The following is a 225,824-nucleotide window of genomic DNA, read 5'->3' on the forward strand; positions in this document are numbered from 1 at the left end:
CCCCGGCCCGCGGGGGGGGCGGGCCGCGCGCGGGGGGCGGCGGGGGGGCCGGGGGCGCCCGCCCCCCCCCGGGCCCGGGGGGGGGGGGGGCCCCCCCCCCCCCGGGGCCCGGGGCCCCCGGCTCCCTGGCGCGGACTATCCGGCGAGCTTCTCCAGATCGGCGACGGCGTTCTCGACCTCCGGCAGCGTCAGCATCGCCAGACGCGCCTGGCGTGCCTTCGCACCGATGGCGGAGTCGGCCAGCACCTCACGGCAGACCGCGGTGATGCCGTCCGGCGTACCGTCGGTGATCTCCCGGCCGATCCCGAGTTCCTGGACGCGCCGCGCGTTCTCGTGCTGATCACCGAACTGGGGCAGCACCGCCAACGGCGTGGCCGTGCGCAGTGATTCCCGGATGCTGTTGAAACCGCCGTGAGTGATGAACAGGTCGACGGATTCCAGCAGCAGCGGCTGCGGCAGCCGCTCGGTGATGTGGACGTGCGGCGGCAGGCCGTCGGTGTCCACCGGGAGACCGGCGGTCGCCACGATGACGGTGCATTCGTCCAGCTGCGACGCCGCCTTGAGGATCGTCCGCAGGGTGTCGACCGCGTCCGGCATCCGGAAGGGCATGTCCGGAACCTCCTCGTCGCCCTTCCTCTCGTGCATCATGGGGAGCGCGGTACCGAGGGCGGCGAACACCAGGGGGCGGTCGGTGGGCAGTTCGGCGACCCACTGGGGCAGGACGGAATGGCGGTCCACGGTCACCGTCTGCCGGTACGCCCACGACGTCGGCAGGTGCCTGGCGAAGGAGAAGGCCGGCGGCACGTAGTCGACGCGCCCCTGCGGGACGACGGACAGCGGGTCCTCGTGGGTGGGCAGGCCGAGTTCCTCCCGCAGGGCGTTGAGGCCCGGCAGCAGCTCGGCCGGGTCGAAGGTGTTGCTGGCCCCGGACGGGGTGGGCAGCTGCGGGATGCCGAGCAGTTCGCCGATCAGGACGCTGCTCATGTCCATGCCGTCACGGAGGATGACATCGGGACGGAAGTCCCGCGCCAGGGGGAGCGTAACGTCCAGGATCTCCTTCGCCACCGGACCGGACAGGGCCTTGGTCATGACGCGCATCATCAGCTCGCTCTGCTGCCTGCCGTCGAGATCCGGCTGGTCGCCGGCCAGTTCCTTCATGGCGAGCAGCGCTTCGGAACCCGGTTCGAAGTCCTTGATGGTGCTCACCACCCGGACGTCGTCGTGTTCGAAGACCGATGCGGTGGACGGGGTGGTGGCCGCCAGTACCTCGTGGCCGGCCGCGGCGAGCGCCCGGGCGAGGGGCAGTTGGGCGCGCCCGTGTGAGGGGCTGCCGAGGGTGGTGAACAGTATGCGCACGAAGGGGCCTTTCTGGTGGGGTTCTTGTCGCGAGGGGGAGGGCCGGTCCGCGGTCAGCCCGCCATCGCGTACGAGCGGCCGATGCCTTCCCAGGACAGTGCGGCCCGGCGGAGCCGGGCCGGGTCGAGGAGGTTGCGGAAGTCGTACACGACCGGGGTATCCAGGAGTCCGGCGACAGCTTCCCAGTCGAGATCGCGGAATTGCGGCCACTCGGTGAGGATGACGCAGGCGCGGGCGTGCTCGACCGCTTTCTCCGGGGTGTCGACGATCGTGAGCAGATCGCTGAGGTCGGGGCGGGTCTCGCTGAAGGCGGGGTCGTACGCGTAGAGCTCGGCGCCACGCTCCTTGAGCAGGCGGGCGATGGCCAGGGCGGGCGAGTCGCGCAGGTCGGAGGTGCCGGCCTTGAAGGACAGGCCGAGCAGTGCCAGCCGTACGCCGTGCAGCGAGCCGTCACCCGGCGAGCATCCGGCCACCACGCGTTCGACGAGCCGGCGCTGGTGCTCCACGTTGGTCTCGATGGTGGCCCGCAACAGCGGGAACTCCACGCCGGACTCCTCGCAGACGGTCAGCAGCGCGTGGGTGTCCTTCGGCAGGCAGGAGCCGCCCCAGCCGGGTCCCGGATTGAGGAACGCGCTGCCTATGCGCGGGTCGTGGCCTATACCGGTGATGACGTCGTTGACGTCCGCGTCGAAGTGTTCGCACAGCGTGGCCAGGTTGTTCGCGAAAGACAGCTTCATGGCCAGGAAGAAGTTCGCCGCGTACTTGGCGAGTTCCGCGCTGGCCGCGTCGGTGAGCACCAGCGGGGCGTCGAGTTCGGCGTACAGATCCGCGACGCGCTGCGCGGCGGCGCGGTCGGCGGCGCCGACCACGATGCGGTCGGGGTTGAGGAAGTCCCGTACCGCGTGGCCCTCGCGGAGGAACTCCGGGTTGCTCACCACCGTCACGTCAGGACGCCCGAGCAGCGCCGCGACGCGCTCGGTGGTGCCGACCGGCACCGTGGACTTGTTGACGACGACGGCTTCGTGCGGCAGGACCGTACGGATCTCGTCCGCGACGGCCTCGACCGCGGCCAGGTCGGCGGCGCCGCCGACTCCCATCGGGGTCGGCAGGCAGAGGAACACCACGTCGGCGTCGCCGACGGCGCCCGGGGTGTCCTGGACGAACTCCAGGCGGCCGGAGTCCAGTCCCTCCCGGACGAGTTCCGGCAGGCCGGGTTCCAGGATGTCGACCTCCGCCCGCCGGAGCCGTTCGACCTTGTAGGGGTCGGCGTCCGCGCAGACCACCTGGTGGCCGAGGGAGGCCAGACAGGCGCCGGTGGTCAGTCCGACGTATCCGGTTCCAATGACGGCGACGTGTCGATCACGCACAGTTGATCACCACTTCTGCTGAGTTCGGGGGCGGGCGCGTGGCACGTGAACCGATGCATCGGCCCTTCCGGCGTGCGTCGGACACCGTCGTCCGGCCGAGGGAGTGGGAAGGGAACGCCCAAGGTCACCGCCCGTTGATCAAAAAATATGGTTGCTTCAGGCACGAGTCAACGTTTGGTGACAACGTTCGATGACTTTTGGACATGAGAGAAGCTGGGTCGACAGCACGTGCGACATGATCAAGGCGGAGGTATGACAGGTGAACAGTCCGGAGAAATCGGAACAGAGCGGAACCTGCGCTCGGCAAGCCCGTAAACACGACGCGGCGGGTACGCGCGCGGCTCTGGTGGGCGCCGCCGCCCGGCGTTTCGGGAGGTATGGCTACAACGGCACGAGCGTTCGGGATATCGCCAAGGAAGCAGGAGTGGACGCCGCCCTCGTCTACCGCTACTTCGGCTCAAAAGAAGCACTCTTCGAAGCGGTGACGACGCGTACCGCCATGTTCGAGCCGCTGCGGCACCTGCCGCTCGAAGACGTGGCGGTCTGGATCCGTGACTTCATCTCCAACTCGCCCAGTGAGGACGAGTTCCCGCATCCGGTGCTGTCGGTGCTCCGCTCCTCCAGCCGGGAGGAGGCCGTCGGGCAGCTCCGCGACGAGATCACCGAAGTCTTCTCGGAGAGCTTCGCCAAGCGTCTCGACGGCCCCGACGCCGAACTGCGGGCCGAGTTGCTCTCGGCCTGGCTGCTCGGCACGACCCTGATGCGTATCGCCATCCGTACCCCGGCGCTGGTCGCCGCGTCGGACAGCACGCTGCTCACCTACCTCCGGGCGGGAATCGACCCTCTGCTGAGCCCGCCCTGCGCTTGTTCCGAGCACCCGGCCGAGGGGCAGTGAGACCCGCGACCGGGTCAGGACGTCGGTGCGGCCGGGGCGCTCGCACCTGAGTCGGGGCGCTAGTGTTTTCGGTGAGTTCGCGTATTCGGGGCGCTCGCACCCGAGTTGGCGAGCGCGCGTCCGAAAGGACCGTTCCGGCGCGGCAATCGCGCGGCCCGCGCGTCGCCCACGACGCCCCGGACCTGTTTGCGGCCGGCGACCTGCGCGTTGTCCGGCCGGTCAGGACCCGGTGGCGGCGGCCGCCGCACGTCCCGCCTGACGGCCGGAGAACAGACAGCCGCCCAGGAAGGTGCCCTCCAGGGACCGGTAGCCGTGCACCCCTCCTCCGCCGAACCCCGAGACCTCGCCGGCCGCGTAGAGACCGGGGACCGGGGCGCCGGCACTGTCCAGCACACGACCGGAGAGGTCGGTCTGGAGCCCGCCGAGGGTCTTGCGGGTGAGGATGTTGAGGCGTACGGCGATCAGCGGTCCGGCACTGGAATCCATGATCTTGTGCGCCGTGGCGGTGCGGCTGAGCAGATCCCCGCTGTATCTGAGCGCGTTGTGGATCCCCATGACCTGGACGTCCTTGGTGTACGGATTGTCGATCTCCCGGTCCCGGGCATCGATCTGCCGTTTGAGGTCGGCCAGATCGATCAGGCTCGTACCGGTCAGCCTGTTCATGCCGGCGACCAGTTCGGGCAGGGTCGACGAGACGACGAAGTCGACACCGTTCTTCTTGAACTTCTCGATCGGTTCAGGGGTCTGCCAGACGCGCGAGAGGGTCAGCAGGATGTCCTTGTTGGTGAGGTCCGGGTTCTGCTCGGATCCGGACAGGGCGAACTCCTTCGCCATGATCTTCTGGGTCGTGACGAACCAGGAGTAGTCGTACCCGGAGTCGGTGATCGCCTTCAGCGTGCTGAGGGTGTCGTATCCGGGGAGGTTGGGGGCGGCGAAGCGTTTGCCCGTGGCATCCAGCCACAGGGACGACGGGCCGGGCAGAATACGGATGCCGTGCTTGGCCCAGATCGGATCGTAGTTCCGCAGCCCCTCGGTGTAATGCCACATCCGGTCGGGGTTGACGATCCGTCCGCCCGCCGCTTCCGTGATCGCGAGCATCCGGCCGTCCACGTACGCGGGCACCCCGGAGATCATGCTCTTGGGCGGGGAGCCCAGGCGGGCCGGCCAGTTCTGCCGGATCAGGTCGTGGTTGGCGCCGATGCCACCGGAGGTGACGATCACGACCGGGGCGCGGAGCTCGAAGTCGCCGACCACCGTACGGGAACTGGCCGTGCCACGCGGGGCATTGCTCGGCTCCAGGACCGCTCCCCGTACGCCGCTGATGGCGCCGCCGGTCCGCACCAGCTCATCGACGCGGTGCCGGAACTTGAAGGTCACCCTGCCCCTGGCCGCCGCGGCCCGTACCCGCTTCTCGAACGGCTCCATCACCGCCGGGCCGGTACCCCAGGTGACATGGAAACGGGGCACCGAGTTGCCGTGCCCGTCCGCCAGTCCGCCGCCGCGCTCGGCCCAGCCGACGATCGGGAACCAGCGCACCCCCTGCTGGTAGAGCCAGGACCGCTTCTCGCCGGAGGCGAAGTCCACATAGGACTCCGCCCACTTGTAGGCCCAGTAGTCCTGCCCGCCGGGATCGGTGGTGCCGCGGTCGAACCCCGCCGCGCCCTGCCAGTCCTGCCACGCCAGTTCGTGAGAGTCCTTGATGCCCATCAGCCGCTGCTCGGCGGAGTCGACCAGGAACAGCCCGCCGAACGACCAGAACGCCTGCCCGCCCAGGTTGGTCTCCGGTTCCTGGTCCAGCAGAAGCACCTTGCGCCCGGCGTCCGCCAGTTCGGCCGTCGCGACGAGGCCCGCCAGCCCGCCGCCGATGACGATCACATCCGCGTCCGACGACTGGGCGGCGAAGGCCGGCATCGCCTGTGAGAAGGCGGCCGCGCCGGCGATCACACCTCCCGCCACCGACAGCGCGCGACGGCGGCTGAACATGGCCGGATCTGCTGCTTTCTCCATGGGGGTTGCCTTCCGAAGGGGGAGCCGCGGAATTCGCCCCGACAAGGGGCCGGACCGGAGTGCGGGGGGAGGCGCCCGACGATCGCGCGCCCACGGGCGCGCGGAGGGTGTTGTCCCGATGGGGCATGCTGTTACTGTGCGGTAGCTCACAGCTAATCAGGTCGCCACAGAAGTGCGGTAGTGGCCGGGCGCCAACGCATCCGCTCCGCCGTTGTAGCTCGGCAACAGCGCTCGGACGGAGAAGGGCGAGCCTCATGACCGTCACCCATCAACGCGAGCCGGTCACCGAGATCCTGTGTGCCATGGCCATCGACGCGGATGTGTGCGGCGAACTCGTCCACGCGGCGAGGACCCACTCACCCGAGGTGGCCCGGCTCACCGAGGCGGCGAGCCACCGGCATGTCGCGGCCATGATCACGGCGGCCGGTGAGTGGTTCGGCACCTTCGGCCGCGTCGAGGAGCAGGACTTCGCCGCGGCCCTGCTGCTGGGCGCCGACCGGGCGGGGCAGGGCGTCCCGATGACCGCTGTGCTGCGTGGTGTGCAGGCCGCCCTCACCCGCGCGGTGGAGATCACCGTCGACCGCTGCCGGTCCGCCGGGGTGCCCGACGCCGTACTGCTCACCGTGGTCCTGCGGTTGAAGGAGTACGGCGACGCCGTCGAACGCCATGTGGTCCATGGATACCGCAGCGCGGAGCGGGGGATTCCGTACGCGGCGGGCGAGTTGCGGACGAGACTGCTGCGGCAGTTACTGGTGGGCGGGGTGACTCCCGCCCCCGAGGACCTGGCAAGGGCCGGGATACGACCGGACGATGTGCGCCACTGCCTGGTCTCGGATGTCCGTGACCCCGCGCGTACGCGCCTTCTCGCACCGCGGCTCTCACCGCTGAGGGGGGTCTTCGGGCTGGTCGAAGGGCATCTGGTGGGCGTGTGTGCCCGGCCGCCGAGGAACGAGGAGATCGGGGCGAGCGCACCGGACCCCGCCGGCCCGGTCTTTGCCGGGCCCGGGGCGAGACCTGCTGGAGCGGATCTCGTCGTGGTCTCTCCGGCCGTTCCCCTGGACGAACTTCGCCCGGTGTACCGGCTCTGCGTCCGCGCCCTGGACATCGCCGGACAGCGGGGGCGGCACGGACTGTACGATCTCACCGACCTCGCCGGTGAGATCGCCCTGGCCGACCAGCCGCTCCTGGGCTCGTACCTGAGCGGCAGACTCCTCGGCTCCCTCGACCGGTCGGACGCCTTCCACCAGCAACTCGCGCTCACCGCACTGACGTTCCTGGACCACGGCCGACGCCTGGACCAGACGGCGGCGACCCTGTTCACCCACCCCAACACCGTCCGCTATCGGCTCGGCCGGCTCCAGCAGATCACGGGGGAATCGCTGACCGACCCCCTGCCCGAGGGCCGGTCCGGGCCGCTGGGCACCCTGCACTGGTGGTGGGCGCTGACCACCTGGCTGCGGGCGGCCGGGCTCTGCCCGGATCAGGACGCGTACGGTACGGCCGAGCCACACGGCGCCTCGCCGGCCTCCTAGAGCCTGTCCGGCGGGATTGAGGGCGGGGAGCGGTCAGGACTCTGGCACGGGCTCGCGAAGGTCGAGAACCATCACGTCGTACAACGGGGAGTCCGGGAACGGAAGCTTCTCGCCGGCGTGCTTGTATCCCCAGCTCTCGTAATGCGCACGGATACGGGGACGCTCGCGGCGCACCAGGAGCTGCGAGCGCTCCTCGTGCCGCTGGCTCATCAGCTCGGAGTGCATCACCTCTGCGATGCCACGGCCGCGCCATTCCTGCCGCAGCATGATCTCGCAGAGCCCGAATGTGGTGGTGTCCCGATCGGGACGTCCGTACGTGAATCCGGCCACGACATCGCCCACCTCCGCTACGACGCAGCCCCAACCGGGCGTCGATGAATGCCAGTTGAGGCGCTCTTCGAACCGCTCCAGGCTGAAGAACGGGTCCGTGATGATCTCATCGGCGTACACGTCTGCGTACACGTCAAGGAGGCTGCGGCGGACCGCCGGCAGCAGTTCGTCGTAGTGGCTGGTGGTCAGTAGGTCTACGGACATGTCACTACCGCCTCGTATCGCTCAGAAAAGTCTGCCGCCCCGGCTGGGCGGCGGACGAGCAGATCATCGCGGAAACTCGTGAGACCCGCCATGATGCGCGGGCTGCGCACTTGGGGTAACAGGGAGAGCGCGCTTTCCCCGGCTGCCATCGCCGCGTCCAACTCGCCGGCCGCTCCGAGGCACCGTGCGAGGCGTACGTGGCCCGCCAGCTGGTTGCGGTAGAAGGGCGTGGACTGGACTGCGGCGAGTGCGGCGCTGGCGCCCTGCACCGCCTGGTCGTAGAGACCGAGATCAAGGTGGCACAGCGCGGTGGTGCTGAAGAGTTCCCCGGCCGAATAGAAGCTGAGCCAGCGCATGGGTTCGGCGGGCTCTTGGTCGTACGCCTGCTCCGCTCGGTGCAGCGACTTGCCGCACCATCCTTTCTCTCCCTGGACTGAGTACCCCCTGGCGACTCGGGTGTGCAGGATTGAGGAGAGCATGCCGTCCCGTACGTTGCGGGTGCCCTCCAGAGCCGCCCGCGCGATCGCTACCGCCTCGGCTCCATGTCCCAGCGCGGATGCCTGGTGCGACATGGACGACCAGATACGCGCTTGGAGTAGCCGGTCTCTGCCGAGCAGGGCGTAGCGGAGTCCGGTATCCCACCAGCGGCGTGCCGCCTCTTGTTGACCGGCGTCGAAGTAGAACCAGGCAGCGCTGGCGCACAATTCCCCGAGCGTGCGGTGAAGACGAGTCTGCACGGCGCCGCCGTACGTGCAGTGGCGCGCCGCGTGCTCCACATACTCGATGTAGCGCGCTGCGATCTCGGCGACCTGCTCGCCTCCGTGCGCGTTGTCGAGTTGGTGGAGCTGGGCGGACGTGGCCTGGATGCGGTCGATGTCGCTCATGCCGAGGCGGCCGGCGCCGGGGAGAGGGGGGAGTGCGAGTGCGGCCCCGGTCAGACCGAGGACGAACTGACGCCGAAGCATGGGCGGTTCCTGCTGATCCGGTTGTATTCTCTTCGCCCGGACCCTACTCCGGTAGCTGGCTGACGGCACGAACCCCATGTCCTCGGCGGATACCCCAAAGATCCGTTCCAGTGCCGCACGGTATGCCTCTCCGGGCCAGGCGATCTCACCGGACAGCAGCCGACGAATCTGTCGGCCTGTGCAGGACACAGGCTTCGCAGTGATCCACTGCGAGGTGGTGCAGATCGCGTCAGCCAGCCCGTTGTGACTGAAACCGTGCTGCGCCATGAGGGCGCGCAGTGTCTCGTTGGGTCCGGTCCCCGGCATGGAAAACCCCCACCGCTCATTTCTCACCGTAACGGCTGTCCAGCCGCCTGTCCTGAGAAACCTGTCCTCACCCCGTGCGGTAACGGGTGCTCAACTGTCCTATGCCTGCGCAATGGTGAAAAGGAGTCTGGATACATCCCCATTCCCCTACGTCGGGATGTTCCCCCATGACAGCTCTCCTTTCAGGAAGAAGATTCGTCGGGCCGGCGGAGCGCTGGCTGCTTTCCACCGTTCGCGACGCGCAACTCGCACAGGACGACTGGGACAGCTGCCGCCCCGCCTTGCTTCGTCTCGGCAAGAAGTTCGATGTCGTGAAGATGCCGGCCCGCTTCGTACACGCCGCCGTGGCCAGCGCCACCCCGGTTGACGTCTGCGCCGCTCTCTCCCGCACCCTGTGCGGGCCGGTGATCTGCGACCCGCGCATCTGGTACTACGCCCTGGTGCCGCTCGGTACAGCCGTCACGTGGACCTGTCGGCACGGCGCGGCGCGCGGCGCGGGCACATGGTGCGCCGTACCCCGCACCGACTACACCGCCCCCAAAGGCCGGCGGCCGTACTGGGCCGTGCCCGCCGACACCCCCTTTCGGCTGTGTGATCCCGAGGCAGTGGCCGTGCTCCTCCAGACCGGGCACGAGCGCCTGGAGGCGACGGAGCAGAAGAAGTTGGCGCACCGGGCCTTGCTCGATCACCTGGAGACATGCTCCGCCTGCACGGTGGAGACGAGCCTCCGGGCCATCGCTGACGACTGCGAAACGGCGCTCGCCTCGCATCAGTCCGCCGCGTCCCAAGCGGCTCTCACCGACAGGGCCGACCTGCTGCGACGCCACCTGACGCTGCTGGTGTCGGCGGTCAAGGAAGCCGGGGCCGGGGAGTGCGCGGATGGCGCGCGTGTGGCCGGAGCAGTGCGGGATGCCGCGCAACTGCTCGCCGCCGCGCCGCAGGAGGATCGCATCGGGGCCTGGGTCCAGTTGCGTGCCCTCGCCCGGGTGACCCGCATCCTGGTCGACGCTCGTCACTCGCGCCGTAACCAGCCGACTCCTCAGTCCTGCGAGACCGGCACCGCCCTTCGGTACGCCGTACGGCGGGCGCGATGACCCACTGTCCCACTGGCGACGACGATCACGCCTATCCCCTCGACGGAGACGTGGGCGTCCGGTGCGAGGACCACAGGGTGACCGTCCTGTTCCGCGGCGCCCCGATCACACCCGCCGACCTGCCTGCGGGCCCCGCTGCGCCCAGCCCTTGCGCGGCATGCATGGCTGCGGAGATGTTCGAGCTGGTCTCGTCGCACAGATGCGACGGTAGGACGACCATCACCAGCGTGGGCGCGGTTCTCCTGCCCGGCGACCCACAGCCCTGCCCGTGCTCGTGTCGTCGGGCGATCGCTCGCGCACAGGCGATCGGAAGATCCCTCGGCCGGGCGGAGAAGCTGGGTCAAGAACGAGTCCGTCCCGAGGCGTTGAGACACGTGACCGAGGAACTGCGGGCACACGTAGGGGCAATACTGCCGGGTGCTGAAGCGGCGACATACCTTCTGCCCGACCAGGACCAGCGGGTTCGCCGGTCACGTCTGGCGTCCATCCGCAGGCACGTCGACGCGGAGATGGGTGAAAGCACGTTGGCAGCCCATGTCTACGTGAGCACCCTGCGCACCGAATGCGCCTACCTACTGGCGGAGTACGGAGTGCTGGAGCACAGCCCCGGTGGGAAATGACGTGGACGAAGCGGAGCAGACCGGATGCCTCGTCACCCTGGCTCAGCCCTCATGTTTCGGATTTCTGGCGTTCATCGGACTGATGCTGCTCCTGTGCGGCATCGCCGATTCGACGCTCTGATCCCCACGCACCGCTGACCGCTCGCGGTGCGCGGGCTGCAACGCCCCGGCCGGCTTCTGGGCCCCCGCCGTCGCCGGTCGGGGCTTCGGCTCGGGCGAAGGCGGCCGGAGCATCAACGACATCGGAGAACGAGAGGCGCCGCGTGAATCGACGATTGATCGACGGCGAATGCTGGCTCTGCGACGGCGAGCAGTTGCCGGTGATGTGGCTCGGGCCGGTTCAGACCGATCGGGGGTCGGCGCCCCTCCATGCCTGTGAATCGTGCGTCCGTCGATTGGAGAGCCGGGTCCGTGCGTACCAGGCCCGGGAGGACGCGGCGCCCGCGCGGTAGGGACGGCTCACCGGTCACCCCGCGCTCACCGTGCCTCGACCGCACTGACCGAAAGCGGCCAACGCTCGTCTTGAACGCCTATGTGCTGCTCAACGCTGGCGGACGGTCGCCATGTTCTTCCCGGGGTTCTAGGAGGCGGCTCGACATGATATCGTCACCGTGTGTAGTCATCTAGCAACTTTCCGTTTCTTCATTGCCCTATTTCCAAGGGGGATGCGCATGAATTCTCTTGCGTCGCGCGAAGTTGGTGCCAAGGTCGCCAAGGGTGTTGTCGTTGGCGCCCTGGTGGCTGCGGCCATCGGTCTGGCGGCTCAGGTGTCGAGCGCTTCCAGCGAGGCGTCCTGGAACGAGGGGTGCCGTGGGTACTGGTACACCACGGCTGGTCACGGCTACTGCTCCAGCGCGACGAACTACCCGTCTTATGACTACTGGACGAGCTATGACTGCAATGTCGAGCTCGATGTGCAGAACCACGACAAGCTGTACCGGGGCTTCGTGGGCAAGTTCGACGACCATGATTGCACATTCAAGATCAATAAAACCCATGTGGGCACGTGACCGGCCAGCTCCGGGGTGGGCCCGCCGGCATGGCGGGCCCACCCTGTATTTCGGGGAATTCTGCCAATGACGACATATCCCGTCGCCCGATTGACAGCCCTCACGCAGGGTTACGGCGGACGACGCATCATCGAGAATCTCGACCTGTCCATCCAGCCAGGCGTCACGGGCCTGTTGGGCCCCAACGGCGCGGGCAAGACCACGCTCTTCCGTACCCTCGCCACCATCGCGCCGCCGCAGAGCGGGCAGTTGGAGCTGTTCGACAGGCCCGTCACCAACGAACGACAAGCGCGGCGAGTCCGCCGTCGCATCGGCTACCTCCCACAGGACTTCGGCTACTACCCGGCCTTCTCCATAACGGACTTCGTCCGCTACTGCGCCTGGCTGCGTGAGGTCCCCTCCGGGAACGTCGACTCCGCGACCAGAGAGGCACTGGCCGCCGTGGGCCTGGCCGACCGGGCCCGAGACCGCATGAAGTCGCTGTCCGGCGGCATGCTGCGCAGGGCCGGGATCGCCGCAGCCATCGTCGGCTCCCCCTCCCTGCTCCTGCTTGATGAGCCGACCGTCGGTCTCGACCCCGCGCAGCGCCTCGATTTCCGCGAGCTCATCCGTTCCCTCGCCCGCGCGGGAACGGCCGTCCTCCTCAGCACCCACCTGGTCGAGGACGTTGGCGCCGCCTGTGACACCGTCCTCGTGCTGAGCGACGGCCGGGTGCGTCACAGCGGCACACCTCAGCAATTGGCAGAGTTGGCCACGCCCACAGCGCCGGGCGACAGCCCTCTGGAACGCGGCTACATGACGGTACTCGGCAACGGCCGACCCAGCGAGGGAGCCGCATGCTGAATGCCTACCGCATCGAACTGCGCCGCTCGCCTCTTCTGGCAGCGTTCCCCGTGATGATCGCCGTGGACCTGCTGGTGCTGTTCGGCCGGTCCCGGTACTGGATTGGCGTGTGGCCCGAAGCGAGCGTGGCGGCCCAGGTCGTCACGCTCTTCCTGGGGCCCGTGCTCGCCGGCGTCTCAGCGTGGCAGGCCGGACGCTCCTCCCGCGCGGGAATGCCCGAGACCGTGCTCGCTGCCGCCCGACCGATCTGGCGGATCGAGGCCGCACGGCTGGCCGCGACCCTCACGCTCGGATTCCTCGCGTACGCGATCGGGTGCCTGGCCGCTGCGGTCATCTCATTCGACGAGGCGGGCCCCGGCTTCCTGTGGCCTTCCTACCTCCTGCTCGGCGCCTCCACCCTGATCATCTTCGCGTCCGTCGGCCATCTGGCCGGCCGCTGGTGGCCCTCCGCCGCATTCACCCCCGTCGTCTGCGCGTTGGGCTGCTTCATCAGCATGCTGGCACTCCCCTTCAAGTTCAACGTCCTCGCGGGGTCGCCGGATCAGCACCTGCGTCCCCTTCCAGTCGCCGTGCGGCTGCTGTTCGCACTCGCCCTCGCTTCGCTGGCGGTGACGGCACCACCGCTACGCAGAAGCGCCGAACGCCAGATGCCGCGTCAGGGAACGCCCCTGCACATCCGTGGTGTCGCCATGGGGTCGGCAGCAGCCTCCCTCATCGCGCTGGTAGCGATGCCGGTCTCCGGTCAACTGCGCGTCGAGCGTCCGGCATCGGCGACGGCGCCATTGTGCGAGCGCGCCGAGAAGGACGCGCCACAGGTGTGCGTGTGGCCCGAGCACCACAAGTACGTGCCCGAACTGACAGACATGGCCCAGCGCTTGGCCCGGCCTGTCCAGCCCTGGTTGAAGTCACCTGACACGTTCCACGAGTTCGGGCTGCGGCGGAACAAGTGGGGTGACCGCGGATTCGACATCGCCGAAGGTCACGCCCGTACCGCGGCGATCGCCATGGCCGACCAGGTGTTCATCGAGTCGCTGGGTCTCTGCGTACCGCCCCGCCAGGAGAGCCGGGCCTGGAGGGCCATGAACAACATCCGCCTCTGGCTCGAGTACCGCTCCACGGGCCAGGACCCGGCTGTCGCCGACAAAGGACTCCACATGGAAGGTGTTTCCGCCGCCCAGCGCGAGGCGACCAAGGTCGTACGGATGCCTGCGGCCGAGCAGCGGAAATGGCTCGCTCAGGAACGCAGTCATATCATTCGAGACCCTTTCTGGTGCAAGCCTGATGACCGGTTCTGACCTGCTCCGCTATGCAAGAGTCCACCGGGGTGTAACCGTCCTGGCGGCAACGGCCGCGATCGCGCTCCTCTCGGCCTTCTTCGGCGGTACTCATATCGCGCTGCCGTCCATCGGCAGCGGAGGAGTCACCACGGGCGTGCCCTTCCGTCACGAACTCCCGCTTCTCTCGGCCGTGTTCCTCACTGCGTCTCTCGACGGTGACATGTCGGCACATGACGAGATGGGCGCATCCGCGATGCACCGATTCCGCCTCACGTACTGCACTGGCCAGACACTGACAGCTTGCGCCTTCTCCTTCAGTACTGAGGCGCTCGCCGTCGGCCCGGAAGCCGGGATCGTCTTCGTGCGATCCCTCCTGATCTGGCTCGGTCTCGCCCTGCTGTCGGTGAGGCTGCTCGGCCACCAACTCGGCTGGATCATCCCGCTGGCTTCGGCTTTCTTTCTGATCTGGTACCCGCAAAACCGGTGGGACTGGACGTCCAACTCGGCCACCGACCTTGTCAGCTGGGCTGTAGCCGCGATCGCTCTGTCCGTCGGCGTGGCCGCGACCGCGGCCACGCCGTGGCGAAGGAAGGTCTTCCTTCGAAGGTAAACCCGTCAGGCAGAGTAGAACTGCAGGATGCGCGGGGCGTACTTCGTATGCCGGGGGGTGTTGTCTGTTCCTCGGGCGTCGATGGAACATGCTTGAGCTGCCTACTTGTCCTGAGCATGAGGAGATTCCATGTCGTTCCGAATCCGCCGGCTTCGGCCCGGATCGCTCACCGCCGTGTCACTGATCGCGGGCCTGCTCTTCGCGAACGTCCCGGGAGCGTCGGCCAACGAGCCTCTTCCCGAAGGTCCCTCGACCCTTCAGGACTTCGTCACCGCGTCCGTACTGCAGTGGAACTTCGCCCGCGCCAACAGCAACGATCCGTGCTGGCCCGAACCGGCCTTCGACGGCAACGGCAATCCGGCCGACGGCGGTGGCGTCCAGAACTGGCCCAACAGCGACGGGGGTTGTGCCCCGCACGGCGCGCCCTTCCCCACGTACTACACCGTTCAGAAGTGCGACCCCGAGGAGATCCGGGTGGCCTTCACCATCTACCAGGCCACCAGCGGCTTCAACCCCTCGGGGCACCGGCACGATTTCGAGCATGTGGAAGTGGTCTGGCGGAAGAGCGGCAACGACTGGACCCGCGACCGGCTGCTGCTGAGCGCCCACGGTGGTCACCGGGTCGTGGCCTGGGGCGATGCGGAGAGCTGGAACTCCGACCGGGGACACGCGGCGCGGGGGCTGGAGCACCCGCGGATCTTCGTCGGGTTCGGGAGTCACTTGATGTACAACAACCAGGGCGGCAAGAAGGACGTCATCTCGGCTTACACGGACGAGTACCGTCACGCCGACTATCCGGCCTGGGCCGACCAGGGCGGTGGCCTGGTCGAGGTCGCCAAGGACGGGGCTCTGCACCAGAAGTTCGAGGCGAACGCGGCTGCTTGGGGCAGCGCCGACAGCAACCCCGGCAAGGTCGCGCGGGATTCCTGCGCGCACTGACGCTGGATGACGCGTCGTCAGGTGTCGTGTGGGGTCGGAGCTGTCCTGCCGAGGCCTCGACCGCCGCGGGTGCGACGGTTAGCGAACGCCCGGCGTGTGTGCGACCGGAGCCGGTCGGCGGCCTTCAGACCCGTACGGTCTTGGCGTCGGTAGGGTCGGCGACCGGTACGTCGAGCGGCCGGGCCAGTCCCGCCACTCCTTCGTCGAGGCGTTGCAGATGGCGCAGTACGCGGGAGGTCACCGTGCCGGAGGGCAATGTGCGGGACCCGTCGGCCTGGAGCATCGAGGCGATGCTGGCGCCGGACGTGACCGTGCGCCCGGCTCCCTCGTCCTGGACGTACGCGGCGATCACCTCGATGTTGCGGGCGATACGCCGGCCGGCCCGGCCCAGGCGCGGGTCGGCCGCGACGGTCTTGCTGTGCGGCACGAGTTCGGCGGTCGCCGCCAGCGAACGCGCGTGGTAGGCGCAGGTCTCCAGCAGCGCCACCAGATAGCGGACGGTCCGACGGCGCCCGCGCAGCGGGGAGATCGGATGCGTCAGCGGCTGGGTGGAGGCGCGCAGATCGTCCAGTGCCGTGTCCAGGTCCCGCGCCTTGGTCAGCAGGTCGGACGCGGGCCCGCCACTGAGCTGCTCCACCGCCGCCGACACGACGTCGCCCAGCTTGTCGAGGACAGTGCCCAGCAGCTCGTCGGTACGGCGGTCGGTGTGCACCGGCAGTACCAGCACGGCCGCGATGATGCCGCAGGCGGCGCCGAGTGCCGTCTCCTCGATGCGCAGCACCAGCAGGGCGGAGCTGTACGTGTTCAGCAGCGTGTACAGCAGTCCCAGCATCGCCGTGACGAAGAAGGACATGAACGCGTACGACAGCGGAGCCGTGAAGAACATGGCGAAGATGAAGAGCAGGACGAGGGCGAAGGCGATCCAGGTGTGGTTGCCGACCAGTCCTGCCAGCAGGACACCGGCGACCACCCCGAGGACCGTGCCGATGAGCCGTCGGTAGCCCTTGACGAGGATCTCGCCCGTGGACGAGGTGTTGAGGAAGACCACCCAGCAGGTCAGCACCGCCCAGTACCAGCGCTGGGTGGAGAGGAACTCACCGCCGATGATGGCCAGGACCGAGCCCACCGTGACCTGGAAAGCGGCCCTGGTGGTCGGACGCCGCAGCCCGGTGCGGGTCTCCTCCTCGGGTTCCTCGGCGCCGGCGAGCGAGACGTCCTCGGCGTCGAACTCCTCGCGCGAGCGGGTCGTCGCCGGTGTGTCGTCGGATTCGTCTTGGGGCCCGTCCAGCGCGAGCCGCAGGCCCAGGACGGAACGGGCGGCCTCACCGATGCCGCGGAAGACGTCCTGGACGGCGGTCGAGGCCTGCGGCACTCCGTCCTCGTCGCGGTAGCCGAGCAGCCTGTTGCGTACGTGGGCCATCGCCGTACCGCGGTCGTCGGAGGCCGTCCGGGTCACCAGCAGGTGCAGCGCGTTGAGGTCCCGGCGCAGCGTGCCGGTCGTGCCGGCCTCGGCCGGCATCAGCTTTCGGCTGGCGGGCACGGGCGCGTTCGGCAGATGAAGGGTGAGGGTGTCGGCGCGTTCGGCACTGCGGGCGTTGAGCAGCAGCATGCCCAGCCGCTCGGTGGCGATCTCGGCGTCCGCGACCCGGCGTTGCAGCAGCGCCGCCGTGGCCGCGTCGGGTGTGCCTTCCTCCAGCCGGTCCTGGATCATCAGGGCCGCCTCGTGCAGCCGGGCGGTGCGCCGCCGCAGCTCGTCGAGGACCTTGTCCAGCTGCTCGGGGCCGGCGTCGAGCAGCTCGATCTGACTGGCCACGAGCTGGGCGAGCCGGGCCCGGAAAGCCTTGCGCAGCCGCGTCAGTACGTGTGCGGGGGCCTCCGGTACGAGAGCGAACCGTACGACCGCACTGCACGCGAAGGCGATGGTCAGGGTCAGACACAGCACGGGCAGGGTCGAGACGTCGGCGCCCACGAACAGGGAGACGAAGTAGATCTGGAAGCCGATCAGGCCCAGAGCGGTACCGCGGTCGTCGAACCGGCGGCTGTAGACGGCGCCGAAGATCAGGGCGACGAAGACCGCGTCCCCCACGATGACCTGGGCGTGCAGCAGCGCGCCCAGGGCCATCGCGGCGAGCGCGACCGGCAGGCCCAGCGCGAGCGTGATCGCCTGGTCGCGCACCTGCTTCTCCTTGACGGCGAAGGTGGAGACCATCGCCGTCATGGCGCCCGCGACCATGTACGTGACGTCGGTGCCGAGCAGGGCGAGGGCGACGAGGGTGAGCGCGATCGCCGCGACCGTGCGCAGCCCCGCCATCAGTCGCAGGAGCCCGGGGTCGGACGCCGCGAAGCGATCCCATGTGCCGGTCCCGACCCGCCGTATCGCTGCCCTCACGTCGCCGAACTCCCCTGATCCCCGCCATGACCTCGGACGCCTCAGCATCGCACGAGCGCTGAATACGGGGCGGAGGCGATCGGATCGCGGGACGGGGTCGGCCGGAGTTCGGCTGCCACCGGTCGGGCCGGCGGTCGGGCAAGTGGTGGGGTCGGCGATCGGTCCGGCGGTGGTCGGCGATAGGTCCGGTGGTCGGTCCGGCGGTGGTCGGCGATAGGTCCGGTGGTCGGTCCAGCGGTGGTCGCGATCGGCCCCGGGCCAGATGGAGCAGGCGCAAATCGATTCTGCGGGTGTATGTCCGCGGCATGTGCCGCCCGTTCGCGGCCGCGGGGTACGACGAGGCTAGACATCGGGCATGGACGATCCCTTTGCTTTCGGTCCCCTGGGGGTGCTCGGCGAATTCCGCCTGAGAGCACCGGAGTTGGGGTGTACCACCAAGAATCCGCGAGGCCCGGCCGGTTCAGGCGGGTTGGTGGTGTGGTGTGAATGTTCGTGCGCGCCGGAGGACGGCGGCGGCATGCGGTTGGCGGCGGAAGCCGCGCAGCGACGTGCGCAGGTGTCTGAGGGCTTGGTCGGCGGGGGCCGAGCGCAGGCTCGGGTAGTGGTCGAGAAAGACGTGCCAGTGGAGGCAGGACTCTTCGAGGCGGCCGAGGGAAAGTAACGTCTCGGCGAGGCGGGCATGGGTGAGGGCCCTGGACCGGTGCCGGTCGTCGGCGCGGGCCTCGGCCGCGACCGTAAGGGCCTGTGCCGCCTGGGACGAGTCTCCCAGGGCGAGGAGGGACCGGCCGCGCTGGTAGTCGAGTCCGGGCCGGGGATAGCTGGTGAAGGGCCCGGGTGGGCTGGTCGCGCGGTCGTGCTGTGCCTCGGCCGCCGTGAGATCGCTGACGGCTTCGCGACGGTGGCGTGCGTGGGCGTGGGTGAGGGCGCGCTGGCTCAGGAGGAAGGCCTGGGTGGACGGGTCGGTCCGCGGACCGGCGGTGTTCACGGCGGCGTCGGCGAGATGCCCCGCGTGCGCGCGGAATCCGAGGAACACGGCCTGGAGGCTCATGGCGCGCAGGGTGATCGAATAGAGACGGCGGTCGTCGCCTTCGCGGGCGAGACCGAGAGCGGTGGTGAAGTAGCGCTGGGCCAGGCTGTGATAGCCGGCGTCCATGCTCATACGGGCGATGAGATGGGTGAGTTGACCCGCACCGGTGAACAGTTCCCGGCGCAGGGCCGGCGGGGCGGGGGCGGCCAGCAGGCTGCTGGTGTCCTCGGCGAGGTAGGCGGTCAGGGCGGACCGTGCGTGGGCACCGCCATGGCGCTCCAGGAGGTCCGCGAAGACGAGGGTCATCCAGTGCAGCCGATGGACGTCCGCGATCGTGGCCCGGGAGCCCGCCGCGCGTAATCGTACGGCGGCCGGGCGTCCGGGATCCCAGGCGGGCGCGGCCGGGGTGGCCAGGCTGTACGCGGAGTCGGCGAGCACCGCCCGGCGCGCGGGGTCGGCGTCGGCACGGCAGAGGGCGGCCAGCTGGTCCATGACATCGCCCGTCTCGGGCTGTTGCCGCAGGAGCGGGGCGTCGGCTGTCCGCCGGGGCCGGGCGAGGCCGGTCTCCTCCGTGGTGACGAGACGGCCGCTGCGGCGACTGAACGCCAGGGCGACCAGGTCGGGGACGGGCGGTCGGGGGCGGGAGCCGGTCAGCCAGTGGGCGACCGAGGTGCGGTCGTAGCGCAGTCGCAGGCCCTGCGCCGTGCCCAGGTCGTTGACGGCCCGCGCCAGGTCCGCCTTGTTCCAGTCGGCTTCGTTGAGCAGGGCGGCGAGGCGGTGGTTGGGCTGTTGGCGTGCCAAGGCTCCTTTTCTCCTCGGGTGAGCCTTGTTCGCGCCCGGCGGGTTGGCGACGGCGCACGCGTTTCACGCGTGCGGGCATCGGTCACGGCGGACCACGTTCAGGGGCGGGCCTATGGGTCCTCGGAGGAACACTCTCGATCCTGCGGCCAATCATCCCGCTGTCGGCGCCGCTGCGGCAGTCGGCGGTCAGACATCTCTTCGAACTCTTTACCGAGGGCGTCTCGATGACCGGTTCACGAGCCGGTTCACGAGCCGGTTCACGAGATGAACCGGTGCACAAACGCACAAGCGTTCAACGCGTGCACGCATCCCCGACCCGGCGGCGACATCCTTCCGAACCCGTCGGGAAAACGCCCTCAGACAACAACCACCCCCCGGTCTTAACCCCGACAAGAGGGCTTTCGATGACCCAATTCGATGAACTCGCCGAAATGTACGAGGAGTTCTCCCGGCTGCCTTTTCGCCAAGAACTCGAATTCCCCAGTGTGCTGGAGGCTCTGGGCCATCTCTCCCGGCTCCGGGTCCTGGATCTGGGCTGCGGAAGCGGTGTCTACAGCCGGACTCTGGCGCGAGGAGGCGCGGAACGGGTCGTCGGGCTCGACGAGTCCGCCGGAATGATCGACCACGCCCGTGCGTACGAGGCCGGACAGTATCCGGAGATCAGCTACGTCGACGGCTCCCTGCCGGCCGAACTGGAGGGTGGCTTCGACCTGGTCCTCGGTGTGTACGTACTGCCGTACGCCACCACGTACAAGGAACTCGTCGGCCTCTGCCGCACCGCGGCGGACGCGCTGCGGCCGGGCGGGAGGTTCGTCACCCTGCCCATCCACCCCGAGGCCCATCGCGACCCCGGCCACTACGAGCGCTACGGCTTCCGACTGAACATCGACCGGCCCTTCGAGGACGGTTCTCCGATCGATCTCCAACTGTGCTTCGACGCGTACGACGTTCACATCGCCGCCCATTACTGGAGCGCCGCGACACTGGAACAGGCGTTACGCGAGGCGGGGTTCGGTCCCGTACGCCGGCTGCCGCACCGCCTGTCGGCCAAGGCCGCCGCCGGGCCGTCCGAATTCTGGGAGCCCTATCTGTCCGCGCCGCACGCGGCGATCCTGGACACCCGCAAGGAGAGTGAACCGTCATGACCCCCCTGGCCGAACTCACCGAGCGCAGCGATTTCCTCATCGAGAACGCACGTTTCATGACCCTGGCCACCCACGGCCCCGACGGGGTGTGGGCCTCCACGGTCAACTACGTACCGCTGCGGAATCCGCTGGGACTCCTCTGGTACTCGCTGCGCCGGGCCAGGCACTCACGCAACATCGAGGCCGATCCGCGGATCTCCGGCTCGATCTACCTGACCGGGCTGCCGGGATTCGGCCTGGACGGTGCGCAGTTCACCGCCGTCGCGAAGCCGGTGGGGCCGGACGAACTCGACACACTCAGTGCCTGGTACTACGAGCGGAACTTCCCGGACGAGGAGGTCCGCAGCGAATGGCGGCTGCCGCTGGACGAGTTCCGCGGGGACGGCCCGCGTCGCTTCTACCGCCTCGAAGTCCGCGAGTGGTGGCTGCTGGACATCGATCAGTGGCTCGTGGACAAGAACGACCAGCGCATCGCCGTTCCGTTGGAGGCGATCACCGATGGACCGACGGTCGACGGAGGCGGGGACGGCAACGGTGTCGGCGACCAGGACGAAGACGAAGACAAAGACGTCGACAACGACAACCACAACGACGACAGCAACAGCGAAAACGACAACAACCACGACCACGACGACGACCACGACCACGGTAGTGACGGTTCGGGAGGTGCCCGGTGAAGGCGCTCATCAAGTCAGGGCCCGGCGAGGGTCTGGACTACGTCGATGTACCCACCCCCGCGCCGGGGCGCCATGATGTCCTCATCCGGGTGCTGCGCACCGGCATCTGCGGCACGGACCTGCACATCCTCGACGGGAACCCGTGGGCGGCGCGGACCGTGACGACGCCGCGCGTCATCGGCCATGAGTTCGTCGGTGAGGTCGTGGCGACCGGGGCCGGCGTCGGAGGCATCCTGCCCGGCCAACTGGTCGGTGCGGAGGGCCACGAGACGTGCAACACCTGCGTCAACTGCCGGGCGGACAAGAAACACCTGTGCCATGCGGCACGGGGCCTCGGAGTGCAGCGCGACGGGGCGTTCGCCGAGTACGTGGTGCTGCCCGCGGAGAGCGTCTGGGTGCATCGCCCCGGCGTCTCGCTGGATGTCGCCGCCGTGTTCGACGCCTTCGGCAACGCCGTCCATGTCGCCGACGCCTTCCCCCTCCGTGACCGGACGGTCCTGATCACCGGCGCCGGCCCGATCGGTGCCATGGCCGCCGCCGTCGCCCGGCACCGGGGCGCACGCCTGGTCGCGGTCAGCGACGTCAGCTCCTTCCGGCTCGACCTCGCTCGCCGGGCCGGTGCCCATCTCGTCATCGACGCCGGGGCCGGCCCCATCGACGCCGCCGCACTCGGCCTGGAGCACGGCTTCGACATCGGCTTCGAGATGTCCGGCAACCCGTCCGCCCTGCGCGAACTGATCGGCGCCATGGCCCACGGCGGCCGGATCGCCGCCCTCGGACTGCCCGACGAGGACGTGCTCACCGACTGGACGAACATCTCCCTGCGCATGCTGACCATCCAGGGAATCAGCGGACGCAAGGTGTTCGACACCTGGCACACCATGGCCGACCTGCTCGACGAGGGCCTCGACCCGTCGTTCATCATCACGGACCACTTCGCCGCCGAGGACTACGAGAAGGCCTTCGCCGCCGCGTCCCAGGGGGACGCGGGCAAGGTGATCCTCGACTGGGCGCCGAGGGACTGAGGGGAGTCGTCATGGAATACACCGTGCGCGTCCACACCACGATCGACGACGTCGACGAGAGGTGGGACGACCTGATGACGGTCGCCCAAGCCCCTGTCTTCTACCGTCGGCCCTTCCTGCGCGCCTTCGAGAAGCACCCGCTGCACCCCGTCCTGCGCACCGCGTACCTCGTGGTCGAGGACGCGTCGGGGCGGGCCCACGCGGCCCTGCCCGCCTATCTGCAACGCGACGTCGACCCGATGCGGGTCCTCGCCGATCACCATCCTCACGCGGTCGGCCGGACCGTACTGCTCAGCCATGCCTGGCACTGCTACGACACCGTGCTGCCGGTACGGCCCGGCCCCGACAGCGGATCGGCCGCCCTGCATGCCGTCACGGCGCTGCGGGATCTCGCGTCCCAGTGGGACGCCCGGCTGTGCGGCGTCGTCAACGCGGACGCCGACGGCCCGCTGGACCCGCTGCTGACCGATGCCGGATTCTCCGGTGTCGACATCGACGTGGGATGGGGAATGACGCTGGACCATTTCGAGGGGTTCGAGGACTACCTCGCCAACGGCCTGAAGAGGAAATCGCGGTACAACCTCACACACGACCTGCGCCTGGCCGACGAAGCCGGAGTCAGCGTTCACAGGACCGACGCGGAGAATGCGGACCTGGACGGCTTCGTGGAGCTTGCCCGTGCCACGGCCGCCAAGTTCGACAACTCCGACTACTACCAGCGCGGTCTCTTCCAGGACTTCGTCCTGGCGCTCGGTGACTGTGTCCAGGTCGCGGAATACTACGTCGGAGACCGGATGATCGCTTCCGCGCTCACCCTCACCGACGACACCCGGCTCCACTACTGGGCGGTCGGATACGCCCAGGAGGACACCCCGGGCTACAGCCCGTTCTACGTGGCCTTCGCCCAGGTGATGCGGGAGGCCTGGGCCTCGGGTCTGGACTGGGTCGAGCTGGGCCGGCGCAACCCGACGTTCAAGCGGCGGTACGGTCTCCAACCCCGCTCGCTGCGTGCCTACTTCGCGGACGTGGTGCCGGAGTTGGAGTGATTCCGGACGCGGGGTGCCGAGCCCGGGGTGATTCCGAACCCCGGCAACCTTTCGGGTGTGCGTGACCACAGACTTCCGGTAGGTCGTGTTCCGGTCGGGGTCCGTTGATCCGTCCCCTCTCCGGACAAGCCGCGGAAGAGGAGATCGTATGCGCGTCTCAGGCATGCTCGCTGTGATGGTCGGAGCCGTACTGACGGCAGGAACGGGGATCGGGACGGCGGCGGGGACCGCTGCGATGGGTGCCGTCGGTGCGCCCGCCGCGCCGGCCCCGCCCGCCGCGGTCGCCGACCCCACCATCGTGGTGGCGTCGAACGGCGACGACGCCGGGCCCGGCACGCTCCAGCAGCCCCTGCGCACCGTGCAGCGGGGCGTCGACCGGGCCCGGCCCGGTGATGTCATCGCCGTCCGGGCGGGTACGTATGTCCTGGACGGCGACAACATCACCATCACCACGTCCGGAGAGCCCGGCCGGCCGATCACCCTGGGCGCGTACCGGGACGAGCGGGTCGTCATCGACGGCGAGCGGCTGCCGGCCGGCCACACTCCGGTCGGCGGCAGCATCCCGCGTGCCGAACGCGGTGCCATCCACCAAGAGGCGTCGTACTGGCGGGTGTCGGGCCTGGAGATCGTCAACGGCCCCTACGGCTACTACTGCGACGGCTGCAACCACAACGTCTTCTCCGGGCTCGTCACCCACGACAACTACGAGAGCGGCTTCCAGCTCCAGGGCGGTTCCGGCGACAACCTCATCCTCAATCTCGACTCCTACGCCAACCGCGACCCGCGCAAGAACGGTGAGAGCGCCGACGGCCTCGCCATCAAGGAAGGCAGCGGCACCGGCAACACCGTCCGGGGCGCCCGGTTGTGGAACAACGTGGACGACGGCTTCGACGCCTGGAAGTTCACCTCGCCCCTCGTCATCGAGGACACCGTCGCGTACGGCAACGGCTACGACCGCTGGAACTTCCCCGACTTCGCGGGCGACGGCAACGGCTTCAAGCTCGGCGGCGGCACCCCGGCCCCGGCGGCGGCCCACACCGTGCGCAACAGCGTCGCGTACGGCAACGCGGCGCACGGCATCACCGACAACGGCAATCCGGGCGCGCTCGTCATCTCCCGCAACACCACCTTCCGTAACGAAGGCACCGGCTTCGACGCCGACACGTCCGGCTCGGCCGCCGTGTTCACGGGCAATCTGTCCGTCCTGGACCGGAAGGCCGTCAGCCTCGGCGGAGGGGCCGCCGCCACCGGCAACTCCTGGAATCTGGGCGGCACGTGGAACGGGGCGTCCGTCCTGAGCACCGACCCGGCTTCCCTCACCGGCCCCCGCGCCGCCGACGGCGCCCTCCCGTCGTCCCGTTCCTTCCTCGTACCGCGAGACGGGACGGCGGTGGGGGCGCGGCTCTGACCGGGCGGTTCGCGAGGCTTCGACGGCCGTTGTGGCGGTGCGGCCGCGGGCGCCTCAGCCCTTGCCGAGGAATTGCGTGGGGAAGGCGCCCGCGGCCCTCGCGGTCCGGGTGAAGGCGTCGGCCAACTCGGTGAGGCGCGCGGTGGCGGCCGGGCCGAGGTGGTCGTACGGGGCGGCGTCGAGGCGGTCGGTCAGCGCCTCGGCCTCACCGCGCAGGGCCGCCCCCGCCTCGGTGAGGTCCCCCGCCCCGTCCACCAGGCCGCGTTCGCGCAGCCGGTCCCGGGCGGCGGCCCACTGCTCCGCGGACCACCCGCGGGTCCGCATGAACGTCGCCGACGTCGCCGCTTTGCCAGTGGCGTTGTGCAGGACCAGCGCCTCGATCCCGGACAGGCCGGCGACCGTCAGGGCGGCGAGGTGACCGTCGCCCCGGTGCTCGCGCAGCAGTGTCGCGGCGTGCCACAGGGCCAGGTGCGGCTCCTCGGGCACCGGGAGGCCGGCGTTCGCGGCGTACAGAGGTCGCGCCTCGCGGCGGCACGCCTCGGTGGCGCGCAGCGCCAGTTGGGCCGTCTCGGCCATCTCCTTCGACGCGAGGGTCTCCTGCCCGAGCAGCCGCCGCAGTGTCCCGTCCGCACCGCGCAGCCGCGCGGCGAGCACCGCCTCCGGCGTCGTGACCGTCCACGCGGCGGGTATGTGCCGGGCCACATGCTCGTGGTTGAAGTTGTAGAACGTCGCTGTGACCGTGCCCGCGCCGACCGTCCCGAGCGGGGCCGCGCGGCCCGCGAAGTAGCTCATGGCCCCTCGCTCCAGCCCGAGTGCCGCGAATTCGTCCGCAGGCTCCGGTGCGAAGTACGTGGCTCCGTGCAGGGGGCTGACGGCGTTGTGACAGCGGCGGCCGGCGGTCATATCCATGCTTGTCTCCTGAATTCGTCCGGGCTACTACAGGCGTTCGGTCTTCGCGTGCGGTCACGTTCTCGGCGGTGTGGCGGATGTGCCGGGCGAGCAGGTGGGCAGCGCGGTCGGTGTCCCGGCTCAGGCCAGCCTCCTCCAGAGAGGCGTGCTCGTCCACACCGTCCTGGTCCGGGGCGATGGCACCGGACCAACGCCGGGCCGGCTCGCTCGCCGTCCGGAATTTTTTTCCATCCGCACCAATCCGCCCGCGCCCCGGCTCCGAATGGCTCGCGAACAGACAGACGCCGCAAGGCACTTCGCCGAACCTGTGGCCATCACGATCGAACAAGACAGGTCCGGCGCCCGTAATGCAGGTACAGCAGCCCGAACAGGCGCGATGACGGATGAAGGACGGACGCGATGACAGCAATCACCAGAAGCGGGCGGACATGGCGGGGGCGCGGGAGCGTTGCTCTGCTCGCGTGTGGTGCGCTGGCCGCCGGAGGGCTCACGGCCGCCGGTGTGGCTGTGCTGGAGCCGGGAACGGCGAGCGCTTCCAGCCACCGGGAGGCTCCGCTGATCTCGGGGCAGCCGCAGTTCGACAACACGGATCTGTACGCGTTCGTCAGCCCCGACCACCCCGACACAACGACACTGGTGGCGAATTGGCTGCCGTTCCAGGAGCCGGCGGGCGGGCCGAACTTCTACACGTTCGCCAACGACGCGCGCTACGACATACACATCGACAGTGACGGCGACGCCCAGGACGACCTGCTCTACCGGTTCACATTCAAGGACCACCGCAAGAACGAGGACACCTTCCTCTACAACACGGGCGCGGTGGAGAGCCTGGACGACCCTGACCTCAACTTCACCCAGACCTACGACATCGACCTGCTGCGGCTGGAGCACGGGAAGACCGTCTCGGAACACAAAGTCGCGAAGAACCTGCCGGTCGCCCCGTCGAACGTCGGCAAGGCGTCGATGCCCGACTACCAGAAGCTGCGTGACCAGGCGGTGAAGAAGGTCCCCGGCGGTATCAAGGCCTTCGCCGGTCAGGCCGACGACCCGTTCTTCCTCGATCTGCGGGTCTTCGACCTGCTGTACGGCGGCGATCTGTCGGAGGTCGGGAACGACACACTCAAGGGCTACAACGTCAACACCATCGCCCTGCAGGTGCCGACCTCGTACATCCAGGAGTCGAAGGAGCAGCCGATCGTCGGCATCTACTCGACGACGGAGCGCAAGAACGCCTACGGCGACTGGACACGGGTGTCGCGGCTCGGCATGCCCCTGGTCAACGAGGTCGTCAACCCGGTGAAGGACAAGGACAAGTTCAACGCTTCCTCGCCCGAGAACGACGGGGACTTCCTCAAGAACGTCACCGAACCGGAGCTGCCGAAGCTCATCGAGGCGATCTACGACATCAAGGCTCCGGCCGAACCGCGCGAAGACCTCGTCTCGGTCTTCCTGACCGGTGTCGAGGACCTCAACCAGCCGCCCAATGTGACCGCGTCGGAGATGCTGCGTCTCAACACCTCCATCAAGCCGGTGGCGGAGCCGAAGCGGCTGGGTGTGCTGGACGGAGACACCGCGGGCTTCCCGAACGGGCGGCGGCTGACGGACGACGTACTGGACATCGCCCTGCAGGTCGTGGAAGGCGAACTCGTCGATTCGAAGAACGACTTGGGTGACGCGGTCGACGCCAACGAGAAGGAGTTCGGCAAGAGCTTCCCGTACGTCGCCCTGCCCACCGCCGGGTCCGACGTGAAGTCGGGCGAGGCGGCAACCAAGAGCAACGCCACGGGGCTGACGGGCGGGATGTCCTCGTTCACCGGGTCGTGGGACAACAACACGGTGATGCTGGCATCGGCGGCGTCCGGGGCCGGGGTCGTGCTGCTGCTCGGGCTCGGCATGATGTGGCTGCGTTCCCGTCGCCGCCCCGAACGCCGGTCCTGGATCGCCTGATCCGCACTCGGCCCGGCCGCGTCGTCGTACGTCCACACGCGGCGCGGCCGGGCCCGCTCCTTCACACCCACCTCAGCGAGAAAACACACCCACCTCAGCGAGAACACACACCCATTTCAGCTGGAACACACACCCACCTCAGCGAGAAACCGAGGAAGGCGAGACTGATGTCCGTAGGGAAGCCGCGGTTCGCGCGATGGCGTGAACGAGGACAGATGCCGCGACCGCGGTGGCGGATCGCGGCGGTCGTCGCGCTCGCCGTGGGCATCACCGGCACCTCGGTGGCCGTCGGGGCCGGTGGTGACTCGGACCGGTCCGGGCAGGCCGCGCCCGGGGTCGTGGCGGATGTGCCCGTCGAGCGGCTGGCGGCGGGAGACCTCGCGCAGGGCATCGAGGCCCTGCAGAAGCACCTCAAGGCGCAGCCCAAGGACGCCACCGGGTGGGCGACGCTGGGTGCGGCGTATGTCGAACAGGCGCGGACCAGCGGGGATCCGACCCGGTACACGCAGGCGGACCAGGCGTTCGGGCGTTCGCTGAAGCAGCGGCCCGCCGACCGGAACGACACGGCGCTCGCCGGACGAGCGGCGCTGGCCGCCGCACGCCACGACTTCACAACGGCACTGAGCCAGGCGGACCGGGCGCTGCGGGTCAATCCGTACAGCGAACGGGCGCTGTCCAGCCGGGTCGACGCGCTGATCGAACTCGGCCGGTACGACGACGCGCGGCGGGCGGTCGAGCTCGCCGACCAACGGCGCCCCGGTATACCGGTCTTCACACGGTACGCGTACGTGCTGGAGCTGCGCGGCGACGTGAAGGGCGCGCGCCGGGTGCTGCTGCGCGCGCTGGACTCCGCGTCCGGTACGGCAGATTCGGCGTACGTCGCCACCGCGCTCGGCCAACTGGCCTGGAGCCAGGGGGAGTACGACCGGGCCCTCGGGCACTACGCGACCGCGCTGCGCGCCGACCCGGAGTATGTGCCGGCGTTGGAGGGGCGAGGGCGTACGTATGCCGCGCGGGGCGATACGAAGCGCGCGCTGACCGACCTCGAAGAGGTCGTACGGCGCTACCCGCTGCCGGGCCAACTGGCCGCACTCGGCGAACTGCGTGAGGCGGGCGGGCAGCGCGAGCGGGCCGAGGAGAGTTACGAACTCGTCGGTGTGTGGACCCGGTTGGCCCGCGCCAACGGCGTCGCCACCGATCTGGAGTCCGCCCTGATCGAGGCCGATCACGGTGACGCGGCCGAGGCGTTGACGTCGGCGCGCGCCGAATGGTCCCGCCGGGAGAGCGTTCACACGGCGGACGCGCTCGCCTGGGCGCTCCACGCGAACGGCAAGGACCGGGAGGCCCTGACGTACGCGAAGAAGGCGACGGCCGAGTCGCCCGGCTATCGCAACGCGTCGTTCCTCTTCCACCGGGGCATGATCGAGCGCGCCCTCGGTGACGACAAGGCCGCGCGCCGCGATCTGCGCGCCGCGCTCGACCTGAACCCTGCTTTCTCGCCCACGGGCGCGCGGGAGGCGACGTCCGCGCTCTCCGACCTGTCCGGGCGGCCCGCGGCCTCCCGGGCATCCGGAGCTCCGTCCCGGGGGGACTCATGAACCGCCGTACCGCCGCTTGCACCCTCGCCACGCTGGTGGCGGGAGCGGCCCTGGCCATGCTCCCCGCCCAGGCGGCGCAAGCCCATCCGCTGGGGAACTTCACCGTCAATCAGTACGACGGACTGGTCGTCGCTCCGGGGAAGCTGCGCGTCGACCATGTGGAGGATCTGGCGGAGATCCCGGCCGCGCAGGAACGGAACCGTATCGACACGGACGGGGACGACCGGCTGGCGTCGGCCGAACTGTCGGCGTGGGCGCGGACGCGGTGCGACACGGCGGCTGACGGCGCCAGGCTCGTGGTCGGCGACGCGAGGCCGGCGTCCGTCACGGCGGGGAGCGCGAAGGCGCTGGTACGGCCGGGACAGGCCGGATTGCAGACGCTGCGCGTGACCTGCGAGTTGACGGCTCGGCTACCGCGGGATGACGGGACGCGGTTCTCGTACCACCCGGCGGATGTCGCGACCGGGGCGGGCTGGCGGGAGATCACCGCGCGGGGCGACCGGATGACGCTCGCGGGGTCGGACGTGCCACGGGCTTCCCTCTCCCGGCGGCTGACCGCGTACCCCGGCGATCTGCTCTCCTCACCGCCCGACCGCCGGTCGGCCGCCTTCGACCTCCGACCCGGCGGCCCGGCGCTCTCCGAAAGCGAGAGCGCGAGTGGGGGAGCGGAGAGCGGTTCCCCGGCAGCGGGCGTACTGCCGCGCGGGGCGGACCGCTGGGCGCAGGCACTGACCGGACTGGTCGCCCGGCACGAACTGACCGTCGGCTTCGCGGCACTCGCTCTCGGCGCGTCCCTGCTGCTGGGAGCCATGCACGCGCTGGCCCCGGGGCACGGCAAGACCATGATGGCGGCAGCCGCCACGGCGGGCGGGCGCAGTTCGCTGCGCGATGTGCTGGCCCTCGGGGCCTCGGTGACGCTGACCCACACCCTGGGCGTCTTCGCGCTGGGTGCCCTGATCGCCGCGGGCTCGGCAGCGGCGCCCACCGTCGTGTCGTGGCTGGGCATCGCGAGCGGCAGCCTGGTCGCGATCGCGGGCGCGCTGCTGCTGCGCAGGGCGTGGCGACAGCGTCGGCACCCGCACGGGCACAGCCATGGTCACGGGCACACCCATGGTCACGGTCACAGCCATGGCCATACGCACGGGCACACCCACGGGGACGCCCATGAACACACCCATGGACACCGTGAGGACGCCGAACTCCCGCGTGACGAGGGCCGGGTGCTCGTGCTCGCGTCCGGTGGCGTCGCACGCGAGCATGAACAGGCGGCGGGCGCGGTCCAGAGCCATGGCGGTGCGCACGACGGCCAGCCCGCCCAGGACCACGGTCACAAACATGACAACGACCATGGCCACGGGCACGACCATGACCACGACCACGGTCACACTCACGGTCACGGCCACACTCACACCCACCTCCCCCCGGCGCCGGGCCTGCGCGGCATCATCCTCCTCGGTTTCGCCGGCGGCCTGGTCCCGAGCCCGTCCGCGGTCGTCGTACTCGTCGGCGCGGCCGCCCTAGGTCAGGCCTGGTTCGGCTTCCTGCTGGTCCTGGCGTACGGAGCCGGGCTGGCGCTCACACTCACGGGTGCGGGCTTCGCGGTCGTGCGGCTACGGGAGACCACGACCCGCCGACTGGCGTTGCGGCCGCGCGGCCGGGTCCTCGCATGGGCCCACCGGATGGCCCCGCTCGGCACGGCGGCCGTCGTCTTCCTGCTGGGATGCGGGCTGCTGCTCAGAGGAACCCTGACCGCTGTGGGCTGACCCTCCGCATCAGCATCAGCATCAGGATCAGCATCAGGACCACAAGAGCCGTGCCGGGACATCCTGCTGACGTCGAGTCAGACCATCGTCACCGGGACACCGGCGTCGGCGATACGTTCCAGTTGGTCACCCGTCGCCGCGCTGTCCGTGACCAGGTGGTGGATGTCGGGCAGCGGGCAGATCTTCGCGAACGTGACCTTTCCGATCTTCGTGTGGTCCGCCACGACAACGGTCCTGCCGCTGCTGCCGAGGAAGGCCCGGTCCGTCGCCGCTTCGAGCTGGTCATGGGTCGTGCAGCCATGGGCCGCGCTGATCCCGTCCACCCCCATGAAGACCATGTCGGTGTGGTGATCGGCCAGTGTCTTCTCCGCGATGGGGCCCACGAGTTCGTAGCTCGCGTTGCGGGCGTTGCCGCCGATGACGACGAGTGTGACCTCCTTGTGCAGAATCAGTTCGGCGGCGATGTTGACGGCGTTGGTGACGATGGTGAGGGGACCCCGCTCGGCGAGCAGCCGCGCGACCTCGGTCACGGTGGTTCCGCCCGTCAGCCCGACGACCGCGCCCTCCGGGACCAGCGCGGCCGCCGCTCTGGCTATGGCCTGCTTCTCGGTCCGGCAGTGCTCCGTACGGTGCTGGACCGGCACCTCCGGACCGATGCCGCCGATCACCGCGCCGCCGTGCGTACGGCGCAGCAGATTCAGCCGGCTCAGGTGCTGGAGGTCGCGCCGGACGGTGGCTCCCGACACGTTCAACAGCCGTGACAGTTCATTGACGTCGAGGCCCCCCTTGGCGGAGACATGCTCAAGTATCCGCTCATGGCGCTCAGTTCTCAGCATGAAGTGAGCGTAACCCTGCGCACAAGAGGGCGTCTTGCTGTGTTTATGCCCGATTCCGTTGACTGGCTGGGCTGCTGATACGCGCAGTCCGCGCACGTTCGATCTGTTGACATGACGAGTTCCGCTCGCTTTACTCCATGCAACGCCAGGGTTGAGCATCCGGCGCCAGAGGTACGCCCAGCCGGTAAGCGGCCCATGTGCCGCAAGTCCGGACAAAGTCGCCAGGGCCGCTCCAGGGCCCGAGGCGGGGACGTACCCCCCATTCTTCTGGAGCTCTCAGATGCGTCCCGATCGTGTCCGTTTCCGTCGAACTCCCGCCATGACCACCGATGTTGCGACGGCCGCGGTCACTCCTCCGGCCGTTTCCCCCACTGCGGGATCACCTGCGCTCGTCGATCCAGACCACTGATCCAGACCACTGATCCGGTCTGCTGATCTGGTCTGCTGATCCGGCCCCTGAGCGGCCCGACGCCGCCTGAGCGGCCCGAGCGATCATGACCGACCCGGCGTACCACCCCCGGCTCTTCCTGGGTACGCCGGGTCTTCTCTCACCCGTACGAGTCTCACCCGTACAAGACCTGGCCGCACCCCGTTGACAGTTGCAGATCCCGCGCGCTGAACCACCCTTCCCATGGAGGCCCACATGCCCGCAGGCCACCGCATGCCCGCCGCGCTCTCGCGCCGCAAGGTCCTGCGGCGCGGCACCGGCTTGGCGCTCGGCGCCGCGGCCACGGCCGCACTGCCCGGATGCGGTACGACCACGGACGACGGAATCGGCGCCGACGGCCGTGTCACGGTCGAACTCTGGCACGGACAGACGGACTCCGCCCGCGGGGTCATGGAAAAACTGGTCGCGGAGTTCAACCGTACGCATCCCGGTATCCGCGTCGATCCCGGCGGCGGTGTGCTGGCCGACGCGATGCTCCAGAAGATCACGGCGGCGCTGGCGGCCGGCTCGTTTCCCGATGTGGCCTATGTCTTCGGCTCGGACCTGGCCAGTGTCGCGCGCAGTCCGTCGGTGGTGGATCTGACCGACACCGTCCGCTCCGCGCCTCTTCCCTGGACCGACTACTGGGCCCCCGTGCGCCAGGCCGTCACACTCAACGGGCAGGTACGGGCGGCTCCCGCGGTGGTCGACTCGCTCGCCGTGGTCTGCAACAAGAAGCTCTTCCGCGCCGCGGGCCTGCCGCTTCCCGAACCGGGCTGGACGTGGGACGAGTTCGTGGACACGGCCGAGAAGCTCACCGGCTCGGTGCGTGGCGCCTTCGGCACCGGCTGGCCCGGGGTGGGCGACGAGGACACGGTGTGGCGGCTGTGGCCGATGATCTGGGACCTGGGTGGCGACGTCATCGAAAAGGACGGCCGCGGCATCGGGTTCGCGGACGCCGGTGTCCAGGCTCTGGAGACCGTGCGGTCCCTCGCGCGTGACAAGAGCGTCTACATCGATCCCAAGCCCGGCAGCGAACAGATGTACAAGGTCTTCGCGTCCGGCCGGATGGGGATGGTCGTCACGGGACCGTGGCAGTTGCCCGACATCCGCCAGGCGAAGATCGACTACCACGTGGTGCCACTGCCCAGCTACAGCGGCGAACCGATGACCATCTCGGGGCCCGACACCTGGACCGTGTTCGACAACGGTCCGGCACGGGTACGGGCCGCGCGCACCTTCGTGACCTGGCTGACGCAACCGGCCCAGGACGTGATCTGGGCCGTCGAGGCCGGCAGCCTGCCGCTCAGCAGGAGCACCCAGGCCCTGCCCGGGTGGCAGTCGCAGACCACCAGAATCGACGGGCTGTCGGTGTTCTCCAAGGCGCTGGACACCGCGCGCGTACGTCTCGTACACCCCGCCTATCCGCAGGTCTCCCAGGCCCTCGGACAGGCCGTCGTCGCCGTGCTGCTCGGCAGGAGCACACCGGTCAAGGCCATGCGCGAGTGCGCCGACGAGGCCAACGCCGCGCTGCTCATTCCGCGTTGAGAGGAGAGAACGATGCCACGTCTGCCCACTCCGCTCACGCTTCCCGATGACGGCCACGAGCGTGACGACCAAGCACACGACGACCAGGCACACGGCGACCGGCACCCGCATGGTGGCGGCCCATCTCGCGAGCGGTGGGGGCGCGGCTCTCGGAAGCGGCGAACGGGCCCCCGGGGGCGCGGACTTCGCGGTGAGCCGGCGACGGCATGGATGTTCGTCGCGCCGTCGGTGCTGATCATCATCGGCCTGAGTGTCGTCCCGGTCCTCTGGTCGCTGCTGCTGTCCTTCCAGGCCGACGACCTGGTCACGCCCAGCCGGTGGGTCGGTCTGGACAACTACCGCGCCCTGTCGCAGGATCCGCACTTCGGCCAGGCCGTACGCAACACACTGCTCTACACGGCGCTCTACGTGCCACTGAGCATGGGCCTGGGGCTGCTGCTCGGCCTGGTCCTGAACCGGCGCATCCGGGGAGTTGGGCTGTACCGCACACTGATCTTCGTGCCGTTCGTCATCTCGGCCACGGCCCAGGGTGTGCTGTTCTCCTTCATCCTCGACCCGGAGTTCGGGGCCGCCAACTCCCTGCTGCACCAGCTCGGTATCTCCTCCCAGGGTTTTCTCACCGATCCCGGGCAGGCATTGTTCCTGCTGGTGGCGATCTCGCTGTGGAGCGGTACGGGCTTCTGCGTGGTGGTCTATCTCGCGGCTCTCCAGGACGTACCGCGGTCCCTCCTCGAAGCGGCGCGGCTGGATGGCGCCGGACGGTGGCACCTGCTGCGTCATGTCACCCTCCCCACCCTCACACCGGTCACCGTCTTCCTGCTGCTGTGGCAGACCATCAACTCCCTCCAGGTGTTCGACCTCGTGTACGTGACGACCAAGGGCGGGCCGCTCGGCTCGACCACGGTGATCGTCTACTTCATCTGGGAACAGGCCTTCAAGAACTTCACCGCCGGGTACGGCGCGGCGGCGGCGTACGCGCTGGCCCTGGCCCTGCTCGTGCTCGGCGCGGTCCCGCGGGTGATCCGGGGACGCGAGAAGAACCGCCTCGAAGGAGCCGCACGATGACGGGGACATCCGCGACGGGGACATCCGCCTCCGCCCCGACCGGGACCGCTGGGACCGCCGGGATGGACGGGACTGCCAGGACTGCCAGGACGGACGGGACCGCCAGGGATTCCGGGAAGACCGGGGACGTACCCACCACCGGCCCGCGCCGTGCCCGGCCGCTGCCCTTCAGCCCCTGGCACCTGCTGCTCGCCCCGCTCGCGCTGGTCTTCGCGACACCGCTGGTCTGGCTGCTGCTCAGCTCCGTGATGAGCGACGCGGAGATCAACCGGTTCCCACCGTCGCTGTGGCCGTCGAGGATCGACCTGGGCGGCTACCGCTACGTGCTCGGCAACGCCCTGTTCCCCCGCTGGTTCGCCAATTCGCTGATCGTCTCGGTGGTCGCCGTCACGTCCAACCTGCTGCTCGGCGCGCTCGGCGGTTACGCGTTCGCCCGGATGCGGTTCGCCGGCTCACGCGTGCTGCTGGTGCTGATGCTGGCCACGATGGCGATCCCGTTCCAGCTGACGATGATCCCGACCTTCCTGGTCATGAGGCACCTCGGACTCATCGACACGCTGGGCGCGCTGATCGTCCCCTCGCTGGTCACACCGTTCGCGGTGTTCCTGCTGCGGCAGTTCTTCCTGTCGCTGCCGAGGGAGTTGGAGGAGGCCGCCTGGATCGACGGCTGCTCGCGACTGCGGGTGCTGTTCCTCATCGTGCTGCCCCTGTCGAGACCGGCGCTCAGCACCGTCGCGGTACTCACGTTCCTGACCACCTGGAACGACCTGAGCTGGCCGCTGATCGCCATCAACCATGACACCCAATACACCCTCCAGCTCGGACTGACGACCTTCCAGGGGCTGCACCACACCCGGTGGTCCGCGGTCATGGCGGGCAACGTGATCACTGTCCTGCCGGTTCTGCTGGCCTTCCTCTTCGCGCAGAAGTCGTTCATCCAGTCCATCACCTCCAGCGGCCTCAAGGGCTGAGACCGCACACCGGAGCGAAGACCGCGACCGAAGGCCGGGACCACGACCCGCCCCGACCCGAGCCCGCACCTCTCCACAACCACGGGAAGCCGGATGCAGCACACCTTCGACCTGCTCGTCATCGGGGACGTCAACCCCGACATCGTCATAGGACCGCTCGACGCCCCGCTCGCCTTCGGGCAGCGCGAACAACTCGTCGGCACCGGCCTGCTCACCCTCGGCGGTTCCGCCGCGATCATGGCGTGCGGAGCCGCCCGGCTCGGGCTGAAGGTCGCCTTCGCCGGGCGCGTCGGCGACGACGAGGCCGGGCGGTTCGTCGCCGCGGCCCTGCGGGACCGGGGCGTCGACACGGACGCGCTGCGCCTCGACCCCGCTCTGCCCACCCCGCTCACGGTGGTCGTGACCCGCGGGGACGGCGACCGTACGATCCTCACCGCGCCCGGCACGCTGACCGCCACCGGACCCGACGACGTACCGGAGGAACTCCTCTCCCGCGGCAGACACGTTCACGCCGCCTCCTACTTCCTGCTGCCGGGGCTGGCCGGCGGGCTGCCCGGTCTGCTGCGTACGGCACGCGCCCACGGCGCCACCACCTCGCTGGACACCAACGACGATCCGTCCGGGACATGGGCGCCGGCCGGCTTCGACGAGGTGCTCGCCGCTACCGACTTCCTGCTGCCGAACGCTCGGGAGGCCCGCGCGCTGGCCCCCGGCGCCACCTCCCTGGACTCGGCCGCGGCCGAACTCGCCTCCCGCGGGCCGCTGGTGGTGGTGAAGAACGGGGCCGACGGGGCCCTCGCCCACGACGGCCACACCGTGCTGCGTACCAGGGGCATCCCCGCCCGGCCGCTGGACACGGTCGGCGCCGGCGACAGCTTCGACGCCGGTTTCGTCGCCGCGACCCTCGGCGGACTGTCCACCGCCGACGCCCTTGAACTCGCCGCCGCCTGCGGCGCACTGTCCACCCGGGCCCACGGCGGTACCGCCGCCCAGCCCACCTGGGACGAAGCCCTCGCTGTCGTCCGTAACGGAGAGAACCACTGATGACCACCACGAAGATCGCGTTCATCGGCGCCGGAAGCGTCGTATTCACCCAGGGTCTGCTGGCGGATCTCTTCGCTTTCCCGGACCTTCAGGACGTCCATATCGCCCTGCACGACATCGACGCCGAACGGCTCGCCACGGCCCACGGCGCCGCCCGCCACATCGCGGACCGGCAGCCCGTACGGGGCGGCGCCGCACCGCACATCACGGCCCACGCCGAACGGCGCGAGGCCCTCGAAGGCGCCGACTTCGTCATCAACATCGTCCAGGTCGGGATGCGCGAGTCGACGCGTACCGACTTCGACGTACCCGCCGGCTACGGTCTGCGCCAGACCATCGGCGACACACTCGGCATCGGCGGCATCTTCCGCGCGCTGCGCACCTTCCCGCTGCTCAAGTCCCTCGGCGAGGACATCGCCGAGGTCTGCCCCGACGCCTGGCTGCTCAACTACACCAACCCCATGGCGATGAACATCCAGTACCTCACCCGGGCCACCGGACTGACCCGTGTCGTCGGCCTGTGCCACTCGGTGTACTGGACCATGCGCGACCTCTCGGCCCTGCTGAACGTCCCGTACGAGGAAGTCACCTATCTGGCCGCCGGAGTCAACCACCAGGCGTGGATGCTGCGTCTGGAACACAACGGGACCGACCTGTACCCGCGGCTGGACGCCCTCATCGCGGACGATCCGCAGCTGCGGCGCCGGGTCCGCGTCGACATGTACCGCCGGCTCGGCCACTATCCGACCGAGACCAGCGAGCACTCCTCCGAATACGTCCCCTGGTATCTCGGTCACGACAGCGAGATCGAGCGGCTGCGACTGCCCGTCGGCGCCTACCTCGGCATCGTGGACGAGAACGTCGCCGAGTACGAGAAGACCCGCGACGCGCTCGCCTCCGGAGCGCCTCTGTCCGTCGAGGCCACCGCGGAGTACGCCCCCCAGATCATCCACAGCATCACCACCGGCACCCCCCGCACCGTCTACGGCAACGTCCCCAACCACGGGCTGATCGACAACCTGCCCGCGAGCGGTACCGTCGAAGTTCCCTGCCTGGTCGACGCGTTGGGCGTGCAACCCACCCGCATCGGCTCGCTGCCCGCCCAGTGCGCCGCGCTCAACCGGGGCTATCTCAGCATGAACGAACTGGTCGTCCGGGCCGCTCTGGAGGACGACCCCCGGTCCGTCCGGCAGGCGGCCATGATGGACCCGGCCACAGCCGCCGCCCTGCCCGTCGAACGCATCTGGGACCTGTGCGACGACATGGTGCGTGCCCACGCCGATCTGCTCCAGCCCTCTCTGCGCGCCACTCTCGGCCACTGACCCCGGCGGCCGGCCGTGTCCCCGTACCGGTGCTCCCGTACAGCCGATAGGTCAGCTACACCGGATACGTCAGCTACACCGGATACGTCAGACACGACAGATGTCAGACACGACAGACACGACAGACACGACAGATACGTCAGGCACGTCAGCTGCACCGGATACATCGGAGAACCATGTCGCACACCAGTCACGAGATCGCTTCCCAGCCGGCCTGCTGGGAGCGCGTCATCAATGAACTCCCCACCCACGCCCCGGCCTTGCCCGCGCCGGGGGAGCGGGTCGCGGTCATCGGCTGCGGAACCTCGCTGTTCATGGCCCAGGCCTACGCGCACCTCCGCGAGGCGGCGGGGCTCGGGCCCACCGACGCGTACCCCGCCTCCGAGGCGAAGTTGCACCGGGCGTACGACCGGGTGCTCGCCCTGACCCGTTCCGGTACCACCACCGAGGTCCTCGCGGCCCTCGACCGGGCCCCGGCCGGCACCCGTATCACCACCGTCACGGCCGTCGCCGACTCACCGGCGGCCGTCGCCGCCCACGAGGTGATCTGCCTCGACTACGCGGACGAGCAGTCCGTCGTCCAGACCCGCTTCCCCACCACCCAACTCCTGCTCCTGCGCGCCCACTCGGGACTCGACACGGCCCCCGCGCTCGCCGACGTCGCCACGGCCCTCACCACCGAGCTCGACCCCGAGCTGCTCCGGGCCCAGCAGATCACCTTCCTCGGCGAGGGGTGGAGCACCGGTGTCGCCGCGGAGGCCGCGCTCAAGGTGCGGGAGGCGGCGGCCTGGTGGACCGAGTCGTACTCCGTCATGGAGTACCGGCACGGCCCCATCGCCGTGGCGGCCCCGGGGCGCGCGGTCTGGAGTCTTTCGCCGCTGCCCCAGGCCCTCGCCGACGGCATCCTCGCCACGGGCGCGCATCTGCGCGAGCCCCGGCTCGACCCGCTGGCCGAACTCGTCGTCGTACAGCGCCTCGCGGTCGAACTGGCCACCGCCGCAGGTCGCGACCCCGACCGGCCGGCCCACCTGACACGCTCCGTCATCCTCGACCAGGAGGGCTGACCCCCCGGTGCGGCGCGGGTCCGGTGCTGCCCGCGCCGCACCGGACCCGCCGTTCCGCGCATCCTCTGCGCAACACCGCGCGTCCTCATACGTGTTGGGCCACGTGTCCCACTACGTGGCCTTCCGCGCGTCCCTCCGTCCGTCCCCGCGTCCAACGCTCCGTCCACCACCGGGAATCAGACCATGCCACTCGCCTCCACCGGCGACATCGTCAGCAGCGCGGCGCACGGCGTCGGCGCGTTCAACGCCGTTCTCCTCGAACAGCTCGAGGCCGTCCTCGCGGGCGCCGAACAGGCAAACAGCCCCGTCATCGTCCAGATCAGCGAGAACGCCGTCGCCTACCGGGGCGCCCTCGGGCCACTCGCCGCCGCCGCCCGCGAGGCCATCGCCGAGGCCGCCGTACCCGCCGCCCTGCACCTGGACCACGCCACCCGGACCGACCTCATCGAGGAAGCGGTCCGGTGCGGCTTCACCTCCGTGATGTACGACGGCTCCCACCTGCCCTGGGAGGAGAACGTCGCCCGCACCCGCGAAACCGCCCGCTGGTGTCACGACCACGGCGTGTGGGTCGAGGCGGAACTCGGAGCGATCGGCGGCAAGGACGGCGCCCACGCTCCGGGTGTACGCACAGACCCCGCGGAGGCGGCCCGGTTCGTCGCCGACACCGGTGTCGACGCCCTCGCGGTCGCGGTGGGGTCGTCCCATCAGATGACCCGGCGCACGGCGGAACTCGATCTGTGTCTCATCCGCGACCTGCACGCGGCGGTTCCCGTCCCGCTGGTTCTGCACGGTTCGTCCGGGGTGGACGACACCACCCTCACCAACGCGGTGCACGCCGGGATGCGCAAGATCAATATGTCCACGCACCTCAACACCGTCTTCACCGCGGCGGCCCGCGCCCGGATCACCTCGCACCCCACGGCCGTCGATCCGCGCGGCTATCTGCGTCCCGCCCGGGACGCGATGAAGCATGAAGTCGCCCGTCTGCTGCAGCTGTTGGGGGAGGGGCCGGTGTGACGCGACCGTCACACCAGTGACGTCACCTCCGCCGCCGTCGGGAACGACGCCTGGGCGCCCTCCTTGGTGACGGCCGCGGCGCCCACCCGAGTCGCGTAGGCGGCGGCCGACGCCAGGTCCTCACCGGCGCCGAGCCGCCAGGCCAGCGCAGCCGTGAACGCGTCGCCGGCTCCCGTGGTGTCCACGGCGCGCACCTTCACGGAGGGCACCAGCGTCGCCGTACGGCCGTCCGCCACCAGGGCGCCCTGAGCGCCGAGCGTGATGACCACGGAGCGCGGGCCGAGCGCGAGGAGCGCTCTCGCCCAGTCCCGTGGCCCCGCGTCCGGTGAGTCGGCGTCCGGCGAGTCGTCGCCGGCCGGGGCGCCGAGTACCACCCGTGCTTCGTGCTCGTTGACGATCAGCGGGTCGCAGGCCGCGAGGATCTCGGCGGACAGGGGCATCGGGGGAGAGGGGTTGAGTACGAAACGGGTACCCGGGGACAGGCTCCGTACCACCTCGGTGACCGTCTCCAGCGGGATCTCCAGTTGCGTCGACACCACCCGCGACGACTTGAGCATGCCTGCCGCGTCCCGGATGTCCTGCGGGGACAGCCGGGCGTTGGCACCCGGGGACACCACGATGCTGTTGTCGCCGGACGGGTCGACGGTGATCAGCGCGACCCCCGTGGGCGCGCCGCCGGACAGCACCCCGTCCGTGTCGACGCCCGCCGAGCGCTGCGAGTCGAGCAGCAACCGCCCGTGCGCGTCGTCGCCGACGCGGGCCAGCAGAGCCGTACGGGCCCCGAGACGGGCGGCGGCCGCCGCCTGGTTCGCGCCTTTGCCGCCTGGGTGGATGGACAGGTCCGAGCCGAGCACGGTCTCCCCGGGGGCGGGGCGGCGCTCGACACCGATCACCAGGTCGGCGTTTGCCGACCCTACGACCAGCAGGTCGTAGTCGTACATTGCTGTCTCTTTCCGTAGGGGGACGACCAGAATCGCGCGGCCCGGGGAGCGGCCGGATCCGGAGCCGGAGCCGTCAGGAGAAGTCGCCGACGTTCTTCGCCGTGACCACCTTGACCGGCACCTTCACCGCCGCTGTGAGCTCCTTGCCCCGCGCGGCCTCGATGGCGTTGCGCACGGCGAGCCGGCCCAGTTCCCCGGGCTGTTGTGCCACCGAGGCGTACATCGTGCCCGCCTTGACCGCCTTCAGACCGTCGGGCGTACCGTCGAAACCGACCACCGGGACCGACGTACTCGCCTTGGCGCCCAGCGCCTTGACCGCGCCGAGCGCCATCTCGTCGTTCTCGGCGAACACCCCGTTCACACCGCTGTGCGCCTGGAGCAGGTTGGTCATCACATCGAGGCCCTTGGCACGGTCGAAGTCCGCGGGCTGTCGCGCCACGACCTTGATGCCCGGGTACGCCTTGATGCCCTCGGCGAAGCCCGCGCCGCGCTCACGGCTCGCGGAGGTGCCGGCCGTGCCCTGGAGGACCACGATCCGGCCCTTGCCACCGAGCTTGTCCGCCAGGGTCTTCGCCGCCTGCCTGCCGCCCGCGACATTGTCGGAGGCGACGAGCGTCGCGACATCGGCCTTGTTGACACCCCGGTCGGCGGCGATCACCGGGATGTCCGCCTTGTTGGCGGAGCGTACGGAGGGGCCCGCCGCGTCCGAGTCCACCGGGTTGACGATCACCGACGACATGCCTTCGCTGGTGAAGTTCTGGATCTGGTTGGCCTGTTGCGAGGCGTCGTTCTGCGCGTCGGTGACCGTGAGATCGACACCCTTCGCCTTCGCCTCGGCCTGGGCGCCCGCCTTCAGCTGTACGAAGAAGGGGTTGTTGAGGGTGGAGACGGACATGCCCAGCTTGGTCCCGCCACCGGAGGAACCGTTGTTCCAGAAGGAGATGCCGCCGATGACAGCGGCCACCAGCACCGCGACGACCGTGTACTTCACCGCTTGCGCGCCCCTGCGGCCGGAGCCGCCCGTACCGGACGCTCCGGCGGCCACGGGGGTCGCACCGGCGCGGCGGCGCACCGTGTCGAGCAGGACCGCCAGCGCGATGACGACCCCGATGACGACCTGCTGCCAGAACGCCGACACCGACAACAGGTTGAGGCCGTTGCGCAGTACCGCGAGGATCAGCGCGCCGATGAGCGTGCCGGACGCCTTGCCGACGCCGCCCGACAGGCTGGCGCCGCCGATCACGACCGCGGCGATGGCGTCGAGTTCGTAGCCCTGCGCGGCCTGCGGCTGCGCCGAGGAGAGCCGGGAGGCGAGGACGATGCCGGCGACGGCGGCGAACAGACCCGACAGCGCGTACACGGCGACCTTCTGCCGCTTGACGCGCAGCCCGGACAGCCGCGCCGCCTCCTCGTTGCCGCCGATCGCGTACATCGAGCGGCCGATGTACGTACGGCCCAGGATCACGGCGGTGACCAGCCCCATCACCACCATCACGATGACCGGCACCGGCAGCCATCCGCCGAGCGTGTCACCGATCCGCGAAACGGAGCCGGGGAAGGCGATCGGGCTGCCCTGCGAGATCACCAGGGACAGGCCGCGGCCCACCGAGAGCATCGCCAGCGTGGCGATGAACGGAGGGAGTTTGCCGTACGAGACGAGCGCGCCGTTGACGAGTCCGCAGGCCACGCCCGTGACGACGGCGAGTACGACGGCCAGCCATACCGGTACGCCCTCGGACGTCGCCGACCAGGCCAGCACCGTCGCCGAGAGCGCCGCCACCGAACCGACCGACAGGTCGATGCCCGCGGAGACGATGACGAAGGTGACACCGAACGCGAGGATCGCGGTCACGGCGGCCTGCACACCGACGTTGAGCAGGTTCTGCGTGGTCAGGAAGTCGCCCGAGAGCAGTGACAGCGCCACCACCAGGACGACCAGCGCGCTCAGCGCTCCGTTGTCGAGCAGGAGGCGACGGACCGCCGGGACGCCACCGCCACCTGTCTCGTTCTTGAGCGTGTCAGTGGCCACGAGAGCCCTCACCTTCTTCTTCGATGTCGTTGTCGACCGTTGTCGGGGCGGTGGCGGTGGCGGTGGTGACGGCGAGCGCCATCACCGCGTCCTGCGTCGCTTCGTCCGCCGAGAGTTCACCGGCGATCCGGCCCTGGGCCATCACCAGCACCCGGTCGCTCATTCCGAGCACCTCGGGCAGATCGCTGGAGATCATCAGCACGGCGTGACCGGCGGCGGTCAGTTCATTGATGAGCTGGTAGATCTCGACCTTCGCGCCGACATCGATACCGCGCGTCGGTTCGTCGAGGATCAGCACCCTGACATCGGCCAGCAGCCACTTGCCGATGACGACCTTCTGCTGATTGCCGCCGGAGAGAGTGCCCACCCGCTGCTCCAGTCCCGCCATCCGCACGCCGAGCTGTCCGGCGACACGGGCGGCGGCGGTGCGCTGCGCCGCGCGGTCCACCAGCCCGGCGCGGGTCGCCGAACGCAGTGTGACCAGGCCGAGGTTCTCCTCCACGGAGGCGTCCAGCAGCAGCCCCTGGCCCTTGCGGTCCTCCGGTACGAGCCCGATCCCGGCGGCCATCGCCGCGCTCACGTCATGGCGAGGCACCTCGGTGCCCGCCACCCGCACGGTGCCCGTGTCGTAGCGGTCCGCGCCGAACACGGCCCGGACGACCTCTGTACGGCCCGCGCCCACCAGACCGGCGATACCGACGACTTCACCGGCGCGCACCTCGAAGTCCACGTCGTGGAAGGCGCCTTGACGGGTCAGCCCGCTGACGGTCAGCAGGGCCGTCCCGGCCTCTCCGGCCCCTCCGGTCCCTTTGGTTTCTGTGGTCCGGCGCGGATACTGCTGCTCGATGCCGCGTCCGACCATGAGGCGTACGAGTTCGTCCTCGGGCGTCGACGCGGGCACCCGGCCGACGCTCCGGCCGTCGCGCAGCACGGTGACGCGGTCACCGAGGGCCGCGATCTCCTTCAGGTGATGGGTGATGAAGACGATGCCGACACCGTCCTCGCGCAGCGTGCGCACGATCCGGAAGAGGTTGTCGACCTCGTCGGAGGTCAGCACGGCGGTCGGTTCGTCCATGATCAGCACACGGGCGTCCAGGCTGAGGGCCTTGGCGATCTCGACCATCTGGAGCTGGGCGATGCCCAGTTCACGTACGAGGGCGTGCGGCCGGGTGCGGACGCCGACGCGCTCCAGCAGTCCGGCGGCCTCGGACTCCATCCTCTTCCGGTCGATCATGCCGAAGCGGCGCGGCTGGCGGCCCAGGAAGATGTTCTCGGCCACCGTCAGGTCGGGGACCAGGTTGAACTCCTGGTAGATCGTCGCGATACCCAGGCGTTCCGCGTCCTGGGCGCCGTGGATACGGACCTCCTGCCCGCCGACGAACACCCGCCCGGCGTCGGGCCGGTAGGCACCGGAGAGCATTTTGATCAGCGTGCTCTTGCCGGCGCCGTTCTCGCCGAGCAGGACATGCACCTCGCCGCGGCGCAGATCGAGGTCGACGCTGTCGAGCGCGACCACGCCGGGAAAGGTCTTGCGTATCCCTTCGACACGCAGCAACTCGTCCGGACGACTCACGGGTGGCTCCTTCGCGTTCGGAGTATGGGGGCGACTGCTGCTGAGTCCTGGGATGTTGTGTCCGGGGCTGCTGGGTCCAGGGCCGGTGGGTGTGGCGCCGGTGGATCCGGTGCCGACGAGGCCGGAGCCGCCGGGCCGGGCTGTCGACGGCCCGTGGGGAAGCCGGCGCCGCAGGACCGCCGTACGACCAGCCGGGCGGGAAGCGTCACGGACGGCGGGACGCGGCCCGCGATCCGCTCGGCCAGTGCCCGTACGGCCGCCCGGCCCAGCTCCTGTGTCGGCTGTGCGACGGCCGTGATCGGCGGATCCGTGTGCACGAACCACGGGATGTCGTCGAAGGCGGCGAGCGCGATGTCCTCGGGGACGCTCAGCCCCCGGCCGCGGATCGCGTCGAGCGCGCCGAGCGCCATCAGGTTGTCCGCGGCGAACACGGCGTCCGGCGGCTCGGGCAGATCGAGAAAGCGCTCCGCGACCCGGCGCCCGCTCTCGGCCTGGAAATCGCCCAGCCCGATGTACGCGGCGGGCAGTGCGACGCCCTGCTCGCTCAGCGCCTCACGGAAGGCGTCGACCCGCTCGCTGCCGGTCGTCGTGGCGGCGGGACCCGCGATGATCGCCGGCCGGCGATGGCCGAGCCGCAGCAGATGGGCCACCAGGTCCCGGACGGCGGCGCGCCCGTCCGCCCGTACGACGGGCACCTCCACGCCCGGGATCCACCGGTCCACGAAGACGATCGGGGTCGCGGCGCGCACCGCGTCGAGTATCAGCGGCGAACCCCGGTCGACGGGCGACACCAGCAGCCCGTCGATCCGGCGGTCGAGCAGCGTACGGACGTGATGGTCCTGCAACTCGGGCCGCTCGTCGGCGTTCCCGATGATCACGCTGTACCCGAGGGTCCGTGCCTCCTCCTCGACGGCACGGGCCAGGGCGGTGAAGTACGGATTGAGCACATCGCTGATGACCAGGCCGAGGGTGCGGGTCCGGTCGGTGCGCAGGGACCGGGCGACTGCGTTGGGCCGGTAGCTCAGCGTCTCGACGGCGCTGAGCACCCGGGTCCGGGCGTCCGGGCTGACCGACGGATGGTCGTTGAGCACGCGCGACACCGTGGCGACGGACACCCCCGCCTCGGCCGCGACATCCTTGATGCCCGCCATCGTCGGTCCACCTCCTCGTGGAATCGATTACACGGAGGATGGAATCGATTCCACGAGCGGAAGGCAAGGGTGCGCGGACACTCCGGGACCGGATCGTGACGTAGCTCATGGTGTATGTCGTGCCGAAGCCCGGACGACGTGGCGGGTTTCCGCCACAGATGGAGGCGGGCGGGGCCCTGTCGAACAGGGGGGCGTCAGGAGATATCTTGATGTCGAGCAATGTTGCAGACGTGGAGCGGAGCACCCGGTGACTGACTCGACCATCATCTATACGCACACCGACGAGGCCCCGGCCCTGGCGACGTATTCGTTCTTGCCTGTGATCGAAGCGTATGCCTCGACGGCCGGGGTCACCGTGGAGCGCCGGGACATCTCCCTGGCGGGGCGGATCATCGCCGGCTTCCCCGAGCGGCTCCAGGAGAGCCAGCGGGTCGACGACGCGCTCGCCGAGCTCGGTGAGCTGGCGAAGACGCCCGGGGCGAACATCATCAAGCTGCCGAACATCTCGGCTTCGATCCCGCAGCTCAAGGCGGCGATCGCCGAGCTTCAGCAGCAGGGCTACGCGCTGCCGGACTACCCGGACGACCCGAAGACCGACGAGGACCGGGACGTCCGCGCGCGGTACGACAAGGTCAAGGGCAGCGCCGTGAACCCGGTGCTGCGCGAGGGCAACTCCGACCGCCGCGCGCCCGCCTCGGTCAAGAACTACGCCAAGGCGCACCCGCACCGGATGGGCGCCTGGGTGGCCGACTCGAAGACGAACGTCGCGCACATGGACGGCGACGACTTCCGCTCCACCGAGAAGTCCGCGGTCATCGCCGAGGCCGGCTCGCTGCGGATCGAGCTGGCGGGCGACGACGGCAGCACCACCGTCCTGCGCGAGTCGGTGCCCGTGCTGGCGGGCGAGGTCGTGGACGCCTCGGTGATGCGGGTGGCCGCGCTGCGCGAGTTCTTCACGGCGCAGGTCGCCCGCGCCAAGGCGGAGGGCGTGCTGTTCTCGGTGCACCTGAAGGCCACGATGATGAAGGTCTCCGACCCGATCATCTTCGGCCACGTGGTCCGCGCCTTCTTCCCGAAGACGTTCGCCGAGCACGGACAGACGCTCGCCGCGGCCGGCCTGAGCCCGAACGACGGACTCGGCGGCATCCTCAAGGGCTTGGAGGCGCTGCCCGAGGGCGCGAAGATCAAGGAATCCTTCGAGGCCGAGCTCGCCGACGGTCCCGAGCTGGCGATGGTCGACTCCGACAAGGGCATCACCAACCTGCACGTACCGAGCGATGTCATCGTCGACGCCTCCATGCCGGCCATGATCCGTACCTCCGGTCACATGTGGGGCCCGGACGGCGGGGAGGCCGACACCCTCGCGGTCCTTCCCGACAGCAGCTACGCCGGTATCTACCAGGTCGTGATCGACGACTGCCGCGCCAACGGCGCCTACGACCCGTCCACGATGGGCTCGGTACCGAACGTCGGTCTGATGGCGCAGAAGGCCGAGGAGTACGGCAGCCACGACAAGACCTTCGAGATCCCCGCCACGGGCACCGTGCGGGTTGTCGACGCGGACGGCAACGCCGTGCTCGAGCAGGCGGTCGGCGCCGGTGACATCTTCCGTATGTGCCAGACCAAGGACCTGCCGATCCAGGACTGGGTCAAGCTCGCCGTCACCCGCGCCCGCGCGACCGGTGACCCGGCCATTTTCTGGCTCGACGAGGGCCGTGCGCACGACGCCAACCTCATCGCGAAGGTCAAGACCTACCTGGCCGAGCACGACACCGACGGGCTGCGGATCGAGATCATGTCGCCGGTCGACGCGACGGCGTTCTCCCTGGAGCGCATCCGCCGCGGCGAGGACACGATCTCGGTCACCGGCAACGTACTGCGTGACTACCTGACCGACCTGTTCCCGATCCTGGAGCTGGGCACGAGCGCCAAGATGCTCTCCGTCGTCCCGCTCATGAACGGCGGCGGACTGTTCGAGACCGGTGCCGGCGGCTCCGCGCCCAAGCACGTCCAGCAGCTCGTCAACGAGAACTACCTGCGGTGGGACAGCCTGGGCGAGTTCCTCGCCCTCGCGGTCAGCTTCGAGCACCTCGCGCAGACGACGGGCAACGCGCGCGCCCAGGTGCTCGCCGACACGCTCGACCGCGCGACCGGCACCTTCCTCAACGAGAACAAGTCGCCCAGCCGTCGCGTCGGTGGCATCGACAACCGCGGCAGCCACTTCTACCTGGCGCGTTACTGGGCGCAGGAGCTGGCGGGGCAGACCGACGACGCGCAGCTCGCGGAGGCGTTCGCGGCCCTGGCCAAGACGCTGACCGAGCAGGAGCAGACGATCATCGACGAGCTGCTCGCGGTGCAGGGTTCGCCGGCCGATATCGGCGGCTACTACCAGCCCGACCCGTCGAAGGCCTCGGCGGTCATGCGTCCGTCGGCCACGCTCAACCAGGCGCTGGCGACGCTCGGCTGACGCGACAGCGACAACAGGTACATCCGCTGCGGCGGGAGGCGGGCGCTCAGGGACACTCCGGGCGCCCGCCCTCCGTTCGTACGCGTTCCGCCCCCGGCAGGCATTCGTCCGGCCGGGGGCGGTTCTGTCTCCGGAGCCTCCAGAGCTCAGGCCTGCGGCCGTTGGCCGTCGATCGCGACCTGCCGGCCGTGGCGCGCGTGAGGGTGGTAGTCCCATGCCTCGTGGTGCTGTACGCAGCGGTTGTCCCAGAAGACCAGTGTGTTGGGCTCCCACCGCACCCGGCAGTTCAGGATGGGTGTGCGGGCGATATGGGCGAACAGCATGTCGAGTACCGCCCTGCTCTCGCCACGTGAAAGCTGCACGATGTGCGAGGTGTGGGCGCCGTTGACGAAGAGCAGTTTGCGACCGGTGTCAGGATGCCGGACCACCACCGGGTGCTCGTTCTTGGGCACGACGTATTCGGCCGGTGGGGTCTGACCGTCCCAGGGAAGCAGGCCGTCGTGGACGGCGGTCAGATCGTCGAGGAAGGCCTTCATGGCCGGTGACAGCATCTCGTAGGCCAGGTGCATATTGGCGAACAGAGTGTCACCGCCGCTGCCGATCTCCGGGGTGCGGGTGATGTACAGCATCGAGCCGAGCGGGGGCTCCTCGTCGGCCGTGCCGTCGGCGTGCCACCCGGCGCCGGCCAGGGCGCGCGATTCCCTGGTGGCGCTGATTTCGAGGATGTACGGATCGGAGCTCTCGGGAGCCGGCGCCACGGGGTGCAGTCGGCCGAAGCGCCCGGCGAAACGCTTGTGGTCCTCGGCCGACAGTGTCTGATCGCGGAACACCAGGACGTGGTGTGTGAGGAAAGCCCGCTTCACCTCGGTGAATTGATGACGCGTCAGTTCATTGGACAGATCGAGCCCGGATATCTCCGCCCCGAGCAACGGCGTCAGGGGATCGGCCACGAGGGTCTCGTAGTTCTCCTGCGGCCGGGTGGTGATGTGCTCGATCGCGTCCAGTGCGAACTGCTCCATTGCGTCCTCCTGCGGTGGGTGACAGCGGCATCAGTGCTTCTCGGGGACCGGCGGTGACGCCACGTAGATGTCCTCGGCCACCGCCCGTACCTGTGAGGGCCGGACGGTGTGTCCGGTGTGCCCGGAGTCTGCATCCCGTCACCGGCCTTGTGGAGAGCCAGAGTTGACTGAGCGTCATGGGCAGTCGTGGCAGTCCGTACCGCGGGGCCGACAGGCGCATCACCACTCCTGAACTCAGGTGCTGTGCCGACTACTTGACCCAAAAAAGATGATCGAACAAGCGATCGGAGTGTGTCAATGGCTCATTGTTCTAGCTCTGGCCAAAACTCTGGACTTGAGTGCCCTGATGTGGGAGGCGACGGGAAAGTGAGCGGGACGGCGACGAGATCCGTATGAAGAGGAGCCGTGCCGTCCGATGCCCTCTCCGGGCGCCGGACAACGGCGAGGCGCGGGGAACGACGTGCGGGAAAAGGCTGCGGGATCAGGCTCCGAGAACAACGTGCGGGAACGACATAAGGAGGCAGGGCGGTGAGAGACACCCGACGGTACGTGTGGCATGGCGCACGGTTCGCGGCCATCGCGGGAGTGGTCAGTGGCACGTTGATGGTCGGTCAGGGCGTGACGAGCGGTTCGTCCGCCCTCGAACCGGACGGAAGCCACATCACCCGGGCCCTGGACACGCGAGACGCCCCGGACGCCAGGCACTCCCCGGACGCCAAGAGTTCCCCCGACGCCACGGTGGATCCGGGCGCCGAGGTCGGTCCCGACGACATGGACGACGCCGAGGCGCCACGGGACGCCGGCCTGGCCGCGAACCTGTTGTCCGAGCTGGGCATGTCCCGTACGGCGGGCAGTTGGACCGCGGCCGACGGACACGCGGTGGTCGCGGTGACCGACGAGGACGCGGCGGCCGAGGTCAGCCGGGCGGGTGCGCGGCCCAAGCTGGTACGTCACAGCATGCGCCAACTGCATTCCGCGGCCGAGACGTTGAGGGCGGCACCCCGGGTGACCGGAACCGCGTGGGCGGTGGACGCGGCGTCCAACAAGGTGGTGGTGCTCGCCGACAGCACCGTCTCCGCCGACGACTGGTCGCGCCTGAAGGGCGTCGCCGGACGGGTGGGCGACGAAGTAGGCATGCGGCGGACGGCGGGCTCGTTCACCACCAGGACCAGCGGCGCCGACCCGATCTTCACCCCTGGCGGCCGGTGTTCGGCCGGCTTCAATGTCACCAACGGCCAGACCAGCTTCATCCTGACGGCGGGGCACTGCGGTCCGACCGGCACCAGTTGGTCCGAGGACACCCAGGGAGCCACGAACATCGGCACGACGGTCGCGAGCAGTTTCCCGGACAACGACTACTCCCTCGTGCGGTACCAGAACAGGACGCTCGACCGGAGCAGCGTGGTGAACCTCGGCGCGGGCCGGGGCGTACGGATCACCGCCTCCGCGGACCCGGCGGTCGGCCAGCAGGTCTTCCGTAACGGCAGCACCACCGGGCTCCGCACCGGCGAGGTGACCGCGCTGAACGCGACGGTGAACTACCCCGAGGGCACCGTCACCGGACTGATCCAGACCTCCGTCTGCGCCGAACCCGGAGACAGCGGAGGGCCGCTCTTCGCCCAAGGACTGGCGCTCGGACTGACGTCCGGCGGCAGCGGCGACTGCGCCGCGGGAGGTGTGACGTTCTTCCAGCCGGTGACCGAGGCGTTGCGGGCCCTCGGGGTGAACATCCCGGGCGCCCCGGCGGTCCCCGCCGCCGCGCCCGTTCCTCCCTCCGGCAACTCCCTCATCCCGAGTACGGAGGACGTCGCGGCGGCGGTCGACGAAATCGTCGGCTACCTCCCGCGTATCGGTCCGGGACTGCTGATCACCTTCGGAGGAATACTCGGGCTCCTCGCCACCCGGCGGTTGCGCCCCGGAGCGACGCGGCGGCAGTATCCCGGCTACTCCACCACATGGAGCTGACGCGTGGAGCGGCCGGTCCCTCCGCGTCTCCCCGGTGGTCGGCCCGGTCGGTCAGATCTCCCCGGTGGTCGACCCGGCCGAAGCCGTACACGCTCGGATCAGACTGTCCGATGTCGTACAGGTGGAGGAGCGAGCATGGTGAAGCGTGGATCCGACGAGAGCACCGCTGATCCCTTCGACACAACGGTCTGGCGCGCGGTCGGCGATCCGCTGGTGGGCGCCCGCGCGCGAGGGCCGCTGGACGGGACCGGCGTCGCTGTGAAGGATCTGTTCGCGGTCGCGGGGCAGCCCATCGGCGCCGGTGTGCCGGCCTGGCTGGCCGAGCAGCGGCCGCACACCCGGTCGGCGCCCGCCGTCGCGGCGCTGCTCGACGAGGGCGCGCACATCGTGGGCATCGCGCGTACCGACGAGTTCGCGTACAGCCTGGCCGGCACCAACGCGCACTACGGGACCCCGCCGAACCCCGCCGCCCCCCGCCGGGTGAGTGGCGGGTCGACCAACGGACCGGCGAGCGCGGTGGCCCTCGGCCAGGCGACGGCCGGGCTCGGCACCGACACCGGCGGTTCCATCCGGGTCCCAGCGTCCTACCAGGGCCTCGTCGGGCTGCGCACCACGCACGGCGCGATCGCCACCGACGGCGTCCTCCCTCTGGCGCCGTCCTTCGACACCGTCGGCTGGCTGACCCGGGACGTCCGTACGTCCGCCGCGATCGCGCGGGTGCTGATCGCCGACGACGAGGCCGAACCCCCGCACCGCACCGTGCGGCTGCCGGCGGTCGAGTCACTGGCGTCGGCGGATGTACAGGACGCCTTCACCAGCACCGTCGAAAAACTGACAGCGGCCGGGAAGCTGCCCCCGGCCGAGCCGCTGGAGCTGCCGCTCGACCTGCTCGAACGCTGGGTTGCGGCGTTCCGTACCGTCCAGGCGTGGGAGGCCTGGCAGGTCCACGGCCCCTGGATCGCCGCCCATCCCGGCGCGCTCGGCGCCGATGTGGCCGCGCGCTTCACCCAGGCATCCGAGGTCGGCGAGGAACAGGCGGCGGCAGCGCGCGAAGCGGCGGCCGAGGCGCGGGAGCGGATCAGGGGCTGGCTCCTGGGCAGCGTCCTCGTCATCCCCTCGGCATCCGGCCCGGCACCGGCCCGTGACGCGTCGGAGGAACGGATGGGGGCCGCGCGCGACACGACGCTCAAGATGACCTGCCTCGCGGGACTCGCCGGAGCCCCGGCACTGTCACTGCCCCTGCTGCGGTCCGCCGACGGCGCTCCTGTGGGCCTCTGCCTGCTCGGCGCGCCCGGGACGGATCACGGCCTGCTCACCCTCGCCGCCGGGATGGAGTTCTAGGGCCTCTCGTTTGGATCGGGCCGCCGCCTCCACCCTGGCGTCAGGGCGTCCGCCGTCCATCCTCGTTCTCTGCCGTCTCTGCCGTCTCTGCCGTCTCTGCCGTGAAGCGCGGAAGCAGCGCGGCGACGGTGGAGGTGCCTGTTCCATGTTCGTCGTCGAGCCTGCGTGGGGCATTAAGCCTGTGCGGTTCATGAAGCCTGTTCGGGTCATGTCGGGATCGCTGTCCGGGTGTGAGATGCGTGCGCGGTTCCGTCGCGGAGTCCGGTGAGCGGGGTGCTGCCGCGCCGGCGGGCGAGGTGGAGGCGGGAGGGCTTCGGTGGTGGGTGTTGCCGAGAGCTGTCGCCGGTTGGTGGCAGCCGCACAACGCGACGCCGTTCGGGTGTGAACGACGGAGAAGACGACCCGTTCGCGCAGTCGGTTCCCGCTTCTGACGATGTGTTCGCCGTGGATGGACGATCCGGGGAACTTCGGCCCGGAGGGACGCCTGCCCGGTGCCCGAGGGCAAGTTGGGGGCCGGAGTCGGGACCGCGTGGGTGAGGCCGCCCGTCCGGTTGTGGGTGTCTGAAAGGGCATCAGCAGTGGCCCGTTCGGGGCGCGTCCGGGCAAATGTCAACCCGCAAGATGTCGGCTTGACGTCGCACACTCAATCCTGCAAAGCTCCCCATGTCACTGACTCGGCGTCGGTGAGAAACCCGGGTATGTGGCTAGGGTGTCCAAGGCACACCGGCCCTCCCGGGGTCGACGCCGAGAGCGTTCGGGCCCGGAGCTGAGGGCCCGGACGGCTGGGACTATGAACGGCAAAGCACGGGGGAGATGCAACACATGGCCGCAGTCGCCATTCATTTTGTCTGCAGAGTGAACTGTCGCAGTCGCAGAGTCTGTTCGGCCTGACGGCCTGATCCGGCGTTGCCGCGACATTCCGTACGCTGCTGAGGCGTTCGGCGCTCCACCATGACGGCACACAGTCGTGCCCGTCGCTTCACCACATCCTGCGTGCCGTTTTCAGGTGCGCGCGGCCCCATCCGGCCCGCCCTGCCCGGCGGTCCGGCCGCGCTGCCTGATGCGTCATGTGCGGCAGTCCCGATCAACTGGCCATCGCGTCGGCTGTTCGGTGTACCCGGCGCGCGGATGAGCACACCACCGATTTTCATCACCCGTACCAAATGCGCCCGTGGCAGGGCGCGTTGTACGGAACCCATTTATTCCATCGCTACACAGAGGGGCTTTCGTCATGCCTGTTTTCGAAACCAGCGAAAAAGCCGAGCACGTCTTCAGCGGCCTGTTCAGCATTCTGCTCCAGGACGACACCTTCACCCAGCGGATGCGTGACTCCGGAATTTCGCTCCACCTGATACAGGTGAAGCCGGATGTGGAACTCTTCGTCACTCCCGACGGTGTGACCGCCGGTCCGCCGGCGCAGCCCGCCGCCATCCGGATCAAGATGAGCTGCGACACGGCACACGATCTCTGGCTGGGCAAGCTGCTGATGCCGGTGGCGCTGGCCACCGGAAAGGTCCGCATCAAGGGCAACGTGGCCAAGGTCCTCGAATTCGTTCCGCTGCTGCGTCCGGCCTTCGACCGCTACCCGGAAATCGCCAAGGCCGAGGGACTGCCGGTCTGACACCGGCCCGGCGCTCCGCCGGCACGTCCGCACTCACGCATACACGTACTTCACGAAAAGATTTGGACGCAATATGAGCACCTCCACCGACAGTCTCCTCCCGGTCGACTTCCTCACCGAGCCGCTCTCGATCCAGGAACTGCGGCAGCAGGTAAGGGAATTCGTCGACAAGGATGTACGTCCCCGTGTCGCCGAGAACGACCGTGCCGCATTCGATGATTTCGACTGGGAGCTGGTGCGCAAGGGGCACGAGGCCGGTCTGCTGCGCCTCGTCATTCCCAAGGAGTACGGCGGTCTGGGCCTCGGCGTGCTCGGCGTCGCGGTGGCGCTGGAGGAGATAGCCGCGGCCTGCGCGGGCACGGCGTTGATCTTCGGTGCCACACTGCTGGGCCAGGCGCCGGTCCTGCTCTCCAGCGAACCGCAGCTCCAGTCGCGTTTCCTGCCGCAGTTCTCCGGTGACGACCCGGTCCTGGCCTGCAACGCGATCACCGAGGACCAGGCGGGCTGCGACCTTCTCATCCCCGAGTACGCCGAGCACGCCACCGATGTCGTGCAGGCCCGCCGGGACGGCGACAGCTATCTCCTCACCGGGCGGAAGCGCTTCATCACCAACGCCAAGGTCGCGCAGTTCGGCTCCGTCTACGCCAACCTGGAGGGCCACCCCGGCGCCACGGGGCTCACCGCGTTCATCGTGCCGTTGGACTCGCCCGGCGTCACCCGCGGGCCCGTCGCGGACAAGATGGGTTACCGCGCCTGCCTGGGCAGCGAGTTGGTGTTCGAGAACGTCCGGGTGCCGGTCGAGAACGTCGTCGGCGGCGAGGGCAACGGCATGCTCATCAACATCCAGCAGATGAACATGGCCCGTGCCACGGTGGCCGCCATCTCCACCGGAATCGCGCGGGGCGCCTTCGACATAGCCAAGGAGTGGTGTGCCGACCGCGTCCAGGGCGGAGTGCCGCTCCACAAGCACCAGTTCACAGCTCGCAAGCTCGCCGAGATGACCTCCAAGATCGAGGCGTCCCGGCTGATGTACCTGAAGGCGGCCCAGACCGCGGACTCCGAGATCCCGGCCCCGGTGTACGAGCCGGCGACCGCCAAGCTCTTCGCCGACCGGGTCGCCATCGAGGTGGCCCAGGAGGCCATGTCGCTGATGGGCGCGCGCGGCTACCTGCGGGAGTACGGCATGGAGAAGTTCGTACGGGAGTCCTTCGGCGCCCGCATCTACGAGGGCACCCCGGAGGTGCTGGCCCTGGCGATCACCGAATCGCTGTACGCGGAAGACGACTTCTAAAAAGCCGGTTCCGTCGCAAGGATGGAGAATCCTATGGAAACGAATATCGGGTACGAGGATCGCCCCGTACCCCGCCCTTGGAGTATTCCACTGGGCCTGCCCGAAACTCTCTCCACCGTACCGAGTTCCGCTGGTCCGGCCCCGGCTGTCCTCGATTCCGCTGTTCCGGCTCCGGCCGTGCCCGATTACGTTCCGCCGGTTTCCTCCTTGCCGTCGATCACGGCGGACGTGCCCGCCCCCGCGCCGTCGTCCTCGATCCAGCAGCGCTACATCAAGGACATCCTTCAGCTGCAGCGTCGGCTGAGTTTTTCCCGGCTGGACGCGGAACTGCGGAAGAACGGCGGCTGCATCTACCGTGCCGATCACGGGCACGGTGTGGTCACCCTGGTGGCGAACTCCCGCTCCGTACCCGACCGGTACCTGCGGGGGATCGCCGGATTCAGACTCTCGGAATACCTTCAGGCCGGTTTCGCGAGCGAGGAAATAGTCTTCAACCGCTCCCTGTTCTGCGAGCCGGTCCGGGAGTTCCACGACGACGATCTGCATGTCATCACCACGGACTCGAACAGCGGTCGCATCCTGGGATATGTGACGTTGTCGCACAGCCAGGACCCCGTGACCCGGCCGATCGCGGCCGAGGGCCGTCGCCTCTTCCCCTGCGAACAGGCGCACGACTTACGGCTCCAGTCGGTGCTGCCCGACACTCGGGGTCTGATGACGCACCAGGTCAGGGAGGTGAAGCGGTTCGTCCACGCCCGCGATGTCACCGACCGCTCGCTGCGCCTGCGGATCACTCTGGAACTGCTGGCCGGCATCATGCAGGCGGCCCGGCTGGGTGGCTGCCCGACCCAGCTGCTGATCGGCGATGTCGAGGAACATGTGGCCCTGCGCCACCTCGTACTCCTCGGTCTGGCCGTTCATCTCCTCAAGGGCACCACTCCGAAGCTGAGCCCGCAGAACGTCATGCACCCCATGTACACGAAGCGGGAGCGGGTGCTTCCCTTCTACGCCTGGGCGCCGCCCGAGGAAGAAATCGAGATGCGCGCCAACCTGCTTGAGCAGGCTGCCGCCTCGGATTCGCCGTTCCGCGCACTGCGCGGGCTGATAGCCGGTCTGCCCGGGACCGTGGAACACATAGAGGTGGCCGCCTGATGCCCGATACTGTCGTCCGCCAGGATTTCTACACGGAATTCACCGAACGCAATCGCGGATTCATCTCCGAGGCGGCTCAGCACGAGTTGTCCCGGGCGAAGATCCTGATCGCCGGATGCGGTTCGACCGGCGGCGCCGCGGTGGAACCCCTCGCCCGTATCGGCGTCCAGGATTTCGTCCTGGTCGACGTCGGGGAGTTCGAACTCAACAATCTCAACCGGCAGCACGCCGCGTACGAGGACATCGGGCGGCACAAGGCGGAAGTCGCCGCCGGACGCGTCACCGCGATCAATCCGCACGCCGTTGTGGACGTGGTGGCCGAGGGCGTCACGCGGGAGAACGCCAGGAAGCTGGTCGAGGACTGCGCGGTGGTCATCGACGGGGTGGACGTCACCGAGAGGTCGGGCTGGCGGGCCAAGTACCTGCTGCACGAGGCCGCGGCCGAGGCGCGCCGTCCGGTGCTGACCGGATACGACATGGCCGGCACCCAGTACATCCGGTTCTACGACTACCGTCGCGGCGGGTCCCGCCCGTTCGACGGCCGGATCAGCGCCGAGGACATCGAGCGGGCGGGGATCTGGTCGCTGCTCTACCGGGCCATCCCCACCCGCTACATTCCGCTGGAGATGATCCGCAACGCCCGCGAGCACCTGGGTGAGGAGGGGTACAGCGTGCCCCAACTCGTCTACGCCTCGCTGTTGTTCGGGGCGCTCAGCACCCGGATGACGGCGCAGATCCTGGCCGGCGAGCCGGTGCGCCGGGACGTCGCGGTCAACGTCCACGGCGTCACACGGACCCGCCCTGCGAACTGGCGGATCGGGTTGCAGTGGCCCGTCGAGCTGGTCGGGGGCCTGCGCAAGCTGGCGGCGTCGCGGAAGTAAGTCCTCCTCCGGCGGGTCTCCGGGGCCCGCCCGCGGCGTCCGTTCCCGCCGCGGCTTGTCCGGGGTGTTGCGGGTGGACAGAACACCGTCCCGCAACACCCCGACCCGCGCTACGAAGCCTCCTTGACGAGGCCGGCCAGCATGTAGCCGGCGACCTGCGTGGCATCCCGCCCGGCCGTTTCGTGGTCCTCGGCGAAGGCCAGTGAGGTCGCCGCCTCGCACAGCGTTCCGAAGATCATCTTGGCGGCCATGTCGCGTGATACCGGCTGCAGTTCGTCGCGCTCCGCCAGCTGGTCGAGCAGTCCCAGCACCAGCGGCAGGGCGAGTTCGTCATCGATCTCCCGGCAGCGGCGCACGCCGAGAACGCCGGCCGACTGCCGCAGCAGCGACCGCTTGCGGGCATCGGCGACATAGCTGTTCAGGAAGCTCTGGACGGCCGTCGCGGCGATCTGCCACGGCGACGGGTCCGTGTCGTCGGACGCGGCAAGAGCTTTGTCGACCCGCTCCAGCACTTCCTGTTGGCTGGTCCGGAAGACCTGGTCGAAAATGGCGCGTTTGTCCTGGAAGTGGTGGTAGACGGCGCCCTTGCTCACGCGGGCCGCGCCCGCGATGTCATCGACGGACGTGACGTCGAAGCCCTTCTCGGTGAACAGCTCCGCGGCCGACTCGATCAACGCGGCACGGGTGAGGGCCGCGTACTCCTCACGCCTTGACTTGACTGTCATATTGCCTCCAAGGATACTGACCGACCGTCAGTCATTTTCATACTCTGAGTCGGTGAACGTCTCCGAGTCGGTTTATGACTCTGAGTTCCGTCATTATCCAGTCTGCCGCCGCACATCTCCACCGCTAGGAGCCGCGACATGTCCGCGCCCCCCACCGCCTCGCCACCGGCCTCCGATCTCGCCTCGCGTGCCTCCCGATGGATGCGGAAGGCCCGATGGCCGCTGCTCGCGGTATGGCTCGTCGCCCTCGCGGTGAGCGGGATCGGCGCCTCCTCCATCGCCAACACCCTGAGCGGAGGCGGCTGGTTCGCACCGGGAGCCGACTCGACGACGGCGGCGCACCAACTGGAGCAGGGCTTCAAAGGACGTGGTCAGACCACCGTCACCCTCGTCGTCCACGACCAGCGGTACACCTCGGGCGACGCGCGGTTCGAACGACGGGTCAAGGACGTGGCCCGCCAAGTCACCGAGGACCGCACGCTGAAGGTCAGCGACAGCTACGGCTGGGTCACCCTGGGCGAGAAGAACAGGGCCTCCTTCCTCGGCGACGACCGGCGTACGGCGACCACCCAGCTGGCGCTCGACCTGGACGACGGGTCCGCGCGCCGCGAACTCCCCGTCGTACAGCAGGATCTGACGGACCGGTTTTCGGACCAAGGCCTGGAAGTCTCCCTGGTGAGCCCTTCCTCCTTCTGGGGCGAGATCAACAACCTCAGCCAGAAGGGCCTGGCCAAGGCCGAGTTGATCACGATGCCGCTGATCATCCTGATTCTGCTGCTGCTCTTCCGCAGTGTCACCGCCGCCCTCGTCTCCCTCGCGGTCGGCGTCTCCGCCATCGTCTTCACGCTGGGAGTGCTCGCCCCGGTGTCCCAGCAGTACGAGCTGTCGGTCTTCGTGGAGAACGCCGCCACCATGCTGGGACTGGGCGTCGGAGTGGACTACTCACTCTTCATGGTCACACGGTTCAAGGAGCAACTGGCCAAGGGGGAGAGCGTCGACGATGCCGTCGCCGCGACCCTGCGGACCTCCGGGCACACCGTCATCGCCTCCGGCGCGACCATCGTGCTGGCCATGTGCACGCTGTTCCTGATCGACCTCAATGTGATCTTCTCGCTCGCGCTCGGCGCCGTCGTGGTCGTCGCCTTCTCCGTCCTCGCGGCCGTGCTCTTCCTCCCCGTACTCCTGCACTTCCTGGGGCACCGGATCAACGCGGGCCGCATCCGGCTGCCCCGGAGCCTGCGCGAGCGGCTGAGCCCGGAGGAGCGGGACCGGTCCGAGGAGTCGCGCCCCTGGTACCGCGTGGCGCTCAAGGTCATGGCACGCCCGGTGACGTTCCTCGCGATCGGCAGCGTGATCCTGCTCGCGCTGGCGGCGCCAGCGGCGGGGCTGCGCACCTTCTCCCCGGACGCCCGCATCCTGCCGGATTCCTCGCCCGTCCGGGTCGGTTACGACCACGTACAGGGCGCCTTCGGTGTCGGCACCACCTCGCCCATGCAGGTCGTCGTCACCACGTCGAAGCCGCTGGACACCCTGGAGTCGTCGGACGAGCTGACGCGTCTCAACGACCGGCTCGCGAAACTCCCGGACGTCGAGCGGGTCGACTCCGCCCTGCCGGTGCTGAAGTCCGCCTCGCCGCAGGACCCGTTCGCCGCGTTGTCCAGCGCCGCCATGAAGGGACTGCCCGGCGACGCCCAGGACACGGTCCGCCACTTCGTGGCCGACGACAACCGCACCGTCATCTTCGAGGTCATCCCCGACAGCCGGGCCTCCAGCGACTCCGCGCGCGAACTGCTGGACCGCGTGCAGAAGGAGGCGGACGGGCTTCCGGGCTCGATGAGCCCCGTGATCGGTGGCGAGACGGCCGAGGGCATCGACGCGAACGGCGTCATCCAGGACGGACTGCCGTACGTCATCCTGATCATGCTCATCGCGGTCTATGTGGTGCTGCTCGTGACCTTCAGGTCGCTGCTGCTGCCGTTGAAGGCGATCGCCATGAACCTGCTGTCGATCGGCGCGACCTACGGCGTACTGGTCCTGGTGTTCCAGAACGGCCTGGGCACCGACCTGTTGAACTTCGAGCGGACCAACTACCTGCAGAACTTCGTACCGGTGCTGCTGCTCGCGCTGCTGTTCAGCCTCAGTACGGACTACGAGGTCTTCCTCCTCGACCGGGTGCGCGAGGAGTACGTGGCGACCGGCGACAACACCATCTCCGTGGCACGCGGTCTCGCGCGCACCGCGCCGATGATCTCGGGGGCGGCCCTGCTGATGGTCGCGGTCTTCGGAGCCTTCGGCTTCTCCGGCATCGTGCCCATTCAGCAACTGGGCTTCGGCATGGCCATCGCCATCCTGCTGGACGCCACCCTCGTACGGCTCCTGCTCGTACCCGCGGCCATGCGGCTCATGGGCAGCTGGAACTGGTGGATGCCCGGTCGGTCGGCCCGGCCGTCCAGCCCCGAAGAGCCGGCGGCGGAGAAGGCGGAGGAAGCGGAGCAGGAGGCGAGCGCCATGGCTCAGCGCTCGTGACCGGTGCCTTGTGACGGGTGGCCTGTGAGCGGTGGCTCGTGAGCGGTGGCCTGTGAGCGGTGCGCCGAAGAGGAACAGCGCGTACGGGAACGACCAGGACGGAGAGGTCAGAGATGGTTCTACTTGTCGTCGTGTTCCTGCTGATGGGGGTCCTGGTGGGTGCGGTCGCCCATCTGCCGGTCCCTGTCAGCCTGTTCGCCGGCACCGTCATCGGTGGTTGGCTGACCGCTTTCCTTGTGCGGGAGCGCCGCGCCAAGCGCCGGGAGGAGGGGCCGCATGCGGCCGACCATCTCCGTCACGGCTGAGCGGACCACAGCCGTCAAAGACGCCGACGGCATGGCGGTGGCCTCGTTCATGCTCGGGCTGACCGGCCTGCTGGTGGCGAACCTCTTGCTCGGGCCGACCGCTGTCGTGCTGGCCTCCCTGTCCCTGTGGCGCGGGACCGCCCGCCCGGGCCGCGCCTGGGCAGGCCTCGGGCTCGGTGTCGCCGACCTCGTCGTCCTCGGCGTCCTGGTCAGCCTCGACGGCACCCCGTCCTGGAGCATGTAGGAGAACACCGACCACGACTGACCACGACCGACACGACTGACCACGACTGACCACGACCGACACGACTGACCACGACTGACCACGACCGACACGACTGACCACGACCGACACGACTGACCACGACTGATACGACTGAACGCGACGGCCCCCGGAGTCTCCGGCGGGCCGTCGCGTTCAGTCGTGGCCGCGCACGGACGGAAGGGGTACGGACCCAGTCGTCACACTCGCCGATTTGACGAATGCCCTTGCCGGGGCAGCAAATGGAGAGATGGCAGACGATGACGATTTCGCGAAAGTGCTGACGTCCGTGGGTCCGCGCCTGCGGGCACTGCGGCAGGCCAAAGGCACCACGCTGTCCCAGCTGAGTGAAACGACGGGTATTTCCCTCAGCACGCTCTCACGCCTGGAGTCGGGGCAGCGCAAACCGACCCTGGAACTCCTCCTGCCCCTGGCGAAGGCGCACGGCGTACAACTGGACGAGTTGGTGGACGCCCCGACGACCGGCGACCCGCGCGTCCACCCGCGCCCCTTCACCCGGTTCGGCCAGGTCTTCGTCCCGCTGACCCGCCACCTCGGCGGACTGCACGCCTACAAGCAGATCCTGCCCGCCGGGCATGGCGACGGCGAGCGGCCCACGCAACAGACGCACGAAGGGTACGAGTGGCTGTACGTCCTGTCCGGCCGCCTGAGACTGGTCCTGGGGGAGCACGACCTTGTCCTTACCGCCGGGGAGGTGGCCGAGTTCGACACCCGTACACCCCACGCGTTCACCAACCCCGGACCGCACCCCGTCGAATTCCTCAGCCTGTTCGGAGCCCAGGGGGAGCGGATGCACGTGCGCGCCAAGCCGACCGCCACCGGTACGTGACACCCACGTGCCCTGCACCGTCCGCCGTAGCCGTAGCCGTAGCCGTGCTGTGACAGCCGGCCTCAGCGCTCCCCGGCTTCGGAAAGCCACGCGTACGCGGCCCGCGCCGTGAACTCGCGCTGGCCGCCCGCGAAGAGCAGCCCCGCCGTGCCGAACGCCGGGTCGGAAGCCGTATCCGGGACATAGGGAATCGCGATGCAGCGCATCCCGGCGGCGTGCGCCGCCACCGCCCCGGGCACGGCGTCCTCCAGCACGACACAGCCGGCGGGCTCCGCACCGAGCCGATGTGCCGCCTCCAGGAAGACATCCGGCTCCGGCTTGCCGCGGTCGACCTCCTCCGCCGAGACGACGACGGGGAAATACGCGTCCAGGCCGGTGACCCCCAGCGCCACGTCGATGGCCTCGCGGGACGAACCTGATGCCACGGCCATCCGGGCGCCCTCGCCGTGCAACCTCTCCACGAACACCCGCATCTGCGGGAACACCTCCGTCGAGGCGCGCACCCGCTCCAGATAGAGCCGGTTCTTCTCGGCCAGCAGCGTGCCGACCGAAGCCTCGATTCCGTACTCCTCGCGCAGCGTCTCCAGCGTCTCCCTGGTGCCGATCCCGATGAAACGGCTGTGCTGCTCCCAGCTGAAGTCGTGCACCCCGTACTGGGAGAGGAGCCGGCGCCCGGCCTCGTAATAGTTCGGTTCACTGTCGACGAGTGTTCCGTCGAGGTCGAAGATGACCGCGGGGACGGCCGGGACCGGCGGGACGGCTGGGATGTGCGAAGCGCTCATGTCTCCCAGCATGCCGAGTCAGCGCGTCACGTCGGCTGGTCGAGCCGGTTCGGCCGACCGGCCCACCGACTCGACCAGCGGCAGCAGCCGGTGCGGCACCCGCTCGCGCAGCGCCATCTCCGTACGGGTACGGACCACGCCCGGCATACGGATCAGCCGCTGGACCACATCCTCCAGATGACCGTTGTCGCGCGCCACGACCCGGGTGAGCAGGTCTCCGCTGCCCGTGATCGAGAACGCCTCGATGATCTCGGGGACGGCCGCGAGGGCGTCACCGACCTCGTCCAGATGCCCCTGCGTGACCTCGATGTGGACGAAGGCGAGTACGGGGTGACCGAGGGCGGCGGGGGAGAGGTACGGCCCGGTGCCGGTGATCACCCCGTCGCGCTCCAGCCGGTCGAGACGGGCCTGGAGGGTGCCCCGGGCGACACCGAGGATCCGGGCGTACTCCCGCACGCTCGTGCGCGGCTGTTCGATGAGGAGCCGCAGGATGCGGGTGTCGAGCGTGTCCACGGTCATGGTCCGTTGGCCTCCTGATGTCGGTACGCCACCGGCAAGGACTGTACCAATGGCACTGTGGCGACGGCTCCGCTTGAACCACTGTCCCGCGCCTACGTGGGGGCGCGGCGCCGCCCCGCCCCTGCGCGCGGCCTCTTACCCTGCAATGACGTGCGTCCTCTGAAGTGACGTGCGTGACGTGCCACCAGGACCACTGTCGTCAAGGGAGATGCACATGCTCAGCAAGCGGGAAGCCGCCGAAGCCGTACGTCAGGCCAAGGTGAAGACCGGCGTCACCTGGGCCCAACTGGCCGACGCGGTCGGCAAGCCACTGGCCTGGACCACCGCGGCGCTGCTCGGCCAGCACCCGATGGGCAAGGAAGAGGCGGCCACCGCGGCGGCGCTGCTCGAACTCGGCGACGACGCCGCCGTTGCTTTCCAACTCCAGCCGACCCGCGGAGCTCTGGACGCCGCCGTCCCCGTGGATCCCACGATCTACCGGCTCTACGAGGTCGTCCAGGTCTACGGGCCGACCATCAAGGAGCTGATCCACGAACAGTGCGGCGACGGCATCATGAGTGCGATCAACTTCCGCCTCGACGTCCGGCGCGTTCCCGACCCCGCGGGCGACCGGGTCGTCATCACCCTCGACGGGAAGTACCTGCCGTACCAGTGGTAGTACGCGCCTCTCCGGGTCGCCCCCGAGCCGCCCCCTCCGGCAGCGGAATCTCGGAGTGGACGTCACACCGGCGATGATCGACGACGGACGCCGCCGTGTGGCGATCGAAGACGGAGACCGGTGCGGGGTCGTACGCGGCTCGGGCACCGCCAGGGCGTAGCCGTTGGCCTACCAGTGGCCAAGTTTGGGGCTGCGTGAATGTGCCAATGGCGCAGTTGGTGGTGAGGCTGTTGAGCCAATGGGGCCAACGATGGTTCTCTTTGCGGTATCCAGGTACTCAGGGCGCCGCGCAGCGCCGGTCGGCGACGAAGCCGGATCCGGTCCGCGGTGCCTTCGTCGTCCTGCCGCCGCCCCTCCCGGACGGTCGCGGGTGCGGCGCGCACCACTGCGAGGGGGGCGGCAAACCGCCGTGAAGAGAATGTTCGTGGCCCCGGACCCGGGGCGTCTGAGGCTGAGGAACTCGGCCCGCGCCGTCATGGGCATCGCCCTCGCTGTCGCCGCCGCCGAGCTGTGCGGGTTCTCGCTCGTCGCGTCGATCACCGGTGGCCTCGCGGCGCTGGTCGCCCTCTTCACCGTCACCGACGCGACCGTCCGCGCCCAGCGGATCACCACCGCTCTGTTTCCCGTCGTGGGATTCCCCGTGCTGGCGCTCGCCACCACCCTGCACGGCGTGACCATGGCCCGCGACGCCGCGTTCCTGACGGTCGTCTTCTGCGGGGTCTACGCACGCCGTTGGGGGGTACGCGGCAACGCCCTCGGGATCTTCGCGTTCATGAGCTTCTTCATGACGCAGTTCCTGCACGCCGTCCCCGCCCAACTGCCCGAGCTGTCCGCCTCTGTGAGCCTCGCCCTCCTCGCGGCCGGTGCTGTGCGGTTCTTGATCTGGCCCATCGAGCGGCGTACCCCTCCCGTCGCGGCTCCGCCGGCCCTGCCCGGCAGCGGCCTGGCCCGGCCGACGACCCGGCAGGCCTTTCAGGCCACCGCTGCCTGCCTTGCCGCGCTGTCGATCGGACAGGTGCTCTCCGAAGACCGCTGGTACTGGGCCGTCGGCACCGTCTGGTGGATTTTCGTCAACACGACTTCCCGAGGCGAGACGCTGATCCGCGGATTCCGCCGCGTCCTCGGCACCGTGACCGGAATCGCCGTCGGTCTGCTGGTCGCCATCCCACTGCACGGCGCCCCCGTGCCGACGGCGGCCCTGGTCGCCGTGTGCGTCTTCGGGATCTTCTACACGGCCGCGGTCTCGTACTCCTGGATGGTGCTGGCGGTGACGGTCATGGCCGGCCTGCTCTACGGTCTGCTGGGAGTGCTGGACCCCGGCCTGCTCGTGCTCCGCGTCGCGGAGACGGGCGCGGGCACGGTGTGTGCCGCACTGGCCGTACTTCTCGTGCTGCCCGTCACCACGCATGCCACGACGGACGCGTGGATCCAGCGTGCGCTGCGCTGTGTGCACGTCTGCACCGCCGAAGCCGCAGCGCGGCTCGACGGCTCCCCGGACGCGGACCCCGCCCGCCACATCGCGGAGTTGGAACTGCTGCTCGGCCGGGTCCGGCTCTCGCTCGCGCCGCTGGTGCACCCGCTCAGCCCGCTGAGGGCCCGGAAGGCGCGGGCCCTCCAGGTGCTCGCGCTGCTCGACGACTGCGCCCGCGAGGTCCGCGGTCTCGCGGCTCTCGCCGCCATCCCCGATGGCACGTACGACGCACGACTGGCCGTCGTCTGCCGACGGGTCGAGACTGCCGTGGAAGCGCTCACGACGCCGGACGGCGGGCCTGAGACGCGGGTACCCGACGCCGTGCCGCGCCCTGCCGGCGCCGAGCCCGCACTGGCTCATCTCCACGGCTTGGAGCGGGCACTCGCGGACCTCGCCGCCCCCTTGCGCAGCTCTCCACGCTCCGCACTCACCGGAGCCTGACCGGCACAGCCGTCAGACGGCGGACCAGCCGTTGTCGACGGGCAGGATGGCCCCGTTGATGTTCGACGCGGCGTCCGAGGCCAGGAAGAGGATGGCGGCGGCCTGCTCCTCGGCGGTGGCCACGTTGCCGGCAAGCCCGAGGTAGGGACGGAGGGCGCCAGGACCGTGCGCCTCCGCCCGGGCGTCGACCTGGATGGCGGTCGCGGTGGCGCCGGGGGCTATGGCATTGGTGCGGATTCCCTCGTTCCGGTACATCACGGCGAGGGATTTCGTGAGGCCGGCGACGCCGTGCTTGGCGGCGGTGTACGCGGCACCGGCCGCGCTGCCGCGAAGGCTCGACTCGGACGCGGTGAAGACGATCGCACCGCGGCCGGCGGCCAGCATGTGCGGGAGGGCGGCCCGGGTCAACAGGAAGGGTGCCGTCAGGTTGACTTGAATGACGCGGTGCCACTCGGCGTCGTCGGTGTCCGCGAGGGCCGACATGCGGTCCATGATGCCGGCGTTGTTCACCAGTACATCCAGGCCGCCGAAGGCATCCACGGCCGTGGCGACGACCTGGTCGACCACCTGCTGGTCGCTCAGATCGCCGACGACCGCACGGGCGATGCCTCCCGCGGTCTCGATGGCCGTGACGACCTGTTCGGTGTTCTCCTTGTTCAGATCCGCGACCAGTACCTTCGCGCCTTCCTGCGCGAATCGCAGGGCCGTGGCTCTGCCGATTCCCGATCCCGCTCCGGTGACGACGACGCTGCGTCCCTGAAGACCGGTGCTGCTCATGGGGGCACTCCCTTTTCTCGGCGGGGCGGCATCGGCTCAGGACTGTCCCGGTCCGCGCGCCCGCGGGTGTCGTTGAGGTGTCGGCCTCGGTGACCGACCGACCGTCCGGCCTCGGCCGCGGAGGGCAGCGGACAGCGGACTGCTTGAGTCAGGCAAGCATGATTGCATTGCTTGAGTCAAGCAAGTTGCTGATAGGGTGGCTGGTATGTCTACACCGCAGTCAGCAGCCGACTCTGTCTCGACGGACGTGGCCGAGATCGAGCGTGCCCTCAGCCGTGTCGCCTATCTGACCGGCCGGGTCCGGCAGCACGATCGCCTCATGGCCCTGGCCGGAGTGCCGCTGGACCGTGCCGCTGTGGCGCTCCTGCGGCAGATCGCCGATTCCCGCTCTCTCCGTCTCGGCGAGCTGGCGGCGCAGTTGGCCGTGGAGGCGTCGCACGTCACCCGGCAGGTGCAGCAGTTGCAGAAGGCCGGTTACGTGACCCGGGTCCCGGATCCGGATGACCGCCGTGCGCAGCGTATCGAGCTCACACCGTTCGGCCGGGACGCGGTCGACCGCATCCGCGAGGCGAGCTGCCGGGGGATGGAGATGGCCCTGGCGGAGTGGTCACCGCAGGAGTTGGAGCGACTGGCCACGCTGTTCCATCGGATGGTCGATGACTTCCTCGCCTACGCCGACGAGAGCCCCGAACAAGGCGATGCCGGCGCATCGCGCCCTGCCTGAGCGTAAAGCGGTGTTGCGTGACGGGAGTTGCCTTCGGCGGGCAGACCGCGTGGGTCCGCCCGCCACCGCCCGGAGCGCTCGCCGTATTGATCGGATGATCTGGGACGGTCGGCCGAGGGTGCATGATCTTCCGTGTTGACAGGTGACGTTCGGGTGCATGTAATGGATCCGGTGTCGCGTGACGCTGGCCAAAGAGCAGTGGGCCGGCCGGCGGTCGGGCGAACACCCTTCAGGCAAAGGGTCCGTCATGAGTTCATACTCCGCGCCCTGTACATGACGTAGCGCAGCCGCACGTCGTCTCTCGCTCCGCGCATTTCCTGGCACCGTCACGTGTGCCGAGCCCGACGGTTTCCCTACGGCGACACGTTCAACGGCGCCCTGGCACCCGTCCACGATCCGCGTCCGGCGAGAGGCTGTGCGGTCGCTCCGACCTGTGCACGTCATCACCGGCCATGACCGCAGTCACTGCGGATTCACTCGCATTCTCCGGAGACACAGAACCGTATGCCCACATCATTCAATGAATCGGTCATCGAGGAGTTCCGCACCCACGAGGGGAAGGTAGGCGGCCCCTTCGAAGGCGGGAATCTGCTCCTGCTCACGACCACCGGCGCGAAGTCGGGGACCGAGCGGACCGTTCCTCTCGGTTATGTCCGCCACGGCGATTCACTCCTGCTCGTCGGGTCCAACCTCGGTGCCCCGCACCACCCTCACTGGTACCACAACGTGCTCGCCCATCCCGTGGTGCGAGTGGAGATCGGCACCCGCACCTTTCAAGCACTCGCGGTCCCTGCCGAGGGAGAGCGGCGTGAGGAACTGTTCGAGCATGTCATGCGGATGGCGCCCGGATACGGCGACCACCAGGCCGGGACCACCCGGACTCTGCCGGTCGTGGTGCTGGAGCGCGCCGAGCCCGATGGCTGGGAGAGCCCCCGGGAGGTCAGTACCCTCGCCGACAAACTCATCGAGGTCCATACGTGGCTGCGCGGGCAGTTGCGTCAGGTGAAGGCGGAGACCGACGCCCACTTCGCCGAACGCGCCGCCCACCAGGGCCCCGGTGAGCCACCTGCCCCGAGCCTCGGGCTGCAGATCCGGCAGCGCTGCCTGGCGTTCTGTCAGGCCCTGGAGTTCCACCACACCAGCGAGGACGCGCACGTGTTCCCCGGAATCGCCCGCCATCACCCGCACCTGGCCGGCACCTTCGACCGGCTCCGTGACGAACACCGCACGGTCGCGCGCATCCAGAGCGAGCTGGTGGCCCTGCTGGCCGGCATCGGTATCGCCGACCCTCGGCGCTTCCGCGCCGAGCTGGAAGAGATGTCGACCGAGCTGAACGCGCATCTGGACTACGAGGAGGAGGCGATTCTTCCCCTCCTGGCCGAGGTGCCATGGCCGCCGGCTCCCCCGCGAACACGCCTGAAGACAGCGAACACGCCTGAAGACAGCGAACACGCCTGAAGACAGCGAAGGCGACAAGGCCTGACAGAGGCCCACATGGACGGTGACGGTCCGGATCCCCGGGCCGTCACGGCCTTGCGGCCCGTCCGTTGCCCTGCGGCCTGCCATTCTGCCTGCGGTGCGGCGGGTCCCTGGAACGGCACCCGCCGCACCGCCCGGCCGACGGGCGAGCAAGAATCCGGTCGGGTCCCGCCCGGAGCCCCATCACTGGAAGGTTGTCCCATGCGAGTGCGCGTCAAGGCTTTCGACCACCTGGTACTCAACGTGCGCGATGTCGAGCGCGCCCTGGAGTTCTACTGCGGACCACTCGGCCTGGAGCCGGTCCGCGTGGACGAGTGGCGGGCCGGTGCGGTGCCGTTCCCGTCGGTGCGGGTCAGCCCGACCACGATCATCGACTTGCTCAGCCGCCCGCGCGGCGAGTCGAACGTGGACCATATCTGCCTGGTGGTCGAGCCGCTTGACTGGCAGCAGATCATCGCCTCGGGCACCTTCACCGTGCTGGAAGGCCCGGTCGGACGGTTCGGTGCCCGAGGCGAGGCGCAGTCGATCTACGTACGGGATCCGGACGGCAACACCGTCGAGCTGCGTTGGTATCCGCAGGACGCGGCGGAGTGAACTCCGTGTGGTGGGATCACCAGCTCACGGGCAGCTCACGCAGGCCGCTGAAGAACTCCTTCGACCGCCAGCGCAGTTCCTCCACGGGAACCGCGAGGCGCAGTTCCGGCATGCGGGTCATCACCTGCTCCAGAGCCACTTGGAGTTCCAGCCGGGCGAGGTGTGCGCCGAGGCAGTAGTGGATTCCGTGTCCGAAGCTGACGTGTTGCGCCGTCACGGGGCGGTCGAGGACGAGCCGGTCCGGGTCGGGGAACACGTCGGGGTCGCGGTTGGCGGCCGCCTGGGAGATGACGACGGGTTCGCCCGCGCGGACGAGCACCCCGCCGAGTTCGACGTCCTCCGTGGCGTACCGGGGCAGGGTCAGCCCGTTGAGCAGCGGTACGTACCGCAGGAGTTCTTCCACGGCCTTGGGGACCAGGCCGGGCTCGGCGCGCAGCCGGGCCAGCAGGTCTTCGTCGCCCTCGGCCGGAAGAAGCAGCAGGGAGAAGAAGTTGGCGATCTGGTTGGTGGTGGTCACGAACCCGCCGACGAGGAGCTCGTTGAGGACACCCGTCAGCTCTTCCTCGGTGATGCTCTCGTCCCGGTCGCAGGCCTGGACGAGGATGGTGAGCAGATCGTCGGCCGGCTCCCTGCGCCGGGCCTCCACCCAGCCGCCCATCAGGGCGAAGAACTCGGCGGCCTGCCGCTGGATCGCCTGGGGCGGCGCACTGCCCGAACAGACCGTGTCCGCCCAGTCCCGCACATGGCGGTGATCGGCATAGGGCACACCGACCAGTTCGCAGATGAGTGTCATGGGCAGCGGAAAGGCGAAGTCCTCGACCAGGTCGGAGGGCGGCCCGGTCTCCTCCATCCGGTCGAGCAACTCGTCGGCGATCGCGCGGATACGGTCGCGCAGGAGCTCGATACGGCGAGCGGTGAACTCCTTGCTCAACAGGGAGCGCATCCGGGTGTGGTCGGGGGCGTCGATGGAGATGAGGCCCCCGCCTCCGGTACGCGGCATCGGACTGATCCGGGGCTGGTCGCGGCGGACGGCCTCGGCGAGGCTGAAGCGGGCGTCGGAGAGGACGCTTCGGACGTCCTCATGACGTACGGCGAGCCAGGCGTCCTCGCCGTAGGGGAGACGCACCCGGGCGAGGGGCTGGTCCCGCAACGGGCGGTAGTCGGAGTGGAGTCCGAGGCCCTCGGTGGTCCAGAAGGGGTACGCGAGGGGCTCTGGGTGCTGCGCGGAGTCGTGTTCCTGCTGGAGAGACACAGAGTTTCCGCCTTTCCTGGTTCGGGCCTTCGTAAGGGGCAGCGCTGGTCAGCAGTGGTCGGTTGTGGCCGACTCCGGTCAGCAGCCAGCGGCAGTCGGCGATCGTCGGCAGTGGTCAGCGGAGGAGGCGCGCGTGCTCCGGGACGTACAGCTCCTCCCGGCCGCGCGGGACGGACTGCGGGCCCACGGGCACGAGGACATGGGTCGGCGGGGGCGCCGTGTCGTCGACCGAGGCGGTGAAATCGCGGCCGTCGTCCCGGCAGATGAACTGCATCACCTGCCGTCCGGCGCCCGCCGCCCTGATGAGGCCGCCGGTGGTGGCCCACACACCGGAGAGGTAGAAGTTCGACAGACCGGGCAGAACCGGGCCGTTCTTCTTGACGAGCTCCTCCATCGTCTCGCCGCTCTCGACGAAGGGCTGCCAGCCGAGGAAGGTGCCCTCGTAGTTTCCGGTGTAGCGGATCTGCGTGAGGGGCGTGCAGGTGTCCCGTACGGCGATGGAGTCCTTCAGACCCGGGTAGCGCTCGTCCAGGAAGGCGACGATCGTGTCCCGCACCCGGCGCTTGGCCACGGAGTAGGCGCGACCGCGCCGTACGGGAAGCGTGTGCAGCTCCTCGCCCCGGCGGAAACGGCTGAACTGCTCGGGGCCCTCGCTCAGTTCGCGCCACGGCTCCGTGTCGGAGAAATAGGTGGCATAGATGACCGTCGTGTCGTCCGGTGACAGCTCGGGGTAATACCGGCTGCGGAACTGGACGTTGAGACTCGGATGGCGCATGCCGGTCAGCCGGGAGGCCGTGGCCTCGTCCAGAAGGTGCGTGGTGGTCGGCTCGCCCTCGGGGAACGGCCGCCGCAGGCCGAGGAACAGGCTGACATAGCCGGGGAACACCATTCCCGGCTCCTTGATGGTCTCCTCGAAGAGCTGCCGCCAGTCGTCGTCCATATAGCGGCCGTCGAGGAACTTCATCAGGGTGGTGGGGCCGTCGCAGGCCGAGACGACGATGTCGGCGTGGTATTCACGCCCGTCCGAGAGCCGCACGCCCACCGCGCGGTCGTTCTCGACCAGGATCTTCTCGACCTTGGCGTTGTACGTGATCTCGCCGCCGAGCCGTTCGTACCGGTCCGCGATGGAGCGGGCGAGGCCGAGCGACCCGCCTTCCGGCACCCCGGCCGAGAGGTTGGCCTGCGCCGCCATCTGGAAGTAGAACGGCAGGACGGGGAACGCGGGATGCTTCTCGTACAGGATGTAGTTGAACGCCTCGACCAGCAGCGGATCCTTGAAACGCGCCGAGTACTCCGTCATCAGTGTCGACATCGACGTACGGAAGAGATTGAAGTACGGGACGAAGCCGGCCAGCATGCGCCAGCGCTCCCGGCGGCTCATCAGCGGAACGGGTTTGAGGAAGGGATACGCCGGGAGGCAGGCGCGGAACTTGCGCAGGCCGGAACAGAAGGCGCGGATAGGGCGGGCGTCGGCCGGTGAGAGGGACAGCAGATGGGCTTCGAGCCGGTCCGGGTCGCAGTAGAAATAGACGGTCCGGCCGTCCTGTCCGCGCACGATGTTGAAGACATCGAAATGGCGCATCTCCTTGCCCTGGAGCGCGCCCAGTTCGAGCCAGATCTGGTGCATCTCGTTGCCGGGGCCGTTGCCGAGCAGCCAGCTGATGCAGCAGTCGAAGGTGAAATCGCCCCGGCCCCAGCCGGTGCAGCAGCCGCCGGGGATGTCGTGCATCTCGAAGACCTGGCTGCGGTAGCCGTTCATCTGCGCGTAGCTGCCGGTGGACAGGCCGCCCAGGCCCCCACCGATGATGATCATGGATTCTCTGCGGGGCTTGGCAGCCGGCATGGTGTGATCTCCTCGGGCCTTCATGATGTGGTCACCGGACCCTGCGCTGTTCGAGCTGCGGCAGCCGGCCCAGTTTTCCGGGATGCCAGGGTTCGGTTCCGCCGCTCTCCCACGCGCGGAATTCGAGGCCCAGTTCCTGGCAGATGTACTGCGTGACGAACCGCCCGCTCGCGGCGGTGCGGATCAGGCTGCCGCCGCCGAACCACTGTCCGGCCATGGAGAAGCCGTCCAGACCCGGGAGCCGCATCCGGTCCTTGTTGATCAGTCCGGTGATCACGTCGTCGGCGTCGGTGAACGACTTCCAGCCGAGGATGCTGCCGCCCTGGACACCGGTGTACCGCTCGGTGGTCGCGGGCGAGGCCACGTCGATGACCTCGATGGCCTCGCCGATACCGGGGTAACGGCGCTCCAGGAAGGTGCGGACGAAATCGGCGACGTCCTGCTTGCGTGCCCAGTACGCCTTGCGGTCGGTACGCCGCAACTCCTTCCAGTAGGCGTAGTCGCTGAAGTACGTGCAGTGGATGACCGACTTGCCGGCCGGGGCGAAGCCGTCCGAGTAGCGGGAACGCAACTGCACGACGAGGCTCTTCTGGAGCACATGCGGCAGCGCGGCGTTGTCCTCCTCGGACAGCAGATAGGTGGTGCTGTGCCGCTCCCCGGGGTCCAACTCGCCTTTCATACCGACGAAGGCCGAGACGACCCCGGGATAGAGAAGCTCCGGACGGTTCACCATCTCCTTGAAGAGTGTGTCGATCTTGGGGCTGGTGTACCGGCCGTCGAGCAGACCGTTGATCGTGGTCGGGCCGTCGCAGGCGGAGACGATGTGGTCGGCGAAGTGCCGTTCCCCTCCGCGCAGTTCCACACCGACCGCGCGGTCGTTCTCGACCAGGACGCGCTCCACCCGCGCGCGGTAGTCGACCTGCCCGCCCAGCGAGGTGTAGCGGTCCTCGACCGACCGGGCCAGCCCCAGTGAACCGCCCTGGGGGAAACCGGCGTTGAGGTGGTGGGCGCTGGCCATGTTGAACAGGTAGGGCAGCAGCGGGAAGACCTCGTGGTCCTGGAAGAAGATGAACGGGAACGCCCGGCGCAGCAGCGGGTCCTGGAACCGCCCGCAGAAACGCTCCATGCGGGTCGCCGCCGTACGCCAGAAGAGCACGAAGTCCGGCAGAATCGCGCGCAGCATCGCCAGTTTCTCCCGCGGCGTCTGCAGGGGCGGCGGCGTGAGGAACGGATAGAGGTTGGTGTCGATGAACCGCCTCAGGTCGCGGCAGAAGGCACGGATCGGCCGCGCGTCGGCGGGCGAGATCTCCAGCAGGTGCCGCTCCAGCCGGTCGGGATCGTTGTAGAAGGTGACCGAGCGGCCGTTCTCGTCGGTGACGGTGTTGAACATCTCGAAGTTCGCGATGGTCTTGCCGTCGAGCGCGCCCAGTTCCCGCCATACTCGGCTGGCGTCATTGCCCCGGCCGGTGCCGGTGAGCCACTCGATGCAGTAGTCGAAGACATAGTCCTGGCGGGACCATGCCGTACAGCACCCTCCGGGCAGGACATGCCGTTCGAAGATACGGGTCTCGGCGCCGCTCATCTGGGCGTAGCAGCCGGTGGACAGACCGCCGATGCCGGCGCCGATGACGATGACACGGGGCTTGTCGCCCGGGGCCCGGTCGCGGGCGTGCCATACGGTCCGGGTGTTACGCGACATGTGTCTCGCCTCCGGGAAGGCCGGTGAGGCCGGTGATGCCGTCGATCTCGGTGAGGCCTTCGAGGGCCGCGAGGGCGAGCTTGGCGTTCTGTGCGAGGTACTTGTCGTCCAGCATCTCGGCGTGGGTGCCGAAACCACGGAGCAGTTCGGTACGGCCGGTCGAGCTGCCGTGCCAGGTGCCCCGCTGTCCCGCCGCGTAGAAGGCCGCCTTCCGCTCGTCGGAGATCACGCTGACGGTGCCGGCCACCGTGCCCACGTTGGGGGTGCGGCCGCAGTAGTCCAGGTACTCCCTGGCCTGTGCGAGGGTCTCGGAGGCGACGCTCTCGGAGCCGGTGTGGCGGCGCAGATGGCCGCGCAGTTCGTGCTCGAACGCCTCGATGTGCTCGTCGGCGAGGGTATGGGCCTCCAGGATGCGGTACGAGTCCATGATCACCACATGGGGGACCTCGCGGCCGCGTGCTTCGAGCTCCTTGGCGACCTCGAAGGCGAGGTTGCCGCCGAGGGAGTAGCCGAGAAGAAGGCAGGGACCGTCGGGCCGGAGCGTCTCGACGAGGTCGGCGTAGCGGATCACTTTGTCGCCGTCGAGGTGGTTGAAGGCGACCAGTTCGTAACTCGGCAGGTGGGCGGCGAACCGGCGGTAGACCAGCCCGTGCCCGCCGGCCGGCGGGAAGCAGAACAAGGTGGGCCCCTGCTCGCCGTTGAACGTCAGGTAGGGCCGACTGCCGGAGATCTTGCCGCTGATGATGTCCTCGACCGTGCCGGCCATGCCGTGCAGCGTGGTGACCTTGAAGAGCAGGCCGACCGGGATGTCGACACTGAACTCGGCCTGGAGGCGGTGGATCAGCTCGATCAGTTTGATGGAGCTGCCGCCGGACTCGAAGAAGTCACCGCGCAGGCCCACGCGTTCCAGGCCGAGCAGCGCCTGCCAGTGGGCGGCCATGCGCTGTTCGTAGAGCGTGACCGGTGGTTCATGGACCTCCTCGGTCGACTGGGCCCGGGGCTCCGGCAGCGCGGCGACGTCGACCTTTCCGTTCGAGGTCACCGGCAGGGCGTCGAGCGCGGTGAAATGCGTCGGGATGAGGTACGTGGGGAGCTGGGCCGCGAGATGGCGGTGCAACGCGCGCGGGTCAAGCGTTGTCCCGGCGGCCGGGACGCAGTAGGCGCACAGCACGGCGTCGCCCCGGGCATCGGTACGGACCGTGACGAAGGCCTGGGTGAGGCCGGGCCGCGACATCAGCAGGGATTCGATCTCGCCGGGTTCGATGCGATGGCCGCGCACCTTGATCTGGGCATCGGCACGGCCGAGGAGATGCAGCCTGCCCCGCGAGTCCCGGCGGGCCAGATCGCCGGTGCGGTACAGCCGCTCGGGCGCGGCGCCCGGACCCCGGCCCAGAGTCAGGGACATGAAGCGGCGGGCGGTCTGCTCGGGGTCGCCCGCGTAGCCGAGCGCGACGCCCGCGCCGCCGGCCCAGAGCTCGCCGACGACGCCGGGCGGTACGAGTTCGCCGTGGGCGTCGAGGATATGCAGCGAGCAGTTCGGGAGGGGGAAGCCGATCGGGACCGTCTGATGGGGATCGAGATCGTCGGCGGGACCCTCGAAGCAGGCGCTGTCGACGGCCGCCTCGGTCAGGCCGTACGAATTGATGACACGGGTGTCCGGGCCGCACAGATGGCGCAGCCGCTCGTACTCCGCGACCTTCCAGGTGTCGGAGCCGACGATCAGCAGCCGCATGAAGTCCAGCCGGTGACCGCCCAGTTCGCAGTGGGACATCAGGGCGCGGGCGACGGCGGGCACGAATTCGGCGCAGTCGACGCCCTCGGCCGTCATCGTGCTGTGGAGCCGTGCCGTGTTGAGCAGCAGATCGCGGCCGATCAAGACCAGTCGGCCGCCCGAGCACAGGGCGCGGACGAGGTCGCCGGTGAACACGTCGAACGAGACGCCGGCCATCTGAAGGTGGACACCCGGCTCCGTGTCGAGACCGTACTCCGCGCGCCAGGCGCCGTATACGGCGGCGAGAGCGCGGTGGCTGACCCGCACGGCTTTGGGACGGCCCGTCGATCCGGAGGTGTGGATGACATAGGCGGGCGCGTCCATGTCGAAGGCGGCGTCACTGTCGTCGCCGCTGCCGTCGGTCTCCGGCGCCATGGGGTCGTCCGCGGTGAGGACACCGTCCAGGACATCGGTCAGGATGTTGGTGTTCAGGGCCGTCAGCCGCTCCCTCCCCGACGCGTCGGCGATGGTCAGGGCCGCTCCCGCGTTGTGCGTCATGAACGCGAGCCGGTCGACGGGATGGCCGGGGTCGAGCGGCAGATAGGCGGCTCCGGTCTTGAGGACCGCGAGGAGCGCGACGATCAGTTCGGGCGACTTGGTGAGGCAGACGGCGACGACGTCCCCGCCCCCCACACCCCGCTCGCGCAGCCTGCCCGCCAGAAGCCGGGCACGGTGTTCCAGATCGCCGTACGTCATCCGGCGCACCCCGCCCACCTCGGACGGGACAGAAAGCGCGATGGTGTCCGGACTGCGGCCGGCGGCCTCGGAGATCAGCCGGTGCACCGGCACATCGTGCGGGACGGGCCGGCCCACGGCGGCCGGGTCGCGCAGGATGAGGTCGCGCTCCTCGGCACCGAGCATGTCCAGCCGGGGCACCGGCAGGTCGGCGGGGGCGTGGGTCAGCGACTCCAGGACGTTGACGTAGTGCGAGACCATCCGGCGCACGGTCCCGGACACGAAGAGGTCGGTGTTGTACTTCAGGACGCAGTGGAAGCGCCGCTCCGCCTCGTCCTCGTACGCCGACAGGGTGAGGTCGAACTGCCCTTCCTCCTCGGGGAGTTCGATGTAGTCCAGGTGGTATCCGTACTGCTGCGTGGCCACCTTGTGGGCCAGCAGGATGAACATCGCCTGGAAGACCGCCGACCGGCTCGGGTCGTGCTGGAGACCCAGCTTCTCCACGAGCAGGACGAACGGGTACTCCTGGTTGTCGAGCCCGCCGAGGACGGTCTGCCGGACCTGGGCCAGCAGCGCGGCGACGGACGGGGCGCCGGACAGATCGGCGTGCAGCGGCAGGGGGTTGACGAAGTAGCCGTAGACGGAGGCGAATTCCTCGTCGGTACGGCCGGTCACCGGGCTGCCGACGATGATGTCGTCCTGGCCCGAGTAGCGGTGCAGCAGGATGTAGTAGGCGCTGAGCAGCACCATGTACACCGTCACGTCGTGCTCGCGGGCCAGGGCGTGGACGCGGGCGCTGAGTTCGGCGTCGAGGACGAAGAACTCCGACGCGCCGTTGTGGGTCTGCACCGCGGGCCGCGGCTTGTCGGTGGGCAGGTCCAGGGCCGGGACCTCGGCGGGCAGGCTGCCGCGCCAGTAGTCCAGCATGCGCCGGGCGTCGGGCGAGGCCAGGAACCGGTTCTGCCGGTTGAGGAAGTCGAGGTACCGGGCCGGTACGGGCGGTAGCTGGACGGTCCGGCCCGCGCGCATGCCCTCGTAGAGGGCGAGGAGCTCCTCGATGAAGGTGAACGTGGAGATCGCGTCGGAGATGATGTGGTGGACGGCCTTCATGATGACCCAGCGGTCCGGTCCGCGCCTGAAGAGCCGGAACCGGATCAGCGGGTCGTGTTCGAGGTCGTACGGCCTGCGGTACTCACGGACGATCATCTCGTGGATGTCGTCCCAGTCGCGGCCCTCGACGTCGAACAGGGCCACGTCCGGCTCGCCGCTGTCCGAGACCCGCTGCACCGGCTGCCCGTCCTCCAGCGTGAAGTTGGCCCGCAGCACGGGATGCCGGGCGACGAGTGTGCGGACGGCGGAGAACATCAGCTCCGGTTCGAGCGCGACCCTCACCTCGACAGCGCCGCCGATGTTGTAGGCGAAGCCGTCGGGGTTGAGCTGCTTGAGGAACCAGAGGGCTTTCTGGTTCTGGGTGAGGGGATGCCGGGACGCGTCCTCGTGAATCTCGACCGCCGTGGCGTCGTGGGCCCCGTCCGCCGTCTCCGCGGCCAGCGCGGCCGTGGCGCCGTGGAGCTGGGTGATGAGCTCATGAGTGGGAGCGCCGCTGAGCAGCGCCACGACGGGCAGGGCGACACCGGTCTCGGCGTGGATACGAGCGCGCAGCTCCATGGCGAGGAGAGAGTCGAGGCCGAGCGAGCCGAGGCTGCTCGCCGGTTCGATCTGCTCGGTGCGCACCCGCAGTACGGTCGACGCCAGCTCCGTGAAGCGCTCGGCGACGAGCTCGGTGCGCCGCTCCTCGTCCGCCGTGCGGAACACATCGAGGAAATCGCTGTGTTCGTCGGCCGACGCGCCACCGGCGGCGGCCGCCTCGGCGGCGAGGTGTGTGACGAGCGGGGGCGGGGACGCGTACCAGGCGAGGAAGACCTTCCAGTCGACGATCGTCGCGATCAGCAGTTGCGGGCGGTCCTGGCCGATGACGCGTTCCAGGACGGCCATGCCGGCGCTGGGCGCGAGGGAACTCATGCCCCGGCTGACGCGGTAGTGCTCGACCAGATTGAGGTCCTCGATCATGCCGGTCGCCCACGGTCCCCAGTCGAGGCTGAGCGCGGGCAGCCCACGGGCGCGGCGGTGGTGCGCCAGCGCGTCGAGGAAGGCGTTCCCCGCCGCGTAGTTGGTCTGGCCCGTCGTGGTGAGCAGCGAGGCGACCGAGGCGAAGAGGACGAAGTGGTCGAGCGGCGCGTCACGCAGCAGTCGGTGGAGCAGCCAGGCGCCGGCCGCCTTGGGAGCGAGGACGGAGTCGAAGACGGTCCGGTCCATGTCCCGGACGAGTGTGTCCTGGACATGCCCGGCGAGGTGGAACACGCCCCGTACGGGCGGCGCGTCCTGGTCCCGGTACGCGTCGAGCCAGGCGGCCAGGGCCTGTTCGTCGGTGATGTCCACGGCGGCGTGGACCGGGTGGGCGCCGAGGGCTTCCAGCTCCTTGACGAAGCGCGCGTTGCCGCCGGCCCGGGAGTCGGGATCGAGGTCGCGCCAGGTGGCGCGCTCCGGCAGGGGAGTGCGGCCGACGAGGATGAGATGGCGGGCACCGCGCTGGACGAGGAAGCGGCACAGGAGCCGGCCCAGGGAGCCGAAGGCGCCGGTGACGAGGTAGGCGCCGTCCGGGCGCAGCCGTGTCGGGAGGGGGCGGGTGAGCCCCTCGGGCCGGGTGAGACGGCTGATGAGACGACGGCCGTCGCGCAGCGCGATCTCGTCCTCGGGCAGCCCCGTTTCCGTGGCGGTGGAGAGGATCTCGTGCAGCAGGGCCTCCGCCTCGGCTCGGCGGGCCGAGGCGGAGGCCTGCGCGCCGGCCGGAGCGAGGTCGATCAGTTTGCCGCCGTGGCCGGTCAGTTCCTGATGGCGCAGGACGCGGCCGATACCCCACGCGGGGGCGCCCAGCGGCTCGACCTGGTCACCCGGATCCACCGCCTGCGCACCGCGGGTGACGATGTGCAGGGCCGCCGGCGCGACGGTCTGGCGAGGGTCGTCCTGGAGAGCCTGGGCCAGGGCGACGAGGGAGTACGCACCGGTGGTGCTGTGCTCGTCGAGGCACTGGCGCGTGGTGTCGTCCAGCGCCGGCAGGTCGAGGTTCCACAGGTGGACGACGGTGCCGACGCACGCGCCTTCCCCGCCCCCGGTGAACCCGCCGCCCCCGGTGCCTTCGGCCAGTTCGGCCAGAAGCCCGCGCAGGTCGTCGGCGTGGCCGGGCACGACGGTCGAGGAGTTGGTGTCGTGGCGGAACGCGTAGCGATCGCCGGGGCGTACGAGATGGCAGCGCCCTCCGCGCGCCGTCACGAGCTCCGCCAGCGTGTCCGCGACCCCGCCGGGCGCGTCGGCGAACAACAGCCAGGTGCCGGGCGCGGTCGCGGGAGCAGCGGTCGCGGCCGGCACCGCCGTTGCCTGCTCGGAGTTGGCCTGCCCGGCTTCGGGCGGCGCCCCTTCGAGGGGCGCCTCGGTCCAGGTCAGCTCGGTGAGCCAGTTGTCGATCGTGCCGAGTCCCACGGTGGCCGACGCCTTCTCGACGTCGGCGGCCCGGAACCCGCCGACACGGCCGAGCGGTTGGCCGTCGTCCGCGTAGAGGGTGATGTCGCCGACGAGTTCGTCGTCCCGCTGCCGGGTGACCGTGGCGTGGACCCACAGCGGCTGGTCGCCGATCGAGGTGGTGTGTACGTCGGCGATGGACAGCGGCAGCAGAATGCCGGTGCCCGGCGCTCCCGCCTTCTCGCTCGCGGCCGTTGAGCCCGGGCCGGCCGGGTCGGTCCCGCCGGTGAGGATTCCGGCGGTGAGCAGGGCCTGGAAGCAGGAGTCGAGCAGGACGGGGTGGACGTGGTGACGTGCCGCGTCGTCACCGACGCACTCGGGCGGCCGGATCCGGGCCAGCGCCTCGCCCTGTCCGGTCCACACTCCCTCGATGCCCTGGAAGGCCGGACCGTAGTGGTAGCCGTGGGCGCTCAACGCCGTGTAACAGGCGGTGGCGTCGAGGTGCCGGTCACTGCGGGCCCTGACCGACTGGACGTCCAGCGGGGTGGTGCGCGCGGAACGGTGGTGGGCGGTGCGGACGACACCGCACGCGTGGACGGACGTCTCGTCGGTGTCCCCGGCGCCCGTCGCGATCGTGAAGGCGGCGTTCTGCGAGGAGAACGACAACTGTACGGCGCGGGGCGCGTTATTCGGAAGGAACAAGGCCTTGCGGAGCTCGATGTCGCCGAGCGCGATCTCGGTGCCGCCGGTCATGGCCCGTACCGCCTGGGCGGCCATCTCGACGTACCCCGCGGCCGGGAACAGCGTCCGGCCCTGGATCCGGTGGTCGGCGAGGTAGGGAGCCCTCTCGACGTCGAGTTCCGCTTCCCAGGCGGGCTCCGCGGTGGCCAGACGGCGGCCGAGGAGCGGATGGTCGAGCAGGCCGAGCCTGACCTGTGCCACCGGGTGGGGTTCGGCCCAGTACCGGTCGCGCTTCCACGGATAGCGCGGCAGCGGTACGGTCCGGCCCTCCGGCTGCAGTACGTCCCAGTCGACGGCGAAGCCGAGGTTGTGGAGCGAGGCCAGCGAGGTGGTGAACCGGGCCGCCTCGTCCTCCTCCCGGCGGATCGAGGGCAGCGTGAGCACGTCCTCGGCCCGGTCGGCAGGTCCGCCGGCCAGGCACTCCTTGATCGAGTGGGCCAGCACCGGATGCGGGCCGATCTCCAGGAAGACCCGGTGGCCGTCGTCGGCCATACGCTCGACAGCCGCGCGGAACCGGACGCTGTCCCGGATGTTGTTCCACCAGTAGTCCGCGTCGAGTTCGGAGCCGTCGGCCAGTCCCTCCCGCGCGGTCAGGTACAGCGGCACCTGGGCAGGACGGGGCTCGATGTCGGCGAGACTGACGAGCAGTTCGTCCTTGATCAGATCCATGCGGGCGCTGTGGTACGGCACGCGGACGGTGAGGAACTTGGCGAAGATCTGCTCGGCGCGCAGGCTTTCGGCACACGCGGCCAGGGCGTCCTCGTCGCCGGCGAGGGTGAGCGCGGTCGGACTGTTCACGGCCGCGATGGACACCAGGTCGCCGTACGGCCGGATGCGCTGCGCAGCCTCGTCCTCGGGCAGGCCCACGGCGAGCATCGTGCCTGTGCCCACCAGCCGTTGCTGGAGGCGGCTGCGGTGCACGACGATCCGAACCGCGTCGCGCAGGCTGTAGACACCCGCTTCGTGGAACGCGGCGATCTCTCCCGTGCTGTGACCGACGATGGCGGCGGGGTGCACGCCATGAGCGCGCCACAGGGCGGCGAGGCCGGTCTGCACAGCGAAGTTGGCGGGCTGGGCCAGCCAGGTCTCGGCCATCCGCGAGTCGGCCGCGTCGGCGTCCATCTCCTCGACGAGGGACCAGCCGGTGAGGGCGGCGATCTCGCGGTCGCAGCGCTCGACCGCCTCTCGGTAGACGGGCTGCGTGGCGAACAGCTCACGGCCCATGCCCCACCACTGGGGGCCCATTCCGGTGAACACCCAGGCCGGATGGCGCTGTTGGTCCTCGCGACGACGGTCGAGGAGCACCCGGGGATGGGTCTCACCCCGGACGTACGCGGCGAGTGCCTCGTCCAGGTCGTCACGGGAGCTGTAGACCACGGACAGCCGGGCGTCGTGGTGCTGACGGCGGTGCGCGAGGGTGTGGCCGAGGTCGTCGGCAGACGGAGCCCGCTGCCCGGTGAACGGGTCGGCCGGCTGGGCCAGTTCCCGGCGGATCCCCTCGGCCAGCTCGGGCAGGCCGGACGCGTCGCGCGCGCTCAGCGGAAGGACGCGGTAGCGAGCGCGGGGCACTGACTCCGGGGCCGCCGCGGCCTGTTCGTCCGTCGGCGACGGGAGCGGCGCCTCCAGCAGAACATGCGCGTTGGTGCCCCCGAAGCCGAACGAGTTGACCCCCGCGCGCGCGGGTCCTTCGTGCGCGGGCCACGGGGTGACCCGGGTCGGAATGTCGAACGGCGAGGAGGCGAGGTCGATCCCGGGGTTGATCCGCTCCAGGTTGATGTGCGGGGGGATCAGGCCGTGCTTGATGCTGAGGGCGGTCTTGATGAGTCCGGCGATTCCGGCGGCCGACTCGGTGTGCCCGATATTGGTCTTGACCGAGCCGACATAGCAGGCGGCGCCCGGTTCGCGGCCTACGGCGAGGGCCCGGCCGAGGGCGTTGGCCTCGATGGGGTCGCCGACCGGGGTGGAGGTGCCGTGTGCCTCGACGTACTGGAGGCTGCCCGGTGTGATGCCGGCCTCGGCGCACACCCGCTCGATCAGGGTGACCTGGGCGTCGGCGCTGGGCACGGTGATGCCGTTGGTGCGGCCGTCCTGGTTGACGCCGCTCGCGGTGATCACCGCATGGATCGGATCTCCGTCCCGGACGGCGTCCGCGAGGCGTTTCAGGGTGACGACCCCGACGCCTTCGGCGCGGACATAGCCGTCCGCGTCGGCGTCGAACGTACGGGACCGGCCCTCGGGGGACAGGAAGCCGCCCTTGGTCTCGGCGATCGTGTACTGCGGGGTGAGATGCAGCAGGGTGCCGCCCGCGAGGGCGAGGGAGCTCTCGCGCCGGCGCAGGCTCTCGCAGGCGAGGTGCACGGCGACCAGGGACGAACTGCACGCGGTGTCGAGGGAGACACTCGGCCCGCGGAAGTCGAAGCAGTGCGAGATGCGGTTCGACACCATCGTCATCATCGTGCCGGTCGCCGTGTGCGCGCCCAGAGTGTCGAACCGCAGGTCGGCGAACTGGAGGATCTTGTAGTCCAGGGTGAACGCGCCGATGTACACACCGACATCGCTGCCCGCCAGCTCGGCCGGCTTCTGGCCGCCGTCCTCCAGTGCCTCCCACGCCACCTCCAGCAGCTTCCGCTGCTGGGGGTCCATATGGCTGGCCTCACGGGGACTGATGCCGAAGAAGGCGGGGTCGAACTCGTCGAAGCCGTCGATGTAGCCGCCCCGGCCGCCCACCAGGCGGCCGGGCTTGGCTCTGTCCCGGCTGCCCAGCGTGGACACGTCGTATCGGTCGGCCGGTGTCGGAGTGATGCAGTCCTTGCCGTCGAGCAGGTTCTGCCAGAAGGTCCGGTGGTCGCTCGCGCCTCCGGGGAAACGGCAGCCTATGCCGATGATCGCGATCTTCTCGGGAGGCGTGGTCCGGATCGAGTCAGCCATGGTCGGTTCCTTGAGTCGCGTCATCGGCAAGAAAGGCACATAAGAAGGCATAAGAAGGACAAGCGTGAGCGCCCCGGGCCCCAGCCCGACGGCCGTGCGGGGGCCGAGGTGCGCGTAAAACGTGAGGTGGAGCGTGGTCGTCGGGTCAGCCGGCGGTTTCGCCGGCCTTCACGGACCGGCGCAAGGGGTGCACCAGGGTGGCGATGATGGCGCCGGTGCCGGGAAACGAATCCGGGTTCACCAGGCCGACCGCGGCCGGTTCGCGTCCGGGCCGCCAGGTGAAGCTGCCGAACGCCCTGTCCCAGACGGACAGATCGGAGCTGTAGTGCCCGGCCTCCGCCAAGTCCGTGCTGTGATGCAGCCGGTGCTGCTCCGGGCTCGCGAAGACATGGTTCAGCGGACCGAGCCGTACGGTGATGTTGGCGTGGACGAAGTAGCCCTGGGCGACGACGAACAGCCCTACTCCGAAGACGGCGGATTCCGAGAAACCGACGATCGCCAGCGCCAGTTGGACACAGCCCTGGGAGAGAAGGACGTCGAGGACGTGATTGACACCGTTGTTGGCGACGTTGACCTTCTCGGGCACATGGTGCACGCCGTGCAGCCGCCACAGCCACCGATTGGTGTGCCCGAGCCGGTGCACCACGTAGCTGGCGAGTGACCCCAGCAGCAGGGCGACGGGTATCTCGGCCCAGAGCGGAAGCACGGAGTGGGGCCGGGCCACGGCGCCCACGGCGACCAGTACCAGAGACTGGCCCAGGGCCCCGGCCACCGCTGTGAGGAGGTAGTACACGCCGTACCAGCCCCACTCGCGTCGGTCGGGCCGCCAGGCGCGCTCGTACGGGATCAGGCACTCCAGCGCCACGAGGTAGCAGAGAACCGAGAGCTGGAAGACGAACGTGACCCGGTCGGGCTCCCAGCCGTTCCGCAAGGACGCGGCGAAGACGGTGACGACGGAGAGCAGCAGGACGGGGTGGGCGATCCGGGCCAGCACCGCCCGCGCCGTGCGCCGTGCGCCGCGCCCTGATGGGGAGCGGTCGCCGTCGGCTGTCGACGAAGTGAACATAGGGGCCTTCCACCGACGAGTCGTCTGGGAGCGCTCTCTGGGCGTGCCACGCACCATGCACCCACGTGGCACGCACCCAAGAGCTTGGTTAACAGCATGCTGTGGATCACTCACTCAGAGCAATTCGATCCGACCGGCGCACGGAGGCGCAACGGCTCGTGTGAAGTTTCGCGCGCCCCCCCCCGGCGCAACCCCGCCCATGTCAGCGCCCCCGCATACTTCGCCAAAGGCGGCTCAGGGGGGCGGGGTTCAAGGGCTGGTTCGGAATCGGTGCGGGTCCCGGCGCGGCCCGCCTCCTGCTGAGGTACGCGGCCTCGTGCGGCGGGGCGACGGCCCGACACGGAAGGGCCCGCCCCGGTGAGATCCGGTGCGGGCCCTTTCCAGGTGCGCGGGCGTGCTGTCGTCCCGTGCACAGTGGTGTTGTCCGTGCGTTGATCTGTCCCTTGACCCGCATGCCGTACGCGCGGTGGTCCACGCTCCGCCAGCGGATCGCCGGAGTGTCGTCAGTGTGTCGGCGTCCCCTGCGGCTGCGGGGTGATGCCCAGCGCGGTCGTGTACTTCGACAGCACCAGTTTGCCGATCGCCGGGTACGCGCCGAGCGGCTCGGCGGCCGCGCAGTCAGCCTCCTTGAGGGCCGACTCCAGCAGGCCCTCGGGCAGTTCGGGCCCGACCAGATACGGCGCGAGCGCGAGCTGCGTCGAACCGGATCCGCGCAGTTGCTCGGCGATGGCGGCGACCGAGCCCTGCTGGTCGAGCGCGGCGGCCATCACCGGTACGGCGAGGCGCGCGGCCAGCAGCATTCCGGTGATCCCGGCTGTCTGGACCGCTTCCTCGCCACCCACCGTGGCCAGGATGATCCCGTCGGCGGCCGTGGCGACCGTGAACAGCCTGGCGCGGTCGGCGCGGGCCAGACCGGCCTCCGACAGGCGCACATGCAGCCCCTCCGCGAGCAGGGGGTGCGGGCCGAGGACATCGGTCAGCTCCGCGTCGGCGCCGCTCTCCGCGACGGCCTCGCCTATCCGCGTGATCAGGTCACTGTCGGGGCCGGCGAGCAGCGGTACGACGACGGCGGCGGGCCCCTCGGGCTCGCTGACCTCACGGCCCGCGGCCTTCGCCAGCTCGTAGCGCTCGGTACGCAGCGCCACGACCCCGGCCAGCAGGCTCTGGAGCGTGGGGTACTCGTCGTCGTCCCCGTCGAGGAAGCCGATGCCGGCGTTGAGGCCGGGCAGCTCGGAGCGGGCGATGCTGACGGTCTCCTCGACCAGCCGACGGACGGCGGCCGAGGGGGTGCCGGGAACGGCGAGAACAAGCGCGGGCGCACCTTCGGGAGCCGCAACCGGTTCGGGGCGGCGGTGGCGTCCCGACTGGCGGGGTCGCGGCATTCGTACAGGCAGGCCGGATGCGGGCCCAGTGGGGGTGCTCATGGCGTCGAATGCTACTGGTTTTATGGGTGTGGCTGTTCGGTGAGGGTGCAGTCGGGAGCCGTCTGTCCTTATTTATCCTTTAGCTATTTTTCTACTCATCTGTCCTGTTGTGCCGGGATGTGCAACAGGAGCGGATCGTGCGGTAGCCGCAGCGAATCCGTGGCGAGCGCCCCCGCGATGATCAGCGCCCCGGTCACCGGATCGGCCGCCGCCGAGACTGTCGTCGCATGCGGCAGCTGACCTGCCAATTCGGCCCGCAGCGGGGTGAGCAACGGGGCGCCGAGCCTGAACAGGCCCCCGGTGAGGGCCACTTCACACGGACCGGACGGTGGGCAGACCGCGGCCGCCGACTCCGCGACATGCCGGGCCGCCGCCGAGAGGATCTCCGCCGCGACCGGATCGACGGCCGCGCAACGGGCCACTTCCGGTGCGAACGAGGCGAGTACGGCTGGCCGGTCGGTGCGTGGATAGACCAGCCCCGGCAGCTCGGGGGCGGGCCCGAATCTCTCTCTCATCCTGGACAGCAGTGCGGGTGAACCCCCGCGCCGCCCGTCGTGTGCGCGCAGGGCGGCCTCCAGGCCGGCGCGGCCGATCCAGGCACCGCCACCGCAGTCTCCGAGCAGGTGGCCCCAGCCGTCGGCGCGACGCCAGCTGGTCAGATCGGTGCCGAGCGCGATCATGCCCGTACCGGCCGCGACGACCGCACCGGGACGCTGTCCGAGCGCCCCCGCGTACGCGGTGACCGCGTCGGCGGCGAGGGCCGAGCGCCGTACGCCGAGGGAACGCTCCAGCGCGCCGGGCAGCTCGGCGCGGAGCCCGTCGCCGAGCGTCGCCATCCCGGCCGCGCCGACCGCGACCGCAGATACGGTGTCCGCTCCGGCCTGTGCCAGCAGGGTGTCCACGGCGGGGAGCAACTGGGCGAGGAGGTGCCCGGGGTCGATGCCCGACGGGCCGGTGCGTACGGGCTCGGCCGATGCGGCGGTGGCCACGACCGTGACCCCTCCCGGACCGCCCACGCCGCCCGGTCCGTCCGTCTCGCGGGGAGTCGTCGAGCCGAGCGCGAACCGCAGACCCGAACCACCCGAGTCCACGCCGAGTACCCATTTCATCGCGGCACCCGGTCGTTCTCGCGCGAGACGGCCGACCTGTGCCGATGAAGGAAGCCGAAAGGCCTGATCACTGGAGGCAACGAGCACCGCCGCCTTCCGGCGAGTGTCTGCGTGACCTCATGGACCGTCCCCAGGATGAAGGAGGAATGACGTTCGGCAGCGTATCCCGGCCCGTACGTGTGGGGGGTGCCTGTGTGCGGGGCGAGAGACCGGCCGCCATACACCATGCCGCCATGCGGGGTTCCGGATTGGGGAGCGCTCTTCGTGCGCCGGTAGGGTGATGAGCTGTGGCAGCACTACCGTTGAACGAACTTGTCGAGCCCGGGTGGGCGGACGCGCTGGGGCCCGTGGCGGGGCGTATCGCCGCGATGGGCGACTTCCTGCGTGCGGAGATCGCGGCCGGCCGGACCTATCTGCCGGCCGGGGCGCATGTCCTGCGTGCTTTCCAACAGCCCTTTGACGAGGTGCGGGTCCTGATCGTGGGTCAGGATCCCTACCCGACTCCAGGAATGGCCATCGGGCACAGTTTCGCGGTCGCGCCCGACGTGCGTTCCTTGCCGGGCAGCCTGGAGAACATCTTCCGGGAGCTGAACGCGGATCTCGGTCTGCCCCGGCCCTCCAACGGTGATCTGACGCCTTGGACGCGCCAGGGCGTGCTGTTGCTGAACAGGGCGTTGACCACGGCTCCCCGCAAACCCGCGGCTCATCGCGGCAAGGGCTGGGAGGAGGTGACCGAGCAGGCCATCCGTGCTCTGGCGGCGCGGGGCAAGCCGTTGGTGTCCGTGCTGTGGGGGCGTGACGCCCGTAACCTGCGCCCATTCCTCGGTGACTTCCCGGCGGTCGAGTCGGCTCATCCCTCTCCCATGTCGGCCGACCGCGGTTTCTTCGGCTCGCGTCCGTTCAGCCGTGTCAATGACCTTCTGGTCCGCCAGGGAGCCCAGCCGGTGGACTGGCGACTGCCGTAAAGGTGCAACTCCACGGGGGCGCGCGGTAGTTGTCCGCGCACCCCCGTCGTCATGCCTGTCAACCCGCCCACGCCGTACGGCGTTTGTCCGCCGAGGGTGCGTGGGGCCATGGGCGTCCGGACTCAGACGGCCCGGTGGTACTGCTGCGGAGTGTGCACCGTACCGCCGAGCTCGCCGGCCGCGCGGCGGGCCCAGGACGGGTCACGCAGCAGTTCCCTGCCGAGCAGTACGGCGTCCGCGTCACCGTTGGCGAGGATCTTCTCGGCCTGCTCGGGCTCGGTGATCAGACCGACGGCCGCCACGGGCAGCCGCGTCTCCGCCTTGACCCGGGCAGCGAAGGGCACCTGGTAGCCGGGGCCGACCGGGATCCGTGCGTCGGCGGCGTTGCCGCCACTGGAGACGTCGAGCAGGTCCACGCCGTGGGCCAGCAGTTCGTCCGCGAGGCGGACGGTGTCGTCGGCGTTCCAGCCGTCCTCGTCCAGCCAGTCGGTGGCGGAGATCCGGAAGAAGACCGGCAGCTCGTCGGGCCACTGCGCGCGTACGGCGTCCACGACCTCGAGGGCGAACCTCGCGCGGTTCTCGAAGGAGCCGCCGTAGGAGTCCGTACGCCGGTTGCTGTGCGGGGAGAGGAACTCGCCGATCAGATAGCCGTGCGCGCCGTGCACCTCGACGACCTCGAAGCCCGCCTCACGCGCGCGCTTCGCCGCCGCCGCGAACTGTCCGACGATCTCCTTGATCTGCTCCACGGTGAGCTCGGCGGGCACCAGGTGACCGTCCGCGAACGGCACCGGGCTGGGCGCCAGCGGCTCCCATCCGTCGGCCTCGGGGCCGACCGGGCCGCCACCCTTCCAGGGGCGGTCGGTACTGGCCTTGCGGCCCGCGTGACCCAACTGGACCCCTGATGTGGTGCCCTGTGAGGCGAGGAAGCGTGTGATCCGGCGGAAGGCCTCGACCTGGGTGTCGTTCCAGATGCCGAGGTCGGCGGGGCTGATCCGGCCCTCGGGGCTGACGGCCGTGGCCTCGACGAGGATCAGTCCGGTGCCGCCGGTCGCGCGAGCCGCGAGATGGGCGAAGTGCCAGTCGTTCGGCGCGCCGACGTCAGGTCCGGTGTCGGCCGCGGAGTACTGGCACATGGGCGCCATCCAGACCCGGTTGGGGATGGTCAGCGACCGAAGGGTGTACGGCTCGAACAGCGCGCTCACGGCGGACTCCATTCAGAACGTGGCGGACGGGCCGGCGCATCGGAGGGTGAGGCCGGCCAACGGGTCGTACGATACCCATCGTAGTAAGGTGAATGTCAAACTACGGGAATCCTCGTACAATGAGGTTCCCTCGATGAAGTGGAGCCGTAGTGACCACCGCGACCAGTACGCGCGAACTCGCCCACCCCGAGCGGGCGGAGATCCGTCTGGAGAGCGTGCTCCACGCCCTCTCCGAGCCGCTGCGCCTGCGTGTCGTCCGCGAGCTGGCCGCCGCGGACGGCGAACTCTCCTGTTCGTGTTTCGATCTGCCCGTCACCAAATCCACCACCACCCACCACTTCAGGGTGCTGCGCGAGAGCGGTGTGATCCGGCAGGTCTACCGTGGGACGGCCAAGATGAACGGGCTGCGCGGGGAGGACCTGGACGCTCTCTTTCCCGGTCTGCTCGACAGCGTCCTGGGTGCCGCCACGGCCCAGGCGGAGCGGCTCGGCGGCGCCTGATCCGGTCGGGCGGGCCAGGCGGGTGCGAGGCCGGATTCCGGTGCGATGCGCCGACAGGGTGCCGTCCGGGGCCGACGTGTGCGTGCCCTGACAATAAGGGCGGATTGCCTGATTAAGTTGCGAATGTGTCGGAACATGAATCGATTTCCGCCCAGGAGCCTCATGAGCGCGATGCGCGCGACGCGTGCGAGTGGCCCGTGTGGGAGGTCCAGGGGCACGGCACCGTCACCGGTGCCGGCGATCCCCGCGACGGTGCCGCGCGGCACGAGATTCTGCCGCCCTGGGTCGACATCCGGCTGACGTTCGCGGACGGCGCCCGGGTCGACGTACTCGCTGTGGTACGGGACGGCCGGATCGCCATCGAGGACGCGCAGGCCGACCCGCCACTGGCCCTGGACGGTTTCGCCGCCCTCGCCGAGGCGATCGAAGCGCCGCTCCAGAGCGCCTGCCAGGTGATCGTGGGGCCGCACCGGCCGCCCGCGCCGCAGCCGGCGGTTGGCGAGTCCGCCCGCGGTGAGGCCGCCCAGAGCGAATCGGCCCAGAGCGAATCGGGGGCCCAGGACGGACGGACCGAGCGGAGCGAACCCGGCCGGAGCGCAGCTGTGTGGGGTGAGCCGGCTGGTTCGGAGCTGATGGGCCCGGAGCTGATGGGCCCGGAGGTGACGGGCCCGGAGGTGACGGGGTCGGAGTCCTTTGGCGTCTCTGAGCCCGTCGTGGGCGGGCTCGACGCCGTCGCGGACTCCGCGCCGTACTGCGAACGAGAGCTGGGGTCGCGGCTGGAAACCGGCTTGGAATCGGGGTCGGAGCCGGTACTGGAGTCGGGGGCGGATCAAGATCCGGAGCCCGTGTCTGAGTGGGTGGAGCCGATGGAGCGGGCGGAAGGGGCGGCGCGGGAGCAGCGGGAACAGAACTCCTCCGGCCGGCATCGCGCCCGCCCGAATCTGCCGCGGGGGAGCGCTGCCCGGCGTACCGTCGCCGAGATCTACCGTGCGGCCCAGCGTGCGGGCACGGACCCGGTGCTCGCGGTCATGTCCGCCACCGGGTTCAGCCGCCGCAAGTCGCTCAGGCTCATCGCGGGGGCGCGCGACGAGGGGCATCTGACACCACGCCACCACCGGCGCTGACCAGCCGGATCGCAACACGCCCCCGGCCCGCGTCGGGACCCGTTCCGGGTCTCGTCGCGGGCTTCACATCGAACGCATACGGTTCATCTCCGAGGTCTGCTGCGAGATGACGTCGTTCGCCATCTCCTCGACCTGGACGTTGTTGCCTTCCGAGAGCGCCTCGGTGGCCATGGTGATCGCGCCTTGGTGGTGAGTGATCATCAGCGTGAGGAACAGCTGGTCGAAGGCCTTGCCCTTCGCCGCCCCCAGCTGGGTCAGTTGGGCCTCCGTGGCCATGCCGGGCATCGTGCCGTGGTCATGGCCCCGCTGTTTCTTCGCGCCGCCGTTGTTCTTCAGCCAGGCCTCCATCGCCCCGATCTCGGGCTTCTGGGCGGCGGCGATCCGTGCGGCGAGCCGCTTCACCTGATCCGATCCGGCCCTTTTCTCCACAAGTCCGGTCATGTCCAGTGCCTGGCCATGGTGCACGATCATCATCTGTGCGTAGCTGAAATCGGCGGAATTAGGGGTGTTGTCCGGTGCGGCCTTCACCGCCTCTTCGGGCGAGAGGGTCCTCGCCGCCTCACCCGGCTTGCCGGGCGCCACCACACCGGGCCCCTGATCCGCCTTGCTCTCTGTCCCGGCCGCGGTGTCGTCGTCGCCCGATTCGCAGGCCCCCAGGGCGAGTACGGCGACAGCGGCCATCGCCGCGACCGCCGATTGGCGGACTCGCGGACTTCTGCGACGGATCAACACGGCGACCTCCTGCGGCAGATGGTGTGGTGAAGACCGTCCTAGCATGCTTCCGCACACGAGTGATCAAAAACTTTCATTACGTCTGTGTTGCCATCTGTTGAGATGGACATGCGAAGGACGATACTGCCGAGGTCCATGACCCCGTTCAACTCCGAACGGATACAAGGGAGAACCGCAGTGACCTCGTTGCACACCACTCGCGTGCGGCGCAGACGTCTGGGCGTGGCAGCAGCCGCGGCCGGGCTCTTCGCCACTCTGCTGACCGCGGGACCCGCGGTCGCCACACCGGACCCCGGCGACAGCCCGGTCAAGGGGAAGATCTCCTCCAGCCAGGCCGCCGAGGCCAGAGAGGCCGTCCAGAACGGGGAGATACCCGGAGTGGACGAAGTCGTCCACAGCAAGAACATCGAGCACCTCACCAACGTCCCCAAGGACCTCATCGCGGGGACCAACTCGGACCTGGCCTTCCAGGGCAAGTACGCCTTCGCCGGCAACTACGACGGCTTCCGGATCTTCGACGTCAGCAACCCGAAGTCCCCGAAGACCGTCGCGCAGGTGCTCTGTCCCGGATCGCAGAACGACATCTCGGTCTCCGGTGACCTGCTCTTCCTCTCCACCGACTCCTCGCGCAGCGACAACTCCTGCAACAGCGCGGCGCAGCCCGCCACGGAGAAGTCCTCGTGGGAGGGCATGAAGATCTTCGACATCAGCGACAAGCGCAACCCCAAGTACGTCGCCGCTGTCGAGACCGCTTGCGGCTCGCACACCCACACGCTCGTGCCGGAGCGCAAGAACGTCTACGTCTACGTCTCCTCGTACTCGCCCAGCGCGTCCTTCCCGGACTGCCAGCCGCCGCACGACGGCATCTCCATCATCAAGGTGCCGCGCAAGGCCCCGCAGAAGGCCGCGCTCGTCAAGTTCGATGTGCTCTTCCCGGAGGGCGGCAACCCGGGAGCGCCCACCAATCCGGGTGTCTCCGCGACCACCGGCTGCCACGACCTGACCGTGCTGCCCTCGAAGGACCTGGCCGCCGGAGCCTGCATGGGTGACGGCATCATCTTCGACATCAAGAACCCGGAGCGCCCCAGGGTGATCGACCGGGTCCAGGACAATGTCAACTTCGCCTTCTGGCACTCGGCCACGTTCAACCAGACGGCGAACAAGGTCGTCTTCACCGACGAGCTGGGTGGCGGTGGCGCCGCCACCTGCAACGCCGAGATCGGCCCGAACCGGGGCGCCGACGGTATCTACGACATCGTCGGCAAGGGCGATCAGCGCAAGCTGGTCTTCCGCGGCTACTACAAGATCCCCCGCCATCAGGCGGACACCGAGAACTGCGTCGCCCACAACGGCTCGCTGATCCCGGTCAAGGGCCGCGACATCATGGTCCAGGCCTGGTACCAGGGCGGCGTCTCCGTATGGGACTTCACCAACTCCTCGAAGCCGAAGGAGATCGCCTACTTCGAGCGCGGTCCGATCTCGACCGAGACGATGGTCAGCGGAGGCTCCTGGTCGGCGTACTACTACAACGGCCACATCTTCTCGAACGACATCGCCAAGGGCTTCGACGTGCTGAAGCTCGACGACCGGACGACCGATCCCGCGAAGCGGGTGCGGATGGACGAGCTGAACGTGCAGACGCAGCCCGACTACTTCAAGGACTTCGGCCACTGAAGGACGATGTCCTGACTCGTTCCGCCGGGCGGCTCCCCGCCCGGCGGAACGCCGGACTCCCAGGCGAGCTCGTAGCGTTTGAACAGCTCGGCGCGCAGTCGCGGCATCGGCATCGGGGCCCCCGGCATGAGGACCGCGAAGACCGCGCCCATCAGCAGGGCGCGCAGCATCGGATAGTCGCTCTCCGCGTCCCGTGATCCGTACCGCGCCACCGTCTCGCGCAACAGCCCTGCCAGCCGCTGCTGTTCGGGGCACTGTACGAAGCCCTCGGCCTGCAGGATGCCTGCCATGTGCGTCCGCATCACCACGGGGCTGTCGGCCGCGAGGCCGAGGATGGCGTCGATCGCCCGCGCCATCAGCTCCCTCCCGTCGTCTGTGCACGGCTCGCGCATCAGCGCTGCCTCCAGGGTGCGGTGCATCAACCGGTGCACGGCGGACTGGAGAAGCTGCCGTTTCCCCGGGAAGTAGTACGAGATGAGACCGCGCGCGGAACCGGCCCGGTCGGCTATGTCGGCGAGCGTCGTGGCCTCGTACCCACGCTCGGCGACCAGTTCCACCGCCGCTTGCAGCAGCCGTTCCCGGGAACGCCGACGGCGCTCTTCATTGACCGATGCGCTCCGCGGGGACATGCTTGACTCCTGCGTTGACTGGCTCTCAGCCAATATACTCAGTGCGTCCCGTCGCGGGCCCCTTCCGGGTCTGTGCGTACGGGGCAGCCGCCGGTCTTGGGCGACGCGGGGGATCGCCCAAGACCGGCGGAGCGTAGATGGTGTGCAGGTTTGGCCGTATCTGGTCATCTCTGACCGTACTCTTGCTGACTTCCTGACGCTCCATCAGCTAAAGAAATGCTGTCGGGACCGTGCCAGGTGGTGCCGACCACGCTCGCGCGGCACCCACCGCTTCCCTCCCTCGGGGGCACGGTGACCGTTCCCCGAGCGGAAACTGCTGGGGCTGGCGGGCTCGGCGCAGGTGCAGGCCGAACGCGCGGGTCGGCAGACGACTTGCCCCCGCCCGGCCTCACGCCGTACGGGGTGAGGCCGGGCGGGTCGACCGGGCGCCGTTTGGACGGCAGACTCTGAGCAGACGTGGACGGTCTTGGTCTGCCCGTGCTCAGTGGACCGAGCAGATGGCCGAGGTGATGACGGCGGTCACCTCTTTCGGGTGCGAGATGAGTGTCAGGTGCGACCCGCCCTGGAACGTGGTGATCTTGGACTTGGCCCGGCGGGCCATACTCAGCTCGGACTGTGGCGTGATGATCTGATCGCCCGTGCTGATGAAATACCAGGACGGGATCTTCTTCCATGCCGCGTACTTGGACGGCGTGCCGAACGCCACGGTCGAAGCCGCCCGCTGCGACGCCCAGAGGTCAGTCGCCTGATCCCTGGGCAGGTCGTTGGCGAAGTTCTTGAGGAAGATGTTCTTCTTCAAGTACAGGTCCTTCGCACCTGCCGGGGCGCCCGGGTAGGCCACGTTGTCGAACAGCGTGTTGGGCGGCGCGTTGAGGGCGGATGTCTTGCCGCTGAGCGATCCGTTGGTCTCGCCCACCGCGGGCGCTGCCGCGTCGACGTAGACCAGGGCCTTCACGTTGTCCACCTGAGCCGCCGCGTTGGTGATGACCGAGCCGCCGTACGAGTGGCCGACCAGTACCACCGGACCGTGGAGAGTCCGCAGGAAATCGGCGACGGTCTCGGAGTCGGTGGTGAGGTTCCGCAGCGGGTTGGCGATGGCGCGGACGGGATACCCGGCTTCCCTCAGCAGCTTCAGTTCGCCGTTCCAGCTCGAGGCGTCGGCCCATGCTCCGTGGACGAGAACAACGGTGGGCTTCACCCCGCTCGCGCTGGTACAACTCGCCGACGGCTTTGCCTGCGGATTCGACGGGCCGCCGGTCCTCAGGGTCGCCGACGCGTTCGGGATGGTCAGCACACCGGCCGTGGCGACGGCGCAGAGCGCCGTCGCGAGTGATATGCCCCGCAGAGAGGCGCGGGAGGTCGCAAGCGTCATCTCTGTCCTCGATGCTCGGGACTACGCCTCCGAAGGGCGTAATCGATAACCTGATAGTCCATGCGATTCCATATCATTTCCACCTCAGATGGGCAGACCATCCAGGGTTTCCGGCGGAACTGAGGCGGCCCAGCCAGAGTTGGCCGATTCGGCCAGGCAAGTGAAACCAACTGACGCCGGCAGTTGCTGCTCGGTCAGCCGCCGTCTTCGGCTGGGGGCAGCACGATCTCGGAGGCGGCGTTCGCGGCCCTGGGCGCGGTCCATGGGACCAGGGCCGCTGGTCGGCCGGAGGTCATCCACGGCGCGGCAATGACCGTCGTCCCCGACTCGGTGACCGACCCCGTCGGCTACTAGCGACAACGTCACCAGCAGCCTCGACTTCGTCACGCACCTGCTCGCAACAACTGCCGCCGCATGATCTTCAGCTCCTCGCGTCGATTTACCGGACCGGCCAGGACTTCACCGTCGACGAAAATTCCCGCCACGCCCCGCAAAGCCCCTACGCCCGGACCAAAACCGTGTGCGAAGGCATGTTCGCCGACATCGCCGCCACCCAGCCGATCCGGATCCTGTCCCTGCGCTACTTCAATCCCATCGGCGCCGACCCCCAGCTACGGACCGGCCTCCAGCTGCGCCGGCCCAGCCACGCCCTGGGCAAACTGATCTCCGCCCACGAGGCGGGCGTGCCCTTCGACATCACCGGAACGCACTGGCCGTCCCGCGGAGGATCCTTGCCCCGGCACCGTCAGCTCCCCTGCCGTTCCGACGCACGCAGGCGCACCAGCCCACGCCATGCCCTCGCCACCCGGACAGCCAGCGGCGCCCCGTCCCCGGAATCCCGGATACGTGGCCGCGCTCGCCGCCCACCAGGCCAGCAAGAAGAGCAAGACCAAGTCCGCGGATCCAGGCAGCCTCCGAGCGTCAGATCCGCGACCAGGCCCGCGAGCCCGAAGAACGGTTTTGAGACCGGGCCGCCCTGGAAGAGCTCCGCAAACGAGCCGCTCACCGGGAAACGATCTCCTCGCCGTTCAGCGAGGAATCGCCCAGCCCGGTGTCCAGGTCCCGGCGATGTCGTGGCCGGCGGTCGTGGCGGCGAGGTGGGTGCGGAGGGTGGCCAGCGCTGGGTGGGGGTTGTCGCGGTGCCAGAGGAGCGAGTGCGGGTAGACGGGCGTCGGGTCGGTCACCGGGATGCGGCGCAGGCCATGGTCGGCGGGCCAGATGAGGCGGGTGTGCTCGCCCATGAAGGTGGCCAGCGCCGGGGTGTCGGAGATGGTGTCGAGGAGCGCGTCGGAGCCGAAGTTGGGGCCGGTCACCTCGATGGTGAGGCCGAACTCGGCGACGAGGTCGTCGTAGTAGGCGCCCCACTCTGTACCGGGGGCGATGCCGGGCATCCAGATCCGGTGCCCGGTGAGCTGGGCGACGGTCACCGAACGGGCGCTCGCCAGCGCGTGGGCGGGGCCGGTGAGGAGCTGGAGCGGCTCGTCGAGCACCCGGACGGAGGCGATGTCCTCGGGCAGGGATCGACCGGGCGCGGCGACGGCGCGGAAAGACGCGTCGATCGCACCGGAGCGGATGGCGGTGACGGCCGTCTCGATGTCGAACAGCATCATCACGTCGAGGTCGATCCCGGGGTGTGCGCGGTGGAAGCCGCGCATCAGGCCCGACTGCGCGCTGCGCGAGGCGATCACGTCGACGCGCAGCGGACGGCGGCCGGGACGCACGGACGCGCCCGCACGCTCGGCGACGCGCAGCAGCTCGCGTGCGTGGGGCAGGAACGCCTGACCATCGATGGTGAGTTCGGCGCCGCGTGGGGCACGGGTGAACAACCGCACGCCGAGGTTGCTCTCCAACGCGGCGATGCGTTTGGAGACAGCCTGTTGGGTGATCGACAGGTCGGTGGCGGCTTTCTGGAACTGGCCCGCTTCCGCGACGGCGACAAAGGTACGTACAGCTTCGAGGTCCACGCCGATCCACCTTAGTGAACAACTGATGGTTGTGGATCACTGACAGGTCAGTTGTTTGACCTGCTGTTGTCCTGCCCGCTTACCTCTCATTGGTCAACGTCAGTTTGTTCGGGTGGGACCTCAAGGGGAGTGCGCTGAGCATGGTGGGCAGGAGACGGTTGGGCCGGCAGTTCGGCTGGCTGTGGGCGTCATATGCGGTGAGCGCCTACGGGGCCGGGCTGGGATTCGGGGCGTTGCCGCTGATCGCCGTGGTGGTGTTGCATGCCGGACCCGCTGAGGTGTCCGCGCTGTCCGCGGTGGGGCCTGCGGTGGGTGCGCTGATCGCCGTGCCGCTTGCGCCGTGGGTGGAGTTTCGGCGCAAGCGCCCGGTCATGATCATGATGGACCTGGCCCGGTTTGCGGCTATGGCCACGATCCCGGTCGCCTACGCCTTCGGATGGCTCAGTTTCGTCCAGCTGCTCGTGGTCTCGGCCGTGGTCGCCGCAGCCAAGATTGTCTTCAACGCGGCCAGCGGCGCCTTCCTCAAGGCCCTCGTGCGGCCGGACGACCTGCTCGTGGCCAGCGCGCGGTTCGAGTCCACGAACTGGAGCTCCATCGCGGTGGGGCCACCGCTGGGCGGGGCGGCGATCGGCCTGTTCGGGCCGGTCACCACCGTGGTGGCCGACGCGCTCAGCTACCTCCTCTCCGCGCTGGGCATCACCGCGATCCGCGGCCGGGAAGAAGCGCCGCGAACGACCGACCAGAGCCCGCTCCGGGCGGGCGCACTGCTCGACGGCTGGCGACACATCATGGGCCACCCCGGTCTGCGGCCGCTCTACCTCAACCAAATGCTCGTCGCCGGTCTGATCATGGCTACCGAGCCGCTGCTGGCCGTGCTCCTGCTTCGCCAGCTCGGGTTCCCACCCTGGCAGTACGCCCTGGCCTTCGCCGCCCCCTGCCTCGGTGGACTCATCGGCTCCCGGCTGGCCCGCCGTGTCGTGGCCCGCTTCGGCCGGCACCGGGTCTTCCGGACCGTCGGCACCCTGCGTGCCATCTGGCTGATCGGCCTGGCCTTTGTCCGTCCTGGCGTCATCGGTCTCGTCACCGTGATCGCCGTCGAACTGGCGATCATCATCAACATGAGCCTGTACAGCCCGGTACTCGCCACCTACCGGCTCGAACACACTCCCAAGCATCTCGTCGCCCGCACCCTGTCGGCCTGGTCGATCGGTCAGCAGGCCTCCATCGCCGTCCTCACCGCGCTCGCCGGGCTGCTCGCCGACGTCACCAGCCCACGCACCGCTCTCACGGTCGCGGGACTGCTCATCCTGACCACCCCGCTCCTGCTTCCCCGACAGGACCAGACGTCGCAGCACGAGCCGGAACTGTCCCGCAGCCACTCATGAGGCACCACAACTTGCCACCCGCAGGCCGCAGCGATCCGCCGGTGCGCGTCCGCGTCGACCTGGCACACCACCGGTTAAGGAGAACACTCGCGTGAGCACTGCCCCCGCGCTTGACCCCACCCACACCGCGCTTCTCGTCATGGACTACCAGCCCGCGATCGTGGCCTTTGTGCCCGAAGGCGAGGACCGAAACGCCCTGCTCGGTCGTGTGGGAGGGGCCATCGCCGACGTTCGCGCACATGGCGGCACCATCGCCTACGTACGCGTCGGCTTCACCGATGCCGACTGGGACGCGATCCCGGCCTCCAGCAAGTCCTTCGCCCCGCTGGCTCAACACCGCGTCATGCACCACGAGGACCCCGCCGCTGCCATCCCCGAGCGCCTGGCTCCCCAGGACGGCGACATCATCGTGCGCAAGATCCGCCACGGCGGTATGTCCACCACCGGCCTCGACCAGCAGCTACGCGAGCGCGGTATCACCACTCTGGTCGTCTCCGGCACCAGCACCAGCGGCGCCGTCCTGTCCACCGTCATCGACGCGGCCGACCGCGACTACCAGCTCTACGTCCTGTCCGACGGCGTCGCCGACCCGGACACCGAAGTCCACAACGTCCTGCTCCACCATGTCTTCCCCTCACGGGCCCACATCATCGACACCACCGAGCTGCGCACCCTGCTCCGGGCTGACTGACTCGGACCAGGAGCCGATCCCACCCACGGCCGACGCACCCACCCGGTGTGGCGGCCGCCCGCACCTCGGTGCCGACCCAGCGGCAGCCCGTCTGGTCCTGCTGTTCGCCCAGCCCGTCAGCCGCCTGGAGCCGTAACTCCTCGCGGAACTAATGCCGTTCGGCGGTCAGGCCGCCCCTTGTGGATACCGCATACCCCGGTGACACCGCAGCGGATGACCACCCGTCAGCCCCTACGACTCCACGATTTCAACCTCAGTAACTGACAATCATTCGATGGCGTGGGGTCGGACACCGCGTCCGCGGTGCGGGTGCTGAATCTTCGGCAGTCGTGTTGACGGACTGTGTGGAGGAGATCGACCGTCATCCGGCGAACGTCGCCGCCGGACGGATCGACCTGGCCACCGCCCCGATGATCTCCGCCTGGGGACGCCGCCCGTATTCGGGGACGCCGCCCGTAGTCCTCCCCGACTGGTCATCAGGCGGCTCCGGTACGTGGTGTTGTTCTCCGCGAAGTCGCCGAAGGCTCCGGCCGTACCGGGGTCCGGCGCAGGGCATCGAGTGCTCGGTGTGCCGTCGGCCTGGGGCTGTCGATCCGTCGTACGGCTGAGTACGCTTCCTGACGTTCCGAACTCTAGATCGCTACCAATTACTGGGAGGCGTTCCATGGTGAGGCTCCGCAGCGCACAGTGGTACGCGGGTCAGGACCGCAATGCCTATATCCACCGGGCGTGGATGCGACGAGGCGTGCCCGGCGAGGCCTTCACCGGTCGGCCGCAGATCGCCATCGCCAACACCGCATCGGACCTGACTCCCTGCAACGCGCATCTGAACGAGGTCGCGGCCTCGGTCCGTAACGGTGTGTACGAGGCGGGCGGGATCCCGCTGGACCTGCCCGTGGTGTCGCTGGGCGAGACGCAGGTGCGGCCCACTGCCATGCTCTGGCGCAACATGGCCGCGATGGCCACGGAGGAGATGCTGCGGGCCAACCCCATCGACGGCGTCGTCCTGCTGGGCGGCTGCGACAAGACCATCCCGTCGCTGCTCATGGCCGCCGCCTCGGTGGACCTGCCCGCCGTCGTCGTGCCCGGCGGCCCGATGCTCACCGGGACTTTCCGCGGCACGCCGCTGGGCTGCGGTACCGACGTGTGGCGGCTGTCGGAGGAGGTCCGGGCCGGCACGCTCTCCTCGGAGCAGTTCACCCGATCCGAGTCGGCGATGATCCGCAGCCGCGGACACTGCAACACCATGGGCACCGCCTCGACGATGGCCTTCGTCGCCGAGGCGTTGGGCATGGTCCTTCCCGGTACGGCCGGAATCCCCGCCCCCGACAGCCGTTTGCTGGAGGCCGCGCACCACACCGGCCGACTGGCCGTGGACATGGTCGCCGCCGACCGGCGGCCGGGTTCCTTCCTGACCGAGGCGTCCTTCCACAACGCGATTGTGGCGCTGGCCGCCGTCGGCGGTTCGACCAACGCGGTTGTTCATCTTCTCGCGATCGCGGGCCGCCTGGGGGTCGATCTGTCGCTCGACGACATCGACCGCATCGGCTCCCGCGTTCCCGTCCTGGTGGACCTCCAGCCGGCCGGCCGCTTCCTCATGGAGGACTTGCACCGAGCCGGGGGACTGCTCGCCGTCCTGCGCGAGGTGCGCGACCTGCTCGATCCCGACGCGCTGACCGTCACCGGCAGACCACTCGCCGAGTTCGTCGAGGACGCTTCGATCTGGGACGGCGATGTCATCCGCACGCGCGCCGAGCCGATGGTCGCCGAGGGCGGCATCGCCGTACTGCGCGGCAACCTCGCTCCGGACGGCGCGCTCATCAAACCGGCTGCCGCCTCCCCGCGATTGCTCAGGCATCGCGGCCGGGCCGTCGTCTTCGACTCCATCGAGGACTTCCACACCCGCATCGACGACCCGGAACTCGATGTCGACGCCGATTCGGTTCTTGTTCTGCGCGGCTGCGGCCCCAAGGGCTACCCGGGCATGCCCGAGGTCTCGAACATGCCGCTGCCGAAGAAGCTGCTCGAACAGGGCGTCCGCGACATGGTCCGTATCTGCGACGGCCGCATGAGTGGCACCGCCTACGGCACCGTCGTCCTGCACGTGGCGCCGGAGGCCGCGGCCGGAGGGCCCCTCGCGCTGGTGCGAACCGGGGACCTCGTCACCCTCGACGTCGAGGCCCGCCGCATCGATGTCGACGTACCCGCCGACGAACTCGCCCGAAGGATCCCCAACGAGGCCACCGTCACCGGCTTCGCCAAGCCCCGACGTGGCTGGGAGCGGCTCTACGTCGACCACGTCCTCCAGGCCGACACCGGCGCCGACCTCGACTTCCTCGTCGGCTCCAGCGGTTCTGAAGTGAGCCGTGAGTCGCACTGATCGCGACGTCGGGCTCCTCTCTCGACCCCTGGGCATCGGACGGTCAGGAGGGGCGTAAGGATCCACCTTCCACACACTGCGCGGAGTCTTTCGAATCGTCGGCAGTGAGGCGCTGGGCACGTAGCCCCCTCTACCATGGGCTCCGTTTTGATCTCGGGGTGGAAGGCGAACGACCATGGCAGACAAGCGAGTTATCGTCGTGACCGGTGGAGGAACGGGCATTGGCGCAGCCACTGCCCGGCTGTTGCGCGAGGGTGGCCACCATGTGGTGGTCTCCGGGCGGCGAGCCGAACCGTTACGGCAACTCGAACGGGAGATCGAGGTACTGGCGTATCCGTCCGATGTGAGTGATCCCGATGCGGCAGACGGTCTCGTCCGCGCGGCCCTCGCTGCCCACGGGCGGCTCGATGGTCTTGTGCTCAACGCGGGTATCGGGCGTGGTGGAGCTGTTGGCGACTTGTCGTTGGAGGACTGGGACGACGTGATGCGTACCAACGTCACTGGTCCACTGCTGCTCCTGCGTGCGGCGATCCCACACCTGTTGCAGGCGCGGGGATCGGTAGTCGCCGTGGCGTCGGTCTCCGCACTGCGCAACGGCGCGAGCAACGTTCCGTACGCCACGTCCAAGGCCGCCCTGCTGCAGCTGTGCCGTTCCGTCGCCATCGATTACGGGACTCGGGGAGTGCGCGCCAACATCGTGTGCCCCAGCTGGGTGAAGAGCGAGATGGCCGACCGGCGCATGGCGCGATTCGCTCAGGAAGCGGACTTGGCGGACGGCAGCGTGGAGTCCGCGTACCAGGAGGCGACTCGGTTCCTGCCCATGGGGCGGCCGGGCGAGCCACGTGAAGTCGCCGAGGCGATTGGCTGGTTGCTCTCTCCAGCGGCGTCCTACGTCAATGGCGCAGTGCTCACCGTTGATGGTGGGGCGACAGCCCTGGATCCCGGGACCGTGGGGTTCGACTTCCACGTGACACCACGCGGCGGTGTGCGGAACTCGTGATGCTAGATCTGGTCCACGGGCGTCTCGGAGTGAGCGACCCAGCCCGGCCGAACCGAGCAAAACGCTGAGGTCAGGGCACTTGCGCCCCAGAAACCTCACATCGAGCGCCACCAAAACACTTCTTCCGGGAACACAATGAAGTGTGTGGGTATCGCTGCGGCGAGCTGCTGGAGAGCACGGCTGTCGGAGGCGGCGCGGTGGTGTTGTGCCCATTGTTTCCGCTCCGGGGCCGGGGGCAGGCGGATGAGTGAGTGCCTACGAAAGGACCGACATGAGTGCCGGAGAGAAGGCCAAGGCCAAGACCGAGCAGGTTGTCGGGAAGGCCGTGAGGAAGGTGGCCCACGCGATGGGCAACGAGACCACCGCAGCCAAGGGAGCCGCACTGGAAGCCCGGGGCAAGGCCCGGGGCACCAAGGAGAGGTCGAAGGACAGCTTCAAGCGCTGACCAGGCCACGCCACGTTGTGGGCGGAGGCCGGTGCGAGGCTTGAGCAGGTTGGTGTGTCCGGCGGTGCGCAGCCGGGCTTGGCGCTGCAACGGGCTTGCCCCCAGCGCACATCGCGTCGCACCGGCCCCGCTCCGGCGTGCGCGCGTGCGGCGGCGGCCTCTGCCGCTCGTGCCCTTGCGCTGATCTTCGGGCGCGGCTGTGGAGCGTGTCCAGCTGATCATCTACGTGGCCGGACGGGCTGGCCACCGTGTTCGCGGTGTCGATGGCGGCGTATCGGCGCTGCTCGGAGCGGGTGTCCTGGCTGGAGCGGGGATGCCGAGTACCCCATCAGTGGTCGAGGTCGACTATCTCCCCGGCTGGCTCACGGAAATCTATGTCGGCTGGAGTAGACATTGGGTGGTGGTGTGGTTATGGTTTCTCTCGTAGCCGAGATCGAGCGAGGCCCGGCAGAGATGAACTGCCGGGCAGTGGTAGACGCAGTTCGCAGGACGGTGCGGTAGTGGAGTTCCGGAGCCATTGTTTTCGCAAGACGGTGACGGGACTGACGACCGGACCGGGTGGCCCGTAGTGATCAGGGGCCGCCATGAGCAGTGGCGCACTTCGCGCAACAGCAGTTCCGTAGGTGTAGTTCGCATCACCAGCAGTACGCAGTTCCGCTTGGTAAGTGATTGATTCGAGGGAAGAACGGAGGAGTTGACGCCATCAGGATCGCCCGGGAGGAGTCTTCGCCCCGGGTACCGCAGGACATCGATAGTGAGGTGGTCTCCGGTCGAGCAACCGCGATCCCCGCGCCCCCGACAGCGTTCAGGTCGGGTCTGCGGAAACAGAGGGCCGGCGCAGTATCAGGGTCGGCAGATGGTGTAGCAGTTCCTTCGGGGCCCTGGTGCCGGTACGGCGCCAGGGCCCCTCAACGCGTTTCACAGAGAGGTGCAATGACAGCAAACGACTCGTTCGGCCGTCTCGATGACGACGACTACCCCGCCTACACCATGGGCCGGGCTGCCGAAATGATCGGCACCACCCAGGGCTTCCTCCGCGCCATCGGAGAAGCCCGCCTGATCACCCCGCTCCGCTCTGCGGGCGGCCACCGCCGCTACTCCCGTTACCAACTGCGCATCGCGGCCCGCGCCAGGGAACTCGTCGACCAAGGCACCCCCATCGAGGCCGCCTGCCGCATCGTCATCCTCGAAGATCAGCTCGAAGAAGCCCAGCGCATCAACGCCGAACACCGCCGGACCGCCGGACCCTCCGGTCCGCCCGTGTCCTGAGACGGTCCGCCCGGGTCCTCCGGTGTGCGCGTTTCGCTGTGCCGTGCGGCAGGAGAACAGAGCGTCGGCTTCATCGAGCAGGACGGCGGCGTGCTGACGTGTTGGTGAACAGCGACCGCTCTTCCCGAAACGTTGTGCTCCGGTTGGATTAATAGCTACGACCGCGAGGTGAGGGTTTGATGCGCCGCGCCGGGAGTGTTTTTATCGCAACGAGCGGAATTGAATTATGTAACGTACGCCGGTTATCAGGGCATGCTACTGTCGCTCTCAGTTGCAGTCTTGGTTCCCAAATTCAAGCGCCTCCAGCGGTACTTTCAGTCGTTGGAAGCGTTTTTGTGTTTCCGGTCATTCCGGAGGGGTGTCATCGCGGCGACCCGGTATCCGTACATTGCGGGTACCGGCGTACTGCCCCAAAGGAGATATGGCATGGCATCTGGCACCGTGAAGTGGTTCAACGCGGCAAAGGGTTTCGGCTTCATCGAGCAGGATGGTGGCGGTGCCGACGTGTTCGCCCACTTCTCGAACATCGCGGCCCAGGGGTTCCGTGAATTGCTCGAAGGTCAGAAGGTCACCTTCGACATCGCGCAGGGCCAGAAGGGCCCGACGGCCGAGAACATCGTTCCCGCCTGACCCTGACGTGCACTCTGCGGCGGGGGCCCGCATCCCTCAAGATGCAGGGCCTCCGCCGCCGGAATTTCGCATGGTGGAATCACGTGGAACTACCATCGCCGCAGGCATTATCCAGCGATGCGGGCCTCCCTCGAAGCTGCACTTGTCTGAAGTCCGGTATTTCACGTACGCGTGACGCCACCCTTTTCGTCGCCTGCATCCACATACCGGATTCACTGCAGGCCGGATTTTCCTTCGCATTTCATTCGGCTCATTCTTGTGATCCCCGTGCTGCTCTTGCTCGGTGGGAATTTCTTGATACGTGCCGTACCAAGGAAGGTTCTGAATGAACCCCGTACCTACGGACGACCATTCCTCCCACAATCGGACCAGCGGCACTGCTTTTGGCTCCGGTTCGGGCCGGGTCAGCCGCTTCGGCTCGTTCGCCCCGAGTGATGGGAAATGGGTGGGCATGGATATCCGTCGCAGGAACAACATCATCGTCACCGGCCGAGTGGACGGGCCGGTGCTCCTGCTGGCCCACGGGTTCGGTTGTGACCAGAACATGTGGCGCCTGGTGGTCCCCATGCTGGCCGAGGACTTCCGGCTGGTGCTTTTCGACTACGTGGGCTCCGGCCGCTCGGACCCTTCGGCCTGGAGTGAGCAGCGCTACAACTCGTTGGAGGGCTACGCCTCGGATGTGCTGGATGTCTGCGAGGAGCTGGACCTGCGCAATGTGATCTTCGTGGGGCACTCGGTCAGTGCCATGGTCGGCGTTCTCGCAGCGGCCAAGGCACCTCAGCGGTTCTCCCGCCTGGTGATGGTGGCTCCGTCGCCCCGCTACATCGACGAGGACGGGTACCGGGGCGGATTCAGCGCGGACGATATCGGTGAGCTGTTGGAGTCGCTGGAGTCGAACTATCTGGGCTGGTCGGCGGCGATGGCCCCGGTGATCATGGGTAACGCGGACCGGCCAGAACTCGGCCAGGAGCTGACTACCTCGTTCTGCGCGACCGACCCGGAGATGGCTCGGGTCTTCGCCCGCACGACGTTCCTGTCGGACAGCCGCGAAGACCTCAAGAAGGTCGCGGTGCCGACGCTGGTGCTGGAATGCACGCAGGACGTGATCGCCCCCCGCGAGGTCGGCGCCTACGTCAACGACGCGATCCCGGGCAGCCGCCTGGTCACGCTGGAGGCGACGGGGCACTGCCCACAGCTGAGCGCACCGCAGGCCACCGCGGTGGCGATCACCGACTTCATAAAATCGGCCCGCTGATGTGCCTCACCGATCAGAATCCGGACGGGGAGCAAGACATGGAAGTCACCGACGTGGCCTTCACCGCCCTGCTGGAGGACAGCGCGGAGGAGCTCTACGAGCAGGCGCCCTGTGGCTACTTGTCAACGCTGATGGACGGCACCATCGCGAAGATCAACACCACCCTTCTGGAGTGGCTGGGTCTTTCACGGCGGCAGGTGGTGGGCCGGATGCGGTTCACCGATCTGCTCACCGTGGGCGGCAAGCTTTACCACGAGACGCACTTCGCCCCGCTGTTGCAAATGAACGGCGAGGTCAGCGGCATCGCCCTGGACATCAAAGCCACTGACGGGCAGCGGGTGCCGGTGCTCGTCACCTCGAAGGTGAAGACCAGCGACGACGGCGAACCGATGCTCGTCCGCACCACAGTCTTCGATGCCCGCGATCGGCGCGCCTACGAGACCGAGCTGCTGCGTGGACGCCAGGCGGCTGAAGAAGCACGCCGACAGGCCGAGGCCGACCGCGAGCAACTCCAGGAAGCCCTCGCCGTCCTACAGCAGAGCCTGTTGCCCGCCGAGCTGCCAACGGTCCCGGGCCTGGAAGCCGAATCCTATTACCACACGGCCTCTCCGGATCTTCTCGGCGGAGACTTCTACGACCTGTTCCCGCTCGGCGCGGACCAGTGGGCGTTCTTCCTGGGCGACGTGTGCGGCAAAGGCCCCCAGGCCGCCGCGGTCACCTCACTGACCCGCTACACACTGCGGGCGGCCGCCCTGTACGACCCCGACCCCGTCACCGTGCTGACCACCCTGAACACCGTGCTGCACGAGCGCTACACCAATGGCGACACTCGGTACTGCACCGCCATATTCGGTGTCCTGCGCCCGGACAGCGACCATGTCAGCGTGCACTTGGCCTCCGGTGGTCACCCCTCCGCACTGATCCAACGCGCTGATGGCACCGCGCAGTACCTGCCCACCCCTGGCGGCATGCTCATCGGCCCACTGCCCCACGCAAAGTTCACGGCCGCCCGCACCCAACTGTTCCCCGGCGACACCCTGCTGCTCTACACCGACGGCCTGACCGAAGCCCGCACCGGCCCCAAGCTTGAGCTCTACGGTGATGATGCCCTGCGCGCCTTCACCGCAGAACAGCCCGCCGCGGGACCCCGGGCCCTTGTCACCGCTCTGACCGGGCTCCTCGCCGGCTTCGGTGACGGACTCGACGACGACACAGCGCTTCTCGCCCTCGGCGTGCCCGCCCCGGTTCCCACCCTGGACCGGGTCTTCACCCTCCACCCCGGCACATCAAAAGCCACCAACAGGTTTGCCCACGAGTCGTGAAGGCGGTTGTTCACGAGTCGGGGGAGGTACTCGAACCACCAGTGCCCCACGGCGCAAACAGAAGGTGAGCCAGAATCCGAGTTTTGACGCACTGGGGCTTGCCAGGGGGCCGTGGTCTGCCACGAGGCCAGGGCTCCCGTGGGCGGTCAGCGTTGCCGGCTGTCAGCTGACGGAGTCCATGAAGCTCAGCATCCGGCGGCTGACCTCCTCCGCGTGATCGATCTGCGGTCCGTGGCCGGTGTCGGAGACGATTTCGGCGCGGGCTCCGGGTATCAGGCGTGGAATCCGCTCCACTTGCCGCTCTGGGTGCACGAGGAGGCTTCGCTTGCCAAGCACCAGATGGAGCGGGGTACGAATGGCGGACAGTTCGTCCTCGGACAGAGGGAGTGGAGCCGGGCGGCGTATGCGGTAGGCGCGGACACCCGATCTGATCATCGTGCGCAGCTCCGGCACGATGAGGACGGGCTGCTCCAGCCAGGCTGCCAACCGTGGGCGAAGCGCCTTGGGGGCGAAGGTCGCCAAGAGACTGGCGAAGATCCAGACGAAGAAACGCAGCCCTACCCTTTCCAGACCTCCGGGGTCGAGCAGCGTGACCGAGGCGAGGCGGCCGGGCCTGCGGTGCGCTTGGTTGAGGGTGAGCCATCCGCCGTAGGAGGCGCCGACAAGGTGCACGCGCTCAAGCCCGAGCCCGGTAAGTGTCTCGTCCAGCCACTGTGCGGCTCGGTCGGGTTGATGGATGGGTTCGCGCTGCACGCTGCGTCCTGGATCGCCTGGGGTGTCGATCGCGTAGACGGGGCGGTCGGCGCTGAGGGCGGGGGTGTTCGGATACCACATGGCAGAGCAGGAGCCCGCTCCGTGGACCAGGACGACGGGAGTGCGGGACTGGGCCGCTGGGTTCATGGGGCCGTACCGGTAGACGTGCGTGGTGCCGAAGGACGTCTCCACGTCCATTTCCGCGAGCGTGGGCGCCCCCAGCGCATAAACGGCGTCGCAGGCCGCGAAGTAGCGGTCACGCAAGCGATCGCTCACATAGCGGCCGACATCGGCCTGGGTGTGAGTCGTGGTCTCGGACACGGCCACCTCCGGGATTTCGATTTTTGGTGATACGAACGTACCACGTTGTTGGTACGGCTGTATCATCATGTCCAGGAAGGCCCCGGACAGGGCAATCGACGAGCGGAGGGGCGGCCGATGCCCAAGCGCGTGGACCACGCGGAACGGCGTAGCGAGATCGCCGACGCACTCGTTCGGGTCGCCGGACGACGCGGCCTGCACGCCGTAGGGATGCGTGACGTGGCAGCGGAGGCAGGGGTGTCACTGCGACTGGTGCAGTACTACTTCGAGACCAAGGAAAAGCTGCTGCTGTACGGGCTGCAGCAGCTGGCGGAGAAATTCGGGGAACGAGTCGCAGCCAGATCCCGGGCCGTCGGCGACGGCCAGGGACCGCGCGCAATGATCGAGGCGCTTCTGATGGAGTCGTTGCCGACCGACGAGGAGAGCCGCGCCTTCCACCTCGTGTACACGTCGTACGCCGTTCTGGCCGTGACCGATCAGGCGCTCGCCGCCCAGCCGTTCATCCGGAACCCTGATGCCGCCGAGGAGGCCCTGGCCGAACTTCTCCGGCAGGCACAGGAGGCGGATCTCGTTCAGCCCGGTGCGGACGTCCAGTTGGAGGCGGTCAGCCTGCTCGCCATGTCTGCGGGACTCGGCATCAGCGTCCTTGTCGGCCAGCGTGGCCCGGACTCCGCCGCCGCGGTGCTGAACCACCACCTGGACCGGCTTTTCCAAGCGGGTGGGCTCGGTTCCCTGACGCGGCGGGCGCACGAATGACGTCGTTTCTCGTGAACCTCTGTGAGTCCGATGTCCTGTCGTTTCCCGCCGGGTGGTGCGACGGCGGGAAACGCGATCTGGGTGCGGCAACAAAATTCGTTGCCGCACCCAGTGACAGCGCTACGTAATAACTCGCGCGGTGCTGCTTGTCGCCCGGCTACCAGCGATACCACCGGCCTCGCTTTCCGCCGGAACCGACGGACCTCATCACGAAGCCCAGCAGCCAGACGGCGATGATGATCACCGCGACGATCCACAAGGCTTTGAGTGCGAACCCGGCACCGAAGAGAATCAGGGCGAGAAGCAGAACGAGAAGTAGGGGAACCATAGTTATCAACCTCCGGACGGTCGTGTGCCCCGCCGTACTCCGCTCAATCAGGAAACCCGTCATTTTTCTTCGAAACGTCATGGACCGAGTTTCCATGTCACTTGATTTCACTTACGGTCAGACGGCGTACCCGGTTTGATTTTCGTGCGGGATCCCTGATAAGTGATGCCATGAGTTTCATTTTGTTTCCGGCTGTTTTGCCGGGGCAGGGGAGGTGGACGGCCGCACAGCGGCACCTCGCCCGGCAGGGCCGGGCACATTTACTGGAGGATCGCATGCTCAAGGCCATCGCAGATGTATTCCGCGCCATCGGCGGAGCTGTCGCCACCGTCGTCACTCTTCCGTTCCGGGCCATTGCCCGGCTCTTCGGTGGAGCCTCCGACAGCGCACACGGCCGCCACTGAGCAGGCAGGCAAGCAGAGGGCCCGCTCGTGCGGGCTCCGGTTTTGCCTGCATTTTACTGCGACGTGAACAGACCGGTGGAGGGCGGCCCTTAAAGGGCCGCCCTCCACCTTGATCGTGGATTTTCCGGCTGCCCGGGTTGCGGCGGCCGGAAAATCTGTAATTTCCGTATGACGTGGCCGTCCGGAGTGGATCCCTTGTTTCACCCTCCGGTCGGGCACCGGTACAGTTCACCCTTCGGCAGACACCTCCCGCAATTTCGCGGCTCTGCCACTTCACTTCGGACGGTGGCGGATGACCAGCACACGAGACCAGCAGCAGGATCCCGAGCCGGCGGAGCCGGCCATGCCGGACACCGCGGAACGCGCGAAACGGATACGGCGCCGACTGGAGCGACTGATCGGCATCGCGGCCACCGAAGGTAATTCGCTCCTTCCACTCCGTAACGGGGATGAGATCTTCGCGGCGATGCTGACGGGAATCAGTGCCGCGGAGCACACCGTGGACATGATGACCTTCGTGTACTGGCGAGGTGACATAGCCCACCGGTTCGCCGAGGCTCTGTCCGAGCGGGCCCGCGCCGGATTGCGGGTGCGGCTGCTGCTGGACGGCTTCGGCAGCAGGCTGATCGAGAAGGATCAGCTGGAAGCCATGGAACGGGCGGGCGTGCAGGTTGCCTGGTTCCGTAAGCCTCTTCACCTCTCGCCCTTCAAGCAAAATCACCGCTGCCACCGAAAGGTCCTCGTCGTGGACGAGGAAACAGCGTTCACCGGTGGCGTGGGTATCGCCGAGGAATGGTGTGGCAACGCACGAGACGAGAGTGAATGGCGGGACACGCACGTCCAGGTGCGTGGCCCGGCCGTGGACGGCATCGCCGCGGCGTTCGCCCAGAACTGGGCGGAGTGTCATGACGAACTGTTCGATGAGCGGGACCGCTTCATCGAGCACTCCCGGCCTGGCGATGCGGTCGTGCAGGTGGTGCGGGGGTCGGCGAGCTTCGGCTGGCAGGACATGCAGACCCTGATCCGGGTCATGCTGGAGTCCGCCCAGGAACGCGTGCGACTGACCACGGCGTATTTCTCGCCGGATCCGTACTTCGTCGCGATGCTGTGTGCGACCGCCCGTCGTGGGGTGGAAGTGGAGATCCTGCTGCCGGGCCCGCACACCGACAAACGCGTTTCCCAGCTCGCCGGCCAGCAGCACTACGAGGAACTGACAGCCTGCGGCGTCAAGATCCACCAGTACCAGCCGACCATGATGCATGCCAAGATCATTACGGTTGACCGGGTCGCCTCCCTGATCGGGTCGACGAACTTCAACCGCCGCTCGCTCGACCATGATGAAGAGGTCATGCTCGCCGTCCTGGACGAGCGGTTCACCGCGACGCTGGACCGGCACTTCGAGGAAGACCTGGCGGTGAGTGAACCGATCGACGGGCGCCGCTGGAAGGGCCGTTCGGCGATACAACGGACGAAGGAAGCGGCTGTCCGGCCCATCCGCCGGTTCCTGTAGGGCGCGCTACCTCCAGGTGAGGCGCCACCGACGAGGTGGACGACTTCCCCCGAAGGGGAGGGGAGGCAAGTGCCGGCCTCCTCGACTCGGCCGGCCCTTGGCGCCGACGATCCTGGCCCCATGCCGGACCGCCGTCCCACTCGCGGCACCGAGGCCCATCGGCGTGCATGATCCACCCTGTGTGAGCGCACTGCCGTCACAGATGATGGAACAAAGATGTATCCAATGACGTGATAATGATGGTTTCTGCCCCTTCAGTAATGCCTGGCGTCCCACCTACCGTTGCGGCCATGTGAACGGCCTGGCTGTCGGCTGATCAGCACTTCTTCGACCTTGTGAGAAGTCTTTCGGGAGCTCCTCGGGGAGCTGCTGATCAGCCTGACGGGTTTCTGGAGGGAGAGGGCAATGGCGCCTGCGGAACTACTCATCGGAAGCCGATGGCAAGCGTCGGCAGGGTCGGGACGGACCCGGGATGTGACGTCGCCCTTCGACGGCTCGACCGTCGGTACCGTCGGGGAGGCCGGCCCCGAGGACGTCGAGGTGGCCCTGGCGGCGGCGGAGCGGGGCGCCGCGGTTTGGCGGCGTACCTCAGCTCATGAGCGGATGACGATCCTGCTGCGCGCGGCGGAACTCGCCGACCAGCGAGCCGCCAAGATCGCGCAGACCATCAGCTCGGAGTCGGGCAAGACCATCACGGAGGCCACCGGCGAGGCGGCGCGATCCGGGGATCTGATCCGTCTCGCGGCCTTCGAAGGCACTCAACTCTACGGCGAAACACTGCCGTTGGACGCCAATCGTGGCACCGGGCAGGACAAGGTGGGCTTCACGCTGCGCCAGCCGTGCGGTGTCGTGGTGGCCATCACACCGTTCAACTACCCGGCCCTGCTCGTGCTGCACAAACTGGCGCCCGCGCTCGCGGCGGGGAACGCGGTGGTCCTCAAGCCGGCCACCTCGACACCGCTGACCGCGCTGGAACTCGCCGAGTGCTTCGTGGACGCCGGGCTTCCCGAGGGCGTGCTCTCGGTGCTCGTCGGCTCCGGCGGGGTGCTGGGGGACGCCCTCGTGACCGACCCGCGCGTACGGAAGATCTCCTTCACCGGCTCCACGGCGACCGGCGAGCACATCGCGCGGGCCGCGGGAGTGAAGAAGCTCTCCCTCGAACTGGGCGCCTCCTGCCCGGTCGTCGTACTGCCCGACGCCGATCTCGAACTGGCCGCGAGCGCTGTCGCGTTGGGCGGATACGTCAATGCCGGGCAGGTGTGCATCTCCGTCCAGCGAGTGATCACACACCCCGAGGTCACCGCCGACTTCCTCGACGCCCTCGTCCCCAAGGTCCGGGCCATCAGGACCGGGGACCCGTCGTCCCCCGACACGACCATGGGCTCCCTGATCACGACCACCGAGGCGGAACGGGTGGAGCGGGCCATCGCGCGGGCCGGGGCGGACGGCGCACGCGTCCTGACCGGCGGCGAGCGCGACGGGACCGTGGTGAGCCCGGCCGTCGTGGCCGATGTCGATCCCGACTCCTCGTTCAGCCAGCAGGAGTTGTTCGGTCCGGCGGTCGCCGTCAGTTCGGCCGCCGACTGGGAGTCCGCCATCGCCCAGGCCAACGGCACCGCCTACGGCCTCGGTGCGGGGATCTTCACCTCCGACGTGGCCGGCGCGGTCCGTGCCATCCGGGAGATCGACGCCGGTTCCGTCCACATCAACTGGACGCCTCTATGGCGTGCCGACCTCATGCCGTACGGGGGTCTGAAGGGCAGCGGTTACGGCAAGGAAGGCCCCCGCGCCGCGGTGAGCGAGATGACCGAGGTCAAGACCGTCGTCCTGCACGGCCGCCCCTGGTGACGCGGCCGCGTCCCCGTACACATCCCCGAGCAGGAGCCGACTCATGACCGACCGGACGCAACAGGGCACGGTACGCCTCACCGTCGCCCAGGCCGTCGTCACCTACCTCTCCCGGCAGTACTCCGTGGCCGACGGCCGCCGCCGCCGACTCATACCGGCCGCGCTGGGCATCTTCGGCCACGGCAACGTGGCCGGCCTCGGCCAGGCCCTCGACCAGCTCAGCGACCAACTCCCCTTCGTCCAGGGCCGCAACGAGCAGGCGCTCGTCCACATCGCGACCGCCTACGCCAAGGCGACCAAGCGGCACGCGACCCTCGCCGTGACCGCCTCCATCGGTCCGGGCGCTCTCAACATGGTGACCGGGGCGGGCCTCGCCACCGTCAACCGGCTGCCTGTCCTGTTGCTGCCGGGCGACACGTACGCGACCCGTCACCAGGGCCCCGTACTGCAGCAGTTGCAGCACCCCGTGGAGGCCGATGCCTCGGTGAACGACGCCTTCCGTCCCGTCTCCCGCTTCTTCGACCGCATCACACGGCCCGAGCAGCTGCTCACCGCGCTGCCCGCGGCGATGCGGGCCCTCACCGGCGTCGACACCGGCGCGGTCGTCGTCTCCCTCCCGCAGGACATCCAGTCCCACGCCTACGACTACCCGGCGGAGTTCTTCACCGAGCGCGACTGGCCGATCCGCCGTCCGGCGCCGGACGGCGACGAGGTCGCGGTGGTCGCGCGGATGCTCGCCGAGGCGGAGAAGCCGCTGATCATCGCCGGTGGCGGGGTCGTGTACTCCGGTGCCACCGACGAGTTGGAGGCTCTCGCCGACGGTGCGGGCATCCCCGTCGCGGAGACATTCGCGGGCAAGGGAGCTGTCCAGCGCCGCGCCTGGTGGCAGCTCGGCGGCATCGGCCTGGAAGGCACTCCGGCAGTCAACGTCCTTGCCGGGGAAGCCGACTTCGTGCTCACCGTGGGCTCGCGTCTGACGGACTTCGCCACCGCCTCGCACTCCGTCTTCCAGAACCCGGACGTATGCTTCGCGAGCATCAACGTCAGCGCGCACGACGCGGGCCGCCTGGGCGCGACCGGCATTGTGGCAGACGCCAAGCGAGCCCTGGCCGCGCTGACGGACGCCGTACGGGCGAACGGCACCACCACCCCGGCCGACTGGCAGGAGAGGGTGCGCGCCCTGGACCAGCAGTGGCGGGAGCAACGTGCCGCCGCGCTCGACCCCGGCACCTCCTTCGACTTCGCGTCACTGCCCGACGACTCCGATGTCGTACGGGGGACCGACGCGGCCCTCACTCAGGGCCAGTTGATAGGCCTGCTCCAGGAGCACGCGCGGTCCGGTGACACGATCATCGCCGCCGCCGGCGGTCCGCCCGGCGACCTGCTGAAGGTGTGGGACGCCACCGAAGGCCGTTTCGCCCACCTGGAGTTCGGCTTCTCCTGCATGGGCTACGAGCTGCCCGCCGCGATCGGCGTCCGCCTCGCCGAGCCGGACCCGTCGAGGCGGGTACTGTCCCTGCTGGGCGACGGCACCTTCCTCATGGCGCCGACCGAGCTGGTCACGGCCGCCCAGGAAAGGCTCCCGGTCACGATCGTGATCCCGGAGAACCACGGCTACCAGGTCATCCACCGGCTCCAGATGGTCCGCAGCGGACGGGAGTTCGGCAACGAGTTCCGCTACCGCGACGGCGGCCTGAAGATCGGCTCCGGCAAGCCCGCCCGCCTGGAGGGCGACTATCTCCGGGTCGACCTCGTCCAGACCGCGGCGGGCCTCGGGGCCCGCGCGATCCGCGCCACCACCGCCGACGAGGTACGTACCGCGCTGGCCGAGACCCGCGGCCACGAAGGCCCGGTCGTCCTGGTCGTCCCCGTGATCCCGCACGCCGACCTTCCCGGCGCCGGTGTGTGGTGGGACGTGGCCCCGGCCGAGGTCTCCGAGCAGGAAACGGTCGCGCGGCTGCGCGGCGAGTACGAAGATGGTCTGGCGTCCCAGAGGTGGTACGGATGAACAGCTCTCCGCTGGATCACGGCCGCCTGCGTGCCCGACTCGCGTCCGGTGAGGTCACCCTGGGCACCTTCGTGGGCACCGCTTCGGCGGTCACGGCCGAGGTGTGCGCCGCCGCCGGGGCAGACTGGCTGCTGCTCGACCTCGAACACGGTGCGGGGGGAGAGGAACAGGCCCGTACGACTGTCCCGATTGCGGCGGCCTACGGTGTTCCGACCGTCGTACGCGTCGAGTCCGCGGCCCGTATCCGCATCGGCCGCGTGCTCGACCTGGGCGCCGCCGGGATCATGCTGCCGCGACTCGACACGGCGGCCGAAGTACGGGACGCACTCAGGCACTTGAGCTATCCGCCCACCGGGGACCGGGGCGTGGCCACCTACAACCGGGCGTGCCGCTTCGGGCTCGACTCCGCAGCCCTGGACCGGGAGGGCGAGATCCTCGGCGTGGTCCAGATCGAGTCGGCGAGCGCGCTGGGGGAGGCCGAGGAGATCGCGGCGCTGGACGGCGTCGACGTCCTGTTCGTCGGCCCCCGCGACCTCAGTCACGACCTCGGCGTACCGGGCGAGTTCACCGCCCCGGTCTACCGGGAAGCCCTGGAGCGCGTCCGCAAGGCCGCCACCGCACACGGCAAGGCCTGTGGCCTGCTCGTCCCCGACGGCACGGCGGCAGCCGCCAAACGAGCGGAGGGCTGGGCTTTCATCGCCATCGGCTCCGACTCGACCCTGCTGGCCGCCGCCCTGTCCGCCGCGCTCGCCGAGGCCGGGCCCCGGCCACAGGACCACAAGGAGACGCACCCATGACCACCATCCCGGGCGCCGCGCGCGAGATCGGCGTCGGACTGATCAGCGTCGGCTGGATGGGCAAGCTGCACAGCCGCGCCTACCAGGCACTGCCCTCCGTCTACCCCGAACTGGGACTCAGGCCCCGCCTCGTCCATGCCGCCGACACGGCCGAGGATCGCGCGGCCTACGCCCGTGACATCCTCGGCTACGCGAAGGCCGGAACCAACTACCGTGCCGTCCTCGACGACCCGGACGTCGAGGTCGTCTCGATCTGCGCGCCCAACCTCCTCCACCACGAGATCGGCATCGCCGCCGCCAAGGCGGGCAAGCCGTTCTGGATCGAGAAGCCCGTCGGGCGCGCCGCCGAGGAGACCGCCGAGGTCGCCGCCGCGGCCCGCGCGGCCGGGGTCGTCACCTCCATCGGCTACAACTACCGCCATGCCCCCGCCGTGGAGCGGGCACGCGAGCTGATCGCCGAGGGGCGACTCGGCCGCATCACCAACGTGCGCGCCACGTTCTTCTCCGGCTACGCCGCCGAGCCCAAGGGCGCCCTGTCCTGGCGTTTCAAGCGGGACCTGGCCGGGCACGGCGCGCTCGGCGACCTGATGAGCCACGTCGTGGACCTGGTCAGCTACGTCGTGGCTCCGATCGGCGCGGTCTGCGCCCTCACCAGTACCGTCTACACCGAGCGTCCGATCCTGCCCATGGGCTCGGGCACGCACTTCGCGGTGATCGAGGACGGTGAGATGGCCACTGTGGAGAACGACGACTACAGCGCCGCCTTGGTGCGCTTCAGCGGGGGAGCCGTCGGCACCCTGGAGGCGTCCCGGGTCATCGTCGGCCCGCAGTGCGGCATCGGCTTCGAGATCTACGGCACCGACGGCTCGGTCGCCTGGAACTTCGAGCGCATGAACGAGCTGCGTGTCGCACTCGACCGCGGCAGGCCCCACCAGGGCTACACCACCGTGCTCGGCAACGGACACATGGGCGACTACGCCAACTTCCAGCCAGGACCCGGCAACAGCATGGGCTACGACGACCTGAAGGTGATCGAGGCCAAGAAGTTCCTGGCCGCCGTGGCCGGTATCGAGCACCGCAATTCGACGATCGAGGACGCGCACGCCGTCGCCGAGGTCATCGCGGCCGCGGCGGCCTCCGCGGAGAGCGGCTCCTGGCAGCCGGTGGCCGAGGTACCGGCGGCGAACTTCGGTCATCCGGTACGGAGTTGATCGCATGTCCGAGCACGTCGTAGTGGCACTCGGCCCCGTCGACGCCGACACGGTGGGTCCCGTCCTCGGCGAGCGGGTCACCTTCGTGACCGACCCCACACCCGACGAACTCGCGATCGCCGAGGGCGCCATCGTCCGTGCCGACCGACAGGTCGACGGGGACTTCCTCCAGCGGGCGCCACGGCTGCGGGTCATCGCCCGCACCGGCGTCGGCGTCGACCTGGTCGATGTGGCGGCGGCCTCCGCCCGCGGCATCCCCGTGGTCATCACCCCCAACAGCGGCAGCCGGGCCGTGGCCGAAGGCGTATTCGCCATGGCCCTGCACCTGACCAAGCGGCTGAGACCGCTGACCGACCTGGTGCGGAACGGCCGCTGGGCCGAGCGGAACGCCGTACCGGCCGGTGACCTGGACGGCGCCACCCTGGGGATCGTCGGCTACGGCCGCATCGGCCGCCGGGTGGGCGAACTCGCCGCCGCCTTCGGGATGCGGACGCTCGCGTACGACCCGTTCAGCCCGCCGCCGCCCGAGTTCGCCTGCGCCGACCTCAGCGAACTCGTCGGGGCGAGCGACGTACTCACCCTGCACACCCCGCTCACCGAGGACACCCGGCACCTCGTGGACGAGCGGCTGCTGGCCCACGTCAAACCGGGATCGGTCCTCATCAACTGCGGCCGGGGCGGCCTGCTCGACCCGGCCGCCACTCTGGCCGCCCTGGAGTCGGGCCGGCTGTCGGGCGTCGGGCTGGACGTGTTCGACCCCGAGCCGGTCCGTCACCATCCGCTGTTCGACCACCCCGACGTCGTCCTCACCCCGCACGTGATGGGAATGACGCGCCGGGCGATGACCCTGACCTTCGTCGACGCCGCCCGCGGTGTCGCGGACATCCTCGCGGGCCGCTCGCCGGCCGCGGTGGCCAACCCCGACTGGAATCAACGAAAGGCCTCGGCATGACCACGTCACCCTTGAACAGGATCGCCGGCGCGCCCATCTCCTGGGGTGTGTGCGAAGTCCCCGGCTGGGGCTACCAGTTGACGCCCGAACGGGTACTGAACGAGATGCGCGAGGTCGGCCTGGCCGCCACCGAGATCGGCCCCGAAGGTTTCCTTCCCGGCGAGCCGGAGGCCATGGCCCGGGTTCTCGCCCACCATGACCTCCACGCGGTCGGCGGCTTCACCCCGCTGCTGCTGCACGTGCCCGGACACGACCCGCTGCCCGGGGTCGAAGAGCTCCTGGAGAGCTACGCAGCCTCGAACGCGGAAGTCCTCGTCCTGTCGGCCGTCACCGGCCAGGACGGCTACGACTCCCGCCCTGAACTCGACGCGGACGGCTGGAAGCTGCTGCTGTCCAACCTCGACCGGCTGGCCTCGCTGGCCGCTCAACGCGGCGTACGTGCCGTCCTGCACCCGCATGTCGGCACGATGATCGAGAACGGCGACGAGGTCCGACGCGTCCTGGAGCACTCGGCGATCTCGCTCTGCCTCGACACCGGGCACCTGCTCATCGGCGGCACCGACCCGGCCGAGCTCACCCGCCAGGCGCCCGAACGTATCGCCCACACTCACATGAAGGATGTGGACGCCTCCCTCGCCGCCAAGGTCCAGTCCGGACGACTCGGTTATACGGAGGCCGTGCGCAAGGGCATGTACCGCCCGCTGGGAGCGGGAGACGTGGACGTCCAGGCCATCGTCACGCATCTCGGCGCACGCGGCTACGACGGCTGGTACGTCCTGGAACAGGACACGATCCTGACCGAGGAGCCCACAGGAAAGGGACCGGTCGATGATGTGTGGGCCAGCGCCGAGCATCTGCGCGCGGTGCTGGGCGATGTCGCGTAGCCGTATACAGGACTGATGCGTAGTTGATGTCCGCTGAGGGGTTGACCGGCACGTGCGGGGCATCCAAGAATGCCGGGGCGACCTGTTGCCTGGTCCTGCCAGTTCTTGGAATTGCTATTCGTTGTGTGCCGGCGCTTTTCCGAACATGAGGAATCCGGGAAACAGAAATGACCACTGACGAATTTCTGGCCACGTGTTGGACCACCGCGGGCGACGCCGCTCCCGATCAGAATGACCAACGCAGTCCGCTGAGTCTGCGGGAACGGGCGGAAGCGGCGGGCGCCGCCGGCTTCAAGGGTTTCGGGCTGCTGTACGCGGACCTGGTGGAGGCTGAGCGCGAATACGGGCTCGCCGGGGTCCGCTCCCTCTTCGCGGACAACGGAATCAGTCACATCGAGTTGGAACTCCTGACCGACTGGTGGACCGAAGGACCCCGGCGGGCCGCGTCGGACGCTGTCCGCGGCGGACTCCTGAGGGCCATCGAGGCACTCGGCGCACGCACGCTCAAGATCGGGCCCGATGTGGCGGACGAGCCCTGGGACCTGGACGTCTGGGCCAAGGAGTTCGCCACGCTGGCGGCGCAGGCCGACGGTGTGGGTGCCCGGCTCGGGATCGAGTTCCTGCCCTGGTCGAACCTCAAGACCGTGCACGACGGACTCCGGCTCGTCGAGGCCGCCGGCCACCCGGCGGGTGGCCTCATCATCGACGTCTGGCACACCGAGCGTGCCCACACCCCACCCGCCGACCTGGCGGACGTACCAGGGTCGCGGATCGTGGGTGTGGAGCTCAACGACGCCGACAGCCAGGTCGTCGGCACTCTCTTCGAGGACACCGTCCACCGCCGTCGCCTGTGCGGAGAGGGTTCTTTCGACCTCCCGGGAATCGTCACCGCGCTCCGTACGGCCGGCTGGCACGGCCCCTGGGGTGTGGAGATCCTCTCCGACACGCACCGTGTGCTGCCGGTGCGGGAGGCCGCCGCGGCCGCCTACCGGACTGCGGCGACGCTGCTGAAGTAAGAGCCGCAGGGGTGGCGGGGGCGAAACCACGGTCGTCCCCGCCACCCCTGTTTCCATCTGCCGGTGCGGACCGGCTCATCATCGTGGTGGAACCGCCCGAGAGGGGCTGTGGCGACCGCGAGAATTGTTGGCGGAGCCGCCCGGGAAGGCGCCGAAGCTCTCGACCCCTGGAAGCGTTCATTTTCGCGTGCAGAGGGCACACACAACCGGCGTCAAGAAATTCTTCGGACATCTTGCCTTGATGGATAAATGATGTCATCAATGTCATTACAAACGTTGACCTCAGGATGACGTGACGGTTCTATCTCGTCATAGGAAACAGCCGTGTTAACAGCATGTGATCCGCAGTGTTCGCTCGGCCAGTTGCTTCTCCCGTTCCCCGCAGCACAGTGAGGTGCCGCAAAGATGGACCGTTCGTCACACACCCGCTCCCGCAGAATCGTTCCCGTCGTCGCAGCGGCGGCAGCCGCCGTACTGCTTGTGGCCGGATGCTCCAGCAGCGCCGGCGGCAAGAGGGCAGACGAGAGCGGGAACGGTGTCTCGGCCGGCAAGGCCGACACCCCCCGTATGACGGTCGCGATGATCACGCACGCGGCCCCTGGTGACACCTTCTGGGACACGATCCGCAAGGGCGCACAGGCCGCCGCCGCCAAGGACAACGTCAAGCTGGTCTACTCCAGCGACCCCAGCGGCCCCAACCAGTCCAACCTGGTACAGAACGCGATCGACCAGAAGGTCGACGGCATCGCTGTCACTCTTGCCAAGCCGGACGCCATGAAGACCGTGGTCGCCCGGGCCGAGAAGGCCGGCATCCCCGTCGTCGGCTTCAACACCGGTGTGCAGGACTGGAAGAAGCAGGGCCTGCTCCAGTACTTCGGCCAGGACGAGGGCATCGCCGGCGAGGCGTTCGGCCGCAGGCTCAACCAGGCCGGCGCCAAGCACACCGTCTGCGTGGTCATGGAACAGGGGCAGGTGGCTCTGGAGGCCCGCTGCGCGGGCGTGAAGAAGACCTTCAGCGGCAAGACCGACATCCTCTACGTCAACGGCACCGACATGCCGTCGGTGAAGTCGACGATCAGCGCCAAGCTCAAGACGGACTCCTCCATCGACTACGTCACCACGCTCGGCGCCCCGTTCGCGATGACCGCCATCCAGTCCATCGCCGAGTCCGGCAGCAAGGCCAAGCTCGCCACGTTCGACCTCAACAAGGACGCGGTCGGCGCCATCAAGGCCGGCAAGATCCAGTGGGCCATTGACCAGCAGCCCTACCTCCAGGGGTATCTGTCGGTCGACTCCCTGTGGCTCTACAGGACGAACGGCAACTACAGCGGCGGTGGCGAGGCGCCCGTGCTGACCGGGCCGGCCTTCGTCGACAAGTCCAACGTCGACAAGATCGCCCAGTTCGCCGCGAAGGGAACCCGGTGATCAACCTGCCCCGGGTCACGGCTGGGGCGACGGATTCCCCGTCGCCGGCCACGTCGGCCCGGAGCAGGACCCCCATCCCCTGCCGCACAGTGAGGTGTCGTAAAGATGGACCGCTTGTCCCACCCGCGTTCCCGCAGAATCACCCCCGTCGTCGCAGCGGCGGCGGCCGCCGCACTGCTTGTCGCCGGATGTTCCAGCAGCTCCGGCGGCAAGAAGGCCGACGAGGCCGACAACAACATCTCGGCCGGCAAGGCCTCCACTCCTCGTATGACGGTCGCGATGATCACGCATGCCGCCCCCGGTGACACCTTCTGGGACACCGTCCGTAAGGGCGCCCAGGCCGCCGCCGCCAAGGACAACATCAAGCTCGTCTACTCCTCCGACCCGAACGCCGGCAACCAGGCCAACCTGATGCAGAACGCGATCGACCAGAAGGTCGACGGGATCGCCGTCACCCTCGCCAAGCCCGATGCGCTCAAGAACGTCGTCGCCGGGGCCGGGCAGGCCGGCATCCCCGTCGTCGGCTTCAACTCCGGTGTGAGCGACTGGAAGAAGCTGGGCCTGCTGGAGTTCTTCGGGCAGGACGAGACGGTGGCCGGTGAGGCGTTCGGCAAGAAGCTCAATGAGGCCGGCGCCAAGCACACGGTCTGTGTCGTCCAGGAGCAGGGCAACATCGGTCTCACCCAGCGGTGTGACGGACTGAAGAAGACCTTCTCCGGCAAGACGGAGATCCTCTATGCCAACGGCACCGACATGCCGTCCGTGAAGTCGACGATCACCGCCAAGCTCAAGACGGACAGCTCCATCGACTTCGTGGCGACCCTCGCCGCCCCGATCGCACTCACCGCTTCACAGTCGTTGTCCGAGTCGGGCAGCAAGGCCAAGCTCGCCACCTTCGACCTCAACAAGGACATGGTGAAGGCCGTCCAGGACGGCAAGATCCAGTGGGCCGTCGACCAGCAGCCATACCTGCAGGGCTACCTGTCGGTCGACTCCCTGTGGCTCTACAAGAACAACGGCAACTACAGCGGCGGCGGTGCGGCGGCCGTGCTGACCGGCCCGGCCATCGTCGACAAGTCCAACATCGACAAGGTCGCCGCATTCGCCGCGAAGGGCACCCGGTGATGACTATGACCCAGACCACGGCTCCGGCGACGGGCTCCCCGGCGCCCGCCCCACCGGCTCGTACAGAGCACGGCCGCACATCTGAACGGCCGCTGGCCCTCCGGTTGTTGGCGCGGCCGGAGGTGGGTGTCTTTCTCGGTGCCGCCGCGGTGTACGTGTTCTTCCTGATCGCCGCTCCGCCGGTGCGCGACGGCAGTTCGATGGCGACGGTCCTGTACCAGTCGTCGACGATCGGCATCATGGCGCTGCCGGTGGCGCTGCTGATGATCGGCGGCGAGTTCGACCTGTCGTCCGGTGTCGCCGTGATCACCTCGGCCCTCACCGCGAGCATGCTCGCCTATCAGCTGAGCATGAACGTCTGGGTGGGAGTGCTCGTGGCACTCCTCGTGTCACTGGCCGTCGGCTTCTTCAACGGCTGGATGGTGGTCAAGACCGGCCTGCCCAGCTTCCTCATCACCCTGGGCACCTTCCTGATCCTCCAGGGCGTCAACCTGGCGGTGACCAAGCTGGTCACGAGCAACGTGGCGACCGACGACATCAGCGACATGGACGGCTTCGGCCAGGCGCAGAAGATCTTCGCCTACTCGTTCGGTATCGGTGGCGTCCAGGTGAAGATCACCGTGTTCTACTGGCTGGCCTTCGCCGCTTTGGCCACCTGGGTCCTGCTGCGCACCAAGTACGGCAACTGGATCTTCGCGGTCGGCGGCAACAAGGAGAGCGCACGGGCGGTCGGTGTGCCCGTGACCTTCACCAAGATCTCCCTGTTCATGCTGGTCGGCGTAGGCGCGTGGTTCGTCGGGATGCACCAGCTGTTCACCTTCAACACGGTGCAGTCGGGCGAGGGCGTGGGACAGGAGCTGATCTACATCGCCGCAGCGGTGATCGGCGGCTGTCTGCTGACCGGCGGCGCCGGTTCGGCGATCGGCCCGGTCTTCGGCGCGTTCATGTTCGGCATGGTCAACCAGGGCATCGTGTTCGCCGGTTGGAACCCGGACTGGTTCAAGGCCTTCCTCGGCGTCATGCTGCTCGGCGCCGTCCTGATCAATCTGTGGGTTCGCCAGTCGGCGACCAGGAGGTGACTCGACCCATGACATCGAACAACGGATCCGGCACGCACGGCGCAATCCTCGCGGACAGTGCCACGGACAAGGACAGTGCCACCGTCGAACTCCGCGACGCGGGCAAGTCGTACGGCAACATCCGCGCCCTGCACGATGTGAGCCTCGCCGTCCACCCCGGCCAGGTCACCTGCGTGCTCGGTGACAACGGCGCCGGCAAGTCCACCCTCATCAAAATCATTTCAGGCCTGCACCAGCACACCGAGGGCGACTTCCTGGTCGACGGCGAACCGGTGCGCTTCTCCACCCCGCGTCAGGCCCTCGACAGGGGCATCGCCACTGTCTACCAGGACCTGGCCACCGTGCCCCTGATGCCGGTGTGGCGGAACTTCTTCCTCGGCTCCGAGATGACCAAGGGCCCCTGGCCGATCCGCCGCCTCGACATCGAGAAGATGAAGCAGACCGCGGACGAGGAACTGCGCAACATGGGCATCGTCCTGGACAACCTGGAGCAGCCCATCGGCACGCTCTCGGGCGGCCAGCGCCAGTGTGTCGCCATCGCCCGCGCGGTCTACTTCGGCGCCCGTGTCCTGATCCTGGACGAGCCGACCGCGGCCCTCGGTGTCAAGCAGTCCGGTGTGGTGCTGAAGTACGTCGCAGCCGCTCGCGACCGCGGTCTCGGCGTCATTTTCATCACCCACAACCCGCACCACGCCTACATGGTCGGCGACCACTTCAGCGTCCTGCGTCTGGGCACCCTCGATCTGTCCGCCGAGCGCAACGAGATCACCCTCGAAGAGCTGACCAACCACATGGCCGGCGGCACCGAACTCGCGGCCCTCAAGCACGAGTTGGCCAAGGTGCGTGGCGTCGACGTCGAGCGGCTTCCCGGCGAGGGCCAACTTCACGTCCGCGAGCCCCAGGTCGGCTGAACCCTACGAACACCGGAGACATCTGAACATGCCATCTCAGCGAGCGCTGGGTATCGCAGTGGTCGGCACCGGCAAGATGGGCGCGGATCATGTGCGCAGACTCCATGACGTCGTCAGCGGGGCACGCGTGACAGCTGTCGTCGACATCGACGAGAACCGTGCCAAGACCCTGGCCGACGCGGTGGAGGGATGTACGGCGTACACCGAAGCCGCCGCCGCCATGGCGGCGCAGGACGTGGACGCGGTCCTCATCGCCTCACCGGGGCCCGCCCATGAGGCGGCCCTGCTCGACGCCCTCGGCCGTGACCTGCCGGTGCTGTGCGAGAAACCGCTCACCCCCGACGCGGCTTCCGCTCTTCGTGTCCTGGAAGCGGAACAGAGGCTCGGGCACCGGCGTATCCAGGTGGGCTTCATGCGGCGTTACGACACCGAATACATCAAGCTGAAGCGGCTCCTCGACGGAGGGGAGCTGGGCAGAGCACTGATGCTGCACCACCGGCACCGGAACCTGTCCATGCCGCCCTGGTTCACCAACGAGATGCTCATCAACGACTCGGTGGTCCACGAGATGGACGTGACACGCTGGCTCCTCGACCAGGAGATCACCGCGGTGACCGTGCACAAGCCGGCCCCCACGTCGCATGCTCCGGCCGGTATGGACGACCCTCAATTCGTCTTGTTCGAAACCGAGTTCGGCGCCCTTGCCGACGTCGAGATCTTCGGTCATTGCGGGTACGGCTACCAAGTGCATGCCGAGGCGGTCTGTGAACGCGGCACCGTACGTATCGGTGACGAGCCGGGACCGCGGCTGAGCGCCGATGGCCGCTGGGGCGGACGTATCACGCCGGACTACATCGAGCGCTTCGACGACGCCTACGACCGCGAGGTCCAGGCCTGGATTGATGCCACCCGGCGCGGGGAGGTCACCGGCCCCAGTGTCTGGGACGGTTACGCGGCCGCGGCCGTGTGCGAGGCGGGCGTGCTGTCCCAGCGGGAGGGGCGGCGCGTCCAGGTCGAACTGACCGAGCGGCCGACCTTCTACCCGTAGGCCGTACGCACAACGAGCGAGGGCGGTACCGGACCGGTACCGCCCTCGCTCGTTGTGCTGTGTCCTATGCCGTGTCCTATGGCGCGGCCGGAAGAACCGTACGTGGCCGGACCGGGAACCCGGCCGCCCGGTAGGTGTCGTCGATGAGCCGCATGGTGGTCAGCGCGTCGTCGGCGTCGAGCACCAGCGGTGTGCCGTGCCGCAGGTGGGAGGCGAAGGCATCGAGTTGGTAGGTGTACGAGGACCGGCGGCCGAGTTCCTCGGTGCGCTCACCGCCGGAGGTACGTACGACGACCCGGTCGTCCAGGTGGGGCTGTACGAAGTTCACCGCCGTGGCTTCGCCGCGCGAGCCCACGACGCGGCAGCTCATCTCGAACGTGTGGTGGGCCATGTGGCAGCGGGCGGTACCCGTGGCGCCCCCCGGGAACTCCAGATCGGCGTCCAGCCACTCGTCGATCCCCGCGGCCTGCGCCCTCTCACCGCCGCGCGCGGCGATCAGCCGGGGCGCCCCACCTGCCCAGGGCGCGAGTACGCGCTGGGCGTGCAGGCTGTAGCACCCGAGGTCCATCAGCGCGCCGCCCGCCAGCGGGAGCGACCACCGTACGTCGCTGTCCGGTGGCGCCGGCATGGCGACCATGGTGTCCACATGCCGGAGGTCGCCCAACTCCCCACTGCTCAGCAGCTCGTGCAGGCGCAGGGTGACCGGGTGGAACAGGTAGTGGAAGCCCTCCATGAACGCGGTGCCCGCCTTGGCGGCGGCCTCGTGGACCTCGGCCGCCTCCATCGCGTTGCTCGCGGACGGCTTCTCGGTGAGGACGTGCTTGCCGGCCTGGAGGGCGGCAAGGTTCCACGGCCCGTGCAGGCTGTTGGCCAGCGGGTTGTAGACGACCTCGATCTCAGGGTCGGCGACGAGCTCGGCGTAGGAGTCCGCCACACGCTCCACGCCGTGCGCAGCGGCGAAGGCCCCGGCCCGCTCCCGGTCACGGGCGGCCACCGCGACGAGGCGGTGGCCGCCCGCATGGGCCGGGCCGACGATCGACAGCTCGGCGATCCGGGCCGCGCCCAGGACGCCGATCCGCAGAGGCTCGTCCGTCATCACTTGCGTACCTCGTCGATCCGTACGGGCCGGTGCTCACGGAGCGACAGGGTGCACGCCTCGGCGATCCAGCTCGCCTCAAGGGCGTCCGCGACGGTGCAGGGGGAGCTGCGGGTACCGGCGACGACCTCGGTGAACGCGGTGAGCTCGGCGCGGTAGGCCGCGGCGAAACGGTCCATGAAGAAGGTGTGCGGCGTCCCGGCCGGGAAGGTGACGCCCGGTTCGACGGAGCGCAGCGGCAGCTTGTCCTCCAGACCGACCGCGATGCTGTCCTTCATGCCGTGCAGTTCCAGGCGCACATCGTAACCACGGGCGTTGTGACGGGAGTTGGAGATGACGCCGATGGTGCCGTCGTCGAAGGTGAGCAGGGCGGACGCCGTGTCGACATCGCCCGCCTCCCGGATGTACTCGACGCCCCGGTTGCCGCCGGTCGCGAACACCTCGACCACCTCGTGGCCGGTCACCCAGCGCACGATGTCGAAATCATGCACGCTGCAGTCGCGGAAGATGCCGCCGGACACGGCCACATAGGCGGGTGGCGGCGGGGCGGGGTCGAGGGTGGTGGACCGTACGGTGTGCAGGTCGCCGAGCTCACCGCTCAGCACGGCCCGGCGCGCGGCCACGCAGCCCGCGTCGAAGCGCCGGTTGTAGCCGATGTGCACCTCGACGCCGCTGCCCTCCACCGCGCGCAGCACCTCCACGCTCTCCTCGACGTCGCGCGCCACGGGCTTCTCGCAGAAGACAGGGATGCCCGCCTTCACGGCGGCGAGGATGAGCCCGGGGTGCGCGTCGGTCGCGGCGGCGATGACGACACCGTCGACGCCGGCGGCGAGCACCGCTTCGGGGGAGTCCACCGCGGTGGCCCCGAACCGTTCGACGGCCGATGCGGTGGCCGCGGTCACCGGGTCGGTGACCACCAGCGAGTCCACCGCGTCCAGCCCGGACAGGGTCTGTGTGTGGAAGCTGCCGATCCGGCCCAGTCCCATGATGCCAATACGCATGAGAATCTTGCTCCTTCAGCCCGAGGGCGGCTCAGTCCTGCCCGCCGAAGACGATCTGGTCCCAGTCGATGACCGAGCCGGTCACCACGCCGCTGCGGTCGGAGAGCAGGAAGACGACGAAGTCGGCGATCTCGTCGACCTGCCCGAGCTTGCCCATGGGCAGTGCCTCGGCGGCCTTCTCCCGCCAGTCGTCCCCCGCGTTGTGGAAGGCGCGCTGTGTGGCGTCCTCGCCCTCGGTGTCCGTCCAGCCGATGTTGAGGCCGTTGATCCGGATGCGGTCCCAGCGGTGGGCGTGCGCGGCGTTGCGCGTCAGACCGGCGAGTCCGGCCTTGGCCGCGGAGTACGGCGCGAGATGGGGCGCGCCGCCGTGGGCGCAGTTGCTGATGATGTTGACGATCGTGCCCGGAGCTTTGCGGGCCGTCATGTCGGCCACCGCCGACTGCATCGCGAAGAACGGCGCGCGCAGATTGATCGCGATGTGCTGGTCGAAGAGCTCCGGCGAGGTGTCCAGCAGCGAGCCGCGTGAGGTCAGCCCGGCCGCGTTGACCAGGCAGTCGACGCGCCCGTGGGCTTTCACGGCCTGTACGGCGCTGTCGCGTGCCTGCGCCGGATCGGAGAGGTCCGCCCGTACGAAGCGCGCGCCCGTGTCCGCGGCGAGCTTTTCGCCCAGGTCGGTCCGGCGGCCGGTGAAGACGACGGTCGCGCCTTCCCGGACGGCTGCCCGCACGATGCCCGCGCCGACGCCCTGGCTGCCGCCGTTGACGAGGACGACTTTGTCCTCAAGGAGTCCCATGGGTGCTGTGTCCTTTCAGCTCTGCCGACGCTTGGCGGCGGCCCGCAGTTCCTCGCGCAGCCGCTCGGGTGCCCAGCCCTCGGCGACGGCCTGCCACACGGTGTCCGCCTGGGAGCGCGGGGCGAGACCTTCGACCGGCGGGTCGAGGTCGAGGTTGGTGGGGAAGGGGTAGCCCTCGGCGCCGGACGCGATCACGCGGCGCAGCCAACTCTCCGAGGCGCCCTCGGCTTTGCGGCGCAGCAGCACCGGGAACAGTGCGTTCGCCATCGCCTCGCGGTCCACCGTCTCCATCGCGCGGCCGAAGGCGGAGGAGATCTGCAACAGATTGGCCATGCGCCTGATGCCGGCCGAACGGTTGTGTCCGGCGGCGTGGAAGAGCGCCGGGTTGAAGAACACCGCGTCGCCCTTCTCCAGGGGGAGTTGGACATGGTGGGTGTCGAAGTACTCGACGAATTGCGGCAGTCGCCACGCCAGATACCCGGGCTCGTACTTCTGCGAGTGCGGCAGGTACAGGGTCGGGCCGGACTCGACGGGCATGTCGCAGTGGGCCACCGCGCCCTGCAGGGTGAGCACCGGCGAGAGGCGGTGGACGTGCGCCGGGTAGGCGGCGGCACGCTCCTGGGAGAGGAAGCCGAGGTGGTAGTCGCGGTGGACGTTCTGCGCCGCGCCGCCCGGGTTGACCACGTTGACCTGGGAGGTCACCTGGTAGGCGGGGCCGAGCCAGGCCTCGGCGACCAGTTCCAGGATGTCGTTGGCGTAGTAGTCGGCGAACACCTCCGGCGCCCGTACGGCGACCTTGTCCAGGGCGTTCCAGACGCGGTCGTTCGCACCGGGCTTGGCGAAGTGGTCGCCGCGGGCCGTGCCGGTGGCGCGCTCCTCCTCGATCAGCGCGCGGAAGGCCTCGGACGCCTTGTCCACGACGGCCGCGTCGGTGAAGGCGCGCTTGAGGACCACGATGCCGGGCCCGTCCAGCAGAGCCCGGACCAACTCGTCCTGCACGCTCCGACGGCCCTCCGGGGTGGCCGCCAGGGAGCGGAGCCGTTCGCTGTCGTAGAGCGGGACGTTCTGTTCGACCCGCTCGGCCGAGGGATGGTCGGCGGGGTCGGTGCGCTGCTCCACGAGTGAGCGGAACGCCTTGAGGTCGCAGTCCGCCTCGGTCAGCCAAGTCCGCGATCCCGCGGCTGTGGGAGACATCCGGGTCCTTTCGCAGTCCGTGTATTTCTGCCAGTCTTGAGAACCCGAACCCATCATTCAATGCTTATCAACGCATCAAAAATCCATCATCGGCTCTTGGGATCAGTCATGCGACACCGCTACCCGATCAGGGAAATCGCCCGGCAGGCCGGACTGAGCACGGCCACGGTCGACCGCGTCCTCAACCAGCGGGGCAACGTGACGGAGAGCACCATCAGCGAGGTGCACGAAGCCATCAAGGACCTGGACCGCCAGCAGAGCCAGGTCCGGCTCGGCGGCCGTACCTTCATGATCGACATCGTGATGCAGACCCCGGAGCGGTTCTCCACCGCGATTCGGGACGCACTCGAAGCCGAACTGCCCTCCCTGCATCCCGCTCATGTGCGCTCCCGTTTCCACTTCCGGGAGGTCTGTCCTCCCGAGGAGCTGACCGGAGCCCTGGACAAGATCGCGAAGCGTGGTACGCAGGGCGTGATCCTCAAGGCCCCCGACGAGCCGGAGGTCGCGGCCGCGGTCGGCCGGCTGGTCGCGGCCGGCATCCCCGTCGTCACCCTGGTGTCCGACCTGCCCCACAGCGCTCGCCTGGCGTACGTCGGCATCGACAACCGCGCGGCCGGCGCCACTGCCGCCTACCTCCTCGATCAGTGGCTCGGCAAGCGGCCCGGCAACGTGCTCACCACCATCAGCCGGGGCTCTTTCCGGGGCGAGGAGGAACGCGAGATGGGCTTCCGCAGCACGATGCGCCTCGCCGATCCCGGACGAACCCTGGTGGAGGTCACCGACAGCGACGGCCTGGACGCCACTCAGCACGATCTCGTTCTGGAGGCCCTCAAGCGGGACAAGGACATCATCGCCGTCTACTCCGCGGGCGGAGGCAATCTCGCCACCCTCGGCGCCTTCGACGCGCTCGGGCAGGAGTGCGCGGTGTTCATCGCGCACGACCTCGACCACGACAACACCCGGCTACTGCGGGAGCGCCGCCTTTCCGCGGTCCTCCACCACGACCTGCGCCAGGACATGCGTCGCGCCTGCCAGATCATCATGCGCGCCCACAAGGCGCTCCCCGACGACGGCCCCTCGCTGCCCTCGGCGATCCAGGTGGTCACGCCGTTCAACATGCCACCGGGTGTTCCGGCCGTGCCGGCCGTCGACTGAAACCCGCCGCGTGCCTTCGCTCGGGTGTGTGTGCCGCAGCGGTCCACACTCCCGGAGAAGTGCGGTGGCCCGACGCACTGATCACCGACGTGTCCGGTCCGCGCGGCGCTGCTCAGCCGGTGTTGGCGAGGTTCTTCTCGAACGCGGCCAGGTAGTTCGGCAGATGGTGATCCTTGACGGCGTCGGTCTCGGGAGCGAACAGGTCGGCGCGCAGTCCCTTGGCCCGGTCCAGCAGACCGGCCAACAGCGGCATGGTCTCGTGGAGCTTGCCGTCGGCGTCGAAGTAGCGGAGCGCGTCCACGTGCGTGAAGACAGGCTCGGGCGGGAGATGCGGGACGATGTCGTTGTTGTTGACGAAGCGGTAGCAGCGTTTCCTGAAAGCCTTGTTGTGCACGCCGGCGAGCAGCCGTTCGCAGGTGCGGGGCTGGCCGAAGGTGTAGACGCCGTCGGGCAGCAGTCGCGGTTCTTCCAGGTACAGGCGGGTGCCGGCCAGCATCGCGAGGGCTCCGCCGAGGCTGTGGCCGGTGAACCAGATGCTCTGTCCGTCGGTGCGCAGTTCCTGGATGGTGTCGCGGATCTGGGGATAGACGGACTGCAGCGCCTGGTGGAAGCCGTAGTGGACGAAACCCTTGTTCGCGGGTCCGGGAACGGGCGGGGTGTTGACGTCGGTGAGCCAGTCGTAGATCTTCAGGACCTCGGTGCCCCGGAAACCGGCGACGATCATACGGTCGCCGGCCATGACGTAGGCCTGGGTGTCCTCGATCGGGAACGGCATGCGGTGCGTCGACTCGAAGTGCCGCACCTCGTCGAATCCCCATGCGGAGGCCTGGGCCTCGATGCCGCCTCGGTCCAGCGAGGCCAGTCCGGCCGCCTGTGCCATCCAGTAGGCGTGCGGGAGAGAGTAGTGGGTCGTCGAGTGGTCCAGGGCGGGAATCGGCATCGGTGTCCTCCGGGAGATCCGCAGCGGGTCGTCCAGCAACGTAGCCCGCGCACGAACGAGGAGGGGCCGACCGCGCCCACGACCACCCGTACGGGGTCGGTCATCGGCGACCGGGAGTCCGCAGGCCCACTGGCATGGGCACGTCTGGTGAAACGTGCCCATGCCACGCGCGCGGGCCTCTTGCCGGTCATGGGGCGACCAGTGGCTCTCAAGGACAGAGCGACACTCTGGTCACCGGTGAAGCGGTTGTCCCGGTCAGTGCTCCTCGGGCGCCGGCTCCAGGACGAAGACCGGGATCTCACGATCCGTCTTCCGCTGATAATCGGCATAGTCGGGGAACGCCTCGACCGCTCTGGCCCACCACACGGCCTTCTCGTTCCCCGTCACCTCACGAGCCAGCATGTCCTGGCGCACCGGGCCGTCCTGAAGCTCCACCCGGGGGTCGGCCACCACGTTGTAGTACCAGACCGGGTGCTTCGGGGCCCCTCCCAGAGAGGCGACCACGGCGTAGAGGCCGTCGTGCTCCACCCGCATGAGCGGGGACTTGCGGATCTTGCCGCTCTTCGCGCCGAGGGTGGTCAGGACGACGACAGGCATGTCCCGCCGCTTCGCGTCGTCCGGACCGACCATGCTGCGCAGCGTCGTTCCTTCCGTACCACCGGAGCTCTCGTACAGCTCCACCTGGTCACGTACCATCTGCGTCGCGCTCGGCTCGTACTCGCCTTTGAGTGGCATGTCGTTCTCTCCGTGATGTCGAAGAATCGTTGTGCCATGGAACGCACGAGGCGGGAGCGAAACTTCCCCGACGCGCCGGGTCGGCCCAGCGGGTTCTCGAGCTCCGCAGAGGCGCGTCACGCTCGACGCGCCTCCATACGAAACGTCATAAGCCCTGAGCTGCTGACTTCTACCCGCGCGCCGCAGGCGCGTCCGCGTCCCGGCGATTCACCGTGTCACGCGCCGTCGGCGGCCTTCGGTGAGGCCTGCTGGACCACCTCGAAGGACCACAGGCTGGAGCCGGAAGCGGCCGGCTTCTGCTGGGCGCCGTCTCCGCCGCGCTGGTGGGCGGCCTTCATCGGACCCTCCATCCACGCCTGGAAGTCGGCCTCGCTGCGCCAGCGGGTGTAGACGAGATACTGGTCGGTGCCCTCGACCGGGCGCAGCAGTTCGAACCATTCGAAGCCGTCGGAATTCTCCACCGACCCCGCGCGCGACGCGAAGCGCTTCTCGAGCACCTCGCGCTGTTCCGCCGGGACCTGCAACACATTGATCTTGACGATGCTCATGCCCCTATCTTGCCTCAGCGCGCCGAGCCGTCCGAGCCGGGCGTGGAATGATCGCGACGGTGGACAGGAGACGGTGGGCAGGACACGTCCGCGTCGGAAAGAGGCGGATCCGGAAAGAGGCGGATCCGGAAAGAGACGGGATGTCGGCATGGTCAAGGGCTGGGAGTGGGACGACACGTTGTTCCTTGGATCGGCCTCCTATTACCAGCGGGGGAGGCTCCCGTACGCACCCGGGCTCCCGGACGTACTGGCCGAGAACCTCATGCTCGACGGCCGGGGGCGCCTCATCGACGTGGGGTGCGGTCCGGGCACTCTGGCCCTGAGCCTGTCGCACTTGTTCGGTGACGTCGTCGGCGTGGACCCGGACAGCGGGATGATCGCCGAAGCGCGGCGACGGGCCGACGAGGCGGGCGCGCTCGGCAGGACCCGGTGGATTCGGGCCCGTGCCGAGGAACTCCCCGCCGGCCTCGGGACTTTCACCGTCGCGACCTTCGGGCAGTCCTTCCACTGGATGGACCGCGACGCGGTGGCGTCAACCGTCAAGGGCATGCTCCGGACCGGTGGGGCTTTCGTGCACATCGCCGACGTGAAGACGGAGACCCCGTCCGTCGACGGCCTCCCGCACCCCGTGGTCCCGTATTCCGCTGTCACGAGCCTCACCAGGCAGTACCTCGGGCCGGTCCGACGAGCCGGTCGCGGACTACTCCTGCACGGAACACCCGGTGACGAGGCCGCCGTGCTCACTCGCGCGGGATTCACCGGTCCGCAGCGGCATGTCGTGCCCGGCGGGCAGGTCTGGGAACGTACCCGCGAGGATGTCGCCGCATGGGTGTTCTCACTCTCGTCCTCGGCGCCGCACTTGTTCGGCGGGCGTCGCGACGCCTTTGAGGCAGACCTCGATCGGCTGCTTCGGGATGCCTCCCCCTCCGGCCGGTTTTCCGAACGCCTGCCGAGCACCGAGGTCTTCGTCTGGCGAAAGCCGCGGTAAGTACCGCAGCCCCAAGTACCGCAGCCCCAAGTACCGCAGCCCCAAGTACCGCAGCCCCAAGTACCGCTGCCATCGCCGAGTTCGCCAGTACCTCGTCGGGGTGATCCCCAACAAGGCGCCTTGGCGTATGCGCGGGACCGCCCCGTCGTGGGATGTCGCTCATCCGGGTGGTCCCCGGGGGATTCCCGGTTCAGGATCCCCCGGGGAGTGCGGACTCCGGGCGTGGTGAAGAAGATCAGTGAGCCCGTCGCCGCTCAACATGCCCTATGGCAGCGGCCCCTGGCCCGCCAGGGAGATCACCGGCCGCAGGCCCGCCGGGCGTTCCTCCACCGGCAGATGGTCCACGAAATGAACCGAGCAGCCCAGATCCGCCGCTCCGCCGTCCGCCCCGCGGTCGTCCCCGACCATCAGCACGTCGTACGGATCCTGACCCAGCTCCTCGCAGGCCACCCGGAAGAGCCGCGTGTCCGGTTTCTGGATGCCGTGCTCGTACGACAGCACATACGCGTCCACGAAGGCGTCCAGGCCATGGGCGCGGAAGACGGGCCGCAGGTCCCAGCCGATATTGCTGACCACGGCGATACCGACACCGCCGCGCCGCAACGTGCCGAGCACCTCGGCGGCGTCGCCGTAGGGCCGCCAGGCGTCCGGGGTCATATGACGGTCGTAGAGCGCGTCGTACAGGTCGGGAGAGGGCAGGGGCACCTGCCGGGCGAGCCCGGTGTACGCGGCGCGGTGCCGCTCGGCGCTCTCGTCGCGGGTGGCCCACACGTCGGCCAGGTCCGGTGGCACCTGCTGCGGGGACGGCCCGCCGGGCAGAGCGCCCGCCACGGCCAGCCGCAGCGCGTCCCGCCGTACCTCGTCGGGCGCCATGGTGACACCCGACTCGTTGAGCACGGCTCGCAGCCAGGATCCCGCGGATTCGATACGGAAGAGGGTTCCGGAGAAGTCGAAGAGCACACCCTTGTAGGTCATGCGTCCGATCCTTGCGGGGTCACCGCTCCCTGGACAAGGTCACGCGTCCGTACGTGGCGATCGAAAACGCGACCAGGCATCCGCCGAGCAGCCAGCCGGCCAGCACGTCCGAACTCCAGTGCACCCCCAGCCACAACCGGGTGAAGCCCACCCCGACCACCGAGACAGCCGCGACGGTCAGCGCCGTACGCCACACCCAACGGGCCACATCCTGGCGCCGTACCAGCCACAGCAGCAGCCCGCAGGTCACCGTGGCCGTCATGGCGTGTCCGGACGGGAACGCCGCGAAATGCGCCGAGTCGACCGGGTCGGGCCAGTGCGGGCGCTCCCGCCCCACTGTGGCCTTCATCACCTGTGAGATCCCGGCGCCGACCGCGCTCGTCGCCGCGACCCAGACGGCGAGCAGCCGTTCGCCCCGCAGCCACACCGTGACCACGGCGACCGCCGTGAGGATACGCATCGTCCAGGGGTCCCAGACCCAGTCGCTGAACACCCGGTTGGTCCGGGTGAGCGCCGGATCGGCCACCGCCCAGCGGTGCAGTGTGTCCGCGACCAGCCGGTCGAAGGAGAACAGCGGGCCCCAGCGTGCGACGACAAGAGCGACGAGCACGGCCGAGAAGACGGCCAGCAGGGCGGCCGTACGGGCGGGAGTGACGAGCGGTGGCCGGGCCGGGGGAGCGGGGGCGGGTGAGGGAAGCGACGGCGAGTGCATGGGGTGATCCTCGCCGACGACGCGCGGGCCGCGCCAACCCGGCCCCGCGGCTGCGTCAACCCAGCGCGCGGAGTGCCGGTACGAAGGCGACCAGCAGCGGAATCACCGGCACCGCCGCGGCCGCTGCGGTCAGCCGCAGCCGACGGCCCGCGGTGAGCCGGGGCACGGGGGACAGCAGCCGGTTCACCCGCTGCGGCAACAGCCCGTTCGGAGTGGTGGTGGGCCCGAACACGCCACGTTCCTCGTTCAGTTCGAACAGGGCGAGCGCGATCGTCAGCCGGCCGAAGCGCCGGGACGCGACATCGTCCGCCGCCAACTCGACCAGCCGGTGCATCTCGTCGCGGAACGCCGCGAACACCGGCACCTGCGGGAAACCGTTCGCGAGCGCTCCGGAGCAGTGCAGCAACCAGTCGTGCCGGGCGCGCGCGTGGCCCTCCTCATGGGCGAGTACGGCATCGAGTTGACGGCCCTTCAGGCGACGCAACGCGGCCGTGGTGATGACCAGTTGGGGCGCGGCGCCGGGCAGCCACCAGGCGTCGGGGCGCTCACCCTCCAGGACCACGAGCGGCTCGCCGCCCGGCTCCTCGCCGGGCAGGACGGGGGAGCGTACGAGCAGCTCGGCGCGGCGCTGCCGGCGCCTGCGGCGCGACCGGTGGATCTCCCGGGTGAGCATCGCCACCGTCCACAGGCCGCCGCCCGCCAGGAGCACGGCGAGCATGGCCGGCCAGGGCTGGTGCGAGCCGAAGGCGTAGGCCTCCACGACGCCGCGCGGCGCGGGCGCGAAGATGTGGCCCCGTACGGCCTGCCAGGCGGTGGCCGCGCTGAGGACCATGGAGAGTGCGAAGCTCAGCAGAACGGCAGCCACGACGCACTGCCACACCCACAACGCCACCACGGGCTCTCGCTCCGGCCACTCGGCGCGTGAAAGGAGCCGCGGGGCGACGACGGCGGCCAGTGCGCCGAGCAGTAGCAGCGCCAGGGAGACCATCATGAACGACAGACTATGAGGGCCTTGCTACTGAGGGGTATGGCCTTTCCTGGCATGTGACCCATGACACGTTTCGGAATGTGCGAGACGATGTCGGTACGGGGTCGGTGGACGCGGAGCGGACGACACAGGGCAGACCGGATTCGAGCCGATTCGGGCGGGATTCGAGCCGATTCGGGCTGATTCCAGTCGGACTTGCGCCGGGCTCAGAGCGTGAGCAGCATCGCCAGCGTGGCGAGCCCCATGGACAGTCGGCACGCCAGCCCCAGTTCGGGCCGGTCGCCCCAGGCAAGGGCGGCCCCGCCACCGCCCGTTGAACCGGCGGTGGCCGGTCCCGGCAGCAGCCGGGCACCGGTCCCCAGCACATAACCGGCGTAATAGATCAGCAGCGCTCCGGTGAGCAGCGGTATACCTCCCGCCACGGACATGCCGGCCATCGTGCCGGTCATCCCGCTGTGCGCCCCGGTCGCCCCGGGTGCCCCTGCCGTCCCGGCCGTCTCTCCGGACGCGGCGGCCATGGCCACGGCCATGTAGACCATGACCAGCGTTCCCAGCAGATGATGCAGGTGGTGGCGCAGGCGGTGCGGACGGTGCGAATTTCCGCGGGCCGAGACGAGCGTGTGCAGCGCCGCGCCGCTGAACACCACCGCGTACGCCAGCCACATCCACGAGGGCGGCGCCAGTACGGCCGCGGGCACGGCCATGGCCGCCATCCCGAAGCCCATCAGCGCCTCGCCACCCGCCGAACTGCGCTGTTCGTCCACGCTGCTGCGCATCCGGAGCAGACAGTAGCCCCCGGCCGCCGCGCAGAGCGCGACAAGCAACCAGCCGGCCGTCACCGGTCCGTGCATCGCGCACCCCGTCCCCGCCCGCCCAAAAGGTGTCGGGAGGTGTGATGCCCCCCGCGCCCGAAGCGCATACGGGCGTATACGGGCGCAGGGGGACACGGGGGGAGCGCACCGGGGGGACACGGACAGGTTTCCCCAGGCCCTCGGCTCGCGGGCGCTTGCGGGCGTTCGCAGGCGGCCGACTCCCGGGCAGGGGATCCCGTGGGCAGCCCCTGGCTTCCGCCTCCGGCTACCTGTCCCGGACCCCGGTCCCGAGGTCCTCACGGGGCACCAACTCCGGTCTGCCGCAGCTGCTTTCCACAGTGAGGCCCACGCCTTCCCGCGCCGAGTCGAGCAGCGTCAGCATGATGTCGAGGACATGGCGCGCCAGTTCGGCGGAGGCCCGGTGCGGGCGGCCCGTGGCGAGCGCCTCGGCCAGGTCGGCGAGGCCCGTACCCCGACCCGCTCCCGCGTATCCCGCCGAGACGGTGAGAGGCTCCCATTCCCCGCCGGCCCGGTGCAGTTCCACCGGCCCGTCGAAGCCGTTGGGGTCAGGCACCGAGAGCGATCCCGCGGTGCCGTGCACCTCGATGCGTGGCAGCCGCGCCGCGTGGATGTCGAAGCTCATCACCAGCGTGGTGAGCGCCCCGCCCGCGTGCCGCAGGACTCCGGTGACATGCGTGTCCACCTCGACGGCGAACCGCTCGCCCGCCCGTGGCCCGCTGCCGATCTCGCGTATGCCCCGGGGCCGGGAGGCCGCGCCGGTGACCTGCACGACCGGACCCAGCAGATGGACGAGCGCGGAGAGGTAGTACGGCCCCATGTCGAGCAGCGGCCCGCCGCCCGGCCGGTAGTAGAACTCCGGGCCGGGGTGCCAGCGTTCGTGTCCCGGGGTGGTCATGAAGGCCGTCGCGGCGATCGGCACGCCGATCAGCCCGTCGTCCACCGCCTTGCGTGCCGTCTGGAGGCCGGTGCCGAGGACCGTGTCGGGCGCGCAGCCGATCCGTAACCCGGCGGCCGCGTCCAGCAGCCCGTTCGCCTCCTGACGGGTGGTGGCGAGCGGTTTCTCCCCGTAGACGTGCTTGCCCCCGGCGAGCGCGGTCCGGGCCACTTCCGCGTGGACCGCCGGGATCGTCAGATTGAGTACGGCGTCGACATCGGGGCGGTCCACCAGCGCGGCCACCGAGCCGGCGACCGCCACTCCCGGGACCCGGGCCGCCACCGCCTCGGCGCGGCCCGTATCGAGATCGGTGACGGCCGTGAGCGTCACGTTCTCCAGCCGCTCCAGCGTGTCCAGATAGGCGCCGCTGATCGCGCCCGCGCCCACCATGCCGACCCTCAGCGGTTCGCCTCTCACACCGGTCCTCAGCGGCTCGCCCACAGCAGGCCCCTCTCGGTGAGCGCCCGTACCTCGGGCACGTCGAAGTCGTCCGGCTTGTGGCCGATCGCGGAGACGAAGACCCGCCCCGCTCCCCAGGTCCTGGTCCAGACGGCGGGCATGGTGACCGGCCGCGACCGTTCCTCGTCCGCCGCGAACTCGGTGGTCGCCAGGACGTCGATCAGCGGGTCCGTGGCCACCCAGTACTTCTCCGTATGGACGCGGAAGTCGGTGAGTCCGGCGATGACCGGGTGGTCGGCGCGCTCCTTGACCAGCGCGACCTCGTGGTCCAGGAAGCCGGACGGATGCATCAGGAACTGGCCGCCGGTGAGCAGTTGGTAGCCGACGTCGCCGCGGAAGGAGTCCACGATCCCGCCGTGCCAGCCCGCCAGCCCGGTGCCGGCGCGAACGGCCGCTGCGAGTCCGGTGCTCTGTTCCTGGGTGATCTCGCCCATCGTCCAGCACTGCACCACCAGGTCGGTGGCGGCGAGCAGTTCGGCATCGGTGTAGACGTCCAGGGTCTCGGAGACCCGGACGTCGTAGCCGTGGTCGCGGAGGAAGGGCAGGAAGAGTTCCGTGATCGTCACGGGCTGGTGTCCCTCCCAGCCGCCACGGACGACAAGAGCCCTTCGGGCGTCGGATATCACGGTCGTCGCACACTCCCATCGGTCATCGCGGCACACGTGGACCGCGGCTCATGTGGGTACTCGCGGTCGTCGAGTCGCGCGGCACGCGCCGACGGCCGTCCGTCCTGCCCTCGTACGTCGATGACCATGCCCGTCGTGGTCCGTCCCTACGCGCGGTGAGGGCGCCCACACGGCGAGAGGGGCCCGCGTGCCCGCGTTAGGCTGCGGACGTCACGTTCCCGCCTCGGACCGGACGTTCCCGCCGCAGACCGGATTTGGAGACCGCCTCCCATGGACACCGCCCCGCGCCCCGTCGGCGAACTCACCTACCGGGATGCCGTGGCAGCCGATACGGAGGCGGTCGTCGCCCTTGTGGAGTCGGCCTACCGGGGGGACAGCAGCCGCACCGGATGGACCACGGAGGCGGACATCCTGGAAGGGCAGCGGACCGACCCGCAGGGGGTGCTCGACGTGATCGAGGCGCCCGGCAGCCGACTGCTGATGGTCGAGCGGGACGGCGAGCTGGTCGCCTGCTGTCAGCTCGAACACCGGGGAGAGGCCGCCTACTTCGGCATGTTCGCCGTACGGCCCGGAGCGCAGGGCGGTGGTCTCGGGCGGCGGATACTCGCCGAGGCGGAGCGTACGGCCCGGGCGGCCTGGGGCGTCCGTGAGATGCAGATGACCGTGATCTCTGTGCGCGAGGACCTGATCGCCTGGTACGAGCGGCGCGGTTACCGCCGTACGGGAAAGCTGTCCCCCTTCCCGTACGGCGACGAGCGCTTCGGCATCCCACAACGGGACGATCTGGCGTTCGAGCTGCTGGTCAAGTCCCTCGCCTGAGGCTTCAGGGCCCTGCCCGGCCGACCGGTGATCAGCCGGTGAACAGGCCCGGTGATCAGGCGCTGAACAGGTCAGGCGGTCGGGCGGTGAACAGGTCAGGCGGTGAACCGCCCCGTACGCCGGATCTCCGGGAAGTCCGTGGTCACCGCGTCCAGCTCGAAGGCCCGCGCCAGCCGCAGCTGCTCCTGGGTGTTCACCACCCAGCCGATGATCCCCAGCCCTTCCCCGTGCGCCCGCTCGACGACCTCCAGGGTCAGCCTGCGGATATTGAGCGCCAGCCGGTCGGCGCCCACCGCCTTGGCCCGGTCCACCACGTCCGTGCCCCAGCGGCTCGCGATCAGTACCGTACGCACGCCGGGCACCAGCGAGATGATCTCGGCGACCGCCTCGTCGTGGAACGACGACACCTCGACCCGGTCCACGAGCCCCCGCCGGTGCATGACCTCCGCCAGCGCGCGGGCCGCGGCCGCGTCCTTGATCTCGGCCTGGACCGGTGACCGTACGGCGTCCAGGACCTCCTCGAAGAGCGGGACGCGCTCGCCCAGGCCCGCGTCCAGCTCCCGCAGCTCGGCGAGGGTGTGGTCGGCGATCGCGCCCGTGCCGTCGGTCGTACGGTCCACTGCCGTGTCGTGCATGACGACGAGGGCGCCGTCCTTGCTCAGATGCAGGTCCAGCTCGATGGCGTCCATGCCCGCGCGCTCGGCGTGCGCGAAGGAGCGCATGGTGTTCTCCGGTTCGACACCCATCACTCCACGATGACCGATGGTGTGGAAACTCAAGACTGACTCGCTTCCGTCGACGGCGACTCCCGCGCGGAAGCCTAATGGTCCGCTTCCCGCACGGATACCGCCGCACACAGCCGCCGGCAGAGGGTGCGGCGAGGTGATGGATACACGTGTCTTCCCCTTGTGTCACAGGAAAAATGGCGGTGAGCATGGGGGCTCAACAGGATAATTTCTCTCATCTGAGGTTGTATAGAAGAACGAGGGGCCTATACGGTGCCTTGAGGTCAAGATCTCCTGTGGAGGAAGTGACATGACGGAAATCCTTGTGCAGGGCGGCGCTGGACCAGGCATATCCGATGCCACCCGGGTGGTTGAACACCCGGCCTGGCCGGAGCTCAGGGATGCCGTCGAGGAGATCCGCCCCTGGCAGTCGAAGGATGGATCGATCGACTTCGACGCGGAGGGCGCGCCCACGCGCGCCGTCGCCGGGGCGACGCTCGACCGGGTCGTCGCGGCGGTCGGCCGGCTCTCCCCGCTCCTCCCGCACGACGCCGCTTACCACGCGGCCCTCGCCGCGGATCTCCGCACCTGGGCGGACGGCGGATTCGGAGTGCCCGACTTCCTGGACTCGCTGCTCGCCTTCCAGCCCGCGGCGGACCGGAGGGATGGCCTCCAGCATCTCGCCGTCTTCCCCATGTACACGCAGAACGGCAATCCGGACCGCAATCTCGAAGCGGTCGTGCTGCGCATGGTCTGGCCCGACTGGCTGGCCGAGCTGGAGCGCACCCGCTACGACAATCCCCTTTTCTGTGGCATCACTTTCGAGGATTTCACCGCCGGCTACGACACCAACTCCGCGGTGTTCTTCCCGGAGACCATCGCCGTGCGCGAGGCCCCCGAGCGGTTCAGCTGGGGCGGGATCTTCTGCGACCGCGAGGCCGCCCGATTCCGCCGGGTCACCGAGGCGGCCGTGCGCACGCTCGGGCTCGAACTCCCCGACGACATCCGCGAGATGGTCGCCGACCAGGACCGCTGCCAGCAGGCCTTCGTGCTCTGGGACATGATCCACGACCGCACGCACAGCCATGGCGACCTGCCCTTCGACCCGTTCATGATCAAGCAGCGCCAGCCGTTCTGGATGTACGGCCTGGAGGAACTGCGCTGCGATCTCACCGCGTTCCGCGAGGCCGTACGGCTGGAGGCCGACGGCGTACCGCAGGGCCGCGATGTCCAGTACGCCGTGCTCTTCGACCGGATGTTCCGCTTCCCGGTCACCGGCGCGCGGGTGCGGAACTACGACGGTCTCGGCGGCCAGCTGCTCTTCGCCTACCTCCACAAGCACGAGGTGGTGCGCTGGACCGACAACACGCTGCACATCGACTGGGAGCGGGCCCCGCAGGTCACACAGCAGCTCTGCGAGGAGATCGAGGACCTCTACCGGGCCGGGATAGACCGCCCGAAACTGGTCCACTGGTTCGCCGCGTACGACCTGGTCTCGACCTATCTCGCACCGCACCCCGGCTCCCGCTGGGCCAAGGGCCCCGACGCCCTCGACGTCTCGCAGCCGCCCCGTAAACTCGTCGACGACGTGCTGCCGGACGAGTTTCCGCTCAGCATGTTCTACGAGGCACTCTCCAAGAAGCTGAAGGACGTGATCGCCTCCACCAAGGGGATTCGTGGGTCCGCTTCAGGTTTCGAGTTCGAGATCGCCAAGGGTCAGAAGCCTTGATCGGGCGCGCACGAAGGTTCCGAAGGGGTGGGGCCCGAAGGTCCACCAGAGATTGATGATCCACAAGGACGTGCGCCAGCGTCTCGTTGCCTGCGAAGATAACTTCGCTGATCGGTTCTGACCTGTAGGGAAGGCCCTCACCTCGCCGGTGGGGGCCTTCCCGCGTTTCGGGGCGGCTTCGCAGCTACGGCAGTCGAGGTCGAGGCGGAACACGGCTGTTGCGCCGGGAGTGGGAGCCTGCCCAGAGCCCGAGGACGCCCGTTCCGGCCCCTGGGAGGGCCCTGGAAGCACAGGCCCGTCATCGAGTGGAGCGGCGGGCCGCCAGCGGCGAACTGTGGGGCTTAGGGCGTTGTGACTCGACGCAATGCTTTCCCCGCGCCGTGGCGCCACCAGAAGGGGCGGGTGGCGCCACGAACAAGCTCTTCGGCTTTCGCCATGGCGATGCTAGGTGCGCTCGTGCTTGCCTGTGGCGAAGGTGAGCACGGTGGCGTTACCGTCAAAGCGTTCGGAGCGCTCCTACCTCGTTCGCGGGCTCATCGAGCCAGAGCGTGTGCGCCCCGTCCTTGTCGACCGTCAGGCCGTAGCGGTCAACGCTGGGGTGGCCGGCACTCACCCAGTGAGTGAGAAGCGGTTCGCGTTCGGCCCAGAGGTCCCGCGGGCCTCCGTGTTCAAGCTGTGCTGTTCGGACGTCGAGCAGGGTGATGCGGGCCCATGACGACGTACTCGGCTCCCAGAGACAGCTCATCTCCTGGCCACTGTCGTTCTTCAGAATGATTGTCTTGACGGTGGGGTGCGCGAGGGACGGCAGGAACTGAGCCATCTCGCCCGCGAGACCTGTGGGCAGACAGATTTCCCGCATACTGCCGGTCGACGTGATCAGCATCCTGGTGAGTTGCTGAGCCGTGGCACTGGTGCTGTCCGTGTCCGGCCGGGCCCCCATGAAGGCCGCCAACTCGGGGAGGAACTGGCCCTCCGCGCGGTGGTCGCGGTCAACGGTCAGGCGTGCGATGCCGTAGCCCACGTTCGCGACGATGACCCCGCCTGGACGAACCTGCTCTCGCCACGCGTCGGGGATGCGGTCGACGCCGCAGGTGGCCAACAGCCTGTCGTACGGGGCGTGCTCGGCGCAGCCGGCCATGCCGTCCCCGGCGATCAGCCGGGGGATGTAGCCAGCTTTTCCGAGCCGGTTCTGTGCCGCGCTCACGAGGTCGGGGTCGACATCCACCGATACGACTCGATCGCTGCCGAGGCGGTGCGCCAGGAGGGCGGCGTTGTATCCGGTGCCGACACCGATCTCCAAGACGCGGTTGTTGTCCGCCACATTCAGGGCTTCGAGCATGGTGGCCATGAGGGAGGGGCGAGTTGAGGAGCTTGTGGCGGTGCCGGAGGCGTCGAACTGGGTCAGCAGTGATGTGTCCCGGTAGGCCGCGGTGAGCCACATCGGGTCAGTCTGGTCATACCCGTGCAGTGTTCCCTGAGCTCGTACGGTGAACTTGGGTACGAACACGTGCCGGGGCACGTTGGAGAAGGCGTCAATCCAGGGCTCGGAACGCAGAGCTCCTGCGGCCGTGAGCTGGTCGGTCATCATGCGACGCAGTTCGTCAGCGGACGGTGCGGTGATGGTCATGGGTGCCTTCCAGTAGATCAGCCAGTGCGTGGGTGATGGGGGTGCGCAGCTCCGGGATGAACGCCCACTGTCCGTTCGGGATTCACGTCGATCAGGTGCCACTCCCCGCTCCTGTCAACGAGGAAGTCCAGGGCGGCGTAATGGAGGCCGAAGATGTCCAGCAGCTTGCGAACGCCTGCGGCGACCGAGTGCGGTACGTCGCAGGGCTCGTAGGTGTGGCTGTCGTAGTCGGTACGGATGTCGATGCGTGCGGCCTCCGACGAGCTGTGGATCTTGGTCGCGAAGATCTGGTCGGCGACGACCGTCAGGCGGATGTCGTACGCCTTCGGGATCCACTCCTGGAACTGGTGGGCGGTGAGGCTGACGCCGTCCGTGATCTCGGAGGCACGGACCTGGGTGGTCCACAGTGCGTACGGTTCGCCGTCGATGTCGCTGGGGGCTTCAGTGCCGAGGGCTTTGTACGCCGCAACGTGGCCGGGCAGGTTCTCGATGAAGGCGCGGGCCTCGCCGGGGTTGTTGGTGATCAGTGTTTCGGGGATACTCAGTCCACACCGGGCTGCTGTCGCGAGGGCGACGGGTTTGACTCCTGCGGTGGCGTTCATCCGAGGATGGTTGAGCCAGGTGCATTCCAGTGCTGCGAGCAGGCCGCCGAGGCCGGCACGGGCCTCGGCGGCTGCCCACTGCGCATCCTGACCCGACACGTCGGAGTGGACGCGCACTTCCGACGGGCGTCGGTAGTAGACGGAGCGGACTTGACCGAGGTCCAAGTACCGGTGCTCACCGCGTAAACCGCCACCCCAGACGCTTTTCTGGGGGCCGATGCGCGCCGCCATGACCAGGTTGTCGGGGAACTCTCCGGGGTCGAGGCGGTGCACCGGGATGCCTCGATCGTTGAGTTCGGCGATCACCAGGTCAGCGGTCGAATCGCGCGGACGAGTCAGTACCAGGACAGTCATCGGTCAAATCCTTCGCTCAGTCGGCCGCCGGTCAGTCGGTGTCCTTCTCCGTTTCCTCATCGAGCTGGCTGTCCTCCCTGGTCTGGGCCGTCGTCGTGAGCTTCGAGGCCATCGAGGGGGCGTGGATGAACGGCTGTCCGTCGTCCACGGTCACGCTGATCTGCCGTTCCGGGCAGAGGTTCAGGGCCGGGTAGGCGTCCACGTCGGGACGTACGGGGACGGCCTTGGTCAGCCCGAACGGGCGGTCCGTGACGTGACTGGCAGTCATTGAGTACTCCTTTGTCTCGTGGGAACTGCTGGGGTGCCCGGCGGCCGGACCGAAGGTTGCGCCGCTGTCCTTGGGTACTTCGGGGTGGACGACCGGGGCCTTGCTCAACCGCTCCCGAAGCCCACCGTCAGGCTTCGGGCCGGGAGTCTTTGTTCTTCACCGCGTGTTGGTGAAGGGTGGTGTGGCCTGGTGGGCTGCCTACGTCTGCTTCGTTGGCGGCCCCGGCTTCCGGCAGATGGGAAAGCTCCACGAATACGTCCCGTCCGGAGACTTCGCCTGCGGACCCGAGCCGAAGCAGTGGGCGGAACACCGTCATCGCACCGGACATAAGCCATGGTGCATGGCTCTCGAAGATCAGAATTTTATTGCCGGTGAGTCCCGTTGCTCTCATGTCGGCAATCTCGTGGTACCTGTCGCCATCGAGTTGGACGTAGTCGCCTACCTCGACATCCCGAGGCCCATCGTCCTTGCGAAGGTCCCTGGCGGATTCGTGGGGGCGTTGGCTCGGGCCGTCGGCCTGTAGTCGTACATCAGCCCCTCCAGATGCTGTAAATCAGTACGGCAGCCATGCTGCACACGGCCATGAGGTAGGAGATCTGCTCGTTCCTGGGGGTCACGGCTGCCTCGCTAGCTGCGCCCTCATACGTTCGTGGAGAAGGGGGCTGCCGAGTTCATCCAGTGGGAGCCAACTCACCTGCCTGGTTTCCACCATGGAGGGCAAGACGGCGCCCGAGTGGGTGTGGAAGAGGTATCGGAAACCGAATCGCAGACGTGTTCTGTTCTCGGTCTCCGATACTTCGATCAGGACAGGACCGTCGGCGCCGGGAGGTGTCCATGTGTCGTAGACCCCGTAGTTCTCCTTCAGCACCCGGATCGCGGTCTGAATGAGGCTGATGTCAGCGCCGTTCGGGATGTCCTCGGTGAACCCCCACCGCTTTCCGTGCCAGAGGGCGAGGGCTCGTTCCCGTTCATCGACGAGCACGGCGCCCACTCGGAGCAGGGGGCACCGCCCCTCATGGAGGCAATGACGGTGGCGCGAGTGATCGAGTAAAGCGTCGAACAAGGGTGTCATCGCTGTTCCATCGGTGGGATGGCGGTGGAGGTACCCGGTCATCTCCCTGAAGATGGCGCTCGTATCCACGCTCATGGCCGCGCCTCACCGTTGCCGCGCTCCTCGCGGTACACAGCGGCGAGCCGTTTCGTGTGGCGGGCCAACTCACGCATGTACTCGTTCGCGCCGAACTGGGTGGATTCGCGGGTAGGACGGCGCTTGAGATCCAGCAGCGCATACGCGGCCCGGTACATCTCGCGGACATCGGGGTCCTCATCGAAGCCGAGATCCAGGGTCAGCAGGTCTTCAAGGTGACGGACCAGCGAGCGGGTGGTGGCGTCGATCTGCTCTCGCTCCGGCATCATCAGCCGGATGGCGAGCGCTGAGTCCACTGTGTCCTCGACGGCTTCCATGTCGACGAGAGAGTCGGCTTCGTGCAAGCCGTTCACGCTCACGGAAAAGAACGTCGGCCCAGTCATCGCTGCGCCTCGTCTGTAGCCGGCAGTACGTACGTGTCGGAGTGCTGCCTGAGGCGGACGAGAGGAGCTGTCCACCCATCGCCGCCACCCTCCGGTCGCAGGTGGAAGATGGTGGTGTCTGTGTCTTCAGGCAGTGCGACAACAACTCCGACACAGCCCCGCGTTGTGTCGTATGCGAGGTCGCCGCGATCCGGGACCCAACCAGTCGCCGCGTCTGCCGCGCCTTGGCGCTGAGTTCTCTGTGGGGTGCATCGTCCTTCCGCCATGCGACAGACGGTAAGGACGCGGCTACCTCTGATTATGAATCAGAGGAATAGCTCCTGGTCATCCAGGTGAAATCGGTTCGACATCCCGCGCAACTGCTCGCGCGTCGCGGTCCGTTCAGAGTAGATAATCTTACGAAGGGTAGCTCTCGCGATGGGGTGGTTTCGGATCAACTGAGGGGCGATCTTCTCGGCTTCTCGTAGCTCTTCGAGGGCCTTTGCTCGGTTCCCGTCCCAGAGCCAGGCGCGAGCGAGATCCATACGGTGGTGCCCCTTGCGGGAGTTGGGAAGCGCCGCAAGCTCCTCGGACTTGGCCTCCCTGTTCCGGCGCAGAGCCTCGGTCTGATCACTCATCTCCACTGCCACACTGATCCCGTGGATAACAACATTCCCCGCAGAGAACGTAAGGGAGTGCCGATCGTCGAGGGGTGGCCCGCTCCTGCCCTCCCCTCGCTTGCTCGCCTGCTTCGCCAGGTTGATTCGGTGATACGCCTCGGCGCGATTGTTCGCCCGCGCTGCTGAGACAGCCGCACGCAGTTGAAGGCTGCCCCATGCGCGCACCGCGAGTGGCTCACCTTGTTCGTAGTGGGACTCGATGCCGCGCAGAGCCTTGTCAGCCAAGGCAGTGGAGTCAGCCCAGTCGGCGGTGGCCCACATGTCCCAGACGCGCATCCAGTCTGCGATGGCGGGCATGATCGGATCGCCGGACAGGCGGGCAGCCCAGGAGGCGCGTTCGCATGAAGTGGCGATCAGCTCGGGGTGCCCAAGCGCGTGGGCAGCAGTGTGCACGAACTTGCAGCACACTGCGTAGACGCCGAAAGCCTCTTCCTTTTCGTGGCCCGATGAGACCTCGGCGAGAGCGTGAGCCTCACGCAGCAGATCAGGAAGACTCCGCAAGATCGCACTATTCGCTGCGGCATCGCGAAGCCGGTGCAGGCGCTTCATGTCCTGCCACAGCACAGCGGCCGGTCGGGGGGGTCCGTTGAAGACAGGCGTCAGATCGTAGCGGCGAAGCTCGCGAAGGATGGATGCGGCGGCGGCCTGCCACTGGTCGTCGGGTGCGGTCCCCACGTACGGACGGTCGATGAGGTCGTTCGGATGGCAGTGCAACGCAGCTGCGATGCTGTTGATCAGCGAGGCACGGTCCAGTTCGATCCGGCCCTTCTCCACCCGCGAGACCCAGCCTTGGGACTTGTCCACAGCTGCCCCCAGATCAGCTTGCGGCATCCCGAGGTCGAGCCTGCGGCGCTTGATTCGCAGGCCGATGGCTTCTTGCTCTTCCAACTCGTGCGGCACGATGGGCTCCTGGTTCCATTCAAGCTCGACAATAGAACGGTACCCATGTCGCTCGCGGCGGGGAGCGACAACGAGCTGGTACCCGGTCGTATGGGGCTTGTGCAGAAGCAGGTCCTGCCGCCTCAACTGTGACGGTGGTCCGAGCAAGGCGACGTGGTCTCCCTCTGCTCGAATTCGACCATGATCAAGCAGGGGCACGCCTGCCGCAGCATTCCCGGCGAGCCCGAGACGATCAAGACGCTCGTAGACGAATGGCTGGGTGGCATCCCCGACCGCGCCGAGTCCGCCTGCAGCTGAACCCCTGCGGAACGTGATCCCCATTCCGACCGGGGTCTCCAGCGAGCAGTGGGCGCGGGTCGAAGGCATCCTGGCAGGAGGGCGCAAGCCCGAGCCGGACGACCGAGGGTGCTTCGACATGCTGTTGGAGAAGCTGCGCGACGACGGGGGGCATGACTACGACCGCGACGAGCGCATCGACGGCAAGGGCTGGGCGGTCTTCTGTCGCGTCGCGCGCCACTGGTTCACCTCCGGCCTGTATGCGAGGGCCCTGGAGGCGTACGGTCCGTACGAGGGGGTGCATGCGCCCGATGGCTACACTCTGCCTCCCATGAAGATTTACGGTGTGATCGACGATTCGGTGGAGGATCAAGTGAAAACTGACGCGGGCGGGCGAATTACTTCCACCAAGGGGATCACCGCGACGAGCACCGAGCGAGCGGCCGCATGAGCCCTCGCGGGCAGGAGACGACGGGTATGACGACGGCCACGAGCGGGAACGGCGGAGCGGGTGGCGCGGGCGGTGCGCTCGATGGTGCCGTGATCGCGGTGGCCGGAGCGGCGGGGCCGGCCGGCCGGGCCGCTCTGCTGCGGCTGGCCCAGGGCGGTGCGACCGTCGTCGCCTCGGACGCGGACCCCGAGCGGCTGGCCGAGGCGGTTGACGCGGCCCGGTTCGCGCACGGCGGGGCCACGGTCACCGGCGACACCGTGGATCTGCTCGATCCCGCGGCCACGCGCGCGTGGGCCGACAGGACCGAGAAGGAATTCGGCCGGATCGACGGACTGGTCCACCTCGTCGGCGGCTGGCGCGGCAGCGCCTCGTTCGCCGAGACCGACCTCGCCGACTGGGAGCTGCTGGAGAAGCTGCTGATCCGTACGGTCCAGCACACCTCCCTGGCCTTCCACGACGGGCTGCTGCGCAGCGGCCGCGGTCGCTTTCTGCTGGTCAGCGCGGCTGGCGCGGCGAAGCCCACCGCGGGTAACGCCGCCTACGCCGCCGCCAAGGCCGCCGCCGAGGCCTGGACACTGGCGCTCGGTGACGCCTTCCGCAAGGCGGGGGGCGACGAGGGCCCCCGGGCCGCGGCTGCCATTCTGGTGATCAAGGCACTGGTGCACGACGCGATGCGCGCCGAGCGCCCGAACGCGAAGTTCGCGGGCTTCACGGACGTCACCGACCTGGCCGAGGCCATCGCCGGAGTCTGGGACCTGCCCGCCCGGGAAGTGAATGGAAACCGTCTGTGGCTGACCCCCGAGCCGTGAGCGCCCGTACGACCGACGCCCGCCGCCATCACGACCCCGAGGTGCGCGGCTTCGCCAGCGACAACTACGCGGGCGCCCACCCCGAGGTCCTCGCGGCGCTCGCCCTCGCCAACGGCGGCCACCAGGTCTCCTACGGCGAGGACGACTACACCGGTCACCTCCAGCGGATCATGCACAGCCACTTCGGACAGACGGCGGAGGCCTTCCCGGTCTTCAACGGCACCGGCGCCAATGTGGTGGCGCTCCAGGCGCTCACCGACCGCTGGGGAGCGGTCATCTGCGCCGAGTCCGCGCACATCAACGTGGACGAGGGCGGCGCCCCCGAGCGGGTCGCCGGGCTCAAGCTGCTGACCGTACCGACCCCCGACGGCAAGCTCACGCCCGAACTGATCGACCGGGAGGCGTATGGCTGGGACGACGAGCACCGGGCCATGCCGCAGGCTGTGTCGATCGCCCAGAACACCGAACTGGGCACCGTCTACACGCCCGACGAGATCCGTGCCATCTGCGCGCACGCCCACGAGCGGGGTATGAAGGTCCATCTCGACGGCGCCCGGATAGCCAACGCCGCCGCGTCCCTGGACGTCCCGATGCGGAGTTTCACCAACGCGGTCGGTGTGGACATCCTGTCCTACGGAGGCACGAAGAACGGCATGCTCTTCGGTGAGGCCGTCGTGGTCCTCGACCCGGACGCCGTGCGGGCCATGAAGCATCTGCGCAAGCTGTCCATGCAACTCGCCTCCAAGATGCGGTTCGTGTCCGTACAGCTGGAGGCGCTGCTGGCGAAGGACCTGTGGCTGCGCAACGCCCGGCACAGCAACGCGATGGCCCAGCGGCTCGCGGCCGGCGTACGGGCGGTGGACGGGGTGGAGATCCTCCACCCCGTCCAGGCCAACGCCGTCTTCGCGCGGCTGCCGCACGAGGTGACCGTGCGCCTTCAACAGCGCTTCCGGTTCTACTTCTGGGACGAAAAGGCCGGGGACGTCCGCTGGATGTGCTCCTTCGACACGACCGAGGACGACGTCGACGCTTTCGTACAGGCGCTCAAGGAGGAGATGGCCACATAGCCGGAACCGTGCCCGTCCGTGCGGCCGCCTTTCCCGCGGCCGTAGTTTTCAGGTTTTCGCCGCTGATTTTTTCGAAGTCACCCCTCTGAGCTGGGTATTGGGCTGGAGCCGTGGCTGCCCATTGTGCTCGGCGCGGCACGGCAGCAGATCTCTCAGCGCGGGGGAGGGCTCCAGGCCCAGTTCCTCCCGCAGGACATAGCGGCACTGTTCGTATTGGCGCATTGCCGCGCCCCTGTTGCCGGCGGCCAAATGCGCCTTCAGCAGGACGCGATGGGCGCTTTCCCGCAAGGGCTCCGCGCGTACGGCGGCGAGTCCGGCGGCGACGGCTTCACCGTGGCGCCGCGCCGCCGTGAGTCGCTCGGTCATCGCTTCCAGGGCGTAGAGCCGGAGTTGGTGGTACTGCTCCTGCTCGATCAGCATCCAGTCATTCTCCGGCCACTCCGGCAGCAGATCTGCCGACAAGTCCGCCAGTGTCCGCATGTTGAGGATGTCGTCGCACGGGCGTGAGTTGTCGAGCAGTCGGTGCGCGTGTCTCACCGCCTCGTGCAGGTCCACGGAGATGTCCTTGGAGATCGCCATTTCCTGCGGAGACGCCTCGATGATGGAATGGCCGGTTCGCGTCGCTCTCCAAAGGGAAGATCGTAAGTTCGCGTTGGCGCGTGCCGTAGTGACGTCCGGCCAGAGAATTCCGGCCACATAGGCGCGGGATCGTGGGATGTCCTGCAGAGCCAGGAATGCGAGGAGTCGTTGCGTGCTGGTGCAGACCGGCACGCGTGTATGGCTGATCGTCAGTGCGAAACCCTTGAGCAGCCTCAAGGTAATAAAATGTGATTGTCCATTCATCTGCGCCCCCGGACGATGTCGGCTCCGGCGATCTTCGGTGGTCTCCCAAGACTCACGAAGCCGTGTTGCGAGTAAATCGTGATCGCACGGTCGACTCTTAGCGTGCGGGGTGTCAAAAAGGAATCACTGGAACGTCACGGCATCGTCACCCGGGCCGTTCCAGTAGGTCATCAAGCCACCTCCGGACCGCAATGAGGACATCGACGGTTTCACTCGCCGCGGAGGGGGTCAACGGCTCGCCGTCGACCGTCCGGATGATGCGTGCACGGAAGCCGTCTGCCCCGTTGCCTTCCACCCACACCCGGAGTATCAGGACACCGGACCGCGCTGAGGGGGTCTCCATGAACGACCAAGTGTTCCTCATCGATGTCACCCGGGCGTTGTCGCTCCGTGTGCGCTGACGTCATCGCACGGCCCCAGGACGCGCTCGTGACGCCGGTGTGACGGGTGAGTCGCGGCCCGATCACAGGGGAGCCCGCATGCTCTCGGTGTGCGTCATCCGTGCGTGCCGAGGCGGGGGGAGGCTTCCAATGGGTGACTTCGGTGTCATCGCCGATGTCTCGACGGTCATCGTGGGCGCCCTGACGCGGGCCCTGCGCCCGCTCAATCCGGCGGATCCCCCGATCGCGGAACTCAACGACCTCGCCGAGACGGTGCAGACACCGACGCCCAAACTCACCGTATTCCTCTACGAGATCGCCGAGGACCCCACGTCGCGCAACCGGCCGCCGGTGCGCTCGCTGCCGCCAGGACCGCTGACGACCCGTAAGCCGCCGATGGCCCTGATGCTGCGGTACCTGGTCACCCCCTGGGGTGGCGACCCGATCACCCAGCACCGGATGCTGGGCCGCGCCCTGCAGACCTTCTACGACGACGCGATCCTGGACGGTGTCCAGCTGACCGGCAGCCTGGCGGCGAGCACCGACTCGCTCCATCTCACCCTGACGCCCCTGACCCTCGATCAGAAGTCCTGGATCTGGTACGCGATTCAGAAGCCGTACCGGCTCTCGCTGAACTACGAGGTCCGCGTCGTCAGCCTGGACTCGGCCGTCGAGACGGCGGTACAGCCGGTGCAGGGCCGGGTCATCGACGGGACGGCGACACCATGAGCGCTTTCCTTCCACTGGCCCGCTCGACCACCTACAGTCCGGCCTGGTTCGTGCCGTTCGACGACTTCACCGGGCGGGTGCGCACCGTCGGTGTGGAGATCCAGCTGGACCGGTTCCAGGACGGCGGCTGGCTGCCGCTGGACGACAGGGCCGTACGCACGCCCAGCGGGGCCCTGGCCTTTCCCGGTCTGGGCAGACGCGGCGAACCGTGGACGGCCGGGCCCGAGCGCCACCGGGCCCGCTTCTCGGCCGCCGGATACCGGCCGTTGTACCCGGCCGACGGTGAGCCGTTCTCGGCCGGTCTCGTCGGCGTCGAGTTCCTGGTGCACCCGTACGACGACACCCACCCGCCGGCCGGGCCGACCGCCCCGAGGCTGGTCCGGTTCCTGCCGAGCGTCTCCTTCCCCTATCCGCCGGGCCTGCGCACGGTCCACGGGGTCGTGGTCGACGCGGCCACGCGGGCACCCGTCGCGAACGCGCTCGTCGAGGCCCGGGGACGGACGAGTCACGACCTGACGCCCTGGCGCGAGCGCACCCTGTCCGACGCCACGGGTGCCTTCCGGCTCGCCCTGCGGTGGGAGGGCGAGAAGGCCACCTCGGAAGCCGTCGAGGAGACGTTCCGCCTGCGAGCGGTCGAACAGCCGGGCCGGAGCGGGGAGCTTGTCGTACGGCTGCCCCAGGACAGCGCGCGTCGGCACGTCATCGAGATCCGTGAGCAGCAGTGAGGAGCCGTCCATGGCTGAGTATCTGAGCCCCGGGGTCTACATCGAGGAGATCGATGCGGGACCGCGGCCGATCGCGGGGGTGAGTACGAGCACGGCCGGCATGGTCGGCGTCACCGCCCGCGGCCCGTACACGGGCAAGCCCAAACTGGTGACGAACTTCCTGGAGTTCCAGAACACCTTCGGCGGGTTCCTGCCCGAGCCGGACCCGGCCGTACGCGACACCTGGGCCAACGACCCTGCCGAAGGCGGACGTTGGTGGCTGTTCCCGCTGGCCGTCAAGGGCTTCTTCGACAACGGCGGCCAGCGGCTGTACATCAAGCGGGTCGCCGCGGGACAGGCAAAGCCGGCGTCGGGCGCGCTGGGCGGCGGGCTGGTGAGCCCTGTCACCGGCGACGCCGCGCGGGGCGCGACGAGCGTCCAACTCGGCCATCTGATCGGCTTCACCGGGGTGGGCCAGCAGATCAAGGTCTTCCGGGGTGACGACCAGCAGGAGATCCACACCGCCGCGGTCACCCGCTACGACATGACCGCTCGCCGGATCACATTGGACCCGGCCCTGCCCGCCGAAGTCAGAACGGCCCGCGGCGACTACGTACAGGTCGGGACCCGCGACGCCGAGGAGACGCTGCGGCTGTCCGCCGTGAGCCCCGGCTCGTGGGGCGGGGCCGTCCAGGTCCGCATCCGGCCGATGGCCGGCGCCGCGCTGCCCGTGCTGCCTGATCCGCAGGAAGGCGCGCTGTTCATCACCCGGCTCGTCGCGGACGCGGCGGCGGACAGCGAATCGGTCCAGGTGGCCGCGGTCAACGGGCTCGACCCCGACGACCTGCCCGACGAGATCTGGGCGCAGATCGGCGCCCGCCGGTTCAAAGCAGAGGCGAGCCGGCCGGCGGACGGAAAGGTCACACTGACCTTCCCGGCGGGCACGACCCACGAGGCGTGGGAGAGCGGGCTCACCGTGCGCCGGGTACGCCGGGGCAACACCGCGACGGCGCCGACCCTGCGCGTCGGCGGTGCGAGCCGCCTCTACCCGGGCGCCGTCGTCCAGCTCGACGACGGCACCACCCTGACAGCGGTGAAGGCCGACACGATCGCCGGTGACGTCGTCACCTTCGACCAGGACGTACCCGGCACGTTCTTCGAGACCGACCGGATCCACCTGATCGAGGCCGAGGTCTCCACCCGGTTCACGGATCCGGGCGGCGCGGCGGTGACCGAGACCTTCAGCAACCTCCGGCTCACCGGCGACAGCCCGGCGAACCTGACGACCACCCTGGAGAGCCGCTCCCAGCTGGTCCGGGCCACGACACTGCCCGGCCTGACCACCGATCCCGCACGGTTCCCGGTGCCCGCGCTCGGCTCCTGGCTGACACTGACGGACGGCGACGACGCGTCCGGGACCCTGAGCGTGGCCGACTTCGTCGGCACCGACGGAGGCAGCGGCCGGCGTACCGGAATCGTCGCCCTGGAGGACATCGACGAGATCGCCGTCTGCGCGGTCCCCGGCATGTGGTCGGGCACCGTCGAATCGGCCCTGGTCACCCACTGTGAACTCCTCAAGGACCGGTTCGCGATCCTCGACCCGCGCGACGGCCTGGACATCGAAGGCATCCAGGCGTTCCGCGAGCCGTTCGACACCAAGTACGCGGCGCTCTACTACCCGTGGCTGGTCACCCGCGACCCGTCGACCAACCGAGACGTCGAAGTGCCGCCGTCCGGTCATATGGCCGGGATCTACGCTCGGGTGGACGTGGAGCGCGGCGTGCACAAGGCACCGGCCAACGTCGTCATCCGGGGCATCCGGCAGACCGACGGCATCGCCCAGGACATCACCAAACGGCACCAGGACCTGCTGAACCCCAAAGGGATCAACGCGCTGCGGTTCTTCCCCGGACTCGGCCACCGGGTGTGGGGCGCGCGCACGCTGTCCTCGGACAGCTCGTGGAAGTACATCAACGTCCGGCGGCTGTTCCTCTTCCTGGAGGAGTCGATCGACGAAGGCACCCAGTGGGTGGTCTTCGAACCGAACGACGAGGCGCTGTGGGCCCTGGTCCGCCAGACGGTCAGCAACTTCCTCACCACGGTCTGGCGCAGCGGCGCGCTCGCCGGCACCACCGCCGACGAGGCGTTCTTCGTCGCCTGCGACCGCACCACGATGACCGAGGACGACCTGGCCAACGGCCGGCTCATCTGCGTCATCGGTGTCGCGCCGGTCTTCCCGGCCGAATTCGTGATCTTCCGGATCCAGCAGAAGACCCGCGAGAACCAGCTCGCCTGAGCGGCACCCGACTGAGAAGGGGGCACCATGCCACCCGTGACCAGGGACGATCCGTACGCGTCCTACAACTTCCTGATCATCGTGACCAACGTCAGTGACGACGGCGTCGCGGTGAGCGGCTCCTTCACCGAAGTCAGCGGCCTGGAGCTGGAGATCCCGCCGATCGAGTACCGCAACGGGAGCGAGGACATCACCGTCCGCAAGATCCCGGGGCTGAAGAAGTTCACCAACCTCACCCTCAAACGCGGCATCACCGGCCATGTCGGCTTCTGGAACTGGGTGGTCGAGGCGCTCAACGGCAAGGTGCGGCGTGCCTCCGGCTCGATCGTGATGCTGGACGAGAACCGCCAGGAAGCCATGCGCTGGAACTTCGACCGCGGCTGGCCGACCAAGTACACCGGCCCGACGCTCAGTTCGACCAAGAACGAGATCGCCATGGAGACACTCGTGCTGGCGGTCGAGAAGCTGGAGATCGACGCCTGACATGGCCGGCGAAGCGCTTCCCGGCGTATCCCTGACGTTCGCTCCCCGTGGCCCGGACGAGGAGCCGCTGCGCACCGACGTGGCGGCGTTCCTCGGCCGGTTCCGCCGGGGCCCGGTCGCCACGCCGGTACGGGTGGAGAACTGGAACGACGCCGTGGGCGCCTTCGGCCCGCCGTCCGGTGCCTGTGCCGCGCCGTACGCACTGCGCGGCTTCTTCGAGAACGGCGGCCGTACGGCCTTGGTGCTGCGGGTGTCCGGGCCGGCCGTCACCGCCCGGACCCGGTGGACGGTCGGGGACGCCGGCGGATTCCCCGCCGGGCGCTACCAGGTGCTCGCCACCAGCCCGGGAGCCTGGGCCAACGGCGCCCGCGTCGCCATCCGTTACCGGACCAGTACGGTCGCCGGACCGCCGACGGTGAGCGTACGGGTCACGGTGCCCGGCGAGCCGCCCGAGACGTTCTCCGGTCTGCCGGCCGCCGAAGTGGCCGACCGGCTGGCCGAGTCCCGCTTCATCCGGCTGATACCCGACCGGCCCGCACCACCACCGGGAGCGGCAGGACCGATCTCGATGTCCTGGGACCTGACGCTCCTCGGCGGCACCGACGAGGCGCCGGGGCAACGCGAGTACTCCGACGCCGTGGCGGTACAGGCGGAGCTTCCGGAACCGGCCCTGCTGGCGTTGCCGGACCTCGGCACGGACCTTTTCGGGACCACGCACACGGACATGGTGATGGAGGTGCTGCGGACCGTGGAGCCACTGCTCGACCGCCTCGTCGTCCTGGACGTACCGCCACGGCTGTCATCCGTGGACGGCGCGGTGGGCTGGGTGGGGTCCCTGGCAGCCACGGGCGACAGCCGTCTGCTGAGCACCGCGGCCGTCTACCATCCGCCGCTGCGGACACCCGACGGGCCCGCGCTGCGGACCGTACCGTCGTCCGGGCATGTCCTGGGCGTCATCGCCCGGCTGGACAGCGAACGCGGAGCGCACCACACCCCGGCCAACGCCACGATCCTGGAGGCGGTCGACCTGGGGGCCGAATTCCCCGAGCCGCAGCAGGTCCGGCTGTTCGACGCGGGCATCGACCTGATCCGGTGCACCCGCGGTCGCGGACTGATGGTGTGGGGCGGCCGCACGCTGTCCGCCGATCCCCGCACCCGCTACATCGCGCACCGCAGACTCGTACACCTGCTGGTGCGCGCCATCCGGCGGGTGGCGAGCCCCCTGGTGTTCGACGTCAACTCGCCCGAACTGCGGCTGACCCTGGTACGGGCGGTGACCTCGGTGCTGCTGTCGGCCTTCCGGTCCGGCGCGCTCGCCGGCGCGCGGCCCGAGCAGGCGTTCCGGGTGGTGTGCGACGACACCAACAACCCGCCCGAACAGGACCCGGGGCAGCTGGTCTGCGAGATCGAGGTCGCCCCGGCCGTCCCCATGGAATTCATCCGGCTGCGTCTCGTACTCGGCCAGGACCGTGCCCTGGAGGTGATCGAGGCATGACCCTGGATCCACTGCCCAAGTACCGCTTCCTCGTCACCCTCGACCCCGGCGACGCGTATCTGCCGTCCGCGCAGGCACTGCTGCTGCCGCTGGTCGCCTCCGGCGCGTTCCAGGAAGTCACCGGGCTCGGCGCACAACTGGAGGTGACGAGCTATCCGGAGGGCGGCCGTAACGACTCCGTCCACCAACTGCCGCTGCGCCACTCATGGAACCGGATCACCCTCAAGCGCGGAGTGGTACGGGATCCCGGGCTGTGGGCCTGGTACCAGGCAGGACTGGCCGACTCGCTCGGCGCCCGCCGCGACGGCGCGGTGATCGTCCTCGGCCCGGACGGAGTGCCCGGTGCGGCCTGGGCGTTCCACGGCGGCCTCGCCGCCAAATGGAGCGGCCCCGACCTGCACGCCGAGCAGAACGCGATCGCCGTCGAGTCGCTGGAGATCGCTCACGAGGGGCTGACGAAAGTCCTCCAGGACACCGCGGCGGACGTGCTGTCCGCCGCGGAGCGGCTGAACCAAGGAAGAAGGTGACGGCGTGCCGAAGGTGATCATTCACAACCTCGAAGTCCGCATGCAGGTGGACGGCGACGACGGCGCGGTCTTCACCCGCCTGTTCAACAAGCACATCCAGGCCTGGGCGAAGCTGTACGAGGACGAGTGCGCCCGCGTCAAACACACCGCGGCCGAACGCGGCTTCGGTGACGGGGAGGGCCGGCCGTGAGCGTGACACCCGTGTCCTTCGCCCGCCAGGCGGGCGCCCAGGCCCGGCTGGAGATCGTCCGGCCGGTGATCGCCGACGAGCGCAAGCGGCGGATCCCGCTGCGGTTCAACCCGACCGACTACAAGCTGAGCAAGTCCAACACCTTCGCCGAGATCACCATCCCCGGCCTGGAGACACCGCCGCTCCAGTACGTACGCGGCGGCACGGAGACGCTCACCGTCCAGGCGCTGGTCGACACCTCCGACACACTGGAGAACGTCCGGACCGCCTACGTCGACGCGCTGCGCAACCTGCTGCGCCCCGACAGCCGCGAACACGCGCCGCCGATCGTCCGGTTCGTCTGGGACGAAGAGGTCTTCACCGGTGTCGTGGAGAAGCTGGACGTGAACTACCAGCTGTTCCGGCCGGACGGTGTGCCCCTGCGGGCCATGCTCGACCTCTCGCTCAAGGAGTTCCGTACGGCCGCCGCACAGGTCGCGGGCACACCACGCTCCTCGCCCACGGTGGAGAAGAGCTATGTGGTGCGCCGCGGCGACACGCTCAGTTCCATCTCCGCCGCGCTCTACCGGCGGCCCGACGCCTGGCGGGAACTGGCGCGCGCCAACGGGATCACCGATCCCCGGGACCTGCGGCCGGGCCGGGTGCTGACCGTGCCCCGGCTGCCATGAGGAGCGTGTGATGAGCGCCCCCACGCCGGAAGTGGCCTCCCCCGACCGGTACGCGCCCGAGTTCGAGGTCCGCATCGAGGGCCTGGAGATGGACCCGAGCACCAAGAACGACATCATCGACGTCAAGGTGAACCGGGACATCGACGAGATGTCGGGCTTCGACCTCACGCTGAACAACTGGGACGACGTCAACCTGAAGTTCAAGCACAGCGACTCGCCGCGGCTCAAGCTCGGCGGCCGGGTCTCGGTGCGGCTCGGGTACGCGGACAAGCTGCTCACCGTCGCCACCGGGACCATCAGCACGCTCAGCCCGAAGTTCTCCGACAGCGCGTCCCCCACCGTCCAGGTCAGCGGGGTGGACGGGCTGCTGCGGCTCAAGGACCGCAAGCCAGCCGAGAACGAGGCCAAGATCTACCGCAATCTGCCCGACTGGCGGATCGCGGAGCAGATCGCCCAGCGCAACCACCTGCGGATCGAGGTCACCAAGGAAGGGCCGACTCATGACCAGGTGGTGCAGAAGAACCAGGACGACGCGAGCTTCCTCATGGAACGGGCCAAGCGGCTCGACTTCGACTGCTACGTCCTGCCCGACCCGCAGTCCGGCGAGGACACGCTGTACTTCATCAGACCGACGGACGGCCGTGACGGTCGCCCGATCCGGGTGTACCGGCTGGCCTACGCGCCGGGACTGTCCACCGGACCCTCCGGCCTGCCCGAAGGGCTGATCCCCAACCTGCTGGACTTCACCCCGACACTGACGGTGTCCCAGCAGGTCGGCAAGCTCACCGTGCGCGGCTGGGACCCCCGTACCAAACAGCCGATCGCGTTCACCGCGACCGCCGAGAACCTGCCGGCCGGGCAGAACACGGCCGACGGGCAGAGCGGCCCGGAAGTCGCCGATTCCACGCTGGGGGGCCGCCAGGACGTCCTGGTCGACGCGCCGGTCACCAGCGACCAGGAGGCCCGTGAGCTGGCGATCAGTCTGCTGCGCGAGCGCGCCTACGAGTTCATCACGGCGACCGGCCGGGTGGCGGGACTCCCCGAACTGCGGCCCGGCGACAACCTGGAGATCTACGGCCTCGGGCAGCGGTTCTCCGGCACGTACTTCGTCAAGCGGGTCGAGCACACGCTCAACACCAGCGGATTCTTCACCCAGTTCACCGCACGGCGGATCCACCAGGGGGACCAGTGACCACCAGGACCACGCCACGCGCCCGCTCCACCGACAAGCGGTACTACGGCGTCGTGGAAGCGCTCGTCGTGGAGAACGACGGCGACGACGAGGCCCGGGTCAAGCTCCAGTTCCCGTGGTTCGACCAGACCACGGTCACCGACTGGTGCCGGGTCAGTCAGCTCTACGCGGGCAACGGCTACGGCTCGGTGTTCGTCCCGGAGAAGGGCGACGAGGTGCTGGTCGCCTTCGTCCACGGGGACATGCGGTTCCCGATCGTTCTGGGCGGTCTGTACAACGGCCAGGACAAGCCGCCGACCGCCCGCACCGACGGGCGGGACCAGAAGATCATCCGGACCAGGCATGGTCACGAGGTGCTCCTCGACGACACGGAGTCCAAGGCCGCCGTACGGATCAAGTCCGCCGCCGGACACGTGGTGGAGCTGGACGACGAGGGCAAGGCGATCCGGATCACGGCGGCCGAGGGCGGGAGCGTGACCGTGTCCGCGCAGGGCGAGATCACTCTCAAGGCGCCGAAGGTCACCGTCGATTCCTCCGACATCGAGCTGGGCGCCGGAGCATCCCAGCAACTCGTGCTCGGCAACATGCTGGTGGGGCTGTTCAACAGTCACACCCACACCTGCCCCGCCGGGCAGTCCGCCCCGCCGGCCCCGCAACTCGGGGCCTCCGTACTGGCCAAGAAGGCGAAGACGGCATGAGCGAGGACTTCCTCGGAACCGGCTGGCGGTTCCCGATCCTGCCCGACGAATCCGGGCGGCTCGGGTACGCCGTCGGCGAGCAGAGCATCGAGCACTGTCTGCGGGCGCTGCTTCTCACCGGCACCGGCGAGCGCGTCATGCGGCCCGGATTCGGCACCCGGGCCCAGGAGTTGGTGTTCGCGCCCGGCAGTGTGCAGAACCTGCGCGACCTGGAGAACTCGGTCGCCGAGGCTGTCCGCACCCACGAACCCAGGGTGGAGCTGGAGGAGGTCCGCGCGGAGGCCGACCCGGCCGACGAGTCACGGGTCACCGTCTCGGTCGTCTACCGCATCCGCCGCAGCAACACCAAGGCGAACCTGGTGTTCCCGTTCTACGTCGGCCTCACCGGCCTCACAGGGGGGACGCCATGACCGTGCCCGCGCCCAGACTGGACGACCTCACCTGGGACGACATGATGGCGGCCATCCGCCGCCGGATCCCCGCCGAGTCGGGCGGCACCTGGACGCTGCACGCGCCCGCCGACCCCGGCGTCACCCTTCTCGAACTGTTCGCCTACCTCCTCGAACAGCGGCTGTACTGGCTCGACCAGGCGCCGGACGCGCTCGTGGTCGCCGTGCTGCGGCTGCTCGGCCTCGAAACTCCGCGCCCCGCCCGCCCCGCGGCCACGGTGCTGCGGCTGGCAGCCCGGACGGACACGGCCGCTGTTCCGGTCGTTCCCGCCGGGACGGCCCTGTCCCGCGACCTCATGGGCCGCGTCGTCTTCACCCTCGACGACGACGTCGCCGTCTTCCCGCTCGCCGAGGGCGGTGAGGTCACCGTATGGACCGACCGTGACCGTACGGCTGACCTGCGGGCCCGCCGGGACGTCGCGCTCCTGGCGAGCGACGGCGCCCCGGCCCAGGCCCGTTTCACCCTGCCGCTCACCGGAGAGCTGCCCGCGTCCGGCCCGCTCAGTCTGCTCGTCGAACTGGCCGCGCCCGCCGCGTCCGTGCCGTCGTGGCTGCCCGGGGCGACCGACGGGGTGAAGCCGCCCGCGGAACTGACCTGGTCCTGGTTCCGGCCGGACTCCGACGTGTCGGGTGAGTTCGAGAAGGTCGAGGACGGCACGGCCGGGCTACGGCGGTCCGGCGTCGTCCGGCTGCACCCGCCGTCCGGCTGGTCCACCCGCGACACCGGGCTGCTGGTGTCGACCCCGGCAGCGACCTACGCCGCCCCACCCCGCCTCCGTCAGCTCGCCCTCAACGTGTCGGCCGCGCACCACCTCCTGCGGCGCACCGCGCGCGGCACCGACCTGGCGGAGCAGATCACCGCCTGGCTCAAGCTGCCCGGTCAGCACCTCGTCCTGCCGGAAGCCGCCGGCCTCCTGCTGGAGGCGAGCGTGCGCCTGGCGGGCTACAAGTGGCTGCCGGTGCCGGACTTCACCTTCGGCGCGTCGGCCGACCGGACCTTCCTGATCGACCGGGAGGAGGGCGCGTTGGTGTTCGGCGACGGACTCACCGGGCGCATCCCCCGGCCCGTCCGGGACGTGACCGACGACTACGTGACCGACGACTACGTGACCGTCGACTACGTACTCGGCGGCGGCCGGTCCGGCAACGGCGGACTGACCGCGAACTGGCAGCCGGCCTGGGACTCGCCGGGAGATCAGGGTGCGATCTCGGCCGCCAACCTCGTACCGGCCGAGGGCGGCCAGGATCCGGAGACCGTCGGCGCGGCGCGACAGCGCGCGGCGGCGTCCCTGGGAGAGGTGACCCGCGCGGTCACCGCCGACGACTTCGTCACCCTCGCCCGTACGACACCGGGCGTCGCCGTCGCCCGCGCGTACGCGTCCCTCGGCGAGCACCCCGGCTTCCCCTGCTCCACGGTGCCCGGCGCGGTGACCGTCCACGTTGTCCCCTCGGTGCCACGGGACGACTTCAACCGGGACGACCTCGTCGCCGCGCCACAGCCCGACCCGGGCACCCTGTGCGCGGTCGCCGCCCGCCTGGAGTGCGCGCGGCTGCTCACCTCCGAGGTCTTCGTCCGCGCGCCCGCCTACCGCGAAGTGACGCTGCGCGTCGACCTGTCGGGCGACCCGGCCGACCGCACCCGCGTGTCCGCCGTGGTCGGCATGGCGCTGCGGCGCTTCCTCGACCCGCTCGTCGGCGGCGAGGAACAGGACGGCTGGCCCTTCGGCGAAACACTGCGCCCCTCCGCCCTGCTGCGGGCCGCGCAGCGAGCGCTGGGCGACCTCGCGGACGTCGCCGCTGTGGCGATCGGCCTCGACGGGGCCGACGCGACCGAGGACTGCGACGAGGTGGAGCTGCGCGCCGGTGACCTGCCCGTCCTGCGGGCGGTCCGGATCCGGACCGCTCCCGCCGTCGAACCGGGGGAGGGGCTGGAATGACCGGCGAAGTGTGGTGGGAGCGGGACGCGCGGGCCGAGGACAGGCTCGTACCGGGCCCCGGACCGTCCGGCGTCCAGCCGGAGCTGACCGAGGCGACCCGTGAGGCGGTACGTGCGGACGTACGCGGCCGGATCGCCGGATACACCCCGGACTGGACCGACCCCGACCGCCAGGACGCGGGCGTCGCGCTCGTACGTCTCTTCGGCACCCAGCTCGAACCCGTGCTCGGCCGCGTCAACCGGCTGCCGGAGAAGGTGCTGGCCGAGCATCTGGCGACGGCGGGCGTACGACGGCGCCCGGCCGGTGCGGCGGCCACGCTGCTCGAGTTCACCGTGAACCCGCCGGACGGCACCTCCGTGCTCGTCCCGGCCGGATTCCAGAGCGGGGCGTCGAGTCCGGCGGGGCAGGTGATCTACGAGACCGACGAGGACCTGTACGCCACACCGGCCACGCTCGGCGCACTGGCCGTACAGGAGTCCGGAACGCTGGAGAACCTGCCGCTGGGACCCGCCGGACCGAGCCGCCCCTTCGCGCCGTTCGGCCGGGACCCCGGGCCGGGCAACGGCCTGTGGATCGGACTCGCCGGGACGGCCGCCGCCTACCCGCGGCTGTCCCTGGGCTTCGTGGTCGTCGCCGCACCGCCCGCGCCGGCGGGCTCCGGCGAACTGGCGTCCGTACCGCTGCTGCGCTGGGACGTGCTGGACGGCACCCGGCTCGTACGCGCCGAACTGATGCGCGACTCCACGGCCGGGCTCCGCGCCGGCGGCACCGTCGAACTGCGGGTCCCGCGCTCCTGGGCGCCCGGCAGCCCGCCCGGCTTCCGGCCGGGACCCCCGCTGCGCTGGCTGCGCCTCCAGATCGCGCACGGGGCCTTCACCGGACCGGGGCCGGTGCTGTCCGGACTGCGGCTGAACATGGTCGCGGCCACGGCCGCCCGTACCGTCAGGGACGAACCGCTCCAGCCGGTCCAGGACCCTGGGCGGACCGGCGGCAGCCGCATGAGGCTCAGTCAACTGCCCATCCTCACCGGCTCCGTGGTCATCGAGGTCGACGACGACACGGGCGGCGATGTGTTCGGTACCGCTACCGGCTCCCCGGCCGGATCCTCGTCCCGGTGGCGGGAAGTGGAGAGCCTCGCCGCGTACGGCGCCGACGACCGGGTCTTCACCGTGGACCACGCGACGGGCGAAGTGACCTTCGGGGACGGCGTCAACGGCACCGCCGTGCCGCCCGGGTTCCGTAACGTCCGCGCCCTCCGGTACCGCGTCGGCGGCGGCAGCGACGGCGCCGTACGCGCCGGTGCCGTCAACGGGGTGGTGACCGCCCTGCCGTTCGTCACCGGCGTCAACAACCCCTTCCCGGCCTCGGGAGGAACGGACGCCGAGTCCGACGCCGACACGATCCGCCGCGGCGTCGGCGAACTCCGCGCCCGCGGCCGGGCCGTGGCGCCCGCCGACTACGGCCTGCTGGCCACCCGAGCGCCCGGCGCGTCCGTGGCCCGCGCCCAGGGTGTGCCCGGCCTGCACCCCGATTTCGCCGGGGTGCCCATCCCCGGCGTCGTAGGAGTCTTCGTCGTACCGGCCGTGGCGCCGGGCGACGACCCCGCCGAACCGCCGGTGCCCACCGCAGCCTCACTGCGCGCCGTCGCCGACTACCTGACCCGCGAGGTCGCCCCCGCCGGAGTCACGGTGGTCGCCGCCCCCGCGCGCTACCGGCGGGTCGCCGTGGAATCCTGGGTCACCCTCGACCCGGACCACGACCGTGCCGCCGTCCTGGCCAGGGCGGGCGACGCGGTGCGCGCCCACCTGGATCCGCTGACCGGCGGGGAGAACGGTGCCGGCTGGCCGTTCGGCGGCGCGCTACGGCACTCGGCTCTGGTCCGGGCGCTGCTCGCGGTCGACGGAGTCCTGGCCGTGTCACAGCTCTCGCTCACGGTGGACGGAGTGCGGCTGCCGCCCTGCACCGACCACGCGATCGGCCCCCACACCCTCGTCTGGCCGGAACGCCCGCTGCTGATCCCCGTAGATCCTGTCCGGCCGGTCTCTGCCGGGCCCGCAAGACCGACCGGACAGGCAGGCCCTGTCCGGCAGGACCTAGGAGACCGGCCATGACGTGCGCACCGCACAACGCGACCTTCCGTCTGCTGGACGCCTACGTCGGCTGGGACGAACTCACCGGTGACGAACTCACCGGCGGGGACGGCGAGTCGGGGCCGGACGGCATCGTCGGGTTCGAGGCCCCGGACGGCATCCGGCTGGCCTTCCGGGGTTCCGAGCCGGAAGGTCCCACGAGAGCCCGGCTGTTGCCGTGGTTCCCCGACCCGAGACTCGCGCCCGGGTGCGGGCCGTGCGCCTGGTACCTGCTCGTTCCCGACGCGCCGCGGCTGCTTCGCCGCGACACCTGCACCGGCGGTTGGGTCCCCGTATGGCAGCCCGACTGCGACCCCGGCCCGCTGCGCGAGCCCGTCTCCGTCGCAGCGCGCGGACACCGGCTCGCCGTCGTGGAGCCGGACCGGGTGCTGGTGTGGCGCCGCGACGGCGAACAACTCTCCGGTGTGATCAGGGTCCACCGGCCGAGCCTCGCCGCCCCGGCCCCCGACGACGAGGTCCTGGTGGCCTGTCAGGACACCACCGACCTGCGCCGGTACGACTCGGCGGGCGGCTTCCGCGGCGTGCTCCGCACCGGCACGCACGGCGAGATCATCGGACTGCGCACCGGCCCGGACCGCACGATCTGGCTGCTCACCGACGACGGCGAACGGCTGCGGATCCACCGGGGCGGCCGCCACCGCCCGTTCCGTACCGTCACTTACGACGAACTGGCCGCGGCCCTGCCACCGTCCACGCTCACCTCGGTGGACGGGGACGGTTTCTGCCTGCGGGACAATGGCCCCGACACCGACGTGACCAGCTGCTACACCTGGCAGGGTCTGGCCCGTGCGACCACTCCACCGGCGACCACCCCCTATGTGACCGACGGGTCCTATGTCACGGCCCTGATCGACAGCGGCATCTCGCGCTGCCGCTGGCACCGCGTACGGGTGGAAGCCGACGTGCCCACCGGTACGGCCGTCGCCGTCCGGATCGTGGTCTCCGAGGACGGGCAGTACGCCGAGACCGACTGGCAGACATCGGCCCCCGGAGCCACGGACTTCCTCGTCGACCAGCCGCCCGGCCGCTTTCTGCGGCTACGGCTGCGGCTGTCGGGCGACGGCGGCGCGACCCCGGTCGTCCACCGGATCCGGCTGGATTTCCCCCGGGTCACCAGCGCCGACCTGCTGCCCCCGGCCTTCCGCCAGGACCCCGCGGCCGACGACTTCACCGAGCGCTTCCTGTCGCTGTTCGACTCCTCGCTCGCCGATCTCGACCGGGTCATCGAGCGGTATCCGGCGCTGCTCGACCCGGCCGGCGTGCCGGACCGGGTGCTGCCGTGGCTGGCCGGTCTGCTGGGCCTGTCGTTCGAGGCCGGCTGGGACGCGAAGACCCGGCGTGAGCTGCTGGCCGCCGCCCCGGAGCTGTACCGGCGACGCGGCACGTCGTGGGCGCTGGGCGAGGCCGTACGCATCGTGTTCGGGGTGGCCCCGGTGATCGACGAGCTGGCACGGGACCGCCTCTGGGCGCAATTGCGCGACACCGTCGGCGGCACCGGGCCGGGGCTCGGCTCCGTACGGCTGTTCGGCCGGTCGGCGAGCCGGTTCCGGGTCGGCGGCTCGGAACTGGGCGCCGCGCCGCTGCGCGCGTTCGGCGAGCCGGACAACGACCCGCTCACCGCGCACGCACACCGGTTCCGGGTGCTTCTGCCCGCCGGCGCGGCGGACGAGAGCGCGCTGCGGCGGCTGGTGGAGCGGCAGGCGCCCGCGCACACGGTGGGGTCGGTTCGGACCGGCGGCGCGGGCTTCGTCGTCGGCTCGCGGTCCACGGTCGGCGTGGACACCGCGTTCGTCCCGCTGCCGCCGCCCGTGCTGGGCGGCGAACACCCGTTGCGGCTGAACCGCGACGGGGTGCTCAGGCCAGGACCAAGAGGATCGCGCCGAGGGGTCGGAGTGGGAGTCGTCTCCGCCGTCGGTGTGCATACGCGAGTGTGGTGAAGGGACAGTGCGATGACGGAGACAGGGACAGGGCCGGGATCGGCGGAGGCGTTCGACACGCCGCCACTGCGCAGGCTGCGGTACTTCCACGGCCAGAATCTGGGTGCCAGGGACTTCCAGCGTGAACAGGAGTACGTCCGCGAGAAGTTGAAGCTGCGCATGCGCTCCCTGCTCGGCTACGGGGTGGTGTGCGGCCTGTACGTGCGGCCGGTGCGGCGTCACGACGACGACTGCCCACCGGACCACCACGAGGTGGCGGAGGACGCCGAGGGCCCGGAAGGGGGTGCGGAGCGCGGCCGGCGCAGGGCCGAAGTGAGGCTCACCTCCGGTCTCGCCGTGGACTGCGACGGCAACGAGGTCGTGGTCCGGGGCGGTTGCGTGATCGACCTGTGGAAGGCGTTGCCCCGGGACGAACGGGACACGGACACGGTCTGGATCGGCATCGAGTACGCCGAGCGGCCCGTCGAGCCCACCCGCGCCGTCTACAACGACGCCTGCGGGGAGACCTCCGACTGCGAATACGGCTGGACGGAGGAGTGCTGCACCGTACGCGTCACCGGCTGCGAGCCGCCGGCCGACGAACGCTGCGACACCTGCTGTTCCCGGTGCGAGCACAAGGTGCTGTGGCTGGCCAGGATCGACTGCGTGGACTGGTACGAGCCGGTGCGCGCGGACCAGATCCACATGAACATCCGCCGCCCGTTCGGCACACACGTACCCACGGTGATCACCGGCATCAACTGGATCCACGGACACACCTACACGGTCGACGAGGCCAAGGCCCTGCTCGGCACCCAGGACGAGGACGGCGGGCTCGTCGTGCGCTTCTCCGACGGCGTCCGCAGGGACACGCTGCGACGCGGCGTGGTGGAGATCCAGGTGATCGAGGGCGGCAGCGGACGCAACGCCTCCACCTGGTACATGGGCGGCGCCTTCGCCGACCCGCACGTCGAATCCGATACCGGATCCGATACCGGATCAGCCGCTGAACCGGCTGCTGAAGCGACCACCGAGTCAACCGAGTTAACTGAGTCAACCGCGTCACGCAGGTTCACCCGGGAATTCCGTTACCGCCAGACCACACGCGAGACGCTTCAGGACGGCGACCGCGTCCTTGTCACCGTCCGCGCCGCGTTCCTCCTCGACCGCTGCTGCCGTCCGGTCGACGGCACCCACGTCGGTGGACGCGTACCGACCATCGACGACGGGGCGACTGAGGTGACCGAGGCGGAAGGGCGGCGCGGCTGCGACCTCCCGCCGTCCGGCATCGGGCCCTGGACGTCCGGCACCGGCTCGGGCGGAGACGTCTTCGAGAGCTGGTTCTTCGTGAAGGAGCGCTGATCATGGGAACAGACTGCGGTTGCGGCTGCGGTGGTGACGCCACCCGCACCTCCGCCTTCGTACGCCCCCGCTTCTTCGCCGGACAACTGCTGACCGAGGACGATCTCGGCCTGCTGGTCGACTATGTGACGGCGAAAAGCAGACTGCACAACCGCTCCCTGTCCGGGCCGGGCGTCGTCCGCGGCCTCGGCGTCACCTGCGACCCCTGCGGGGGCGGCACCGTGGCGGTGCACCCCGGACACGCCTTCGACTGCGCGGGCAACGACATCGTGGTGTCCTGCACCGAACGGGTCGATGTACGGGCACTGGTGCGGGAGCGGCGCGTCAGCGGCCTCGGCGTCGACTGCGGTGACCCCTGCGACGACGACGGCGAGCGCCGCTACGGCCTCTTCGTGCGCTACCAGGAGCTCTCCGTCGACCCGGTGGCGCCGTACGCCACGGAAGAGCCCTGCCCCACTCCGGGGTGCGTGCCGTCGCGGATCCGGGAAGGGTACCGATTCCTCGTCAAGCACGGCGTCTTCGAGGACCACCGGCACAATCCCGGCACCACCCTCCTGGCGAACCTCGGCAGCCTTGAGCGGGCCGACGAGGCCAGGGCCCGCGACCGGCGGCTCGGGCACTATGTCGATGCCATGTTCGCCGCGTCGGTCTCCACCGGCCGGACCATCGGCTTCGAGGCGGCCGACAACAAAAGGTTCACCGACGGCCTCGACTGGCTGCGTCAGAACGCGGGCGGAGAGGGGCCGCCCCCGCCGCAGACAGTGCCCGAGATGACCGACCACGTACGCGCACTGGCCAGTGCCGTCGCCCGGTTCGACACCTACGACGCCGCCGGGCAGGCCCAGCTGAAGAAGGACTACCCGCGCCTCGCCGAGGTCCAGGACGCCCGCGGTGTGCTGGGAGCGGCGTGCGGGCGCCTCAAAGGCGCCGACATGGGGGCGGCGTGGCCGGACCCGCTGCGCCGTACGATCGCCCGCGCGGTCGTCACCGAGACCGCGGCCCGCGTCGTACCGGAACGGGGAGACCCGGACGCGCAGCTCGAAGTACGCATGCTGGCCCAGGGCACGCCGCTCGGCCACGCGCTCCAGGTGGAGTTCCGCGCCGACCTCGCCCTGATGCGCGAGTGGCTCCTCGGCCGCCTCGACCACGCCACCGGACTCGCCGACTGCGCGCTGCGCCCGTACGTCGCCGCCATCGACGTACCGCCGCGCCTGCCGGCCCCACCGGCGGACAGCGTGGAGCGGACGACGATCGCCGACCTGCTGCGGATCGCCGAAGCGGCCGAGAAACTCTCCCTCGCCGTGCGCCGGTTCGTGACCGACGCGGCATGCGCCACGCTCAACCCGCCGTGCGACGACTGCACCGATACCGACGTCCTCCTCGCCGAGGTGGAACTGGACGGCTGCGACGTCGTACGGATCTGCTCCGCCACCCGGGAACAGGTACTGCCGGGCGGATCGGCTTACGGCGAGTGGCTCCCCAAGCTCTACCGGCTGCGCGAACTGGCCGAGCGGGTCTGCTGCCAGCCCCTGCCGAGCCACCGGAGGCCGGACCTCCCGGCGGCGGGCCCGGTGTCCCGCCCGTACGCCGACGGCCTCCTCGCCGACTGGCCGCGCACCGGCGACCTGGAGGAGATGCTGTCCCTGCTGCTCACCCCCGCGCCCGGGGAGACGCCGCCCAAGGTCCTGCACGAGCAGGTCTACACCACACCCAGCGAAGTGACCGACAGCATGCAGGAACTGGGCATGCTCAGGACACAAGTGGCCGATCTGACCGCTGTCCTGGAGGGATTGCGCGTACAACTGGACGCCTCTCGGACGCAGATGAGCCGCCTGGAGGAGCAAGTTCCGGAACGGCTCGGGTCCCGCCTCGCGGAGCTCGAAAGCGCACCGCGGGAACAGGAGGCCGAGCCCGCCGAACCACCCGCGGGCGAGCCGGCCGAACCCTCGGCAGCCAAGCCCCCGGCGGCCAAGCGCAGCCGGTCTCCCCGGACCCAGAAGCCCGGTGAGACGCCATGACCGGCCCGCTGCGCCCCGCCTTCCACGAGGGCCAGGTACTGGCCGCCGCGGACCTGTCGGCCTCGGTGGAGTACGCGCGTGGTCTGACCACCCTGCACGCGCGGCACCTGCACGCGTGGGGCATCGCCGAAGGCCTCGGCCTGGTCACCGCGAACCGCACCGACCCGCGGACCAACGCCCGCTTCGTCGAGGTGAGCGTGGAGCCGGGCGTCGCGATCGACGGGACCGGCCGCCAGGTGGTCCTCACCGAACCGGTCGTCCTGCGCGAGAGCGGCTTCGAAGAGGTCAACGGCGCCGACCAGCCGACGGACGACCCCTACCCGGTCTTCCTCACCGCGGCCGACCGGGAACCGGCCACGTCCCCCCGGCCGGACTCCTGCGCGGGCGCAGCCACGAAGACCCGGGTGGAGGAGTCGTACCAGATCCTCTTCGGACGCCTCGGCGACGAACTGCTGGTCGCCGACCAGCAGCCACCCGCGATCGGCGCCCCATCGGCCGACCCACCGGCCCGCTGGCTCGTCCTGCTCGGCTATGTCCGGTGGACGGACGGCCACTTCAGCGGAATCGAGACCACGGCCCGCGGGGTCGCGGTGCGCTACGCCGGTGTCCGCGCGGACACCGTCTCGGCCCGGTCGGGCGCGCTGACCCTGCGTACGAGCCAGGCCGTCCAGGAGGGCGGACCGGTGCTGGTGCTCACCGGCGGCGACCCGCCCAGCCTGGTCTTCGGCCTGTACCAGGGCGGCGGCACGATCGCGCCGCTGATGACCGTGGCGGCCAACGGCAACCTGGCCATCGAGGGCAGCTTCAGCGGCCGGATCTCGGCGGGCACCACGCTGGTCACCTCCGGGACGGCCACCGACGGCATGCTGCTGCCGCTGCCTTCCGGAGTCAGCGCGGAACAGGTCGCCGACGGCCGGGTCGTCGTCCATGTCCACCTGACCCCGCGCACGCCGCCGGCCTCGGCGGACACGACGCTGTACAGCCCGGTGGAGGCCAGTGTGGACAGTGACCGGAGGGTCCGGTGCCGGGCACGCCTGTACGACCCGGTCATGGCCCCCGGCGAGGTCGTCGAACGGCCAGGCACGGTCGACTTCCTCGTCCTGGCGACGGTCGCGGCGACGAACGGCGGTGGCTGACGATGGCTCTTTCCGTGGTGTACGTGGCCGACACCGGCCATGTGGTGGGCGCGCTCGCCCTGACCGGCGCGAGCACCCTGCCCGATGTGGCCTCGCTCGTCGGACTCGCGCTCCCGCTGCGCGTCTCCCTCGGCTCGGGCAGGACCGCGACCCTCCCGCTGAACGCCCGCGAACTCGCCGTGGCTGCGGCGGACGACGAACCGGGCGCCCTCGCCGATCCGCTCGCCTACGCGGTCGAGCTGACGGCCGAAGCACCCCCCAGACCCAAACCCACGCTGCTGCGCCTCGCGACATGGAAGGACGGACTGGCACTGGCGACGGACGGCCTCGCCATCACCCTGCCCGTCGCCACGAACAGGCTGGTCAAAGTGGTCGCGCTGGTCTCCGACGAGCAGGACACCCATGTCCTCGCCGGGGAGATCCCGGCAGGGGAGACCAAGGTCAAACTGCCGGTGACCCTGGCCACGGCGAGCGAACACGGCGTCCTGGTACTCGTGGGCGGCTGGGCAGGCCGACTGGAGAAGGCGAAGGTGTTGTGAACACGCCCACCGCGCGGACCACCGGAGAGATCACGGTGCACCACTGCGCCGTGACGGTGGTCCGCCGCGGCGGGTGGAGCTGGGGACCCGATCCACGCGGCCTGGTGGACGAAGTGATCGACGTTCTCCCGGAGTTGCTGGCGGACCACTTCGCGGAGCAACTGGCGGGCGACGGGCCGGACGTGGAGATCACCGAGCCGCTGACCGTCACCGTCCGGCCGGGCAGGACCGGGTGGACCGGTCCCGGCCGGATGCCCGTCGAGGTCCACTTCGCACCGGCGGAGATGGTGGAGATCCCCGATGACATGTCCGCCGACGCGTCCGCCGCAGGCGATTCTGCGGTCGGCGCGGAGGCGTTCGAAGAGTCCTTCGGGAGGTCGTTCGAGGAGTCCTTCGGGTCGGCGGTGCACCCATGGTCCGCGCCGTCCGTCGCCGCGCTCCTCGCGGAACTCGCCGAGCGGAACGAACTGGACGCGCTTCTCGCACTGCTTCCGGACGACTCGGTCCGCGTCTATCTGCTCGCACTGCTCGGCGACGGCGACGGCGACGGTGATGCGACGGCCGGCCGGCTGCTCGCGGAGCTCGCCGGACGCGCCCTCCCGGACACACCGGCCGGGGAACTGCCCGCCGCGCTGCGCGGACTTCTGCCCGGGGACCCTCCGGATGGTGACACCACCGCCCTGGCCCGGCTGTTGACCGAGTACCTCGCGACGGCGGACCGGAACTCCCTGAGCGACCCGTCCGACCCGTCCGACCTGGCGGGTCGGTCCGGTCGGTCCGGCTCCTTCGCCGAGGAGCCGCCCCCGGCAACGGGCGGCGCCCTCGTACCCCGTACGAGCGGCGACGTACGGGTGTGGTCCGCGCTGCCCTTCCTGCTCGCCGGGCCGCTGGCCCGGATCGGGTATCTCGACGCGATCGGACCCGCCCTCGCCGGCCTCGAACTCGCCGAGGAAGCACCCCTGTTCGCGGCGGCGCTGGCGTACAAGGTCCTGGGCGTGACCGGACGCGGCTGGCGCCGGACCGAACAGGACACCGAGGCCGCGGCGGCCTTCGCCGGTCTCGGCTCACCCGTACCCGAGGACCGGCTGACCGACTTCGCCCGCGTCGCGGCGCCCGCGTTCCCCGTACTGGACGGCGTCCTGGCGCTCTCGGTGTGCCGCGGCCACGACCCCGACGCCCCGCTGCTGATCACCGGGGCCGAGGACCGGCTGTTCCTCGCCGACGCCCAGGGCCTGTTCCCGATCGCCTGGGCAGCCACCGCCCGGGAACTGCTGCCGTACTGGCAGGCGTGCGGCCAACCGCACGTACTGATCTGCGACGGCCCCCTGCCCACCGGATCCCTGCGCGAACTCGCCGAGGCGGGCGTGCCGTTCATGACCGGCATCCGCCCGCTGCGCGGCGATCCGGTGACGCGGCTGCCCTGGCGTACCCCTCTGTGGACAGCACCGGGCGGGCGCGTGGACGTACGGCTGGCCGCGGAACTGCCCGGCCACACCGCCCGCCTCGCCGGCCTGATCACCGCCCTCGCCGTCGAGCGCCGGGCGGCACCGCTCGCGCGGGACGGCGGCCTGGAACGTACCGTCACCCTCGCCGCCGCACTGGGCCTGAGCACCATCGCCTGGACGCTCTGGCGCGACCGGGAGACACCGGATCCGCTGCTGGCCCTGAGCCGGTTCGCCGATCTGGACGCCACCGTCCGGTTCGAGCCCACGGCCGTACGGGTACGAGTCCCGTTGGGCCGGCGCCACACGGACCTGCTGCGCGGCGGACTGCTCGCCGACGTACCCGATGTGGTGTGGCTGGGAGGCCGGACCCTGACCTTCTCGGGCGGGTGAGGGGGATGAGCGCCATGAGCGGTACGGGCGAACCGGCGGCGGAACACCTGCGGATGCGCCTCGCCGACGTACATCGCGCGCTGCGCAACGCCGTCGAGCGGCAGTCACGGATCGCCGGGCTGCTCACCCGGCCCGACCTCACGCCGTACTGCGTGACCGACGAACAAGTAGATGTCCTGCTCGGCGAGGTGCACACCTTCACGGACACCATGGCCGAGCCGTATGTACCCGATCAGCCGGAGTCGGAAGGCGAACGCGACCTGCGGCGGCGCGCGGCGGCCGAAGGACTGACCCTGCCGCTGGACGCGCTCGCCACGCGATTCGGCCTGACCCGCGCGGACCAGGACGCCCTGCTGCTCGCCGCCGCGCCCGAACTGGACCGCGGCTACGAGCGGATCTACGCGTACATCGTGGACAACCTCAACCGGCGGCTCCCTTGCGTGGAACTGCTGGTGACGGTCGGCGCCGACAACGCGGCGCGGCGGCTGGCCCGCCGCCGCGCCCTCGGCCCGGCCGGACCGCTGCGCCGCTACGGCCTGCTGCGCCCGCACGGCGAGGCCGCGGTCGAACTCGCCCAGGAACTGGTCCTCGGGCCGGGCGTGCTGGAGTTCCTGCTGGGCTGGGGCGGAGACGTCGGCCTCCTCGGCCATGACCCCGGCGAGGTCGTACAGCCGGAACCGCGCGTGCTCTCCCCGTACCTGTCCTCGGACCGGCTCGTACGACTGGGCCGCGCGCTGGGCTCGGGAGACATCGACCTGGCAGGGATGTGGGGCTGCCCGCCCGACGGCCAGCTCGACGCCGTACAGGCACTGGCCCGAGCGGCGGGGGCACCACTGCGGACCCTGACCTTCGACCCCGAGACCGACCTGCGGACGGCCGCGTCGCTGGGCAGCGTGCTGTGGATCCCCACCGACGACCTGCACGGCGAGGCGCACCGGCAGGCGGCCGAAGCGGTCTCCGCCGTACTGCTCCGGTCGCGGGCCCCGGTCTGCCTGACCGGCCTCAAGCCATGGCGCCCGGCGGGCCTGCTCGCCGTACGGTCCTACGCCGAACTCACCGTCCCCGTACCGGATCTGCCCGACCGGCGGGCGATGTGGTCGGCCGCGCTCCCGGACCTGAACGGAACCGTCCTGGAGGACCTCGCCGTCCGGTACCGGATGAGCGGCGGCGAACTGCGCGCCGTGGCCTCGGTCGCGGACGCCGGGGCACGCCTCGCCGGCAACGGGCACCCGGAACCGGTCGCCGACCATGTCCACCCCGCCATCGCCACGGTGACCAGGGGGCGCGGCGGCAGCACCGTCCAGTCGATCGTGCCCCGCCGGACGGCCGACGATCTGGTCCTGCCCGACGTGCAGTTCAAGCAGATCCTGGAGATCGCGTCGGCCGCCCGCGCGTGGCCACGGGTCGCCGAGGCCTGGGGATTCGCCCGCCGCTCGGCGCACGGCGGCGTGAAGGCGCTGTTCACGGGGGAGCCGGGGACAGGCAAGACCATGTCGGCCGAGATCGTCACCGGCATGCTCGGCCTGGAGCTGCTCAAGGTGGACCTGGCGCAAGTGGTCTCCAAATGGGTCGGGGAGACGGAGAAGAACATGGAGGAGGCGTTCCGGCAGGCCGAGGAGAGCCACGCGGTCCTGCTGTTCGACGAGGCCGACGCCCTGTTCGGCAAACGCGGCGAGGTCAAACACGGCACGGACCGGTACGCCAACCTGGAGGTCGGCTACCTGCTGCAGCGCCTGGAGGCCAGCGACGGGCTGGTGATCCTGACGAGCAACCTCAAGGACAACATCGACCCGGCGTTCACGCGCCGCTTCCACTTCGTGGTCAACTTCCCCCGCCCGGTCGCCCCCGAGCGGCGCAGACTGTGGCGCCTCGCCTTCCCGGAGGAGGCCCCGCTCGGCCCCGACGTGGACCTGGACGTCCTGGCCCGCCTGGACATGACGGGCGCGGCCATCGCCGCAGCCGCCCGCACCGCCGCGCTGTCCGCGGCGGACGCCGACGCCGACGCGATCGGCATGCGCCACATCGTGCGCGGCGTGACCCGCCAGTACCAGCGCGAGGCCCGCCTGCTCCGCCCCTCCGAACTAGGCCCGCACGCCCATCTGCTCGACGACGGATCACAGGGGTGACGCCGATGCTGCCCACGGAACCTCCGCTCTCACTCCACCGACTGGTGGCGCCCACACCACCGGCCCGGGTCCAGGACAGCGGGACCGCGGCCGTCACCGCTCAGCGGCGGCCCGCGGCCGAGACCACGCCCGTGGCGGCCCACGCCAAACCGCCGACCGCTCTCGAACACATGCTTCTGGTCGGCCAGAACCAGGTGGGCAACGCGGCGGTGGCGGGCGCGGCGGCCCAGACGAGCCCCGCTACGCCCCCGTTGATGGTCGTGGCCCCGGCCCCTGCACCGACGCCGAAGGCCGTTCAGTCGCCCTGACGTGCGGCTGCTTGCCGTTGGAGTTCCCGGACCCGCTCCAGGGACTCGTTCGCCTGCTCCACCTGCGAACCGTCCACCGACCCGGCGCCCCGGTTCGACGGCTCACGAAATTCCTCATCGAGCAGCCGGAGTGCGTCGGCGTGCTCGTCGTACAGGACCGTGAGCATGGACTCACCACAGTGCACCGCTTCGCCGGAACCGGTAACTCCGCGGAGGCAGAAGGCTGTTGGGCGGTCCGCCCGGAGCTCACTGATCCGGTAGCACACGATCAGGTCCTCCTGCCCGGCCTCGGCGCCGGGGATCACCATGAGCGGCATCAGGTCGGGATCGCGGGCCAGGAGCCGCAGTTCGGTGCTCGCCAAGGTGTCGGGTGTGGCATCAGGACCTCCCAGATCGAGCGGGAGGGCCAGCTGCCAGGGCTGGTTGGTGAAACTCGCCAACAGATCCAGTTCCCAAGGTCCGGCGTCGAGAACGACGAAGAACTCTTCGGGAAAGGCCGTGTCGTAACACTCGCGCAGCACCTCGCGCGGGCCAAGACCGTTCTCGTACAACGCCCGCGCCAGGCGGGCCATCGACGCGTAGTCGGCGCGTGACGCCTCCGCACGCAGCCGGTCGAGGGCCTCCGGGGTCATCGCGATTCTCCTTGCTCCGGCGGCGCATCTCGCACGATGTCGTCCAAGAGTGTCCGGATGCGTTCCCAGTCTTCCCTGAGCTCTGTGGCGGTCATCGCCGAAACGATCTCCTGCGTGATCGCTTCCGCCTTCCGGAAGGACTGCTGGGCCCGTTCCTTGTTCGGTCCCTGCTTTCTCTCACCGACCAGGGCGTTGACGTCGTCGCTGAGTTCCTTGAGGCACGCCTTGATCTCCCAGCTGTTCACGGTCAGCCTCGGGTTGTCGGCCATCAACATGGCGACGTTCTCGACGTGGACGAAGATCTTGCCCTCCAGGCGCCTCTGGACACGGTCGTTGAGCCCGGGGTTGGCGTGGATGAACTCCCTCGCCAGGGTTCGGGCGCTGGCATACGACTGCGACTGGATGATGAGCGCGTACATCCGGTGGCTGACGCGAATGGCGGCCTCGCCACCGCCCTTCTTCCGCATCAGGCCCTGATCGGCCAGCTGGACGTCCGCCGGCGTCCGGGTGAGCCCCCGGTCACGGTCACCCGGCAGCGGGCTCGTGGTGGTGCTCGCCTCCGGGGTGTAGGCGACGGTGAACTCCTCGCCGAAGACCTCCATCAACCGGTTCCGCAAGGCGCGTCCCTCCGCACTGCGCATTCCGTAGAGCGCGCCCTGGACACCGCGCAGGGCGCGGAGCCGCTCGTTCTGGAAGATCCCGTCCGCCTGGTGACGGTCCCACGCCTTGATGAGCATGTTCGGCTCGGTCGGGTAGAGCATCTGCGGATGAAGCTTGGCGATGGCGGCCCGGATCGCCCGGTCCAGCTTATTGGCCAGCAGAGTGAGCTGTTTCGCGCGCGGATCGCCGTGCTCACCCCAGTCGAAGTCGTTGAAGTGGTAGCCGCCGATCGTGATCAGCGGGTGTTTCTCCATCTCGTCCAGCGCCTTCTTGTACACGGCCAGGACGCCCAACGTCTCGGAGACCGCGACACCGGTGTCGGCATCCTGGCCCACGACGTGGACCTGGTCGTTCACCGCCGACAGGATGGCCACCGCCTGGCGGGTGTACGAGGAGTTGAGCACCTCCTCCCGGAAGAGGCCGTAGGGGAGCGCACCCTTGTCGCGCAGACCCTTCTCATGGGATTCGGCGAGCGTCCTTTCGGTGCCCGACAGCTCCCGGTAGGCCTTGCGCACCTCCGACATGGGGACTTCGCGCTTCTCCTTGTTCAGCCACCTGGGCGTCCAGACGAAGCCGAACACGGCCATGATGAGCTTGAGCGGTCGTTTGACGCTGTCGATGGCTCCGCTGAGAACGCTGCTGTCGTTCTTCGGGTCGAGATGCTCGAACGTGTTGACGCCGATCACCACAGCGGTCCTGGCCGCCGCGATCTCCTTGGTCTGCGGGTTCTTCCAGGCGCTGTGCAGGTACCGGGCGGCCATGTCCGGGTTCTGCTTCACCTCGCCGGGGACGGCCGCCATGTTGATGACGAAGCCGGTCCGCCGGTCGAGCCCCTCCATCGGAACCTTGACCTTGTTGAGCTGGTCGACCGCCTTCCCATGCTTCCTGATCTTGAAATTCCCCTCGGCCGGACCGACGTGGTACGGGAACTTGTCTCCCAGATCCTCGACCGGTGTCTCCGCCTCGGGGTTGATGGCCACCTTGATCCGGTATTTGTCCTCCGCGACCTTCTTGAGCTGGATTCGCGTGAGGTCGTGCCGTTTCTTGATGTCAGGAAGCCCTCGCCGTACGGATTTCACCGTGGCCGATTCGCCGTCGAGCAGACGCGTCGCGTCGCGAACGGCGGCGTCGAGAGCGCGCTTTTTCTCTTGCTCGGACCGCTTGTCGGGACGCTTCCTCTTCCGGTCCGGCCCGGCCCCGCGCTTGGGCCGTTTGTCTTTGCGGCGCTTGCGGGACCTGTCTGGGCGACGCCTGCCGGGCCGTTTCCGGTCCGGCCCGCGCCTCGTCGGCTTTGCCGCGGGCTTTTTTCTGGGTTTGATTTTCGCCCAGAGTTTTTTGACCAGGCCAACGATCTTGTCGATGACCCAGTCGATGGCGCGGTTCACGGGGGCGGCCAGTTGCTGGAAGATCTGGCGGACTCTGCCCGCGATGCCGCCGATGCCCAGGATCGCCGCCAGGGCGCCGATGAGTACGGGGATGGAGCGGGCCAGGGCTCGTTCGATCATGGCGGGGACTCCGCCGGTGCCGCCGCGGGCGATGGCGATGATCGCGTCGAGAACCGAGTTGACGAATTCGATGATCTGGCGGGCCTGGGTGACGATGAAGCGGACGATATCGATGATCATCTTGCAGGCGCGGACGAACGCCGACGCGGGGTTGAGGAGAGAGAGGATCCAGGTGATGCCCGCGAGGACGACGGTCGGTGTCAGGTACTTGATCAGTCGGTCGACCAGGTCCTTCTTCAGGTCGCCGACGCGGCTTCTCAGGTCGTCCCAGGCGCCGGCCACGCCCTGACGTTTGACCGCCGAGACCAGCGGTACAGCGGTCTCGGCGGCGCTCACGGCCTGTTCGGGCACCTTGCGTACGAGGCGTGAGCGGATGTTCTGCCAACTGATCCCGAGCAGTGAGGCGATCATCAGCAGGATTCCGCGGATGTCGAACTTGGCGGGGATCTGCACGCCCGCGGAGGAGCCGACCCCCAGCAGCCAGGTCAGCACGCCCTGTTGCATGTGCTTGCCGACGTTCTTCTTGAACAGTTCCAGTCCGCCGCCCACGGCGGTGACCAGTTTGCCGAGGAAGCCGATCGGATCGGTCAGGATCATTCCGATCGCCTGTACTGCCTTGCGCAACACGCCCATCAGGAGGTTCTTGAGCTCGTTGATGGCCTGGATGGCGCCGGCGATCGCGTCCTTGGCCTTGTTGACCCACCCCTTGTTCTTCTCCTTCTCCGCGGCGATCTCCTTGTCGACCTCCTTGACCGCGTCCGTGTAGCGGGTGGCGAGGGTGTCGACGAGTTCGGTGCCCTTGTCGTTGACGGTGTCGCGCAGCTCGTCGAACTTGTCGGCGAACTCGCCCGCGGCCTGCCGGCCGATGGCCTGGAGGTCCTTGGGCAGCTTGTCCACCGCCGCCTTGAGCTCTTTGCGGCCGTCGGCGATACGGTCCTTGGCCCGGCGCAGTTCGCGCTCCACGGTGCCGGCGATATCGGTGATCACCTGCCGCATCGCGGTGAGGTAGTTGGCCTTGGCCCGCTCGTAGACGCGGTTGGCTTCCTCGGGCAGGTCGGCGAACAGGTCCTTGACCCAACGGGCCTTGCCCGCCCAGCCGGAGTAGCGCCGGTCCTTGTAGTCCTCCATCCCCTGTTCGTGCTCACGGGTGAACTGGTCGCGGGCGCGCTTCTCTTCGCGGGTGAAGTCGGTGTCGACCGTCGTGTCCAGATCGGTCAGGATCTTTTCGACGTCGGTCTTGGTCTTGTCGAACACCTTCTGCAGCAGCGCGGTGACCGTGGCCCGCTTTTCCTCGTCGCTGCCCTTGGCCCGGGTTTTGCCCGCGGTCACCTGCTGGCCGGCGGCAACGCGCGTGCCTGCCATGGATGTCATCGCGGCCGGCCCGATCGCCGCCGCGTTGTTCTTGACCGACTTGATTTCCTGGGCCTCGGCGCCCCGCAACGCGCGGGGAGCTGTGGCCGAGTGCTTGTCCATCGTCTTCTTGCTGGCCAGCGCGGCCTTGAACGTCGGTTCGTTGGAGCGGGCCAGCTGCTTCTCGGTGACCTTCGCGTCGGCCATTTGCCGGTTGACCTGTTCGGGGCCGGCGGACATGTCGGTGGCCGAGGCGGGCAGTGTGTCGGGCACCGCCTGGTTCGCGTTGGGCCCGGCGGGTCTGCCCGGTGGCCGGTCCGACTTCAGCGGGACCACGGGTTTGGCGTCCGGTGCGGGCTGGGGCGGTTGCGCGGTGGTGTCGGCGATCTCCTGTGCGGCGGTCTCTCTGCCTTCGCCGACCTTGCCCTGGACCTCCTGCTTGACCTCCTCCGCCTTGCCCGAGTCGCCGAACTTGTCAGCCTCGTCAAGGTTCTTGGGCGCACGGTCCGCGATGGCCTTCTCCACCGCCGCGACGAAGGCGTCCTTGTTGAACTCCTTGGGCTGGGCGGCGTCCATGTCCTCGGCATGGGCGGCCTTGCCCCGTGCCTCCTGGTCGTCCGCGGGCGGAACTGCCGCCTCCTGCGCCGCGGTCGCCTCGGTCCGGGCGGGCGGATGACTGGTGCCCACCAGTTGCTTCTTGGCGGCCACATCCTTCTTGAGCGCCTGGAACTTCGGATCGGCCCCCGGCGACCGGCGACCGGAAGCCTCTGTCTTGGCCTTGGTCTTCTCGGGCCGCTGCTCGGTGGACGTATCGGCCCGGCCCTGCTCCTGTGTGTCCGGGGCAGCCGTGGGCGGAGTCTTCGCCTTGACCGCGACCGGCCGTGTCCCGGCAGGCCGGGCCGCCCCGGCTCTGGGTTGTTTCGTGCCGGGCGCCACCGGCCCGCGAGGTGCGGCGACGGCACCACTCGCGACCGCCGCGTTCCCCACCGTCCCCTGACCGGCCAGGCCCTGCAAGGCCGGGAACCCCTGCCCCGGCAATCTCGGCGCACCCGGCGGCAGACTGTTCAAGGTCGCCGTCGTCGCCGCGTTCCCCACCAGGGGCAGCGCCATCCCCGCATCGGCCGTCCCCGGAAGGGAGACTCGCCCGCTGCCACGCCGAGTGTTCGCCTGGGCCGGCCGCCGCGTGTCCGTCGCCCGTAACGCCATCGCCAGAGCAGGAGCGGACAACGGTGGCCTGGGGGCTTTCGCTGGCGGAGGCATCCGACGCGTCCTCTGATCGTCAGGCGGGGCAGGACGCGCTCCTGGCAGGCGACGCTCCTACCATCGGGACGGAAACACGGTGCCATCCAGCGCGTCAGAGCTCCGCGACCCCCACGTCACGTCGGCGTCACCGTCGCGTCGACCTACGTCGGGACCTCTGTTTGCGATACGTCCGGGGTACGAGGCGTACGAGATGCTCTAAAGGCTGTCGATGCGACCCAAAAAACCGCCCGACCCGAGAAACCCGGGCCGGGCGGAGAGACGTTTCAGCCGGACTCGGCTCAGCTGGAGCCGGCCGCGCGGATCTCGGCCTCGCGGGCCTCGGCCGCGGTCGGAGCCGTACCGCCGAGGTGCGCGGGCACCCACCAGGTGTCGTCCGCGTCCTTGGGGCGTACGGGATAGGCGCGCTGCGCCGCTTCCAGCAGCTCCTGCACCTGGTCGCGAACGCGCCGGGTGATCGCGCCCGCGTACTGGTCGGCGGGAGCCTCGATCTGCTCGCCGACCCGGATCGTGACCGGGATGTGGCTGCGCTTGAAGTTGCGCGGCCGGCCCTTGGTCCACACCCGCTGGGTGCCCCACAGCGCCACCGGGATCAGAGGCACGCCGGCCTCCTGTGCCATGCGCGCCGCGCCCGACTTGAAACTCTTGAGCGTGAAGGACTGCGAGATGGTCGCCTCGGGGAAGACCCCGACGATCTCGCCGGAACGCAGCGAGTCCAGCGCGTGCGCGTAGGCCGTCTCACCCTGCTTGCGGTCCACCGGGATGTGCTTCATGCCCCGCATGAGCGGCCCGGAGACCTTGTGGCGGAAGACCGACTCCTTCGCCATGAAGCGCACCAGGCGCTTCTGAGGGAGGGCCGCGAGCCCGGTGAAGATGAAGTCCAGATAGCTGATGTGGTTGCTGACGAGTACAGCACCGCCGGTGCGCGGGATGTGCTCGGAACCCTGCGTGTCGATCTTCAGGTCCAGCGCCTTGAACATGGTGCGTGCGGCGCCGATGACCGGCCGATAGACGAGCTCTGCCATCAGGTGAGGACCCTTCTTGTTCCGGGGAGGGTTCTCCCGGCGGAAGTTACGCAGCCGTAGGTTTTCGGCATTGGGCCGATCGTGCCGTATACGAGGCTCTCTGGCCAGTCCTGGTCTGTTCGTAGGGCGAGATTCTTGTCACGTCGGGGCGCGTATCGGACCGTGTTTGCTCACGTCAGAGAGGTGCGGCCCGGATCCGTCGCCGAGGCCGACCCCCGGGCCGCGGAATAATCTCCGGTTCCTTGAACGCTGCACACCGCCGATGACGTGGGGCGGCGACGGGAGGCAGAGAGTGCGTGAAGGGGACGGTGAGAGGCGGCTCGGGGCGGCCGAACTGGGAGCCGAACTGGGGGAGCGGGCGACGCTCGTCCAGTTCTCCAGCGCGTTCTGCCAGCCCTGCCGGGCCACCCGGCGCACGCTCGCCGAGGTGGCGGACATGGTCGACGGTGTCTCCCATGTGGAACTGGACGCCGAGGACCGGCTGGAACTCGTACGGGACCTGGGCATCGTCAAGACTCCGACGGTGCTCGTCCTGGACGCGGCGGGCCACGTAGTGCGCAGGGCCGCCGGGCAGCCCCGCAAGGCGGACGTGATCGCGGCCCTGGGTGAGGCGGTGTGAGACCCGCGCGACAGGCCCCGGAAACCCAGGAGTTCGGCGCCGAAACCCAGGAGTTCGGCGCCCCAGGATCACGGCGTCCGGGGTTCTCGCGGGGGCCCGGCGGAACGTGCGTGCGAGGTCCGTACTTGACCGCACCCGCCCTGCGTCGTCACGCTGGCCAGGTGCCCCAAGAACTCCTTCTCTACGGGCGGGCCCATGTGGACCTGGCCCGCAACGCGAGTGCGCGCTGTCCGGGTGTCTGAGCAGCCACGGACCCGTACGTACCTCTCGTAGAAGGATCACTCGATGACGGCCACTCCCGATCTCGACACCTCCCGGCTCGACCTCAACACCTCCCGGCGCGGTGCCGGCCCCTCGCAGCGCGGGGCCCATCCCTCCCGGTCCGGCGCTTCTCAGTCGTCCGTCCCTTCCGAGTCCCGTCCTTCCGATTCCGATCTCCTCCGTTCCGTGTTCCGGCGGCACGCGGCGGGCGTCGCGGTCGTCACGGCCCAGGGGGAGCGCCCGGTCGGCTTCACCGCTACCTCGCTCAACTCGGTCGCCGCCGAGCCCCCGTTGGTCTCCTTCGGTGTGGGCGTCTCGTCCTCCAGTTGGCCGGTTCTCGCCGAGGCCGAGCATGTCGGCGTGCACATCTTGGGCGACCACCAGGAGGAGTTGGCCGCCACTTTCGCGCGCAGCGGAGCCGAGCGCTTCGCGCCGCCCACCTCTTGGCGCACCGGGCCCAGGGGAGTGCCGGTGCTCGACGGCGTACTGGCCTGGCTGGTCTGCCGCGTTGTCGCCCGCGTACCGGCCGGGGACCACCGGTTGGTGATCGCCCAGGTCGTCGCCGGCGACCCGGCCGGAGCCGGCCGTCCGCTCCTCTACCACCAGGGGCGCTTCAACGCGCTGCGCGACTGAGAGTTCCCCGGGCGCGCCCTCCCGCAGGTTGGCAAGGTCACAGTTCAAAGCGCTTGCTCAGCGGGAACCGTCTGGGTGTACTGGCGAGTAATATTTACTCAGGTGCTCCGGTCTCCCCGATCGGAAACCACCCGATAAAGGCGCCTATGCTGCGTACAACGCGTGTATGCAACAAGGCAGCCCGGAAAAGACGATGCAGTAGGAGAGCCGGCGTGAGCTTGAGGATCGTTGTCTGTGTGAAGTACGTGCCCGACGCCACCGGCGACCGGCATTTCGCCGATGACCTGACCGTCGACCGCGACGATGTCGACGGCCTGTTGTCGGAGCTCGACGAATACGCGGTGGAGCAGGCGCTGCAGATCGCCGACGAGGCGGACGACGCGGAGATCACCGTGCTGACCGTCGGCCCCGAGGACGCCAAGGACGCGCTCCGCAAGGCGCTGTCCATGGGCGCCGACAAGGCCGTTCATGTCGAGGACGACGATCTGCACGGCACCGATGTCATGGGCACCTCGCTGGTGCTGGCCAAGGCGATCGAGAAGACCGGCTACGACCTGGTCATCGCCGGTATGGCCTCCACCGACGGCACGATGGGTGTGCTGCCGGCGATCCTCGCCGAGCGGCTCGGGGTCCCGCAGGTCACGCTGCTCTCCGAGGTCTCGGTCGAGGACGGCACGGTGAAGGGCCGTCGCGACGGCGACACCGCGTCCGAGCAGCTGGAGGCGTCCCTGCCGGCCGTCGTCTCGGTGACGGACCAGTCGGGCGAGGCCCGTTACCCCTCTTTCAAGGGGATCATGGCCGCCAAGAAGAAGCCGGTCGAGTCGCTGGACCTGGAGGACCTGGAGATCGACGCCGACGAGGTCGGCCTCGAGGGCGCGTGGACCGCGGTCGACTCGGCGACGGAGCGCCCGGCCCGTACGGCCGGCACGATCGTCAAGGACGAGGGCGAGGGCGGCAAGCAGCTGGCCGGCTTCCTCGCGGAGCAGAAGTTCATCTGACGCGGCCCGGGTCCTGTTCGCCGAACAGGCCCTGAACGAAGGCCTGGACGGCCGGAATTTGATCCGAGCCCCGGCTTCGTCGCAGTCGCCGCAACCGCCCCAGATCCTCAGATCCCTCGCACTCGCAGGAGAGCATTCCCATGGCTGAAGTCCTCGTCTATGTCGACCACGTGGACGGTTCCGTCCGCAAGCCCACCCTGGAGCTGCTGACGCTGGCCCGCCGTATCGGTGAGCCCGTCGCGGTCGCGCTGGGTCCGGGCGCCGAGTCCACCGCGCCCGCGCTCGCCGAGCACGGCGCGGTGAAGGTCCTCACCGCCGACGCCGCCGAGTTCGCCGACTATCTCGTCGTACCGAAGGTGGACGCGCTCCAGGCCGCGTACGAATCCGTCTCGCCGGCCGCCGTCCTCGTCCCGTCCTCCGCCGAGGGCAAGGAGATCGCGGCCCGTCTCGCGGTCCGTATCGGCTCCGGCATCATCACCGACGCCATCGACCTGGAGGCCGGTGACGAGGGCCCGGTCGCGACGCAGTCGGTGTTCGCCGCCGCGTTCACGACCAAGTCCCGTGTCTCCAAGGGCACTCCGGTCATCACCGTGAAGCCGAACTCGGCCCCGGTCGAGGCCGCCCCGGCCGCCGGTGCGGTCGAGGCGCTGTCCGTCTCGTTCTCCGAGCTGTCCACCGGCACGAAGGTCGTTTCGCGCACCCCGCGCGAGTCGACCGGGCGTCCGGAGCTGACCGAGGCCGCGATCGTGGTCTCCGGCGGCCGTGGTGTCAACGGCGCCGAGAACTTCGCCGTCATCGAGGCGCTGGCCGACTCGCTCGGCGCGGCCGTCGGCGCCTCGCGTGCCGCCGTGGACGCGGGGTGGTACCCGCACTCCAACCAGGTCGGTCAGACCGGCAAGTCGGTCTCCCCGCAGCTGTACATCGCCTCCGGTATCTCCGGTGCGATCCAGCACCGTGCCGGTATGCAGACGTCGAAGACGATCGTGGCCGTCAACAAGGACGCCGAGGCGCCGATCTTCGAACTGGCCGACTACGGCGTGGTCGGTGACCTCTTCGAGGTCGTCCCGCAGCTGACCGAAGAGGTCAACAGCCGCAAGGGCTGAGCCGACGGCGGCCGTCTCCGCTGCCGCTGTCGTACGGGTCCCGGGGCCGCGTGGTGATCTTCACCGCGCGGCCCCGGGCCGTTTCACGCTCTCCGGCTCTCCGGTCGGTCGCGTCCGTCGGACCCGTCGGCGTCCTTCCGGTCCACCATTGACGCGGTGTGAATCTGCCGATTAACTTCCCTCAGCGGATTATTGATTCCGCAGAGCGGAAAACAAGAGCGCGAGAAGGGTGTGGGCGTGGGAATGGGGCAGCAGGAGAAGGTGGCCACGAGTTTCACCGGCGCGGTCAACGAGGCCGTCGGCGCCTCCCTCGCGGCGGTCGACGCGGAACTCGCCCGCCGCTACCCGGGCGACCCCGGAACCCGCCAGCCGGTCCACACCGTCTACGTGCCCGCCGACGCCTTCGACGCCGGCACCATCCGCTCCTGGGGCGACCAGGCCCTCGCCGCCCTCGACGAACACGCCCCGGACGCCGCCTCCCTGGCCCGCGTCCTCGGCCTCCCCGACGAGCTGGCAGGGCCCGTGCACGAGCGCGTCCGGGCCAAACTGACCAGCGAGCCCGTCGAGGACCTGCGGATCGACTTCGAGGACGGCTACGGCCCACGCCCGGACGCCGAGGAGGACGAGGCCGCCGCCCGCGCCGCCCGCCTGGTCCACGCGGCGTACGAGAACGGCACGGCGGCCCCGTACATGGGCATCCGGATGAAGTGCCTGGAAGCAGCCGTACGGGACCGGGGCATCCGGACCCTCGACATCTTCCTCAGCGGGCTGATGGAGGCCGGCGGGCTCCCCGACGGACTCGTCCTGACCCTCCCCAAGGTCACCTACGCCGAGCAGGTCACCGCGATGGCGCGGCTGGCCGCGGAGTTCGAGAAGGCACGCGGTCTGGAGCCGGGACGGATCGGCTTCGAGATCCAGATCGAGACCAGCCAGTCCATCCTCGCCGCCGACGGCACCGCCACCGTGGCCCGGATGATCGACGCGGCCGGAGGCCGGGCCACCGGGCTGCACTACGGAACGTTCGACTACAGCGCCTGCGTCGGCGTCAGCGCCGCGTACCAGGCCAGCGACCATCCGGCGGCCGACCACGCGAAGGCCGTCATGCAGGTCGCCGCGGCCGGCACGGGCGTACGGGTCTGTGACGGCTCCACCAACGTCCTCCCGGTCGGCCCGACCGCCCAGGTCCACGAGGCCTGGCGACTGCACTACGGCCTCACCCGGCGCGCCCTCGCCCGCGCCTACTACCAGGGCTGGGACATGCATCCGGGCCATCTGCCGACCCGCTACGCGGCCGTCTACGCCTTCTACCGGGAAGGCCTGGAGCCGGCCGCGGCCAGGCTGGCCGCCTATGTGGCCAAGGCGGGCGGAGACGTCATGGACGAGCCCGCCACCGCCAAGGCGCTCAGCGGCTATCTGCTGCGCGGACTCGACTGCGGCGCGCTCGACAGCGACGAGGTCGCCCGGCTGACCGGTCTGACCCGCGCCGACCTGGAAGGCTTCGCGATGCCGCGCCGCGCCTAGGCCCTGTCCGGCCGATCTTTGCCGGGCCCGGAACGCCCGGCACGGCACCTCGCCGCGTTGCCGGAATGCCCACAGGAAACCACCCTGCGGGCACACCGGCGCCTTGCGACGTACCGCACCAGACGCCCCGGGCCGACCGACAAGACCGACCGGACAGAACCTAGTTGACGGTGACCACCCCGTAAGTGCCGGGCTCCGCGCCGCTCCGAGCACGAATTAGGCTGTGCCCGACCGGAGTCGCGGAGTCGTCGAGCACGGAAACGGGGCAGCGATGCCGACGGGGGAGCACGAGCGGGACGGGCGGAGCGAGGGGCCGGGGAGGCTGCTGGCCGGGCGGTACCGGGTGGTGGCCCCGCTGGGCCGGGGCGGCATGGGCGTCGTCTGGCGCGCGGTCGACGAGGTCCTCGGCCGTGAGGTCGCCGTCAAGGAACTGCGGACGTACACCGACGCCGACGCGGCCGAACTGGCCGGCCTGCGGCTGCGGATGCAGCGTGAGGCACGGGCCGCCGCGCGCGTCAGACACCCCGGGGTCGTGGCCGTGCACGACGTCGCGGACGAGGACGGCCGTCCCGTCATCGTCATGGAACTCATCGACGGCCCCTCGCTCGACGACGTGCTGCGCGAGCGCGGCACGCTCGACCCGCGCGAGGCCGCCGCCATCGGTGCCACGGTGCTGGAGGCGCTGGGCGCCGCCCACCGCGCGGGCGTACTGCACCGCGACGTCAAGCCCGGCAATGTGCTGCTCGACCGCGACGGCCGAGTCGTGCTCACCGACTTCGGGATCGCCGCCATGGACGATCCGGGCGACGGCTCCAGCACGCATCTGACCCGCAGCGGTCAACTGGTCGGCTCGCTCGACTACTTGGCCCCCGAGCGCGCCCAGGGCCAGGAGCCGGGACCGGCGTCCGACGTGTGGGCGCTCGGCGCGACGCTCTACGCGGCCGTCGAGGGCGCCTCGCCCTTCCGCCGCACGTCGACATGGTCGACGATCAGCGCGATCGTCACGGACCCGCTGCCCGAGCCGCGCCTGGCGGGGCCGCTCGTTCCGGTGCTCCGACTGCTGCTGCACAAGGACCCGGCGCGGCGCCCCGACGCGGTCGCGGCGGCCCGGCTGCTGACGGCCGTGGCCGACGGTGGTGCGGTTGACGCGGGCAGTGCGGAACGTACGGCCGGTGCCGGCTCCGGTGCCGGTGGCGACGTGGCCACGGTGGGTCTGAAACCCGCCGCCGTGCCGGAACCTCCACCGAGGGTGCCGACGACGCTCGACGCGCAGCCGCACCGGCCGGAGGGCTTCGGGCCGGCGTCCGCCGCCTCGTCGGCGGCCTCGGAGGCGGTTCCGCCTGTCGTACGGGACTCGAACCGGGCCCCGGACCCGGGTGCGGGCGTACCGCGCCGGGGCACGAGCCGTTCGAAGGTGCTGATCGCCGCCGGGGTCGTCGCGGTTCTGCTCGTCGGCGGAGGGCTCACGTACGCCCTGATCGGCCGGGACAAGTCCGTCGTGGAACAGCGAGTGGAGGGCTCCGCCGGGTCGGGGAGCGCCTCGCCGGAATCCGGACGGAGTCTCGACCCGGGCAGTGGCCCGTCCGGGAAGACGCGCGGCCCGAACGCCGGTGCGGCCGGGCAGGGCGACAAGGAGTCCGCGACGCCCGACGCCAAGCCGCCCGCGGCGGGGAAGGGCGATGCCGGTGCGGGAGGCTCCGACGGCGTCAGCTCGGACAGCGGTGGATCGGGTGGTGGCGGGGCGTCCGGGGGATCGTCGGGCGGTGGGTCCACCGGCGCTACGGGCGGAACCGGCGGGTCCGGCGTGTCTGGTGGCACGGGCGCTCCGGGCGGCGGTTCCGATCCGGAGCCCGAGCCGGTCTGCCACTCCGTCGGTGGCGGCAAGTACAACTGCGAGGTCTACCGCGCCGCGACGTCCTACACCGCGTCCGGCGCCGAGGCCGGAGTCCTGAACGCGGGCACCAACTACTTCTACTGCCAGCAGAACCTGGGCCGCCGGGAGACTTCCGGCCGGTGGACCAACACCTGGTGGGCCAAGACGGACGACGACAGTGGCAACACCGGAGTGTTCATCAGCGATGTCTACATCCAGGGCGGTGACAACGACCGCCCTCTGCCGGGGCTACCGGAGTGCTGACGGCGGGATCTCGCCCGAGCCCCGGGCGATCAGCCGGGTGGGAAGCACCACCTGGGACGGGGCGTCGGCCGCGCCGTCGAGCCGCTGGAAGAGCCGCTCCGCCGCCGTACGTCCCAGGGTGGCCGCGTCCTGCGCGATGACCGTGACTCCGGGGTCCAGCAGATCGGCGAGTTCGATGTCGTCGAAGCCGATGAAGGCCACCGGGCGGTGGTGCGCGGCCAGGACCCGTACGGCCGTCACCGTCACACGGTTGTTGCCCGCGAAGATCGCCGTGACCGGGTCGGGGCCGCCGAGCATGGCGAGGACGGCCTCGCGTACGCGCTCCGCCGCCGTCGTACCGAGCGAAACCCATTCGTCCTGGATCGCCAGATCCGCTTCGGCCATCGCGGTGCGGTAGCCGCGCAGCCGCTCGCTCGCCGTATGGATCCCGGGCTGGTCGCCGATGAAGCCGATCCTGCGATGACCGTGCGCGATCAGATGGGCGACTCCCGAACGGGCCCCGCCGAAGCTGTCGGAGAGCACCGCGTCCGCCTCGATCCGGCCGGCCGGCCGGTCCACGAAGACGGTCGCCACCCCGGCCTTGATCTCCGGTTCCAGATAGCGGTGGTCGTGCCCGGCCGGGATCACGATCAGACCGTCCACCCGGCGTGCGCAGAGCGCCAGCACCAACTCCTGCTCGCGGTCCGGATCCTCGGCGCTCGAACCGTTGATGAGCAGCGCGCCGTGGGCGCGGGCCACCTCTTCCACGGCACGGTTCAGCGGCCCGTAGAAGGGGTCCGCGAGATCTTCCAGGACCAGGCCGATGCTGGCGGTACGGCCCTTGCGCAGCACACGCGCCGAGTCGTTGCGGCGGAATCCCAGCGCGTCGATGGATTCCTGCACCCGGCGCTCGGTGTCAGGCGTGACACCCGGCTCTCCGTTGACCACGCGTGAGACCGTCTTGAGCCCCACACCGGCACGCGCGGCCACGTCCTTCATCGTGGGCCGGTTGCCGTAGCGGGGCTCGGGGCGGCGGGTGGTGTCGGCCACAGTGCGCAGTCCTGTCGTCGGTGGGTTGCCATAGGTCTGCCGTCCAACAAGGCGGCCCAGGCGGTGTCCGGAGCGGTGCCGTCGAGCATAGGCCCTGGACAACGTTGTCACGTGAATGGAGACTGTTCGTCGGACCATCAGAGCCACAGTTCGCTCATCGCTCGTACGCCGCCTCCATCCCCTGTACACATGGGGATATGCCAACTGCCTCCCCTGGAGATCCGACACTGATGCATACCGACTCCGTCGTCGCACTCGACATCGGCGGCACCAAGATCGCCGGAGCGTTGGTCGACGGGGGCGGCAGGATCCTCGTACGCGCTCAGCGGCCGACGCCCGCGCAGGAGGACGGCGAGACGGTGATGCGCGCGGTGGCGGAGGTCCTCGCCGAGGTGTCCGCGTCCCCGCTCTGGGCGTCGGCCACGGCGGTCGGCGTCGCCAGCGCGGGTCCGGTGGATGCCCTGGCAGGCACGGTCAGCCCGGTGAATGTCGCGGGCTGGCGGGGCTTTCCGCTGGTGGAGCGGGTACGGCTGGCCACCGGAGGACTGCCGGTGACGCTGGTCGGCGACGCGGTCGCGATGGCCGCCGCCGAACACTGGCAGGGCGCGGCCCGCGGTCATGACAACGCGTTGTGCATGGTGGTCTCCACGGGCGTCGGTGGCGGCCTCATCCTGAACGGCAAGCTTCACTCGGGACCGACGGGCAACGCCGGGCACATCGGCCACATCAGTGTGGACCTGGACGGTGATCTCTGTCCGTGTGGATCGCGCGGTTGTGTGGAACGCATCGCCAGCGGCCCCAACATCGCCCGCAGGGCGCTGGCGGGAGGCTGGGAGCCGGGCCCCGACGGTGACACCTCGGCCGCCGGTGTGGCCGCCGCGGCCCGAGCCGGACATCCGATCGCGATCGCCTCCTTCGGCCGGGCCGCGCAGGCGCTGGCCGCCGGTATCGCCGCGACGGCCACCCTGGTCGAGATCGGCGTCGCGGTCATCGGCGGGGGAGTGGCCAACGCGGGCGAGGTCCTCTTCGCGCCGCTGCGCCGCTCGCTCCAGGACTACGCCACGCTCTCCTTCGTACGGCAGATCGAGGTCGCGCCCGCGCTGACCGGTACGGACGCGGGCCTGGTGGGCGCGGCGGCGGCCGCGGCCCTCCACAGTCCGGACGGGACGACGGCGAGGGCGGCGGCGGTCCGCGGCTGAGCCGGCGGCCGGGCACCGACGATGTGCCTCAGGGGTGTGGTCCGGCCCGCCGCGGACATCGACGCGTGCGGTCGACCCTTCGTCGGCATCGGGTCGACCTCGAACCGGCCACAGCTGGCATCGGGTCGACCTCGAACCGGCCACAGCTCGGCCACAGACAGAAGTCCACAGAGGCGCTCTGATCCGAACAAGGGTTTCCGTGGCAGGGTGTTGCGGGCAGTCCACTGGGGGCTATGGAAGAGGGGGAACCGTGATCGTCTGGATCAACGGTGCGTTCGGAGCGGGCAAGACCAGTACCGCACGCGAACTGATCGACCTGATCCCGAACTGCACGCTCTACGAACCCGAGTCGATCGGCGGGGAACTGGAGCGGTTGCTGCCGCGGAAGCGGCTCGCCGAGGTCAGCGACTACCAGGACCTGCCGATCTGGCGGCGGCTGCTGGTCGATACCGCGGCCGCGCTGCTGGCGGAGGTGGGTGGGACGCTCGTCGTCCCCATGACGCTGCTGCGCCAGGAGTACCGGGACGAGATCTTCGGCGGGCTCGCCGCTCGCCGTATCCCGGTCAGGCATGTGCTGCTGGCAACTGACGAAACGATACTGCGCGGACGGATCGCGGCCCGTGAGGCCGCTGAGGACGACCTGGAGGCGAACGAGCGCAACCGGCAGTGGTGTTACGACCACATCGAGCCCTACCGCGCGGCCCTCGACTGGCTCAACCGTGACGCCCATGTGATCGACAGCACCGGTCTCACGGCCAGGGAGACCGCTGTGTCCCTCGCGACGGCGGTGCAGACGGGTGCGGCCGTTGTCTGCGAGATCGTGCAGACACCAGAGCCGACCGCCGAGACCGTCGCGGCGGGGGTGCTGCTCTTCGACGAACAGGACCGCGTCCTGCTCGTCGACCCCACGTACAAACCCGGCTGGGAGTTTCCGGGCGGTGTGGTGGAGGCGGGCGAGGCGCCCGCGCGAGCCGGGATACGTGAGGTCGCCGAGGAGATAGGGATAGAACTCACCGATGTGCCCCGGCTGTTGGTCGTCGACTGGGAACCGCCCCGGCCACCGGGATACGGCGGACTGCGGCTCCTGTTCGACGGTGGCCTGCTGCCCGCGCAGTTGGCCGGGCGGCTGCTGCTGCCGGGGCCCGAGCTACGCGGATGGCGCTTCGTCGCCGAGCACGAGGCGGCGGGAATGCTGCCGCCCGCACGGTACGAGCGACTGCGCTGGGCTCTGCGGGCGCGGGAGCGCGGGGCGGTGCTCAACCTGGAGGACGGAGTTCCGGTCGGCTGAGCCGCCCGGCCGGAACGCCTGCCGGGCGGCTCGGCCCTCCGGCAGGCGTTCCGGCCGGGACGGGCGTGCCTCAGGTCCGCCGGGACCGCGCGTAGTTGGCCAGGAAATGTGCTTCGGCGACCGAGAGGCGCTCCAACTCCTGCGGCGAGACACTCTCGTTCGCCGCGTGGATCTGCGCCTCCGGCTCGTTCAGCCCGATCAGCAGGATCTCCGCCTCCGGATACAGCGCGGCCAGGGTGTTGCACAGCGGGATGGAGCCGCCGTGGCCGGCGGTCTGCATGTCCTCGCCCGGGTACGAGATCCGCATCGCGTCGGCCATCGCCGCGTACGCGGGGCTGGAGGTGTCCGCGCGGAACGGCTGGCCCTGGCCCATCTGTTCGACCGTGACCCGCGCGCCCCACGGGGTGTGCTTCTCGATGTGCGCGGTCAGCAGCCGGGTCGCCTCCGTGGCGTCCTGGCCCGGCGGCACCCGCAAGCAGACCAGTGCCCGGGCGCCCGCCGGGATGGACGGGGCGGCGCCCACGACCGGCGGGGCGTCGATGCCGAGCACGGTGACGGAGGGGCGGGCCCAGATCCGGTCGGAGACCGATCCGCGACCGATCAGGCCGACGCCGTCGAGCACCTTGGCGTCCGCGCGGAAGTCGGCCTCCGGGTAGTCGAGTCCGTCCCACTCGGCGTCGGCGGCCAGGCCGTCCACCGTGGTGGAGCCGTCCTCGGCGCGCAGCGAGTCGAGCACCTTGATGAGTGCGGCGAGCGCGTCGGGCGCGGCCCCGCCGAACTGACCCGAGTGCAGATTCCCCTTGAGCGTGTCGATCCCTACGCGCAGCAGCGTCATCCCGCGCAGTGTGGCGGTGACCGTCGGCAGCCCCACCCGGAAGTTCCCGCCGTCGCCGATGACGACGGTGTCGGCGGCCAGCAACTCCGGGTGCGCTTCGGCGTAGCGCTCCAGACCGCCGGTGCCCTGCTCCTCCGAGCCCTCGACGATGACCTTGACGGTCACCGGCACCCCGCCGTTCGCCTTGAGGGCGCGCAGGGCGAGGAGATGCATCAGGAAGCCGCCCTTGCAGTCGGCGGCCCCACGCCCGTACCAGCGGCCGTCACGCTCGGTCAGTTCGAAGGGCGGCGTCAGCCAGGCGGACTCGTCCAGCGGCGGCTGCACGTCGTAATGGGCGTAGAGCAGCACCGTCGGCGCGCCCTCGGGACCTGCCAGCAGGCCGTAGACGGACTGCGTCCCGTCCGGGGTGTCGAGGACGGCGACGTCCTGGAAGCCCTCCGTACGCAACGCGTCGGCCACCCACGCGGCGGCGCCCTCGCACTCGCTCCTCGGGAACACCTCGGGATCCGCCACCGAACGGAAGGCCACCAGTTCCGTCAACTCCGCACGCGCGCGAGGCATCAGGGAAGCGACGGTCTCGGCGATCGGATTCGCGGTCATGGGCACGCTCCTCGTGGGTACGACGTTGTTTCGAGTGGGTGTACGTCGAAGGCGCTGTCGATCCTCCCACAGCAGGATCACCGGTCCCGCGCCGTAGGATGCGGATCGACAGCAGGGGCCACCGGTTGGATCAGGAGCAGAAGCACATCGTGAGCAGCGAGAACGCAGACGCCGGAAGCGTGAACGACGAGCCGGTGTGGGATGTGGTGGTGGTCGGCGCAGGACCTGCGGGTGCGTCGGCGGCCTATGCGGCGGCCGTCGCGGGCCGTCAGGTACTGCTGCTGGAGAAGGCCGAGTTGCCCCGCTACAAGACCTGCGGGGGCGGGATCATCGGCCCCTCGCGCGACTCGCTGCCTCCGGGCTTCGAGCTTCCGCTCAAGGAGCGGGTGCACGCGGTGACCTTCTCGCTGAACGGGAAGCTGTCCCGTACCCGCCGCTCCAAGCGCATGCTCTTCGGGCTCATCAACCGCCCGGAGTTCGACGCGAGTCTGGTGGAACACGCGCAGAAGGCGGGCGCGGTGCTCCGTACCGGCACGACCGTCTCACGCGTCGAACAGCACGGCCCCGCCGTGCCCGACCGCCGTACGGTCGCGGTCGTCCTCTCGGACGGCGAGACGCTGTTGGCGCGCGCCGTGGTCGGCGCGGATGGCAGTGCCAGCCGGATAGGCGCCCATGTCGGGGTGAAGATGGATCAGGTGGATCTGGGTCTTGAGGCCGAGATCCCGGTTCCGCCGACGGTCGCGGAGGACTGGGCGGGGCGGGTGCTGCTGGACTGGGGTCCGCTGCCCGGGAGTTACGGCTGGGTCTTCCCCAAGGGCGACACGCTCACCGTCGGGGTGATCTCGGCACGTGGCGAGGGCGGGGCGACCAAGCGTTACCTGGAGGACTTCATCGCCCGGCTGGGGCTCGCCGGGTTCGAGCCGTCGGTCTCGTCCGGGCATCTGACCCGGTGCCGTAGCGAGGACTCACCGCTGTCGCGCGGCCGGGTGCTGGTGTGCGGCGACGCGGCGGGTCTGCTGGAGCCCTGGACCAGGGAGGGGATCTCCTTCGCCCTGCGGTCCGGGCGGCTCGCGGGGGAGTGGGCCGTACGGATCTCGGAGTCGCACGATGCCGTGGACGCCCGGCGCCAGGCGCTGAATTACGCGTTTGCCATCAAGGCGGGCCTCGGCGTGGAGATGGGGGTCGGCCGGCGGCTGCTCGCGATCTTCGAGCGTCGGCCGGCGCTGATGCACGCGGCGGTCACGGGGCTGCGGCCCGCCTGGAACGCGTTCGCGGACATAGTGCGCGGGTCGACCTCGCTGGCCGGTCTCGTACGGACCCGCCCGATCGCGCGGCGCGCGCTGGACGTGCTGGACCGCAAGCAGGCCGTGGCCGCGGACGCCGCTGACGAGCGGGAGTCCGCCGCGGCCGAGGACGGCACGCCGGAGGTGGGCACACCGCGGTGAGCGGCGCCGAGGCGAGCGACGTCGCGTGACGGGGAGCGCCTGGCGGGCAGTGACGTCGGGCAGTGACCGTCGGGCGTACTTCCCAGGGAGTACGCGTGAGCACCCCGCCCGTCGACGCCCGGAACGCGTCGGCCGGACAGGGAGCCCGCGACCGGGCCCAACTGGTGCTCCTGGCCTACGAGTCGGGGCCAGCCGGGCCGGCTCGGCTGACCGGGTCGGGTGGGCCAACCGGTGTCGGAGAGCCGTCGCCGGCTACGACATGACGATGGCGGAGGTCTCGCGCCAGAGCCGGGCGAGTGCGGCGTCGCCGGTGAGGGTGACGGAGTCCAAGGGGAGACGGTTCCACAGTGTCAGCTGGAGCTGCTCGGCGGTGCCGCTCAACTCGCAGTCGGCCGGGGCCTGTTCCGTACCTTCGGTGCGTTCGGTGCGTGGCGGTTGTCCGGAGATCCGTACCGTCCACTCGGCGTCCGTGTCCGTGGCCCGTACGCGCAGCACACGCGGCACGTCGGACCGGACCTTGCTGCGGTCACCGGCGTGGAAGCCCGTCAGCAGCTCGTCGATTCCGTCCACCGCGAATTCGGCGCCCAACGGAGCGGGAGACGCGCCGAGCGCGGACTCCGCGTCGACGCGGTGGATTCCCGTCTCGTGCGCCTGCCGCCGGGCCCAGAATGCCAGTGGAGTGGGGGCGGGCATAAAGGTCCAGCACACCAGATCGTCGGGCGCCGAACTCAGCGCGGTGACCAGAAGTCCGTGCCCTTCGCGGAACCACTCGATCAACTCGTCACCGTCGAGGTCCGGCTCCGCGCCCGGTGCGGGAGGCGTCGTGTGGCCCTCCACGACGAAAGCCGTTGCCCAGCGGTGAACCCCGCCGGTGTGCAGCAGCAGGTCGCGGACCCGCCAGCCGGGGCAGGTGGGCACCTCCGCGTCCGTACCTGCCTTGGCGGCGGCGTCGGCCAGCAACCGACCGTCACGGGCGAGGTACTTGATGTGTTCCATGGGTTCCATGCCGGGCATTGTGCCAGGTGGCGGACCGTGCGTCCCCGGGATATGAGGCTCCTCGGGGGAGCCGAGGTGCGGGAGCCGGAGAGACGCGGAGCCGGGACGCGCGGGCCCGAGAGCCTGGGCGGGAAATCAGGCCTGCCGGGGGTGGGAAGCCCGCGGCTGGTCGCGCAGCAGTCGTACGAAGGCTCCGAGCGCCGTCGACTGGATCAGTACCGACAACACCAGCGCGAGGTAGAGGAAAGGCGCCGATCCGGCTACCGCGTCGCCGAGCAGCCCGCCGCCCATGAAGAACGCGAAGATGCTCGGAGCGGCGAGGAAGAACAGCCACACCCCGGCGAACGAGGCGTCCTCGTGCTGGACGAAGAGCGTGTCGACCGCGACGAACACGGCTGTCGCGGCGACCAGGCCCAGGTAGACCTGAGAAGCGCGATTGCCGAAGGCCAGCCGAGCCAGGGCGTGTCCGGTCAGCCGTTCCGAGCTCATGACGTTCTCCCTTGAAGTGGTGGTGCTTCCAGGGTGGGACGGCTCGAACGGATGTGCCTGAGTACGCCTACTCATTCGCCGGTCGGGCCGATGCGTGCCGCGCCGCGTACGCGATCAGCGAGGCCGCCGCCGGCAGGGTCACCGTGGTCGGGGCGAGGGGCAGCGAGAACCGGTCCGTGAGGAATCCGATCGCGGGCGGGCCCAGCAGCATGCCGCCGTACCCGAGTGTGGACGCGGCGACGACCTCGCTGGGCCCCGCCCGCGCGCCCGCCCGCACCTTGAGCAGTACAAGGCGTCCGCGCCCTTCCGGCGACGCCCGCGACCCCTCCGGATCATGGGAGACTCGCCCCCATGAACGGCAAGGGGAGCACCACCCGGACGAGGCTGGAGAGGGGCCGGGGTGCGCTCGGCCCGGCACTGGAACTGGTTCACACGGGCCGTGCGCCCACCCGCGCCGTGCTCACGGCGGAACTGGGTGTCACCCGCGCCACGGCCGGTGCTGTCGCGGCCGAGCTGGAGGCCCTCGGTCTGATCCGGGTCGACTCCCGGCCCGGTGCGGCGGCCGGATCCCAGGGCCGCCCCTCGCACCGGCTGTCCGTCGACGCCCAGGGGCCCGTCGCGCTCGCCGCCCAGGTCCACGCGGACGGCTTCCGGGCCGCGCTGGTCGGACTCGGCGGCCGGATCGTCGCCACCACGCCCGCTCGCGGTACGGTCACGGCCGACCCGGCCCAGGTGCTCGGCGAGGTCGTCGAGGCGGGGGCCGGAATGCTGCGCGCCAGTGGCCGGCGCTGCGTGGGCGCGGGTCTCGCCGTGCCCTCGGCGGTCGCCGAGCCGGACGGCACCGCCCTCAACCCGCTCCACATCGCCTGGCCGGTGGGCGCCCCGGTCCGGGAGATCTTCGCCGAGCAGGTGCGCGCGGCCGGCATCGAGGGCCCCGCGTCCGCCGGGAACGACGTCAATCTCGCCGCCCTCGCCGAACACCGCCACGGCGCCGGCCGCGGTGCCCAGCATCTGCTCTGCGTCGCCACGGGTCACCGTGGTGTGGGTGGCGCGCTCGTCCTCGACGGCCGCCTGCACACCGGCAGTTCGGGCCTCGCTCTGGAAGTCGGCCATCTCACGGTCAACCCCGAGGGGCGGCCCTGCTACTGCGGCAGCAAGGGCTGCCTCGATGTCGAGGCCGACCCGCTCGCTTTCCTCACCGCCGCGGGCCGCGCCCCGGGCCCGGAGGTCTCCCTGCTCCAGCAGGCGCGTGATCTGCTCCGTACCGAGCGCGCCGACCCTGCCGTACGGAGAGCCACCGAGCAGCTGATCGACCGGCTGGGGCTGGGACTCGCGGGGCTGGTCAACATCCTCAACCCCGACCGGATCATCCTCGGCGGACTCCACCAGGAGCTGCTCGACGCCGACCCGGAGCGGCTGCGTGCCGTTGTCGCCGATCGCAGTCTGTGGGGCCGCAGTGGCGGCGTGCCGATCCTGCCCTGCACGCTCGACCACAACAGCCTGGTGGGCGCGGCCGAGGTGGCGTGGCAGCCGGTACTGGACGACCCGCTCGGCGCGCTCACCGACTGACCCCGCTCACCCGCTCATTGGCGTCGTCCACCGGTCGGTTGAGGATCCGGAGCGGTTGAGGACCCGGAGCGGCTGAGGGATTCAAGTCGGCCGCACGGCTCAGGTCAGCTGGGGCATGACCTTCGTCGCGATGAGCTCCAGGTGGTCCAGGTCGGCCAGGTCCAGCATCTGGAGATAAGTACGGCTCGCGCCCACTGCCTTGTACTGCGAGAGCCTTTCGACGACCTCGTCCGGGGAGCCCGCCAGGCCGTTCGCCTTCAACTCCTCGACATCGCGGCCGATGGCGTCCGCGCGCCGCTTCACCTCGGCGTCGGTGCCGCCCACGCAGGCGACGAGCGCGGTCGAGTAGACGAGGTCGTCAGGCTTCCGGCCATGGGCCTCCGCGGCGACCCGCACCCGCTTGAACTGCTGCTCGGAGGTGTCCACGGACGCGAACGGGATATTGAACTCGGTCGCGAACCGACCGGCGAGCGCCGGAGTCCGCTTGGTGCCGTGTCCTCCGATGAGAAGCGGAACGGGCTGCTGGGCCGGCTTCGGAAGGGCCGGGGAATTCTTGAGAGTGTAGAACTCGCCCGCGAAGTCGAACGTGTCGCCGACCGGCGTGCTCCACAGCCCCGTGACGATCGCGAGCTGCTCTTCGAGCCTCCCGAACTTCTCCTTCGGGAACGGGATGCCGTATGCCTCGTGCTCCTCCGCGTACCACCCCGAACCGAGACCCAGTTCGACGCGCCCGCCCGACATCTGGTCGACCTGTGCCACCTGGATGGCCAGAACACCGGGGAGCCGGAACGTACCGGCCGTCATCAGGGTTCCCAGCCGGATGGTCCTGGTCTCCCTGGCCAGCCCGGCAAGAGTGATCCACGCGTCGGTGGGGCCCGGCAGCCCGTCGGTGGATCCCATGTGCAAATAGTGATCGGAGCGGAAGAACGCCCCGAACCGGAGGTCTTCGGCGGTGCGCGCGACGCGGAGCAGCGTCTCGTAGGTGGCGCCTTGCTGTGGTTCGGTGAAAATTCGAAGGTCCATGCGTCCATCTTGCCCGGACAGTCGATCACCCTTGGCCCGGGTCTTGCGTGTCGCTGCGGCGCCCTCACCAGCGGTCAGAGACCACCACGGTGGCCCCGGCCCGTCGGCCCGTGGGTCGCTGATCGCGATGCCCGGCCGCGGGTTCGCGGTGAGAGAGATGGACGAGGACGACTGCCGGCGCCGACTGTAGGCCGTTCGGGTGATCGCCGAACGTCTCGGTGATCGTCAAGGCGGCCGGGGCGCGGGGTGCGCCCTGGTCAGCCGAACACGGCCGATCGGGCGGCCGTGCGTCCGTGTTCCCCGGTTCCGGGGCCGAGCGCCGCGACTCCCAGGAAGGGGCCGTCGGTCGTCGCCCCGTACACCGGACGCAGCGCGAGGGCCAGCGCCGCCGGCGACGCGGGGAGCGTGAACCATATGCTCTTTCCGGTGTCGCCCTGGGGGCGTATGCCCCAGCTCTCGCTCACGGCCGCTATCAGCGCGAGACCGCGCCCGCAGGTGTCGAAGGGCAGGGCGTGGTTGACGGCCGGTAGCCGGGGGTCGTGGTCACTGACCGAGACCGTGACCCGTTCGGGCCGCAATTCGACGTCGACGGTGCACATCTTGTCCGGCTGTGCGTGCCGGTGGACGTTGGTGAGCAGCTCGGTGACACCGAGTGCCGCTGGGTCTATCAGAGGATCGAGGTGCCAGTAGCGCAGTTGCGCGGAAATGATTCTGCGGACCTGTCCGATCCGCGACGGCAGGGCTTTGAGCTCCACCGTGCAATGCCTGCTGGGCTGGCTGATCACGGCTGCGACTCCCCGAATTGAGGTCCGGAAGAAGACGAAGGATCGGATCCAGCAACGGGCTTGCTGCTGTTCCGGCCCGGCGGGGCTGGCTCGCAGCGTCACCGCCGGTTCACCCTGAGTGATGTGAAACCAGAGTGAACCTCGGGGCTTGGCTTCGCAACTCGCGGCGGGGCGGCGGGAGGTCGGAGCGGCGGAGGTACGGGACGGCGGAGGTACGGGACGGCCTCGGCGCGGAGCCCGACGGGCGCGTCCCGGGGGTGTGCGGTGAAGGCTCCGCCCGGTATGCGGCGCCCGGTACGGGCGCTCGCCGCACTGTCACGATCACCGGGGCACGTCCGGTACGCGGATGATCCCCCGGGCGGACGGTGCCGCTTCCGCGACCCACCCGGCCCCAGCCGGACGTGGTCCGGCGGACGGAGCGCCGGTCAGGCGCGCCTGGCCCGGCTGACGGCCTCCATGAAGCGCCCGGCCAGCGCCGTCGCGTCGGGAAGCCGGCCACGCTGCCCCATGGTCAGCCGGTAGCGGGTCCCGTTGACGGTGGCGACCGTGCTGCCGCGCCCCGCGAACCAGGGCTTCGCGGCCCGTACGGCCCGTAGAGGCGCGCTGTCGATCACCCGGCCGTAGCTGGTCAGCAAGGCCAGCCTGCCGTCCTGGATCAGCACTTGGCCCGCGCTGGTGAGTGAGCGGGGCCACCGTTCTATCCGCACCCCGCGCGCGCTGAACTCCGGCTCAGCCATGGCTTTTCGCCCCCTCCGCACCGTACCCCTGGAAGTAGTGTGCACAAGTATGCGGCTGCGCACCAGTGCGCCCTTTCGGCAGGGTCCAGAAGGCATCGCTATGGAGCCCCAAAGTCAACGTTTGTGCAGGTGGTGGGGATACCGTGGAGATAGGGGGCCGGTGTTGACGAGGCGAGGTACGGCGCGCATGACGCAACGAGACAGAACCGGCGAGGCCACAGCGTTTTCCGGCGCCGGGGCAGTGCCGACGGTCGACGCCGGGGCGCGGGCCACCGTCGACGTGGACCGCAGCGATCCCGGGTATCGCGCGTGGCTCAAAGAAGCCGTACGGAAGGTCCAGGCCGACGCCAACCGTTCCGCCGACACCCATCTGTTGCTCTTCCCACTGCCCGAACAGTGGGGCATCGACCTGTATCTGAAGGACGAGTCGACCCACCCGACCGGCAGCCTCAAGCACCGGCTCGCCCGCTCGCTCTTCCTCTACGGACTGTGCAACGGCTGGATCAGGCCCGGAAAGCCGGTGATCGAGGCGTCCAGCGGATCAACGGCCGTCTCGGAGGCGTACTTCGCGAAGCTGATCGGCGTTCCGTTCATCGCGGTCATGCCGCGCACCACCAGCGCCGAGAAGTGCCGGCTGATCGAATTCCACGGCGGACAGTGCCACTTCGTGGACGACTCGCGGAAGCTGTACGAGGAGTCGGCGGGGCTGGCCGCCAGGACCGGCGGCCATTACATGGACCAGTTCACCTACGCGGAGCGCGCGACGGACTGGCGGGGCAACAACAACATCGCCGAATCCATCTACCAGCAATTGAGGCTGGAGCGCTATCCGGAGCCGGCGTGGATCGTCGCCACGGCGGGTACGGGCGGCACCTCGGCGACCATCGCGCGCTATGTCCACTACATGCAGTACGACACCAGGATCTGCGTCCCCGACCCGGAGAACTCCTGTTTCTTCGACGGCTGGACCCGGCACGACCCGCTGGCGCGCAGCGAGCGCGGCTCCCGCATCGAGGGCATCGGACGGCCACGGATGGAGCCGAGCTTCGTGCCCGGCGCCATCGACCGGATGATGAAGGTGCCCGACGCGGCGAGTGTCGCCACCGTACGCGCCCTGGAGCGGGCCACCGGGCGCAAGGCGGGCGGCTCCACCGGGACCGGGCTGTGGAGCGCGCTGAAGATCGTGGCCGAGATGGTCGCGCAGGGGCGGACCGGAAGCGTGGTCACGCTGCTCTGCGACCCCGGTGACCGCTATCTCGACAAGTACTACTCGGACGCCTGGCTGGCCCAACAGGGCCTGGACATCGTCCCGTACACCATCACGCTCGACCACTTCCTGGCGCACGGCGTCTGGCCGGAGTGACCCCGTGGGCCCAGGGCCGGTCGTGGGAAGTCGACCGGGGGGCGTTCGACGCCCGCGGGTATCCTCGCCGGTCATGGCGCTGACCAATGTGGACTTGAACTTACTGCCGGCTCTCGACGCGCTGCTGAGCGAGCGTCATGTGACGCGGGCCGCCGAGCGCCTCTCCATCGGCCAGTCCGCGATGAGTTCGGCGCTCGGCAGGCTGCGCAGGCATTTCGGCGACCCGCTGCTCGTCCGTGCCGGGCGCGAGTACAGGCTGTCGGCGCTGGCGGAGTCGCTGGTCGATCCGGTACGGGACCTGCTGGCCGCCGCCGACGGCATTCTGGGAAAGCACAACTCGTTCGAACCGGCCACTGCCGAGCGGACGTTCACCATCATGACCAGCGACTACGCGACCATGCTGCTGCTGAAACCACTGCTCGCCGAAATGACCGCCGAAGCGCCCGGTATCCGGTTCAGGGTGACGGCATTCGCCGACGATTTCGAGGAGCGGCTCAGGCGGGCCGGCGTCGATCTCCTCATCTGCCCCATGCAGCTGTCCGGCACGCTCGACGACCTGCCTCGGGCCATCCTGTTCGAGGACCAGTACGTCCTGGTCGGTGACCGGGACAACCCCGACCTGAAAAGCCCGGTCGACATCGAGAAATTCCGGACGCTGCGGTACGTAGGGAATCCCCTGCTGGTCGATGCTCAACTCGCTGCCCATGGAATTCTGCGTACCGCCGAACTCGCCGTGCAGGCACACGTCAATATCCCGTTTCTGCTCACCGGGACCCGTTTTGTCGGCCTGATTCAGGAGCGGCTGGCACGGGCGGTGTGCGAGCAGGCCAATTTACGGATAATGCCTTCTCCGGTGGAGCTGCAACCGCTGGTGGAGGTGGCGCACTGGACCCCGGCCAATTCGGTTGACCCGGCCCACCGCTGGCTGCGCTCGTGTCTGCTGCGTCAGGCGAGGCGGCTGTGAGGCACCGGGGCCCGGGCGCCCGGGCCGGAACCGTCGGAACCCGGCCCGTGCCTGACGGACCGCGCGGCCCGTCAGGCACGGGCTCCGCACCGGCCGTGACGCCACCGGTCGGCTACTGGACCCAGCGGTAGAGCGACGGCATGGCGCTCGCCTTGCTGGCGTCGATATTGGCCAGTACGTAGTCGGAGTAGCTCGTGTCCCGGAACGCGTCGAGCGCCGGCCGCGCCGTGTCCCAGCGTGCGTTGTTGATGATCGCGTACGGCGTGCCCTGGGGGCTGGTCGGGACGAGGAGTTCGGAGTTGTGCATCTTCCCCACGGTCTCCCACCAGCCCGCCGTGTAGTCCCAGATGTCCAGGAGCCGCTGGGGATCCTCCGCGAAGAAGAAGTTGAACAGGAATACGCCGGGGTTCCGCCGGTCGACGTCGGCGATCTTCTTTACGTTGGTCACCGTGATGACCTCGGTGTAGGTGCTCCTTCCGCGCACCGTGTCCAGCAGCTCACCGAAAGCGGGCGTCGACCGGACCGCATCCATGTCCGCGGGGGAGCGCGTCTCGATCACGATGATGCTGTCGAAGCGGGCCGGACGCCCGTCGGGACTGCGGGGCGGGTACGTGTCGAGACTGCCGGGAGCGAACAGGATCGCCTCGAACACCGATACCGCGTGTACGTCGTCGAGGGAGCCAAGTGCGTTACGGATCGGGTCGATCGTCTTGTAGAGATCCGAACGCAGGTCACTGACCGATTCCGGGCCGCCTTGGATCGAGATGTTTTCCGCCTGGTTCGCATCGGTCGCCACCGAAGCGGGGTTCGTCTCCGACACCAGGAGAATATAACCCCACGGATTCGGGGCGACGAGATTCACCTTCGCTTTGGAAAGATCTGGATTGACGACGCGCATGGGTGCGTACCTCTCTTCGGGGTGGCTGGCCGTTCTTTGTCGCTCGTCAATTTTTAATGCACGGCGCATGGGCGATGCCATGGTTTTCGGGCGCCTTGCATCAATGCCAGATATTGCTCCGGTCAATGGTGAGAGGGCGAGAGCGGAGGCGGCGATGTGCCGATCCGCGGGAGGCGGGACTTTCGCAACACGCTCTAGCCGCGCAGCAGGCGGTCGACGGCGCGGCCGAATACCGCCCGGCCGGCGCGCGCGGTCAGCGGGTCGAACAGGCGCGGTAGCGGGCCGGCCCGCAGGTCCTCCTCCCAGCGCACCCGGGTGATGCCCGCCGTCCCCGTCCCCTCCGTGCGCTGTACGTGGATCTCGGCCCAGCCCAGGACGGTCCGGCCGCGTTTCTCCAGCCGGCAGTGGCCGGGGCTCCCTGCCGTCGGCGGCTGCCAGTGGACGACCTCCATCGGGTCGTCGAACCCGGCCGGTCCGAGGGCGGTGCGCGCGACGAAGACCGTTCCGACGCGGGTGGGCCCCGGTGTCAGAACGGAGATCTTCGTCAGCGGTACCCCGTCCGCGTGCGCCGGCCAGTCGGTGAGCCGCTGCCAGGCCTCGTCGGCGGACAGCGGTGTCGTGCGGTCGATACGGAAGACGGTCACCCGGCGATCGTAGGGAAGGGAGGAGCAGGGAAGGAGGAACCGGCCCACGACGCCGGGGAACCGGCCCACGACGCCGGGGAACCGGCCCACGGAGCCGGTGAGCCCGTGAACCGGCCTACGGAGCCGGTGCGTCCAGCGGATCCTGCCCGACCCGTGAGACCGGCGGAAGGGAATCGTCCTCGGGCCCGCCCGCCACCACCAGACCCGGCAGATGCTCGGCGATCTCCTCGCGGTCCCCGGCCGACAGCCCCGAGTCCGTCACCAGGCTGTCGACCTGGTCCAGTGTCGCGAAGGAACTCAGCCCCACCGTGCCCCACTTGGTGTGATCGGCGACGACCACCAGCCGCCGCGCGGACTGCACGAACCGCCGGTTGGTCTCCGCCTCCGCGAGGTTCGGCGTGGACAGACCGGCCTCGACCGAGATGCCGTGCACCCCGAGGAAGACCACATCGAAGTGGAGCGAGCCGATCGCCTGGTCGGCCACCGGACCGACCAGCGAGTCCGACGGCGTACGCACCCCTCCGGTCAGCACCACCATGGCCGCGCCGGAACGCCGGCCTCCCACGCCCCCGGCCTGCTGCGCCATGTGGAACACATCGGCGATCCGCATGGAGTTGGTCACCACGGTCAGATCCGGAACGTCCAGCAGATGGTGTGCGAGGGCGAAGGTCGTCGTCCCGCCGGACAGTGCGATGGCGCTGCCGGGTACGGCCATCGTCGCCGCCGCCCGCGCGATGTCCTCCTTGGCGCTCAGCTCCAGCGCCGACTTCGCCTCGAAACCCGGTTCGTGCGTGCTCGCCTCGACCAACGGCACCGCGCCGCCGTGCACCTTCTCGATGACGCCCTGGCGGGCCAGCGCGTCCAGGTCTCTGCGCACGGTCATGTCGGAGACGTTGAGCTTGCGCGTCAGTTCGTTGACCCGGACCCCGCCACGTCGGCGCACCTCGTCGAGAATCAGGGAACGGCGCTGCTCCGCAAGGAGATTCTGGTTGTCGTTCACCGCCGGGCCGGTCCTTCCGTATTGTCATGCCCCCGTCGTCCGTCCGTCGTCGTGCCCGACGGTCATGGCTGATGGTCATGGCTGTCCGATCAGCACGGGGGTCTCATCCTCCCATGGGGTTCGGTCACCCGCTCCGGGGTTGGCGGAGGCGGACGTCGGGGAGATTCCGTGGAAGGGCGCGCGGTGGTTGGCCCGGAAGCGGTATCCCGGACTGTGATGGCTGTTCCCGTCGCGCCCTACCGCGCAGGCCGACTTTGTCACCCGGAGAGCGAGTCACCGAAGTGCCCCCTGAATCACCACATCCGCGCGACGGCGGAGCCGCGCTCGAACTGCTGGTACACGGCGTCGGCGGGACCACTCCGCAGGAGATGCTCAACGATCCGCGTACGGTCAGGATCACCGGCGACAAGACGGCCGCCGTGTACCGGCGTGCCGACGACGCCGAGGCCGAACTGCACCCGGAGCGCTACCAGGACCGGCCCGTACCCGAGGCCTACAGCTGGTCCAATCTCACCTCCGGCAACGGATCGCGCGCCCTGTGGCTGCTGCTGCTTCCCTTCATGGTGGTCAACCTCGCCCACTGGATGCGGCCCGCGACAAAGGGACTCGGGAAGTCCCAGCGGCTGTACGGCGTGCTCGTACGGCTGGTGGCCCTCACCCTCACCGTGCTGCTGACGGCCGCGGCCTGTGAGGTCGCGCTCGATCTGACGGCGTGGCAGTGCGCCGGGTCGACGGCGTGTGTCGCGGACCAGTCCTGGCTCGGCTTCCTGTCGCCGGAACGGCACGGCTGGTGGTCACAGCCGGGCCGGCGCCTGGCCCTCGCCGCGGTGGTGCCCACCGCGCTGACGGTGCTGCTGTGGTACCTCTCCAACCGGACGTGGAGCGCGTACGAGGCCCAGCGCCCGCCCACCGACGAGCACGCCCACACCGACGGCCGGGTGCATGCCCACGCCCACGAGCGCCCCCACGCGCACACGGACGACGACGGCCTCGACGAACCCATGGAGCCGGCCGCCCAGGACTCGGGGAGCACTCCGGACCCGGAGGAGGACCAGAACTCGGGGAACACCCGGACCACGGTCAGGCCCGCGCTCGCCCGCCCCGGCTTCTGGTACGGCCGCCGGCTCGTCGCCCGGCTCCGGGCCGCGCACACCGCCGCCGGCTTCCTCACCATCGCCGCCGCGCTCACGGCGGCCGCCACCGACCACGACCGCGCCGACACCACCACCACGATGTACGGCCTCGGCCTGCTGCTCCAGGCAACACAGGCCGTCTGCGCGGCCGTTGTGCTCTGGGTGGTGTGCAGCAGGGGCCGCAGCGAGCGCAGAAGCGACGGCAGCCTCGACCGGATGCTGGTCACGTACCTGCCCGTCACCTCCCTCACGATCCTCGCCCTCGCCCTCGTGCACACCGGCTGGTCCCGGCCCGACTGGGTCTCCGGCGGCGGGCTCCCCGGCAACCTGACCTTCCGGGTGATAGCTCTGGCCCAGGTGGCACTGATCGTCACGCTCGCCGTCACCGCACACGTCCTGCACCGCCGCGCGCGGGACGTGAGGACCGCGATGCGCGGACTCGCCGGCCCCGCCGTAGCGATGCTCGCCTGCGCCCTGGGCGGTGTGATGACCGGCGGGGTCGCCCAGCGCGTCGCCGACTGGTTCGACGGGGACGCCACCCCCGGCATGGGCGGGGGCGCGATCATGGGCCCTCCGGTGCTGCTGAGCTGGCAGGCCGCGGCCCTCCCCGTACTGCTCGCACTGCTGTTGGTCCCCGTCGTCTTCCTCGTCGTACGGACCGTACGCACCACCCGTGCGCGGGAACCAGTGGTCGAGGCGGAGTACGGAGAGGTGACCGTGGACGCATTGCGCACCCGCCGGATCGCGGGCGCCTGGGCCAGGGCCTCGCTCACCGACTTCGCGCCCCGGCTCGTCGGTCTGATCGCGGGCGCCGCCCTGCTGCTCGGTGCCGTAGCGCTCGCGGGCTCCTGGCTGAGCGGCGAGGTTCCGGGACGGGCCGCCGACGGCACCGTCTCCCTCGTCGAGTCCGTGGCCGACACCGCGCAGGCGCTGGGCTCCTGGCTGATCAGCTTCGGCTTCATACTCTTCGTCACCTGGGGCCGCCGCGCCTACCGGGACGCCTCCGCCCGGCGCACCATCGGCATCCTCTGGGACGTCGGCACCTTCTGGCCCCGCGCGGCCCACCCCTTCGCGCCGCCCTGCTACGCCGAGCGCGCGGTCCCTGACCTCACCTGGCGGATCGCCTCGTGGACCCGCCGTACCGGCGGCCGGCTCGTCCTCTCCGGTCACTCGCAGGGCAGCGTGCTGGCGGCGGCCGCCGTCTGGCAGTTGCAGGCCGCCACCCGCCACCGGGTGGCGCTGCTGACGTACGGCTCACCGCTGGAGCGGCTGTACGGCCGCTGGTTCCCCGTGTACTTCGGCGCGGGCCCGCTGCGCGACCTGAGCCGGGAAGTGCACTGCTGGCGCAATCTGTGGCGGTCCACCGACCCGATCGGCGGCCCGGTCCGGGTCCCGGCCGACGGCGACCGCCCCGAGGTGGACCGCGGGCCGCTGATGGACCCGCTCGCCTACGACCGTACGGTGCTGCACCCGCTGCCCGAGCCGATCCTGGGCCACTCCGACTACCAGGCCGACCCCGTCTTCGCCGAGGAACGCGCCGCCCTGCTGGACCGGTTGCCGCCACCCGTACTGCCGCAGCAGCGCAACGAGCCGACGCGGCAACGGAACGAGCAGGTGTAACAGGGGAAAGACCGCGGCACCAGGGCGTGTTGCCACCGGCCCGGCTCCTCCGACATCGAGGAGCCTCGGGCAAGTCCGGGCCTCAGGACAGTCCGGGAATCCGGGCAGTCCTGGAATCTGGCCAGTCCGGGCCTCAGGGCAGCTCGGGCAGGTCGTCCGCGTAGAGCAGGGTCAGGTCGTCCGTGCTGGACTCCGACAGGTGGGCGACCCGGCCCGCGTGCCGCTCCACCATCGACTCGAACGTCTGGCGCGCGGTACGGCCGTTACCGAAGGCGGGCCCCTTGGGCAGGGCCGTGAAGTACTTCAGCAGGGCCTCTGCCGTACCCTCGCCCAGCCGGTACTCATGCTCCTCGGACTGCTGCTCCACGATCCGCAACAGCTCCTCGGGCACATAGTCGCTGAAGCTGATGGTCCGTGAGAAACGGGACGCCACACCGGGGTTGACCGACAGGAACCGCTCCATCTCGGCGGTGTACCCGGCGACGATCACCACCACCGCCTCCCGGTGGTCCTCCATCAGCTTCACGAGCGTGTCGATCGCCTCCTTGCCGAAGTCCCGGCCGGAGTCCTCGGGGGAGAGCGCGTACGCCTCGTCGATGAACAGCACCCCGCCGCGCGCCCGGTCGAACGCCTCCTGCGTACGGATCGCGGTCGAGCCGATGTGCTCACCGACCAGGTCCACCCGGGAGACCTCGACGAGGTGACCGCGCTCCAGCACCTTGAGGGAGTGCAGGATCTCGCCGTACAGCCGCGCGACCGTCGTCTTGCCGGTGCCGGGGTTGCCCGTGAAGACCAGATGGCGGCGGACCGATGCCGCCTTGAGCCCCGCCACCTTGCGGCGGCGGCCGACCTCGATCATGTCGGTGAGCGCCCGGACCTCGCGCTTGACGCTGTCGAGGCCGACCAGCGAGTCGAGTTCGCCGAGGACGTCCTCCGAGTCACGCGCGACCGTGGCCGCGGGGGCGGTGTCCGGCGGCGGCGTCGCGGCGCTGGGGGGACCCGACGGGATCGCGCTGAGGAAGCCGGGGGACGCCTGGGTCGCGGTCAGCACGGACGGCGGCTCCAAGGACGGGGAAGGCGGCGTCAGTACGCCGCTCTCGTCGCTGGTGCAGTCCTCGGCGTTCGGACCGTCCTCCGCGAACTCGTACCCGCCGCGCGCGCAGCGTTCCGTACGGCAGCGGGTGAGCGTCGTACGGCAGCCGTCCATCACATGGAAGCCGTAGCCGCCGCTTCCGGTCACCCGGCAGTTGTGGAAGGTGCCGCGGCCCTCGGCCGAGACGTAGAAGCCGGCCTCGGCGGGCGAGGTGACCGTGCAGCGCTCGATGGTCGGATCGGCGCCCTTGGTGACGATGACACCGGTCTGGACGGCGTCCATCGTGCAGGAGTTGAGCGTGCCGCCGCTGCCGTGGTCGCGGAACCAGGCGCCGGTGGAGGCCTCCCTGATCCGGCAGTCGTCGAGCTGCACTGTCGCCCCGTCGCTCACCGACACCGCGGTGTTGCGCACCTGGGAGAGATCGCTGTCGACGACATCGACGCGGGAACCGCGGTCGAGGACGAACAGCGCGTCCGGGACGTCGTGGACCCGGCAGGAATCGAGGACGGCGGTGGCGCCGTCACTGACCCAGACGGCCGGATAGTCGCCCGTACTGTCGTGGATCTCGCACTGGTTGGCGTCGACACGGGTGCCGGGGTCCCATACGGAGAGCCCGTTGCGGCCGAAGTGCCGCACGGTCGAGCGGGTCAGGGTCAGCACCGAGCGGGAGCGGAGGTCGACCGCGTTCTCCGGGATGTCATGGATGTCGCAGTCGGAGAGGGTCAGCACCGCGTCGGTGTCCAGGGTTATCCCGTCGGCGGAGGTGCGGTGCACGGAGGAGTCCGTGAGATGAGCCGCGCCGCGCGACGCGATCTGCACGCCGGTGCCCTTGATCTCGTACACCTCGCAGCCGATCGCCTCCAGACCGCTGCCCTCGCCGGTCACGGACAGACCAGAGCCCGAGGCGTGGTGGATCCGGCACCGCTCCAGGCGCGGATGCGCGCCGCCACGCACCGAGACGCCGGACTGTCCGGCCGCGACGATCTCGCACTCCTCGAACACCCCGCCCGCTCCGTCGAGTACGCCGATGCCGACCCCGGCCGGATTGTCGACGGTGCAGCGGCGGACGGTGGGGCGGGCCGCGCCGCGCACCTCCAGGCCCGCCGCCGAGCGGGTGACGATTCGCAGACCGGTCAGCTCGGGGGTGCCGTCCTCGACCAGCAGCGCGGGAGCCGCCGTGTCCTGTCCCTCCACATGGAGGTCCTGGATGGTGGCGGACGAGCGCACGGTCAGCGGCACCCCGTCGACGGGGGCGATGCGTACGGAGCCGAGCGAGCCCTCGGGGCCGCGCAGGGTGACAGCGCGCCCGACGACGAGATTCTCCCGGTACGTGCCCGGGGCGATGGTGAGGATGTCGCCGTCGCCGGCGGCCTCCAGGGCTGCGGCGAGAGAGGCGTACTCACCCGTGCGGCGCCGCCAACGCGATGTTCCGGTGTGCGTCACCTGGACCGTGCCCTGTGCCATGGCGCTGCTGTGCCCCCACCTCGTGCGTGTGCGTGCTCTGCCGTCCCGGGTGCCGGCCCCGGCCCCCGGCCGCAAGCGCGGACCGGGCGGCACCACCGTAGCGCGCGTGGCACCACGGAGTTGACGCGAGCGGCAGGTCCGGGGCGAGTTGGGGCCTCTCGTCTGGATCTTGCCGGGCCCGCGTGCCCCGGCGCGGCGCTCCGTCACACGAAAGCCCCTCGTCAGCGGGGTGAGCCGGTGGACCAGGAACTTCGTCCCACCGGCCCTAACTGCCCGCGCCGGTACGTCCCCAGTCGGGACCGGCCGCGGCCCATGCCTGGTCGAGCCGCCTGTACCGCCGCTGTACGAGCCGCCATACGATCAGCCGCCTGCCGCACTCCACCAGCCCGGCTGCGAGCACGGTCGCCCCGAATCCGGCCAGAACGGCGTGAGTGCGGGCGCCGGTCGCGTTCATCGGGCTCTGCACCTGCTTGCCCCGGTCGTCGGTCCACAGGCGGAACGTGTCGCCCCGCCGGGGTTTGTACAGCGGCGCCGAGACCGTGCCGCTGTGCGCGCTGCCGTCCGTCGCGCGCCAGGTGGCGTTCACGCGGGTGCCCACGTCCTGTGTCGCGGCGGACTCGGTGTCGTACGTGGTGAAGCGGGGCTCCGTCGAGCGGCCGACGACCACCGCGGTCGTACGATGCCGCTGCTCGTGCTGGAGACGTACGGTGTCGCGCAGCGACGAGTCGACGGCACGACCGCAGAACCAGCCGGCGACCGGCGTGGCCAGCGCGAGCAGCAGCACCGCCGCCAGCGCGATCCACGCCTCGATGAGATCGGTTCCTCTGCGCAGAGGGTTGCGCCTCCAGCGCCAGAGTCCCACGATGGTCCGCACAGCCGTGTGCCCCCTTCTCCTGTCCTCCGTGTCCGTCTTGGCCCGGCCCGGCACGTTTTACGCACCATGGGCGTGAGGAGAGAGCAAGCTCACCTCTGTTCTGTGTGCCATAAGTAATCCGTGCCGTATGCAATCAACGGGCATACCGGTGCTTCGTGTTCCCGAGGAGACAGGTCTCACACGGGTGTGCGGCGGCGGTACGTGGAGTTCCGGCCGCCGGAGTACCGGCGCCGGCAAGCGCCGGGCGGGAAGCGCCGCTGGTCGGCGCTGTCAGTCGAGGACCGTCACCGGGTCGCCCACGCGGACCGTGCCGGTCGACTCGGGGACGAGGTTCTGCCCGAACAGCAGTTGACCGCCGAAGCGGCGGTAACGGCCGAGAGTGCGCAGCGGTTCCTTGCCGCGCTCTGCGGTCCGCTGGTCCGTGGTGGTGATGACACAGCGGCCGCAGGGCTTCGCGACACGGAAGGTGAGGTCGCCGACGGCGATGCGCTGCCAGTCGTCCTCCGCCCAGGGCGTGGTCTCCGCCACCACGAGATTCGGCCGGAACCGGTCCATGGGCAGCGGGCCCTCGTGGGGCTGGTCTCCTTGTGAGACAAGGGAGTTGAGGGCGTCCAGCGAGGCGGTGGTGGTGACCAGCAGCGGGAAGCCGTCCGCGAAGCTGACCGTTTCCCCGGGGCGTGCGTAGAGCGGGTCGATCGGCCGGCGCCGGGCCGGATCGTCGAGATGCGCGAGCCGGACCTCCACCCCGAGGTATGTGCTCAGCTCGCGGTCCGCGTCCCGCCCGCCCGGATCCCGGCTCTCCCGCCCCCGGCCGTCCCCGGCGCGCTGTTCCCCGTCTCCGTGGTGCGTGTGGTGTCCGCTGTGCCCCGCGTGCACCGACTCGACCTTGGTCCCGAAAATGTCCACCACGACCGTGCCGTCGGCGGCCGGATCGGGCATCGCGACGGTCAGCGGCTCAAGGCCGGGCGCGTACAGCCGGATCCCGCCGTTCGGCAGCGGCTCCGCGCGGACGAGCGCCAGCCGCGGCTGCTGGCGCTGTGTGACTGCCTTCCCCGTCGCGTCGATCAGCGTCCAACGCCGGTCCCCGGCGAGCCCCCAGGGCTCCACGACGGCGCTGTCGGGCGCACAACCGGCCATCGACTTGACCGGATAGAACCGCACGGCTTGCAGGACGGGGCGGGCTGACTGAGGCATGACGCCATCATCTCAGTCGGCCCGGACGATCTCAGTGACCTCGGACTTCGCGCTCCCGCAGATCAATACCCCCGGCTCTGGTAGGGCCGGTTGTACGGGTCGTCGTACTGCGTGGGCTGTGCGGGGGCCGGCCGCGGGGATGCCGGGCGCATCGCCTCGTAGCCCGTGCTCGCCGGCATCGGACGCTGCTGCTGGGCCGGCGCCTGCTGCTGCGGCTGGCCGCCCGGGTAGCCGCGGGGAGCGCCCTGCTGCGGGATGTACGGCGAGGGTGTCTGCTGCAAGGGCATGGGCTGTTGCATCTGCTGCATCGGCATCTGCTGTTGCTGCTGATAACCGCCGTACGCGGGAGAGGGCTGGGAAGGAGCCGCCGGGAGGGCGGGAAGCGCGGAGGGCAGAGCCGGCAGATAGCTGTTGCCCGTGTCGTAGGCGGAAGGCACTCGGATCGGAGCGATCTGAGGTGTGCCGCGCTCCGCGACCAGCGAGTCGTAGATTGGGGTGTCCGGGAACGACGGCGCGGTGTAGTAACCGCCGCCGTAGGTGGCGCGGGGGGAGGTCATAGGACATAAGTTAAGCCCACGATGTGCCGGTTGGGGAGCCCCAGTCTTGGGGGTATCCGTTTTATGCTTGTTCTGCCGCCTGACTTGCCCAAACATCGTTAAAGCATCCGTAACAGAGGAGGCTTTTAGCTGGAGGGCCTTGCGGCTAACGAGAAGTGGCGGATGGGCTACACCCGCGTGGCACTCGCCGGGGCAGAGGGCTCCGATCCCGAGCGCGGAGTTCCGGGACGCGGTGACGACAGTCAGATGGAAGGCCACATCGGCGTTGACGAAGGCCACATCCTCCCTGCTCTACACCTACGGGCCCGGCGCGATGATGGACTTGCCGCAGTTCACGATCATGTCGACCGGGCTGGACGACTGGGACCGGATCTCGCGCCGCCGCGACGCGCTCCCGCCCACGATCCACGCGCCCCGCCTGAAGGGCGTGGTGCGCATGATGCTGCGCTCCAACGATGTGGAGCTGCGCCCCTACCCGTGGCAGCCCAAACGGCACAGCCGTTCCGTCGAGGACAACGACCTCGGGTGCCGGCGCGGGTGTTCCCGCAGTGGCTGCGCTGCACGGGCTGTGACCGGCTGGGCATGTTGTCCCAGTTCGTGGGCATCTCGAAGGTGGCCAACGACCTCATCGACGAGGGCTGGGAGGTGGACCCGGGGGACCTGGCCACCGTCACTCCGTACATCACCAGCAAGACCCGCCGCTTCGGGACCTGGCACCTGGACATGGAGCCGCCCGAGAATAAGGCGGTAGGGCGGCTGCGGATGGCCGCATGATGGGGCTATGCGGTGAGGTCGAGAATGTCGGCGACGAGGCGGGCTTTATGGCGGAGCGGCGAGCTCGCCGCAGGTGCGCGTGCTGCCTGAAGATGGCGCCGATGTCACCCCTGCGGTGGCAACATCGCCCTCCGAGGACCCGAAGTTCTCGACGTCGGCCCCGCCGTGGTGCTGTACGTTCTCGTTGCCCAGTGCCTGGGGGAAATGTCCACGATGCGGGGCCAGCGGGGAGGGTTCATCCGGTGGGGGCTCTAGGCCGTGTATCGAAAGCGCTGACTGCGAGTGCAAGAGCGCTGCTAGCGTTCGGCCACGTGAATGACAGCGTGTACGTGGGCAACGCAGGCAAGGATGCGGCCTGGACCGAGGATGGCTCCTCGGGCACTCCAAGGACGTTGGCGACCCGCGGCACAGCGAGTCGTATCGCGTAGCGACGGCGCGGTGCCTCTTGAGGCGGTTGATCCCGCACTCGACCGCATGGCGCTCACGGTAGTCGACCGGGTCGAAATGTCGCGGCCGGCCACCGCAGGAGCCGAGCTTCTGACGGTTACGCGCCTGGTCGGCCTTGTCCGGGATAGTGCAGCGGATCCCCCGGCGACGCAGGTAAGCGCGGTTCTTGCGGGAGGCGTACGCCTTGTCAGCACGCACCCGATCGGGACGGACGCGCGGCTGGCCCGGCCCGATGCGGGGCACGAGAGGGTGCAGCGTTCGCAGAGCCGTCCGCCGAGAAGCAGGCCCTCGAAGCCGCAGCGGTCGCAGCAGAAGTCGCGGCTGATGCCTGCGCAGTCCCGGCAGATCGCGGCTCCCGCCGCGTCCCGACCGGCAAGCAGCCGCTCGGTTCCGCGCAGGTGGACGACAAGCTGGTGCCTCCGGCGTGGCGCAAGGCGGTGTACGCCAACCCCGATCTGCCGCAGGCTGTGGTGTCCCGTGACGCGTACGTGGTGTGCGTGCTGGAGCAGCTGCACCGGGCCCTGAACAACCGCGACGTGTTCGCCGCACCGTCGCACCGCTGGTCCAACCCGCGGGCGCGCCTGCTGGACGGGCCCGACTGGGACGCGGTTGAGGAGGACATGCTGGCTGGGCTGAGCCTGGACATGCCCGTCACCGAGCACTTGGCGGAACTGGTGCGGGGCCTGGACGCCGGATGGAAGCAGCTCGCCGAACGCCTGGAAGAGGCCGGGCCGGCGGCGAAGGTCTCCGTCGAGGTCCAGGACGACGGGCGGGTGAAGCTGCACGTCGACAAGCTCGGCGCGCTCGGCGAACCGAAGTCCCTGACCTGGCTGCGCAAACGGGTCGAGAGAATGCTCCCGAAGATCGACCTGCCAGACCTGTTGTTCGAGGTGAACGCCTGGACCGGGTTCCTCGACGCCTTCGTGCACCTCGGCGACGGCACGACCCGGATGAAGGACTTGTCCACCTCGGTGGTCGCGCTGCTGGTCTCCGAGGCATGCAACATCGGCCTTGCCCCGGTGGTCAACCCCGGCTACGAGGCGTTGACCCGGGCCCGGCTCGTGCATGTCGACCAGTACTACCTGCGCGCCGACACCATTGCCGCGGCGAACACCGCGCTGATCGCCGCCCAGGCCGAGGTGCCCATCGTGAAGTTCTGGGGCGAGGGCCTGCTCGCCTCGGTGGACGGGCTGAGGTTCGTCGTCCCCGTCCGCACCATCAACGCCGCGCCGTCGCCGAAGTACTTCGGATTCAGGCGCGGCATCACCTGGCTCAACGCGGTCAACGACCAGGTCGCGGGCATCGGACAGATGGTTGTCCCAGGCACCCCGCGCGACTCCCTGCACATCCTGGACGCGCTGCTGAACCTTGACGGCGGCGTGAAGCCGGAGATGGTGGCGACCGACAACGCCTCTTACTCCGACATGGTGTTCGGCCTGTTCAAGATCCTCGGCTACAACTTCTCACCCAGGTTCCGCGACCTGGACGACCAGCGGCTCTGGCGGGCCACGATGCCCGGCGTCGAGACCGGCACCTACGGCGCGGTGGAGGACCTGGCCCGCAACCGCGTGAACCTGAACAAGGTGATCACGCACTGGCCGGACATGCTGAAGGTCGCCGGTTCCCTGGTCACCAACCAGGTCCGCGCCTACGACCTGCTGCGCATGTTCGGCCGCGACGGCCGCCCGACGCCGCTCGGGGCGGCGTTCGCGGAGTACGGGCGGATCGCCAAGACCGAGCACCTGCTGCGCGTGGTCGACCCGGTGGACGACACCTACCGGCGGCAGATGAACCGGCAGCTCACCGTGCAGGAGTCCCGCCACAAGCTGGCCCGGGACGTGTGCCACGGCAAGCGCGGCACACATCCACCAGGCGTACCGCGACGGGATGGAGGACCAGCTCGGCGCGCTCGGCCTGGTCCTCAACGCCATCGTGCTGTGGACCACGAAGTACATCGACGCCGCCGTCGGCCGGCTCCGCGCCGAAGGCCACGAGATCCAGGACGAGGACGTCGCCCGCCTGTCCCCGCTCAAGCACCGCAACCTCAACCTGCTCGGCCGCTACAGCTTCACCGCCTCCACCCCGGCAGCCGGCGCCCTGCGCCCGCTGCGCGACCCGGACGCGCCGGAGCTGGACGAAGACGACGGCACTGGAGACTGACAGGCAGGCGGCTGCGGGCGGAGCCGGGGCGCGCGGGGTGGACGTTGCAGCGGGGTCAGTGGCGGGTGGTGGCGACGGCGAGCCCGAGGCCGATCAGTGCGATGCCGCCCGTGCCGCCGATCATCGACAGGCGCCGGTCGGAGCCGGCGAACCAGGTTCGGGCCGCCGAGGCACCCAGGCCCCAGACGGTGTCGCAGACCAGGCCGATCCCGGCATGGATCAGGCCAAGGACCATCATCTGCAACGGGATGTTCCCCGCGTCGTGGTTCACGAACTGTGGCAGGACCGCGGCGAAGAAGACCAGGCCCTTGGGGTTCGTGGCGCCCACCAGCAGGCCGTCCAGGACGGTGTGCAGATCACCGCGCCGTTCGCCCTCCCCGGTCGTTAGATCGGCGCGCAGCCGGCCACGGTGGCGGTACGCCTGGACGCCGAGGTAGACGAGGTACACGGCGCCGGCCAGCTTCACGGCGGTGAACAGGGTGGTCGAGCTCTGGACCAGGGCGCCGACGCCGAGTGCGACGGCGAGGACGAGGGCGTAGCAGCCCAGGAGGTTGCCCAGGACGGTGGCGAGCGCGGTGCGGCGGCCGTGCGCGAGGGCGCGGCCGACGACGAACAGGACGCTCGGGCCGGGGATCGCGATCACGACGAGGGACATCGAGGCGAACGCGAGAAGGCTTTCCGTCTTCACCATGAGCTGGGACTTCCTGATCTGTGCCGCGCAACCGACGAAGGGCGGTGCTGTGGTGTGAGCAGTGACGAGGGGTGGGCCCGGCGCGCAGGTGGGACCGCTACCGAGAAAGGGCGCCCACCTGGGCGCGGGGGAGGCGGGCCAGGTCGGCGGAGTTGATCTGGAGGGTGCGGTCGGCCGATCCGGCACCGCAGTAGACGGGCCGGCCTGGGTTGGCGACCGCGGCATCGATCAGGCAGGGCACCCCGGGCCGGTGGCTGACCGGAGGCACGCCACCGGGCACCAGGCCCTCCGCGGCGAGCAGGCCGGCGTCCGCCGCGCGCAGCCGGGAACGACTAGTGCCCGAAAGAGCCGCCAGACGGGCGAAGTCCACCCGATCCTCCGCCCGCAGCACCACGAGCAACAGCGAGAGGTCCGACGTAGCGAAGGCGAGCGTCTTCACCGCCTGCGACCAGGGGAAAGGCAAGGCTTGGCGCTCGGCGACACTGTGCGCGGCGGCATGCTGGTGGACGGTGTACGGGCAGCCGTCAGAGTCCAGTACGGCCTGCCAGGGCGCTTCGGGCGTACTCATGGAGTCACCTGCAGCCTTTGCTCGAAAACGGAGGGGAGTCGACCTGCGGCCGGACGGCGCGCGATCCGCTCCTGAGCCTGACCGGGACGACCGGTTCCGATCAACTGATTGTGAAATCCTGCAATCGTGATCACCCTGCGCTTCGCCGAGACGGCCGAGGAGGACATCGCCTTCTCCGTCTCCCCCCTGCTCGAAGCCGTCCACTCCTGGCACGTCCTCACCGACCCCGGCCACCACGCCCTGCACGTCCCCTGGGTCAGGCGGTGCCGCCGCCTGCCCGCCGCCCTGCGCCGGCGTATGCGCGGGCACGACTTCGTCGTGGCCGACTACATCCCCGCCCTCTTCGAAAGCCGCACCGGTGATCACGACGCCGACTTCGCGGACCAGCTCGCGGCGGTACGGGGCCTGCCGCCCGCTCTGCTGGCCGCCGAACTCGCCCGAACGCTCGTCGACACCACCCGCCACACCGGCGACGACCTCGTCGACGACCACGCCACCCGCGACGCGGTACTCACCGAGTACCGCAACAGCGACCCAAGCCGGGCGGCACGCCTGGAGGGCATCCTCACCGACCCCCTCCCCGTCCTCGACGACGCGCTCACCGTGCTGGAGGACTACTGGGACGCCGCCTTCGCCCAGGAGTGGGAGCGCATCGAGCCCTCCTTGTACGAGTCGATCACCCGCTCAGGCGCCCGGATCGCCCACCACGGCCTGTTCCCGATGCTCCGCACCCTCGCTCCCCAGATCCGCGTGGACCCCGGTCGCCGGACCCTGCGCCTCGACCGACCGCACGACCACGACATCTCCGTCACACGCGACCACCCCGTGACGTTCACCGCCAGCCACTACGTTTGGCCCCACGTCCGCGTCACCTGCGACGCCCCCTGGCCCCTGCGGATCACCTACCCCGCTCTGCCCCTCGCGCCCGCCTCGACCGCCCGCCCCGCCAGTCAGGAAGACACTCTCACCGCGCTCCGGGCTCTGGCCGCCGCCCCACGCCTGCGGATCGTCACCCACCTCGCCGCCCAGAGCCGCACCACACAAGAACTCGCCTCTCTCCTCGGCCTGTCCCCCTCCGTCACCTCCCGTCACCTCCATCAGCTCACCCAGGCAGGACTCACCACCACCCAGCGCGAGGGCTACTACGTTCTCTACGCCCTCGCCCCTGCCCGCCTCGACCAGATTGCCACCGCCCTCATCACTCTCGCCCCCAGGCCCGAGGACTGAGCGAACGCTGTTGCAAGCCCCCGCGGGCATCGCCAGAAATAGGCCCTGTGTCGGCAAACGATGGCACCCTCAAGTGATCAACGCACCACCCGCGGATGATCATGTGATCGTGGAGGTACAGGTGCGTGACTACGGGTTTTCGCCAGCTCAACAGGATGAGATCTGGAGGCGCTGGCGCGAAGGGCAGTCGTTCAGCTTGATAGGGCGGGCGCTCGGGGCTCCGATGCAGCACGCCCGTCGGTTCCTCTACTAGAGCGGCGGCGTCCGCCTCACCCCGCAGACGCGGACAGAGCGGCATCTGAGCGGCAGCGAGCGTGAGGAGATATCCCGCAGTATCGCCGTCGGGGAATCGGCCCGGCAACTCGCCAAGCGGCTGGGCCGATCGCCTTCGACCGTCTCCTGCGAGATCGCCCGCAACGGCTGCCGGGACCGCTACCGAGCTGCCTCGGCCGATGCAGCCGCCTACGAGCGCGGGCGCCGCCCCAAGCAGGCCAAGCTCGCCCAACAGCCTGCTCTTCGCGTCCTGGTGGAAGCCAAGCTGGCTCTGTGCTGGTCACCGGAGCAGATCGCGGGATGGCTGCGACGACAGTTCCCTGGTGACGCCGCCATGCAGATCTCGCACGAAGCGATCTACCTCTCGCTCTACGACCCCCGCCGGCGCCAGGCCATCGACCGCAGCCTCACCCAGCGGCTGCGGTCAGGCAGGCCCATGCGCCGCCCGAAGCTCGCCCGCCAGCCCACTGGGCGGGGCATCATCCGCGGCATGGTGTCCATCACCGACCGCCCAGCTGAGGTCGAGGACCGCAAGGTCCCCGGCCACTGGGAGGGGGACCTTGTGATGGGCACCCGGCCCTCGGCCGTGGCCACGCTGGTCGAGCGCACCAGCCGCTACACGGCCGTCGTCGCGCTGCCGGACGGTATCAAGGCCGAGCAGGTCACTCCTCACCTCACCAGGAGTCTCCTCGGCATCCCGCCCCAGCTATGACGGACACTCACCTGGGACCGGGGCCGGGAAATAGCCGAGCACCAGGCCATAACCGCCGAGACCGGGATGCCGATCTACCTCTGCAAGCCACTGAGCCCGTGGCAGCGCGGCACCAACGAGAACACCAACAGGCTGCTACGGCAGTACCTCCCCAAGGGAGCGGACCTCCGCACGTTCAGCCAGGCCGACCTGGACGCCATCGCCCACAAGCTCAACCATCGTCCGCGCAAGATCCATGGCTATCGCACTCCGGCGGAGGTCTACGCTGACCTTCTGAACAGCGGTGATGCGCTGACCGCTTGAGCTCGCCATCGAATGACGACAGGAGGCCCGAGCGTCCAATGAACCCGTGCAATCCGGGGGTTCGCGGCGGCCCGAATCCAATCAGATCCGATGGCAATTGCTGACAGGGTTTGACGACAGATAGGGTCCGATCCTCCGTACGGAAGGGGCCCACGAGTGGCGAACCTGGTCTACAAGCGGGTCTCGACCGACCAGCAGTCGACCGCCCGCCAGGACCTCGTCCTTCACGAGGCCGGGATCGAGGACCCGGTCGTCTTCGAGGAGGACCCGGGCACCTCCAGCCGCAGCACCCGAAGTTCCGTGAACTGCTCACTTACGCGCGGCTCGGCGACACCGTGCACATCTCCGAGATGTTCCGCCTCGTACGCGGCACTGGCCACATCCTCGACCAGCTCGACGTCCTCCATCGCGACCAGGTCGCCCTGCGCATCCACGACGGCGCGTTCTCCGCGATGGACCTCACTGCCCGCCACCCGCGCACCGGCGAACTGCTGTCGACCGTGAAGGTCATGGTGCAGACTCTCGCCGCCGCCGGCGAACTCCAGCGCGACCTCCAGCGGGAACTGACCTACGACGGACTGCGCGCCGCCGAGGCCAAGGGCAGCAAGGGCGGACGCCGCCCGGCCGTCTCGGCCGACAAGACCGACGCCGTGCGCACCGCGTACCTGGAAGGCCGCTCTATCGCGGCCCTCGCCCGCGACCACGGGCTCAGCCGCGGCGCGATCCGTACCGCCGTCGCCGACCTCCTGCCCGACCACACCACAATCGAGGAGGACGCGCCCGTCCCGAAGCTGCCGGTCACCCTCGACATGCCAGGCAAGGCCGCCGACTACCTCCGCACCACCGAACTGGAGCCCGCCGAGCGCGCCGCGCTCGACCAGGGGACGACCGTACGGCGCGGCCAGGGCTACACCCTGCGCGTCAGCGCCGTCCCCGCCGTACACCGCCAGTTCCTTGCTCACTGCCAGCCGCTCGACGGCGTCCAGGACGTCATGGCGGTCCCGGCCCAGCGCAAGGCCCGGCGCGAGTACGAGAACCGGGTCAGCGCCCTCGCAACCGGACCATGATCGTTCTCACCGATAACCGCTGTACCGATGTTCCCCGAGGCCGGACCCGGAACCGTATGCCGTCGATCAACTGCCGCCGGGACCAGACAGGCGGCCGTCCCGCCTTCGTCCCCTTCGGCAGCAACGGCTCCAACATCACCCACTGCTCGTCCGTGAGATCTCCCCGCCCCATGAACCGCGATCATCCATGCCTCATGATCCACTTTCGATACACGGCCTAGGGCCTGTGTGATGTCGTGATCAATCGGCTGCTCGTAAGAGGTCTTCGAGCCAGATCATTGAGGCGCGGAGTTCGAGGCCGGCGAGGTAGCTCTCGGGGGTCTTGTCGAAGCGTGTGGCGATGCCGCGCCAGTCCTTCAGCCGGTTGGTTGGGTAGGCCGCGCGACGAGGTGCCTGCCATATGCAGGCCCTTTTCCGCACGGCCCCCCTCCGAACCCGCCGTACGAGTTTCCCCGTAA

General features: G+C 69.5%; 187 protein-coding genes and 7 pseudogenes. 117 read left to right on the top strand and 77 right to left on the bottom strand.

Annotation, left to right across the window (positions count from 1 at the left end):
• Window positions 1-135: 135 nt before the first annotated feature.
• Both ACIQD6_RS25970 and ACIQD6_RS25975 read right to left on the bottom strand, forming a co-directional pair.
• Window positions 136-1,356, bottom strand: a complete 1,221-nt coding sequence (locus ACIQD6_RS25970) for a glycosyltransferase (protein ID WP_401886366.1) — start codon at window positions 1,354-1,356, stop codon at window positions 136-138.
• Window positions 1,357-1,409: 53 nt separating this feature from the next.
• Window positions 1,410-2,723, bottom strand: a complete 1,314-nt coding sequence (locus ACIQD6_RS25975) for a UDP-glucose dehydrogenase family protein (protein WP_401886367.1) — start codon at window positions 2,721-2,723, stop codon at window positions 1,410-1,412.
• A gap of 346 nt (window positions 2,724-3,069) precedes the next feature.
• Here ACIQD6_RS25975 and ACIQD6_RS25980 point away from each other — a divergent pair, with 346 nt between their 5' ends.
• Complete coding sequence (locus ACIQD6_RS25980; protein WP_401886808.1) at window positions 3,070-3,618, top strand: TetR/AcrR family transcriptional regulator; 549 nt, start codon at window positions 3,070-3,072, stop codon at window positions 3,616-3,618.
• Between the two features lie 219 nt (window positions 3,619-3,837).
• Here the strand turns inward: ACIQD6_RS25980 and ACIQD6_RS25985 are convergent, their stop codons facing one another.
• Window positions 3,838-5,625 (bottom strand): FAD-binding dehydrogenase, encoded by a 1,788-nt coding sequence (locus ACIQD6_RS25985; RefSeq protein WP_401886370.1) that lies wholly within the window; start codon window positions 5,623-5,625, stop codon window positions 3,838-3,840.
• 254 nt (window positions 5,626-5,879) lie between these two features.
• Here ACIQD6_RS25985 and ACIQD6_RS25990 point away from each other — a divergent pair, with 254 nt between their 5' ends.
• Complete coding sequence (locus ACIQD6_RS25990) at window positions 5,880-7,157, top strand: PucR family transcriptional regulator (RefSeq protein ID WP_401886373.1); 1,278 nt, start codon at window positions 5,880-5,882, stop codon at window positions 7,155-7,157.
• Between the two features lie 33 nt (window positions 7,158-7,190).
• On the opposite strand, the gene ACIQD6_RS25995 is transcribed toward ACIQD6_RS25990, so the two are convergent.
• Entirely contained in the window at window positions 7,191-7,691 is a 501-nt protein-coding gene (locus tag ACIQD6_RS25995) for a GNAT family N-acetyltransferase (RefSeq protein ID WP_401886376.1), read from the bottom strand.
• Entirely contained in the window at window positions 7,682-8,656 is a 975-nt protein-coding gene (locus ACIQD6_RS26000; RefSeq protein ID WP_401886378.1) for a hypothetical protein, read from the bottom strand. Before ACIQD6_RS26000 ends, ACIQD6_RS25995 begins: the two co-directional genes overlap by 10 nt.
• 473 nt (window positions 8,657-9,129) lie before the next feature.
• On the opposite strand from ACIQD6_RS26000, the gene ACIQD6_RS26005 reads away from it, so the two are divergent.
• The 6 genes from ACIQD6_RS26005 (at window position 9,130) to ACIQD6_RS26030 (ending at window position 15,355) form a co-directional block, all read left to right on the top strand.
• On the top strand, window positions 9,130-10,056 hold the full coding sequence (locus ACIQD6_RS26005) for a DUF6415 family natural product biosynthesis protein (protein WP_401886380.1): 927 nt from the start codon (window positions 9,130-9,132) through the stop codon (window positions 10,054-10,056).
• A 1,291-nt stretch (window positions 10,057-11,347) separates the two neighbouring features.
• Window positions 11,348-11,686, top strand: coding sequence for a hypothetical protein (locus ACIQD6_RS26010; protein WP_401886382.1), 339 nt, complete (start codon window positions 11,348-11,350; stop codon window positions 11,684-11,686).
• A 66-nt stretch (window positions 11,687-11,752) separates the two neighbouring features.
• Window positions 11,753-12,529 (top strand): ATP-binding cassette domain-containing protein, encoded by a 777-nt coding sequence (locus ACIQD6_RS26015; protein WP_401886385.1) that lies wholly within the window; start codon window positions 11,753-11,755, stop codon window positions 12,527-12,529.
• Window positions 12,523-13,824, top strand: a complete 1,302-nt coding sequence (locus tag ACIQD6_RS26020) for an ABC transporter permease (protein WP_401886388.1) — start codon at window positions 12,523-12,525, stop codon at window positions 13,822-13,824. Before ACIQD6_RS26015 ends, ACIQD6_RS26020 begins: the two co-directional genes overlap by 7 nt.
• Window positions 13,811-14,416: a hypothetical protein gene (locus ACIQD6_RS26025; RefSeq protein ID WP_401886390.1), complete on the top strand. Its 606-nt coding sequence runs from the start codon at window positions 13,811-13,813 to the stop codon at window positions 14,414-14,416. The genes ACIQD6_RS26020 and ACIQD6_RS26025 overlap by 14 nt, the downstream gene beginning before the upstream one ends.
• Before the next feature lie 129 nt (window positions 14,417-14,545).
• Entirely contained in the window at window positions 14,546-15,355 is an 810-nt protein-coding gene (locus ACIQD6_RS26030; RefSeq protein WP_401886392.1) for an NPP1 family protein, read from the top strand.
• A 124-nt stretch (window positions 15,356-15,479) separates the two neighbouring features.
• Here the strand turns inward: ACIQD6_RS26030 and ACIQD6_RS26035 are convergent, their stop codons facing one another.
• Window positions 15,480-17,792 (bottom strand): FUSC family protein, encoded by a 2,313-nt coding sequence (locus ACIQD6_RS26035; protein WP_401886394.1) that lies wholly within the window; start codon window positions 17,790-17,792, stop codon window positions 15,480-15,482.
• 412 nt (window positions 17,793-18,204) lie between these two features.
• Window positions 18,205-19,572 (bottom strand): hypothetical protein, encoded by a 1,368-nt coding sequence (locus ACIQD6_RS26040; protein WP_401886397.1) that lies wholly within the window; start codon window positions 19,570-19,572, stop codon window positions 18,205-18,207.
• A 404-nt stretch (window positions 19,573-19,976) separates the two neighbouring features.
• Here ACIQD6_RS26040 and ACIQD6_RS26045 point away from each other — a divergent pair, with 404 nt between their 5' ends.
• The 5 genes from ACIQD6_RS26045 (at window position 19,977) to ACIQD6_RS26065 (ending at window position 24,873) form a co-directional block, all read left to right on the top strand.
• Entirely contained in the window at window positions 19,977-20,717 is a 741-nt protein-coding gene (locus ACIQD6_RS26045) for a class I SAM-dependent methyltransferase (RefSeq protein ID WP_401886399.1), read from the top strand.
• Window positions 20,714-21,394 carry a pyridoxamine 5'-phosphate oxidase family protein gene (locus tag ACIQD6_RS26050; protein ID WP_401886401.1) on the top strand — a complete coding sequence of 227 codons (681 nt, stop codon included), beginning with the start codon at window positions 20,714-20,716 and terminating at the stop codon, window positions 21,392-21,394. Before ACIQD6_RS26045 ends, ACIQD6_RS26050 begins: the two co-directional genes overlap by 4 nt.
• The gene (gene tdh / locus ACIQD6_RS26055) at window positions 21,391-22,419 is read left to right on the top strand and encodes an L-threonine 3-dehydrogenase (RefSeq protein ID WP_401886404.1); all 1,029 of its coding nucleotides are present in this window, start codon (window positions 21,391-21,393) and stop codon (window positions 22,417-22,419) included. Before ACIQD6_RS26050 ends, tdh begins: the two co-directional genes overlap by 4 nt.
• Window positions 22,420-22,430: 11 nt before the next feature.
• Complete coding sequence (locus ACIQD6_RS26060; RefSeq protein WP_401886406.1) at window positions 22,431-23,465, top strand: GNAT family N-acetyltransferase; 1,035 nt, start codon at window positions 22,431-22,433, stop codon at window positions 23,463-23,465.
• A gap of 148 nt (window positions 23,466-23,613) precedes the next feature.
• Window positions 23,614-24,873, top strand: coding sequence for a right-handed parallel beta-helix repeat-containing protein (locus tag ACIQD6_RS26065; protein ID WP_401886409.1), 1,260 nt, complete (start codon window positions 23,614-23,616; stop codon window positions 24,871-24,873).
• A 54-nt stretch (window positions 24,874-24,927) separates the two neighbouring features.
• Here ACIQD6_RS26065 and ACIQD6_RS26070 read toward each other — a convergent pair whose 3' ends face one another.
• On the bottom strand, window positions 24,928-25,782 hold the full coding sequence (locus ACIQD6_RS26070) for a hypothetical protein (RefSeq protein WP_401886412.1): 855 nt from the start codon (window positions 25,780-25,782) through the stop codon (window positions 24,928-24,930).
• Window positions 25,783-26,181: 399 nt separating this feature from the next.
• Between ACIQD6_RS26070 and ACIQD6_RS26075 the strand changes: the two genes are divergently transcribed.
• The 3 genes from ACIQD6_RS26075 to ACIQD6_RS26085 all read left to right on the top strand — a co-directional run bounded on the left by ACIQD6_RS26075 (window position 26,182) and on the right by ACIQD6_RS26085 (window position 31,090).
• Window positions 26,182-27,729, top strand: a complete 1,548-nt coding sequence (locus ACIQD6_RS26075) for a DUF4331 domain-containing protein (protein WP_401886414.1) — start codon at window positions 26,182-26,184, stop codon at window positions 27,727-27,729.
• Window positions 27,730-27,944: 215 nt separating this feature from the next.
• Window positions 27,945-29,327 (top strand): tetratricopeptide repeat protein, encoded by a 1,383-nt coding sequence (locus tag ACIQD6_RS26080; protein WP_401886416.1) that lies wholly within the window; start codon window positions 27,945-27,947, stop codon window positions 29,325-29,327.
• On the top strand, window positions 29,324-31,090 hold the full coding sequence (locus ACIQD6_RS26085) for a nickel transporter (protein ID WP_401886418.1): 1,767 nt from the start codon (window positions 29,324-29,326) through the stop codon (window positions 31,088-31,090). The genes ACIQD6_RS26080 and ACIQD6_RS26085 overlap by 4 nt, the downstream gene beginning before the upstream one ends.
• Window positions 31,091-31,167: 77 nt before the next feature.
• Here the strand turns inward: ACIQD6_RS26085 and ACIQD6_RS26090 are convergent, their stop codons facing one another.
• Window positions 31,168-31,926: a DeoR/GlpR family DNA-binding transcription regulator gene (locus ACIQD6_RS26090; RefSeq protein WP_401886420.1), complete on the bottom strand. Its 759-nt coding sequence runs from the start codon at window positions 31,924-31,926 to the stop codon at window positions 31,168-31,170.
• 643 nt (window positions 31,927-32,569) lie between these two features.
• On the opposite strand from ACIQD6_RS26090, the gene ACIQD6_RS26095 reads away from it, so the two are divergent.
• The 7 genes from ACIQD6_RS26095 (at window position 32,570) to ACIQD6_RS26125 (ending at window position 40,384) form a co-directional block, all read left to right on the top strand.
• Window positions 32,570-33,901, top strand: a complete 1,332-nt coding sequence (locus ACIQD6_RS26095; protein ID WP_401886422.1) for an ABC transporter substrate-binding protein — start codon at window positions 32,570-32,572, stop codon at window positions 33,899-33,901.
• 12 nt (window positions 33,902-33,913) lie between these two features.
• Window positions 33,914-34,966: a carbohydrate ABC transporter permease gene (locus ACIQD6_RS26100; protein ID WP_401886423.1), complete on the top strand. Its 1,053-nt coding sequence runs from the start codon at window positions 33,914-33,916 to the stop codon at window positions 34,964-34,966.
• Window positions 34,967-35,028: 62 nt separating this feature from the next.
• Complete coding sequence (locus tag ACIQD6_RS26105; protein WP_401886811.1) at window positions 35,029-35,937, top strand: carbohydrate ABC transporter permease; 909 nt, start codon at window positions 35,029-35,031, stop codon at window positions 35,935-35,937.
• 93 nt (window positions 35,938-36,030) lie between these two features.
• Window positions 36,031-36,981 carry a carbohydrate kinase family protein gene (locus ACIQD6_RS26110; protein ID WP_401886425.1) on the top strand — a complete coding sequence of 317 codons (951 nt, stop codon included), beginning with the start codon at window positions 36,031-36,033 and terminating at the stop codon, window positions 36,979-36,981.
• Window positions 36,981-38,303 (top strand): alpha-glucosidase/alpha-galactosidase, encoded by a 1,323-nt coding sequence (locus ACIQD6_RS26115; RefSeq protein WP_401886427.1) that lies wholly within the window; start codon window positions 36,981-36,983, stop codon window positions 38,301-38,303. Before ACIQD6_RS26110 ends, ACIQD6_RS26115 begins: the two co-directional genes overlap by 1 nt.
• A 176-nt stretch (window positions 38,304-38,479) precedes the next feature.
• The gene (locus tag ACIQD6_RS26120) at window positions 38,480-39,367 is read left to right on the top strand and encodes an SIS domain-containing protein (RefSeq protein WP_401886430.1); all 888 of its coding nucleotides are present in this window, start codon (window positions 38,480-38,482) and stop codon (window positions 39,365-39,367) included.
• Window positions 39,368-39,550: 183 nt separating this feature from the next.
• Window positions 39,551-40,384, top strand: a complete 834-nt coding sequence (locus ACIQD6_RS26125) for a ketose-bisphosphate aldolase (protein WP_401886433.1) — start codon at window positions 39,551-39,553, stop codon at window positions 40,382-40,384.
• Between the two features lie 8 nt (window positions 40,385-40,392).
• On the opposite strand, the gene ACIQD6_RS26130 is transcribed toward ACIQD6_RS26125, so the two are convergent.
• The 4 genes from ACIQD6_RS26130 to ACIQD6_RS26145 all read right to left on the bottom strand — a co-directional run bounded on the left by ACIQD6_RS26130 (window position 40,393) and on the right by ACIQD6_RS26145 (window position 46,078).
• The gene (locus ACIQD6_RS26130) at window positions 40,393-41,325 is read right to left on the bottom strand and encodes a ribokinase (protein WP_401886436.1); all 933 of its coding nucleotides are present in this window, start codon (window positions 41,323-41,325) and stop codon (window positions 40,393-40,395) included.
• 73 nt (window positions 41,326-41,398) lie between these two features.
• Window positions 41,399-43,354 (bottom strand): substrate-binding domain-containing protein, encoded by a 1,956-nt coding sequence (locus ACIQD6_RS26135; RefSeq protein ID WP_401886439.1) that lies wholly within the window; start codon window positions 43,352-43,354, stop codon window positions 41,399-41,401.
• Window positions 43,344-44,927 carry a sugar ABC transporter ATP-binding protein gene (locus ACIQD6_RS26140; RefSeq protein WP_401886441.1) on the bottom strand — a complete coding sequence of 528 codons (1,584 nt, stop codon included), beginning with the start codon at window positions 44,925-44,927 and terminating at the stop codon, window positions 43,344-43,346. Before ACIQD6_RS26140 ends, ACIQD6_RS26135 begins: the two co-directional genes overlap by 11 nt.
• Complete coding sequence (locus tag ACIQD6_RS26145) at window positions 44,924-46,078, bottom strand: LacI family DNA-binding transcriptional regulator (protein ID WP_401886444.1); 1,155 nt, start codon at window positions 46,076-46,078, stop codon at window positions 44,924-44,926. Before ACIQD6_RS26145 ends, ACIQD6_RS26140 begins: the two co-directional genes overlap by 4 nt.
• A gap of 247 nt (window positions 46,079-46,325) precedes the next feature.
• Here ACIQD6_RS26145 and ACIQD6_RS26150 point away from each other — a divergent pair, with 247 nt between their 5' ends.
• A complete protein-coding gene (locus tag ACIQD6_RS26150) occupies window positions 46,326-48,545 on the top strand; it encodes an NADP-dependent isocitrate dehydrogenase (RefSeq protein ID WP_401886447.1) in 2,220 nt (739 codons plus the stop codon).
• Window positions 48,546-48,691: 146 nt separating this feature from the next.
• Here ACIQD6_RS26150 and ACIQD6_RS26155 read toward each other — a convergent pair whose 3' ends face one another.
• Window positions 48,692-49,564, bottom strand: a complete 873-nt coding sequence (locus ACIQD6_RS26155; protein ID WP_401886449.1) for a TauD/TfdA dioxygenase family protein — start codon at window positions 49,562-49,564, stop codon at window positions 48,692-48,694.
• A gap of 771 nt (window positions 49,565-50,335) precedes the next feature.
• On the opposite strand from ACIQD6_RS26155, the gene ACIQD6_RS26160 reads away from it, so the two are divergent.
• The 6 genes from ACIQD6_RS26160 to ACIQD6_RS26185 all read left to right on the top strand — a co-directional run bounded on the left by ACIQD6_RS26160 (window position 50,336) and on the right by ACIQD6_RS26185 (window position 57,815).
• Window positions 50,336-51,529 carry a S1 family peptidase gene (locus ACIQD6_RS26160; protein WP_401886814.1) on the top strand — a complete coding sequence of 398 codons (1,194 nt, stop codon included), beginning with the start codon at window positions 50,336-50,338 and terminating at the stop codon, window positions 51,527-51,529.
• Between the two features lie 135 nt (window positions 51,530-51,664).
• Window positions 51,665-52,870 carry an amidase gene (locus ACIQD6_RS26165; protein ID WP_401886452.1) on the top strand — a complete coding sequence of 402 codons (1,206 nt, stop codon included), beginning with the start codon at window positions 51,665-51,667 and terminating at the stop codon, window positions 52,868-52,870.
• Window positions 52,871-54,101: 1,231 nt separating this feature from the next.
• Window positions 54,102-54,491 carry an SCP2 sterol-binding domain-containing protein gene (locus ACIQD6_RS26170; RefSeq protein ID WP_401886454.1) on the top strand — a complete coding sequence of 130 codons (390 nt, stop codon included), beginning with the start codon at window positions 54,102-54,104 and terminating at the stop codon, window positions 54,489-54,491.
• Window positions 54,492-54,564: 73 nt separating this feature from the next.
• A complete protein-coding gene (locus ACIQD6_RS26175; RefSeq protein WP_401886456.1) occupies window positions 54,565-55,782 on the top strand; it encodes an acyl-CoA dehydrogenase family protein in 1,218 nt (405 codons plus the stop codon).
• Window positions 55,783-55,989: 207 nt separating this feature from the next.
• Window positions 55,990-56,934 carry a hypothetical protein gene (locus ACIQD6_RS26180; protein ID WP_401886458.1) on the top strand — a complete coding sequence of 315 codons (945 nt, stop codon included), beginning with the start codon at window positions 55,990-55,992 and terminating at the stop codon, window positions 56,932-56,934.
• On the top strand, window positions 56,934-57,815 hold the full coding sequence (locus ACIQD6_RS26185; protein ID WP_401886460.1) for a HesA/MoeB/ThiF family protein: 882 nt from the start codon (window positions 56,934-56,936) through the stop codon (window positions 57,813-57,815). Before ACIQD6_RS26180 ends, ACIQD6_RS26185 begins: the two co-directional genes overlap by 1 nt.
• Before the next feature lie 110 nt (window positions 57,816-57,925).
• Here the strand turns inward: ACIQD6_RS26185 and ACIQD6_RS26190 are convergent, their stop codons facing one another.
• Window positions 57,926-58,540, bottom strand: a complete 615-nt coding sequence (locus tag ACIQD6_RS26190; RefSeq protein ID WP_401886463.1) for a TetR/AcrR family transcriptional regulator — start codon at window positions 58,538-58,540, stop codon at window positions 57,926-57,928.
• Window positions 58,541-58,678: 138 nt separating this feature from the next.
• Between ACIQD6_RS26190 and ACIQD6_RS26195 the strand changes: the two genes are divergently transcribed.
• From ACIQD6_RS26195 to ACIQD6_RS26210, 4 genes are all read left to right on the top strand, one after another.
• The gene (locus ACIQD6_RS26195) at window positions 58,679-61,066 is read left to right on the top strand and encodes an MMPL family transporter (protein ID WP_401886465.1); all 2,388 of its coding nucleotides are present in this window, start codon (window positions 58,679-58,681) and stop codon (window positions 61,064-61,066) included.
• 113 nt (window positions 61,067-61,179) lie between these two features.
• Window positions 61,180-61,371: a hypothetical protein gene (locus ACIQD6_RS26200; protein ID WP_401886468.1), complete on the top strand. Its 192-nt coding sequence runs from the start codon at window positions 61,180-61,182 to the stop codon at window positions 61,369-61,371.
• Window positions 61,343-61,615: a DUF4190 domain-containing protein gene (locus ACIQD6_RS26205; protein WP_401886470.1), complete on the top strand. Its 273-nt coding sequence runs from the start codon at window positions 61,343-61,345 to the stop codon at window positions 61,613-61,615. Before ACIQD6_RS26200 ends, ACIQD6_RS26205 begins: the two co-directional genes overlap by 29 nt.
• A 268-nt stretch (window positions 61,616-61,883) precedes the next feature.
• Window positions 61,884-62,483: a helix-turn-helix domain-containing protein gene (locus ACIQD6_RS26210; protein ID WP_401886471.1), complete on the top strand. Its 600-nt coding sequence runs from the start codon at window positions 61,884-61,886 to the stop codon at window positions 62,481-62,483.
• A 62-nt stretch (window positions 62,484-62,545) separates the two neighbouring features.
• On the opposite strand, the gene ACIQD6_RS26215 is transcribed toward ACIQD6_RS26210, so the two are convergent.
• Together ACIQD6_RS26215 and ACIQD6_RS26220 are read right to left on the bottom strand one after the other, a co-directional pair.
• Window positions 62,546-63,265, bottom strand: a complete 720-nt coding sequence (locus ACIQD6_RS26215) for an HAD family hydrolase (protein ID WP_401886474.1) — start codon at window positions 63,263-63,265, stop codon at window positions 62,546-62,548.
• Window positions 63,266-63,283: 18 nt separating this feature from the next.
• On the bottom strand, window positions 63,284-63,784 hold the full coding sequence (locus ACIQD6_RS26220) for an Lrp/AsnC family transcriptional regulator (protein WP_401886477.1): 501 nt from the start codon (window positions 63,782-63,784) through the stop codon (window positions 63,284-63,286).
• Window positions 63,785-63,998: 214 nt separating this feature from the next.
• Here ACIQD6_RS26220 and cynS point away from each other — a divergent pair, with 214 nt between their 5' ends.
• Entirely contained in the window at window positions 63,999-64,442 is a 444-nt protein-coding gene (gene cynS / locus ACIQD6_RS26225; protein ID WP_401886480.1) for a cyanase, read from the top strand.
• Between the two features lie 418 nt (window positions 64,443-64,860).
• Window positions 64,861-66,354 (top strand): FUSC family protein, encoded by a 1,494-nt coding sequence (locus ACIQD6_RS26230; protein WP_401886816.1) that lies wholly within the window; start codon window positions 64,861-64,863, stop codon window positions 66,352-66,354.
• Window positions 66,355-66,366: 12 nt separating this feature from the next.
• Here ACIQD6_RS26230 and ACIQD6_RS26235 read toward each other — a convergent pair whose 3' ends face one another.
• Window positions 66,367-67,131 (bottom strand): SDR family NAD(P)-dependent oxidoreductase, encoded by a 765-nt coding sequence (locus ACIQD6_RS26235; protein ID WP_401886483.1) that lies wholly within the window; start codon window positions 67,129-67,131, stop codon window positions 66,367-66,369.
• A 205-nt stretch (window positions 67,132-67,336) separates the two neighbouring features.
• Between ACIQD6_RS26235 and ACIQD6_RS26240 the strand changes: the two genes are divergently transcribed.
• The 3 genes from ACIQD6_RS26240 to ACIQD6_RS26250 all read left to right on the top strand — a co-directional run bounded on the left by ACIQD6_RS26240 (window position 67,337) and on the right by ACIQD6_RS26250 (window position 69,928).
• On the top strand, window positions 67,337-67,855 hold the full coding sequence (locus ACIQD6_RS26240) for a MarR family winged helix-turn-helix transcriptional regulator (RefSeq protein WP_401886484.1): 519 nt from the start codon (window positions 67,337-67,339) through the stop codon (window positions 67,853-67,855).
• Between the two features lie 504 nt (window positions 67,856-68,359).
• Window positions 68,360-69,313, top strand: a complete 954-nt coding sequence (locus tag ACIQD6_RS26245; RefSeq protein WP_401886486.1) for a nitroreductase/quinone reductase family protein — start codon at window positions 68,360-68,362, stop codon at window positions 69,311-69,313.
• A 222-nt stretch (window positions 69,314-69,535) separates the two neighbouring features.
• Window positions 69,536-69,928, top strand: coding sequence for a VOC family protein (locus tag ACIQD6_RS26250; protein WP_401886488.1), 393 nt, complete (start codon window positions 69,536-69,538; stop codon window positions 69,926-69,928).
• Window positions 69,929-69,944: 16 nt separating this feature from the next.
• Here the strand turns inward: ACIQD6_RS26250 and ACIQD6_RS26255 are convergent, their stop codons facing one another.
• From ACIQD6_RS26255 to ACIQD6_RS26285, 7 genes are all read right to left on the bottom strand, one after another.
• On the bottom strand, window positions 69,945-71,180 hold the full coding sequence (locus ACIQD6_RS26255) for a cytochrome P450 (RefSeq protein ID WP_401886490.1): 1,236 nt from the start codon (window positions 71,178-71,180) through the stop codon (window positions 69,945-69,947).
• Window positions 71,181-71,295: 115 nt separating this feature from the next.
• Entirely contained in the window at window positions 71,296-72,993 is a 1,698-nt protein-coding gene (locus ACIQD6_RS26260) for a phytoene desaturase family protein (protein ID WP_401886818.1), read from the bottom strand.
• A 61-nt stretch (window positions 72,994-73,054) separates the two neighbouring features.
• Window positions 73,055-74,722, bottom strand: coding sequence for a phytoene desaturase family protein (locus ACIQD6_RS26265; protein ID WP_401886492.1), 1,668 nt, complete (start codon window positions 74,720-74,722; stop codon window positions 73,055-73,057).
• Entirely contained in the window at window positions 74,712-84,353 is a 9,642-nt protein-coding gene (locus ACIQD6_RS26270) for an amino acid adenylation domain-containing protein (RefSeq protein WP_401886493.1), read from the bottom strand. The genes ACIQD6_RS26265 and ACIQD6_RS26270 overlap by 11 nt, the downstream gene beginning before the upstream one ends.
• Before the next feature lie 145 nt (window positions 84,354-84,498).
• Complete coding sequence (locus ACIQD6_RS26275) at window positions 84,499-85,419, bottom strand: sterol desaturase family protein (RefSeq protein WP_401886495.1); 921 nt, start codon at window positions 85,417-85,419, stop codon at window positions 84,499-84,501.
• Window positions 85,420-85,922: 503 nt separating this feature from the next.
• Window positions 85,923-86,843 (bottom strand): sirohydrochlorin chelatase, encoded by a 921-nt coding sequence (locus ACIQD6_RS26280; protein WP_401886497.1) that lies wholly within the window; start codon window positions 86,841-86,843, stop codon window positions 85,923-85,925.
• 95 nt (window positions 86,844-86,938) lie between these two features.
• On the bottom strand, window positions 86,939-87,952 hold the full coding sequence (locus ACIQD6_RS26285; RefSeq protein ID WP_401886499.1) for an N-acetylglucosamine kinase: 1,014 nt from the start codon (window positions 87,950-87,952) through the stop codon (window positions 86,939-86,941).
• A 287-nt stretch (window positions 87,953-88,239) separates the two neighbouring features.
• Between ACIQD6_RS26285 and ACIQD6_RS26290 the strand changes: the two genes are divergently transcribed.
• The gene (locus ACIQD6_RS26290) at window positions 88,240-88,917 is read left to right on the top strand and encodes a uracil-DNA glycosylase (RefSeq protein ID WP_401886500.1); all 678 of its coding nucleotides are present in this window, start codon (window positions 88,240-88,242) and stop codon (window positions 88,915-88,917) included.
• Window positions 88,918-89,039: 122 nt separating this feature from the next.
• On the opposite strand, the gene ACIQD6_RS26295 is transcribed toward ACIQD6_RS26290, so the two are convergent.
• Window positions 89,040-90,119, bottom strand: coding sequence for an NADH:flavin oxidoreductase/NADH oxidase (locus tag ACIQD6_RS26295; protein ID WP_401886502.1), 1,080 nt, complete (start codon window positions 90,117-90,119; stop codon window positions 89,040-89,042).
• 149 nt (window positions 90,120-90,268) lie between these two features.
• Here ACIQD6_RS26295 and ACIQD6_RS26300 point away from each other — a divergent pair, with 149 nt between their 5' ends.
• Both ACIQD6_RS26300 and ACIQD6_RS26305 read left to right on the top strand, forming a co-directional pair.
• Window positions 90,269-90,619 carry an ArsR/SmtB family transcription factor gene (locus ACIQD6_RS26300; RefSeq protein ID WP_401886504.1) on the top strand — a complete coding sequence of 117 codons (351 nt, stop codon included), beginning with the start codon at window positions 90,269-90,271 and terminating at the stop codon, window positions 90,617-90,619.
• 125 nt (window positions 90,620-90,744) lie between these two features.
• Window positions 90,745-91,743: a DUF6214 family protein gene (locus ACIQD6_RS26305; protein WP_401886507.1), complete on the top strand. Its 999-nt coding sequence runs from the start codon at window positions 90,745-90,747 to the stop codon at window positions 91,741-91,743.
• 63 nt (window positions 91,744-91,806) lie between these two features.
• Here the strand turns inward: ACIQD6_RS26305 and ACIQD6_RS26310 are convergent, their stop codons facing one another.
• The gene (locus tag ACIQD6_RS26310; protein WP_401886821.1) at window positions 91,807-92,493 is read right to left on the bottom strand and encodes a DUF305 domain-containing protein; all 687 of its coding nucleotides are present in this window, start codon (window positions 92,491-92,493) and stop codon (window positions 91,807-91,809) included.
• Between the two features lie 117 nt (window positions 92,494-92,610).
• Between ACIQD6_RS26310 and ACIQD6_RS26315 the strand changes: the two genes are divergently transcribed.
• On the top strand, window positions 92,611-94,149 hold the full coding sequence (locus tag ACIQD6_RS26315) for an LVIVD repeat-containing protein (protein ID WP_401886510.1): 1,539 nt from the start codon (window positions 92,611-92,613) through the stop codon (window positions 94,147-94,149).
• Here the strand turns inward: ACIQD6_RS26315 and ACIQD6_RS26320 are convergent.
• Together ACIQD6_RS26320 and ACIQD6_RS26325 are read right to left on the bottom strand one after the other, a co-directional pair.
• A complete protein-coding gene (locus ACIQD6_RS26320) occupies window positions 94,125-94,778 on the bottom strand; it encodes a TetR/AcrR family transcriptional regulator (protein WP_401886512.1) in 654 nt (217 codons plus the stop codon). The two genes, ACIQD6_RS26315 and ACIQD6_RS26320, sit on opposite strands and share 25 nt — an antisense overlap.
• Window positions 94,779-95,259: 481 nt before the next feature.
• Window positions 95,260-96,150, bottom strand: coding sequence for an alpha/beta hydrolase (locus ACIQD6_RS26325; RefSeq protein WP_401886514.1), 891 nt, complete (start codon window positions 96,148-96,150; stop codon window positions 95,260-95,262).
• 518 nt (window positions 96,151-96,668) lie between these two features.
• On the opposite strand from ACIQD6_RS26325, the pseudogene ACIQD6_RS26330 reads away from it, so the two are divergent.
• Window positions 96,669-96,776: pseudogene (locus tag ACIQD6_RS26330) on the top strand (UDP-glucose 4-epimerase GalE); the annotation flags it as partial.
• 402 nt (window positions 96,777-97,178) lie between these two features.
• On the opposite strand, the gene ACIQD6_RS26335 reads toward ACIQD6_RS26330, so the two are convergent.
• Window positions 97,179-98,114 (bottom strand): LysR family transcriptional regulator, encoded by a 936-nt coding sequence (locus tag ACIQD6_RS26335; RefSeq protein ID WP_401886517.1) that lies wholly within the window; start codon window positions 98,112-98,114, stop codon window positions 97,179-97,181.
• 140 nt (window positions 98,115-98,254) lie between these two features.
• Here ACIQD6_RS26335 and ACIQD6_RS26340 point away from each other — a divergent pair, with 140 nt between their 5' ends.
• The 10 genes and pseudogenes from ACIQD6_RS26340 (at window position 98,255) to ACIQD6_RS26385 (ending at window position 108,491) form a co-directional block, all read left to right on the top strand.
• Entirely contained in the window at window positions 98,255-99,499 is a 1,245-nt protein-coding gene (locus tag ACIQD6_RS26340) for an MFS transporter (RefSeq protein WP_401886520.1), read from the top strand.
• Window positions 99,500-99,590: 91 nt separating this feature from the next.
• Window positions 99,591-100,190: a cysteine hydrolase family protein gene (locus tag ACIQD6_RS26345; protein ID WP_401886523.1), complete on the top strand. Its 600-nt coding sequence runs from the start codon at window positions 99,591-99,593 to the stop codon at window positions 100,188-100,190.
• A gap of 347 nt (window positions 100,191-100,537) precedes the next feature.
• Window positions 100,538-100,627, top strand: a pseudogene (locus tag ACIQD6_RS26350) (SAM-dependent methyltransferase); the annotation flags it as partial.
• A gap of 227 nt (window positions 100,628-100,854) precedes the next feature.
• The gene (locus ACIQD6_RS26355; RefSeq protein ID WP_401886526.1) at window positions 100,855-102,570 is read left to right on the top strand and encodes an IlvD/Edd family dehydratase; all 1,716 of its coding nucleotides are present in this window, start codon (window positions 100,855-100,857) and stop codon (window positions 102,568-102,570) included.
• Between the two features lie 175 nt (window positions 102,571-102,745).
• Window positions 102,746-103,570, top strand: a complete 825-nt coding sequence (locus ACIQD6_RS26360; RefSeq protein ID WP_401886529.1) for an SDR family NAD(P)-dependent oxidoreductase — start codon at window positions 102,746-102,748, stop codon at window positions 103,568-103,570.
• A gap of 271 nt (window positions 103,571-103,841) precedes the next feature.
• Window positions 103,842-104,015, top strand: coding sequence for a hypothetical protein (locus ACIQD6_RS26365; RefSeq protein WP_401886532.1), 174 nt, complete (start codon window positions 103,842-103,844; stop codon window positions 104,013-104,015).
• Between the two features lie 933 nt (window positions 104,016-104,948).
• A complete protein-coding gene (locus tag ACIQD6_RS26370; protein WP_401886535.1) occupies window positions 104,949-105,284 on the top strand; it encodes a MerR family transcriptional regulator in 336 nt (111 codons plus the stop codon).
• A gap of 426 nt (window positions 105,285-105,710) precedes the next feature.
• Entirely contained in the window at window positions 105,711-105,914 is a 204-nt protein-coding gene (locus tag ACIQD6_RS26375) for a cold-shock protein (RefSeq protein ID WP_030304224.1), read from the top strand.
• A 451-nt stretch (window positions 105,915-106,365) separates the two neighbouring features.
• Window positions 106,366-107,169, top strand: a complete 804-nt coding sequence (locus tag ACIQD6_RS26380; RefSeq protein ID WP_401886824.1) for an alpha/beta fold hydrolase — start codon at window positions 106,366-106,368, stop codon at window positions 107,167-107,169.
• Window positions 107,169-108,491 carry a PP2C family protein-serine/threonine phosphatase gene (locus ACIQD6_RS26385; RefSeq protein WP_401886538.1) on the top strand — a complete coding sequence of 441 codons (1,323 nt, stop codon included), beginning with the start codon at window positions 107,169-107,171 and terminating at the stop codon, window positions 108,489-108,491. Before ACIQD6_RS26380 ends, ACIQD6_RS26385 begins: the two co-directional genes overlap by 1 nt.
• 162 nt (window positions 108,492-108,653) lie before the next feature.
• Here the strand turns inward: ACIQD6_RS26385 and ACIQD6_RS26390 are convergent, their stop codons facing one another.
• The gene (locus tag ACIQD6_RS26390; RefSeq protein WP_401886827.1) at window positions 108,654-109,571 is read right to left on the bottom strand and encodes an alpha/beta fold hydrolase; all 918 of its coding nucleotides are present in this window, start codon (window positions 109,569-109,571) and stop codon (window positions 108,654-108,656) included.
• A 111-nt stretch (window positions 109,572-109,682) separates the two neighbouring features.
• Between ACIQD6_RS26390 and ACIQD6_RS26395 the strand changes: the two genes are divergently transcribed.
• Window positions 109,683-110,321, top strand: a complete 639-nt coding sequence (locus ACIQD6_RS26395; protein WP_401886541.1) for a TetR/AcrR family transcriptional regulator — start codon at window positions 109,683-109,685, stop codon at window positions 110,319-110,321.
• Window positions 110,322-110,478: 157 nt separating this feature from the next.
• Here the strand turns inward: ACIQD6_RS26395 and ACIQD6_RS26400 are convergent, their stop codons facing one another.
• Window positions 110,479-110,649 (bottom strand): hydrophobic protein, encoded by a 171-nt coding sequence (locus ACIQD6_RS26400; protein ID WP_401886544.1) that lies wholly within the window; start codon window positions 110,647-110,649, stop codon window positions 110,479-110,481.
• 275 nt (window positions 110,650-110,924) lie between these two features.
• Here ACIQD6_RS26400 and ACIQD6_RS26405 point away from each other — a divergent pair, with 275 nt between their 5' ends.
• From ACIQD6_RS26405 to ACIQD6_RS26470, 14 genes are all read left to right on the top strand, one after another.
• Entirely contained in the window at window positions 110,925-111,053 is a 129-nt protein-coding gene (locus ACIQD6_RS26405) for an LPFR motif small protein (RefSeq protein ID WP_401886547.1), read from the top strand.
• Window positions 111,054-111,345: 292 nt separating this feature from the next.
• Entirely contained in the window at window positions 111,346-112,563 is a 1,218-nt protein-coding gene (locus ACIQD6_RS26410) for a phosphatidylserine/phosphatidylglycerophosphate/cardiolipin synthase family protein (RefSeq protein ID WP_401886550.1), read from the top strand.
• 405 nt (window positions 112,564-112,968) lie between these two features.
• On the top strand, window positions 112,969-114,411 hold the full coding sequence (locus tag ACIQD6_RS26415) for an aldehyde dehydrogenase family protein (RefSeq protein WP_401886552.1): 1,443 nt from the start codon (window positions 112,969-112,971) through the stop codon (window positions 114,409-114,411).
• Window positions 114,412-114,454: 43 nt separating this feature from the next.
• The gene (gene iolD, locus ACIQD6_RS26420) at window positions 114,455-116,419 is read left to right on the top strand and encodes a 3D-(3,5/4)-trihydroxycyclohexane-1,2-dione acylhydrolase (decyclizing) (protein WP_401886555.1); all 1,965 of its coding nucleotides are present in this window, start codon (window positions 114,455-114,457) and stop codon (window positions 116,417-116,419) included.
• Window positions 116,416-117,216 carry an HpcH/HpaI aldolase/citrate lyase family protein gene (locus tag ACIQD6_RS26425; RefSeq protein WP_401886557.1) on the top strand — a complete coding sequence of 267 codons (801 nt, stop codon included), beginning with the start codon at window positions 116,416-116,418 and terminating at the stop codon, window positions 117,214-117,216. Before iolD ends, ACIQD6_RS26425 begins: the two co-directional genes overlap by 4 nt.
• Window positions 117,213-118,427 (top strand): Gfo/Idh/MocA family protein, encoded by a 1,215-nt coding sequence (locus tag ACIQD6_RS26430; RefSeq protein WP_401886559.1) that lies wholly within the window; start codon window positions 117,213-117,215, stop codon window positions 118,425-118,427. Before ACIQD6_RS26425 ends, ACIQD6_RS26430 begins: the two co-directional genes overlap by 4 nt.
• 4 nt (window positions 118,428-118,431) lie before the next feature.
• Window positions 118,432-119,379 carry an NAD(P)-dependent oxidoreductase gene (locus ACIQD6_RS26435; protein ID WP_401886562.1) on the top strand — a complete coding sequence of 316 codons (948 nt, stop codon included), beginning with the start codon at window positions 118,432-118,434 and terminating at the stop codon, window positions 119,377-119,379.
• Complete coding sequence (locus ACIQD6_RS26440) at window positions 119,376-120,263, top strand: sugar phosphate isomerase/epimerase family protein (protein WP_401886565.1); 888 nt, start codon at window positions 119,376-119,378, stop codon at window positions 120,261-120,263. The genes ACIQD6_RS26435 and ACIQD6_RS26440 overlap by 4 nt, the downstream gene beginning before the upstream one ends.
• Window positions 120,264-120,430: 167 nt before the next feature.
• Window positions 120,431-121,279, top strand: a complete 849-nt coding sequence (locus ACIQD6_RS26445; protein ID WP_401886568.1) for a sugar phosphate isomerase/epimerase family protein — start codon at window positions 120,431-120,433, stop codon at window positions 121,277-121,279.
• A gap of 405 nt (window positions 121,280-121,684) precedes the next feature.
• Complete coding sequence (locus ACIQD6_RS26450) at window positions 121,685-122,704, top strand: sugar ABC transporter substrate-binding protein (protein WP_401886571.1); 1,020 nt, start codon at window positions 121,685-121,687, stop codon at window positions 122,702-122,704.
• A gap of 105 nt (window positions 122,705-122,809) precedes the next feature.
• Window positions 122,810-123,829, top strand: coding sequence for a sugar ABC transporter substrate-binding protein (locus ACIQD6_RS26455; protein WP_401886573.1), 1,020 nt, complete (start codon window positions 122,810-122,812; stop codon window positions 123,827-123,829).
• Complete coding sequence (locus ACIQD6_RS26460; protein ID WP_401886576.1) at window positions 123,829-124,908, top strand: ABC transporter permease; 1,080 nt, start codon at window positions 123,829-123,831, stop codon at window positions 124,906-124,908. Before ACIQD6_RS26455 ends, ACIQD6_RS26460 begins: the two co-directional genes overlap by 1 nt.
• Before the next feature lie 8 nt (window positions 124,909-124,916).
• On the top strand, window positions 124,917-125,819 hold the full coding sequence (locus ACIQD6_RS26465; RefSeq protein ID WP_401886579.1) for an ATP-binding cassette domain-containing protein: 903 nt from the start codon (window positions 124,917-124,919) through the stop codon (window positions 125,817-125,819).
• Between the two features lie 28 nt (window positions 125,820-125,847).
• Window positions 125,848-126,867, top strand: coding sequence for a Gfo/Idh/MocA family protein (locus ACIQD6_RS26470; RefSeq protein WP_401886582.1), 1,020 nt, complete (start codon window positions 125,848-125,850; stop codon window positions 126,865-126,867).
• 76 nt (window positions 126,868-126,943) lie between these two features.
• Here ACIQD6_RS26470 and ACIQD6_RS26475 read toward each other — a convergent pair whose 3' ends face one another.
• The 4 genes from ACIQD6_RS26475 to ACIQD6_RS26490 are packed head-to-tail and all read right to left on the bottom strand — an operon-like array spanning window position 126,944 to window position 130,951.
• Window positions 126,944-127,963, bottom strand: a complete 1,020-nt coding sequence (locus ACIQD6_RS26475) for a Gfo/Idh/MocA family protein (RefSeq protein ID WP_401886585.1) — start codon at window positions 127,961-127,963, stop codon at window positions 126,944-126,946.
• Complete coding sequence (locus tag ACIQD6_RS26480) at window positions 127,963-128,964, bottom strand: Gfo/Idh/MocA family oxidoreductase (RefSeq protein ID WP_401886587.1); 1,002 nt, start codon at window positions 128,962-128,964, stop codon at window positions 127,963-127,965. Before ACIQD6_RS26480 ends, ACIQD6_RS26475 begins: the two co-directional genes overlap by 1 nt.
• Window positions 128,965-128,995: 31 nt before the next feature.
• Window positions 128,996-129,757: an SDR family oxidoreductase gene (locus ACIQD6_RS26485; RefSeq protein WP_401886590.1), complete on the bottom strand. Its 762-nt coding sequence runs from the start codon at window positions 129,755-129,757 to the stop codon at window positions 128,996-128,998.
• 15 nt (window positions 129,758-129,772) lie between these two features.
• Complete coding sequence (locus ACIQD6_RS26490) at window positions 129,773-130,951, bottom strand: phytanoyl-CoA dioxygenase family protein (RefSeq protein ID WP_401886592.1); 1,179 nt, start codon at window positions 130,949-130,951, stop codon at window positions 129,773-129,775.
• A gap of 108 nt (window positions 130,952-131,059) precedes the next feature.
• On the opposite strand from ACIQD6_RS26490, the gene ACIQD6_RS26495 reads away from it, so the two are divergent.
• Entirely contained in the window at window positions 131,060-132,106 is a 1,047-nt protein-coding gene (locus tag ACIQD6_RS26495) for a LacI family DNA-binding transcriptional regulator (RefSeq protein WP_401886598.1), read from the top strand.
• A 112-nt stretch (window positions 132,107-132,218) separates the two neighbouring features.
• Here ACIQD6_RS26495 and ACIQD6_RS26500 read toward each other — a convergent pair whose 3' ends face one another.
• From ACIQD6_RS26500 to ACIQD6_RS26510, 3 genes are all read right to left on the bottom strand, one after another.
• Window positions 132,219-133,046: a lipase family protein gene (locus tag ACIQD6_RS26500; RefSeq protein ID WP_401886601.1), complete on the bottom strand. Its 828-nt coding sequence runs from the start codon at window positions 133,044-133,046 to the stop codon at window positions 132,219-132,221.
• A 255-nt stretch (window positions 133,047-133,301) separates the two neighbouring features.
• Window positions 133,302-133,781, bottom strand: a complete 480-nt coding sequence (locus tag ACIQD6_RS26505; protein WP_401886604.1) for a nitroreductase family deazaflavin-dependent oxidoreductase — start codon at window positions 133,779-133,781, stop codon at window positions 133,302-133,304.
• Between the two features lie 215 nt (window positions 133,782-133,996).
• Window positions 133,997-134,329 (bottom strand): antibiotic biosynthesis monooxygenase family protein, encoded by a 333-nt coding sequence (locus tag ACIQD6_RS26510; protein WP_401886607.1) that lies wholly within the window; start codon window positions 134,327-134,329, stop codon window positions 133,997-133,999.
• A 148-nt stretch (window positions 134,330-134,477) separates the two neighbouring features.
• On the opposite strand from ACIQD6_RS26510, the gene ACIQD6_RS26515 reads away from it, so the two are divergent.
• Window positions 134,478-135,317, top strand: coding sequence for a class I SAM-dependent methyltransferase (locus ACIQD6_RS26515; RefSeq protein WP_401886610.1), 840 nt, complete (start codon window positions 134,478-134,480; stop codon window positions 135,315-135,317).
• Window positions 135,318-135,581: 264 nt separating this feature from the next.
• On the opposite strand, the gene ACIQD6_RS26520 is transcribed toward ACIQD6_RS26515, so the two are convergent.
• The 6 genes from ACIQD6_RS26520 to ACIQD6_RS26545 all read right to left on the bottom strand — a co-directional run bounded on the left by ACIQD6_RS26520 (window position 135,582) and on the right by ACIQD6_RS26545 (window position 140,844).
• Window positions 135,582-136,292 (bottom strand): HAD family hydrolase, encoded by a 711-nt coding sequence (locus ACIQD6_RS26520; RefSeq protein WP_401886612.1) that lies wholly within the window; start codon window positions 136,290-136,292, stop codon window positions 135,582-135,584.
• Window positions 136,293-136,311: 19 nt separating this feature from the next.
• Window positions 136,312-137,004, bottom strand: coding sequence for a phosphatase PAP2 family protein (locus ACIQD6_RS26525; protein ID WP_401886615.1), 693 nt, complete (start codon window positions 137,002-137,004; stop codon window positions 136,312-136,314).
• 55 nt (window positions 137,005-137,059) lie between these two features.
• Complete coding sequence (locus ACIQD6_RS26530) at window positions 137,060-137,995, bottom strand: M56 family metallopeptidase (protein WP_401886618.1); 936 nt, start codon at window positions 137,993-137,995, stop codon at window positions 137,060-137,062.
• 203 nt (window positions 137,996-138,198) lie between these two features.
• On the bottom strand, window positions 138,199-138,843 hold the full coding sequence (locus ACIQD6_RS26535; protein ID WP_401886621.1) for a DUF5134 domain-containing protein: 645 nt from the start codon (window positions 138,841-138,843) through the stop codon (window positions 138,199-138,201).
• Between the two features lie 226 nt (window positions 138,844-139,069).
• Window positions 139,070-140,149 (bottom strand): Gfo/Idh/MocA family protein, encoded by a 1,080-nt coding sequence (locus tag ACIQD6_RS26540; protein WP_401886830.1) that lies wholly within the window; start codon window positions 140,147-140,149, stop codon window positions 139,070-139,072.
• A gap of 35 nt (window positions 140,150-140,184) precedes the next feature.
• Window positions 140,185-140,844 (bottom strand): ThuA domain-containing protein, encoded by a 660-nt coding sequence (locus ACIQD6_RS26545; RefSeq protein ID WP_401886624.1) that lies wholly within the window; start codon window positions 140,842-140,844, stop codon window positions 140,185-140,187.
• Between the two features lie 270 nt (window positions 140,845-141,114).
• Here ACIQD6_RS26545 and ACIQD6_RS26550 point away from each other — a divergent pair, with 270 nt between their 5' ends.
• Window positions 141,115-141,663, top strand: coding sequence for a GNAT family N-acetyltransferase (locus ACIQD6_RS26550; protein WP_401886627.1), 549 nt, complete (start codon window positions 141,115-141,117; stop codon window positions 141,661-141,663).
• A gap of 95 nt (window positions 141,664-141,758) precedes the next feature.
• Here the strand turns inward: ACIQD6_RS26550 and ACIQD6_RS26555 are convergent, their stop codons facing one another.
• Window positions 141,759-142,442: a glycerophosphodiester phosphodiesterase gene (locus ACIQD6_RS26555; RefSeq protein WP_401886629.1), complete on the bottom strand. Its 684-nt coding sequence runs from the start codon at window positions 142,440-142,442 to the stop codon at window positions 141,759-141,761.
• A 256-nt stretch (window positions 142,443-142,698) separates the two neighbouring features.
• Here ACIQD6_RS26555 and ACIQD6_RS26560 point away from each other — a divergent pair, with 256 nt between their 5' ends.
• Window positions 142,699-144,117 (top strand): DUF6421 family protein, encoded by a 1,419-nt coding sequence (locus ACIQD6_RS26560; protein WP_401886632.1) that lies wholly within the window; start codon window positions 142,699-142,701, stop codon window positions 144,115-144,117.
• A 496-nt stretch (window positions 144,118-144,613) separates the two neighbouring features.
• Here the strand turns inward: ACIQD6_RS26560 and ACIQD6_RS26565 are convergent, their stop codons facing one another.
• Genes ACIQD6_RS26565 through tgmA form a run of 3 tightly spaced genes read right to left on the bottom strand, consistent with a single transcriptional unit; the run spans window position 144,614 to window position 146,968 of the window.
• A complete protein-coding gene (locus tag ACIQD6_RS26565; protein ID WP_401886635.1) occupies window positions 144,614-145,744 on the bottom strand; it encodes a methyltransferase domain-containing protein in 1,131 nt (376 codons plus the stop codon).
• 17 nt (window positions 145,745-145,761) lie between these two features.
• Complete coding sequence (tgmB, locus tag ACIQD6_RS26570; protein WP_401886638.1) at window positions 145,762-146,700, bottom strand: ATP-grasp ribosomal peptide maturase; 939 nt, start codon at window positions 146,698-146,700, stop codon at window positions 145,762-145,764.
• Between the two features lie 31 nt (window positions 146,701-146,731).
• Window positions 146,732-146,968 (bottom strand): putative ATP-grasp-modified RiPP, encoded by a 237-nt coding sequence (tgmA, locus tag ACIQD6_RS26575; protein WP_401886639.1) that lies wholly within the window; start codon window positions 146,966-146,968, stop codon window positions 146,732-146,734.
• 340 nt (window positions 146,969-147,308) lie between these two features.
• On the opposite strand from tgmA, the gene ACIQD6_RS26580 reads away from it, so the two are divergent.
• A complete protein-coding gene (locus ACIQD6_RS26580; protein WP_401886642.1) occupies window positions 147,309-147,491 on the top strand; it encodes a hypothetical protein in 183 nt (60 codons plus the stop codon).
• Window positions 147,492-147,581: 90 nt separating this feature from the next.
• Here the strand turns inward: ACIQD6_RS26580 and ACIQD6_RS26585 are convergent, their stop codons facing one another.
• The 3 genes from ACIQD6_RS26585 to ACIQD6_RS26595 all read right to left on the bottom strand — a co-directional run bounded on the left by ACIQD6_RS26585 (window position 147,582) and on the right by ACIQD6_RS26595 (window position 149,988).
• The gene (locus ACIQD6_RS26585) at window positions 147,582-148,115 is read right to left on the bottom strand and encodes an NUDIX hydrolase (RefSeq protein WP_401886644.1); all 534 of its coding nucleotides are present in this window, start codon (window positions 148,113-148,115) and stop codon (window positions 147,582-147,584) included.
• Window positions 148,112-148,474 carry a hypothetical protein gene (locus tag ACIQD6_RS26590; RefSeq protein ID WP_401886647.1) on the bottom strand — a complete coding sequence of 121 codons (363 nt, stop codon included), beginning with the start codon at window positions 148,472-148,474 and terminating at the stop codon, window positions 148,112-148,114. The genes ACIQD6_RS26585 and ACIQD6_RS26590 overlap by 4 nt, the downstream gene beginning before the upstream one ends.
• Window positions 148,475-148,803: 329 nt before the next feature.
• Complete coding sequence (locus tag ACIQD6_RS26595) at window positions 148,804-149,988, bottom strand: helix-turn-helix domain-containing protein (protein ID WP_401886833.1); 1,185 nt, start codon at window positions 149,986-149,988, stop codon at window positions 148,804-148,806.
• Between the two features lie 379 nt (window positions 149,989-150,367).
• Between ACIQD6_RS26595 and ACIQD6_RS26600 the strand changes: the two genes are divergently transcribed.
• From ACIQD6_RS26600 to ACIQD6_RS26610, 3 genes are read left to right on the top strand one after another with little or no spacing between them, the layout of a single operon-like run.
• The gene (locus ACIQD6_RS26600; protein ID WP_401886650.1) at window positions 150,368-150,784 is read left to right on the top strand and encodes a hypothetical protein; all 417 of its coding nucleotides are present in this window, start codon (window positions 150,368-150,370) and stop codon (window positions 150,782-150,784) included.
• A gap of 26 nt (window positions 150,785-150,810) precedes the next feature.
• The gene (locus ACIQD6_RS26605; RefSeq protein ID WP_401886652.1) at window positions 150,811-151,593 is read left to right on the top strand and encodes an SDR family NAD(P)-dependent oxidoreductase; all 783 of its coding nucleotides are present in this window, start codon (window positions 150,811-150,813) and stop codon (window positions 151,591-151,593) included.
• Entirely contained in the window at window positions 151,572-152,660 is a 1,089-nt protein-coding gene (locus ACIQD6_RS26610; protein ID WP_401886655.1) for a threonine aldolase family protein, read from the top strand. The genes ACIQD6_RS26605 and ACIQD6_RS26610 overlap by 22 nt, the downstream gene beginning before the upstream one ends.
• 48 nt (window positions 152,661-152,708) lie before the next feature.
• Here the strand turns inward: ACIQD6_RS26610 and ACIQD6_RS26615 are convergent, their stop codons facing one another.
• The gene (locus ACIQD6_RS26615) at window positions 152,709-153,476 is read right to left on the bottom strand and encodes a BTAD domain-containing putative transcriptional regulator (protein WP_401886658.1); all 768 of its coding nucleotides are present in this window, start codon (window positions 153,474-153,476) and stop codon (window positions 152,709-152,711) included.
• 557 nt (window positions 153,477-154,033) lie between these two features.
• Here ACIQD6_RS26615 and ACIQD6_RS26620 point away from each other — a divergent pair.
• Genes ACIQD6_RS26620 through ACIQD6_RS26720 form a run of 21 tightly spaced genes read left to right on the top strand, consistent with a single transcriptional unit; the run spans window position 154,034 to window position 178,641 of the window.
• Window positions 154,034-154,612: a DUF4255 domain-containing protein gene (locus tag ACIQD6_RS26620; protein ID WP_401886660.1), complete on the top strand. Its 579-nt coding sequence runs from the start codon at window positions 154,034-154,036 to the stop codon at window positions 154,610-154,612.
• Window positions 154,609-155,337: a carboxypeptidase-like regulatory domain-containing protein gene (locus ACIQD6_RS26625; protein ID WP_401886663.1), complete on the top strand. Its 729-nt coding sequence runs from the start codon at window positions 154,609-154,611 to the stop codon at window positions 155,335-155,337. The genes ACIQD6_RS26620 and ACIQD6_RS26625 overlap by 4 nt, the downstream gene beginning before the upstream one ends.
• 10 nt (window positions 155,338-155,347) lie before the next feature.
• Window positions 155,348-157,612 carry a phage tail sheath family protein gene (locus ACIQD6_RS26630; RefSeq protein WP_401886665.1) on the top strand — a complete coding sequence of 755 codons (2,265 nt, stop codon included), beginning with the start codon at window positions 155,348-155,350 and terminating at the stop codon, window positions 157,610-157,612.
• A 27-nt stretch (window positions 157,613-157,639) separates the two neighbouring features.
• Entirely contained in the window at window positions 157,640-158,095 is a 456-nt protein-coding gene (locus ACIQD6_RS26635) for a phage tail protein (RefSeq protein ID WP_365810865.1), read from the top strand.
• A 1-nt stretch (window position 158,096) separates the two neighbouring features.
• Complete coding sequence (locus ACIQD6_RS26640; RefSeq protein WP_401886668.1) at window positions 158,097-159,590, top strand: phage tail sheath family protein; 1,494 nt, start codon at window positions 158,097-158,099, stop codon at window positions 159,588-159,590.
• Window positions 159,587-160,117 carry a phage tail protein gene (locus tag ACIQD6_RS26645; RefSeq protein WP_401886671.1) on the top strand — a complete coding sequence of 177 codons (531 nt, stop codon included), beginning with the start codon at window positions 159,587-159,589 and terminating at the stop codon, window positions 160,115-160,117. The genes ACIQD6_RS26640 and ACIQD6_RS26645 overlap by 4 nt, the downstream gene beginning before the upstream one ends.
• 4 nt (window positions 160,118-160,121) lie before the next feature.
• Window positions 160,122-160,307, top strand: coding sequence for a putative phage tail protein (locus ACIQD6_RS26650; RefSeq protein ID WP_401886673.1), 186 nt, complete (start codon window positions 160,122-160,124; stop codon window positions 160,305-160,307).
• Window positions 160,304-160,975 (top strand): LysM peptidoglycan-binding domain-containing protein, encoded by a 672-nt coding sequence (locus ACIQD6_RS26655; RefSeq protein WP_401886676.1) that lies wholly within the window; start codon window positions 160,304-160,306, stop codon window positions 160,973-160,975. The genes ACIQD6_RS26650 and ACIQD6_RS26655 overlap by 4 nt, the downstream gene beginning before the upstream one ends.
• 10 nt (window positions 160,976-160,985) lie before the next feature.
• Window positions 160,986-162,167, top strand: coding sequence for a phage late control D family protein (locus ACIQD6_RS26660; RefSeq protein ID WP_401886679.1), 1,182 nt, complete (start codon window positions 160,986-160,988; stop codon window positions 162,165-162,167).
• Window positions 162,164-162,865, top strand: coding sequence for a phage baseplate assembly protein V (locus ACIQD6_RS26665; protein WP_401886682.1), 702 nt, complete (start codon window positions 162,164-162,166; stop codon window positions 162,863-162,865). Before ACIQD6_RS26660 ends, ACIQD6_RS26665 begins: the two co-directional genes overlap by 4 nt.
• Window positions 162,862-163,275, top strand: coding sequence for a GPW/gp25 family protein (locus tag ACIQD6_RS26670; RefSeq protein WP_401886683.1), 414 nt, complete (start codon window positions 162,862-162,864; stop codon window positions 163,273-163,275). Before ACIQD6_RS26665 ends, ACIQD6_RS26670 begins: the two co-directional genes overlap by 4 nt.
• Window positions 163,272-165,251, top strand: coding sequence for a putative baseplate assembly protein (locus tag ACIQD6_RS26675; protein ID WP_401886686.1), 1,980 nt, complete (start codon window positions 163,272-163,274; stop codon window positions 165,249-165,251). Before ACIQD6_RS26670 ends, ACIQD6_RS26675 begins: the two co-directional genes overlap by 4 nt.
• Entirely contained in the window at window positions 165,248-167,362 is a 2,115-nt protein-coding gene (locus tag ACIQD6_RS26680; RefSeq protein WP_401886688.1) for a putative baseplate assembly protein, read from the top strand. The genes ACIQD6_RS26675 and ACIQD6_RS26680 overlap by 4 nt, the downstream gene beginning before the upstream one ends.
• Window positions 167,359-169,338, top strand: a complete 1,980-nt coding sequence (locus ACIQD6_RS26685) for a phage tail protein (protein WP_401886691.1) — start codon at window positions 167,359-167,361, stop codon at window positions 169,336-169,338. The genes ACIQD6_RS26680 and ACIQD6_RS26685 overlap by 4 nt, the downstream gene beginning before the upstream one ends.
• 12 nt (window positions 169,339-169,350) lie before the next feature.
• Window positions 169,351-170,679 (top strand): hypothetical protein, encoded by a 1,329-nt coding sequence (locus tag ACIQD6_RS26690; protein ID WP_401886694.1) that lies wholly within the window; start codon window positions 169,351-169,353, stop codon window positions 170,677-170,679.
• 2 nt (window positions 170,680-170,681) lie between these two features.
• Window positions 170,682-172,697, top strand: coding sequence for a hypothetical protein (locus ACIQD6_RS26695; RefSeq protein ID WP_401886696.1), 2,016 nt, complete (start codon window positions 170,682-170,684; stop codon window positions 172,695-172,697).
• The gene (locus ACIQD6_RS26700) at window positions 172,694-173,833 is read left to right on the top strand and encodes a hypothetical protein (protein ID WP_401886699.1); all 1,140 of its coding nucleotides are present in this window, start codon (window positions 172,694-172,696) and stop codon (window positions 173,831-173,833) included. Before ACIQD6_RS26695 ends, ACIQD6_RS26700 begins: the two co-directional genes overlap by 4 nt.
• Before the next feature lie 2 nt (window positions 173,834-173,835).
• Window positions 173,836-174,372 (top strand): hypothetical protein, encoded by a 537-nt coding sequence (locus ACIQD6_RS26705; RefSeq protein ID WP_401886702.1) that lies wholly within the window; start codon window positions 173,836-173,838, stop codon window positions 174,370-174,372.
• Window positions 174,369-176,207 (top strand): hypothetical protein, encoded by a 1,839-nt coding sequence (locus tag ACIQD6_RS26710; RefSeq protein WP_401886704.1) that lies wholly within the window; start codon window positions 174,369-174,371, stop codon window positions 176,205-176,207. Before ACIQD6_RS26705 ends, ACIQD6_RS26710 begins: the two co-directional genes overlap by 4 nt.
• A 5-nt stretch (window positions 176,208-176,212) precedes the next feature.
• Entirely contained in the window at window positions 176,213-178,333 is a 2,121-nt protein-coding gene (locus ACIQD6_RS26715; protein ID WP_401886707.1) for an ATP-binding protein, read from the top strand.
• 5 nt (window positions 178,334-178,338) lie between these two features.
• Window positions 178,339-178,641, top strand: coding sequence for a hypothetical protein (locus tag ACIQD6_RS26720; protein ID WP_401886710.1), 303 nt, complete (start codon window positions 178,339-178,341; stop codon window positions 178,639-178,641).
• Here ACIQD6_RS26720 and ACIQD6_RS26725 read toward each other — a convergent pair.
• The 3 genes from ACIQD6_RS26725 to ACIQD6_RS26735 all read right to left on the bottom strand — a co-directional run bounded on the left by ACIQD6_RS26725 (window position 178,629) and on the right by ACIQD6_RS26735 (window position 185,073).
• Window positions 178,629-179,273, bottom strand: coding sequence for a hypothetical protein (locus ACIQD6_RS26725; protein WP_401886713.1), 645 nt, complete (start codon window positions 179,271-179,273; stop codon window positions 178,629-178,631). The two genes, ACIQD6_RS26720 and ACIQD6_RS26725, sit on opposite strands and share 13 nt — an antisense overlap.
• Window positions 179,270-183,898, bottom strand: a complete 4,629-nt coding sequence (locus tag ACIQD6_RS26730; protein ID WP_401886715.1) for a hypothetical protein — start codon at window positions 183,896-183,898, stop codon at window positions 179,270-179,272. Before ACIQD6_RS26730 ends, ACIQD6_RS26725 begins: the two co-directional genes overlap by 4 nt.
• Window positions 183,899-184,329: 431 nt before the next feature.
• Entirely contained in the window at window positions 184,330-185,073 is a 744-nt protein-coding gene (locus tag ACIQD6_RS26735) for a lysophospholipid acyltransferase family protein (protein ID WP_401886718.1), read from the bottom strand.
• Window positions 185,074-185,335: 262 nt separating this feature from the next.
• On the opposite strand from ACIQD6_RS26735, the gene ACIQD6_RS26740 reads away from it, so the two are divergent.
• The 6 genes from ACIQD6_RS26740 (at window position 185,336) to ACIQD6_RS26765 (ending at window position 192,345) form a co-directional block, all read left to right on the top strand.
• Window positions 185,336-185,692: a TlpA family protein disulfide reductase gene (locus tag ACIQD6_RS26740; protein WP_401886720.1), complete on the top strand. Its 357-nt coding sequence runs from the start codon at window positions 185,336-185,338 to the stop codon at window positions 185,690-185,692.
• 285 nt (window positions 185,693-185,977) lie between these two features.
• Window positions 185,978-186,586 (top strand): flavin reductase family protein, encoded by a 609-nt coding sequence (locus ACIQD6_RS26745; RefSeq protein ID WP_401886723.1) that lies wholly within the window; start codon window positions 185,978-185,980, stop codon window positions 186,584-186,586.
• A gap of 212 nt (window positions 186,587-186,798) precedes the next feature.
• Window positions 186,799-187,584, top strand: a complete 786-nt coding sequence (locus ACIQD6_RS26750; RefSeq protein ID WP_401886726.1) for an electron transfer flavoprotein subunit beta/FixA family protein — start codon at window positions 186,799-186,801, stop codon at window positions 187,582-187,584.
• A 140-nt stretch (window positions 187,585-187,724) separates the two neighbouring features.
• Window positions 187,725-188,687: an electron transfer flavoprotein subunit alpha/FixB family protein gene (locus ACIQD6_RS26755; protein WP_401886729.1), complete on the top strand. Its 963-nt coding sequence runs from the start codon at window positions 187,725-187,727 to the stop codon at window positions 188,685-188,687.
• Window positions 188,688-188,930: 243 nt separating this feature from the next.
• On the top strand, window positions 188,931-190,208 hold the full coding sequence (locus ACIQD6_RS26760) for a DUF6986 family protein (protein WP_401886731.1): 1,278 nt from the start codon (window positions 188,931-188,933) through the stop codon (window positions 190,206-190,208).
• 271 nt (window positions 190,209-190,479) lie between these two features.
• Window positions 190,480-192,345 (top strand): serine/threonine-protein kinase, encoded by a 1,866-nt coding sequence (locus ACIQD6_RS26765; protein WP_401886836.1) that lies wholly within the window; start codon window positions 190,480-190,482, stop codon window positions 192,343-192,345.
• Here the strand turns inward: ACIQD6_RS26765 and ACIQD6_RS26770 are convergent.
• A complete protein-coding gene (locus ACIQD6_RS26770; RefSeq protein ID WP_401886734.1) occupies window positions 192,331-193,374 on the bottom strand; it encodes a LacI family DNA-binding transcriptional regulator in 1,044 nt (347 codons plus the stop codon). The genes ACIQD6_RS26765 and ACIQD6_RS26770 overlap by 15 nt on opposite strands.
• A gap of 230 nt (window positions 193,375-193,604) precedes the next feature.
• Here ACIQD6_RS26770 and ACIQD6_RS26775 point away from each other — a divergent pair, with 230 nt between their 5' ends.
• Entirely contained in the window at window positions 193,605-194,573 is a 969-nt protein-coding gene (locus tag ACIQD6_RS26775; RefSeq protein WP_401886737.1) for an ROK family protein, read from the top strand.
• A 250-nt stretch (window positions 194,574-194,823) separates the two neighbouring features.
• Window positions 194,824-195,861, top strand: coding sequence for an NUDIX domain-containing protein (locus ACIQD6_RS26780; protein WP_401886739.1), 1,038 nt, complete (start codon window positions 194,824-194,826; stop codon window positions 195,859-195,861).
• 70 nt (window positions 195,862-195,931) lie between these two features.
• On the opposite strand, the gene ACIQD6_RS26785 is transcribed toward ACIQD6_RS26780, so the two are convergent.
• Window positions 195,932-197,296, bottom strand: coding sequence for a dipeptidase (locus tag ACIQD6_RS26785; RefSeq protein WP_401886742.1), 1,365 nt, complete (start codon window positions 197,294-197,296; stop codon window positions 195,932-195,934).
• Between the two features lie 149 nt (window positions 197,297-197,445).
• Here ACIQD6_RS26785 and ACIQD6_RS26790 point away from each other — a divergent pair, with 149 nt between their 5' ends.
• Window positions 197,446-198,741 (top strand): geranylgeranyl reductase family protein, encoded by a 1,296-nt coding sequence (locus ACIQD6_RS26790; RefSeq protein WP_401886744.1) that lies wholly within the window; start codon window positions 197,446-197,448, stop codon window positions 198,739-198,741.
• Window positions 198,742-198,993: 252 nt separating this feature from the next.
• On the opposite strand, the gene ACIQD6_RS26795 is transcribed toward ACIQD6_RS26790, so the two are convergent.
• From ACIQD6_RS26795 to ACIQD6_RS26805, 3 genes and pseudogenes are all read right to left on the bottom strand, one after another.
• The gene (locus tag ACIQD6_RS26795; RefSeq protein WP_401886746.1) at window positions 198,994-199,746 is read right to left on the bottom strand and encodes a maleylpyruvate isomerase family mycothiol-dependent enzyme; all 753 of its coding nucleotides are present in this window, start codon (window positions 199,744-199,746) and stop codon (window positions 198,994-198,996) included.
• Between the two features lie 126 nt (window positions 199,747-199,872).
• Window positions 199,873-200,226: an SCO4225 family membrane protein gene (locus ACIQD6_RS26800; RefSeq protein ID WP_401886749.1), complete on the bottom strand. Its 354-nt coding sequence runs from the start codon at window positions 200,224-200,226 to the stop codon at window positions 199,873-199,875.
• A gap of 67 nt (window positions 200,227-200,293) precedes the next feature.
• A pseudogene (locus tag ACIQD6_RS26805) lies at window positions 200,294-200,500 on the bottom strand (MFS transporter); the annotation flags it as partial.
• Between the two features lie 77 nt (window positions 200,501-200,577).
• On the opposite strand from ACIQD6_RS26805, the gene ACIQD6_RS26810 reads away from it, so the two are divergent.
• Window positions 200,578-201,795 (top strand): ROK family protein, encoded by a 1,218-nt coding sequence (locus ACIQD6_RS26810; RefSeq protein ID WP_401886752.1) that lies wholly within the window; start codon window positions 200,578-200,580, stop codon window positions 201,793-201,795.
• Window positions 201,796-201,894: 99 nt separating this feature from the next.
• Here the strand turns inward: ACIQD6_RS26810 and ACIQD6_RS26815 are convergent, their stop codons facing one another.
• The 3 genes from ACIQD6_RS26815 to ACIQD6_RS26825 all read right to left on the bottom strand — a co-directional run bounded on the left by ACIQD6_RS26815 (window position 201,895) and on the right by ACIQD6_RS26825 (window position 204,340).
• Window positions 201,895-202,818: an LLM class F420-dependent oxidoreductase gene (locus ACIQD6_RS26815; protein ID WP_401886754.1), complete on the bottom strand. Its 924-nt coding sequence runs from the start codon at window positions 202,816-202,818 to the stop codon at window positions 201,895-201,897.
• Window positions 202,819-203,075: 257 nt separating this feature from the next.
• The gene (locus tag ACIQD6_RS26820; RefSeq protein ID WP_401886757.1) at window positions 203,076-203,603 is read right to left on the bottom strand and encodes an ATP-binding protein; all 528 of its coding nucleotides are present in this window, start codon (window positions 203,601-203,603) and stop codon (window positions 203,076-203,078) included.
• Window positions 203,604-204,028: 425 nt separating this feature from the next.
• Complete coding sequence (locus ACIQD6_RS26825) at window positions 204,029-204,340, bottom strand: hypothetical protein (RefSeq protein ID WP_401886760.1); 312 nt, start codon at window positions 204,338-204,340, stop codon at window positions 204,029-204,031.
• Window positions 204,341-204,527: 187 nt separating this feature from the next.
• Between ACIQD6_RS26825 and ACIQD6_RS26830 the strand changes: the two genes are divergently transcribed.
• Together ACIQD6_RS26830 and ACIQD6_RS26835 are read left to right on the top strand one after the other, a co-directional pair.
• Window positions 204,528-205,703 (top strand): PLP-dependent cysteine synthase family protein, encoded by a 1,176-nt coding sequence (locus ACIQD6_RS26830; RefSeq protein WP_401886762.1) that lies wholly within the window; start codon window positions 204,528-204,530, stop codon window positions 205,701-205,703.
• Window positions 205,704-205,776: 73 nt separating this feature from the next.
• On the top strand, window positions 205,777-206,667 hold the full coding sequence (locus ACIQD6_RS26835; RefSeq protein ID WP_401886765.1) for a LysR family transcriptional regulator: 891 nt from the start codon (window positions 205,777-205,779) through the stop codon (window positions 206,665-206,667).
• A 112-nt stretch (window positions 206,668-206,779) separates the two neighbouring features.
• Here the strand turns inward: ACIQD6_RS26835 and ACIQD6_RS26840 are convergent, their stop codons facing one another.
• The 3 genes from ACIQD6_RS26840 to ACIQD6_RS26850 all read right to left on the bottom strand — a co-directional run bounded on the left by ACIQD6_RS26840 (window position 206,780) and on the right by ACIQD6_RS26850 (window position 209,209).
• Window positions 206,780-207,487: a hypothetical protein gene (locus tag ACIQD6_RS26840; RefSeq protein WP_401886767.1), complete on the bottom strand. Its 708-nt coding sequence runs from the start codon at window positions 207,485-207,487 to the stop codon at window positions 206,780-206,782.
• Window positions 207,488-207,759: 272 nt separating this feature from the next.
• A complete protein-coding gene (locus ACIQD6_RS26845) occupies window positions 207,760-208,209 on the bottom strand; it encodes an SRPBCC family protein (protein ID WP_401886770.1) in 450 nt (149 codons plus the stop codon).
• Window positions 208,210-208,324: 115 nt separating this feature from the next.
• The gene (locus tag ACIQD6_RS26850) at window positions 208,325-209,209 is read right to left on the bottom strand and encodes a DeoR/GlpR family DNA-binding transcription regulator (RefSeq protein WP_401886773.1); all 885 of its coding nucleotides are present in this window, start codon (window positions 209,207-209,209) and stop codon (window positions 208,325-208,327) included.
• Between the two features lie 281 nt (window positions 209,210-209,490).
• Between ACIQD6_RS26850 and ACIQD6_RS26855 the strand changes: the two genes are divergently transcribed.
• Window positions 209,491-211,962: a hypothetical protein gene (locus tag ACIQD6_RS26855; protein WP_401886775.1), complete on the top strand. Its 2,472-nt coding sequence runs from the start codon at window positions 209,491-209,493 to the stop codon at window positions 211,960-211,962.
• 133 nt (window positions 211,963-212,095) lie between these two features.
• On the opposite strand, the gene ACIQD6_RS26860 is transcribed toward ACIQD6_RS26855, so the two are convergent.
• The 5 genes from ACIQD6_RS26860 to ACIQD6_RS26880 all read right to left on the bottom strand — a co-directional run bounded on the left by ACIQD6_RS26860 (window position 212,096) and on the right by ACIQD6_RS26880 (window position 217,582).
• Window positions 212,096-214,519 carry a right-handed parallel beta-helix repeat-containing protein gene (locus ACIQD6_RS26860; protein ID WP_401886777.1) on the bottom strand — a complete coding sequence of 808 codons (2,424 nt, stop codon included), beginning with the start codon at window positions 214,517-214,519 and terminating at the stop codon, window positions 212,096-212,098.
• 265 nt (window positions 214,520-214,784) lie between these two features.
• A complete protein-coding gene (locus ACIQD6_RS26865; RefSeq protein ID WP_401886779.1) occupies window positions 214,785-215,393 on the bottom strand; it encodes a hypothetical protein in 609 nt (202 codons plus the stop codon).
• Window positions 215,394-215,663: 270 nt separating this feature from the next.
• Entirely contained in the window at window positions 215,664-216,587 is a 924-nt protein-coding gene (locus ACIQD6_RS26870) for an MOSC domain-containing protein (protein ID WP_401886781.1), read from the bottom strand.
• Window positions 216,588-216,649: 62 nt separating this feature from the next.
• A complete protein-coding gene (locus ACIQD6_RS26875) occupies window positions 216,650-217,144 on the bottom strand; it encodes a DUF6643 family protein (RefSeq protein WP_401886784.1) in 495 nt (164 codons plus the stop codon).
• Between the two features lie 297 nt (window positions 217,145-217,441).
• The gene (locus ACIQD6_RS26880; protein ID WP_401886787.1) at window positions 217,442-217,582 is read right to left on the bottom strand and encodes a hypothetical protein; all 141 of its coding nucleotides are present in this window, start codon (window positions 217,580-217,582) and stop codon (window positions 217,442-217,444) included.
• A gap of 87 nt (window positions 217,583-217,669) precedes the next feature.
• On the opposite strand from ACIQD6_RS26880, the gene ACIQD6_RS26885 reads away from it, so the two are divergent.
• From ACIQD6_RS26885 to ACIQD6_RS26895, 3 genes and pseudogenes are all read left to right on the top strand, one after another.
• Window positions 217,670-217,918, top strand: coding sequence for a hypothetical protein (locus tag ACIQD6_RS26885; RefSeq protein WP_401886789.1), 249 nt, complete (start codon window positions 217,670-217,672; stop codon window positions 217,916-217,918).
• Between the two features lie 311 nt (window positions 217,919-218,229).
• Window positions 218,230-218,345: pseudogene (locus ACIQD6_RS26890) on the top strand (signal peptidase I); the annotation flags it as partial.
• A gap of 391 nt (window positions 218,346-218,736) precedes the next feature.
• Window positions 218,737-220,525: pseudogene (locus ACIQD6_RS26895) on the top strand (Tn3 family transposase); the annotation flags it as partial.
• Window positions 220,526-220,580: 55 nt separating this feature from the next.
• Here ACIQD6_RS26895 and ACIQD6_RS26900 read toward each other — a convergent pair.
• Window positions 220,581-221,216 carry a LysE family translocator gene (locus ACIQD6_RS26900; protein ID WP_401886792.1) on the bottom strand — a complete coding sequence of 212 codons (636 nt, stop codon included), beginning with the start codon at window positions 221,214-221,216 and terminating at the stop codon, window positions 220,581-220,583.
• 97 nt (window positions 221,217-221,313) lie between these two features.
• On the bottom strand, window positions 221,314-221,784 hold the full coding sequence (locus ACIQD6_RS26905) for a YbaK/EbsC family protein (RefSeq protein WP_401886795.1): 471 nt from the start codon (window positions 221,782-221,784) through the stop codon (window positions 221,314-221,316).
• A gap of 126 nt (window positions 221,785-221,910) precedes the next feature.
• Between ACIQD6_RS26905 and ACIQD6_RS26910 the strand changes: the two genes are divergently transcribed.
• The gene (locus ACIQD6_RS26910) at window positions 221,911-223,011 is read left to right on the top strand and encodes a DUF5937 family protein (RefSeq protein WP_401886797.1); all 1,101 of its coding nucleotides are present in this window, start codon (window positions 221,911-221,913) and stop codon (window positions 223,009-223,011) included.
• Window positions 223,012-223,345: 334 nt separating this feature from the next.
• Window positions 223,346-224,299 (top strand): annotated as a pseudogene (locus tag ACIQD6_RS26915) (IS30 family transposase).
• Between the two features lie 224 nt (window positions 224,300-224,523).
• Here ACIQD6_RS26915 and ACIQD6_RS26920 read toward each other — a convergent pair.
• On the bottom strand, window positions 224,524-224,733 hold the full coding sequence (locus tag ACIQD6_RS26920) for a hypothetical protein (protein WP_401886838.1): 210 nt from the start codon (window positions 224,731-224,733) through the stop codon (window positions 224,524-224,526).
• Here ACIQD6_RS26920 and ACIQD6_RS26925 point away from each other — a divergent pair.
• Window positions 224,635-225,366 carry a hypothetical protein gene (locus tag ACIQD6_RS26925; RefSeq protein ID WP_401886800.1) on the top strand — a complete coding sequence of 244 codons (732 nt, stop codon included), beginning with the start codon at window positions 224,635-224,637 and terminating at the stop codon, window positions 225,364-225,366. The genes ACIQD6_RS26920 and ACIQD6_RS26925 overlap by 99 nt on opposite strands.
• On the opposite strand, the gene ACIQD6_RS26930 is transcribed toward ACIQD6_RS26925, so the two are convergent.
• Window positions 225,341-225,538: a transposase gene (locus ACIQD6_RS26930; protein ID WP_401886803.1), complete on the bottom strand. Its 198-nt coding sequence runs from the start codon at window positions 225,536-225,538 to the stop codon at window positions 225,341-225,343. The two genes, ACIQD6_RS26925 and ACIQD6_RS26930, sit on opposite strands and share 26 nt — an antisense overlap.
• Before the next feature lie 68 nt (window positions 225,539-225,606).
• Window positions 225,607-225,824 (bottom strand): annotated as a pseudogene (locus tag ACIQD6_RS26935) (hypothetical protein); the annotation flags it as partial.

The organism is Streptomyces sp. NPDC088400, assembly GCF_044753355.1.
Classification (GTDB): Bacteria; Actinomycetota; Actinomycetes; order Streptomycetales; family Streptomycetaceae; genus Streptomyces.

What these genes read in the sequence shown, in the direction of transcription:
- ACIQD6_RS25985 (WP_401886370.1), bottom strand. Translation starts at nt 5,625, where the DNA reads ATGGAGAAAGCAGCAGATCCGGCCATGTTCAGCCGCCGTCGCGCGCTG.
- ACIQD6_RS25990 (WP_401886373.1), top strand. Translation starts at nt 5,880, where the DNA reads ATGACCGTCACCCATCAACGCGAGCCGGTCACCGAGATCCTGTGTGCC.
- ACIQD6_RS25995 (WP_401886376.1), bottom strand. Translation starts at nt 7,691, where the DNA reads ATGTCCGTAGACCTACTGACCACCAGCCACTACGACGAACTGCTGCCG.
- ACIQD6_RS26000 (WP_401886378.1), bottom strand. Translation starts at nt 8,656, where the DNA reads ATGCTTCGGCGTCAGTTCGTCCTCGGTCTGACCGGGGCCGCACTCGCA.
- ACIQD6_RS26005 (WP_401886380.1), top strand. Translation starts at nt 9,130, where the DNA reads ATGACAGCTCTCCTTTCAGGAAGAAGATTCGTCGGGCCGGCGGAGCGC.
- ACIQD6_RS26010 (WP_401886382.1), top strand. Translation starts at nt 11,348, where the DNA reads ATGAATTCTCTTGCGTCGCGCGAAGTTGGTGCCAAGGTCGCCAAGGGT.
- ACIQD6_RS26015 (WP_401886385.1), top strand. Translation starts at nt 11,753, where the DNA reads ATGACGACATATCCCGTCGCCCGATTGACAGCCCTCACGCAGGGTTAC.
- ACIQD6_RS26020 (WP_401886388.1), top strand. Translation starts at nt 12,523, where the DNA reads ATGCTGAATGCCTACCGCATCGAACTGCGCCGCTCGCCTCTTCTGGCA.
- ACIQD6_RS26025 (WP_401886390.1), top strand. Translation starts at nt 13,811, where the DNA reads ATGACCGGTTCTGACCTGCTCCGCTATGCAAGAGTCCACCGGGGTGTA.
- ACIQD6_RS26030 (WP_401886392.1), top strand. Translation starts at nt 14,546, where the DNA reads ATGTCGTTCCGAATCCGCCGGCTTCGGCCCGGATCGCTCACCGCCGTG.
- ACIQD6_RS26035 (WP_401886394.1), bottom strand. Translation starts at nt 17,792, where the DNA reads ATGCTGAGGCGTCCGAGGTCATGGCGGGGATCAGGGGAGTTCGGCGAC.
- ACIQD6_RS26045 (WP_401886399.1), top strand. Translation starts at nt 19,977, where the DNA reads ATGACCCAATTCGATGAACTCGCCGAAATGTACGAGGAGTTCTCCCGG.
- ACIQD6_RS26050 (WP_401886401.1), top strand. Translation starts at nt 20,714, where the DNA reads ATGACCCCCCTGGCCGAACTCACCGAGCGCAGCGATTTCCTCATCGAG.
- ACIQD6_RS26060 (WP_401886406.1), top strand. Translation starts at nt 22,431, where the DNA reads ATGGAATACACCGTGCGCGTCCACACCACGATCGACGACGTCGACGAG.
- ACIQD6_RS26065 (WP_401886409.1), top strand. Translation starts at nt 23,614, where the DNA reads ATGCGCGTCTCAGGCATGCTCGCTGTGATGGTCGGAGCCGTACTGACG.
- ACIQD6_RS26070 (WP_401886412.1), bottom strand. Translation starts at nt 25,782, where the DNA reads ATGGATATGACCGCCGGCCGCCGCTGTCACAACGCCGTCAGCCCCCTG.
- ACIQD6_RS26075 (WP_401886414.1), top strand. Translation starts at nt 26,182, where the DNA reads ATGACAGCAATCACCAGAAGCGGGCGGACATGGCGGGGGCGCGGGAGC.
- ACIQD6_RS26080 (WP_401886416.1), top strand. Translation starts at nt 27,945, where the DNA reads ATGCCGCGACCGCGGTGGCGGATCGCGGCGGTCGTCGCGCTCGCCGTG.
- ACIQD6_RS26085 (WP_401886418.1), top strand. Translation starts at nt 29,324, where the DNA reads ATGAACCGCCGTACCGCCGCTTGCACCCTCGCCACGCTGGTGGCGGGA.
- ACIQD6_RS26090 (WP_401886420.1), bottom strand. Translation starts at nt 31,926, where the DNA reads ATGCTGAGAACTGAGCGCCATGAGCGGATACTTGAGCATGTCTCCGCC.
- ACIQD6_RS26095 (WP_401886422.1), top strand. Translation starts at nt 32,570, where the DNA reads ATGCCCGCAGGCCACCGCATGCCCGCCGCGCTCTCGCGCCGCAAGGTC.
- ACIQD6_RS26100 (WP_401886423.1), top strand. Translation starts at nt 33,914, where the DNA reads ATGCCACGTCTGCCCACTCCGCTCACGCTTCCCGATGACGGCCACGAG.
- ACIQD6_RS26105 (WP_401886811.1), top strand. Translation starts at nt 35,029, where the DNA reads ATGGACGGGACTGCCAGGACTGCCAGGACGGACGGGACCGCCAGGGAT.
- ACIQD6_RS26110 (WP_401886425.1), top strand. Translation starts at nt 36,031, where the DNA reads ATGCAGCACACCTTCGACCTGCTCGTCATCGGGGACGTCAACCCCGAC.
- ACIQD6_RS26115 (WP_401886427.1), top strand. Translation starts at nt 36,981, where the DNA reads ATGACCACCACGAAGATCGCGTTCATCGGCGCCGGAAGCGTCGTATTC.
- ACIQD6_RS26120 (WP_401886430.1), top strand. Translation starts at nt 38,480, where the DNA reads ATGTCGCACACCAGTCACGAGATCGCTTCCCAGCCGGCCTGCTGGGAG.
- ACIQD6_RS26125 (WP_401886433.1), top strand. Translation starts at nt 39,551, where the DNA reads ATGCCACTCGCCTCCACCGGCGACATCGTCAGCAGCGCGGCGCACGGC.
- ACIQD6_RS26130 (WP_401886436.1), bottom strand. Translation starts at nt 41,325, where the DNA reads ATGTACGACTACGACCTGCTGGTCGTAGGGTCGGCAAACGCCGACCTG.
- ACIQD6_RS26145 (WP_401886444.1), bottom strand. Translation starts at nt 46,078, where the DNA reads ATGGCGGGCATCAAGGATGTCGCGGCCGAGGCGGGGGTGTCCGTCGCC.
- ACIQD6_RS26155 (WP_401886449.1), bottom strand. Translation starts at nt 49,564, where the DNA reads ATGGAGCAGTTCGCACTGGACGCGATCGAGCACATCACCACCCGGCCG.
- ACIQD6_RS26160 (WP_401886814.1), top strand. Translation starts at nt 50,336, where the DNA reads ATGGACGACGCCGAGGCGCCACGGGACGCCGGCCTGGCCGCGAACCTG.
- ACIQD6_RS26165 (WP_401886452.1), top strand. Translation starts at nt 51,665, where the DNA reads ATGGTGAAGCGTGGATCCGACGAGAGCACCGCTGATCCCTTCGACACA.
- ACIQD6_RS26170 (WP_401886454.1), top strand. Translation starts at nt 54,102, where the DNA reads ATGCCTGTTTTCGAAACCAGCGAAAAAGCCGAGCACGTCTTCAGCGGC.
- ACIQD6_RS26175 (WP_401886456.1), top strand. Translation starts at nt 54,565, where the DNA reads ATGAGCACCTCCACCGACAGTCTCCTCCCGGTCGACTTCCTCACCGAG.
- ACIQD6_RS26185 (WP_401886460.1), top strand. Translation starts at nt 56,934, where the DNA reads ATGCCCGATACTGTCGTCCGCCAGGATTTCTACACGGAATTCACCGAA.
- ACIQD6_RS26190 (WP_401886463.1), bottom strand. Translation starts at nt 58,540, where the DNA reads ATGACAGTCAAGTCAAGGCGTGAGGAGTACGCGGCCCTCACCCGTGCC.
- ACIQD6_RS26195 (WP_401886465.1), top strand. Translation starts at nt 58,679, where the DNA reads ATGTCCGCGCCCCCCACCGCCTCGCCACCGGCCTCCGATCTCGCCTCG.
- ACIQD6_RS26200 (WP_401886468.1), top strand. Translation starts at nt 61,180, where the DNA reads ATGGTTCTACTTGTCGTCGTGTTCCTGCTGATGGGGGTCCTGGTGGGT.
- ACIQD6_RS26205 (WP_401886470.1), top strand. Translation starts at nt 61,343, where the DNA reads ATGCGGCCGACCATCTCCGTCACGGCTGAGCGGACCACAGCCGTCAAA.
- ACIQD6_RS26210 (WP_401886471.1), top strand. Translation starts at nt 61,884, where the DNA reads ATGGCAGACGATGACGATTTCGCGAAAGTGCTGACGTCCGTGGGTCCG.
- ACIQD6_RS26215 (WP_401886474.1), bottom strand. Translation starts at nt 63,265, where the DNA reads ATGAGCGCTTCGCACATCCCAGCCGTCCCGCCGGTCCCGGCCGTCCCC.
- ACIQD6_RS26220 (WP_401886477.1), bottom strand. Translation starts at nt 63,784, where the DNA reads ATGACCGTGGACACGCTCGACACCCGCATCCTGCGGCTCCTCATCGAA.
- cynS (WP_401886480.1), top strand. Translation starts at nt 63,999, where the DNA reads ATGCTCAGCAAGCGGGAAGCCGCCGAAGCCGTACGTCAGGCCAAGGTG.
- ACIQD6_RS26230 (WP_401886816.1), top strand. Translation starts at nt 64,861, where the DNA reads ATGTTCGTGGCCCCGGACCCGGGGCGTCTGAGGCTGAGGAACTCGGCC.
- ACIQD6_RS26235 (WP_401886483.1), bottom strand. Translation starts at nt 67,131, where the DNA reads ATGAGCAGCACCGGTCTTCAGGGACGCAGCGTCGTCGTCACCGGAGCG.
- ACIQD6_RS26240 (WP_401886484.1), top strand. Translation starts at nt 67,337, where the DNA reads ATGTCTACACCGCAGTCAGCAGCCGACTCTGTCTCGACGGACGTGGCC.
- ACIQD6_RS26245 (WP_401886486.1), top strand. Translation starts at nt 68,360, where the DNA reads ATGCCCACATCATTCAATGAATCGGTCATCGAGGAGTTCCGCACCCAC.
- ACIQD6_RS26250 (WP_401886488.1), top strand. Translation starts at nt 69,536, where the DNA reads ATGCGAGTGCGCGTCAAGGCTTTCGACCACCTGGTACTCAACGTGCGC.
- ACIQD6_RS26260 (WP_401886818.1), bottom strand. Translation starts at nt 72,993, where the DNA reads ATGATCATCATCGGTGGGGGCCTGGGCGGCCTGTCCACCGGCAGCTAC.
- ACIQD6_RS26265 (WP_401886492.1), bottom strand. Translation starts at nt 74,722, where the DNA reads ATGTCGCGTAACACCCGGACCGTATGGCACGCCCGCGACCGGGCCCCG.
- ACIQD6_RS26270 (WP_401886493.1), bottom strand. Translation starts at nt 84,353, where the DNA reads ATGGCTGACTCGATCCGGACCACGCCTCCCGAGAAGATCGCGATCATC.
- ACIQD6_RS26275 (WP_401886495.1), bottom strand. Translation starts at nt 85,419, where the DNA reads ATGTTCACTTCGTCGACAGCCGACGGCGACCGCTCCCCATCAGGGCGC.
- ACIQD6_RS26280 (WP_401886497.1), bottom strand. Translation starts at nt 86,843, where the DNA reads ATGAGCACCCCCACTGGGCCCGCATCCGGCCTGCCTGTACGAATGCCG.
- ACIQD6_RS26285 (WP_401886499.1), bottom strand. Translation starts at nt 87,952, where the DNA reads ATGAAATGGGTACTCGGCGTGGACTCGGGTGGTTCGGGTCTGCGGTTC.
- ACIQD6_RS26315 (WP_401886510.1), top strand. Translation starts at nt 92,611, where the DNA reads ATGACCCCGTTCAACTCCGAACGGATACAAGGGAGAACCGCAGTGACC.
- ACIQD6_RS26320 (WP_401886512.1), bottom strand. Translation starts at nt 94,778, where the DNA reads ATGTCCCCGCGGAGCGCATCGGTCAATGAAGAGCGCCGTCGGCGTTCC.
- ACIQD6_RS26325 (WP_401886514.1), bottom strand. Translation starts at nt 96,150, where the DNA reads ATGACGCTTGCGACCTCCCGCGCCTCTCTGCGGGGCATATCACTCGCG.
- ACIQD6_RS26340 (WP_401886520.1), top strand. Translation starts at nt 98,255, where the DNA reads ATGGTGGGCAGGAGACGGTTGGGCCGGCAGTTCGGCTGGCTGTGGGCG.
- ACIQD6_RS26355 (WP_401886526.1), top strand. Translation starts at nt 100,855, where the DNA reads ATGGTGAGGCTCCGCAGCGCACAGTGGTACGCGGGTCAGGACCGCAAT.
- ACIQD6_RS26360 (WP_401886529.1), top strand. Translation starts at nt 102,746, where the DNA reads ATGGCAGACAAGCGAGTTATCGTCGTGACCGGTGGAGGAACGGGCATT.
- ACIQD6_RS26365 (WP_401886532.1), top strand. Translation starts at nt 103,842, where the DNA reads ATGAGTGCCGGAGAGAAGGCCAAGGCCAAGACCGAGCAGGTTGTCGGG.
- ACIQD6_RS26370 (WP_401886535.1), top strand. Translation starts at nt 104,949, where the DNA reads ATGACAGCAAACGACTCGTTCGGCCGTCTCGATGACGACGACTACCCC.
- ACIQD6_RS26375 (WP_030304224.1), top strand. Translation starts at nt 105,711, where the DNA reads ATGGCATCTGGCACCGTGAAGTGGTTCAACGCGGCAAAGGGTTTCGGC.
- ACIQD6_RS26380 (WP_401886824.1), top strand. Translation starts at nt 106,366, where the DNA reads ATGGATATCCGTCGCAGGAACAACATCATCGTCACCGGCCGAGTGGAC.
- ACIQD6_RS26385 (WP_401886538.1), top strand. Translation starts at nt 107,169, where the DNA reads ATGTGCCTCACCGATCAGAATCCGGACGGGGAGCAAGACATGGAAGTC.
- ACIQD6_RS26395 (WP_401886541.1), top strand. Translation starts at nt 109,683, where the DNA reads ATGCCCAAGCGCGTGGACCACGCGGAACGGCGTAGCGAGATCGCCGAC.
- ACIQD6_RS26400 (WP_401886544.1), bottom strand. Translation starts at nt 110,649, where the DNA reads ATGGTTCCCCTACTTCTCGTTCTGCTTCTCGCCCTGATTCTCTTCGGT.
- ACIQD6_RS26405 (WP_401886547.1), top strand. Translation starts at nt 110,925, where the DNA reads ATGCTCAAGGCCATCGCAGATGTATTCCGCGCCATCGGCGGAGCTGTC.
- ACIQD6_RS26410 (WP_401886550.1), top strand. Translation starts at nt 111,346, where the DNA reads ATGACCAGCACACGAGACCAGCAGCAGGATCCCGAGCCGGCGGAGCCG.
- ACIQD6_RS26415 (WP_401886552.1), top strand. Translation starts at nt 112,969, where the DNA reads ATGGCGCCTGCGGAACTACTCATCGGAAGCCGATGGCAAGCGTCGGCA.
- iolD (WP_401886555.1), top strand. Translation starts at nt 114,455, where the DNA reads ATGACCGACCGGACGCAACAGGGCACGGTACGCCTCACCGTCGCCCAG.
- ACIQD6_RS26425 (WP_401886557.1), top strand. Translation starts at nt 116,416, where the DNA reads ATGAACAGCTCTCCGCTGGATCACGGCCGCCTGCGTGCCCGACTCGCG.
- ACIQD6_RS26430 (WP_401886559.1), top strand. Translation starts at nt 117,213, where the DNA reads ATGACCACCATCCCGGGCGCCGCGCGCGAGATCGGCGTCGGACTGATC.
- ACIQD6_RS26435 (WP_401886562.1), top strand. Translation starts at nt 118,432, where the DNA reads ATGTCCGAGCACGTCGTAGTGGCACTCGGCCCCGTCGACGCCGACACG.
- ACIQD6_RS26440 (WP_401886565.1), top strand. Translation starts at nt 119,376, where the DNA reads ATGACCACGTCACCCTTGAACAGGATCGCCGGCGCGCCCATCTCCTGG.
- ACIQD6_RS26445 (WP_401886568.1), top strand. Translation starts at nt 120,431, where the DNA reads ATGACCACTGACGAATTTCTGGCCACGTGTTGGACCACCGCGGGCGAC.
- ACIQD6_RS26450 (WP_401886571.1), top strand. Translation starts at nt 121,685, where the DNA reads ATGGACCGTTCGTCACACACCCGCTCCCGCAGAATCGTTCCCGTCGTC.
- ACIQD6_RS26455 (WP_401886573.1), top strand. Translation starts at nt 122,810, where the DNA reads ATGGACCGCTTGTCCCACCCGCGTTCCCGCAGAATCACCCCCGTCGTC.
- ACIQD6_RS26460 (WP_401886576.1), top strand. Translation starts at nt 123,829, where the DNA reads ATGACTATGACCCAGACCACGGCTCCGGCGACGGGCTCCCCGGCGCCC.
- ACIQD6_RS26465 (WP_401886579.1), top strand. Translation starts at nt 124,917, where the DNA reads ATGACATCGAACAACGGATCCGGCACGCACGGCGCAATCCTCGCGGAC.
- ACIQD6_RS26470 (WP_401886582.1), top strand. Translation starts at nt 125,848, where the DNA reads ATGCCATCTCAGCGAGCGCTGGGTATCGCAGTGGTCGGCACCGGCAAG.
- ACIQD6_RS26475 (WP_401886585.1), bottom strand. Translation starts at nt 127,963, where the DNA reads ATGACGGACGAGCCTCTGCGGATCGGCGTCCTGGGCGCGGCCCGGATC.
- ACIQD6_RS26480 (WP_401886587.1), bottom strand. Translation starts at nt 128,964, where the DNA reads ATGCGTATTGGCATCATGGGACTGGGCCGGATCGGCAGCTTCCACACA.
- ACIQD6_RS26485 (WP_401886590.1), bottom strand. Translation starts at nt 129,757, where the DNA reads ATGGGACTCCTTGAGGACAAAGTCGTCCTCGTCAACGGCGGCAGCCAG.
- ACIQD6_RS26490 (WP_401886592.1), bottom strand. Translation starts at nt 130,951, where the DNA reads ATGTCTCCCACAGCCGCGGGATCGCGGACTTGGCTGACCGAGGCGGAC.
- ACIQD6_RS26495 (WP_401886598.1), top strand. Translation starts at nt 131,060, where the DNA reads ATGCGACACCGCTACCCGATCAGGGAAATCGCCCGGCAGGCCGGACTG.
- ACIQD6_RS26500 (WP_401886601.1), bottom strand. Translation starts at nt 133,046, where the DNA reads ATGCCGATTCCCGCCCTGGACCACTCGACGACCCACTACTCTCTCCCG.
- ACIQD6_RS26505 (WP_401886604.1), bottom strand. Translation starts at nt 133,781, where the DNA reads ATGCCACTCAAAGGCGAGTACGAGCCGAGCGCGACGCAGATGGTACGT.
- ACIQD6_RS26510 (WP_401886607.1), bottom strand. Translation starts at nt 134,329, where the DNA reads ATGAGCATCGTCAAGATCAATGTGTTGCAGGTCCCGGCGGAACAGCGC.
- ACIQD6_RS26515 (WP_401886610.1), top strand. Translation starts at nt 134,478, where the DNA reads ATGGTCAAGGGCTGGGAGTGGGACGACACGTTGTTCCTTGGATCGGCC.
- ACIQD6_RS26520 (WP_401886612.1), bottom strand. Translation starts at nt 136,292, where the DNA reads ATGACCTACAAGGGTGTGCTCTTCGACTTCTCCGGAACCCTCTTCCGT.
- ACIQD6_RS26525 (WP_401886615.1), bottom strand. Translation starts at nt 137,004, where the DNA reads ATGCACTCGCCGTCGCTTCCCTCACCCGCCCCCGCTCCCCCGGCCCGG.
- ACIQD6_RS26530 (WP_401886618.1), bottom strand. Translation starts at nt 137,995, where the DNA reads ATGATGGTCTCCCTGGCGCTGCTACTGCTCGGCGCACTGGCCGCCGTC.
- ACIQD6_RS26535 (WP_401886621.1), bottom strand. Translation starts at nt 138,843, where the DNA reads ATGCACGGACCGGTGACGGCCGGCTGGTTGCTTGTCGCGCTCTGCGCG.
- ACIQD6_RS26540 (WP_401886830.1), bottom strand. Translation starts at nt 140,149, where the DNA reads ATGGTGGGCGCGGGCGCGATCAGCGGCGCCTATCTGGACACGCTGGAG.
- ACIQD6_RS26550 (WP_401886627.1), top strand. Translation starts at nt 141,115, where the DNA reads ATGGACACCGCCCCGCGCCCCGTCGGCGAACTCACCTACCGGGATGCC.
- ACIQD6_RS26560 (WP_401886632.1), top strand. Translation starts at nt 142,699, where the DNA reads ATGACGGAAATCCTTGTGCAGGGCGGCGCTGGACCAGGCATATCCGAT.
- ACIQD6_RS26565 (WP_401886635.1), bottom strand. Translation starts at nt 145,744, where the DNA reads ATGACCATCACCGCACCGTCCGCTGACGAACTGCGTCGCATGATGACC.
- tgmB (WP_401886638.1), bottom strand. Translation starts at nt 146,700, where the DNA reads ATGACTGTCCTGGTACTGACTCGTCCGCGCGATTCGACCGCTGACCTG.
- tgmA (WP_401886639.1), bottom strand. Translation starts at nt 146,968, where the DNA reads ATGACTGCCAGTCACGTCACGGACCGCCCGTTCGGGCTGACCAAGGCC.
- ACIQD6_RS26580 (WP_401886642.1), top strand. Translation starts at nt 147,309, where the DNA reads ATGGCTCTCGAAGATCAGAATTTTATTGCCGGTGAGTCCCGTTGCTCT.
- ACIQD6_RS26585 (WP_401886644.1), bottom strand. Translation starts at nt 148,115, where the DNA reads ATGAGCGTGGATACGAGCGCCATCTTCAGGGAGATGACCGGGTACCTC.
- ACIQD6_RS26595 (WP_401886833.1), bottom strand. Translation starts at nt 149,988, where the DNA reads ATGCCGCAAGCTGATCTGGGGGCAGCTGTGGACAAGTCCCAAGGCTGG.
- ACIQD6_RS26605 (WP_401886652.1), top strand. Translation starts at nt 150,811, where the DNA reads ATGACGACGGCCACGAGCGGGAACGGCGGAGCGGGTGGCGCGGGCGGT.
- ACIQD6_RS26620 (WP_401886660.1), top strand. Translation starts at nt 154,034, where the DNA reads ATGGGTGACTTCGGTGTCATCGCCGATGTCTCGACGGTCATCGTGGGC.
- ACIQD6_RS26625 (WP_401886663.1), top strand. Translation starts at nt 154,609, where the DNA reads ATGAGCGCTTTCCTTCCACTGGCCCGCTCGACCACCTACAGTCCGGCC.
- ACIQD6_RS26630 (WP_401886665.1), top strand. Translation starts at nt 155,348, where the DNA reads ATGGCTGAGTATCTGAGCCCCGGGGTCTACATCGAGGAGATCGATGCG.
- ACIQD6_RS26635 (WP_365810865.1), top strand. Translation starts at nt 157,640, where the DNA reads ATGCCACCCGTGACCAGGGACGATCCGTACGCGTCCTACAACTTCCTG.
- ACIQD6_RS26640 (WP_401886668.1), top strand. Translation starts at nt 158,097, where the DNA reads ATGGCCGGCGAAGCGCTTCCCGGCGTATCCCTGACGTTCGCTCCCCGT.
- ACIQD6_RS26645 (WP_401886671.1), top strand. Translation starts at nt 159,587, where the DNA reads ATGACCCTGGATCCACTGCCCAAGTACCGCTTCCTCGTCACCCTCGAC.
- ACIQD6_RS26660 (WP_401886679.1), top strand. Translation starts at nt 160,986, where the DNA reads ATGAGCGCCCCCACGCCGGAAGTGGCCTCCCCCGACCGGTACGCGCCC.
- ACIQD6_RS26670 (WP_401886683.1), top strand. Translation starts at nt 162,862, where the DNA reads ATGAGCGAGGACTTCCTCGGAACCGGCTGGCGGTTCCCGATCCTGCCC.
- ACIQD6_RS26675 (WP_401886686.1), top strand. Translation starts at nt 163,272, where the DNA reads ATGACCGTGCCCGCGCCCAGACTGGACGACCTCACCTGGGACGACATG.
- ACIQD6_RS26680 (WP_401886688.1), top strand. Translation starts at nt 165,248, where the DNA reads ATGACCGGCGAAGTGTGGTGGGAGCGGGACGCGCGGGCCGAGGACAGG.
- ACIQD6_RS26685 (WP_401886691.1), top strand. Translation starts at nt 167,359, where the DNA reads ATGACGTGCGCACCGCACAACGCGACCTTCCGTCTGCTGGACGCCTAC.
- ACIQD6_RS26690 (WP_401886694.1), top strand. Translation starts at nt 169,351, where the DNA reads ATGACGGAGACAGGGACAGGGCCGGGATCGGCGGAGGCGTTCGACACG.
- ACIQD6_RS26695 (WP_401886696.1), top strand. Translation starts at nt 170,682, where the DNA reads ATGGGAACAGACTGCGGTTGCGGCTGCGGTGGTGACGCCACCCGCACC.
- ACIQD6_RS26700 (WP_401886699.1), top strand. Translation starts at nt 172,694, where the DNA reads ATGACCGGCCCGCTGCGCCCCGCCTTCCACGAGGGCCAGGTACTGGCC.
- ACIQD6_RS26705 (WP_401886702.1), top strand. Translation starts at nt 173,836, where the DNA reads ATGGCTCTTTCCGTGGTGTACGTGGCCGACACCGGCCATGTGGTGGGC.
- ACIQD6_RS26715 (WP_401886707.1), top strand. Translation starts at nt 176,213, where the DNA reads ATGAGCGCCATGAGCGGTACGGGCGAACCGGCGGCGGAACACCTGCGG.
- ACIQD6_RS26720 (WP_401886710.1), top strand. Translation starts at nt 178,339, where the DNA reads ATGCTGCCCACGGAACCTCCGCTCTCACTCCACCGACTGGTGGCGCCC.
- ACIQD6_RS26725 (WP_401886713.1), bottom strand. Translation starts at nt 179,273, where the DNA reads ATGACCCCGGAGGCCCTCGACCGGCTGCGTGCGGAGGCGTCACGCGCC.
- ACIQD6_RS26730 (WP_401886715.1), bottom strand. Translation starts at nt 183,898, where the DNA reads ATGGCGCTGCCCCTGGTGGGGAACGCGGCGACGACGGCGACCTTGAAC.
- ACIQD6_RS26735 (WP_401886718.1), bottom strand. Translation starts at nt 185,073, where the DNA reads ATGGCAGAGCTCGTCTATCGGCCGGTCATCGGCGCCGCACGCACCATG.
- ACIQD6_RS26740 (WP_401886720.1), top strand. Translation starts at nt 185,336, where the DNA reads ATGACGTGGGGCGGCGACGGGAGGCAGAGAGTGCGTGAAGGGGACGGT.
- ACIQD6_RS26745 (WP_401886723.1), top strand. Translation starts at nt 185,978, where the DNA reads ATGACGGCCACTCCCGATCTCGACACCTCCCGGCTCGACCTCAACACC.
- ACIQD6_RS26755 (WP_401886729.1), top strand. Translation starts at nt 187,725, where the DNA reads ATGGCTGAAGTCCTCGTCTATGTCGACCACGTGGACGGTTCCGTCCGC.
- ACIQD6_RS26760 (WP_401886731.1), top strand. Translation starts at nt 188,931, where the DNA reads ATGGGGCAGCAGGAGAAGGTGGCCACGAGTTTCACCGGCGCGGTCAAC.
- ACIQD6_RS26765 (WP_401886836.1), top strand. Translation starts at nt 190,480, where the DNA reads ATGCCGACGGGGGAGCACGAGCGGGACGGGCGGAGCGAGGGGCCGGGG.
- ACIQD6_RS26775 (WP_401886737.1), top strand. Translation starts at nt 193,605, where the DNA reads ATGCATACCGACTCCGTCGTCGCACTCGACATCGGCGGCACCAAGATC.
- ACIQD6_RS26785 (WP_401886742.1), bottom strand. Translation starts at nt 197,296, where the DNA reads ATGACCGCGAATCCGATCGCCGAGACCGTCGCTTCCCTGATGCCTCGC.
- ACIQD6_RS26795 (WP_401886746.1), bottom strand. Translation starts at nt 199,746, where the DNA reads ATGGAACCCATGGAACACATCAAGTACCTCGCCCGTGACGGTCGGTTG.
- ACIQD6_RS26800 (WP_401886749.1), bottom strand. Translation starts at nt 200,226, where the DNA reads ATGAGCTCGGAACGGCTGACCGGACACGCCCTGGCTCGGCTGGCCTTC.
- ACIQD6_RS26810 (WP_401886752.1), top strand. Translation starts at nt 200,578, where the DNA reads ATGAACGGCAAGGGGAGCACCACCCGGACGAGGCTGGAGAGGGGCCGG.
- ACIQD6_RS26815 (WP_401886754.1), bottom strand. Translation starts at nt 202,818, where the DNA reads ATGGACCTTCGAATTTTCACCGAACCACAGCAAGGCGCCACCTACGAG.
- ACIQD6_RS26825 (WP_401886760.1), bottom strand. Translation starts at nt 204,340, where the DNA reads ATGGCTGAGCCGGAGTTCAGCGCGCGCGGGGTGCGGATAGAACGGTGG.
- ACIQD6_RS26830 (WP_401886762.1), top strand. Translation starts at nt 204,528, where the DNA reads ATGACGCAACGAGACAGAACCGGCGAGGCCACAGCGTTTTCCGGCGCC.
- ACIQD6_RS26835 (WP_401886765.1), top strand. Translation starts at nt 205,777, where the DNA reads ATGGCGCTGACCAATGTGGACTTGAACTTACTGCCGGCTCTCGACGCG.
- ACIQD6_RS26860 (WP_401886777.1), bottom strand. Translation starts at nt 214,519, where the DNA reads ATGGCACAGGGCACGGTCCAGGTGACGCACACCGGAACATCGCGTTGG.
- ACIQD6_RS26870 (WP_401886781.1), bottom strand. Translation starts at nt 216,587, where the DNA reads ATGCCTCAGTCAGCCCGCCCCGTCCTGCAAGCCGTGCGGTTCTATCCG.
- ACIQD6_RS26875 (WP_401886784.1), bottom strand. Translation starts at nt 217,144, where the DNA reads ATGACCTCCCCCCGCGCCACCTACGGCGGCGGTTACTACACCGCGCCG.
- ACIQD6_RS26880 (WP_401886787.1), bottom strand. Translation starts at nt 217,582, where the DNA reads ATGCGCACCACGCCCTTCAGGCGGGGCGCGTGGATCGTGGGCGGGAGC.
- ACIQD6_RS26900 (WP_401886792.1), bottom strand. Translation starts at nt 221,216, where the DNA reads ATGGTGAAGACGGAAAGCCTTCTCGCGTTCGCCTCGATGTCCCTCGTC.
- ACIQD6_RS26905 (WP_401886795.1), bottom strand. Translation starts at nt 221,784, where the DNA reads ATGAGTACGCCCGAAGCGCCCTGGCAGGCCGTACTGGACTCTGACGGC.
- ACIQD6_RS26930 (WP_401886803.1), bottom strand. Translation starts at nt 225,538, where the DNA reads ATGGGGCGGGGAGATCTCACGGACGAGCAGTGGGTGATGTTGGAGCCG.